A 203,155-nucleotide genomic window follows, 5' to 3' on the forward strand; every position below is an offset into this window, starting at 1 on the left:
CGGTGATCTGCTCGGACTCGACCTCGGGCACCTCGACCTCGATCGGGGTGGCATCTTCCCCCGCACCGTAGGCGGTACCGAGGCCGTACCCGGCCAGGCCACCACCGAGCGCGCCGAGACCACCGCCGACGGCGCATCCCACACCGAAACCGACAGCCGCCCCGAGGCCGGTGCCCGCCACCCCGGAGGTGACCGGCGCAACCCCGGGGACCGGCAGCGGAACCATCGTGCCCAGCCCGGCACCGCCGATACCACCGACCGTGGCCAACGCCAGAGCGGTGGGCACGCCCGCCGCGGTGCATCCGGTCACGAAACCGACGCCCGTGCCGACCGCTGTTCCGGCGACCTGCGCGGAGGCGAGCTTCTCGGCCTCGTCGGAGTCCATGGTGCCGGTCGACTTGTGGAGGTCGGTCACCATCGCCTCGATGACCGCGGTGGTGCGGTTGGTGCGTTCGGCGTCGATGTCGGAGACCCAGGCCGGCTGATCGAAGATCACGCGGCCGAAACGCATCTTGTCGGCCGGAGCTTCGATGGGCAGGGTCGGCCCGGCGACCACAGCCGGGGCCGGGGCCTGCGGAGTCGGCTCCGCGTTCCAGGTGCCACCGCCGGAGTAGTCGGTCGAGTAGCCGCCGGAGTAGTCGGTGTAGTCGGTGTAGTCGGTGTAGTCCGTGGAGTAGTCCACGACGGTGACACCGCCACCGGTCTGCGGATCATAGGCACGCGTGCCCTGGTTGTACTGCGCCGGCGGCGCCACCCAGAAACTGCTCTCGGCTTTCGGCTCCGAGACGGTCGGTGCCGGGGTCGTAGTGGTGGTGCCGCCGGTCTGCGCCCCGCTGGTCACACCCTCCTGGGTGGTACCTCCGGTCACGCCGCCCTGGATCGGCTCGGCCGCCGCCGGGCCCGCCACCATCGTGGACATCCCGAACGCGGCGGTGGCCACCGCCAGCGCCGTCGCGGTGGTCTTCGCCGACCGGCGGCGACGGCGACCCTGTGCGCGGCGCGCGGCGCGGTTTCCGGAATAGGTTTCGATGCTCATCTGTACCCCTCGGTGAAAGTCGGTGAAGAAATGAAGACGGGGCCCACCGCGCAGCGGGGGCAACAACTCAGCCAGCAGCACCACGACCGATCCGGGTGACGGTCGCCGCGAGCACCGTCAACGCGTCGCGGGTCTCACGACGCAACTGCGAGAGCACGATCCGCTCCCCCGAGGCGAAGACCGGCTCGAACGGCATCCGGCACACCGACACCCCGAGCGCGGTGAACGCCTCCACGGCCTCGGTCTCGACCATCGGCGCATCCCCGGGACCGTCCGTGATGACCACGACGGTGCGAGCGAGCACATCGGGGCGGACCGCGGAGATCGCGGAGAGGGTGCGCTGGGCGACCACGGCGGCGTCGCGGCGCAGCGGGACCGGAACAACGACCGTGTGCGCGGCGGTGATCGCCCACTGCCAACTACCGGCGTGGCTGGCGTTGCCGGTGTCGGCGAGCAGCAGATCGTAGTGGCGTTCGAGGATCGCCCCGAGCGTGGCAGCGTCCTGAAAGCTCAGCGGCGCCGCGGACTCCGCCTTTCCGGCGATGACGTACGAGCCGCTGGGCTGGCGGGTCAGGTAGCGGCTGAGGGTGGACGGGCGCACCTGCTGCGGCGCCGCGCCGAGGTCAGCGAGCAGCGCCGCCGCGTCCTGACCGCCGGCCGGGGGGACCGCGACGCGGTCGGCGAAGCTGCCGCCGATCTCTCCGAGGTCGATGCACGCGGTCGTGGCGGGGCCACGGTATTCGGCGATCGTTTCGGCCAGGGCGATCGACATCGGGGTTTTGCCGACGCCGCCTTTGAGGTTGACGAAGGTGATCACCGCGCTCTCCGGCAGCGGCCCGGCGATCGTGGCCTGCGCATCGCGCAGCCGCATCTCGAGCGAGTCCGCTTTCGGGGCGAGGGTCAGGCCGAGCATCGCGTTGAGGCGGCCCCGCATCCCGATCCGGGCCGGTTTCCCCGCAGCGGGGTTCACACCCGGCGCGGACAACACCGGCAGCGGACCACGGAGCGGCCCTGTGGCCGCGTCTGCGGACCGAACCGGCGCCGCGGTGGGTGTGGGGGACGGTGCGGGCCGTGCGGCTGTCCGGACGGGCTGGGCGGGCACCTCGTAGGTGATCGGTTCGGCGGGCACCATCACCGGCCCGGCCGGCGCCGCGGAGACAGGCTCCGCGGCCACCGGGACGGGCTCGGTCGCCACGACCGGAATGGGCACGCTCGGGGCGCTCTCGGTGAGCTTGCCGTCGGTGCCGACCGTGAGGAACCGGGTGTCTTTACCCGTCCGGTAGACGACCTCGACAGCGGACTGCTGCTCGACCGCGATACTGCGCACGAACTCGTGCACGACAGCAGCCAGTGCCTTGTCCTCGGTCGCGGTCAGTTCCATCGGCGGCACGTCCGCACCGGCGAGCGTCGCGCGCGCGGTCGTCGCGGAGGTCGCCTCGATGTCCACGGTCGGCGCCATCGTCAGTTCCCGCCGAAGGCACCGGCGCCGGCCAGTGCGGTGTCCATGTCCTCGACGACGGCCTCGGTCTGCTCCAGCTCGGCCAGGGCCTTCTCGCGGGCCTTACCGTCGGGCAGTGCTTCGATGACCGCGCGGCGCTTGGCCCCGGCCTCGCGGATCTCGGCGAGGCGTTCGCGGGTGAGTTCCTGCTTCTCGTCGAGCTTGGGCAACCATGTCGGCACCGACGCCTTGAAGTACTCGCGTAGCGCGGCGATGACCGGATCGTTGGCGCCCTTGGCGACGAACGGGCCACGCAGCGCGGCGACGTCCTCGGTGGTGGGGGTGATCGACTGGGAGATACGGCGGGTCATGGATTTTCCTTTCGGTGGTGACTACGTGTGCGGATCAGGGGCGAGGGAACATCGGATCGACAACCCTCGGAACGGGCTGCCAGGCACGGATTCGGGCGGCGACGATCGCGCGCACGCGTTCGGGCACGGCCGTGGACCGGAACTGTGCGTCGGCCACATCACCCGCGGCGGTCGCAACCGCAGCAGGCGCGCCGTCGCGGTGGTCCGAGGTCGTCATGCGCAGGCTCCTACGAGATCGGGATCGGGCAGGGCAACGACGCCGGTCGCGTCGAAGACGATGCGGGTTTTCACCCGGCCGGTGCCCACGATCAGGACCGTTTCGATCACCTCGCCCTTGCGGCCGCGGCGGACCTCGACGTCGTCGACGGTGACCGGCACCAGCTCGCCGTCCTCGTCGTCGATCAGCACGGTCTGTCCCGCGGTCACACTCGACGCCGGAATGGCATCGGCGAAGTCGTCGTCGAGCTCCGGTTCCGGCTCGGGTTCGGGGACGCGCTTGGCCATCGACACCGCGGCCTCGTCGCCGCGGCCCGCCCCGATGACGATCGGTTCGGGCCCGCTGCCGTGGCTGCGAGCCCGCTTCGCCAGCGCGCGTTCGGATTCGATGAACTCGGCCAGCTCCGGCGAGTAGCACGTGAACTGCGGCGCCTCGACCGGAAGCAGGCCCTCGATGATCGCCTTCTCGCTGCCGGACAGCTGGTTCCACTTGTTCGGATGCTTGTCGACGTTCGGGGTCCACCACATCTGCGCATCGACCGGATTGCCGTCGTCACCGAGCGCGATCCCGCGGCCCTTGACCGACGTGTCGACCTCACGCCCGACAGTGGAATCGCCCCACATCATCAGCGCGCCGTCCTGCGAGAGGTTGCCGAGCGAAATACGGGTGCCGAAGTTGTCACGCGCGTTACCCGAGGCGCCGCCGAACAGGGACGCATCCGGACGCTGCACCCCGAGCAACAAGCGGATACCGGCCGACCGTGCGAGCACCGCCAGATCCGCCCACGCACCGAGCGGATCGAGCTCTTTGAGCAACGCCTTCGTCTCGTCGTCGCCGGTCTTGGCCAGGCGCTGCCACTTGCCCGAGAGGATGAAGAATTCGTCGAGCACCGCGATCATCAGCGGCAGCTGCGAGCCTTCGATCTTCATCTGGTGGATGTAGGCGTTGCGGGCCATCATCTCGGTGTGCAGGGCGCGCACGAACATCGCTGCGCGCAGCGCGTCGTAGATGATCGCCCCGCACCCCGGATACCCTTCGAGTCCGTCGAGTTCGATCATCTTCGGATCGACCCCCACGAACGGGATACCGCGGCGTGCGGCTTCGGTGAGCAGTGTGCGGATCACCGAGGTCTTACCGCCGCCGGTGGGGCCGACGATCAGGCAGTGCGGCTTGTTGGAACTGGTGGACACATCCCAGAACATGATCCGGTCGGCGCTGCCGGTCGCATAGGGCAGGTGCCGCAGGTTCTCGTCGACCAGTTCCAGCGGATGGTCCACCCGGGTGGGCATGGCGGTGACCAGACGCATCACCAGGTAGCCCCGTTCCGGGTACCAGTCGGTGGTCCAGTTCCGGCCGGACTCGTGCGGGCCGGCCAACGACGCGAGCGCTTCGTCGACTTTCATCTGGAAACCCGGGGATCCGGCGTTCATCGACTTCTCGAACCCGACCCGGTACCCGGTCTCGATACCGCTGTCGTCGATGCTGTCGACGGTGACCTTCGGGCCGGAGAAGATCGACGCGCCGTCGAGCGCCGCTTGCAGAGATTTCTGTCGTTCGCTGCGGGTGTCGGGGGCTATCGGGGTGCGGGTGATGACCAGGCGGTCGCGGCGCGCGTCGTGGCGCACCGTCATCGCCCACGACTCGCTGCCACCGAACGCGGATTCGACCGAGCGGGAGAACTCCTCGAGCTGCTTGGGCCGGATCACCGCGCCGCGCGGCATCGTGATCCTCGCGCGGCGCATCGTGCGACCGCCGGCCGTCGGCGTAGCGGTGATTTTCGTGGGCAGGTGGCCGGTGCTCTGCCGGACCATCGAGTCGAGCATCTGCCTCCAGCGGCGAGCGCGGTAGCGGGAGATGTCGGCGGCGATCAGTGGGACGGTCACCACTGCCAGCGGCCACCGGTAGTCGTGCAACTGAGTCAGCGCGTCGAGCGCCGTGGCGTTGCCGGTAGCGGAGGCAACGAGGTTCGGGCTGTAGAACGCTACTGCGGCAGGCACGGCCGTCAGCGGTGAGGCGGGTACGAAGCGTCGGACACCAGTAGGCCGGTCGTCGCGGACCTGACCGCCGCGAGGGCCGGTGGTGTCGCCGAACATATCGCGCCACGCCGCGACTGCCCAGTCTTTGAGTGGGTCTGGAGTTCCGCTCACTGCCTGCGCCTTTCGCTCGTGTCGGTCTCGTTCGGGGCGAGGTTCTGTTCGTGCCCGCGAGAAGAGTTGCAGAGGGTCCCCGTTTTCACCAAGCAGGTGAACACCTTCTGCGCGCTCGGGCGGGACGATTCTGGGTGCGGGTCGTGCCCGGCCGATTGTTGTGCCGTCCAACATGTTCGAAGCGTGTCGGGAGCGAGGCGTGTTCGGCGCTCGATTTCACCGTCGCTCGAGCGCTGACCGCAGCGGTGTGCACAGTGCTCACGCATCGCTGCGGTGAGCGCTCGGCGCAGCGGTCGAGAACGCACTCACATCACGCTGCGATGAGCGCTCATTCGAGCGGTGCACACAGCAGTCGCACACCACTGAGTCGAGCGCTCATTCGAGCGGTCCACACAGCGTTCGCGTACCACTGCGGTGAGCGCTCGACCGAGCGCGTGCACTCGCTCTCGCGAGCGGTGTCTCGAACGCTCATCACGGCGCTGACGCACACGATCATCGAGCGTGTGCTCAACCGGTGAATCGAGCGCTCCGGAGAGCGTCCGACGTGGGCGGTTGCGAATAGCGTTGGCTCCCGGCGGAATTCTGAGTTACACTCCCCCCCAAGGAACGCCGGGGGGGAGTGACCCCGGAGGGGTGGCCCCCGCGAACGCTTTTTCGAGCGGTCGAATCCACCGCTGAAATCCGCCCCCGAATCCATCGCTGTTTTCGAGCGCTCATTCGAGCGCCCTTCCCTGAGCTCATTCGACGCGCTCCGCGCTGTCCTTCTCCCCGGTCCGATCACCGCTCGTCGAACCCCGCTCTCGCACTGTGTGCGCACGGCGCCGGTATATGCGTACTGAGCACCCCTATGTGGGCATAGAGCTTCTACCACCCCATAGGCATCCGAAATGCACCGACGAACGCAACACTTCGTGTGCGCTGAGATCGCGCGTGTGAACACCGCTGCGGCGCACCGTCAGCCGCGTCATATCTGCACCGGTTTCCGGTTTCGTGTGTCGATGCGTGTTTTTCGCGTTCGATCTGCCCGTCGACCTCGGCGGATGCGGACGGTGGGCGTGTTCACCTGGTTGGGGGAATTCGCGTTGCCGTTTTACGGTCTCGGCCATCCCATCTCGGGTGTACCGACCGAACCACCACTGGAGTGTTCATGTCTCTCGCATCGAGCTTTGCCGAACTGGTGACCGCGAACGTCCCGCGCGGCGACGCGCTCGCCCAGACCACTGAGGTCAGCACCACCGGTGTCCGGGCGTGGATCGAAGACAACATCGTCTTCACGATTCTCGTGCTGATCGCATGTGTGGTGTTGATGGGTGGTCTGCGCGGCAACTTCTCGAAGGTGGTCACCGTCGGCGGTCTCTCGCTCATCGGCATGGCGTACATGGGCATCGCCACCAATCCGGACGCGGCGACCGGAATCGGCAACTGGGTGCTCGGTCTGATCGGCATCCAGGTCGCGTGAGCACCATGCGCGAGCACCGACCGACCAGCGAAGGGCACCGACCGTGATCGACAACGACGACATGCTGCACCGCGTGGATCGGCACTATCTCGGCCCGACCGGTTTCACGCTGCCGTTCCGGCTGCGCTACGCCGCGGTCGGACTCGGCGCGGTCATCTTGGTGACCGTCTTCGTCATTGCTCGCGCACTCGTGCAGGTGCCGCTGAGCTACACCTCGCTCGTGGTGATCGTCGGGGTCAGCGCGGTGCTGACCTCGAAGGTGACGAAGTACGTCAATGCCGACCGCCCGGTCCGGTCGGTGGTCAAGGCCGCGTGGAACGACCTGACCGCACCGCGCCCACCCAAACAGGGTCAGACCGTCACGGTCCGCATCCCCGCCGCTTTCCGTACCTCGCGTAGCGCACAGGACCACGACAGCGGGTTGCACTCCGGCGACCTCGTCACCCGCGACACCGACACCTCGTCGAACGAAGGGAACCTCTCCCGATGACCATGCAGTCCGACAACGACATCGCCGCGCTGTTCGATCCGAACTTCGACGAGCCCGAACCCGCGGTCGTTCCCCCGGGCGCGCTCCCCCCGTCATGGGCGGCCGCAATGGCGGCAGGACGCGGCCCCACACCCGCTGCGTCCGCTCCGATGCCGGCGCCGGAACTGGCGTGGTCCCGGATGCCCGACAGCAGCATGGCGCCGCCCGCTCCGGCGGCCCCGCTCGACGCCGAACCACCGACCGGCACACGCTCGCGCAGGCGCACAAAGCGTGGCAAAAACACCGACGCAGACAAAGACTTCATCCGGCAGGCCACAGCGGCGCGCACGCGCGCCGACCGCGACCGCAAAGCGGTGCGCCTCGGGCTGGTCGGGGTCGAAGGCAACGTCACCCGCACCCGCACGCAGTCCACCGCGTGGTTCGTCCAGCCGCCCGGGCCATGGAACATGCGCCCGGTGGGCCGGCAGCGCCGCTACATCCAAAGCGAAGCCCTGGTGCTGGCGAACCTCGCCGAAGCCGGGGTGACCGGACTGCACCGCCGTCTGGTGCGCACCCCCTGGCCGGTGCGGCAGTGGGCACAGGCGCACGACACGTGGGCCGAGCCGATACCCGACGTCCCGGGTGCTCTGTCGTGGTCGGACTATCTGCGCGGTCAGCAGCACGCGCTGTTGTGGGGCAACCCGACGCAGAAGGGCCGCTACTGGGGTGTCGAGTTGCCGCCGCGCGGGGCGCTGGCGATCGGGCTCGACACCGTCTCCGCGTGGTTGCTTCCCGTCGTCGATGCCCCGCTGGTGGGGCGCGTGGCCAAGCTGGTCCGCTCGTGGGCACGCACCGCGTTCCTCAACGAGCAGAAAGCGATCGCCGATCACCTCGCGGCGGTCGAGCGCATCCTGTCGGGACAGGGCGCGGCTGCTCGGCCGGCCACCGCCGCACAGATGGACTATCTGCTGCTGCGCTCGGCCTCGCTCGGACTGCCCCTCGACGCGGACGGTGTGATCTCCGGCGGCGGCGAGTGGGAGCAGTCCGATGTGGCTGCGCTCGAAGACCTCACCGACCTCTCACTGACCCCCGGCGACGGCTACACCACCGTGCGCGGTCAGGTCGGGGGCCGCGACTGCACCGGCTACGCGATCGTGCTCACGGTCGGGCGTATGGCGCCGTTGCCGATCCCGGAGCGGATGCTGCCGTGGCAGGTCATCGGCGACCAGTCCGGTGAACCGCTCGAATGGTCCGAGCGCATCCGCCTGAAGACCAAGAATCAGACCGTCAACACGTTGCGCCGGTTGACCTCGAGCATCGAGGCGCAGTTCGACCACTACACCGTCGAACACGACCAGGTGCCGCCCCAGGAACTCGCCGAGCAGCACGCGCTCGCGCAGCGGGTGATCTCCGACATCGAGGAAGACCATTCGGGTCTGTCGGTGCGCACCGAAGGCTGGTATCGGGTCGTCGTGGTGGGTTCGACACCGGCGGAGGCCAAGGAGAAGGTCTCGATGCTCCAGGAGATGTACGCCCCGCACATCCGCCTCGAACAGGAACACGGCCAATACCAACTGTTGCGCGAATTCATGCCCGGCGAACCACTGGCGAACATCGCGCACTGCCGACGCATGAACGTCGAATCGCTCTCCGCCGGCATGGCCGCGGTCGGCGACCGCATCGGGGACCGCACCGGCGTGGTAATCGGGGAAACCGCGTCGATCGCACCGCGGCCCGCGGTGTGGGATCTGTTCGCAGCACACGAGACCAAGGACAAGTCCGGTCTGACACCGATCGTCGCGGTCCCCGGCTCGGGCAAGACGTTCCTCGCGGGCGTGCTGCTCTACCAAGCCGTGCGGGCCGGCGCCTACGGTGTGGTGCTCGACCCGTCCGGACCACTCAAGAAACTCGCGCAGCTACCCGAGTTCCGCGGCATCGCCGAAGTCCAGGCACTGACCGGCCGCACCTCGCGCCCGGGTTCGCTCAACCCGTATCGGGTGATCGTCGATCCGCGCCGCGACGACCCCGACTACAACCCCGCGAACCCGGATTACGCCGACGATCTCGACCGAGCGGCGGCAGCGCAGTCGCAGTACGAAGCCGATGTGCGGGCCGCGGCCGCAGAGCGGATCTCCGTGGCGGTATCGGTCCTGAAGATGATGCTTACCCCTGCGCGGCTCGATCACGAGTGGACCGAGACGGTGCTTCAGACGGCGGCGAACACGGTCGGCGGCGAGCGGCACCACAATTTGCGTGAAGTCCTCGAGGCCATCGCCACACTCGCCGGCGAGGACGAGAACGTCGACCTGCGGACCTGCGCGAAGAGCGTGTACCAGGACTTGACGATGATGTCCGATCTCGCCGAGGCCCGAGTGCTCTTCCCCGAGCGCGGGACCACCGCAGACGCGGACGACGTCGCAGGCGATCGCATTCGTCTCACGGTGTTGACGATGCCCGGTCTGCAACTGCCGCCCGAGGGCACCGACCCGGCACAGTGGACGCCGCAGCAGCGGATGGCCGGCCCGTTGATGCACATGGCCGCGTGGCTGGCCAACCGGCTCGTCTACGAGCTGCCCCGCTACGAGCGCAAAGTGCTGTTCCTCGACGAGAACAAGTACCTCGAGCAGACCGGCGCCGGCCGCACGTTGAATCTGCGTATCGCGCGTGATTCGCGTAAGTACAAGGTCCGTGCTCTGGTGTGTTCGCAGTTGCCGGATGACTATCTCGGTGTCGACGGCACCGACGACAAGTCGGCGCTGACGTATGAGGTGATCATCGGTGATCTCGGGGGCAACGCCCACGCCATCGCGGGCGCCTTGAAGCTGTTGAACCTGCCGGCCGGTGAAGGCTACGAGGCACTGTTGGCCGACCTCGGTGGCGGCGGTGAAGACACTTTCGATCCGGATACCGATACCGAGCGTGTGGATCAGGCGCGCAGGTTCATCGTGAAGATGGCCGACGACATCGAGTTGATCCGTTCGGACTGGACGCACTTCGTGCACCTGGCGCATGTATTCGAGGCGTTGGATTCGCGGGCGACCCGCGCTGCGATGGGCGGCGCGTCATGAGCGCGCAACGGCCCCGAGCCGCGCTGCACGGGCACTGCCCTGCCCCGCGCCGTTCCGGGTGGCGTACGGGGCTGATAGCGCGCGTTCTGGCCGTGCTCATGCTCTCGGCGATCTCACTGATCGGCGTGGGCACCGGCGTAGCCGCGGCGAGCGGATTCGACTGCAAGGAAGTCCCGGCACCGGAGTTCCCCAACGAAGTCATCGAGACGAACTTCGATTCGTCCAGCGCCAACCGGTCACCCCGCGACGGTGGCGGTGGCACCGGCTACGAGAGCTACGGCTGGGCCGGCCTGAAATGGCACACCTACGACCTCGGCTGCGGTGAAGATCTGGTCAAAGCCCCCGGCGCGGTCGGTGACACTACACTCGGCAACGCCTTCTTGACGATCGGCAAATCTCTGGCGGCCGCGGCGTTCTGGCTCGACGACCAGACCAAGACCAGACAGGACGCTGCCGAAGCGGGCATCACGCCTGCGATAACGCAGTTCGACCGCATCGTCTATTCGATCTCCGAGGGCATGAGCGGGGTCTACACACAGTGGCTGGGGATCGCCCTGACGGTGGTTGCCGCGATCGTGCTGTGGAAAGCATTGAAGGCAGATGCCGCCGGCGTCACGAAAACCTCCGCGATCGCCGTTGCCGGACTGATGCTCGGCGCACTGTTCGTCGGCGCCCCGCAGAAGGCGGTCCAGGTCGCCGACGAGACGTTCGGCTCGCTGATCACCGAAACCCAGGACCAGATTCTCTCGGTGCAGTTCGGGAACGGCCCGGGCGACGGCACACTCACCGGTGGACCCACCGACCCGAAGAACGTGCTGATCGACAAGGTCTTTCTCCCGGACTGGCGCACGGGCTGGTTCGGCGCCAACTACGACGTCGACGACCCGGCCAATCTCGGTCCGAAGCTGCGCGATGCGCTGGCCTTCTCGTACGAGGAACAGCAGCAGGTCAAGGACGATCCGCAGGCCCAGGCCGAGCTGGCCGAGCAGAAGGCCGACAAGTTCCGCGAGATCGTCGGTGCCCTCGAATCCGACTACCAGTTGTCCTATTACCAGTTCCAGGGCAAGGACTCCGGTCGCACCTCCACCGGGTTCCTCGGGATGATCAAGCTGGCCATGCCGTCGATGTTGTGGATCGGTGCCTCGCTGCTGAAGATCACTGCGCTGCTCGCGATCCGGTTCGCGATCCTGTTCGCGCCGTTGTGGGTGCCGCTCGCGCTCGCTGGTGGCGGTTGGCTGGCCCGCATCCTGCGCATGCTCGCCACCGCCTACATGTGGGGTGTGGCCGGCGCGGTCATCGTCGCGCTCTACCTGATGGCGCTCGTGCAGCTGTATGTCAATGACGACGGGCATGTCGACGGGACGTGGCGACTGTGGTTCATGATCCTGCTGACCGTCGTGTGCTGGGCGATCATGCGCCCGTTCAAACGCATGAACCAGACCTTCACCCAGAACAGCGCGAGCATGGTCAACCGCAAGGCCCGCGGTATGAAGCAGTCTCTCAAGACCAAAGCGTTCGCTGCCGCGGGAGCGGCACTCGGCGGGCCCGGCGGAGCGATCGCAGCCAAGGCCGGTGAACGCTTCGCGAGTAGGGGCCGCGGCGCCGACGACGCCAGCGATACCCAGGTCGAGGGTAAGACCACCACTGTGAGCAGGCCCGAAGGGCGCGGCCTGAGCAACCGCCGGCAGCAGGCGCTGACGCAGGCACGAGCAGACGCGCGCAAGGGCCGCGCCGAACGACTCGGCCAGACAGCAGATCCGGTGGCCGAACGCGATGCTCGTATCGCCGGGATCGCCGCCCTCGCCAGCCGCGACCTTGCCCGTGGCGCCACCCCGATCGAGGGCACGGCCGCCGAACGGGCCGCCGCGACCGGTGTCTCCGCGTGGCGGCGGCTGGACAAGGACGAGGCCGAGAGTCGTCGTCAGGAACGGACGGCCCGCAAGGAGCTGCTGACCGCCAGCGTCGGGCAGCGGTGGGACGGTGGGGATCGCTCGGCTATCGCGCCGATGAAGGTCTACACCCCGGCCCGCCACCGCGAGTCCGCACCCGCCAACACCAACGCCAGCGCCAGCGCCAGCGGCAGCGGCAGCGGCAGCGGCAGCGGCAGCGGCAGCGGCAACAACGGTCCTCGGCAGTCACGACGCGCCGCCCTGAGCGGGGAGCGGTCGACCGCGGCTCCGGCACCCCGGCCGCGGGTCTGGAATGCGCCCGCCCCGTCCGAGCCCACCCCGAGAGACAGGTACCTCTGATGACTCGGTCCGGGCCCAACCCCGTGCTCGCGCCGATCCGCCGGTGGGTGCTCTATTCGCGCACCAATCTGACAATCTCGGTAGTCGGTGCCATCGCCACCTTGTCGCTGGTCGGCATGGTGTTCGGCGAGGACCCGCAGCCACGGACCATGGAGAACACTGCTGCGGACTCGACCACAGCAACAGCCGACGCAGTCGCGGCTGCGTCGGCTGGGGACGTGATCAGCCACGACCTCGGCGAGGTCAGCGAGTCCATGGTGGTCACCAAGACCGCGGCCTGGGCCACTTTCAGTGCACCGGCCACCGCGATGGCGTACGCGCACACCTTCGTCGACACCACGCTCTCGGACACCGAGTGGGCCCGCGCGCTGAGCCGCTACACAGAGGACACTCCCGCAGGCACCATGGTGGCGGCGCGGCCGCGAACCCCGGTGGTCATCACCGGACCCACGGTGAGCACTCCGGTCACCGGCGCCGCAGGGACGCAGAGCGCACGGGTGAGGGTCCCGACGCAAGCCGGGGATCTGTCGGTCTCCGTCGTGGTCGACGCGCTGCCGGGCGGCTCCCAGCGGTGGGTGGTCGACACTCCCCTGCCGACACTGGATCTGTCCGAAGTAGAGAAACTCGCAGTGGTCCCGGCCCCCACCTCCTTGCCGCAGGTGTCGGCGGACTCGATGGACTCGACACCGGCCACATCCACATCCACATCCCGACCGGCACCGACCACAACCCCAACGACCCCTGAGTCGTCGTCCGAACCCGACGCGCCCGAGTCCGAGCCGAGCCGCACGGTCGACCCCGCCCCGGTACCGGTGCCAGGCCCGATCCCCATTCCGGAACTCGACACCCCGATCCCAGGACAGCTGTGAACCTCGGCCGCGCCGGCACTGCGTTCCTACTCAGCGGTGCCGCTTCGGTCGTCATCGGCACGGCCGCATGCACGACCGGCGCCCTGGTGATTCCGCGCGACCCGTGCCGCACCATCCAGACCGAGACCGACCGCGCCGCAGCGGCTACACCGGATGCGGCACTTTCGATCTCCGGCCCGATCCAGCTACCCGTCCGCCCGGGAACAACCACCCACACATCCGGATTCGGTGCCCGCTGGGGCACGCAACATCAAGGCGACGACCTCGCCGGACCGGTCGGCACACCCATCCTCGCCGCGCTCGACGGCATTGTGGTCGCCGCAGGATCCTCCGGTGAAGGACCCGGGGTCGGGTTCGAGAACTGGGTGATCATCGACTCCAATGTCGACGGCTCTCCGGTGAGCACGGTCTACGGGCACATGTTCGCCGACGGCATCCACGTCACCGCCGGACAGCAGGTCACCGCCGGCGAGCACATCGCCGACATCGGCAACGCCGGCAGCAGCACCGGGCCGCACCTGCACTTCGAGTACTGGCAGGGCGGCCGGTTGCAGGGCGGCACCCCGCTCGACCCGGTGACCGTCCTGCCCGAGATCGCCCAGCAGAACGGCGGGACACCGGCGCCCGCCGACGACCACCACGACAGTGACGGCGATCAGGACAGCGACATCCGGCTCGTCTCCGCGTCTCGTTCGACCGCCGACTGCTCCGGATTCGGCATGGCCGGCGGCGGGGACCTGGCCTTCGGAGCCGTGCCGGCCGAGTTCGAGCCGTGGCTGCGCCGCGCCGGCGGGGTGTGCCCGGAGATCGACTCGCCGCTGCTGGCCGCGCAGCTTCAGCAGGAGAACAACTTCCGCCACGGCCCGAACGCCCCCGTCTCCCCCGCCGGCGCGATGGGACCGGCCCAATTCATACCCGGCACCTGGGCCACTTGGGGCAAAGACCACGACGGCGACGGCACCATCGACCCAAACTCGATCGGGGACGCGGTGATGTCGCAGGCGCACTTCATGTGCGCACTTCATCAGGACGTCTCCGAGGTGCCTGGTGATCCGATCGAGTTGGTGCTGGCGGCCTACAACGCCGGTCCCGGCGCGGTGCTGATGCACCGCGGTATCCCGCCGTATGCGGAAACCCAGAACTACGTCGCCAAGATCACCGCGGCACGCGCGGCGTTCACCAACCCGAACTCGCGGGGCCGGTTCCTGCCGAATGCCTCGGGTGACAACGGTCAGGTCGTCGCCGCGGCGCGCGAATACCTCGGCACCCCGTATGTCTGGGGCGGCGGTGGAACCGGTGGTCCCAGCGGTGGAGGATTCGACTGCTCGGGCCTGACCTCGTTCGCGATCCACGCAGCCAGTGCCGGGACGATCTCGCTCCCCCGCACCTCCGAACAGCAGTGGACGGTCGGGGTCGAGATCCCGATCGAGCAGGCACAGCCCGGTGATCTCGTCTTCGGTAGCTGGGGTCCCAACGGGCCCGGCCACGTCGGGATCTACTCCGGCAACGGCCAGATGGTACACGCGCCGACAACGGGCGATGTGGTCAAAGAAGCCCCCCTGCAAGCAGGGATGAAAGCCCGCAGGGTGATGTGAGGGGACGTGTCATCTTGCCTGTTCACACTGTTTTTCGGATGGATGAGGAGCTATGTCTCTGTGGCAGCTGCACCCTCGTTGTGCACATCGAGTACGGACCTCCCCTGCCGGCAGGAATAAGGGAGCGCGGGGCAGTGGGGTTCACCTGTTCGAGAATTAGGGGACGTGTCGTTTACGCTGCTCAACTGCTTTTGACACGAATCGGAGGGCCTTGTGAGGGCGAAGAAGCTTGTCGTCGGGGTGCTGGCTGTCGCGGTCGTCGGGCTCGCCGCGGATTCATGCGTGTCCCGCCAGGGTGAGGTCGAGGGCTCTGAAACGGCCGGCGCGACGACGACCAGCTCACCGGCGCCGACCACACCACCTACCACGACGGCCGTTTCCCCTCCTGCGGCTGCGGAAATCACGACACCGTCGGCGGCGGCTCAAGCCGCCGAGGACATCGCGAGGCAAGGACTGACCGTGGCGTTCACCTGGTACCCGGTCACCGATGCCACCCAGAACGACGCGTATGGACGGGCCCGCGATTGGCTGACCGAGTCCCTTGCCGAGCGGATGATCGTCGACGCCCGCACCGAACGCGGGCCCGGTGTGCAGTGGGCGCAGTGGGCCGAGCAGCAGGCGAAGGTCATCGCCGACGTCAGTATCGAGTGCTCCGGATGTCCCGAGGACACCGACACCGTCGTCCAGCGGGTGGCCACCATCAAGCAGACCGCGGTGTCCGGCAGCGGCACCGATACCGTCGAGCCCGACACCACGGTGTGGGTCACGATCGTGCGCGAAGGCGACCGCTGGCTCATCGACGAGATCCGCTACTGACCCCGGAGGACCTGTGAAGCCGAAGAACCTTGCCGCCGCCCTGATCATCGCAGCGTGCGCCGCCGGTCTCGTGTCGTGCGGTAGCGACGAGCCCGCCGGCCCTGCAACGACTGCGGCCCCGAGCACGACAGCAGCGCCGGCGACATCGTCGGTCTTCGGCGAGGACAGCTCCGATATCGGGTTCAAGATCCACGAACGCAATGCAACCGCCCTCGTCGAGACCGTGGAAGAACGCGGGGGCACGCCTGAGCAGGCGATCGCGGCCCTTCTCTCTGGCCAGGCCGAGACGGGCTGGAGGTCCGGGTTGTCTCTGGCTGCGCCGGCGACCGGGATTCGGGACATTTACGGGTGGCGGTTCGCGTACAACATCGGTGCCGATTCCACCGATGCTGTACGCGCCGCGACGTACACGTTCATGGACAACGCCGCAGCCGTGGACATCGATCCGGGCGATCCAGTGGCGTATGCGTTGGCGGTGCAGCACGCCGACGAGCGCGAGTATGTCGAGGACGAGCACTTCCACAAAAACGGCGAGACCGCCGCCTCGGAGTACGCCAAGGCCCAACCCATCGCCGAGGCCGCGTACGCAGAGCTGCGCGACGCGCAGTAAGCCCTCGCAGGGACGTGGAAATTCCAGCTCAAAGTACATTTAGTGCAGTCACTTTGCGGTGTTCACCAAACAAATCCTCCGAACCACTTGCAGTACTTACGCTTTCAAGCTCACCCGAATGCGCCTGTGAGAGAACGTCGGACCCGATTCACAACAGGCGAACGCTCTTCGGCTGGGAGGCGAACCTATGACTCAATCAGCGGAAACGAGTTCGGGTTCCTTGTGCATCTCTGATCGGTTCACCGACATCCCACGACGCCCGGATGTCACACCCAAATAGACACCGCCGATGAGCAGGACGAATCCGGCCCCTGCTCCAATCATCGGGCCGTACATGGTGCCCCACTGGATCAGGTTCTTATACTTGGTCGCGAATGCGATCTGCTCGCTCTGCGACTGCGCATCGAGCCTGGGCGCCACGTCGATGATCGTCACGGATTCCGGGTCATCAACGTCGGTCCCGAGATACTGTTGGTAGTGCTGCGCGACATTAACGATTGCGCCGGAGACCGGCTCGACCCAGAACTCACGCGTAATGCCGTAGAAGCGATTCATCGTCACCTGCTCCGCGCCCTCCCTCCCCATACTCGAGGCGGGAAGGGTGACAGCGCCGCTGATTTGGGTCGGCGCGATCTCTTGTTGAAACCGGTAAACCGGAAGTCCTTCGAGCTGGTCCACTCCCACGAAGTCGACGTCGTGACTCTCGCGGAGGGTCGTGTCGAAGTAAGGGTACGACTGCTTCTGAGTGTCGAAGGGAAACTTGAACTGGGCGCCGTCGTGGGCGACAGGATCCGCCGGGTCGTCGGGATTTCCCTGAATGGCGCCGATCGGTTCCTCGACGGCAAAACCCGTACGTCTGTCGACGGTGACACGGTCGACACTCGCATTCACGATCGCGGCCGTTCCGGTGCGATCGTCCCGCGTCATCTGCAATGCGGACTGCAATGTGACGACGTCCGCGTCGGACGGTTCCTGAGCGGTGACGCGCTGGTTGACCGTGATCGGCACGGCGGGATCGACAAAGAGTGTTCCCTCGGCGAGGGCGGCTACATCCAGCAGCTCAGCAGTACCGGTGTGCACGGTGTCCGCCTGGATGGTCAGCGGAATCTTCACGAGGCGATCCGCGGCGTAGGTCGTGGCCAACACGCTGGCGGTCAGCAGGAAGGTTCCTGCCATCATTGCGGCACAAGCGGTATCCCGACGGGACGGGCGGAGGCTGATCGACATTCAATCGACCCTAGTCGGTCGAACGAATGACACATCGCGGCCCTCCCGGACGGACCTGGGCCACGGATCCTCAAACCAGATGACTACGGTTTACCTGTCGGCGCCGCGGGGACGCCGGTGTCAGGAGGCTCGGAAGTTGGCAGACATGGCAGCAGTTGCGCACGCCGTAGATCGCCTGTTTCGCATCGCGGAAGGTGAAGAGGCGCGATCTTTGTCCGGTATGTCGGACGCCCTTGCACGGGAACGTAATCGACCTTTGATTATCTGTGAAGGCCCCGATCTACCGGTGGGAGTGTTCGGGCAGTGGGTTCGACATCCCGACCGCGACGAAGTGCGCTACGCAAAATGGGTCCACGCGCGGGAACGGACCATCGCCCACGAACTCGGCCACATCGCACTGGGACACGTCGGAAGGCCAGCAATTGAGCTCGCGATCGACCACCTGCCACTGGACCGCCACGACCTCGCTGTTTTGATGCTGCAACGCGATTGCGGTGTCACGCAGTCTGTAGAGGAATCCGAGGCAGAAGCGTTCGGGGGCCTGCTGCTGCGGCGACTCGGCAGCAGCCGCATCAATCGCAGCCCTGCGATCAGGTCACGGATCGACGAGGCACTGAGTTGATCACTGGACTAGCGGCAGCACTGTTGGCGGTCGCGGCGGGGACCCGGCTGTACCGGTGGTGGTATCGGCGCTCACTGACTCTCGCAGGAACATTCCTGGCCCTCGCCTGCATGTCGCTGCATATGCTCCTCAACGTCCAGTCCTTCGAGGCCATCGTTCGCGATGCATTCGGCGTCAGAATGCCTTCGGCTCTGAAAGTTATGGTGGTCTGCGGGATCTGCGTCGGCACGGCAATCGCGTTCACTGACGTGACGAGCAAAGGCGGCCAACGCGCGACGCTTATCCGAATCCACATCGCGCTATCGTTGCTCACTGCGGCGCTCTCTTTCGCCTTCTTCTTCAGTACGCCGTGGCCGTCGAACGTGGACAACCGCACCTTCGACAACGAGTACGCCCATCTCCCCGGCCACGCCGAGGGCCTGATGCTGGGAATGGCCTATCCGTTCCTGCTGTGTCTGATGGTGGCGATCGTGTCCATTGCCCAAGCAGATCGAAAGACCGTCACCGGTCGTGCGTTATTTCTGGTATTTCCTGGAGCGGCCATCCTCACGGTCTACGCCGCGCTGCGGATCGGGTACCTTGCCGCGGCGCGCTACGGACTCATCGAGCCGACGCCCACCCCCTTCGCCATCTCCAGATTGTTCGCCTTGGCTGGCGTGCTGTTCCTCACTGCCGGCTTGGCGGTCTCGCTGACGCTCAACTGGCTCGCCGCTAGGTCCGACCACCGGCGATTTTCTGCATTGTGGGAGGAATTGATGGAGCGGTGGCCTGGTGCATTGAGGGACTCGAGTCGAGGCAGCAGTACAGCCGATCGCGTCGACGACCGGGCTGCGGAACTTCTCGATGCACTCAGTCTGGAGGTCGAGCACAGCGACTTGCCTGCCGGCATTCCACTCCCATCAGAGATGGCGTCCGCGGCGATCGCGGATTGGCTCATTACCAGCCGGGTTGCCGACGGTTTGGGGTACCACAGCTTCTTCCCGGACACCGAGAAAACCCCCACTGCGTGGGCATCCGAACTGGGCAACGCATATCGAACTGCCCTCGAGAACGAACGAAAGACGGTCAAGTGACACTGACAGATACCGACGTGCCGAAGCGCACCCCGCTCGACGTCGCAGCACGCGTGATAACCGAGGTCGGCGCACCATGGGTGTTCAACATCGTGACGTCGATGATCGTCGGTATATCGGTCGGCGCACCATGGTGGGGCCTGTTCGTCGCGGTGTGCGCAGGCGTTGTCCCGATGGTTTTCATCCTCGTGGGGATGAGGAAATCCAAGATCGGCGACCACCACGTCACCTCGATCAACGAGCGGCATCTGCTCATCGCCTCGGTCCTCGTGTTCACTGTGGGCGCGCTGATCATCCAGATCGTTGCTCATGCACCAATCGAGATGATCGCGTTCCTGTCGTCCGGTCTGGTGGCACTGGCGGTCGCTGCCGTCATCACAAGTGTCTTCCACTGGAAGGTCAGCGGGCACACCGGCGTCGCTGCGGGTGTGGCAGTGGTGTTGGCGCTGGCGGTGTCACCGTGGTGGCTGCTGGCATTGATATTCACGCCGCTCATCGGCTGGTCGCGGGTTCATCTGGGAGACCACACGAAGGCGCAAGTCACCGTGGGAGCGTTCGCAGGAGCTATTGCTGCGGGTCTGACGTACGCCCTGATTACCTGGATCTAGTGGCTCGACACAGATCGTTGACCGGGTAATCTCCGGCTGACCGACACGTCCACGGCAGACTGTCTCCGAGTCGAGACAAGGAGGTGGTCGTGGCACGCAAACCGAGCGTGTTCGTCCGATCGTTGAGCATGGAGGAAGGCCGACGGCTGCAGAAGATCAGCCGCACCGCCAAGGACCCGATCAAGCTGCGACGCGCCATCGTGGTGCTGATGTCCGCGCAAGGCCAAACGGTCAAGGACATCACCTCGTTGATGCAGGTCAGCGACGATTACGTCCGCGATATCATCCACGCGTTCAACGAGCACGGGTTCGAGGCGTTGCACCCAAAATGGAGAGGGGGACGCCCGAAGACGATCGATGAGCAGACCCGTGAGCGGATCTGCTTGATCGCCCGGACGTCCCCCGCCGATTGGAAGATCACCGCGTTCTCCACGTGGAGTCTGACCAAACTCGCCGAGCATCTGATCGCGCAGAAGGTGGTGCCGGCGATCAGCCGCGAGACGCTGCGCCGCATCCTGCGCGACGGGAAAGTCACCTGGCAGTCCACCACCACGTGGAAGGCCTCCACCGACCCGGACTTTCTGTCGAAGATGCACGCGATCCTCGCCCTCTACGACGATCCGCCAGCCGATGGGCGGGTCGTGTGTGTCGACGAGTTCGGGCCGTTGAATCTGCAGCCGCGTAAAGGGAAATCGTGGCGACCGGCCGCGCATCCGCTGCGGTTGCGGGCGACGTATCACCGCTATGACGGTGTGATGCACATGCTTGCCGCCCTCGATTTGTCCAGCGGCAGAATGTATTACCGGATCCGCCCGCGCAAGCGTGCGGGTGAGTTCCTCGACTTTCTGAAGGTGTTGCGGGCTCGGTGGCCTGGGGAGAAGTTGTATGTGGTGCTCGACAACTTCTCCCCGCACCGGCACCAGAGTGTTCGTCGGTGGGCCGATGACAACGATGTTGAGTTGGTGTTCTTGCCGACCTACGGGTCGTGGCTCAACTGGATCGAATCGGAGTTCGCGGCGTTGCGGTATTTCTCGTTGAACGGCACCGACCATCGCAGCCATGCCGAGCAGAACGCTGCGATCGCGGCATACGTGCGGTGGCGCAACACCCGTGCCGAACCAAAAACCCGCTTCGCCCCGGACTCACCGATCCGGTCGTGGACCGAGTACCCGCATTACACGGCCAAGGTTGCTTGACGAGGCACTAGTAGTACTTTGTTAGGTCGGGAACGTGTGATGACAGAGCGGGCAGGTTCCGATCCAACGAGCAAGTGCACGTTGGAGTTCACGGAGGATTCCGTAGAGCGTCAGTCCTGCCCAGTCGCTTTTGGGTCGGTCAACCGCAGAGTCGTCAGGAACAGATGTGCCGCGGAGACCAAGGTGGCGTGGTGATGCCAGCCGAGCCAGGAGCGTCCCTCGAAATGATCCAGCCCGAGACCGGTTTTCAACTCTCGGTAGTCGTGTTCGATACGCCAGCGGATCTTGGCGAGGCGGACGAGTTCATCGAGAGGCGTGTCCGCCGGCAGGGTCGACAGCCAGAAATCGGTGGGCTCGTCGGCGCCGGTAGGCCACTCGGCCAGCAACCACACCTGCGGCAGGGTGCCGTCCTCGGCGCGGGGAATGTCACGGTTCGCCGGACGGATCTGCAGGGCGGCGAACCGCGAGCGCATCGCCGCGGTGGGGTTGTCGGGGTCGGTCTTGCTGCCGCGGCGCCAGGTCACCTCGGTCAGCTCCGTGGTTCCGGCAGCAAGGACGAGGTCCTTGCAGGTCGACGGCGGGTCGTAGCGGGGTGTCGGCGGGCGGCCTCGGCCGCTGTAGGGCGCGGTCTGCGGGGCTGCGTCGCCGAGATGAGCCGTGGTGGTGCCCTTGACAGCGAGGACGTAGTCGATGCCCCGTTCGGTCAGCGCGAGCCGGAAGGCGGCGGCGTCGCCGTAGCCGGCGTCCGCGACCACCGTCGGCGCGATCCTGCCCCACTCGATCAACTCGTCGATCATCTCGATCGCCATCTCCCACTTGCGGCGATGATGCTCGTCTTCGGGGATCGCGGACCGGGTCCGGCGGGCGGTGATCGCGGCGACCGCCTCGGGGTCGGTGGTGGACTGATCGTCCCAGCTCTCGGGTAGGAACAGGCGCCAGTCCACTGGGGCCGAGGCGGCGTCGGTGGCGGCGTGCACGCTTACCGCGATCTGGCAGTTGCCGACCTTTCCGAGGGTTCCCGAGTATTGTCGGGCCACACCCGGGGAGCGGTCGCCGTCCTTGGCGAATCCGGTGTCGTCGATGACCCATGCGTCCGGTTCGATCAGATCGCATGCCTTGCGTGAGAGTGTTTTCCGGACCGGGACGACATCCCACGGTGACGTGGTCACGAATTGTTGCAGGCGTTGGTGATCGACCCCCAATCGCTGGGCCATCGGGTGCATCGATTTGCGGCGCCCGTCGAGCATCAATCCTCGTGTGTACACACCCGCGGTCGCCCGCTGGTCCTTGCGTTTCAGGGACGAGAAGACTTCCTCGACAAACGAATCGAGGCGTTCGCTGACGCCGGTCAGGGCTGCGGTATCCACCTGGTCATCGTCTCGAGAATCACGTCGAATCTCGAGTCCTCACACACGAAGTGACAAACCTAACAAAGTCCTACTAGTCGTCGTCGCGGCTGGCGAGCTTGCGGAACGGATCGTAAGTACGCGCAGCAACGTGCCCGTCCTGCGAGTCGCGTAGGTTCTGTATCCACGCGATCTGCTGTTTGATCTCTTCGTAGGTCTCTTCGTCCCCGAAATAGTCCATCGGCACCCGGAAGACCCGGCAGATATCTCGGACTACGTCCAGGCCGGGCGACGTGCGCTTCCCGTTGAGCAACTGCGACATGTAGCCGGTCGTCATCTTGCTGCCACTGAAGCGAAGCATGTCGACGATTTCGGTCTGGGTGTACGGGCCGCGATTCGGTGGATGGACGGTATCGAAAAGGTGGCGAAGTCTTTCGGCGAAGCTAGTGCTCATCCGGCCGCCCAACCTTTCAGTCCCGTCACTAACACTCGTGCGATTGCAGTACCAGCTGTATGTATGCCTCCATCCTGGCGATACGACGATCCGGATGCAACTTGCAATAGTAAGTTGCAGGTTTTAGGCTCGGCGCGAGCTTGACTTCCCCGATCGAGAGGCTGCGATGCAATCGTGCGACTGGAAGGCTTACGCCTTACGCAGGCGCACCCATCGGGCGATTTCGTACACGCTCGTAGCTCGCGCGCAGCTCCCCTTCCGAGATGCCGAGCGCAGCGGACAGCTTCTGAGCGACATTGTCGGACAACGATATTTCACCACGTTCCACGCTGCCGATAATCTGCGTGGTTACGCCGGCAGCAGCGCCAAGCATCGGCTGCGTCAACCCCCTGACAACGCGCCAGTCACCGGGATACCGGTCCGGCTCAGGAACCTTCACCACATCTGCAATCGAAACCCCGATTGCTGCCGCGGCACGAGCCAGCAGGTCGACCTGCGGGGACGAGTCACCTGTCTCCCATCGACGAATGGTGTCAGCATTGAGTCGAGACAGGCGCGCAAGTTCGCGCTGCGAGATGCCGGCAGCGCGCCGCGCTCTGGCCAGCTCGTCGGGCTGGAAGCCGCGCATCACTCGTCGACTCACAGACTGAGCCCTACCAGAAGAGTCTTCATCACTAGACACTGTGCAATCCCCTAGTTACGATGCGCACATAACAATACATTTAGAACAGTAGGTTTAGATTCTGGCAGATCGGAGACATCAAGAACCCATCCAAGACGGGACGGTCCCCCAGCTGTTAGCAGCAGCCGAGGGACCGTCCAGCAGCAAGCCGACTGTTAGCCGCAGTCGAACAAGCCAGAGGCACGCGGGTTAGCCGCCCGGGACCTCGATTGCAGATACGGAACCTGCTATGAACACATTAGTTGGCGCTGGGCCGCTACGCCTAGTGGCGGACCGTCCCGCTCCCCCTGTCAGGGAGACTCACGACACAGCCTCTGCGAGGGAGGATCCTCACCACATTCTCGCTGAGCACCTGCCGAATCTGGACGGCACCGTGTGCTCGGCCTGCGACTTCATCTATTCCAAGGACCGTCCGCTGTGCCCGCCCGTGGTCCAGGCACTGCGCACGATCACCGCACGCGCCCACACGCTGTCCTTCAGCGACTACTCGGTGGACCAACTCCGCGCGATGGAGCGGGAACACTGCGGCGTCGGCCGTTGCCGCCGGTGCGGATTCGTCTACACTGCCGGCGTGCGTCTGTGCCCGACCTCGCGCCGTATCGCCATCGAACTCGAGTCCCGCTTCAAAGCCCCCATGAGCGAGGACCGCGCAGGCCAGGGCCTGTGCTCCGGCAAGGGACAAGCGTGGACCGTCAGTGGGAACAGATCCGCTCCGTGGCGACAGGCCGTCGCAGCCTGTGCACAGTGCCCGCTACTCACGCAATGCAATACGGAGCTGGAACGCAGGCTGGCCAGTGGGGAGAAGATCCAAGATCAGATCCTGGCCGGCCGGTTGTTCTCCGGCAAAGGCGACGAGATCGCCCCCGAGAACTTCGATGCCTACGCCGACCGGTGCGGAGTCAAGACCAAACGCCGAAAGCACACATCACGGCCACGGCCGCGCCAGCCAGTGGTAACCACCCAAACTGACCTCACTTCCACTCCCCCGCAAGATGTTCAAGCATCCAACGCAGGTGAACAGCTCACCCTCTTCAGGTCGGCAGTGGCATGAAACCCAGCCTGCACCTGAACCTGTTCGAATCCATTACACAAGGCATGATCGAGACGCCAGCCGGTGATGACCGCCCCGCTACCGACCGCTGGCTGTGGTTCGCTGACTTGTACGGCAACCGCGCCTGGGGCTTGGTCTCTGTCGTCGAGGGGTTCCCGCGTATGGCGGCCAATCAGATCGCTGCGGAATGCGTGGACACCTCCGCCCCGACTGCGACGATCGAACACTGGCAGGCCATCGCAGTTGTCGCTCGCACAGCCCGCTCTGCCGCCCGCTCCCAGAGCCTCGAAAGAGCGCGGAACGCAGTAACTGATACTTGCACCGACACGATCGACCATCTCACCGAATACACCTTCGGCGGTCTCGAAGCCATCCTCGGCGCGGTCGATGCAATCGGGCACGAGCACGAGTTTCACGTTGCGATGTCCTTCGTCGACAACGCGTGCACGGCCTGGGAACGGTGCATGGCTTCGCCCGCCATCAGGGATCGGAGTGTCGCGTGAACTACCAGGTTGCCTACGACCGGAGCGGCCGCGAATGGGAGGTCCTCGCGATCGACAGCGGGTTGAAAGCCCGACTCGTTCGCGGGGTCGCCACACCTGCCGTGATGGACCTCGACGAACTCGTCGAGATGCACGGACCACTGATCATGTCCCCCGCGCGTCCCACTGCCGCCGGTGGGTTCGTGGCGCTCACCGATACTGTCGGCATTGTCGCATCCGATCCGGAAACAGCCTCGGTCGAGCAGATCAGACAGGTTGCCGCGTTCGCACAGTCGATCGTCCGGCTGCAACGTTCGTAGATTCACCTGACCGGCTCCACGCCCCGATCTCTTCCACGCAACCCCCTCTGTCGAGGTCTACGCATGGACCAGCAGGGGTTCTTCAAAATCATGCGAAATCAGAGGATACACCCATGATTGAGTAGCCCGAGCCGAAACACTCCAACAGCTGAACAGTGCAGTGACTCAACCCAAAAGGAGAAACCCACCCCAGGTGGGGTGGGTTTCAAGTGGACATCCTCAGAAGGATCTGAAGATCTTCCTACTCGAGAGAGATCGTCTGGCAGGACGATCACGCTCTGGGTGAGTTCCGAAGTTGACGCTTCGAAAGACTCGGTTACTGCTTCCCCGAAGGGACTTACCATGCCAGGTACGTCTCAGGGTAGCGCACACCCTGAAACACACTCAACCACCTACATTTCCACCACCGCCGGCGTGTCATCCGAGACCAATGGTGCCGACCTCCCACTTCCGCAGCCCTTCACTGCCGGCGAGTGGGAAGCGATCGTTGCTGCCGCCGTCGCGAACGTCGCCGCAATCGAAGCTGCCCAAGACCAGCACGATCCAGCCGACGCAGCTGTCTACGACCTGCTCGAGACCCAACCCGCAGGCACTCGCGCCGCGCTCTCGTTGCCTGTCCCCGCAGGTGCCTATGCTCGTGTCCCGACCTGGCACAGCCGCAGATACTGGCTGACCTTGTGCGAGTGGATCGTCACCCACTCCGAGAGGGGACGCGCTGCTCTCAAGCGCCACGGCATCTCCGCGAGAACATGTCTGCGGGTCTGCGCCGCACACGCCCAGTACGCCGAATTCACCACCGGACGGCACGTCTCAGCCTCTCTGGACACCCTCGCCAGTAAACAGAAGCTGTCGATCGACCAACTCAAACGCGCCCGACGCGTACTCAAGACGCTCGAACTCGGCGTCGAACTGGTCCGCGGAAAGAAACTCAACGCCACCGAACGTGAGGCCGCAGCCCGCCTCTACACCCAAGCTCACGGCCAATCCCCCGCGCGACTGCAGACCGGCGCTGCGAGCGTGTGGGCGCTATCCGCTCCGGCATGGGCGGTAGATGCCATCCCTGCCACGGAGAAGCCGCGGAAGCAGCCACAACGACGATCGCGACGCCGCCCAGCACTCCCCGCCCGGAAAATTAAAGCATCTGCCACCCGCCCTGTTTCACCGGCACAACGCAGCTCACCGAGTTCCGCACCCCAATCCCCTAGTGGTTCTTCTCTCATGTGTCTTTCCGTCAGGAAAGATCACCAAGCGCGCGAACGCGCAGGCGAAGAGAACCCGACGACAACGATGATCCGGCCCCTGGCACTGCAGCGGACCGCCGCCGAGCTGGTCGACCGAATCCCAGTACTGTGCACTGTTATCGGCATCGACGATGCGACCGGACAACGTCGAGGCCACATCGGATCGGTCTGCGACCTCCTGCTCGAAGCCGGTATCGACACCGAGCGCTGGACAGGCAGCGACATCGCACAGTCCCTGAACCGCGACGGCGCCGCTCGCGGATGGACGTGGCCGACAACCGAGGCGATGACCGCACCGTTGCGTCTGGTGGCCTACCGTCTTTCTCAGCTCGACTGGACGGGTCCCTCGCTGACCGAACGTAAACTCCACGGCCGCGAACTGGCCGACGAGACCACTGCAGATGCGGCGCATCGACTGCTCCAGGCCCATCGTCGCGCCCTCGCCGCTACGTCGGCCACGCAGGCTCCACTGGCATCGGTTGAGCATCGACGGGCTGTGCGTGCGCAACTGACAGCAGACCTCGCGGCGAAGAAGGGCTGTGCTCGTTGAATCCACCTACTCCACCGCATCACACGCTGGGACTTGACCTTGCCTGCTCGGCTCCAACACACAGGTTGACCGAATCAATCGTGTCTGCGAATCGCCGAGGTATCGATCTTCTCGTCCAGGTTCCGAAGTGCGACATGCCGAACTCCTGCTCGCTACAAGTACTTCGGCGCCGCGGCGTCCACGCAACTCATTGCAGTACGCGCTCCGCCACTGAGGGAAGCCGACAATCCTCGGCCGAGACCGTGCTAGCCGGAAGCTGTCATTACCGCGCACAGGACGGACAACGAACTGGGTCACCGCGGGCCCGCGCGCGATGGGCATAAGTCCCGCGGCTTCCATCTGCGGAAGCCCCACCCTCGTTTGCGGGGACGGCGATCGCCCGGTCCAGAGCGATGATGGATTCGCAGGCTGGTGAAGGACAACCTCAACGTCATCGATGGCAAGGCGATGATGTGCGTGCACGGCGGCGCGGGGGTCGATAAGACGCTATCGGCCAACGCCACGCCCCTCTATAGCCTGACTCCAGGAAATAGTGCAACACTCCGTTGCACATCTGGCGTCGCTGCGCCGTGGCAGAACCTGCCAGATACGAGAATGCCAATCCCGTTGGTCCGCAATGAACCACAGCCGCGGTAGCCACGTTCGACGCCTCCATGATGCACTCGTATCACTCGATCGCGGTGCGCGGGCAGTCTGCAACTTCGGACGCGTCGCTCCAGACTGTGCATCACATCATGCGGAGCAATGGTCGGACCACCAACGCCGCCCAATGCGTTGGAGCGTACCGCTACTGCGATGTGACGAACCGTGGCGGCGGCTCGCACCACAAGGAAGACCGCCTGCTGGTGACGCCCAATTCCGGCTGCCAGCACACCGCTGCACCAGCAGCCGCTTGATCCGCATCAGCAGGCACTCGACAACCCGCCCCTCCAAAAAGATTTCTGCGCCACTCCAGCGAGGTCGCACAACTACGTCACCGGTTGACGATGACGAAAAGCGTGCAGCATCAAGGAAGTCACCTTCTGACACTTGCGAACAATGTAGTACCTCAATGTCACTCAGACGATTTCTTGAACACCGATAAGCTAGATTATGTCAAGTAAAATCTAATTTGACTGCCCTGCAATCTAATTCAATGACGGATGTGGTAGATCTGCCACTCCACCGCCGTCGTTACACGACAGCTCCGTCGTGTCACCGGGTCCACCCCGGACAGCCCGCTCATCGGGACCGAAGCTTCACCACACCGTGTGCACATGGTCCGCCGGCCGTGCACATGAACAGGAACGCACCCGCATGCACGTTATGGGTTGTTCGAGCGCCACCAGCGTGCGACAGCACACCCGACGCCCAGGACGCTGCGCGCATACCGCCCGCGGCTCTATCCAGAATAATGATATTGATGGATAACCACGATTATCCATCTGAGACAATCACGAGTGGCACAGCACGTGAACCCGTGAAGCGTGCTCGGGCGACGGCGCCGCCGCGTCCATCATCGTTGTACTCGCGCATCCCCAGATAAAGCAGGTAACCCCAACGACTCGAAAGATGAGGCCATGCTCACCTGGAACTGTGACCGTCCGGGCTGCTCGGCCGTCGAGGATGCGGAGTGGATGCGTGTAGAGATTGACACGAGCGCCAGGCGGGTTCGCCTGCACTCCCCCGATTGGGCACTGGACGACAAATTGGTGCCGGAACGGCAGGCGGTGCGGTGACTCGTTTCAGCTGAATAAACACATATTTCGTGGCGCGGTCGAGAAGACAACCCCTAATTTCTGGTAGCCTAGCCTTGAATTCCTGCTTATTGGTTGGATTGGTTGAAGTCGGCAAGGGGATTTCGTGTCAGTTGAGTCCACTCCTGTGGGCAGTCCACCACTGATCGGCGGGGCTGCGCTTGCAATGCAATACGTCGAGACATTGATCGCAGACGGCTCCGTCAAGCCCGGCGGGCGCTTACCGACGGAGCGAGCCATAGCCGACACGGTCGGGTGCACGCGAACCGAAGTTCGCCGGGCACTAAATCGCCTAGAATCGATGGGTCGACTTGCCCGCCATGTCGGGCGAGGCACCTTCCTCATGGATCGCCCTGACGTCGCGCGGACCGACGTGCGTGGAACCAGTCCAGCAGATCTGATGGCCGCTCGTATGTCCTGGGAACCTCAGGTTGCGATGATTGCAGCGGCAGCGGCAGCGGCAGCGGCAGCGGAACAAGATTTCGAAGAGATGCATCGTTGCCTTGAAGGTGGTGACCGTTCCGATGGTTTCGATGAGTGAACCGTCCCGGGTTTGATGCACACCTTCTTTCTTGGGAAGGTGAACCTTATGCCGAATGTCTATCCAGCCGAGGTACGGGAGAAGGCCGTGCGCCTGGTCCTCGAACACCGTGGTGACTACGCCTCGGAATACGAGGCGATCCGCACAATCGCCGAACGGATGTCACTGAAGACCGAGACCGTCCGGGTGTGGGTCCGCAAGGCCGAAGCGGCGGGCGGTGGCACCCCGGCTGCGTCGACGTCCGAGGCGGAGATCGAACTGCGGGCATTGCGCCGGAAGAACGCCGAGCTCGAGAAAACCATCGAAATACTCAAGGCCGCAACGTCTTTCTTCGCGCGGGAGTGCGACCCGCCACGCAAGTGATCTGCCGGTTCATCGCCGAACACCGCGAGGAATTCGGGGTCGCACCGATCTGCCGGGTGCTCACCGAGCACGGCGCCGCGATCGCCCCGAGAACCTTCTACGCCTGGCTGGCACGCCCATTGTCCAAGCGCGCGTTGTGGGACGCCACCATCACCGCGGTGCTCGCCTCCTACTACGTCGAGCGGGACGAGCACGGCAGACGCAAACCGGAGTCGCTGTACGGCTCGCTGAAGATGTGGGCCCACCTGCAACGTCAGGGCATCGAGGTGGCCCGCTGCACCGTGGAACGACTCATGCGCGTGAACGGGTGGCGCGGTGCCACCCGGGCGAAGAGGGTCCGCACCACCATCGCGGAGCCGTCGGCGCCGCGGCCACCGGATCTGGTCGACCGGAACTTCCGGGTCGAGCGGCCCGATGCGCTCTATGTCGCCGACTTCACGTATGTGCGGATGGTGCCCTGCTTCGCGTACACGGCGTTCGTGATCGACGCGTTCGCCGGCACGATCGTCGGTTGGGAGGTGTCGACGTCGAAGGAAACAGCGTTCGTGGAGCGGGCGGTGAATCAGGCCTGCATGCTGCGGGCGATGCAAGGTAACCCGTTGCGCGAGAGAACTATTCACCACTCGGATGCCGGCTCTCAATATACGGCTCTTCGATTCGGAGAAACCCTGTTCCTGCAAGGGCTTCGGCCGTCGATCGGGTCGGTAGGTGACGCCTACGATAATGCCCTGGCGGAGACGACGATCGGGTTGTACAAGGCCGAGTGCATCGCCGACGATTCCCCGTTCCGCAAGGGGCCGTTGCGCATTGTCGGTGACGTCGAGGAGGCCACCTCGGCGTGGGTGCATTGGTACAACACCGGCCGGCTCATGCATCGTCTCGGGCGGATCCCACCGGCCGAGTACGAAGCCAAGTACTACGCTGAACACCGTGCCGATCAACCGGTCGCACACAAATGACAGTGTGTGCATGAGACCCGGGATGGTTCACTGGTGCGGGTGCAGACCACCTGGTTTCTGGCACTTCCTGATTGCGGTCATCCTAGGCCCTCGTTTGCGCGCAACCAGAGACGTCGTCAGACAAGTGCCCGCGTCCACCGCCTGGCTTGCCATCGCAGGAATCATGGTGCGGAGATGGAAGTAGCCGGATACTGCTCTTGCTGGTCTTCCAGACTCCAACAACCCCTCCGATGAATACGCTGCATCGAAATACGCTCGTCAGCAATACAAATGGATGGGAACATCAATATGAAGGCTCACCAGCGAACCGCTACCGATCGCGGGCGCACATCGACAAGGGTCGTCTCTGGCGCTGTGTACGACGCCGATCTCTACCTGGAACTCGCGATCTCGCTCGAAAGCACCGTCTCTCGGGTGACGTCAAGATGGAAGCAGCGACAGTCTTGTGAACGCCAGGAGCGGGACGCGCGCAACGTCGGACGGGAAGGGTAAATCGCTCACAATGTGACAGCTCGAAGTACTGATCTGGTGGAGGTAGGAACCGAATACGCCGGAAAGGGGCCGCGGCCAGGTATCCCCTAATGCGACAGGGCAGCACCGCCCTGCAGCGGATGAGCGCCACCAGTGCGTAGCCGCTTGCCACCTCACGGCGAGCGATACCGACACCTCGTGTCCGAATACACCGGGAAACAGCACGGTCAGGCCCTGACCAGGCGCCACCGCGCCCCTTCCCAAATGCTGGCACTCCCTAGTCTTCAGCTATCCGCGCTCGGATCCTGTCCTGCGCAATGAACACCACAATGCCGACCCAGACCACCCACAACGGCCAGGGCGCATCCAACGCCCACAGGCTCGCGCCGGTGCTCGCCGTTACCGCAATGTCGTAGTTGCGTCTCCATATGCGTCCAGTCTGCCGTGTGCCCCATCGGGCGGGCATGGGCAGGTCCCCCGACTGCAAATGCTGAGGGAAGCATATTTCCAGGTCTGCAATGCCGAGCATCATCGCCCGCTGAATCCCTCCACCGATTCATTATCGGACCCGATCTGGACCGCCTGAACCGTCGAAGATGCACTCGCACTCAATAACAACACCCGGACCTGCGTCATTCTCACCGAGGCCCCACGACGACGTCCTCTGCGACCGATTCGAATGTGCAGAGCTATCGGTAGTACGCCCACCCGGCCATCCGGATCTCATATGTCACAGAGTCCACTAGTACGACATGGGTGCCCACCGAGCTGGACGTGACCACCGTGTCGGTCGTGAGCTTGCGGATCAGCGCCAGACCGTGACCGTGGGACCCTTTCTCGTCGGGCGGCGTCGCGCCAGTAGCCGCGATCGGCGACCCGCACCCCGAGGTAACGATCGTCGCGGCGGTAGGTTGCCTCGGGGTCCACGGTCGCGGACTCGTCCCGGACTGGTACGCGTGCTCGACGGCGTTCGCCAACGCTTCGTAACTCGCCAACACGATGTCGCACTCGAGGTCTGCGTCGAGGCGCAGCGTGCTCAACACTGCCGCATCACCTGGCGTAGGCCGGCGATCTCGGTCGAGTTCGCATGTACACCGCGGAAAAGAATCCCCCGGAAATGAACGATGCTGTGTCGTCGAGGTGAGTCTGCATGAGCTCCTCGGCTGGTCACGGCGACAACATATGCCATGCCTCGCGCGGATGTGCCAGCCCCTCGCCGGTCATGCGGTTCCGGCACTCGATGTGGCCTGGTGGCTCAGGGGAACTCCCTGAACACAGGGACTTCCTGGGATGAGCCTTCGAGCGCCGCGAGTGTCGCCGCTGAAGGCGGCGTGGTCAAGATGCCGACGAGGAGATCCAGGAGTTGACTCACGTGGAGCGTATACGGGGCCACGGCCATCCCTTGCATGCGTGCGCGATGCCGGTCAGCTGATATGTGCACGCACACTGCCGATGCCTGACGCATCCGCATGTCACGAATCGGTTGTGGGATGTGGTCGAGGAGCGGACCGAGTCGGGCGTAGTAGTTGCGTTTGGACTCGCGGTGGCCCGCGGTGAGGTCATCCAGGGGATGGTTTTCCAGGAACTGCTGCTCCAGAAAAGGCAGGTAGTAGCAGTCCTGGTCCTCCGCCAGCTCGATCAACGGCAGCTGGTGCGCTTCGACGATCTGCCGAACATCGCCACCCGAGAGGCGGGCTTCGAGCAGCTCACGACGGCGCGTCAGACCGTCGATCCGGTTGACCAAAATCGCCTGGATCAGATTCTCTTTGGTACCGAAGTGGTACTGCACAGCGGACTTGTTCGCCATGCCGGCGGCAACACCGATGTGGCGAAGGGGAACTCCGTCGAGCCCGTGGAGAGCGTAGAGACGTTCAGCGGTGAGTACCAGCTGCTGCTTCGGTGACGGAGCGATGGGGTGTGGCCGCTGTTCTGACATGCATCAAATGTAACCACCTCTGGACAACTTAAGTCTTGAGGCTTACAGTTCAGTCCTATAGCTGACGTGAGCGCTTCGTGGATCGTCACGAAGGGGCACTCGAGTACGAAAACGAACGTGCGAGTGCATTATCCGAAGGGTGCAGCCATGAGCCGGGCCATCGTCTTCTCCGGTCACGAGAGTGTGGGAGGAGCGTGAGCTTCCGGAGCCTGAGCCGCCCATCGGTGGCGCGGGTCGAAGCAACGGGGTGTGTCACAGCGATGTCGACCATTTTCGCGGCAACATCCATACGTCGTGGGGCGGCGCCTTCCCATCCGTACCCGGCCACGAAATCGTCGGTCGTATCGACAAGATCCGACCGGAGACGGCAGCCGAGTGGGGTGCGGCGGAGGGCGACCGAGTTGCGGTGCGCGAAGATCGCCCCGCCGACGAGTTGACGTTCTTCGAGCCGTTGAGTTGCGCCGTCACGTAGGTGACGCCGACGCGGCAAGGTGATGTTGGCAAGATCGATTCTGCCTCGACCATGCGCTGCGCGTCGGCGACGACCACGCGCTCGACGTCGAGAACGAAGACGTCGTCGAAAGGGTCCGCGAGATCACGAACGGACAGATGGTCGATGTCGTGATCGACGCCGCGTCGGGAAGCCGGACACGGTCAATCTGGCCATGGACCTGGTACACAACGGCGGCCATGTGGTCTTGACGGGGATGAAAGGACGGTCCCCACTCGACCGGTTCGGCGACGCGTTCTCGCTGATGACCGAGCGCACACATGAACGACACTCCATCCGATTTGCGTTGAACCTCTACTGAACACCGCCCTCCGAACGACAGGAGTCCGACCATGAGCAACAACCATGCAGACGAGACCTTCCGTACCGTGCTGCACCGCGAACCCACCGAAATCCGCACCCCCTTCCAACAAGTTTCACGCGACTTCATCTTCGGCGAGATATGGTCGCGGCCCGGATTGAGCCGCAAAGACCGGCGATGGGTCGCGCTAGCCTGCGTCGCCGGCGCAGACGCTCCCGGCCCCATCGAGGCATATGTGCGCGCAGCTCTCGAGAGCGGCGACATCGAACTGGAAGAAATGCTCGAATTCGTCCTGCATTTCGCCGTGTACAGCGGGTGGCCGAAGGCATCACATCTCGAAGGCGCCGTGATGAGGCAATGGGCACAGATCCACCGCGACCGAGGTGAGGAACCCGTCCCCCTGCCCACGCTGTCGCACAACACTCTCGGCTCATCCGAATGGGACGAGCGCTTCGAGGCCGGCGCGCAGGAGTTCGCCGAGGTCAACCTAATTCCGGCGCCCCCGCACAACACGCCGTTCCGACACGCAGGCATCCTCAACTTCGTCTTCGGCCACGTATGGCAGCGACCCGGCCTGACCCGCCGCGAGCGTCGAATCATCACGGTCGCCTGCGTTTCCTACAACGACGCGATCACTCCCATGAGAAACCATGTCGGGTCCGCTCTCCATTCCGGCGACATCACCAAAGCCGAAATGGACGAGATCGTCGTCCAATTCTCTGCCTACTACGGATTCGCGAAAGGTGAATCGCTCAACGAGGTGGTCGAAACAGCGTGGGCCGAAAGGCCCGCAGCGCTCACCCAGAAATGACCTCCCATCTGTTCGAATCACCGACATTCGAAAGACCCACGATGACACGACCCGAACGTGCCCTGACGATGCTCGCCGCCGTATGTTCCACAGTGCTCATCCTGAGCGCCTGCGGCGGGACATCCGATACGAGTGACTCTGCTGGCGAACCGACCACTGGAGGGACACTGAATGCCATACAGATGACCGAGCCCCGCACCCTCGATCCAGCGAACATGTCCAACAGCTGGGCGTTCCAATCACTGCTCGGCAATGCCCTGTACGGCACGCTGATGACCAATGATGTCGACTCGCTGGAGATCGACTACTCCATGGCCACCGACTTCTCCACCAGCGACGAGGGGCGGACCTTCGACCTCACTCTTCGTCCCGGCCTCACCTTCACCGACGGCACTCCCCTCGATGCGGCAGCCGTCAAGTTCAACTGGGATCGCCTGCGCGACCCGGAACTGGGTTCGACGTCCCTCCTGCAAGCCATGCAGATCAGCACGACCGAAGTCGTCGATGACACAACCTTGAGAGCAACTCTGGACCCGCCGAATCCGCATTTCGCCCACAGTCTGGTCCAGTCGTCGATGAATTGGATCGCCTCCCCCGTGGCGCTACAGGAAGGTCGAGCAGCGTTCGACGCGGACCCCGTGGGGGCAGGCCCGTTCACACTCGTCGACTGGGCGCGGCAGGACAGGATCGATCTCACGAGGAACAGTGAATACTGGGACGCACCGAAGCCCTACCTCGACAGCATCACGCTACGAACGTCACCCGATACCAACCAACGCCTCAACGCCATGATTTCAGGCGCTGCAGATCTCGCCGCCGACTCGAGCTGGTCGACCTTTGCGCGAGCAGAGGATGCGGGACTCCACGTGGAGACCGTCCCCATGGGCGGAGGCCAGTTCATAGGGATGAATATGCGGCGCGCGCCTTTCGACGACGAACGAGCCCGACGGGCGGTCGCGCTCGCCGTCGACCCTGCCACCATCAACAGCGCTGTGTACGCAGGCGCTGGTGATGATCAGGTTCCGGGTACAGTCTTCCAAGACGCGTCACCGTTCTACAGCGATATCCCGTTCACCGAACCGGACAAGGAAGCTGCGCAGAGGCTGTTCGACGAGTTGGCTGCCGAGGGCAAGCCCGTGTCGTTCACTTTCGTCGGCTACTCGTCGGCCGAGAGCAAGGTGGCCGCCGAGGTACTGCAGGCGAGCCTGGCAGAATTCGACAACGTCGACGTCCGCATCCAGATTGTCGACAACACAGAAGGCGTGTCGCGGCTGACGAGTCACGACTTCGACATGATGATCTCCTCGGCGCTGGTCCAGGATCCCGATGCTGCATTGTGGTCGGCATTCCATCCCGAGTCGTCGGGTAACTTCATGGGTGTCGACGATGCCGAGCTGACACGGGCTCTCGACGCGGGGCGAAATGCCGACACCGTAGAGGCTCGTCGTGAGGCGTACGACGTGGTGCAGGATCGGCTCGTCGGCCTGAATGTCGGATTGTGGTACGTCCGGGGTGCGCCGTCGGTGATCGCCGCGACCGACCTACAGGGAATTCGGATGTACGGTCCAGGGTCACTCTTGCCCGAAGAGATCCAGTTCACGGAGTAGGCTGCGCGGGTGCGACTTCGGCGTAGCGGGTTTCATCTGTTCATAGGCCGGCGGTCCGATGGGTCGGATGGATAGGTAGGACAGCTACAGTGGTGAACTGGTCAGCGTGAGGGGTGGTCGCAGCGACGCTTTGTCGATCTGGAGAGTTGCTCTTCCACTCGTATCGGTAGCGGAGGGGCCTGATGAGTACATCGCGAGAAGGCAGTAGCAAGGTGCCGAACGCGAGGCACAGGCTCATGCAGGCGACCGCTCAGGTCATGCTGGAAGAAGGATACGCCGCAGCGACATCGCGTCGCGTGGCCGCGAAGGCAGGTGTCAAGCAGGCCCTCGTCTACTACTACTTTCCCACGATGGACGACCTCTTCTTGGCGGTATTGCGCGCAGGTACTGAGGCGTTCTTGGAACGTCGGCGGGAGGCATTGGCCGATCCGGATCCGCTCCGGGCGTTGTGGCGTATCAGCTCGGAAGCTGAGACGACTGGACTGAACACCGAGTTCATGGCCCTCGCGAACCATCGCAAAGCGATTCGTGCCGAACTCAAGGCATACAACGAGCGAGTTCGCGACATCGAAACATCGGCACTTACCGTTGCGTTGAGGGCTCATGGCGTTGATCTGAACGAGTTTCCGCCGGTGGTGATATCGATGTTTCTCAGCGGTCTTGCCCGTGTCATGGTCGACGAGAATGCGATCGGAGTGGATCTCGGTCACGAAGAGGCCCAGCGTTTCATGGACCGCCATATCGGTCGGTTCGAGTCGCTTGCTGCAGCAGCGGGTACTTCACCGGTCGATTCAGCTTCCGACGAGGACTCGGCACATCGAGATACCGCCGGCTGACGGACGCGTAGAGGCCACTGTCTCACCGGACGCCACCCGCCGTGTCATCTCCTGCTCGCGGGCGTCGACCAGGACGTATCCGGTCGAGCGCTGCATTGACCTGCTCGACCACCTCGTGACTCGGCCACATGCCGCCCCCACAGCGGCCTACATCCGGTCCGAGTTGATCATCGCTGCGATCGTTCCACCCAACTGATCTATCGAACAAATTGTTTGGGGTATTCAATGCTCGGTCCAGCATCGAGTGTCTCACCCGGAAGACTCACGACATCTGCGGTGCCGAAACGGGGAGAACCCAGAATCTCCGGGCTATCCCAAGCCCCTCGGGGCAAACAATAGAGCGTACCTTGACCGTGATCCACATCTCATGCTATTTGTATGACGTCGCCCTTCTTGATCGATCGATCAGGATTTCGTGCACGCCAGCCGCTTGCCTGAGGCACACCGGCCCGAGAAGGGATCGTGAATTCAGCATTGGGGGCGACGATCGGGCCGATCGACAGCGACTCAGCCCGAATGAACGTACAACTACGACCCTTAAGGAAATCGCCTCGTGCCCAAAGGACTTGAAGACCGCGTCGCATTCATCACCGGCGCTGCGCGTGGCCAGGGCCGCGCCCATGCCGTACGGCTCGCGCGTGAGGGTGTCGACATCATCGGAATCGACATCTGTGAAGACATTGCATCATTGACGTACCCGAATGCCACCTCAGAAGACCTGGACGAGACCGTCCGACTGGTCGAGAAGGAAGGCCGCCGCATGGTCGGCCGAAAGGCAGATGTCAGGAAATTCGACCAGGTCCAGTCGGCCTTCCAGGACGGATACGAGCAGTTCGGTCGTGTCGACATCATCATCGCCAATGCCGGGATCATCCGACTCGGCGAGGAATCGGACGACTTCCTGGCCGATTGGAACGACGTCATCGATACCAACCTCACCGGAGTGTTCCACACGGTTAGGGCAGCGCTTCCCGCGATGAGAGAAGCAGAACGTGGCGGCTCCATCGTGATCACCAGCTCGACCGCGGGTATCAAGGCCACAGGATCCCTGTTCGCGAGCGGCACAGCATACGCTGCAGCCAAGCGAGGTCTGGTCGGCCTCATGCAATCCTGGGCGAATTATCTCGCTCCGGAGTGGATTCGGGTCAACACCATTCACCCGACGGGCGTCGCGAGCGGGATGACGATCAACGACGCGATGCAAGCAATGATGGAGCAGGCGGCCGCAGGAGGGAGCAACTCGATCTCGGGCATGGAGAACGCACTGCCATTGCCGATGCTCGAACCCGACGACATCGCCGGTGCCGTCGCCTTCCTGGTGTCGGACGAAGCGAAGTTCATCACGGGAACCCAGTGGGCACTCGACGCCGGATTCTGCGTTCGCTGAGCACGAGTATCTGACGGAATGTCGAGGAGCATCATGGTTACGACCACCGACACGCCCACCACCGGCGACGATCGGGCCGCCAGTCTATCTCTACCTCGAGGCCTGCTCATCGGAGGTGACCAGCTCACGCAGTCCTCCGGGGGCACACACGATCACATCTATCCCGCAACTGGCCAGATCAACGCCACAATAGCCCTGGCCGGTGCCACGGAGATCGATCAGGCAGTGACGTCAGGCTGGGAGGCGCATCGTGAGTGGATGTCCTTCACTCCCGCACGCCGTCGCGACTTGTTGTTCGACCTTGCAGAGGCTGTGCACGCGAATCTATCGCAGTTTGCGCAACTCAACACCCACGACTACGCGGTCCCGGTCTCCTACGCCGCCACCGCACCGCTGCTCGAGGAGTTCCTGCGCCACTTCGCCGGATATGTCGACAAGCCGCACGGTGCAAGCACGCCAGTGTCGGGTTCCTTCGACGTCAATTTGATCGAGCGCGAGCCGTACGGTGTCGTCGGAGTTATCGCTCCCTGGAACGGGTCGCTGGTTGTCGCCGCAGCGTGTGTCGCGCCAGCGTTGGCGGCCGGTAACGCAGTGGTGTTGAAACCATCCGAGTTCGCACCGTTTGCCGCCCTCCGCTTCGGTGAGCTGTGCTCGGAAGTCGGCCTGCCTTCCGGGCTGGTCAACGTGGTGCCGTCGGGTCCGGACGGTGGAGCCGCCCTGGTACGTCATCCGGGAATCCGGAAGATCCACTTCACGGGTGGCACTGCCACTGCTCGGGAAGTCCTCCGTGAGGCGGCAACGAACCTGACCCCCGTCGTCGCAGAACTCGGCGGAAAGTCGGCCGATATCGTCTTCGATGATGCGGATCTCGACCTCGCCGCTGCCATATCGGCGCACCAGGGCCCCCTCATGCAATCCGGGCAGAGTTGCGCGTGCGCCAGCCGTATTCTGGTCCAGTCATCGGTGTACGACGCCTTCGTCGACAAGTTCGTCGGGGCCATCGGTGCAGCGAATATCGGCGATCCATTCGATCCCGCAGTGTCGTTCGGTCCGGTGATCAGTGCCTCTGCCGCTGATCGAATTCTCGGCGAGATCGACAATGCTGTGTCCGAGCGTGCCGGTGAGCTCATTCTCGGAGGTAAGAGAGTCGGCAGCGACAGAATCGGTGATCGACTTGCGGACGGGTACTACATCGAGCCCACTGTTTTCACAGAGGTCGACAACTCCTCACGTCTCGCTCGTACGGAGACGTTCGGCCCGGTTGTCTCCGTGATCAGGTTCGACACGGAGGCTGACGCGGTGCGCATCGCCAACGACACATCGTACGGATTGAACGCCTTCGTGCACACGACCGACCTCGGTCGAACCCATCGGGTGTCCCGCAAACTCGAGGCGGGATCCGTGTGGGTCAACCATTTCAGCGACATCTCTCCCCAGGGTCCCTACGGCGGATACAAGCAGAGCGGCTTCGGTCGCACCGGTGGACTCGAAGGACTCCACGAGTTCCTTCAGGTCAAGAACATTCGGATTGCCATGCGATGAGCCGGCAGACTCCACGAGCGAAAGAAGACCCATGGTGACATCACGATTGACGGTGTCGGTCGATCCGCACATGTGCGAAGCCCACGCACTGTGCACCGAGATCGCCCCCGAGATTTTCAACCTGCCCGATGACGGCGACATCGCGACCTGCGACGAAAACCCTTCGGAAGCTCTGCTTCCCAAGGTCCGTGCCGCCGTCGACGCATGCCCCCGCCAGGCAATCAGCGTCGCCACTCAACAGTCCTGAACGGCGAGTTCCCCTGCCCTCGACACCGGCCGATCGACACCATGGTCAGTACGCGTAGTGCCAAGCTGTCGTCGGTCACGAGATGCCCTCCCTCTTTCGAAAGGTCCACAACCCATGACCGATCTCACGTCACTCGACTACTTCAGTGACGAAGCACTCGCGCAGGATCCGTCCGAGTACTTCGACCACCTCAGAAGTCGCAATCCGGTGTTTCGGGAGCCGCACTACGGCGTGGTCGTCGTCACCGGACATCGGGAGGTCACGGAGGCGTTCAGAAACTCCGAAGATCTCTCTGCCGTCAATGCGATCGGAGGGCCGTTTCCTCCGTTGCCGTTCGAGCCCGAAGGCGACGACATCTCCGAACAGATCGAAGCGCATCGGCACTTGTTCCCGATCTTCGAGCACATGGTGACAATGGATCCTCCCGACCACACACGCGCTCGCTCACTGCTGGGCCGGATGCTCACTCCGAAACGCCTGCAGGAGAACGAGCAGTACATGTGGAAGTTGGCAGATCGCCAACTCGACGAATTCATCGACAACGGCCACTGCGAGTTTCTCGGCGAGTACGCCAAACCGTTTGCCACACTCGTGATCACCGACCTGCTCGGCGTGCCCGAGCAGGATCGCGCAGAGTTCCGCAATCGACTCGCCGGCCAATCTCGTCCCAATGTCGGGTCCCTCGACCACACGCCGGTGGCCACCAACCCGCTCGAATACCTCGACGACATGTTCAGCGGCTACATCTCCGACCGCCGAAGCGAGCCCCGCGATGACATTCTCACCGGCCTCGCGACGGCGACCTATCCCGACGGATCAACTCCCACGGTGAAAGAAGTGGTCCGGCCTGCCACGTTCTTGTTCGCTGCCGGCCAGGAGACGGTCACGAAACTCCTCAGCGCGGGGCTACGGACGTTGGGCGATCGCCCCGAGTTCGAGGAGAAGCTTCGCGCGGATCGGAGCCTGATCCGGCCGTTCTTGGAGGAATCTCTGCGGATGGACAGCCCGACCAAGGTCGATTTTCGACTGGCCCGCAAAACCACCACTATCGGCGATGTCGACATCCCAGCCGGGACGATCGTGATGTTGTGCCTCGGGGCAGCCAACCGGGACCCGCGTAAGTTCGAGGATCCGAACGAATTCCAGCTGGGACGCAAGAACCTCCACGATCACGTGGCGTTCGGTCGAGGTCTGCACACCTGCGCGGGCGCACCGCTCGCCCGCGTGGAGGCAAACGTGACCATGAATCGACTTCTGGACAGGACACGGAGTTTCTCGATCAGTGAGGCACACCACGGTCCTGCGGGTGACCGTCGATACACCTACGAGCCCTCCTTCCTTCTGAGGGGCCTGACCGAGCTTCACGTCGACTTCACACCGGTCGCATGACCGGCCGGACGTGCAGTACCTGATCGACCAACAGACGCAGCACCTCCGAATCTACGAACACAATTCGACAGCAAAGCTATCCGGTCACTCGTGCGACGAGTGACCGCAACGGTCATGTCACATTACGGCCGACGCCGGATGTGCGACAAGTGAGGTGGAATCATGACAGGACGGGTAGAAGGAAAAGTCGCGTTCATCACGGGAGCTGCGCGGGGCCAGGGACGCAGCCACGCGGTGAAACTCGCGCAAGAGGGTGCCGACATCATCGCAATCGATATCTGCAAACCGATCAGACCTGACGCTTCGATTGCGCCGGCGAAGCCCGACGACCTCGCGGAGACGGCGAACCTCGTCAAGGCTCTCGGCCGGCGTATCGTCACAGCGGAAGTAGACGTACGTGACTACGATGCATTGAAGGCTGAAGTCGACGCCGGCGTCGAACAGTTGGGCCGGCTCGACATCATCGTGGCGAATGCCGGGATCGGCAACGGCGGTGCAACTCTGGATCGGACCGCCGAGTCCGACTGGCAGGAAATGATCGACATCAACCTCTCGGGCGTGTGGAAATCGGTCAAAGCCGGAGTACCGCACATTCTCTCGGGTGAGCAGGGCGGCTCGATCATTTTGACAAGTTCGGTGGGTGGCTTGAAGTCGCACGCGCACATGGGCCCCTACATCGCCGCCAAACACGGCGTGGTCGGGCTGATGCGTTCGTTCGCCGTGGAATTGGGGCAGCACTTCGTCCGGGTCAATTCCGTGCACCCTACGAACGTGAACTCACCGATGTTCATGCACGAGGCGACGATGAAGATGTTCCGTCCCGACCTGGAGAATCCCGGACCGGAGGATCTCAGGGCAGCTGCACAGACAATGCACGTGCTGCCTATCGGATGGGTCGAACCCGAGGACATCAGCAACGCGGTTCTGTTCCTGGCCTCCGACGAATCTCGGTACGTCACAGGGCTCCCGCTGACCGTCGACGCGGGCAGCATGCTGAAATAGCCGGTTCGACCGAACAGCACGTCGACCGATGATTCCGTTCACCAGAGCTCATTTCGTGACGATACGACCTCCACGAGATGGAACCGGTGCCACTTAAAATCCCGAACTATGGGGCATTTCCAGTATGAAGTGCGTGGTAGCTCGATGGGGCGAGTTCTACTATCTGTTGAAACTCGCCCCATTCCGGCGCAAGCGCCATGCCAATGCGACAACGTTCCTGCACACATCATCGCAACGCCCTGAACAGGACTCTGCCGGTTACCAATCAGTGCCGATCCGAAGCTGAGAAGACTCCGGCTTCGTTCGAAACCTGCGGTCGAGAAGCAATTCCGAGTTCTCATTGTGAGGCCGCTCTCATCCGCCACTCGCCCGCGTTGAGTATGCGACCGTCGCTGCCTTGCGTGCCTTTGCCGCCGCGTCCCATTCCCTCCGCGCACCCGCTCGTCGACGCTATCTCTTTCGCGACATGCGCGATGGCAGTGTCCGACTCCCACTCGCCCGTGAAGCCCACACCCGGTGCGGCCTGTCGCCGATGTTCAGGGCTTCGCCGACGGAGCTCTCGCCGACGCGATCCGGCACGCTCCCGAACGCTGTCTCGATGTGTTCCCCGTCTTGCCCGCCGGTGATGATGCGTCCGCCGGCTGCTCAAGGCATTGGTGGTCAACAGGAAGAATCACGGCTACCCCTTGCCCTAGCCCATGACGACGAGACAGGTGCTCGCGTCGTCGTCGAATGTCGCGGACACCATGCAGATGTCGAAGGCGAATCCTCGGCGCAGGGCTGACCAGGCCGCCATGTGCTCGAGCCCTGGCAGGCTTCCGGCTGGCTGGCGTAACGTTTGGGCCTGTCCTGCTCATCGAAGGACGAGGAAGAGCAGTCCACGCTCCGCCTCCCGGCGCGCGCCAGGATAGCGGGTGAGATAATAAAATCAAACGTGGGAGTGTGATCATGCACGGGGCGATTCACTCTTTCGGCTGGACCATCCCGACCGTGACGCATCCTTCGCCGTGCTCGGCGCGTTTGAGGCTGGCAGAACACTCATCGATACCGCCGATTCGTATTCAGGGTGAGTCGACGGCAACACCGGCGTCGAGTCCGAGGCTGCGATCGGCGTGGAACGCGGCGCGAGGCACCCGCATCGACGTGGTCGTCGCGACGATGATCGATCCTCGGGGCACGAATCTCGCGGGTGTTCCCTGCCAAGGGCTACACACCGCGGGACCCGCGTCACGCCTGTCGATGAGTGTCGGTGAATTCCGCCTCTGCTGGTTGTCAGCCGATCCACAGCTCTTCGGGCAAAGGCGAGGCGAGCGTATACAACTCGACGCCATGCACGTCGGCGCCATACATGACCGAAGGAACTGCACGGACGTACCAGATTCCCGGGACGGACTCGACCAAGCGTTCCTGCACGATGTCGTAGGCTTCCTTCCGCTCCTCGAAGGACTCGCTCACGCGGCCGGCGTCGAGCGCTGCATCGAGCTCAGGATCGTTGGTGCCGTTGAAGTTGCCGGGTGACTGCGAGTGCAGTGCCGTCCACAACGCGAAATCGGGATCCTGGACAATCGCGGCCGTGATGATCATGTCGAAGTCGCCGGTAACGAGCCGCGTGGTCGCAGTTGCCGCATCGAGCATCGCAACTTCCATCTCGACATTGTCGTACGCACTCAGCTGTGCCTGTACCCCTTCAGCGAGGGTCTTGGCATCCGATGTAGGGAAGGAGGTGAAGGTGAAACGAACCGGCTTGCCTTCTCCCGCCAACTCGTCGAACAGTCGCTGGGCTTCTTCGGGGTCCGACTCCTGGATAGCGATGTCACTGAAGAAGGGCGATTCTTCAGGGAAGAAGGTCTCAGGGACCTCGCCTTCACCGTTGTAGACCATTGTGTTCAGCGCATCGAGGTCAAGCGCCAAGCTGACAGCCCGTCGGGCTCGTACATCGTCGAAGGGGGCGTGGCGGTAGTTCATTCCGATGTTCTGGCCGCCTCCGGTGGGCACGACCTCCGTCTGGAGGCCCGCGGCTTCCGCCTGACGGATGTTGGCTACGGTCGACTCCAGCGTCAGATCGGCGGCGCCGGTGATCATCGCGTTCATTCGCTGGTTGGTGTCGTGGACGCCCTTGATCGTGAGGCTGTCGAGATATGGCTTGGGCGCGTCCCAGTAATCCGGATTCTTCACCAGCTCGACGGCATCTTGGCGGGTCCAGTCGACCAATGTGAACGGCCCGGCACCAACCGGATTCTCATCGAAGGCTTGCCGCCCCTTTTCCAACGCGGTCGGTGACGCGATCCAGTTCAGCGCGCCAGCAACGAGCGATTCCGCGAAATGCGGGTTCGGTGCCGTCATTGTGACCTTCAGATTCGTGGCATCGACGACCTCTGTATTTGCGACCTGGACTGCTTGTCTGGTCGAGGTCGAGCCGAGGCTGGGATCGCGCAGGCGGTCCCAATTGTATTTGACGGCTTCCGCATTGAGTGGCGTGCCGTCGGTGAACATCAGGTCGGGCCGGAGCGTAAGGTTGTACGTGGACCCACCGTCGGTGGACGAGAAGTCAGTGGCCATCTTGTATTCGATCTCGAACGTCTCAGTGTCGTTGATCATCAACGTCCCGTACAGTGCATTGCCCAATGCTGCGTGGAAGGCATAGACATTGGACATCGATGCTGGGTCCAGGGACGGAGGCTCGGCCGCCTGCAGAATCGTTGCCGAACCACCGGCCACAGGACCGCCCTCTTCGCCTCCGGGCTGGCTGCTTGCGGTGTTACCTCCGCAGGCTGCTACGAACAGGACCAGTGCGCTGCTACACAGCGCTGACACGAGCTTCGGATACGGTGTGATTCGACGCATGATCGACCTCTCGGATTTTGACGCACAAACGAGTCGTGTGGGTGACGGGGACGGCGGAACGTTCTCGGTCGCTACGGACCGAGCGCAGATCGAATTACCCTGTGCCGCCGGAGAACCACAACACGACATGAGATAGGTTTCGGCCGTCGTGTCCGGGGACTCCTGCTGTGACGGCTTCTATCTGAGCAACGATCCAGCATCGATCGGCAGGGCAACGCCGGTGATGAAGCGAGCATCGTCGGACGCGAGAAACAATGCCGCCGCGCTGATGTCCTCCGGCTCGACCCACGGTGTCGGCAGAATCTGGCCCGTCTGAGCGACCTCGGCGAAGTCCTCCTTCGTCGGGTTCGGCAGGTCAGGCAGAAAAAGTCGGTAGGTTTCGTCATTGAGGAGCATCGGGGTGCCCACATTGGTGGGGCACAACGTGTTCACACGAATGCGCTTGTCGCCCAGTTCCAACGCCAGTGTGCGCATCAGGCCGATGACGCCGTGCTTCGCCGCGATGTAGTGACCGATATGCCGCGCGCCGCGCAAGCCGCCGACGGAACTGGTCAAGATGATCGATCCCCCTCGGCCGCCGGCCACGATATGGGGAGTGGCCACCTTCGTGGTGGTCCATACGCCGGTCAGGTTGACGTCGATCATGTCGCGCCATGCCTTCTGGGTCATTTCGTCGAGGGTCGCGCCTTCGCTGGCCAACCCGGCATTGGCCACGACGATATCGAGGCGACCGAACTTGGCGACGCCCTCCCGCACAACTTCTGTCATGACGTCTTCGTCGCGCACGTCCGCTTCGACAGCGTGAATGCGCCGTCCCAACGCTTCGACCTGGTCGGCTGTTTCGGCGAGGTCGTCGGGTGTCGACATCGCGATCTTGACGCCGTCGAGTTGTTTACAGACATCTACTGCGATGATGTCGGCGCCTTCTTTGGCCATACGGACGGCGTGGCTTCGTCCTTGACCGCGGCCTGCACCGGTGATGAAGGCTACTTTTCCTTCGAGTTTTCCTGACATGTTGTGCCTCATTTCTATTCATGAGCGGCTCCGCTGAGTCGCTCGTTCCGGTCGGATGGTGCATCAGGCCGGTCAACGCGAGAATCCGAGATTCAGGCAGAAGTGCGGTGACGCCACCGGACCAACAGGGGGACCACGAATACCACCGCCGCTGCGGGGATGAGCACTCGGGTGATACGGCCACGTCGGCCGCCGATATTGAGGAGGTCTATCGGCGGTGCAGTAGCAGTGCGGCCTGCGATGGGGGTAGAGGCGTCATTGCTTGTTTTCACGTCTGCCGGCTCGGTGCCGTCCGATGGGCTCGGGCCTGCGCTCTCCGAGGCATCGATGTTCGAAGTTCCTGCAGACACAAGGATCTGTTCTGCGAGGTTGGTGGCGAACTGCCCGATGAGCTTGTTGGAGACTTCGGCGAGTGCTCCGCGTCCGAATTGCGCGGGCTTGCCGGTGATGTCGAGTTCGGTTTCGACAAAGACATCGGTACTGCCGCCCGACTCGGACATGCGACATGTGATGACCGCGCTTGCCGTACCGTTTCCGCGAGCCTCTCGACCGCTACCTTCGAAGACCACAACTTTCGCGGCTTCATCCGTGGAGCGCATTTCGATGATGCCGGCGTACTTCAACGCGATCGGGCCCACTTTGACCTTGATGTTGCCGGAGTACTTGTCACCGTCGTGGGACGTGATGGTAGCTCCCGGAACGCAGGGAGCGACTCGTTCGATATCGAGCAATACACGCCAAGACTCGTCGATGGGGACGGCAATGCAGAAGGTATTCTCCAGTTTCATTCAGATCCTTGTATTGGTCGAATCAACAGTTCAGGCGGTGGTCGACGCGGCACGAATGGCGGCCACAATCCCTTGATAGCCGGTGCAGCGGCAGATGCTTCCGGAAATCCCGTCACGGATCTCTTCGTCCGTCGGATCGGGATTGTCCCGTAACAGTGCTGTAGCGGTGACAATGAAACCTGGTGTGCAGAAGCCACATTGGAGAGCGTGGTGTTCGCGGAAGGCTTCCTGGATGGGTGCGAGCGTGCCGTCGGGCGAGGCGATGCCCTCGACAGTGGTGATGCAGGTGCCGTCGGCCTGAACTGCGAAGACAAGACATGCCCGTACGGCCTCACCGTCCATCAAGACCGTGCACGCGCCACAGACTCCGTGTTCGCAACCCAGGTGGGTCCCGGTCAATCCACAGTTGACCCGTAAGAAGTCGGCCAGCGTCAGCCGCGGCGGGACGGACGAGCGCCTCACTGTGCCGTTGACCTCGATCGTAATCTCGACATCAGTCATCGATTGCCTCCTCAAGAGCGCTCTTCAGGGCGCGCGACACCATCGTTGCGCCGACGCGTGTGCGGTACGCAGCGGAACCGTGCAGGTCGGCCGGAACCGACTCCAGGTCGGACACCGCGACGTGGCCGACGTCGCGCACCTGCAGTTCGTCGATCGAGCAACCGACGAGGGAGCGCTCCGTCGAGGTTGCCCGCATCGGTATCGACCCCAGGCCGAAGAGTCCTATGCTGCAGCGTTCGACTCGTGAATTGTCGTCGATCTTCACCGCTACGCAGGCTCCTGCCATGGCGAAGTCGCCTTTGCGGCGCGAGAATTCATTGATTGCGAACCCGCTTCGGCCTTCCCGGACAGGGAAGGTGACCTTTGTGAGAATTTCGTCGTCGCGTAAGGCCGTGGTCCACATCCCAGTGAAGAACTCGGAAGCCGGTATGGTTCGTCGGCCGGTGGAGGACAGTGCCTCGAGTTCGGCATCGAGGCTCAACACCACCGCAGGGTATTCCGCAGCGGCGTCAGCGTGAGCAACGGAACCACCGAGCGTGCCGCGATTGCGGATCGGGAAGTGTCCGATCAACGGGGTGGCTCGGGAGAGTAACGGTACTGACTCGAGGACGGTGGTAGACCTGCCGACTGTTGCCTGGTTCGTGGTGGCACCGATCGCGACGGAGTCCGAATCATGCGTTATTCCGGAAAGACCAGTGAGTTGTCTGATATCGATCAAGTGCTCGAACGCGGCCAATCGAAGGTTGAGCATCGGCATCAAGCTCTGACCACCGGCGATGAGCTTGGCGTCGTCTCCGAACTCTGCCAGGAGTTCGGCAGCCTCCTCTGGTGTGGCGGGCCGATGGTATTCGAACGCCGAAGGTTTCATGTGGTCACCGCCTCGGCGCGGGCGGAATCGAGCATGCCGATGATCGTGGCAGGGCTCAACGGCAGGTGATCGACCTCGACGCCGAACGGCGCCAACGCATCGACGACAGCATTGACCACCGCAGGTGCCGAGCCGATCGCTCCACCTTCGCCTACACCCTTGTAGCCGCCGGGGCCCGGACCGGGGGTTTCGATATGGCCCAATTCGATCACCGGGGCCTCATTGGCAGTGGGGAGTAGATAGTCCATGAAAGTTGTGGTGATCGGGTTTCCGGCGTCGTCGTAGGCAAGATGCTCGTAGAGGGCACCACCTATGCCCTGGACCGTACCGCCGTAGATCTGTCCTTCGACCACGTTCGGATTGATCATGGGGCCACAATCATCACTTACTATGTAGCGCAACAGTGTTACCTCACCGGTTTCGATGTCGACCTCGCATGTGCACACGTGGGTCGCGTTGGCCCAGATCAGCGGACTCTCTGCCCGGTATCGTTCGCTGACCTCCAGGCCGAAGGTAAGGCCCGGCGGGAGTGTCTGGGCTTGGAAGTATGCGATGTCGGCAATCTCGGCGAGGCTCAACTCCCTGTTCGGTACACCGCGAACGGTGGCCCGACCGCGCGAGAACTCGACATCGTCGGTGTCGACTTCGAACGTGTGCGCGGCGAGTGCGAGAATCCGTTGCCGAAGGATCGCCGCGGCCTGCGCCACAGCGCCGGCGGTCATCGACGCGGATCGGCTACCGCCGGTTCCGGCGCCGAAGGGTGTGATCGCAGTGTCGCCCTGGACTGTGTTGACGTCCCCGATCTCGACACCGAGCGCGTCGGCGGTCAGCTGGACCACGGTGGTCTCCAAGCTGTTTCCGCAGGATCCACCGGCAACGTAGACGTTGACCTTGCCGGACGGCTCGATGCGAATGGTGGCACCCTCGGTGCCGTGGAATGCCGTCACGCCCGTAGTGGGTTCGAGGTACGTGCATGTACCCACACCGATATATCGACCGTCCAGGCGAGCGAGGTGCTGTTCGCGGCGAAACGCGGGGTAGTCGAGGATCTCGAGTGCCTGCTCGAATGTCTCCCGCGGTGTGACGTCCGAGTAGGGCATACCGTTGGGGTTCGATACCGGCAGTTCGTCGACTCGCAGCAGATTTCTCCTGCGCAGTTCGATCGGATCGATGCCGAGGCGCCGTGCCGCGGTGTCGAGTGCCACTTCTCGGGCCATCGATTCGAATTGCCAGGGTCCGCGATAGGCTCCTCGTCCAACTGTGTTGGAGTACACCAACTTCGTTCTGAAGGTGGCGGCAGGAACCCGGTACGGCCCCGGGAACAGCATTCCGACAACCCCGCCTGCGGTCATCGGAGGTGTGACCGGGTAGGCGCCCACGTTCTGTACATACTCGAGGTCGGCGGCAAGGAGCATTCCGTCGGCGTCGAACGCGAAGCGCCCAGTCCCATGTTCCTCGCGGGCCATTCCCGCAGACATCAGATGCTCTTGCCGATCTTCGATCCACTTGAGTGTGGCCCCGGCCTTCCTGGCGGCCAGCATGACGCAGATCTCCTCGCGTTGCGGCACTACCTTCTGCCCGAATCCACCTCCTGTGTCCTTCACGATCACCCGCACTCGATGCTCATCGATTCCGAGGACTCGTGCGCACACCATCCGCACCTCGTGTGGCGATTGGGTGGACGTCCAGACTGTCATGTCGCCCGCTGCTGCCGACCATTCCGCGACCACTCCTCGGGTTTCCATCGGCATGGGCATGTGGGCCTGCTGGTGCACTGTCTGATCGACGACATGCGCGGCACTATCGAAGATGGGCTTCAACTCCGACAATGGTCTACCGGAGAGTTCACCCGCCAGATTGCATGGCGCATACGAGTGCACGAGTTCAGTGTTCTCATAGGCCGTTTCGTAATCGACCACCGGAGTCAGCGGCTCGTACTCGATGAGGACCCGCTCGGCCGCATCCTCCGCCACATAGCGATCGGTGGCGATGATGAGTGCGACCGGATCTCCGACGAACCGGACCTCGTCCTCCGCGAGTGGTACACGGACCAGGCGATCGGCGACACGCTCTGCTGTGTACCTGAACTCGTGGACGCCGGAATTCAGGTCTGCAGCGAGATAGATCGCGGTGACGCCATCGACCGCGAGCGCTTCCGATGTGTCGATATCGAGAATTCGTGCGCGAGCGTAGGGGCTGCGCACGAAACAGGCATGTAGCATGCCGGGTCTAACGATGTCGTCAACGAAAGTTCCTGAGCCGGTGAGTAACCGAGCGTCTTCGACCCGAGGAACGCGGGTGCCGACCGAGTTGCCCGTTTCCTTCTCGGTAGTGGTCATCGGACTGCTCGCAACTGTGCGGTTCCCGGCTCAGGCATGGTCGGGCGTCGAAAACTGTTGGTGACCACCTGACTCCTTTCGGTACGTGCAGATCTCGACCCCGTGCCGTGGTCCCGCGTAGGCGTGGACTCGGATCTGAAGACGGCAAACTGCATGGACGTGAAGACGTTCCGAACATGGATAAGGCATTCGAAGGTGCACTGCAGTGAAGTCGACCGAGGGCTGTGGGAAGCTCGCGTTGGGCCTGGGTCAACAATACTTGGTGGTGAAGTTAGAGGGTGGATGACGATGTGTCAATCACTGATCGGCTGACGGCACCACTTCGCCCCTTGAAGGCCAGAAGTGTTGCTGGCGACCGAGTGTGACGGACTGTGGGAGTGGTGTAGTGCGCGCCGGACATCAGGAGGTCAGGGTTGCTCACGGACGCAGTGAGGACACGCACCCAGTGCCGGTCCGGGCAGCGTGCAGCGCGGATCCGACCACTGGGTGCGTGCCGGGCGCAGCTGCCGCGGCGCCGAATTCATCGTGCGGAGTTACCTCGCGGAGGAGGTGGTGCGCGTCAGTCCCACGCGACGGGCAGGGAATGAACTCCGAAGACCACCATGTCGGTCCGGAGGGGAATCTCTGCGGCCGGAACGGTGAGTCGGAGACCAGGCAGGCGCTTGAACAGTTCGACGAGCCCCACGCGCAGCTCGACACGCGCGAGCTGCTGGCCCAGGCACTGGTGGATGCCGTAGCCGAAGGCCATATGCCCGGTGTCGCGCGGGCGGGTGACATCCAACTGGCCGGGCTCCGGCCAACGCTCTTCATCCCGGTTGGCGGTGGGCAACGAGATCACGACAGTGTCGCCGGCCGGAATCGTGACCTCACCGAGGGTGATGTCTTCTAATGCGATGCGGGTCGGGCCGGTATGTGAAACCGAAAGGTATCGCAGCAGCTCCTCGATGGCTGCGTCGATGAGTGTCGGATCGTTCTGGAGCGCAGCGAGCTGCTCCGGGTGCTCCAGCAGTGCAAAGACGCTCAGCGCAAGCATATTGGCGGTTGTCTCGTGGCCTGCACCGAGAAGCGTCACGCCGATGTCGATCAGCTCGGCATCGGTCAGCGGTGGATCGGCGGCCAGTTCGCCGCTGATCAGGCCCGAGAGCATGTCGTCACCGGGTTCGGCGCGTTTGGCGATGACCAGATTGCGCATGAACTCCCACAGTGCGAGCCCGGCGTCGCGCTGCTGTTCCGGAGTGTTGTTGATGTTGAGGGTGATCGCGCTCCGTTCCTGGAACTCTGCCCGGTCTTCGTACGGCACGCCGAGGAGCTCGCAGATCACCAGGGACGGTAGAGCCAACGCGAAACCTTCCACGAGGTCGGCGGTGGTGCCGGCGTCCTGCATGGCGGTGATGAGCTCGTCGGTGATCTCGTGCACTCGCTGATCCAGGGCACGCATGCGACGCACGGTGAACTGGCTGGTGAGCACCTTGCGTAGCCGCGAGTGTTCCGGGGGATCCATGAAGATGAACATGCCGTCGGTGCGCTGCAGGTCCGGCTGGGCGGGGCAGCCGCCGGCCGTCACCTGTTCGGAGGTCAGGGACATGGCGTTGGTGTTGCGCACCACATCGGAGCTGAGGCGGGTGTCCGAGATGGCCTTGCGGACTTCTTCGTAACCGGTGACGAACCAGACGTGTGCGCCATTGAGCAGTGGCACCTTTGCGACCGGGCCCTGTTCCTCCTGTAACCGGAACCGTGCGGCGGGCGGATCGAAGGGGCACCCGGTCCTTTCGGATATTTCGGGGGGTAGAGGTCGTCGGCCGGTCAACGATCCGATCGGGGCGGTCGTCTCGGTAGCTTTCACGGGCTGTTCCCTTCGTTGGCTGTGGGTTCGGAGTGAGCGTTTCGGGGGTGACAGGGGGCGGTGAGCAGCCCGGTGACGGCGTCGGCGAGCCCTTCGCCGATCATGTGCCAGTCGGCGGGGTCGCCGGTGGTGGCGGCGAGTCGTTCCTGTTCTGCGCAGGTATGCATGACTGCCATGCGCATGGCCTGCCTGCGCAGAAGGGCCTCGGCCGGCGTCAGTTCCGGCACGCCTCTCCAGTTCTCGTAGTCGGGGATCGGGACGAGGTCGCCGGTCAGGATCTCCTCACGGAATACCGGATCGACGGCCACTTGAGCGTTGAACCGAGCATTCCAGCTGGGATTGCCGAGGCCGGCCAGGTGTTCGGTGTAAGGCAGCACAAGGCCCGCCAAATGGTCGCGAGGGTTGGTTGAGCCGCGCACTTTCTCCGCCATCTCGCGTGCGCGGACGGCGACCGGCTCCCCGTGTTTCCGCACGATTGCGCGGATCAGATCTGCACGGGTGCCGATGTGGTATTTCAGCGCAGAATTATTGCCTTGCCCGGCGACTTCGACGATGTGCCGCATCGACACCTGAGACAGGCCCTGTTCGGCGAACAACCGTTCTGCGGTGGTGAGAAGTAGCTCTCGCGTGGCCTCGCGTTGCTCCTTGCGTGAAACAGGTCGAGGGGAGACGGGGAGCGAGTCGTTGATCATGAGCAACATTCTGTCTTCCGTGACGATCCGCATGTGCCCACCACCTTCCAACTTTTCTCAGACAGGCATCTGACTTATGTTGTACCGTACTCGTGAGGCGCATCACATGACAATGGTTCTCACCGATCAATTTGCGTCAATTCGAACGACTACAAGGAGATACCCAATGCAGGTGAGCGTTGATACTCAGAAGTGCATCGGCTCCGGGATGTGCGTGCTGCACATGCCGGAAGTGTTCGACCAGCGTGACGACGACGGCGTGGTGGTGCTGCGGACCGAGAGCCCCGGGCCCGAACTGCACGACGCCGTCCGGGAGTCGGCCATCGCTTGCCCGGCGTCCGCTATCCATCTAGTCGAATCGTGAACCGTGCCATGATCGTCGGTGCCCCTGCGGCGGGCTGAGCTGCACCTGTATAGGACCGCCGTCGTCGAGTCATGGTAGGCCAACTTTCAGCGAGGCCTCAAAGAGTACTGGAGTATCTACTCGATGAGTACTACATTCTCGTTGTGAGACTACAACGTTCTACTTCATGCATGACAAACAGCAATCTCAAGGCAATCGGGGTCCCGGGGAGCAGCGGAACGAAGGGAGAACGATCATGAATGCGCACGTTCCGGACACTCTCGAGGAAGCATTGTCGCCTCAATGGCTGACATCCGCTCTGCAACAACGCTTTCCGGGAATCGAGGTCCGCGATGTGATTCCTGGTCCAATTGTGGACCGTGTGTCGACGAATGCGCGATTCGTCATCGTGTGCGATGGAGGGGTACCAGAGGGCCTGTCGTCGCGGTTGTGCGTCAAAGGCTACTTCAACGAGCAAGGACGGGAGGCGCGGTTTGTCGGCGAACGCGAGGCCCATTTCTATCGTGATTTGGCCGAGCCGAGTGGCATTCGCACACTCCAAAGCGTCTGGGCGGATTTCGACTCTAATGCCCGCCACGGAGTGGTGCTGACCGAGGACATCGTGGCTGCTGGGGGTTCCTTTCTCGACGCGGCCAGTCATATCACGCCAGACCAGGCGGCCGACAGCCTTAGTCAGTTCGCCAAGCTTCATGCATCTACCTGGGGCGAAGCGCAATGGGCGGACAAGCACTGGCTCGCTTCGAATTTGGCAGGCGCGTTGAGGGCGTGGGGGGACGACGCGATCACCGCGCGGATAGACGGCAACTTCAACGGCCCCAATGGCCAACGTGTACCCGCAGAGGTCAATGACGCGGCCTCGCTGACCAGCGCCTACACGTCACTTGTCTCCACATTGGAAACCGAGCACGCATCATCGGATTGGTGCGTCATTCACGGCGACGCCCATATCGGAAACACCTTCGTCGACCCGTCGGGAGCGATGAGCCTTGTCGACTGGCAACTCGTTCAACGGGGCATGTGGTACCTCGATGTAGGAACGCATATCGCGACCGCGTTGACCGTGGAGGACCGGAGGAGAAGCGAAAAGGACCTCCTTTGGCATTACCTCGACTGTCTCGCATCCCACGGTGTGACGCCTCCGTCGCGCGATGCCGCGTGGCGAGCGATGAGCCGCGGGATACTTCGTGGCCTGTTCCTCTGGGGTATCACGACCAAAGTCGCGCCGGACCTGATCGAGATCCTGTTGCACCGACTCGGCACTGCGGCCACTGATCATGATGCACTCTCGCCCGAGAGGTACCTGACACCTCTGTGAAGACACTCGACGGCGAGCGGTCAGGCGACTACCTCACGAATACTACCGAAGGATCGATGTGAACCGTCTCGGGTTTGATGTCGGGTCCTTTCTTGAGGAGGGATGCACATCATGTCCAAGCGCTACCCCGCCGAGCAGCGTGAACGAGCGGTGGAGATGTCCTTGACACCTCGACGAATACCCCTCACGGTTCGCTGCGTGCAAAGCTATCGCCCCGAGGCTCGGTGTCGAGTCGCTGCGCACCTGCACCCGACAAACCCTGATCAACGCCGACAAGACGCCCGGCGTGACCACCACTGAGCAGTAGCAACGGCCCCGCCGTCGGCGCGGGCTGCGGGATCAAAGAGTTCGAACGCGAATTTCGAAACCTCCGTGAGAACAACGAGATTCTGAATTCCGCTTCGATTCTCTTCGCGGCGGAGATCGACCGCCCACAGCGCTGATCGTGGAAATCGCCGCTGCTCACCGCGACGAACACGGGGTCGATCCGATCTGCGCGACCTTACGCGGGAAGGCCGCCCAGATCGCTCCGTCCATGGTCCGAGCCCATCTGATCCCACAACGGACCGAATCGGCACGCGTGGTGCGTGACCGCGAAGTGCTGGCCGAGATTCGGAAGATTCATGCCGACAATCTCGGTGTGTACGGTGCCCGCAAAGGTGCGCTCAAGTCTGAAACGAAAGGGAATGTCGGTGGCCCGGTGCACCGTGGAACGATCGATGAAAGCCGATGGGTTACAGGGAATACCACGGCTGAAGGGTCGGAAGACCACGCACAGTAACGGGCTGCGACTCCGCGGCCGGCGGTTCGGGTTCAGCGGCAGTTCATCGGCGACGCGCCCATCGCGTTGTGGGTGGGCCGATCTGACCTACACTCGCACGCATTCAGGGTGGGTGTACGCCGCGTTCGTCCTCGAAGTTCACATCGCCCGATTCGATCCCCGAGACCGGGCAGAACGTCCGGGTGCGGTGGGCCGAGGCGCTGCCCAAACCGTCAAGTGGAGCACGCTGCCGGTGGGGCATCCACCACGGCGCTGGGGACAGCCGCGCCGGTCATGGCCTGCACCTTCCCCTCTCAGGCCACAGATTCGTCTCCCCGCCAGGACAACCACCACATCCACGGCATGATGTGTGATGCAGTACGCACCCTGGGAGTGTGCGGACCGAACCTGCGGTGCCTCCGGATCGAGCTTGGTTCTTTCCCACCGACGTCGACCTGATGTCCACCTGGGATTCTGCCGCTTCGATACATACGGGCATGCGTATAGATGCTATTCGGATGTGGCGGCCCCCTTGTGCGGCGCCCGTGGCCGTTCCTAACCTGACCTCCTGACAATCTCTAAATCTGTTTCGACATCGCCATTTTCGTCTAGATTGCCGTTTCCAGGCCCGGTGGCGCCCGAAGCTCGAAAGGAATCGATCCTGCCATGAGCCGAGCAGCGCGACTGTTCCGGTCCTTTTCGCCGCAGAACTGGCGCCTACGGTGGAAGGTCGCCGTGCTGCTCTGCCTACCGGTGATCGCGGCAAGCCTGTTCGGTGCGTCCCGGGTCACTCAACTCGTGGAGGAGTCCCGACACTACGCCGTTCAGTCCGAGCAGATGGCTGTTCTCCCGGCGCTCACCGAGTTCAGCACAAGCGTGGCGGGCGCCGCCGCTGCGACGGTCCTGTCGCTACCACCGGAGCCAGGCGTGGAGACCGCCACGCAAGCCGACATTGCGATCGTCGAGTTGCTGCAGAACAGCGATCTCGAACCTCAGGTTGCGGCCGCCCTGACAAGGGTCCTCGAAGAGGGTAGGAACCTGCTGGCCAGCGCCCTGACAGGGGAGATGGGACCCCTTGCCGTCGGTGAACTCGTCAAAGAGTTCGTCGCCCGCACGAACAACGTCTACCGCATCATCATCAACCTTACGGCGAACCCCATGGTGTTGAGCGAAGGCGCCACCCTCCTCGACAGTTGGACAATCCAGTGGGTGCTGCTCGATCAGGTCATTGCCTTCGCTGCTTTGCGAGACGAGCCCACGTCTGCGTTGCTCATGTGGTCGACTGCGATGGGTACCGAACTCGCCGAGCTGCGTGTGCTTGCCGATACGCTGCCCGATCGGGCGCCCGTGGACGCGCTCATCGCCGACGTCCAGAACCGATCCTTGCTGACTGCGAATCTCGATGACGCGGCCGCAGACGTCGGAGCTCTGCGCGACTCCCTGTTCACCGCGCTGGTCCGGTACCGGGAATTCGTCGACGCGTCAGCGCGAAATATCACCACCACCCTCGATGACCTCGCATCCCAGGCCCGCGCGGAATCGTGGCGCGACGGCATCGCAGTCCTCACCGTACTCGGCCTCGCGGTTGCCCTCGCGAGCGCCATGTCAGTCTCGCTCGTCCGGCCACTGCGACGACTGCGCGACGACACACTGCGCGCCGCAGAGCACGACCTGCCCGAGGCGATCATCAGCATCCGTGAAGGTGGTGACATCGACTCGATGGTGCTGCCGCCAGTCCGGGCGAACCCCGTCGAGGAGGTCGGCCAGGTCGCCCGCGCCGTGGACACCATGAAGTTCGAAGCTCTACGCCTCGCCGGTGAACAGGCACACCTACGGCGGCAGGTCAACGAGATGCTCGAAACCCTCGCGCGACGCAACAAAACCCTCGTCGAACAACAGCTTTCGCTGATCGAATCGCTCGAGTTCGAGGAGAAGGACCCCACCCGGCTGCAGAGCCTGTTCGCACTCGATCACCTGGCTGCTCGGATGCGCCGCACCGGCGACTCCCTGCTCGTGCTCGCCGGAACCTGGAAGCGTCTCGGCCGTATGCCCGACACACCGCTCGGCGACGTACTGCGCGGGGCCGTATCCCAGGTGGAGAACTACGAGCGGGTGCACATTGGGGCGATGCCGGCAGGGAACCTCGTGGGCAGCGCCGTCGCCGACGTTGCCCACCTCGTCGCAGAGCTTATCGACAATGCCCTGCGCGCCTCACCACCGAACACCACGGTCAGGTTCGCGTTCTCCGGCGCGGTCGATGGCGGGATGCTCCTCGAAATAACCGACCAGGGTATAGGCATCCCCGCCCATGACCTCAACGAGATAAACGAGCGGCTGACCGCAGACGGCGAGACCACCAGCGTCGCGACTCATCGTATGGGATTGTTCGTGGTGGGCCGGCTGGCCGAACGACACGGCATCGCCGTCCGACTGCGCCCGACGTTCGATTCGGAAAGAAACAACGGGATCACGGTTAGTGTATATCTACCTGCGAAATTACTTTCCGGTACAAATGACTTCGCTGAGCCGTACCATATCGACCGGCCCCGCCGACCGCGCAGGGACGATCGTGAACCACTGCCCAGTAGGGGTGCCGTCGAGCAGTACCCGAACGTCCTTCCGCACCAACCAGAACCGTCACAGCAATGGCACCAGCCCGTAGAAACGGCATCGAGGTTGCATCGCCGTGACTCGCCCGAGTCGTGGGCGTAACCGGATCACGACCCTGTATTGGACGGACCACTTTACGGCCCTCTGTCCGGCCACCGCGAGAACTACGTGCCCGCAGAGCTCGTGGAGCCGAATCTGCAGGCCCGGGGCCCCCGAGTGAGCCAGTCGAGCGACTGGTGCGCCTCAAGAGGCCAGGAGGCTCGATCGAACGAAGAATTCGCAGACCCACACCACCGCCCCAGCCGCCGACGCCGATGTCACCCATCGCAGGCACGCAAATCATCGAAACCGTTTCGCCGACCTCATCGACGGGCCCCGGCGCACATGCCGCCGGGGAAGTTGGGGGCGAACTCCGCCTGGGTGCTCTGCTCGGCGATCGCCCACAATCTGCTGCGCGCTACCGGCGTTGTTGCAGGTGGTGGGCATGATCGCGCCCGTGAATCGACGCTACGACGCAAGATCGTCCGCCTTCCCGCAACGAAAGGCTGATCTCGTTGCTGGCGTTGACAAATGGATTGTCTTCTTACCACACTGATCGACAAAGATCTGCGACGGGGATGGTCAGTCCGACAGCTACGAGAAGTTGCTTCAGGTGACAGTCGCCTGAAGCACGTAACCCCCGTGCCCACCGTTCAGGGAAGCCCCGCCTTCCGTGTTGGCGTGTCCCCCGTACGGAGGTCGAGGGTGATGGAGGAGCGCGGCATCCGTATCCCCAGGGAGACTACAGTTCACATCTCGCCACATCGTAGCTATGCCCGCATCCTCCAATATTTCGTCGAGCCTGTCGGATATAATCAAGAATTCGCCCTGCCGCAGCTACACTCGGTAGCCAGATCATGTGGATGCTCGGCCAGGTCAAGGCCGCTTCCTGGCCGACGCGATCCGCTCGAGGACAGCACGATCCGGCACGACCGTTCCCGCATCGTCTGAATGATGGAGGATGGTTATTTCCACAGAGTTCCGGGCAACGGAACCGGAGGCTCGCCCCCGTGATCTGAACGAATTCCACCGCGGATCTCGAAGTCCTGCCGGAACAATGAGGCGCTCCTCACCGGGTGGCCCGGACCTCTCGACGCGCCAGCTCAGGGTTCAAGCAGCTACCCAACCGGGTGGCCCGCCTGCGGATCGGGTGATCGCGTGGCACGGCCCGACCAAGTCCTTACCGAGTAGTAAATGTTCCACCATTGACATGCAATGTCTGACCAGTTATGTGCGCAGCACCAGGTGACGCCAGAAACAGTGCCAGGGCAGCAATGTCGTCGGGTGAACCCCGACGGTTGTTCTGAGTAGCCGAGATGAGATCGCGTTCACGCTCTGCAGTCAGTTGGCCTTTGAAGAATTCCGTATCGGCGATGAATCCCGGGGATATCACGTTGGCGGTGATGCCCCGTTGACCGAGTGACTTGGCAAGTCCGATGGTCCAGGAACTGACCGCGGCCTTGGCCGAACCGTAAGAACCCGCTCCGCTCTCGGCAGCGATCGAGCCGATATTGATGACGGTTCCACCGTTGGTCAGGCGTGGCCCCAATTCGGCGAACGTCAGCACCGCAGTGAGCACGTTGGCAATGTAGTTGTCCAGCCACTCATCTCGCACAGATTCAAGACCCGCTCGAGTGCCTCTACCGAACCCGATGTTGCCTCCAGCATTGTTGACGATGACATCCAGATCGCCCGGAAGTGTCTGTGCAAGAGCGGATATCTGCGCAGGATCGGCATGATCACAGACCGCAAAATCGATGTCGAGTTCTTCAGCGGCTGCCCTCAGCGTTGCATCGGTCCGTCCTGTGATGATGATCCGCGCGTCACGCTCACGCCGAAACTCTCTGGCAATCGCCTTCCCGATGCCGGTGGCACCACCGGTGATCAGAACGTTCACTACACCTCAACTTTCACATCGAAATACCTCACCCGCCAGGTGAGCGTTCAGACTCGCAAGAAGGGATCGCCGACTCCCCTCGGGCCACCGACCAATCGCGATCGAACGCGACAACAATTATGAACGCCGCCACTGCGAGAGAACACCCGCTGGTAGCACCATCTTCATGCCAGCGCCGGTCCCTCTGTCTCTAACAAATCGACTGCATGGAGGCCCGATTCCCTCTGGACGATAGGCGTCGTCAACATTTACGCCATCCTGACGACCCAGCGATACGGTCGGCGGAGTCCCTGAGATTGCACCCCCTGAGAGTGGACACCGGATTTCATGCGGCGAGTGCGAGCGTAGCCGATACACCAATCGCCGTTGTAGAAACGTGCGGGCAGCGGCCTCTGTCGATTTCGACAGCCTGCTCACGGGCACCGTGGTGACGGACGGGTCTCCGTTGACTATGCCGAGCGCGTTGGCGGGGCCGGATGCGAGTTCTTCATCAGCCACTCATGGAATTCGAAGAAGGGTTGAACCGCGCGCCTGCGTGGACCAGCACCGACTTCGACTGATACAACAGGGGTCCATTGAGCTGCTTGAGACGGGAAGCCGGGCAATAGGCAGCTGACTCGCTCCTCTGCTTCAGGACCGTCTAGGACACTTTCTCCCCGGACGAGCGCGAAGTCCTCTTGGCATGCCATCGACGTTTACTTTCGGGTATCGGTCAACGTGGAGTCGCGCGTGTTCGCGATGCCCCCTCGGCCAATGTAAAAGGAATCATGTCAATCGGATCTTCCATCGCTTCACTCACTTTCGTGTCACAGTGACCGAATATTAAGTCCTGCGACCCATTCTGTCCATAGTGGCCTTGCAATAGATCGGCAGCGGATCAGCAGTGATGCAAGCGGACATACAAACCTCTCTGTAGACGAACACGCTCGTCCCTACCGACGGACAGCTGATCTCCCTGCCGATGGACACGGGCCGGCGTTGTGTCCGTCCTGACAGACGCCCCTCCGGGGTTTGCTCGAGGTCTTCGACCACCAACGAACGACTCCCACCGGACGGATGCATGAAGAAGTCTGACAGGGACATCGTGGAAATTCTCGAGGTCTACGACACCACCGGCATCACGCACTCCGCCGCGCAGCTGGCGGTGAGGCCGCGTTCGCGCGTGGCGACGAGACCACCGAATCCTGGTCCGACCCAGGGGCCGACGCTTCGCGAGTGAGTGCTGTAGGTGGTGCGGTCAGGCGCTGTCCCCCAACAGAGTCGTGCGGACGTGCCGCAGATGCGTCCGCATCGCGGTACGGGCACTGTCCGGGTCCCGGTCGGCGATGGCGTCGACGATGTCCTCGTGCTCGCCGCAGTATTCGCGATGTAACTCCGGATTGAAGGTGCGTTTCTTCAGCCCGCCCCAGATCGGTTGTTGACGGCTGTCGATGAGGAGTTGACTGACCCCGATCAGGACGATGTTGTGGGTGGCGAGCGCAAAACTATGGTGCAGCGCGGTGTCCCACCTCTCGAACTCTTCCGAGGATCGGGCGCCGTCGCCGCCGCGCAGGCAACGCCGCATTTCCTCGATGTCGTCGCGAGTCGCTGCGGCGACGGCGAGTGGGAGCAGTTCCGGTTCGAGGATCAGCCGCGAGCTCATGATCTCGCTGGGGCTGGGATGGTTCGCCGTTTCCGCAGCCGCGGATTCACTCGGGGCGAGGAACGTGCCCCGGCCGACGTGGCGCACCACGATTCCCCGGTGTTCGAGGTCCTCGAGGACGGATCGGACCACGGCTCGGCTGACACCGGCTTCGGCGGCCAGTTCGCGCTCGGTCGGCAGCTTGTCCCCCGGGCCCAACTGGTGTTCGGAGACGAGGTGTTCGATGTGCCGCAGAGCGGCCGCTGTAGGTCCCACAGCCAAGGTCACAACAACTCCTCTCGACGTACCAATTCGAACCAATTATAGGGGTCTGATCTACACCCTCCCTGCCGACACAGCGAGAAATCAAGTGTTGACGATCACAGCGACCTCAACCTATCGTAACCAATAAGAACCTCATCTCGGTTTGGTCCACATTGGTTTCACAGGAGGTCTCATGCGCTTCGCGCGGATTCAAGGTAAGAACGGCACGGTCGTCTGCGCCGTGGACGCGAACGGAGCTGCACTGCCCGTGCAGTTCGGTGACACCGGCGCCCCAGTGCGCGAGCTGCAGGAGATCATCGCCGGCGGCCAGGCCGCACTCGGCCGACTGAGCACCAGCACCCCCGCCGAGGGCGGCAAACTGCTCGCCCCTATCACCCCGCACCGCAACGTGTTCTGCGTCGGCCGGAACTACTCCGAACACGCCGCCGAGTTCGCCAAGAGCGGGTTCGACGCCACCGGCTCCGCGGACGGCCAGCACGTGCCGCAGTACCCGGTGGTCTTCACCAAGCCCGCCGCCACCGTCATCGCCTCCGGCGACCCGATCGACCCGCACACCGATATCACCTCGGCCCTGGACTACGAGGGCGAGATCGGCATCATCATCGGCAAGCGCGCCTCCAAGGTCAGCCGCGACGACGCAATGGACTACGTGTGGGGCTACACCCTCATCAACGACGTCACCGCCCGCGACCTGCAGCGCGACCACAAGCAGTGGTTCATCGGCAAGTCCCTCGACACCTTCTGCCCGCTCGGCCCCTGGGCCGTCACCGCGGACGAGATCGACATCAACGACCTGCAGCTGCAGACCCGCGTCAACGGCGAGTTGCGGCAGGACACCAACACCGCCCAGCTCATCTTCGACGTGCCCACCATCATCGAGACGCTCTCGGCGGGCATCACCCTCGAACCCGGTGACGTGATCGCTACCGGCACCCCGGTCGGAGTCGGCATCGGCTTCGACCCGCCGAAGTACCTGGTCGAGGGCGACGAAGTGATCGTCTCGGCACCCGGCCTCGGCGAGCTGCGCAACAGCATCGGCATTCCTGCCGCCGTGGACCACCTCACCCTGGCAGGAACCAGCGAGCTGTTCGTCGAGAAGACCGGCAGCGGACCCGCGGTCGTGCTGATCCACGGCCTCGGCGGTGCGACCACCGTGTACGAGCCGCAGGTCACGGCGCTCGCCGAAACCCACACCGTGCTGCGCTACGACCTGTCCGGTCACGGCCGCTCCCCGTTCGCCGGGCCCGCGAGCATCGACAACTGGGTCGAGGAATTGCGCGCGCTGCTCGACACCGAGGGCATCGAGCAGACCGCCCTGGTCGCGCACTCGATGGGCACCCTGGTAGCGAACACCTTCGCCGCCAAGTACCCGCAGCGTGTCAGCAAGGTCGCGCTCCTCGGCGCGGTCCGCGCTCAGCCGGAGGCAGCCAAGACCGCCACCCGCGCCCGCGCCCGCACTGTCCGCGAAGCCGGCATGTCCGCCGTCGCCGACACCATCGTCGCCGCGGCTCTGTCGCAGGAAACGCACAGCACCCGTCCGGCGTCGGTGTCCCTGGTCCGCGAACTGCTGCTCGGCCAGAACCCCGAGGGCTACGCGAGCGCCTGCGAGGCCCTCGCCGCCGCCGCCGAACCCGACTTCGCGTCGATCGACGTCCCGGTTCTTCTGCTCACCGGCGACGAGGACAAGGTCAGTCCCGTCGCGGTCAACGACGAGCTGCTCTCGATCTACCCCAACGCCCAGAAGCACGTGCTCGACGGGGTGGGTCACTGGCACTCCGTCGAAGATCCCAGTGCTGTCACCAACCGCCTCCAGGAATTCCTGAACAAGCCCTGAGCTTCTCCGAAGAAAGGAGTGGCGATAATGACGTCATCCAACACCCCCGATCAGTCCATCCTTTTCACCAACGTTCGGATTTTCGACTCCACCGGCTCCGACCCGTATGAGGGTGAAGTGCTGGTCGAAGGCGAACGCATTGCCGAGGTCCGCAAAGGCACAGGAGATCTGCCTCGCGACGGCGCGAGAGTCATCGACGGCCAGGGAAAGTTCCTGATGTCGGGTCTGTGTGACGCTCACACCCACTTCTCCTGGGTCAACTCCGCCGACCTGCCCGGACTCGGGACGATGGGCGTCGAAGAGCACACCCTACTGTGTGCCCGGTCGGCGCAGACCTACATCGATTCCGGCTACACCATGTGTGTCGGTGCCGCAGCCGCCAAGCCGCGACTTGATGTGGTCATCCGCGACGCCATCAACGCCGGCCAGATCCCCGGTCCCCGCTACCTGGCGAACTGTCAGGAGATCGCGGTCACCGGCGGCGCACTGGTCAAGGGGATCACCGCCTTCGCCGACGGTCCCGAGGAGATGCGCAAGGCGGTCCGGCTCAACGTCGATCTGGGTGCGGACCTGGTGAAGTTGAGCATGTCCGGCGAGGAGATCACCGGCAACCAGCACGCCGCCGACAACTACTTCTCGGACGAGGAAACCGCGGCCGCGGTCACCGAGGCGCACCGCCGCGGGCTGCGGGTGTGCTCACACGCGAGGTCCGGGGAGAGCGTGAAGATGTCGCTGCGCAACGGCGTCGACATCATCTACCACGCCTCCTTCACCGACGAGGAGGGTCTGGACCTGCTCGAAGAGCAGAAGGACCGCGTCTTCGTCGCACCCGGGTTGAACTGGCTGGTCGCCACCCTGCACGACGCCGAGGCATTCGGGTATCCTCCCGAGGCCGCCGAAGCTGCCGGATACCAGCACGAACTCGACTGCGCGATCGGGGCACTGAAGAAAATGAAGGAACGCGGAATCCGGGTGCTGCCCGGCGGGGACTACGGCTTCGCGTGGACCCCACACGGCACCTACGCCCGCGACCTGCAGCACTTCGTCGAACTGCTCGAGTTCTCCCCGAAGGACACCCTGCTCGCGGCCACCGCGCTCGGCGGGCAGATCATGCGGATGCCCGACGACCTCGGGCAGGTCAAGGCCGGGTTCTACGCGGACATGATCCTGATCGACGGGGACCCGATCGAGGACATCACCATCCTGCAGGACCAGTCCAAGATCGTGGGAATCATGAAAAACGGTGTCTTCCACAAAGATCCGGGATCGGGAGAGTCGGCGCGCCCGTCAACGCTCAGCGAAACCCACCGGGGCACCCCCATCCCCGCGTAGGAACTCGCTGCCGTCGGCGGCCGGCGAGGTGGGGAGCGTGGCGCACCCATCCCGCCGGCCGCGGACAACCACGTCCGACGATATTCGTGTGCCCTGCGGTGGACCCGTCACCGGGCCATTGAGGAGAACTACCGTGCCGTCGACTCTGCTCTCGCGGCAGCAAGCCAAGCTCATCGCCGTCACCGAATTCTGGGACTGGCAGCTCCATGCCAGATGTCGCTCCCTCGGTTCGGCCACTTTCTTTGCCCCCGACGGCGAACCCCCCGGACAGCGGATCCGCCGAGAGAACGACGCCAAGAAGATCTGCGGCGACTGCCCGGTGCGGGCGCACTGCCTCGACCATGCCCTCGGCACCCCCGAACCGCACGGAGTGTGGGGCGGAATGACCGAACGTGAACGCGCGGGGACGAAGAATCTCACCACCGCCCGGTCCACACTGCTCGCTTCCTGATCTACACCGTGCACCGCCCGATCGGCGCACCTGCACCTCCGGTGTCCGCACCCCGTCGACGCCCACCTTCCACAGCCGCATCGGCAGATCCGTGCCCTGCCGATGCCGCCGTGCCGAATTTCAGCGAAGGACCATTCGATGTGCAACCTCATCCATGAGGCTCACCAACATTCGCTTTCACGCCGCGGACTGCTCGCCGGCGTCATGGCACTCGGGACCGCGACCGCGTTGGCCGGGTGCTCCTCGGCCGACACCCCCTCCCCAGTGACCACCGGTACCTTCGACTACGTCGGCAACGCCCGCTCACACCGCACCCAACTGGCTCTGCTCGGCACCGCCGGTGGGCCGATGACCTGGATCGCACCGCACAACAGTGGCGACCAGACCCGGCACGGGATCGCGTCCGCCGTCGTCGTGGACGGCGCGTTCTACCTGGTCGACTGCGGAATGGGTGTCGCACACCAACTGCGGCTGGCCAACCTCGGAAAGGAGGGTGACTTCCACGGCTACGAGGGCCTGCGCAGCATTTTCCTCACGCACCTACATTCCGATCACACCATGGACTACTTCAACATCGTGCTCTCCGGCTGGTACCACGGCCTGCCCGGTCCAGCACCTGTGGAGGTCTACGGACCCGGTGACCGGGGTGCCCTACCCCCGATCTCCGGCACCACCGACGTCCCGGTCGTCAACCCCACCAACCCAACCCCCGGCACGGTGGACATGACCAACTATCTCACCCAGGCATTCGCCACCGACATCAACGACCGACTCCGCGACTCCGGTAAACCCGGTCTCGACAGGCTCATCCGCACCCACGACATCCCGATTCCCGCCGAAGTCGGAGCCCTGGCCAATACCAACCAGTTCCCGATCATGAACCCGTTCCTGGTGATGGAGGACGACCGCGTCAAGGTGACCGCAACCCTGGTCGATCACGGCGCCGTCTACCCGGCCTTCGCGTTCCGCTTCGACACCGACGACGGGTCCATCGTCTTCTCCGGCGACACCGCGCCCAACCCCAACCTGATCACACTGGCCACCGGTGCCGACATTCTCGTACACGAGGTGATCGACGCCGATTGGGTCAAAGCCCTCTACGGCGAGCCGCCGTACAGCCCGGAGGAGGAAGGGTTCATCGAACACCTCCTGCACTCGCACACCACCATCGAGCAGGTCGGGCCGGTCGCCGAGGAGGCAGGAGTGAAAACACTGGTCCTCTCCCACCTCGCACCGGGCAACAACCCGACCGAACGGTGGCAGGCCGCGGCCGCCGGCTTCTCCGGCGACCTGATCGTCGGCGAAGATCTGATGGAGATCGGCGTCGGAAAACGCAAGAGTTGATCGACTCCTGTCAGAGCCCTGTGCTGTCGTTCCTCCAGCTCTCTCGCCGGTAGCATTCCGGCGCGCCTCTCAGCGGACATTCTCGTACGGGCCTCTCAGCGAAGACCGGAGTGCAGGTCCAATGTTTCTTGGCCTAATTGCAGGTGGAGCTTGTTTGCGTGGGTTTCCTGCACGGGTCGATGGGTGCATTCGACCACAGAGCGCGGCCCCCCGAAATAGCGGTGTAGGTTCCGGCCGGATGTGCCAATAGTGCGACCCTCCGACCTGAGCGTGTTCAGATACTGCTGGTCGGTGCACAGGGCGGATTTCCGTACCAGCAGCCCCAGGATTATCCGATGAGGATCTGCAGCAGAGAGGATCGTCGCGACAAGATCACCTGATTCCCTGCACGTACCTGACCTCAACCTCGCTGGCCCGGGGCGCTTTTCCAGGTGAGGATTCCCGCGGGAATGTCAGTAGCGATTCCCGCTTCGACGTCAGTGGCCGAGTCGGACCTGGGGGATGGGCAGCATCCGGTCGCTGCACTCTCCTTCGACCAGGACGGACGCATCCTGATTCGTCGCGAAGCCCTATGCCTCCGCCACATTCCCCAGGTCAACCCCGCGCCTGGCCTACTGACATCGAGTGGGAAGGCTCTCTGACAGGGGATGGGAAAGCCCAGCTCATCGAACTGACATCCCGATGGGAAGTCTCAACATCCTCCCAGCTCAACGACCGAATCCTGTGCAGACACTGCTGACAATTCCATGCGGTCTCTCAACATTCTCGCTATGATTATCGCAGGTCAGCACAGGTGCCAGCAGGTGTACGCACTGGCATCCGACGTCGCCCTTCGGGAGGCATGGAGACCAAAAATACGACAAATCAGGCATTTTTCGTGACCTGAGGGTTTGTCACTCACGCTTTGTGCGGGGTGACCGACGAAAATTCACATTTAAGTCACCTATCCTCGGGAACCCCGAGGTGGGCGTGTTTTCCCGCGCAGAGGCTGTCGGAGGTGTGGGTCGGGGTCGTCCGGTAGCGTCGCTGCTCGTGCGCACATGGCCTCCGACAGCAGACGAGCAGCCCGCCGCGGTCCCCGCGGCCCCGGCGGGGACACCCGAGGCTCTGGCGGGGCCCGCGCTGCCGGACATCACCCCCGAAACCGCCGCGCGCATCGCCGGAGCGGTCGGGGCGTCCCGGGCCGCCGGGACCCGCACCACCTACGCCTCCGCATGGCGGGCCTTCACCCGCTGGTGCACCGCCGAAGGACACGACGCGCTGCCGGCGCATCCGGTCACCGTCGCCGCCTTCCTCATCGCCTGCGCCGACACCGTCACCGACGACGGCACCCGCGCCTACTCCCCCGCCACACTGGCGCATCGCCTCGCCGCGATCGCCCACCACCACCGCCAGGCCGGACATTCGAGTCCTACCGGCGAGGACCTCGTGCGGCAGACGATGTCCGGGATCCGCCGTACCTACGCCACAGCCGGGGACCGGCCCCGCACCCCGCGTGAACCGCTGCTCACCACCGACGTGATCGCCATCGTCGACAAAGCCCGGACAGACTGCGACGGCTGGGCCGCAGAAGTGGCCGAACGCCGCGACACGGCGATCCTGCTGCTCGGGTTCGCCGGGGCCTTCCGCCGCAGCGAACTCGTCGGCTTGAGCTGCGGGGACATCAGCCTGCACCGGCTCGACGGGCTGCACATCACCTTGCGCAAGTCGAAGACCGATCAGGAGGGCCGCGGCACCATCCGCGCCCTGCCGTTCACACACGAGCATGCGAGTTGTCCGCCGTGTGCGTGGATGCGGTGGGCCCAGATCGTCGCCGCCCACGACACCGGCGGGCGCCCCGCGGTGATCCGGCTGCTGCGGACCGCGGAGCCGTTCACGGGGCATGTGTGCCGCGGCGCCCGCCCCCGCACCGCGTCCTCGGCGCCGCTACTGCGGTCGATCCGCAAGAACGGCAACCTGTCCGACACAGCCCTGTCGGCGGCGGCGGTGAACCAGATGATCCGCCGCCGCGCCGAACAGGCCGGCTACGACCCCGACCTGGTGGCGCAGCTCGGTGGGCATTCGCTGCGGGCCGGGTTCGTCACCCAGGCCTTCCGCAACGGCGCGTCCGCGCACGCGATCATGCGTCAGACCGGGCACACCACCCCCGCGATGCTCGAGGTGTATGCCCGCGAGAATGCGCCTCTGATCAACAACGCTGTCACCAACCTGGGCCTCTGAGTGCGGACCCCGATCGGGCACCACCACACCCTCCTCCCGACACCGCCGGATCCGGTGGTGCCGACGCGGTACCGGCACGACTGGGCCCTGTTCGCCGACTGGTGCACCGCCGCCGACCACTCCCCCATGCCGGCCACCCCGGAAACGCTGGCAGTGTTTCTGCGTGAGCATCCCGCCGCGCTCGCGACGCAGCGGCGGCGGCTCTCGGCGATCAACGCCGTGCACACCCGCCACGGTCACCTCGCTCCGGGCCGCGCCGAGACCGTCCGCCGGCACCTCGATGCCGCCCGCGCCGATCGTCTCGAACGGCTCGGCGCGCTGCTGCGGACGGCGGCACTCGAGCTGCCGACCACGGGCTGGCCCACCGGGGTGTTCGGCCGCCGCGACGCGCTGCTGCTCGTCCTCGCCTCGACCGGGATGAACTTCGCCGACGTGACCCGTCTGCGCCGCGGCGACCTCACCATCGACGGCGGCACTCTGGTGGCCACCACCGGAACCGGTGAATCCTTCCGGCTCCCGCCGGATCCCGGCAGCGGGGACAACCCGGCCGTGGGGATCTTTCTGCGGTGGGCGGAGATCCAGGCTTTCCTCGACGAGCATCACAGCACCGACCTGCTCCGGCACCATTTCACCGACCCGATCGAGGTGCTCGGGAGGCCGCTGACCGGCCGGCGATCCCGGCAGCCGTTGCTGTGTCCGATCGACCGGTGGGGACACCTCCCGTATGGCGAGCCGATGACGGCGCAGTCGGTGTCGGCCCTGGTGCGGGCGTATCTGTCAGAACGGCCCCCGGTGCTTCGCAACTCTCAGGGCCTAATTTCCCCACTGCCGAGTGCCACCGAAAGGGAACCGCTTCGATCGGTTCACCACGACCGGTCCACTGCAACAGCGCCCTGTTGGGCCTGAGCCCGCAGGAGGTGACGGTCGATTTCCCCACTGCTCAACGCATCGGGCCGGTGTCCGACGTGGAACAGGCCCTCGGTGTGCGGGCATGGGAACACCGCCATCCCCTTCTCCCCATGGTGGCGCTTCCGGACCGCCTTCGCGTCACCGCGAGTGAGGTATCCCCGGTGTTCGCAACGGCCGCACCAAGTCCAGCGGGCAGATGGGTTGTGGGCACGGGGACTCATACGGCACGTCCGATCTGGAGGTTGAGCCAGTCCGAGAGCCACGCAATGGCGTCACGACCGGCATTGTCGACAACGAGAGCGTTGTAGTTGGTGTGAGCACCGGAGGTGAAGAAACTTGCAGCATTCAGTCCTTCACCGACCAACGAGGCGAGGTCGTCGGCGCCCTGGGACTGCGACAGCGTGACCAGCGAGTCCGACAGCTGCGGAAGGTCCAGGCTCGCGACCTGGCTGGTGATACTCGTCGAGACGGCATTCGTCTGCTTACCCAGCAGCTCAGGAGCAGTCTTGGTGACCTTGCCCGAGAGCATGTCGACCGCCACCGACGCCAGATCCAGACCCACCGGAACCAAGCCGGTCATCGCTGCTCCAGCTCCGAGAGGATCAGGAGCGACCCCGGGTGGGGGGAACAGCTTTTCGAGCGCGGACCAGGCGATCTCCTGAATCTGACCGACGATGTTGGCCAGCCTGATCACATCGACGTTCGACAGGATCGACGCCACGAGCGCCGCGATCTGTGTTGCACCGGACGGGTCCGGGATGACCGCGAGTATCTGCGAGACCCACCGCAAGTCGACGGCAGCGGCCATCGTCACCAGCGGCGCAAACTGGTTGTTCAGCTCGCCTGCGATCTGGTGTGCGCCTTGTGCATCGAGTGCGGCGACCTTCTGCGGCAGCAACGTCAGGTTATTGAGGATGCCGGGCATGTCCAGCGAGGTCACGCCAGTGGCGACGTTGAGGACCTGGTTGACCACCACAGTCGGTTTGAGCACCGACAGCACACCGGCGGCCGAGCTGAACGCATCCGCGGGTGTGGAGGCCAGCGGCGCGATCTGTCCGGTGAGCGCGCTCGCGTTCGCGGCGAGTGTCTGCACCTCGGGCGCAGAGGCCGGCAGGCTGAGCGAATCACCACCGGCGAGGGCGTTCGCCGTGTCGGCGATCTCGACCACCGCAGTGAAGGCACCGGCGAGATCGGATTGCCCTGCTCGGGTGAGGACTTCGCCGGCATTGTGTTCGGCCGAACCGACCGGCTCAGATATGAGTTGGCCGTTCGCTGCCGGGTTCGCCGCGCCGGAGTCGAGTAGATCGGTCAGCGGAGCGAGACTCGTCGCGATCGACCGTGCAGTGGAGGAGACCTGAGCGATGTCGACAGTCGGTGCGGTGAGCTGCTGCCCGAGGGCAGCCACGTCGGTCCCCAGCGCCGGCAGATCCGCGTCGGAAAAATCCGAGGTCAAGACCGAAGCGAGCTGTGTGTTGCCGCTGGTCGCCGCAGTGGTGTCACCGGCGCCGGCGCCCTTGCTCAGGATCGAGCCGAGCGAGCCGAGAAGCGGGCTCGACCCCTTCTCGATCGAGCAGTACAGATCACCCGGGTCGCAGATCGAGGCGACGCGCCCGGACAGGGCTCCCATTCCCTGCGGTCGCGGATCGCCGATGCCCTGCCCTGACGTGCGCGGGCCTACGGTCGCCGTCCCTTTCGTACCGGCTCCCGGGTCGGCCAACAGTCCGACCGCGAGTACACGGCTCGCGTCGATGGGGCCCTTTCCGTTGCCGATGTCCGAGGCGATATCACCGGCAGCATCAGCACCTTGCGAGTAGCCGACCATCGTGAATTTCGTACCGGGGCACGAGTTCGCGACGTCCGCGAGCAACTGCTCGGCCCTGGACACCGCATCGGCCTTGCTGTCGGCGTAGGTGTGGCCGTTGTCGAATGCGCTGGCCATGTACGGCAGCGTATAGATTTCGACCGCGCGGCCATGGGCGCTACTCAGCGCGTCCGCAACAGGTTTGAGCATGCCCACAGGTTGACTGGGGTCAGCGTTCTCGTCGGTCTCCCACGTTCCAGGGATGAACAGGCTGAACGTCGACGCACAGTCGACCGGAGCGCCCTGCGCGATCCCAGGCGCAGTGACCAGTACACCGCACCCGGCAACGATCGCGGTAGCGATCAGCGCGACGGTGCTGCGGAACCTCGAACGATTGGCGGGCATGGACACCTCTGATGGCCGAAAGGGAATGTGCGTGCCTACGTTCACCTACCGACGCGGTTTTCCCCAACGCGGTGAAACGGCATGTGAAGGCATTTTGGACCCTCTGACCAGCACAACCACCCGATTCAAGACGCTCAGCGGCGAGAAGCCACATGACTTGCGCGGATCCCCACCGAGGTCGATCTCCAGGACCGAGGCAAGACACGTGGCTCACGTCCGCGGAGCGCAGTTGACCAACATCCGACGCAATGCCGAAACGAAGGACGCACTCCAGCCTGTTGCGTGGGAGAGCACCGTGCCCTCCCCCAGATGGTTGGCTGTCGGTGACGCCGCCGGGGGCGCTCACTTGACCATTCCCGACCCCGCGTGGCGAACAGCGTCCCGGCTGAAGATCAGTGAATATCGGGTTGAACTCATGAGCTCCTGGCCGATCGAACTCCGCCCAGAACACTTTCAGGTGCATTTCGACAGAGCTGCATGGACACCCTCATAGCGGGCCGTTGGCGCCATTTCTGACACGCCAAAATTAATTGCGGGTCGGTGCACCGTCGCGGCCCTGTCGTGTGGTGAAATAACGGTCAGCAATATCCACCCAGATAAGGAGCCAGAAAGTTACCAACGAGTAATAAGTACATATTCCCAAAGGGCAGTACATGACAAAGCCCCCTGTCGGGGGCTTGTCATTTCGAGAATCTTTGACCAGGTTCATCGAGTTGTAGTGCAGCTAACCGTTATTCAGTTCTCACCACTGTTGGCGCCTACATGGAGCCGAAGTTGCCTCTTCGCCTCCAACGTACTGCTCCGACCAGGGCTTACCGACACTCGGTAGGCTCCGACCTCTTGAAGGGACATACCGTGCTTGGTACGTCTCAGGGTAGCTCATGCCCTGAAGAAGAAACAACATTAGCAACGGCGACACGCCGTGGAGCACCCGAATCAGCTCTGCCGACGACCGCCGACGAATACGCCACAACGGCGATCGATAACGCCTATTTGAATGCAGCTGCCCGCGCTAGAGAAAATGTAGAACGCATCGAAAGAATTAATTCCGAGAGCGACCAACGCGGCCGAACCTGGTCAATTCCAGTGCCGTCGAAATTGCAATCAAGCACCCCCCTTTGGTCCGGCAGGATTCCGTGGCAACGCCAGGTTCGAGAATCACTCAATAATGACGATGGAATTAAACTCTGCCGGCAACACAATATTGATCCCGAGCGAGTATTCGCCGTCGCAGTAAGCATGGCCGCCGTAGCGGACCAACGCACCGGCCGACGCGTCACAGCATCGCGAGATTTCCTCTCCAAACGCGCCGGCGTGTCCATCACCGTCCTCAAACGCGCCCGTCGAGTCCTTTCCGAGCTCGGCATGGCTCAGGAGATGGTCAGAGGGCGGTACCTCCGCACGGTCGAACAATGGGCCGCCGAAGCCCATCACGGACGCACACAGGTCAAGGCAACCAGCGTGTGGGCACTGATCTCCCCCAAGCCTGCCGTCGTTCGCGATGCCCCCGCACTCAGCACCACCAAGCCAGCTGCCGGCGAGTGCCACCAAGCGAGTCCTCTTCCCCCAGCGATTCATCCACAACCTGACAACGATGGCCCCCAATCTCTTGTTCTTGCTTTTAGTACTTCTACTTCCGTTAGGAAGTACAAGACAACGCGCACGCGCGGGTACGCACGCGCAAATACTTCATTTTCCGGCCACAAACCACGGCCGATTGGCCTCCAGAAGGCCGCTGCCGAACTAGTTTCACTTGCTCCAGTACTGGACACCGGAAAGCACATCGGATCCGTCTGTGACGCTCTCAGGGCCCATTGCGTCGATACGTCTCGTTGGACTGGACGAGATATCGCAAAAGCTCTCAGCGAAGACACTCAGCGACGTGGTTGGACATGGCCGCAGACTGGCTCCCTTGACAACCCCATCAAGTTCCTGCACTGGCGTTTGGCTCGAATCGACTGGACAGGCCTTTCCCCCTCGGAACGAGCAGCAGAAGCGAAGATGCGCAGAGACCTCGAACGGCAAAACGCATTTGCAGTCGCTTCCACTCGAAAAGCAAATATAGCCTCCACCAGCACCAGGGAGGAATCAATGAGCCGTATTCGAGAGGCGCTCTCTAGTAAGGGGAAGTGTGCCGAAACACTCCCGTTCGCGTGCTGAGAACACTTGAATGTCGAGCGCCTCATTTGTCCGATCACCAAGAAGGTCCCCTCTCCTGCCTCCGACACAACTCGCTGATCTAGTCGAGGCTTGTGACCGTCCTGAGTCCTCATCGTGACAAAGTGACCAGGGGGTTGGGTGCAAGAGGTCACAGTAGGTAACACCACTCCTGATGCTTTACAAGTTTACCGCGGTAAACCAACCGCCGTCCGCCGCTGATGCAACCGCAGCACTCCCCCACCTCGGTAACCCAGCGGGTCTTGCAGCCCTGGTTTACCGCGGTAAACCAGGCGCCGCTAGTGCCTTCTTTCACTCCAATTGATGGAGCGTGTTTACCGCGGTAAACACGCGCAGGAGCTCGCAAGGTGCGACGAACGACGGATAGTGCGCCCAGCCTTGATCGAGAAGATCCCCTATGGGGTCAGGGAGCTTTACCCCCCAACTCAACGGCTGACGCCCAATTTGCATAGCCTCCAGGAGGGCGCAGCTACACCTCGCCCTCCACACAGCCCCCGCCATATGGGACCCGTGACTCCGCACAATTCTCCACGAATCAGCCACAACCACATCCCGGAGCGGATATTTACCTCAACAAGAATCCATGGTTTACCGCGGTAAACCAACTCTGCGCCCTAGTCCAAGACAACTGATAAACGTCGCGCGGATCGCCACGGAATTCTGAGTGTTCGCTTCCGGAGGGGTCAATCGGCGATTCGTGTATGGATCGAGCGGGCGATCAGCGGCGCTGCTGGGACCGTCCGTGCCGAGTAGTGCCCGCCGAAAACCGGAACTGTGACGTTTACCGCGGTAAACAGAATGACACCTCGGCCGGAAGGCGCCAACCTCACAACATACGAAAGCGGGATGACCTCTCTATCGATCCGACTTGGTGTTGACCTGAGCAGCCTCATGTTTACCGCGGTAAACACACCCCGGCGACATGCGTACGGCGTTCGCTCCTAAGTCTCGGGCGAACAAGCCGACACACCATGACAACGTGAGGCAGCCCAGTTGCGGCGGTTTACCGCGGTAAACCGCACCGCCAACGTTGACTTCATATCTAGGGCCGACGAAGTTTCGAGGGCTCCAATTGGGTTCGGGGCGAGCTCGCTCGTTTACCACGGTAAACCGGATACTCTTCGGAGAGGCAGGAAGGGTGCAGCGCTAAAACCTACCGACGGGCGTAGCCCCATCGGCCAGGTTCCGCTGGTAGCGATCTCTATCGACATCTCAGTAGGAAGTCGAACGACTCCGAAATGGCGCGGTTTCTGATCACCAGCCAAATCTCATTGACGACCGAAAGCATGGCACGTGGTTTACCGCGGTAAACCAGGGGATCGGCCCTGCTGAAGTTCGGAGGTAAGCAATATTGAATGAAGGTGGTCATGGGTGGGATGAGATCGCAATCTGTTCCGTTCCCCTACGCGCGCGGTCATGCCACGGTTTACCGCGGTAAACCGTGGCATGACGAGAGAACTGGACTGAGAAGAAGACTGGACTGAGAATCAGTTGCCAGCGCCCCCGCATCCGTGCCGCGAGAAATGAGACGGGCGCCAACTGCGGAACGAGCCCCGTGATCATTTCCTCCGGTGTGGCAGCCCAAAGGGCGGTTTACCGCGGTAAACCGGGGGAGTGGTTTCCGATGGTCAATCGGTTACATGTGGCCGATGTCGGCTACCGAAAAAATGTTGAGCGTGCTCTTATCGGAATCTGGGCATTCCACAATCCCCACGCCTGCGGGATAAACCGGCGAGACGAGATCTCCGAGTCTCCGCTAGTAGCCAGCTGCTGCACTTGGATCGCGGACGCCGTCGCGCAAAGTGCGCGGTATGGATTGAGTCTGCGCATCGCCAAGTTACCTGCGCTTCGATGTACGACCTTGTAGGGCGTGTAGTTCATGGGCTGCGGAAGGCAGCGGAGATCTGAAAATGGACTCGCCTGATCGCTCTCGGCGATCGGGCGGAGATCGGAGTCGATGATCGCTGATCGCCCTTACCAAACCCTGATCCTTGCAAAGCTCCGAGCTCTCGATCTGGCAGCCTGTGTAAAGGTGCGATGGCGGGGGAGAGGAGGACCAATGATTTCCTGCTTCTGAGCCCCGCCTCCTAGCTCAGAAGCTTCTTGTATCTGTGTCTGCGAGATTCGATATCGGGTCTCACATGGAATCCTCTTTCGTTAGCTTTGACGGTTTACCGCGGTAAATCTGGAAAGTAGGTCTGCTCTTCGGCCGAAGCCATTCGGGTTGACGATGCTTTCGCGGTGAGAATGGAAGAACACCAGTGCCTTGAGCGGAGCAAGGATTTCTCAGGACTCCTGGTACGGCCCTAAGGGTGGTTATGGGGAGAGTTCGTCTCCGTGAGAGCCATCCATCGGACAACCGAAGACCGCCACTGGAGAAAATATATATTAATGATTCATACTAAATATCTATACAGACCGATGCGCGAGAAGGATTTCATCTGCACCGGCCTCCTATTACGTCACAGTGACAAAATAGACCTGAGTGACTGATCCTCCAGATGTCGCAGCGGTGTATCGCGGGGAGCGCGCTCATAACATTCTTGCTGCGACGTAGATGACACGCCGAATTGCTCAAGAAATTTTGGATGCTGCGCCGGCGAAGCTCAATGTAGAGGAGCGCCGTCACGCCCCCAGCGTCCGCGACCAGGGCGGGTCTCCATCCATTCATCGACGGTTTCCGGGAGCCAGCCACACCTAGGTCCGATTGTTGCATCTGGTTCTGGGAGAACGCCTTTGCGGAGGTACCCTTTCGCGGTGTTGTAGGTGATACCAACACGATCAGCGAGTTCGTGCAACGTCAGGTAACGGACCATGATCGGTGATCCTACGCGGTCCTGTTGCTCAATAGACCTGCGTGGGTCTATTGTACGGGGAGCGTAATCCACGAAAGTTGGTCTCAGACCAATTACAGTAGTGGTGGCGCAATCACCACCTCGATTGGAACGTGGTGGTGGAAGTCCGAAGTAGCCCCGGGAGGGGTGAAGCATACGGAGGTAACAGATGGCTGTACATGTCATGTTGAACCAGAAGGGTGGAGTCGGAAAGTCCACCCTCACAATGAATCTTGCAGCCGTGAAGGCGGACGTACTCACCTCGGATGATGACGACGACGTCCAATCACCCGTGGCGGCGATTTCGGTTGACCCGCAGGGATCCGCAGTGTGGTGGGCTTCACGCGTAGAGGAACTTCCGTTCCTCATCGATCAGGTCCACGACAATCTCGAAGTGCTCCGTAACCTCGACAAGCTCCCCGGCATTAAACACGTCTACGTCGACACACCAGGCTGGATTGACCTGTCCGGCAACGACGACGGAACTGACGTACTGGGCGCCGGCTCTTCCGGTGACGCGCTCCGAGCAGTCCTTGACGTTGCAGATCTGGTCATCGTCCCGATCGAGCCCGAACCTCTCTGCTTCGATCCGACCGCACGCACCATCAAGCAGGTCCTCGAACCACTAGGCAAGAAATTCATTGTCGTAGTCAACAACTGGGATCCGCGAGACGGCAAGGTCGACCTCGAACAAACACGAGCATTCGTCCAAGCCAACGGCTGGCCCCTCGCACGAACCGTAGTGCGCCACTACAAGGTTCACACACGAGCTGCCGCCGAAGGCAGAGTTGTTACCGAGTACGAAGCGAACCGCGTCTCCCTCCAGGCACGAGAGGACTTCTACAAGCTCAGCCTCGAACTCGCGGACGGCGGCCGCTGATGCCGCCCAAGGGAGGGCGAGCGAACTTCGCGTCACTGGTCGGAGCTGTAGGCGATAACTCGCCCGTCGACCGCAAGCGAACCACCACCAGCCCCAAGAAAGTCGACATCGAACCGGTCGATGGCCAGTTCATGGCGGATGTACCCGTCGAGCAGCTCGTCGCGAACCCACGCAATCCCCGTGATGAGATCGGCGACCTGTCCGATCTCGCTACGATCACTGATCGGCAGCTGCAACCCGGAACTGCCGTCAGCCGCGACGCATGGCTCAAACTCTGGCCAGAAGACAAGCCCGAGATCGGCACCGCACAGTACGTCGTCGTCAACGGAAACCGACGTCTCGCCGCTGCCGTCAAGTACGGACGCGAAGGCCTCGACGTCGTTGTCCGAGACAGCATTGCGGCCAACAGGGGAGAGGTCCTCTGGGCTGCCACCAGTGAGAACATCGATCGCCGAGACTTCGACGTTCTCGAAGAAGCCAAGGCTGTTGAACTCATGGTCAAGGAGTTCGGCACTGCCGACGCGGCAGCAGAAAAGCTTGGACGCTCCAAAGGATGGGTATCCCAGCGTCGCGCCTTACTGAAACTTGCTCCCGAACTTCAGGCAGCTCTCCGTGCAGGCGATCTTGCGGTCAGACATGCACGGACACTTGCCAAAGTTCCCCTCGAAGAGCAGGTCGCAGCCTGGGAAGCGGCGCAGAACCCGCAGCCGGACAAGGCAAAAGCCGAGCCGGAGACTCATGATCCCCAGCCGAACTCTGAAGAGAAAGACACCGCCGAACCGTCGCCAAAAGCCGAGCCGGCCGACAAGGTAGTGCAGGCACTGAAGAAGCTCGGAGCCGATCCGGCACTGCTCGCCGCCGCAGTGCGCAGGCACTACTCCAGCGACGAGCAGCGGAGACTCGTTGACGCACTCGAACTGGGCTAGTCGAGTTCGATCGGAGATCCTATGGTGACGCATCCAGCCAGACTCTCGTCGGCTGGGTGCGTCACCTGCACAACGAAGAAACCTTCTCGCACAGACCATCGTGCACACGTTAGACGTGGCTCAGTCAACAGCTCGCCCAAATCTTTTCCACAGCATGAATTCTCGGATAAGAGACAACACCGCTCGCATAGGGCGCGCCACCTGGTCCAACGACGAGGACATCCCAAGAAGGACGCCAGACCGATGATTGGCTCACATCTCTGCACACAGGAGAGCACGTCGAGTACAGGGACTGGCGTACACACGCGCTCGCGGGGTCTCACAACAACACCCCCGCCCCGCCACCACAAACAGATAGACCCAATACTTCACGACCGCAACCTCATACGATCCCGCGTGGAGTCACGATGAGCAAAAGCGACGAACAGTTCGCACTCTTTGACGTCGAACCCAGCTCCGATGCCGAGCACATCGACGAACATGTCACGCCCGACACTCAACTCGTCAGCGAACCAGAACAGGCCGTGCCCGGCACTATCGATCACGCCGGACCCGAATCCGATACAACTGTCGATGTGGCCGCCGACGCCCGCAATGCCATCGACGACGCACAGGCCGGGCAAGAAGATCCGGTTGAGGACAACACCAGTCATCCGAAGCCGTGGGAATCCCTTCCTGCCGGCACCGAAGCCGACGGACACGCCCTCATCGTCACCGCGAAAGCCACCTACAGCCCCTCAGGGGAACGACAGACAGGCCCCGTCGACACCATCGACAAACTCGCCACACTGCTCCACTGGGCCGCCCTGACCCCCCACGGACTCACCGCACAGGTCTGGTTCGTCGGCATCGACTCCTGCGCGAAGCTCGGCTGGACCATCGACCCCGGCAGCGAAGACGACGTCGACGACCTCGAACAGCTACGCCAACGCGCCGCAGAGGACCTGACCCACACGATCGCCGCGACGCTGCCGCCATTGATCACCGCCGGGTGGGAGCTGCGCGGCGACCCCGGGTTCGTCGTGCACCTGATCCGGAAAGTCGGCAAAGCCACTCAGATGGTCGACCTGGTCCTCGAACCCTACGTCTGGACATACTGGAACAAAGACTTCGGCTGGGGAAACCGAGTCGGGGACATGGGAATCCTCGGAAACCCCACCGCCGGAACCTACCTCCCCGACGACGACCTGCCTGCCGCCCGCGAACTCGGCCGCCGCCTGGCCTGGTCAGTCGCCCATCTCGACACCCTGCCCGGCCCCACCCCGGCCCGCACCGGCGCCGCGATCCTCGACAAAATCCGCCGCGAACGCCTCCGCACCGGCAAAGGCATCGTCGTCACAGCCGCAGGCCCCGTCCCACCGATCGACGGGGCACCGCGCGGCGACCTCGAACCCGCCGCCGGCTGGTCCCGGCTCCCTGACACCGACGACCTCGCGGGCGCGACCGCGCTGGTCACTATCGACCAACGCGCCTCCTACCTCGCCTCCGCAGGCATGCTCTCCTTCGGCTACGGCCGGGTCCGGAACCTGCTGGGCCCCGACGCCGCAACAGCCGCGGCCACCGACAAGCCTGCCTTCGGAATCTGGCGCGTAACCTTGCCCGCTGCAGCACAATACGCACTTCCCGAGAAACTACCGCTGCCGCACCCCGCCATGCTCGACAATCAGCCGGTGCAGACGTGGATCACCACAGTCAGCCTCGAAGGGCTGTGCGCCCCGATCGCCGACGGCGGAATGGGTCTCGAGGTTGACGACCTCGACGTCACCGAAGCCTGGGTCTACGAAGAACAGGGCCGCGCTTTGGATAAGTGGGCCAAGGTACTACGCGAAGCTCGCACCGTAGCAGTCGAGACCGGCGACGTGGCAATGAAGCGGTTTCTCGGAGCTTGCTACAAAGGCTACGTAGGCCGGATGGTCAACCCGGATATGTGGACCGCCACCCGCATGCAACACCACCACCAGCCATTGTGGCGGGCTGCGATCATGGCGCACTGCCGCTGGCGTGGCCGCCGCGTGGCGATGCGCATCGCCCGGGAGACCGGACGGTGGCCGATTCGCACGATGACCGACTCCTGGGTTTACCTACTCGGAGACGGCGAAAACGTGGCCGACGACAGCGACGCGTTGGGCAAGATGACCGTGGAAAAACACGTCGACCTGACCGACGAGATGCTGTTGTCGTTCGCGGCCGCCGAGACCACCCACGAGGTCCGTCTCGCGATCGCCGCGGCCTACGGCGCCGACACCGGCATCGACGTCAGCGAGGTGGGGGACTAGATGGCACTGCACCTACCGAAACCACGCTCGAAGTCCGTGCCACAGAAAACAACCGGCCTCGACGGTCTGAAGGTCACAGTCGCGGCCGCCGCGGCTGCAGGGGTCGCGAAATCGCAGGAAACCAGTAGTGGTTTGGCCGGCTTGACCGCGACAGTGTCGGTCGCTCAGCTGCGCGCCGAGATCGGCAACGACGGGCTGCGCCAGGCCGCGATCGACGCAGGCCGCACACCCCCGTCCGACCGAACATTGCGTCGCTGGGCCCAACAGGACCGCATCCCGCATCCCGAGGTCGCCGAACTGGCACAGCGACGAGCAGCCATTACACGGCTCGGCGGCGTCAACGCAGTCGCGCAGCAGATCGGTCGCAGTCCCTCGTCGGTGCGTAAGTACATGTCGGGCAAGACCCACGAGCTGCGCAACGACGCGAAATCCAAACTCAAAGACGCAAAGGCAAAGGACACCATGCGCAAGGCCGGTGTCCTTCACCCCGACGGAACACCGAAGGTCGCCACCATCCGGGTGACCGGTCGTGTGCATGTCCGCAACGGCGACGAGGCCGGATACGACTACCGCACCCGCACCTTGGACTTCGGGAACTCCGATGTCCCCTTCAGTGCCGACGAGTCCCGGGAGATCGCGGCCGCGTTGGCCAACGATGACCAGGCCCGGGTGGTGGCGATCCTCGAACGTCACGCCACGCTCGACTATCCGGAGAACAAGGGCTTCGATGTGTACGGTGACCAGTTCGGATTCCACTTCGACGCCATCGACAAGCTCGACGTCACCTGGCATTGAGGCCCTTCATTCTACCGATTCAAGCCTCCTTCTCTGTGATTTGTAGTGCCGGGGGATCAGCAGTGGATATCGCGGTGGAGCTGGCGTCGACATGATCCCTCAGTCGTTGAATGGACTGTTAAGGAAGTGACGACGCCGACCACGATGGTTCATTGGCCGAGCTCACGGCGTGAGTGTGGAAGGTCGAGGACGCGGCGCGTGTTCGTGCCTTGCCGGCAACCTCGAAGGAGTCTGATCCGCCCCTGAATGGCGTCGACCTCGATGCCACTCGAATCTGCCGCGATACTTGTTGGCGATGGAGGTGACGATTGCGGTGAAGCCGGGGGATCGGGTGGCATCGTCAATGGCGAAGTACATCGCCGTGTCGACTTCTTTCTGCCGCAAACTGCCGTCGGGCAGGTATAGCAGCGGTCTCAGATGGACGATCCCTCGACCGCCGGCCTCGACCTTCTCGCGCGGGCGGCTTTCGTTCTCGGCATCAGCGCACCAGCGGTATCGCAGCAGCTTTCCCTGCCTCTTTGGGGGTTCGGCGCGGTGACGCAAAGTCGAGGCCGGGGTGACCTGCATGGGTGCGACAGAAGGATGAGGTCAGTTTCTGCTGCGTTCGCTGTCGACCTGCAGCGAAGACTAGCGAAATGGGCCGGACGGGCTGACTGGACAAGACGGAATCTACAGTAGACTTCTAGATAGAAACAATCCGAGCGTGCCTACCTGCACACGGAGGGGACATGGACCACAAGACCGCCGACTCGGGCTACGAGTCCGACCCGCAGCAACGCCACACCCACGTGAGCGACCACGAGTTCATCGCGCGCATGCGAGCCGAGCTCAACAGCAGGCCGAGCATGCGACTGGTCGCCAACAGGATCACCCACATCATGCTGGCCGGACAGATCGCCCAGGACGACCCGATCCTCGAGCTCATCGACTCGGACAACATCCTCGACGAGAAGGCCGTGCTCAGCGACGCCGTCGAGTACATCCTGTCGTTCCCGCACCTGTCCGCCAAAGACGTTGCCGATCGCTACGACAAGACCTGGGCCAACCCCAGCGACGCACTACGCAAACTCAGCACCAAAGGTGAGGTCATCGGCCTCAAGCGCGGCGGGAAGTTCCGGTATCCGGAGTTCCAGTTCTCCCTGTCCGATGAGGCGAACCAGATAGTGCGCGACGGCAATGTGCGTCTCGGTGCCCGGGACGATCCATGGGGTGTCGCGTCGTGGTGGCTCTCACCCAACCCATCGACCCGAGACCGCAAGTCCCCGGCCCAATTGCTGGACGAGGGCTCTTTCGAGACGGTGCGCGCGTTGCTGCACGCCGAGATCGACGACGACGTTGCCTGACCGGCCAGCACCGGCGTCGGTGGCCGCGCATGTCGGGACGCTCGCCGCAGGAACCAGGCTGTGGCGCATTCACTCCGGCGCACCGGACCGCGGCGCGCTGACCCTGAATCCGACTCCCGCGGGGGCAGGAGGTGGACGGTTCGACTCCTCCGACGGGTCCTACCTCTACAGCTATTTTGGGGAGGACATCTCCACCTGCATCGCGGAGACCTACTGCCGGTCGTTGCCGCTGGATGACCGCGTTCCGCGAATCCTGCGTAGGGCCAAGCTGGCTGGTCGGGTCCTGTCCCAGGTCACCGTCACCGATGATGTCCCCGTCGCATTGGTGCACGGCTCGCATCTGGCGGCGATCGGACAGGACACCTGGCTGACGAAATGCGATCCGGTCGACTACGGGACCACCCGAGGCTGGGCGACAGCCATCCTCCGCGGGACCGACAGCATTTTCGGGCTCAAATACCGGGCACGCAACGACGAGGACAGGTTTTCCGTCGTCATGACGATCAGACCTGGTGCCGACGTGGAGCTGCGTGATCTGATGACCGTGTCGCAGGGTCCGATCAGGCTCGATGACCGAGCTGGGTTGGAGTTGGTCAGATCCCATCTTGCGATATACAACGCCACTGTCATCTGAGCTTCGAGCGGACTCGGAGATGACGTGTATGGGTTCAATCATGTTCGGCTCATCCCCATCTGGCGTTCTGCGGATACGCCTCGCTCCCGACGGAAAGCACGCTCCGTACTCGTTCCGATAGAAGCATTGTTCAATGCAGCCATGTCGGGTCGAGAACCCTTCCTGGTGGGTCTTGGTCGCGGTGCTGGTGGGTAGCGGTCGATCATCCTGTTGAACATTGCGGAGAAGGGTGCGGACGCCGAAATCCAGGAATCGCGCACGGCGTGTGCGGATCACGGGAAGTGGGTGACAATCTGGTCGATTCTGCGCACGAGTGGGCCGATGACAACGACCTGTGCCAGAAGTTCGACCAGTTCATGGAAAGCCAAGGCCTGCCGGGTCGTGAGCGCGAGTTCACGGTCAGTGTCTCGGTGTCACTGACCGTGAACGTGGACCTTCCGCTGGCTGCCCGATCCGAGCAGGCCGCACGAGATGAGCAGTTCTGTATCTCGGATCTCGAGAATCTGGCGGCGGAGCGGGTGTCCCGTGACGGCGTGTACGCGGTGACCGTCGACGACTGGTCTGTCTTCGAGGTCGAGCCGCGCTGAGCGGCGGGACCTGAGTGCGGTGGGGCAGGGAAGCGATCGTCTCGCCCCTGCCTCACCGGTGGGGCGGACGGTCCACCGTGCGCCTCCGCACACGTCGGGATAGCCGCGTCCAGTACTGCTGTGGCAGAGCCACTTACGACGATTCCGCACAATCTTTTTCGATCATGTGATCGACACACGAGGAGACCCACAATATGACGACCTTCATGACCCCTATCGCGCAGGCCGAGGCACAGGGAACCCACTACATCGAAGAGGCGCGGGTGTACCTGATGCGTGATCTCGACGGGGCCGACAGGTGGGTCATCGACCCGACCACGTTCGGTGATGCGTTGTTCTCGGAGTACGACTACGAACCCCAGAACCCCGAGTGCCTGTGCGGGCGTCCCGACGACTGCGCTGCCACCGTGGAGCGGATGAAGGCGATCGACCTCCCGAACGGCGAGGAGCTGCTGCAGATGCTCGCCGATGCGCTCGGCTACACGGTCAGCAAGCCCTGATCTGCCGGTCGGTGGGGCCGCGTTCTGGCCCCACCGCCCCACCGACCCGGTGTTCCCTACCCGACCCAAGAGAAGGACCTGAGCATGACTTCGACCTCCCCGTTCGCTGATGTCCGCACCCTCGCTGACCTGGCCGCTGTCCGCGACGTACACGCCTCGAACCACCCTGATCCCTCCATCTGCCTGGATCCGCCTGCCGCGCGCGCTGTGCGGGCCTGTGAGGCGCTTGTTGCGGTGGTGCCGTACGGCGAGCGCACCCACACCGACACCGACGACCTCGAGTCCGTGTTGGCCGACCTCGCGGGCGACCTGCGGCACCTGGCCGACCAGCTCCGCCTCGACTGGCACGACATCGACCGCCGCGCCCAGAGCTACTACGGCGACGAAACCGGTCGTGACCATGACACCGAACCCGCCGTGACACCCGAGGTGGAGATTGCGGCTGTCAGGGATCCTGACGGACCGACCAGCTTCGAGTTATTTGTCGATGGCACGCCCGTGGACGCGACCGAGTACGTCATCGATGCCGGTGCGGGCTGGGGGTGGGAGGAATGGAAGGAAACCCGCGATCACAACCTGGCTGCGGCGTCGCCCGCCGTACGGGCGGTGTTGCTCGCGCGTTACGTCGACCCGCCCGGGGGCAAGTACGTCGAGGGTCGTGACGACGAGCCGTGGCTGTGACGCCGCACTGACGATGACGGGAGACGAGACGATGACCGACACCGACTTTGCCGCCGAACTCCAGGCTGCGTGCGACGTGGACGACCTCGCTGCGTTGTGTGTCCGGCACGCGGATGCACCCCTTGCCGACACAGCGAGTGGTGCGGAGCAGCGGAACGCTCTGCGCGGTCTGCTCGCAGCGTCCGGTGTGGTGCCGTACCTGCGGCGGTGCCGGACCACCGACGATGAGTTCGAGGCGCAGATCGCGGAGATGGTCTGCGATCTGCGGCATCTGGCCGACGCGCTGAAAGTGGACTGGGGCGAGGTGGGGGACCGGGCGGAGTCCAACTACGCGGCCGAGATGCGCGGAGTGTAAGCGGCACCTCCCGTTGTACTGACCACCACTGTAGTGGTGGTCAGTGTGCGTTGCGGGGCTGTGTCGGTGCCCCGCAGAGTGATCCGGCACTGTATTATCGACTGAGAAGTGAAGCAGTACAACACAAATCGCAAGATTCACTGTTGGCGCCAGTGCCCTCTGTGTCGGTCGGCGCGATTCGCCCGATTCGCGCTGTGGGGGTTGGCGGCGCACGCAATGTGAGACAAGGGGAGAGATGTGATGATCGCTGAAGCACGGGACCTCGAGCGGGTCCTCGGGGGTCTCAACGCGCTTTACGTGGGGGAGGAACCGAGTGCCACGCGCCGCGCGGAGAACTCTGCGAGAGCAGCGCACCGCAGTGGGGGAGTGCCGGGCCGATCGGACCTGAGGGCGGAGGTCATGAGGGACGGGCTTCCGTCTCGTGGGGTGTGGTCGATGTCGGTCGGCGAGTGCACGGCGAGTGCTGAGTTTGCAGGCGGTGCGGCGGTGTGGCGTGTCGTTGCGCACGGTGCGGCTCCGCGGGTGTGTGCGCGTGGTGTTGCGGAGACGATGGGTGAGGCGAAGCGGGTGGCGGAGGTGGCGTTGCGGCGGTGTGCCGACTGACCGGGAACAGAAAGGGGTGAGCCCGGCTTTATACGGACGCTGTCGGCACGTTCCGGTTCCCCGTGAAGGCAGCGGACGGGGGGAGAGCATCACGGCGAGCCAGGACCTTCCAGTAGAGGGTGCTCATCGAGCGTCCGCTCGACATCATCGAATATCTGTGTTGCATTGGGGTGGAACGCTTGTCATCGATTCTGCCAGTTTCGAACGAACGGTCCCCGCGGCGTTGCTGCCGGTCATTGATCACTCGTGGCACCCCCTCGTACCGTCAGGCCTGCTGGTGGGCACGGCTCACATGCTCGCCGCATCAGATCCCGCGCCGGGGCAGGCAGGTGTGACGGTGCCCGCCTGCCGAGCTGGTCGCCCGGAACCGGATGGGCCGGCGGACACCGTCGGGAGAAGGCGTCGGCGTGGTCGACGGACGTTCCCGGATCGGATGAACGCCCTGATTCGGAGACGGCTTATGTGTCGAGGAATCCCGCGCCGGAGAGGAGAGCGTAGGTATGCAACGGTGCGCACCGGCCGGATCTTCGGTCATACAGGCACCGATGCCGCCGTGGGTCTCAGTGGCGTGAGAACGTGTCGGCCCACACCGTAGCGCGCGGTGACCACGCGGCCGTCAGAAGCGAACCATCATCTCGTCCGCCCCTCGGGCGCCCAGTTGCGGGATGACTGCGCCTCCGTCTCACACGCCCCTCGGGAGCGTCGTGGTGGTCGCTGCGCAGATCCGAGTTCGCTGCGCCCGACAGGTGCGCCAGTAGTGGGACGGCACTCGGCAGGGTGCGATGGTGACGACGTTGCGATCTGCACGCCGCGGCGGACTCGCGTGTCGAGGATGCCGCGACGCCCGGCGGTGGCATCATCGCATCCGAGAGCATCATGTACCGAGCGGAAGGCCACACCCCACCCATGGATCATCGCAAGACACGAGGACGCGACCGCCGCGTCGATCCACGTGATCGACAGCATGCTCCCGGCGAGACGTCGGCGCAACGGTCGGCCGCAGGGTCCCGCACGACCGAGACGATCCACCGCGAACTGTTCTCGGATTACGAGTCGACGGTGTATTCATCCTCCTGACGAGAGCGCTGAACGTGTCGGAATGGACGATCAGTGAACGTGCCTGTTCCGCGGTGATCAGCCCGCCCGAAGCAACTCGACGACGGCGACTCGGGTCGAGCAGCCCTCTTTCCGGGGTGAGGGGGAACAGCGTCGTCGCTGACGTCCTCTCGTTGGAGTCGTGTCGTCGAATGGTTGCGCACAGCGCTGGGAGGCGTTTGCCTCGGTGAACGTGATTGCCGATCATTGTCCGGCGGGAAGAACAAGACGATACGCCCGCATCCTGTCCTTGGCGGTGACTCTCGGTGGCGCAACCACTTCCCATGGTGCGTTCGGGACCGCAGCGCGGCGAGCTGTTCGGCTGGTCGACGGGACTCTCGGACAACACCACCGGTGAGGCTCGAGTCCGACAGCGGTGAGGGGCCCGAGCATCGCGGTGGGAACAATCACCGTGCACGATGAGAGATACCGTCACGAACAGTCAAGTAGAACAATGCGTTTCGGATTCTCCCCAGATGCGCTGGTGCGGTGACGGCTGTGCCGTTCGATGCACTCGTGCGCCGCCGCACGCACGTATTGCGCCCATGTTCCGTGCGCCGCAGGTAGTGTCGCGCCTGGCGGGCCGCGGCACGTGCACGCGTCCAGGTCCACCGTCTGATCGAACCGTACGCGGCCCGCCTCACCCGTGAAGCAGCTGCGGTTGTTGATCCTGATGGTGCTCGCGGACGGCGACGAGAATAGCACCGTTGCTTCATGCGGACATGCGCCCGTGCATCTGACAGGTTGGCGGAATGGGTGTGGTGGCGTCGGTCACGGGGGCCGCGATCTTTCTTCGAAGTCGAAGTCGAAGTGCGGTACGTGCCGTGCGCGAGCCGCCGACGCGACGTGCGCCCTGCCGGTGAACATCATGTCGCACAGCGGAGGTTCTGTGTTCGGTGAGTACTTCTGTCGGCCTCGCCCTCGAGCTCGAGTGCGGCCCCGGAGCGAGTATGCAGTGGTGACCTTGCCGCGACGGCATCCGCCGAATCTTTCCGCCGGAAAGAGTGCACGTCATTTTTCGAGCGCGATCGGCCGGCGCAGGTGTGGTGATCGTGTTGCGTCGCGGCACGTCGACCACCCTGCGGCGCCGCGGCGCGTGCGGAAGGTGTCTGTTTCGTCGGTGATCCGGTGAGCGCAGTCGTCAGGTCATGTACCGACGAGCAGGTGCCCCCTGGGCCCGCGCTGCGCGCCCTCGCACCCCGGGGAAGGGTGGTCTACGAATCCTTCCGGCCGCCCTTCGATGAGATCGCTGTGATCGTCGAGGAGTTGGTGGAACCACTACTGTTGACGGTGAACAAGATTCGATCCGGTACGTACACTTCTCTGCGGTCCGGCGCCCGGTGGCCGCAGCTCATCTCCGGGATCGGGGTGGGGCGCCGCGCCCGCTCCCGGCCTCTGCTCGACGGCGCGAGCTCTTCGTTCGGAGCTTGTGGTTCGGTTGTCCGAGCGTGGTGAGGCAGGAGGCCCCGCCGCCGGGGTGGGGACCGGGGCGGCGGGGCCGGGTTCACCGCGCGGGGGGTCGCGGTGAACCAAGGGTCGCCCGACAGGAATGTGGGGATACCACCATGGATGATACTGCACCCGTGGACCTGTCGGAATGTCCGGCCCGGTTCGGGACCCGCGTGGGCGTGTGATCGATGTCGGTGTCCGAGCTCTCGTGTGCACGCAGCTGTCAGCGTTTCCGGCGGAACCGCTCTGCCGAGGCGAGCCTGGGTCACCGTCGGCGAACGTTTCCGGCGGAAACTCCTGTCCTCCACCCGGCAGTGCCTCTGCTCCGAACGTCACACCGGGCCGCACAGCACCGCGGCGACACTGAGGATCGGGCGAGCCTGGTCGGCAGTGTTGACCCCATTGAGTGTGACTCTTGACTTCGCGATGACTACCTCGCTCGGTCTGCGACTGTGTCACGGCCGCAACGGTTTCGGGTGCCCTGTTCGGAGCCCGTATCGTCATGGCGTCGAGGCCGGTCCTCGTGCGCAGCAGGTACACCACCGCGACCGGAGGACTATCTGTGGTTGCAGACGCAGGACCGCAACGTCCTTCAGCGGATCAACACCCGGATCGCCGAGATCGCCCACCTCGACACCCTGCCCGCCCCCACCCCGGCTCCCGGCTCCCGGCTCCCGACACCGACGACCTCCACGACGCGACCGCGTTGGTCACCATCGACCAGTGTGCCTTGGTCAATCTGTACGGGCTGGCCGTAGGCGGTGAAGCCGGCGTGCGACGAGCGCCCGACATTCTGCAGGACGAGACCGAGAACGCTCTGGGTCTGCTCCGTTACACCAACGTCGACCAGGTCAAGCGGAGCTGCGTCGTCCTGCCGCATGAGCGTGGCGGACTCCGGTGCACGAAGTTGTCCTACAGAGGTTTCGGTAATTGAGTTAGTGGTGGTCACAGGGAAAGCCCGGTGTGATCGAGGAAGCCGTGGCACAGGTCGTAGTTCGACCCGATCCGGACCAGCCCGGCCTCGGTCGCCACACGGACTTCGTCGAGGACGTCGGGGCAGAGATTGGCCAGCTCGGTGGATTTCATATTGCCCCAGACCTGTTCGATCGGGTTGAGTTCGGGCGCATAGGCAGGGAGCCGTTCGACGTGGAGCCAGTCGCGCTGGGTCGCCACCCATGCCTTCATCGCTGCAGACCGGTGAGCCATCAGCCCGTCCCAGATCACGATGACCTGCTCCCCAGCGAAGTGGGCGCGGAGTTCGGTGAGGAACTCGATGAGCTTGTCGGTGTTGTACGAGCCGTCGGTCATGGAGAACACGAACGCGCTCTCGCTGCGGTCGGGTCGATAGGCCAGGACTCCGGCCATGGACATGCGTTTCCAGGAGAATCGGTGATGCAGAACAGGTGTCACGCCTTTCGGCGCCCAGGTTGCGCGGACCACAGGCAGCAGCGACACACCGCTTTCGTCCTGGAAGCAGATCCACGCACCTCGACGCCGCGCTATTTTTTTATCCGCGGCCACTCGTTCTCGCGCCAGGCGACAATGGCGTCCTCGTCGCGTTCGACTGCCCGCCGTGCGGGTCGCTGTCGGCTCCAACCGAGCCGGGTTCGTAGGATCGTCCACGTCTGCGTGGGGCCGTAGGTCACGCCGGTGAGTCGCTCGATCACGATCGCGACCCGGCCCAGGGTCCATACTCCGGTTGCGAAGCCGTGGGCTTGGGGTCCTTTGAGTAGTTCCTCTCGGATCACCTCGATCTGGGTGTCGTCGAGGCGGGGCCGGCGTCCTGCCCGACCTGCTCCTTCAAGTGCCTCGTTGCCCCCGTCGGTCCACTGCCGGTGCCAACGTGAGGCGGTCTGCTGGGAGACCTCCAACTCGACCGCGACATCGATCTGGCGTCGCCCTGCGGCGAACATCTCTGCGGCCCGCATCCGTCGGTCACGCAACGCGTCGAGATCACGACGAGTGCCGCGTTGCTTGACTTTCCGGGCGTCGGACTCCTCGCCGGAACCGGTCTTCTTCCCTGCCATTCGTCAATGATCAAGCAGCACGGTGCGAATCACGCGCAACGACACGCCCTATTACCGAAACATCTTTTAATGTGAGCTTTTGCAGGCACGTCCGTCGATCACTCGCGAGATCGGCTCTGCTTCTCGACGTCTCCGACGCGATGCAGCGGTACGACTTGGACGAAGTGGCGGATACCGGTCTGGGAGAATTATGGCGGAAGCTGTCCTCATCTTACCGCGTACGCCACCTGCAGCCCCTCTGGTGAATGACAGACAGGCCCCGTCGACACGATCGAGAAGCTCACCAAACTGCTCCACGGGGCCGCTCTGACCCCTCACGGACTCACCGCACAAGTCTGGTTCGTCGGCATCGACTCCTGCGCCCAACTCGGCTGGGCTATCGATCCCGGCATCGAAGACGACGTCGATGATCTCGAACAGCTACGCCAACGCGCCGCAGAAGAACTGAACCACACGATCGCGACGACCCTGCCTCCACTCATCTCTGAGTGCTGGGAACTACGCGGAGACCTAGGCTGCATCGCGCACCTCGAACGCCAAAGAGCAGCGCTCCAGGTGCCGGCCCTCAACTCCTTGGATGCCCGGATTGGGCGGAGAACGACGTCGTTCCCCAAAGGGCCGGTCTGTAAGGGTCCGGTCTCTCACTCTCTCCCTAATCACGCATCTCAAATCGGTCAGAGCGCGGCATGGGTTTGTCGATCGCCCTGTTGAGGTGGCGAAGTGTGGTCTTGGCTCAGGAAAACCGTTGAAAAATGCCTACAGGCGGTTTATGACGACAAGGCCGGCAACGAGCCCGATATACAACCGAGAATGCAGTTCAAAGCACCAACTCTATCCATGGCTGTAGTACTCAACTGATGACAGGCCGGTTCCACCGAATGCATCACTGCCGGACTCGGTCCTTCACGCCGTTGAATGTATCATCAGTGTATGACATCAGGCATCCACAGCCGTGACGGACGGAAGCTTCGTGCGGAGAGAACTGGAGCGGTCCAGGTCATAGAGACACAGTTGGCGGTGCTTGTGAGGCTGTTGGACCATCAGAGTCGAAGGGCGATCACCTACAAGGAGATGGACCGAGCGAGTTATCTCATTGCGCGCGCCCTCGATCGCGTCGCTCCCGTCAGCATCCACAACTTAGCGAAGACGCTTTCTCTCGAGCCCACGACTGTGACACGGAAGATCGCTTCGATGGAAGCGGCCGAGTTGATCACCCGGTCGACGTTTGCCGAAGACAAGCGGGTTTCTCTCATTCAGCTGTCACAGATCGGGAGGAAGAAGATGGAAGCGGTACGCGACCTGCGGCAGCGGCATAATGAGATTCTCTTGAGCGACTGGCCAGTAGAAGAACTCACCACTTTCGGGGAGCTCATGCGGCGATACAACGACTGTATCGACCACAACGCAAGACAGCCGGTCGAGAAGAATCAGTTCTACTAGCCGTTCTCCAGCGAGTTATTCTTGTGAGGGATGCATCTGAGCCGGACTGGAAGAGACGATAACACTGGTAGGACCGACTGATATGCCCCGAGTTCCGTGGAGCCGAGTTACCGGACTTCAGGCTACAGGTTGAATGGACTGATGGAACACTTCGAACTCTATAGGAGTGCGCATACCGAGTGCCGAGTAATGATCAGAACCTGTGGATCCCGGGAGGGCGCGCCTTCCCGGAAGATGATCTGCAAGGAACCCGAATTCTGATCAAGACCAGCGTTGGCGCGCTGGCGGGAAGGCACGCCCGTGCTCACGGTGGTGAGGGTCCCTTGCCGGACGGCAGGTTCCATGTGATCGAGGCATCGTTCGCGATGGCGGCGAACTTTACCGGTGTGCAGATCACGCCGGAGTTCTTGTCCACGGCGACCTTTTTCGTGGGTAGCGCCGACTGATACGGAGTGAAGTAGCCCTGCCGGGTGTCAGGCGACACGCGACGAGCAGGATCCACAGGATTTGACTATTCCTCTACCGAGTGCAGAGTGTCGTCTTTGACGGTTGTGGAAGATCTCGAGGTAGTCGAAAATCGCGTTGCCAACTCGATCCGCGTTCTCCCATCTTCCGATTGAGCAGCTCTGTTTGCATTCTTCCCCAAAATGATTCGATCATCGCATTGTTGTAGCGTTGGACGGCTAATCGCCGCCCAGATCTCGGTGATTGCGGTCGGAATGGTTCATCGTCGGGGGCGGATCACGGCGAAGCCGTCGCAGTGGTTCCTCGTTTCGGGTCACCCTGCCGGCAAGCTCTTCGACGACGATGCGCAAGTGTGCGACTTCGCTGGCCAGGCCGGTCGAGGTGCGAGCCTCGGTTTGCCGGGTGCGGTGTTCGTCGCCGGCAGCACGCAACTGAGTGTCGCGGTAGAGCGTCGCCCGCGCGACCTGCGCCCGTTTGGCGACGGCAGTGAACGTGATCGGCTCGCCCACGGCGGCGAGCTCAGCGTCGACCCGCTCGACCCTGACCAGGGCGTACTCGCTCATCCGGCCGTCGATTCGGAGATCAACACCTCGAGTCGGGACACGAGAGCGCGATGCCGCTCCGCCTCCTCGATCCAGCCACGCTTCTCTGCCTCATCAGCGAGGTCCCGGGCGTCGACACATTGCGCTACCAGGACCGCGGGGTGGGTGGAGCCGGTGTGGAAACTCGGATAGTGCTCGCAGATGTTGGCATACGGGCACGAGCCTTGCGCGGGCGCCTGCAGGCAATACTGGGACACCACTCGACAAGATCACGCTGTGTCCCAACCGGATCGGATTCACCAAGACAGCGCGCATGCTTATGCAGTTCTAGCTTGCGGGCTGCTACTGAGCAACCTTGAGAAACTGGAGCCACCGTCCGACAACGACCACGAGATCGCCAGGTTCCGGTACTGTTCGAGCGGTCCGGCGGTCTCGGTGAGATCGTGATGCCCCCTCGATGCGCTCCATACGCAACGCTCCCAAGCCGGTCTGCGCACACATGCCGGACTCAGACCTGACTTGGCTCACTCCAGACCACAAATCCTGATCGCAGGGCTGTGACCAGGCTCTTCTCGATTCTGAATGGCTGAGTTCACGCACTAACCGAGCCCGTCTACGCTCATCGAGTGGCGTTCATCAGGCGAGTCCGCACCAAGTCCGGAGCCACCGCCGTGCAGATCGCCCGCTACAGCGGTGGCCGGCAGGAAATCGTCAAACACATCGGGTCCGCCCACACCGACATCGAACTCGGCATGCTCCTCGAACGCGCTCGAGCCTGGCTCGAACCCGACCAACAGGCCCTCGACCTGGGCATCACCCCACAACTGCCCGTCGAAAGCGTTCTTCCCACCGGGCAAGCAACGCTGCTGCCGACACCGATCGACGAGCAACAACCGGTGCTCGATGCGCCGGGCCGGACCGAAACCACCGCGTCGGTGTTGCTCCGGGAAGCCCTGCACACCGCCTACGACCAGCTGGGATTCGACCGAATCCACGATGAGGCCTTCCGGGACCTGGTGATCGCCCGCATCGTCGAACCCGGGTCGAAACTCGATGCCGGCCGAGTCCTGCGTGACCTCGGCGCCGCCCCACCGAGTTACGCCACCATCAAACGCCACCTGCGCTCGATTCTCGACAAGGACTACCGGGCCGTCATCGCCGAGCGGTGCTTCGCCCACGCCGCCGACACCGGCGGTCTGTCCTTGCTGCTCTACGACGTCACCACCTTGTACTTCGAAGCCGAAAAGGAAGACACCTTAAGGAAAGTCGGCTACAGCAAGGAACGACGCGTCGACCCGCAGATCGTCGTCGGGCTTCTGGTGGACCGCACCGGTTTCCCGCTGGAAATCGGTTGCTTCGAAGGCAACCACGCGGAAACCCACACCATCGTGCCGATCGTGCGTCAGTTCCAGCAGCGCCACGACCTCACCGGTGTGGAGATGGTCGTCGCTGCTGATGCCGGGATGCTGTCGGCGTCGAATCTGACCGACCTCGATGAGGCAGGTCTGAAGTTCATCGTCGGCTCCCGTGTCACCAAAGCGCCCGGTGATCTTGCCTCGCACTTTCATTGGCACGGCAATGCTTTCACCAATGGTCAGATCGTCGACACGATCACCCCCAGACACGGCCGCTCGAAGGTCAACAATGTCCGCAAACGCGCCGAACCCGTGTGGGACCCGGTCGCGCATCCGAACGCGTGGCGGGCGGTGTGGCAGTACTCGACCGCCCGGGCGGCGCGGGACGAGAAGACGTTGAACGCGCAGGAAGCCCGCGCCCGGGCCGTCGTCGACGGCGGTACACCGCCGAAGTCGACTCGGTTCGTCAAGACCACCGCGCAGGGCCGCAGCCTCGATACCGCGTCGCTCGAGCGTGCTCGATCCCTCTCGGGATTGAAAGGGTACGTGACGAATACTTATGCCTCACTGATGGATCCGTCTGAGGTGATCGCGAAATATCATGACCTGTGGCATGTGGAGCAGTCGTTTCGGATGTCGAAAACAGATCTGCGGGCCCGGCCGATCTTTCATCGCACGAAGGATTCGATCGAGGCGCATCTGACGATCGTGTTCGCGGCGTTGGCCGTCTCGCGTCTGGTTCAGGAACGTACCGGGTTGGCGATCGGCCATGTCGTCAAGAAGCTGCGCCCGTTGCGTTCGGCGACGATCGCGATCAACGGCACCCGGCATACGTTCCCGCCGCAGGTCGAACCCGAGATCCGCGAGATTCTGAATCGGATTTCAGGCCGGTGACTCACGCACTAACGAAATGAGCCAACCCAGGTCAGACCCAGAACCTATTGGTGCTGAGGCTCTTACGCGACCTACGGCCGCATCCTCCGGAGTGGCTCGCCGGGCGTCTGCGCGTCCCCTGGATCCCGGAGAACCGGGTCGACTGGACCGGGGACGTCACCTTCGTGCGGACATGTCCCAGACCTGCACCGAAGGTGACCTGCGGATGATGGCATCGCTGACATCTGACCGACCGAGTCAACCTCGCCGACGGATTACGTAACGTGGCCAGCGACGCCAACTGTGCTCTCAAGGCACTTGCCGATCGCGTGAGAGTCACATTCGAACGGACTTAAACAGCGGGTGCTGCAGGCGAGTTCCGGCAAACCCGGATACAGGTGCGACTCGCACTTCGGTGCGAACACGGAGACGGTGAAACTGACACCGTGCTCGAAACCCACTCCCAGCGCCACCTGCCACGCCGGGCTCATCCTGAAAGGCCAGAAATGACCGGTCCGAATGTGATTTCTCATCACTTCTTCACCAGTACCCGTCGTTGCGTAGCACATCCGATCAGAACTGCGCTCGTGACCCAGGACCGACATTCGTTGGCTGCTTATACTGGTCGAAGCGCCATCGTCCGCCAACTGCTCAGGAGCGCGAGCGAGTCGCTCGCGCTCCGGCCGCACTACGCGCTACTCGGCTGAGGATTTCCCGCGGTATTGCCCAGCGTCTGCCTGGACAGGCTTACGACTCTTCTTGAGGGGCTTGACCTTGGAGACCTTCGTAGTGCCTTCGAGCGCGTCGCGAAGTCCATCGCCGAAGGTAGAGAAGGCGAGCACCGTGAGCACGATCATCAGTGCAGGCGGGATGATGTTGATCGGAGCGACATAGACGTTGTCGAAGGCATCGCGAACCATGCTTCCCCATGATGTCTGTGGTGCCTGTACCCCGAGCCCAAGAAAGCTCAGACTGGCTTCCGCGACGATCGCGAGCCCCCCCGCAAAGGACAACTGCACCAATAGAGGCGAGGCAGCATTGGGAAGAACGTGTCGCCACAGCAGCCGCCATTGCGAACAACCGATGGCACGACACGCCTCGATGTAAGTCTCGGTGGAGACAGACTCGGCTGCGCCACGTGCGAGCCGAAACAGCGATGGAGCTGTGACAATCCCGATTGCAAGCATCGCGTTGGTCAAGCTAGGTCCGAGAATGCCGACGATAGCGATGGCAAGAACCAGTGGGGGGAGACTCTGAAGCGCGTCAGAGATTCGACTGAAGAGAGCTCCGACCCAGCCGCCGATGAGTCCTGCCAAGAGTCCGACCGGGATACCTAGTACCGCCGCGATACCAACGGCTTGGACAACAGCGACTGTCGTCACTTGCGCCGCGGCCAGCAGTCGGCTCAAGATGTCGCGGCCGTACATGTCCGTGCCGAGCCAGTGTTCGCTGCCGGGAGGCGCGAGACTGTTTGCCAGGTTCTGTGCGTTCGGGTCGTGCGGCGCTAGAGTCGAGCCGAAGACCGCGAGAAACACCACGAGGCAGATGAATACGAGGGCAAGCATCGCAGCGGTATTGGTACGCAGCTGCCGTAGCGGGCGGCTGGAGCGCAGGAACTGTATCAGTCTGCGCTGTTTCGCCGGAGGCGGCGAATTGTCGATATTCGGAACTTTTCTATGACCTGAATCGAACTGGGTCAGATTGTTTGTCTCGCTCGGCAGCTCGACGAGGGACCGGCTATCGCTCATGATCGGAGATCTTCCAGCTTTAGGGATGGGGCGTGTGAATGGAGGTCAGTGTCGGGCACGAGGATTGAAGTAGCCATACGTGAGGTCCACTACAACGTTGACGGCCACGATGATGACTGCAGTCGTCATGACGATTCCCAGGATCACCGGGATGTCGCGGCTGAACACAGAGCTGACGGCGAGACTTCCCAACCCCGGTAGCGCGAAGACGAATTCGACGGTGACCGCGCCGGCCAGGATGCGATTTACTTGCAGTCCGAGCACGGTGACGATGGGAATCCCAGCGTTCTTCAGCGCGTGTTGTCCGACAATCTCTTTTGTGAGTAGGCCCTTGGCGCGCGTGGTACGGATAAAGTCCTTCCCCAGTGTGTCGACCATGGCTGCGCGTGTCTGCCGTGCAAGTTCTGCCCCGGAAATCGCTGCAATTGCGATTGCGGGCAGGATAAGGTGCTGAAGCCACGACCCGAGTCCCTCACCGACCGGTGTGTAGCCGGTTGCAGGAAGAACGGGGGACAGGATCGCGAATAGAATGACCAGGATGAGGCCGAGGATAAACGGCGGCACCGCCATGGCGACGCTGGAAGCTGCTGTCAGCGCGCGGTCGATAAGCGAATTTGCACGCATAGCAGCGAAGACACCAGTCGGGAGCCCAACGATGACGACGATCAGCATCGTGATGAGCGTGAGGGAGAGGGTGACCGGAAGCCGATTACTTAATATATTGACTACCGAATCGGAGCTGAACAGCGACGTACCGAGATCGCCACGAAGCGCGCTACCCAGCCAGTCGAGATACCGAACTAACAATGGTTCGTTGAGGCCCAGTCTTTCCCTCGTTTCCTCGATGGCGGCGGGAGTTGCGTTTTCTCCTGCAAGTGCAGTGGCGGCATCACCGGGGATCAGGTCAACGAGTGAGTAGACAAAAAAACTCACGAATAGAAGAAGAGGAATAGCGGAGAGGAGTCGCTTGACTATCTGGTTCAACATTGGGACTCCTCGCGCAGTCGGGCTCCCCTGTTGCGGGGGTCGGGGATAGCAGCCACCAGTTTCTGGGTGTAGGGGTGTTGGGGGTTATCGAAGATCTCTTCGGTATCGTTCATCTCGACTATCTCTCCCTTGTACATCACGGCTACGCGATGAGCGAGAAAACGGACCAGGGAAAGGTCGTGTGAGATGAAGATGTAAGCGAGTCCGCGTTCGCGCTGCAGATCGAGAAGCAGGTTCAGAACCTGGGCTTGGATTGAAACATCCAGTGCCGCGACCGGTTCGTCGCACACAATGAACTCTGGGTCTGTGGTCAATGCGCGTGCGATCGCGAGTCGCTGAAGCTGTCCGCCAGAGAACTCTCGGGGATATTTATTGAGTTGGTCTTCACGGATTCCGACTCTTTGGAGCAACGCGATGACTTTGGTATCACGCTCTTCGCCCTTCAATCCTTGATGAATCGTGAGCGGTTCTCCGACTGCTTCTCGGACCGTCATATGGGGGTCGAGCGAACTGAATGGGTCTTGAAAGATCATCTGTGCCCGTTGTCTCAGCGACCGGAGTGTCTTTTTGTCCATCGCGAGCACATCGTTGCCGTTGAAGTGGACACTGCCGGCATCGGGATCGATCATCCGTAGGACGAGCCTGCCCACTGTCGACTTACCGGCACCCGTTTCACCGACGATTCCGAGTGTTTCACCCCGAGCGAGGGTGAACGATACGTTGTTGGTGACCTGGGTCGATTCGGTGGCTTTGCCGAGAAAGTTTCGCTTTGCCGGGTAGGACTTCATGAGCCCCGAAACCTCCAGTAGGGCGGTCATTGATCAATTCCTCTCAGTTCGAGTTCGCCGACGCGGGCACACCGGATTCCCCGACCGTCAGGTCCAGCGAGCAGTGGGACCGGTTCTGTGCCGCAGCGGTCCGCGATCGCATAGGTGCACCGGTCGAAGAAGTGGCACGACCGGGGCCACAGCCAGGGCGCGGGCACCATACCGGGAATCGCCTTGAGACGTGATCCACGCGCTCTCGGATCTGGGATGGCATCGAGAAGACCTTCGGTGTACGGATGTCCTGGTGCCGTGAACAGTTCGTCGATTCCCGTGGATTCGACAACTTGCCCTGCGTACATCACGCTGACTTCGTCGCACATCTCGGCTACGACGCCGAGGTCATGGGTGATGAACAGAATCGACAGGTCGAACTCGCGCTGCAGTTCTTTCATCAGTCGAAGCATTTCCTTCTGAACGGTGACGTCCAGGGCAGTGGTTGGTTCGTCGGCGATAAGCAACTTGGGTTTACATACCATCGCGATAGCGAGCATGACACGCTGACACATTCCGCCACTGAACTCGTGGGGGTACGCTCGCACTCGTCGCTTCGCGTCCGCGATTCCGACTGCGTCCAACATTTCCACTGCGCGAGCATGACTGTCGCGTTTCGACGCGCCCTCATGTCGACGGACTACCTCGGCGATCTGGTGACCAACGGTGAAAGCCGGGTCGAGACTACGCCTCGGCTCTTGGAACACCATGGAGATTTCCGAGCCTCGTACCTCGGCCCACTGGCTCTCCGCGAGCGTGGTGAGGTCGCGTCCGTCGAGCTGGATCGAACCGGTGACTCTCGTTCCGTGGCGTGGCAACAGACCCATGGCAGCCAAGGACGTCACCGTCTTACCGGAACCTGATTCACCGACGAGGCCCACGGTCTTGCCTCGTGGTACTCGGATGTTCACGTTGTCGACCACCCGAGTCCACCCGTGTTCCGTGAAAAACTCCACGGAAAGATCCTCGACACCAAGGACATCCTGACGTTGTGACTTGGTTTCTGCTAGTGATGCGGTGGCCATGGATGGTCTCCTGAATAAAGTGTGTCGGAAGCGCAATGCTGCTGTCGGATAGGCGCATCCATGCCACACAGCACGAAGCGGGATCGAGGTGACACCGTCATCGACGAACCGGCAGCGGGTGCAGGTTCTCTTCTGCAGCGTCTGGCAGGAATTGCTGCGGCGAGTCGACAGCCTGTGTTACACCGTGAGCATGCCGCCGTTGACATTGATGGTTTCGCCGGTGACATAGGACGACTCACTGCTGGCTAGGAAGGTCGCCACTGAGGCAATCTCCTCGGGACCGCCGATGCGCTTCATCGGGATAGTGCTGGCCAGACCAGCGGGCGAGCGTCCGAACATCGGCGTTTGTATCGCTCCTGGGGCGATCGCGTTCACTCGCACCCCACGATCTGCGACCTCTTTCGCGACGGACCGTGTGAGCGCGAGAACGGCTGCTTTGGACGCGGAGTAATGGGGGAGCCCGGCCTGTCCGATTACCCCGGCCAGCGAAGCGACATTGATAATCGAGCCCGATTCTTGAACCAGCATCACCTGCAGCGCGGCGCGCATAAGGTAGAAAACTCCATCGATGTTCACGGACATCATGCGACGCCATTGATCATCGGTCAACTTGGAGGTGATGTCGAGAGGAGTGCCGGCTGCGAGATGCTCGCCGATGGCTCTCTTTGACTCACGGTCGTCAGTTCCGGCAACATTCGCCAGAATGTCGAGGCGCCCGTAATCGTTGACGATGTTCCCGACTGCGCTGTTGACCTCGCCAGGGTTGGTGACATCGACGCAGAGAGAAGTCGCTCTCGTCAGTGTCGATGCGCGTTGCTTCGCTGCGTCTCCATCGCGATCGAGCACGATCACGGTGGCGCCTTCGTGAGAGAACTTCTCGCAGACGCTGGCACCGATGCCCGAAGCACCACCTGTTACCAACGCAATCTTTCCTTCAAGCAGCACGGGACCTCCTGGCCGGGATTCTGAGTCGATGCAGGGAGTGAGAGGTAGCAGTGGACGCCGAAAACATCAGTGTTGCCGTGGTTTTGGGACAATATCCGCCGTTCGGCTGGCGCCGAAACGAGTGTTGACAAAAAGGATGTGCTACGTCACACTTCCTAGTGTTGCATGTGATGCGTCCCACGTCAAAGATTTGTTTCTGAGATCGTGGGCCATCCGGTCACACCATCGACCACCCATGCCCCCACCGGTATCGCGAGGAGACGACAGTGGTAGTAGCCAGCAAGACCCTGGATGAAGGATTCGAGCATTTCATCATCGGTGCAGCACCCGACCCACGGCCTTTCTACGCGGAACTGAGGGAGCACGCCCCGGTCTTCCGATACGAAAAGCGGGGATTCTACTACGTAACCCGGTACGACCTGGCAACATCAGTCTTCAGAGACGCAGACTGGAGTGTGAACGTCGCGTCCAGTTCAGGCAGCGGCCACAGTGTAGGGACGGACCGTCCGAGCGTGGCATTCGATGTGTGGCACAGCACGATCCTGAACATGGACGGCAAGGAGCACGCCCGAGTTCGCCGGATCGTCGCCAAGACGTTCTCTCCTGCGGCCGTGAAGCTGATGAGATCCCAGGTACAAGAGGTTGTCGACGCCGATCTTGATACCCTGGCCGGTCGTACCGAGATCGACCTCGTCCATGATTTCGCCAAAATGCTCCCGACGAAGGTCATCCTCGACCTCATGGGAATCAGTCGCGAGTACATGAGTCAGGTCTTGGCGGTCGCAGATGCCATCGTTGCCCTCCACGAGCCGATGCTGACTGACGCCCAGATCGACGAGGCGGACGAAATTGTTGCAAAGTTTGTCGAGATCATCGTCGCTGAGATCGAGGATCGACGGCGGACACCTGGACGAGACGATCTGCTCACCGCACTGGTAGAAGCCAGCGACGAGGGGGACAAGCTCAGCGAAGACGAAGTTGTCGCAATGGTTGTCGCGCTTTTGAATGCAGGTCATGAGACCACAGGCAGCACTCTGCCGGTGGGTCTCTATCACTTGCTGAACTTCCCCGACCAGCTCGAACGCCTTCGGGCTGATCGGGGGATCATGGTGCCGGCGTGGGAAGAACTCCTCCGATTCGACGCAGCCACCCGTGGCTCGGTTCCACGATTCGCCGTCAACGACATCGAAATCGGCGACCAACTGGTTCGGAAGGGCGAGACGCTGATCGTCGGAAATCAAGCGGCAAATCATGATCCGGCAGTCTTCGACAAGCCGCTCGAGCTGGACCTGACACGTTCTCCTAACAAGCACATCAGCTTCTTCGGAGGTGCCCACTATTGTCTGGGAGGGTGGCTTGCCCGACTCGAATTGCAGGTGGCCCTCGACAGCCTGCTGACGCGTTATCCGACGATCGAGCTCGCCGGCGAGGTGGAATGGCGCAAGTCCTTCATGTTGCGCGCCTTGAACGGACTGCCCCTCAAAGTCGAGGCCTGAAGCCGCCCGTGGTCCTCCGTGACAGGTTCCTGGCCTCGGGGCGACCGCGAGATCGGCACGCTCGAGAACGCTCGCAGCGTGTCGCAGGGAGATGGGTTCGTGAGGCAGGCTGCGACGATGTGGTGGGCGAATCCGACGAGATACCAGCAGAATACGGCAGGGGTCGAAACGTCCGTCGTGTTTGCTGCCTCCGAGCCCTCCCGATACACGGCGAGGTATTCCTCGACGAGGTCACGGGGAATCGCGCCGATCACAGGTTGCAGTCACGTGCTGTCATAAGCAATCGCCGCTGAAAAGTGCTTGGACAAAGCGGAACTCGGTTCGGTCGCAGTGGCACCGGCTGCGCGGGGCACCAGTCCGGGCTCAGCGTGCAGACGATCCTGCGAGGAATCCATGTCGTCGAGTACGACGAGGCGGCTCTGAAGGACGTGTCCGGCCACGTGATCACTCTCGCGACGCCGAGGATCTGACCGGACATGGCGAGGCCGTCTGCCCCGGACGTGTCGGCGGAGCAGACACAGTCCATCAACTGGGAGGCTGTGGAACTTCGATCCCCCGTTACTTGCTCCTGCTCTGCTGACCGGTGATCGCCCCTCCTCGACCAGGCCCCTTGCTGGACCCAGGATGGTTACCGCGCCAGTCGGCTTCACCGGAGGTACCGCGCAGACCAGACACCGCGTGGTGGGCTTCTCGCACGAGTCCAGCCGCCACACAGCGGAGCCAGTGATACGACGTCGCCGGGGTGATCCCGATGGAAGAGGACGATACCGCCACACGCATTCGCCGGCGAGAACGTGCACGATCGTGGCAAGTGAAGCCGACCGGCGTCCCGGCTTCAGCCGAGCCTGGCGGAGGATTACGGAAGGAACGATGTGGCACCGCCTCGCAAGATGTCCGGTACAACCGCACAGCAATCATCTACCGCGAGGCGGGACCACATCTCATACGTCACATCGACCGCATGGGCCACACGAATATGGCTCCTTCCGGCTGGGCTAGAGAGCCTCTCGAAGTCTGAATCATCGTACTTTTCTGCAGATTCGGCGCGTGATCGCGGGCGTTTCCATGCGCAGGATTAGTCTCGTCCTCGTCGGTTGCCGTGTTCCGCAGCAATGACTGTTGACAAACTACCTGTGTTACAGCACACTTTTGCTAACTGCCTCGGCATAGATCAGGAGTTCACCTCATGACGCGAAATCTCAAGACTGCAGGGACCGCCACGACCGAGAAGCTGGACCTGGAAGCCAGTCAGACACTTTTGGCGCAGGCCGACTGTCGTCTCCTCGGCGACGACCACATCCCGTCGGCACGATACACATCGAAGCTCTTCCTCGACCTCGAAGAGAAGTCGCTGTGGCCCCATACTTGGCAGATCGCATGTCGCCTCGAAGAAATCCCAGATCGCGGAGACTACTATGAGTATGAGGTCAACACTGAATCAATTCTCGTTGTCCGGCAGGAAGACGGCAGTATCAAGGCATTCGCTAATGCCTGCAGGCATAGATCAACTCGACTTGCTCAGGGCTGTGGCAGCTTAGGGCAGGGGGGCATCCGATGCCGCTACCACGGTTGGTCATGGGCGATCAATGGTGAGAACACGTTCGTCCTCGATCAAGGTGAGTTCTCAGACGAGGGCATGAAGCCCGAAGACCTTGCACTAATCGAGGTTCCTAGCGGTGTCCGATGGGGCTTTGTGTTTGTCTGTCCCGACACACCGTCGACGGATTTGGAATCGTTCCTTGCTCCCTTGGAGCCGATGTTCGAACCGTTCGGCGTCGATATCATGCGGTACGACTGGTACAAGTCGACGGTGTTGCCATGCAATTGGAAGGTCTCCCTCGACGCCTTCGTGGAGAACTACCACGTACCGGCCACTCATCCGCAGTTGATCCTTGACCACAATGCGTACGAGTATCTGCAGCTGGAGAATGGGCACGCTCACAACCACACCCACAAGGGCCGTGAGGGGACGTTCGACAGCAAACTGGTCGAACGGGATGCGCTCAACGAGCGCGAGCAGCTCTACCGCGCCGTCTCTGACCTGGCCGATCAGGTCAATGCTATTTACACCGACCGCGAGAAGTTCGTCGCTGCTGGCCTCCGGAAGCGTCCGCTTCCCGAAGATCTCAGCGCGGGCGTTGACTTCGTGAACGCGCTTCATGAGTACGCCGAGGGTGCTGGAATCCCGCTTCCCAAGGTTTCGAGCAGCGATACCAAGTATCTCGGCGTGACGACGATCTTCCCTAATGTGGTCGTGCTGACAAGCAACGGAAACCTATTGGGCTATCGTGCCCGGCCGAATGGAGACGATCCGAATAGTTGCCTGTTCGATGTGTTTTCGCTGCGGATGTTCCCTGTAGGTGAGGAACCGATTGTGGAACGCGAAGAGCTCGAGTGGACGGATAGTCGCTGGAAACTTGTCCTTAGCCAGGACTTCTCGAACATGCCACATGTCACGGCAGGTCTTCGCTCGCGTCATTCTCGAGGCTACAAACTCAATCGGCAGCAAGAGATGGCGATTATGAACACGCATCGTGAAATCGACAACTACATTGCCCGGGCGCACGAACAGTAAGCGCGAAAGGGTTGTCGGAGGATCCTCTGACACTCAACGGCTTCAATGCAGATCGATTTCTGTCCGATGAAGATCACGATCGGAACATAGGCGCCCGCAGGCGGATAGGGCGCGCACCAGGGACTGTAAGGGGTAAGTAGATGATCTTGACAAACGAACAGGTGCGAGCAGCTGACGTGGTGCGGGAAAAACTGTTGGGAAAGGCCGTTCGGCCACCACAGCCGCGTCCGGACGAGCCCGGCAACACTGCGGACCTACGACAGATTCTTTCTCGTCCCTTCTCGGACTCGTGGGCGCGAGAGGGCCTCGATCTCCGGACCAAGAGCGTGGCGACGATGTCGATGTTGATCGCTCTCGGCTCGCATGAGGAACTAGGCAAGCACTTCGTCGCGGCTCTCCGGTTGGGGATTGCGCCGGAGGAAGTTACTGAACTACTGATCCACAGTGCCGGGTACTGCGGAGTCGCGCGTGCCCATTCAGCGTTTGAAAAGCTCACCGAAGTGCTGCAAGCCCGGGACAGCGTCACGAACCCCGCCTAACTCGTCATCACTGCCGGCTGAATCGACATCAGGTAGCACGAAAGGATTGGCCAATGATTGCTGAGAACGCGGTTGCGGATCGAACGGAGCAGCAGACCCTACTACTGTCAATTTATAAGACAGCTCGAAAGATTCGCGCATTCGATGACAAGGCGCAAAAGCTCATGGGCACAGGGCAAGAGGGCTTCGTCCACTATCCCGTCCGCGGTCACGAGATCATCGCAGCTGCTATCGGTGCAGTAATGGAGCCGTCGGATTACATGACGGCCACATACCGCGGCCTCGCAGACGAGATCGCCAAAGGCGTGCCCGTGAAGGAACTATGGGCGGAGCGACTGGGGCGGTCGACCGGCGGTTCCAAGGGCCGCGGCGGTCCTATGCATATCTCCGCTCCAGATCATGGCCTCATGGTGATGAGTGGGATCGTCGGCGGGGGAATCCCGATTGCAGCTGGCTTGGGCCTGTCATCTGAGCTTCGCAATGATGGCAAGGTGACGGTGTGCAACTTCGGTGACGGGGCCACGAACATCGGAGCATTCCACGAGTCGCTGAACCTGGCTGCGGTGTGGGACTTGCCGGTTGTGTTCGTCTGCCAGAACAATCAATACGGTGAACATACACCCTTCGGGGCCACGCAGAGAACTGAACACGTAGCGGATCGAGCAGCCGCATACGGAATCCGCGGAATCACAGTCGATGGAACCGACGCATCGGCGACAGCAGCGGCTGCGCGTGAAGCTTTCGCGCACGCCAGGTCAGGTGCCGGGCCGGTGCTTCTCGAATGCGTCACCTTCCGCACCTTGGGCCATGTACTCGGCGACCAGAACGAGTACATGGACCAAGACGTACTCGCTGAACACCGCGCAAACGACCTACTGGCGCGCTTTCGCAGCCAGCTGATCGAAGACGGCATTGCGGACGCCGAGGCACTCGACGCGATCGAGACTATCGCACAGCAGGAAATCGATGAGGGTTACGCTGCTGCTTCGCTCGACGATCCGGCTGATCCCGACCGGGTGTTGGAGGACATCTTCGCAGATCCCAAGCCGGTGGAGGAAGAGCGACCGGCGGATCCTAGCCGAGACAGTCCTATGCCGATGCGTGAGGCGATCAAGAACGCACTCGACATTGCTCTCAGCGAGGATCCGAATGTGTTCCTTCTCGGCGAGGACATCTCGGACACCGCCGGCGGCGGCGTATTCAACATGACCTCCGGACTATCGAGCCGACACGGCGAACACCGAGTGCGCAACACACCCATTGCCGAAGAGGCAATCATCGGCGCAGCGATCGGCTCTGCGATCGTGGGCATGAAGCCCATCGCGGAGATCATGTTCATGGACTTCATCGGCGTCTGCTTCGACCAGTTGTCCAATCACGCTGCGAAGCTCCGGTACATGTCCGGAGGTAGAACCTCGGTGCCGATGGTGGTTCGAGTCAACATGGTCGGTGGAACGCCACTTGGTGCCCAACACAGCCAGTCACTCGAAGCCTTGTTGATGCACACGCCTGGACTCAAGGTGGTCTATCCGTCAAACGCCTATGATGCCAAGGGGCTTCTCCTTTCCTGCATCGAGGACGAGGACCCCTGCATTTTCATCGAGACCAACTCGCTGATGATGAAGAAGACGCCGGTGCCGGAGGGGCACTACACCATCCCGATCGGCAAAGCTGCAACGCGACGAGAAGGTACCGACGTCACGATTCTAAGTTGGGGTCGGATGATGGCACCCGCTGTCGACGCCGCCGAGAGTTTGCAGAATGATCACGGAATTTCAGCAGAAGTCCTCGATTTGCGGACGCTATCACCAATCGATGACGAGGCCATCCTCACCTCCGTCGCGAAGACCGGTCGCGCGGTTATCGTCCACGAGGCTGTGCGTACCTGCGGACCTGCAGCAGAAATAAGCACACGTATCCATGAGAGCCTGCATGCAGAGCTCAAGGCTCCGGTCAAGCGGGTCACAGCACCAGACAGTCCTGTACCCGCTTCTTCGGGACTCGTCGCGGCTTTCTATCCAACAGCCAACGAGATTGTCACCACCGCACACACACTGTTCGCCTGAATCGTAGGAGAAAATCAATGACCGTCCCGATCAAGGTTCCGAAGCTGGGCATGACGATGGCCGAGGGGACGCTCATCGAATGGCACGTCGCTGACGGCGAAGTCGTTCAAGAGGGTGAACCGCTCTACACTCTAGCCACCGACAAAGTCGAGAATGAGGTTGAGGCGCCCGCAACCGGCCGGGTCCGCATCACTGGTGTTCCGGACGAAGACTATGCGGTCGGCGATGAGATCGGACAGATCGAGCCGTAGACATTTTCGATCGGCTCACCAGGTTCATTCGGTCCGTTCCGGCAACTCGAGGTGGGTTGCCGGAACGGACCGTCTGTGGAAGACCCTACTCGATTAGCAGTTGATGCCGATTGCGCCACAAGAACACACTCCGGTAGTGATCAAGCGTCCGTGGCTAGTTCCCGATGTGCAGAAGTTCCGGGACGAACCACATCGATAGTGCAACTGAGTAGCGACACAGTCTGAGTAATCACATCATTCGTTCATTCTCTGACCGACAGCAGACCGCGCTCGCCGCAAATGACCCTCGAGAGGAAAGAGCCGATGCAACAGCACGAACGAGCAATGTTGGATTTTGTACATCCTTGGCTCACTTATGGCGGCCCGCCACCAGAGGACATCTTCATCCGCTTTGGTATCGGGCCCCGAACGTTCTATCAACGGTTACAGGCCGTTCTCATCGAATCCGACATGCATCTCTTGAAGCCCTCTCTTCGGAGGGAAGTAGCCGAGTTATGCGACCGACACCTTGACAACGATCGAGACCGCAACCAGCGAGACGCATGCGTTCCCCGTGCCTCCGTGTGAGTAGACAGCAGCCTGGCAAGTCACAGTGCCTCGGTATTTATTGAGAACAGTCAACAACGTGGCTCTGGTGGCAGGTCCCCGATAGTCGGTCCGGTCGGTTCTAGAGCCGGTTCTTACGTGCAGTCGATCAGTCGATCCCCTGCGTGTCAGGCTGAGTTGAGTCCAACGGTTCACAGCAACCCCGCCTGCAGGGCGAGATACGGATCAACCCCACGATGACGATTTCCAGCATGGTGCCGGTCGAGGACAATAACCGGATGGACCCCTCGCATCCCCGCGCCGACGGCCCGCAACGACGCACCTTCAGCGCCGCCGACAAGCTCGCCCACCTCGCCGCGTACGAGCAGGCCTGCCAGATGGGCGGAGGCGGGGCCTACCTGCGCAGCGAAGGCCTGTACTCCTCGCTGATCAGCGAATGGCGCAAACAACGCGACGCCGGCGTCCTCGACGGCACGAAACCCGGCGCCAAAATCGGCAAACTCACCGCCGAACAAGCCGAGATCGCCCGACTCACCCGCGAACTCGAACAGGCCAACAAGAAGCTGGCCACCACCCAAACCGCACTGGGGATCATGGGAAAAGCACACGAGCTCTTGGAACAACTCTCCGAGAGCACGAACACGGACGAGCAGCGCAAGAAGCGCTGATGCACGCCCATCACGAACTCACCAACTCCGGTATAACCACAAGGGATGCAACCACACTGACAGGAATCGCCCGCTGCACCGCAGCGCGGGACAAAGCTCGTCCGACGGCAACGGATCCGGCCGTCACCACCGCCGGCCGCAGCCCGGAGAACAAACTCACCGACACCGAACGCCGGGCCGTGCTCGATGTGCTGTGCAGCGCCCGGTTCGTCGACCAGGCGCCACTCGAGGTCTACGCCCAGCTCCTCGACGAGGGGATTTATCTGTGTTCGGTGTCGACGATGTATCGGATCCTGCGGGAGAACGTTCAGGTCAAAGAGCGGCGCCGGCACGCTCGCCACCCCGCCCGGGCCTGCCCGGAACTGGTGGCCACCGCACCGCGTCAGGTCTACACCTGGGACATCACCAAGCTGCCCGGCCCGGTCAAGGGCACCTACTTCGACGCCTACGTCATGATCGACATCTTCTCCCGCTACATCGTCGGAGCGCACGTGCAGACACACGAGTCCGGACTACTCGCTACGGAGATGATGACCGAAATCTTTGCTGTGCACGGGATCCCGAACGTCGTACATGCAGATCGGGGAACGTCGATGACGAGTAAGACGGTCGCGACGCTGCTCGCCGATCTCGAGGTCACCCGGTCGCATTCACGGCCGCGGGTATCGAACGACAACCCCTATTCGGAAGCGCTGTTCAAGACGCTCAAGTACGGGCCGATGTGGCCGGAGCGCTTCGTCTCGATCCACCATGCTCGGGATCTCGTAGCCTCGTTTACCGCGTGGTACAACCACGAACATCGCCATACCGGTATCGGTCTGCACACGCCGGCGGACGTGCATTTCGGTCTGGCCGGGCAGAAGGCCACCGAACGTGCCGCCGTGCTTGCTCGAGCCCGCGCGCAGTATCCCGAACGTTTCGGGACGGCCGGTACCCCGAAGATCTTGGATCTGCCGGCCGATGCGTGGATCAACAAACCCGCAGCCGAACCTGACCCGGACCAACCCGGCGTCGATCAGGCCGCTGCGTAACTCCCGTTGGACTCAAACGCCTTGACACATTCCGATCTCACACGCCACCGGCTGGTGCCGGTGGGTGCATCCGGCAGCGTACTCGGCGGGGGTCTTGTAACCCAACGCTGAATGACGGTGTCGGTGATTGTGGTCATCCTTGAAGTCCTCGATCACCACCCGGGCCTCGAGCAGAGTGGGCCAGTAGTTGCGGTTCAGACACTCATCCCGCAGCCGGTTGTTGAACGACTCGATGAACCCGTTGTTCCACGGCGTGCCCGGCGGAATGTAGGACACCCCCACCGACCCAGCACAGAAGTCCCGCAGCGCTTCCGAGATGAACTCCGGCCCATTGTCCATGCGCAGCACCAGCGGCGGCCCACCCCACATCGCGAACGCCTTCTCCAAGCCCTCGATCAACCGCCCGGCGGTGATCGAACGGTCCACGATGTTCAACAACGACATCCGGGTATGTTCGTCGACCATCGACGCGATCTTCACCGTCTTGCCGTCGACGGTCGAATCGAACTGGAAGTCCAATGCCCACACCATATTCGGAGCATCCGCATCGACGACCGGAGCCGAGGACAGGCCGGCACGTTTTCGGCGTGGGGCACGCCGGACCTGCAGCCCTTCTTCCTTCCACAGGCGGTGCACCTTTTTCTTGTTCACCTCGATGCCCTGGTCGTAGCGCAGCCACGCCCACGCCCGACGGAACCCGTGCCGCGGATGCTTGCGGGAATATCTGCGTAGCTCTGCGCGCAGGTCGGCGTCCGGGTCATCGGGTGTCTGCGCCAACGGCAGTCGGCGGTAGGCGGATCGGGAGAGCCCAACGACCTTGCACGCGAACCGCTCCGACATCTGCAGGGTGCTGGTGAGCATGGTGATCGCGGCGCGTTTGGCGGTCGGGCTCAGTATTTTCCCTTGGCGATCTCCCTCAGCGCGTCCTTCTCCAACTCGGCATCGGCGAGCAGCCGCTTGAGCCGGCTGTTCTGCTCCCGCAGTTCCTTGAGCTCCTTCGCTGCATCGGCGTCCATGCCGCCGTACTGGCGACGCCAGTTGTACAGCGTCGCCGCCGACACCTCGAGCGCGGCGGCGATCTCCTCACCGTTCTTGCCTTCCGCGGCCAACTCGTCGGCCCGGCGCAGCTTGCGCACGATGTCCTCGGCCGAGTGACGTTTGCGTCCCGCCATGATTCCTATCGTCCCTTCTTCGCCCTCACCAGGGCAATCAGGACTCTAGAACAACCCGGACCTACTCACAGGGGACATGCCACTGGAGTTACTCACGGTCAGCAAGAACTCGTTTGTACAGTTCGCCAACCCCGAAATACTTGTGCTTCGATCGAGACTGCACCGAAGGCGCCGGACTGTCGGGATTCGTCAGGTCAGAACTTGGCAGGACCGGGCAGTGTGTGATCGAGGTTCGGGTGTGCGTCCGTGCGTATCAGGCGGACTTCGCGCGTACCTGAGCTGCGAGGCCGGCTCTCCTGGCTGATCAGGGGCGGCGCAGCCACACGTGATGGCGGCGTCCTCAACGGCGAGAATCCCGGTGAGAAGGCCGGCAAACTCACCGTGGAACAGGCTGAGACCCGCCCAACTCGATACGGGCTCGAAGCACGGGGTCCGTGGCGACTCGGTGGGAATATTGGACCGGTCCTCGGTGCCGGTCTTGCCTCAGAGTTTAAATACCTGGACCTACCCTGGTAATTCGTCTGCAGCCCATAGTATCCCGCGACGCGTCAACTCGAGGAACTCAGGCAGATTCCAAGATCCCGATTGCACGTCAGGACAGTAATCGATCTCTGGCTGCATGTCATAGTGGCCACGGCTGTGCCCAAGGGTCAGATACAGCACCTCGCCTGCGCCGTATGGGCGCAGATACATCACAGGACGCGCCTCACTATGAGGCCAAAAGCGGTGCTCGAACTTGCCCTCACCAGTGTCGCCTGTCCACTGAGTCGACATCAACACGGTATGCTGATCCGCATCGAACCGCTCCGACAAGTAGAGTTCGTCGGTAGTGTAGAAGGGCTGGATTCCGTGGACCAACGGATGCCCCGGTGTATCGATCTCGACACGATAGGGTTCGACAGGAGGATGGGAGAGGAAGCGACTCCCGAGCACGCTGGCCACCTTACCCAGAAGGGGGGGAGTGCTCATCCCATGCTCCCCCCGCTCGAGGATGGCGTTTGTCGCGTGCAATGCAAACCAACGTCCACCTGCGGCAACGAAATTCGCTAAGGCGTCCTGTTGCTCCAGAGTGGGGCGGACGTCACAGGTATAGGTGATGAGGAAGTCGCTTTCGGCCAAGGACGCGAGATCGCTGTAATCGTGCCCAACCTTCGTGCGAATCCTTGGGTGGACACGCAGACTCTGGAGAAGTCGCAACCGTACGAAATCGAAGTCGTGGTAGCGCCCGCCTGTAATGAGGTGCGCCTTGATCCTTCTCGTGTCGAGATTCATCCTGCAGTGCTTGCTGCTAGGTCCCGACAATCGCCACTGACTCGTGTGTGTGTCGGTTCGAGCGCAGTGAGATCAGCGATCACCGAAGTCATTCTGTGTCTACGGGCTGCTTCCGCCAGACTCAAGGCCACGTGTCTACTCCTGCCGATTCGCGATACGTGAGAAGTGTGACAATAGGCATCAAATTCGTCAAGGGCCGACGTGTCCGAATTCCCGCGTACTCCGGGATGTCGGGTTCGGCGGCACGGTGGAGATCGAGATGGCGGGTTGATCTGGAACTCCACGCCGCGAGCGGGATCGCTCCGCACCGCTAGGCTCAACTTATCCGGAGACGCGGGGCGTAACGTGTTCGTCATCAGATATGCAGGGTGATCTGATCGGCACCGGTCCCGAGGGTCATGCGAGCGTGGACTCGGCGGACACCGAAATTCCGTCCCACTGTTTGCCGAGTCATGACTTGTGCGAGTAGATGCCCTACGGCACACTTCTTCATGGAGGGATTCGACGGCTGATCCGGGTCTGGCCTGTCCGCCGCATCTGCACCCTGAGTCCGTGCCTCAACTCGGGCTATGGCGCAGTTCGATTGACTTCGTCTGCCCGTCGGCTTACGAGTGGCTGCACGAAGTCTCGACGTCATGCTTGGACGAAGTCCGTGGACGTCGAGAATGCCATGAGGTACTTGCCCTTCGGATTGGTCAGCGGGGGAGCCTCGATCTCTGGCATTGATAGCGAGCTCGCTCTCCCACTTGTATGACAGAACATGGAAATCGACATGATTCCGAGATTGGATGCGCATAGCATGGTTTCAACACGGGAAGATAGTGCCGACGCAGTACGCCGTACGTTCCGATTCGGCGCCAAGGGGACGATGGCCAGCTCGGGGCGTGAGTGGGCTGACCTAGCTCGATGTGCTGAGGACCTCGGTTACTCCACCTTTCAGGTTGCCGACCATCTCGGCGATCAGTTCGCGGCCGTTCCCGCCATCATGGCTGCCGCGTGCGCTACCGAGTCCATTGAGGTCGGCCCGCTTGTTGCGGCAGTCGATCTCCGCAACCCAGTGATGCTGGCGAAGGAAGCCGCGACGATTGATCTGCTCTCCGACGGCCGCTTCTTGATGGGTGTAGGAGCGGGATGGAGCGAGGAAGACTACGCAATCGGCGGAATCCCTCAGGCAAGCGCAGGCATCCGCTTGGATCGAATGGTGGAAGCGGTGCAGATCATGCGTGGCTTCTGGGGCGAAGCATCGTTCTCCTTCCAGGGTGAACATTATTCCGTTGCCGAGGTTGATTCGGTACCGAAACCTGCATCGAAGATCCCGATCTTGATCGGGGGGGGCGGGAAGAAGGTTTTGACCCTGGCTGCCCGACACGCCGATATCGTCAGCATCAATCCGAAGGTTGTCGGCAGAAAGTTCGACTCACGCTCTCTGGGCACGGCTGTAGAGGAACTAGTTGACGAGCGGGTGGGATGGATCAAGGATGCTGCGGGATCCCGTTTCGGGGAACTCGAGTTGCAGATGCATGTCTTCGGGGCGAAGATTACCGACAATGCAGAGTCAGTTGCTGCGGATATCGCCAGTCGTCTTGGGATTCCTCCGGAAGTTGTTCTCGCAGGGCCGTACTTCCAGGTGGGCAGCGTGGATCGAATTACAGAGAATATTCTCGCGATGCGAGAGCGATGGGGAATCAGCTACGTTGCGTTCCAGCAGAATGCAACGGCAGAAATGGCCCCGGTCATTGCAAAGCTTGCAGGCGTATAAGGCTCTTGCTTGGAGAGACCGTAACCGCGTCACGAGATCCCTGAAACGGTATCCCTTGATGTTCTCGTGGCCCTGTGCTCGAGGTGCCCCAGCACGGATGGTTGGGTCCTGGCGAGGGATCTGATTCGACTGGGACACAGCGTGATCCTGTCGGGCGCCTTCCGTCGGATGGTGAGGAGCGCGGTGGCGCTTTCGCCGAGGCACTGCAGGAAGTGCGCAGTATGTTGTGGTAGACGGCGTCGCCGCTGAGGGTATTGCCGGGCTCTCGTTGAGGGCATGGATGCCGATGCCTGCCCCCTGATGCTCTTCGCGAGGGTGACTAGTTCTTGGGCTGTGGGGGCGCGGACCGATCCGGTGCGTCCGAGCGGCGGCCAGGCGGGGAGGCTGCAAGTATCGCACCCCCGAGCCTTTGTTCCGTTCTGGCCGGCACGTCGACCCCTTGCGGTGTGTCGGCCTCGGTATCGGTCAGCCTGGTCCGATGGCAGAACGAGTACGAGTGCGAGAGATCGATGACGACGAAGACGCGCGGCGGGTACGGATCATCCGCCGCGGCACCGGATCAGTGATGACCTGAGGCGCGCTCAGATGATCATGCTCTTCGCCCAGGGCATACCGGTGTTCAAGATCGCCAAGTCCACCCCGTCGAGCACGATCTACCGTTCTCGACCTGGAGCCTGAGCAAGCTCGCCGAGTTCCTGGTCGTTGAGGGGTGGTCGACGACATCAGTCACGAAACTCTGCGCGTGCTCCTCTGGAGGAGGGTGTCTCGTTTCAAAAGTGAGAACCTGGAAGAGGTCTCGGGACCCCGAGTACGCGGCCAAGAAAGCTGGTGCCGGGCACCTGTCTGCTGTCGTCGATGGCGCGGCTGTGCCTGATCCCGATGAGCCACAGGCGATCTTCTGTCTCGACGAATTCGAGCCCTTGAACTTGCGGGCCGGCAGTGGGCGGAGCATGGTGGCAAGCATAAGGACCCGGATCGGGAGCCGAGGCGCCGTCGCCGGGCGACTTATACCCGGCCACAGTGGCGTGGCTATTTTTGAGTCATCGCACACAGGATATGAAGAGGCAACCAGGATGACTACGGGCAACCGATGGCGGATGCCATGGCGATTCTCGCGGCCCGGGGAATCCTGAGCGACTCGTGCGGAGGCGGGTGGTATCTCTGCCGGATCTCCGAGGAGCGGGAACATCGGTGACCGACGAGGACAGCGGTGGGTGGTGCGCTGTCGATGCGGGGAGTAAGGACCCTGGCGAACGACGTGTTTCCTGAGAATGCCAACCTCGTCGTGAGTGCGATGCCCACACTCGTATCTGGATCTATCGACGTGTCAGGCCACGGCACTTTTGACTTGAGACCCGTGCGAGGGACGCCATTCGCCGACCCCTCCAAAACAGCAGTCGCCGGTCTGCATCCGCTCGCCGAGCTGATCGTGGCGGAATCTCACATGTTCGAACTGTGAACCGATTCCGCCTTCATGTGCATGAACGGGATGGACGGGCACGTTGCAGGGTTGCGTAATGACGGATACATCTCTTGTTGCACCGAGTCCGGTTTCGATCTGCCTACAGAGACGACGGCTACATCTTCGTCGCTCCCATATCCACCGTCAACTGCGTAGCCGTTACAGCGCGTGAGAGGTCCGATGCGAGCCAGACGACGGCATTGGAGATATCGAGCGGGTCAGCGGACCTCAGCTCCGGCAGCATGCTGGCGAAAGATGCCCGATATTCTGGATGTTTGTCCAGTATCGCGCCCATCGTGGTGTCTTGTCCCATTGCTCCGACGACAGACCACGGGTGGATCGAGTTGACCCGAATTCCATATTCGCCCAATTCAATCGCTGCTGTTTTCGTTAGCCCAGTGACGCCGTGCTTTGCTGCCGCGTAGTGTGCCTGCGCGGGAAGAGACTTGATTCCGGACGACGAACTGATAGCGATCAACGAACCGCCGTTGCCAGCATCGATCATGATCGGCACGGCAGCCTTCAATGTACGCCACACTCCGGTTAGGTTGATGTCGATCATGACCTGCCACTGATCGTCCGACATTTCCCAAAACCGGTTCCAATTGCTGATTCCGGCGTTGGCGACCACAACATCGAGTCGTCCACCGAGTTCGGCCACGCCCTCGGCCAGAACCGATTCGATAGCTGCACTGTCTCGAACGTCGGCTTGTCTATGAACGATGCGTTGGTTTGTGGCCTCGACCAATCGTACTGTCTCGGTCATGTCTTCTGGTGTTGCAGCGGGGTAGCCGTTGTCGGGAGTGACCGGGCCGTTGATATCGATGGCGATAATCGACGCGCCTTCCTTGGCCAGCGTGACGGCGTGACTGCGGCCCTGACCACGTGCTGCACCAGTGACGAATGCGACTCTTCCGTCGAGCAATCCCATGGTTTCTGCCTCCTATGTGTGCCACGCGAAGTTTGCTTGGCTGCGGCACACGCTAGCACCCCAATGAAAGCCGTCAAATGGAGTGTGGCACACCGATATATCAGGAATCGGTGTGGTCGCCGATATGTGCGCCGCTGGTCACGGACGGTGCGGAAGTCGGGTTTTTGCTTGACAGAGCCAAAGTGATCGTGAACACTCCCAGGGAAACATGTGAGGCAGCACACGTCTATCAAGTTTGATGCAACCGATCGAGACATCGGCGTGGAATCGGGGCGTCCGGCGGCGGTCGGCGTCCTGGAAACCCGCCTAGTAGAGGGACTTACATATGCTCAAGCCATTGAACGATCGCCGCATCATCGTGACCGGCGGAGCAAGCGGGATGGGTGAAGCACTGGTCCGTGCCTTGCCGGAGCTCGGCGCGCGGGTGGTATCGATCGATCTAGCGGCCGATGCCGGTGCCGCCATCGCGCAGGAGTCGGGAGCATCATTCGTAGAGTGTGACGTCTCGAGTGAAGAATCGGTGCAAGTTGCGTTCAAAAGCGCGGTCGCAGATCTCGGTGGACTTGATGTCTTGATTCACGCTGCTGGAGTGATTCCAGATACCCGTGGGCCAGCGGAAAATGGCACATTGGACACGTGGAATCGAGTGCTGGCTGTCGGAATGTGTCAAGGCGTTTGAGTCCAACGGGAGTTACGCAGCGGCCTGATCGACGCCGGGTTGGTCCGGGTCAGGTTCGGCTGCGGGTTTGTTGATCCACGCATCGGCCGGCAGATCCAAGATCTTCGGGGTACCGGCCGTCCCGAAACGTTCGGGATACTGCGCGCGGGCTCGAGCAAGCACGGCGGCACGTTCGGTGGCCTTCTGCCCGGCCAGACCGAAATGCACGTCCGCCGGCGTGTGCAGACCGATACCGGTATGGCGATGTTCGTGGTTGTACCACGCGGTAAACGAGGCTACGAGATCCCGAGCATGGTGGATCGAGACGAAGCGCTCCGGCCACATCGGCCCGTACTTGAGCGTCTTGAACAGCGCTTCCGAATAGGGGTTGTCGTTCGATACCCGCGGCCGTGAATGCGACCGGGTGACCTCGAGATCGGCGAGCAGCGTCGCGACCGTCTTACTCGTCATCGACGTTCCCCGATCTGCATGTACGACGTTCGGGATCCCGTGCACAGCAAAGATTTCGGTCATCATCTCCGTAGCGAGTAGTCCGGACTCGTGTGTCTGCACGTGCGCTCCGACGATGTAGCGGGAGAAGATGTCGATCATGACGTAGGCGTCGAAGTAGGTGCCCTTGACCGGGCCGGGCAGCTTGGTGATGTCCCAGGTGTAGACCTGACGCGGTGCGGTGGCCACCAGTTCCGGGCAGGCCCGGGCGGGGTGGCGAGCGTGCCGGCGCCGCTCTTTGACCTGAACGTTCTCCCGCAGGATCCGATACATCGTCGACACCGAACACAGATAAATCCCCTCGTCGAGGAGCTGGGCGTAGACCTCGAGTGGCGCCTGGTCGACGAACCGGGCGCTGCACAGCACATCGAGCACGGCCCGGCGTTCGGTGTCGGTGAGTTTGTTCTCCGGGCTGCGGCCGGCGGTGGTGACGGCCGGATCCGTTGCCGTCGGACGAGCTTTGTCCCGCGCTGCGGTGCAGCGGGCGATTCCTGTCAGTGTGGTTGCATCCCTTGTGGTTATACCGGAGTTGGTGAGTTCGTGATGGGCGTGCATCAGCGCTTCTTGCGCTGCTCGTCCGTGTTCGTGCTCTCGGAGAGTTGTTCCAAGAGCTCGTGTGCTTTTCCCATGATCCCCAGTGCGGTTTGGGTGGTGGCCAGCTTCTTGTTGGCCTGTTCGAGTTCGCGGGTGAGTCGGGCGATCTCGGCTTGTTCGGCGGTGAGTTTGCCGATTTTGGCGCCGGGTTTCGTGCCGTCGAGGACGCCGGCGTCGCGTTGTTTGCGCCATTCGCTGATCAGCGAGGAGTACAGGCCTTCGCTGCGCAGGTAGGCCCCGCCTCCGCCCATCTGGCAGGCCTGCTCGTACGCGGCGAGGTGGGCGAGCTTGTCGGCGGCGCTGAAGGTGCGTCGTTGCGGGCCGTCGGCGCGGGGATGCGAGGGGTCCATCCGGTTATTGTCCTCGACCGGCACCATGCTGGAAATCGTCATCGTGGGGTTGATCCGTATCTCGCCCTGCAGGCGGGGTTGCTGTGAACCGTTGGACTCAACTCAGCCTGACACGCAGGGTGTCAATGCGACGGGCACCTTCCTTACCAACCGGGCAGCGTTCGAACTGCTGAAGGACACAGGTGGACAGATTCTGAACTTCGCTTCGAACGCGGGGGTGGAGGGGCTTCCCCAGCGAGCGGACTACTCCGCCAGCAAGGGCGCGGTTGTGGCCTGGACCCGCACTGTGGCCCGCGAGTGGGCGCAGTACGGAATCACGGTCAATGCGATTGCCCCCGCGATTTGGACCCCGATGTACGACCGCACACGTGCAGGAATGAGTCCTGAACAGCTTGCTGCGCATGATGCCCAGGTAGCGAAGGCAATTCCGTTGGGAGGACAGAACGGTGATCCGCAACGCGACTTCGTTCCTGTGCTTGCATTTCTCGCCAGTGATGGATCCAGGTTCATGACCGGTCAAGTCTTCCCCATTGACGGGGGAATGATGATGATGCGCTGAGGTAGTTGACGTTCTCCGTTTGATCTTTGGTGGTCTGGATGTAGGCGACCTCTGCATATCCTGAAAGGGTTTCACTGTGTCACGAACACTGTTTCGAGCCGGACTCATCGCCATGGCGATGTCGGCGACTATGGCGCTCACCGCATGCGGAGGTGCTGCCAGCGCACCAACGGAGGGTGCGGCAACCGAAGGTCCTTCGATCGCCGACGCTGACCGAACTGCTCATCTGCGTGTCGCATACCAACTCCCGGTTCCGGGATTGAATCCGCACAAGTTGGTGTCGCCTTCAGCTGCCTTCACCTACGTGTCTCCTTTGTACGACCGCCTCACACAGATCGTGATCAAAGGCGATTCGTATGAACTGGCGCCGATGGTGGCGACGGAATGGGAATTTGCACCCGATGGGTTGTCTGCAACATTCACGCTGCGTGACGGGGTGACGTTCTCCGACGGTGCGGTCCTCGATGCGGCGGCGGTCAAGGAGATTCTAGATCATGCCACGAATGCGCCAGGGTCAACCGCGGCCCTGGCATTTTCCATGATCGACTCGGTCGAGGTAATTGACCCTACACATGTCAAGATCAACACCAACCGACCCGCCGCCGACCTCCCTTACGCGCTGTCAGCATCGGAAGGTGCGCTGATCAGCCCGAATGCGCTCGACAATCCGGACCTCGATGTCAACCCGGTCGGTTCCGGCCCGTACGTCGCTACCGACGTCCAACTCGGCAGTTCAATTACCTATGAACGACGTGAAGGATACTGGGATGAGACAGCTCAGATGGCCCAGACCATCACGATCACGAGTATCCCCGACGACAATGCTCGGCTCAATGCGCTACGGTCCGGCCAGGTGGACATGCTCACTGCCAGCCTGAATCAGTGGAACGAAGTTCAGAAATTGGGCACGGGCTTCGGTAGCTTCGAGTATGCCCCAGTGGCCCCCTACTCACTCTATCTGAACGTCGACAAACCGAACCTGAAAGATCCGAGGGTGCGGCAGGCGCTCAACTATGCGATCGATCGTAATGGAATCGGCACGTCTCTGACCGGTGGTCTGTGCCAACCGAGTGATCAGCCAATGCCACCGGGAAAGGCGGGATATCTCGAGAGTCCACCGGCGGCATACGACTACAATCCCGATGAAGCGAGGCGACTGCTCGCCGAAGCAGGTGCCTCGGATATGAGTTTGGAACTCACCGTCGGAGCGGTCATTTCACCGCAGCGTCAGATGGCCGCGGCGATTCAGTCACAACTCGAAGAGGTTGGAGTGACAGTGAACCTCGTGGCGGGCGATTACACCGACCTCGCTGGCCGCTACGCCTCCGGGGCCTCCGATTCCTGGCTTACGACGCGTCTGCCGAGCGCCGATCCGGCGCAGACGTTGTCGAACAATTACACCAGCCGTAGTCAGTTTCCGGGAACGGTGCCACCGGAGTTCTCGCCTGCGTTGGCACCGGCGTTCGACCCGAATGCTTCTGCTGACGAGCGCACTACGGCATTGCAAGCGGCATCGTCGCTCGTGAACGAGGACGCGTTGGACCTGTTCATCTGTGTTGCACCGCCCATTTATGCAGTCACGGACAAGGTGATTGGCATCGACAATATGGGAATCTCCGGTTATATCGGCGTCATGGACCTCCGCTACGTCGGCCTTTCGCAGTGATCAGGGCGTCGTCGGATCGTGCAGTGAATGGTGCCCGGATAGCCCTAGCGCTCCGTCGCGCGCTGGAACTAGGGGAGCGCGGCGTGCAGGTAGCCGCCTACCTCGGCGATCAGATGGTGATCGACGAGTTCGCCGGTGTCACCGACAACGCGACAGGCAGTATGGTCGCTGGCGACACTCTGTTCCCCGCTTTCTCGGTAACCAAAGTGGCCACGGCGATCGCCATACATCTCCAGGTGAAACGGGGATTGATCAGTTACGACGATCCCATCGCGAAGCACTGGCCTGAGTTCGCAAATCGTGACAAAGGACGAATTACGGTTGCGCACGTTCTCGCTCATCAGTCCGGCATTCCGCAGATGCCGGCGGGGGTCACACCTGAGCTCATGTGTGAATGGGACTGGATCATTGGGCAGATCGAAGACTTCGCACCTTTCTTCGAAGCAGGTACCAAGAATGCGTATCAGTCCCTGATTCATGGCTGGATTCTTGGCGAAGTCGTGCGCAGGACAGACCCGCGAGGGCGAGACTTCGGTGATTTCGTGCGGCAGGAAATCTGTGTCCCGTTGAAGATGGACGATTTCTGGATCGGTCTCCCGGCGCGAGAGATTCCGCGTGTCGCAGTGCTGACCTCCGAACTGTCGAACTTACCTGCGGTAAACCAGACGGAGGAGAGCCGAGCAGCCAAACCTGCTGCGGTAGTCCTCGATGCCCCGGTGCACAATCGTCACGATGTCTGGCAAGCGTGTTTGCCGGCTACCGGCGCGATCATGAGTGCGCGGTCCGGCGTGCGATTGTTCGCGATGCTCGCCAATGGAGGTGTCCTCGACGCAGTACGGCTCCTTCCGGAGAAGATGGTTCGTTCCTTCACCACCCCCCCGTCCGCACGCGGAAGGTATGGACCTGGTGATGTTCGGAGGAAATCGGGATGCTCCACCCGTCGGGATCGGAGGTATGTGGCTCGATGGGACGATTCTGGGAGGTGGACCTGGCGTCCTCTGCCACACCGGTGTCGGGGGAACTTTTGGGTTCGCTGATCTGGAATCGGGTCTGTCAGTGGTGCTCTGCCATAACCGACTCTTCGACGGTAGTCCGGCAGAAACTCATCCATTTCACGAACTTGCCACGGAGATTCGGGGTCTTGTAGCGTCTCGCGGAGCGTCGTAATGCATCCACGGACCTCAGTCATGAAGATGAGCGTTTCGGTGCATCTGGGTGAGGACACTGTCTTGGTGTGGGCGAGACGAGACAGGGAGGTATCGACAAGATCGGGTTGGCGAGTCTGCGACCCGTCTTGAGCGATCGTTCTGGCTCACGAGTACGCATCTGCTTTGGGAGTTCGATTGTGCGCGGAAGGGAAACTCGGTCTTCGGGCACGAATTTTCTCCAGACGCTGAAAGATACGGGCGCTTCCACTAATGGCGCATGAATTGGGCACATGTGGCATGAGAGTCAAACTTCCTTGGGTCTGTGGTTGCACTCAAGGAGAATGCAGCGGTGAAACGGGGCATGTTGAATGCGTTTCCGATTGGCTACGCGACGAAGCTTGCTTCTGAAACTCCGGGGCACGAGAAGGCCGCATACGAGACGTTCTTCCTCGCTTTCGCGAATCCATTTGTCAATGGCGCGGCGTGTCCCAGTCAACAGTGGATGCATCAGGATTACGTCTGGCACTGCGTGGACCCAGTGCAGGCCAACGGTTGGTGGTCTCTGCGGCCGGTTTTCGCGCGAGTGGAGTCCGTATCGCTTGAACGGTGAATCCTGCTTGACCACAGCCGAAGGAACATGTATTTCGACACGATAGAGAGGCGACGAATGGCATCCGATGATATGGACGTGGTGGTACTCGGAGGGGGCATGGCAGGCCTCACCGCCGCCGCAACGGCGGCCGCGGGGGGTCGAAAGGTTCTGGTCGTGGAAAAATCGGCCGCGATCGGCGGTTCGGCACTGATCTCGGGCGGCATCATCTGGTCACCCGAAAGTGTCGAGGCGTATCGGCGTCTCGATGATCGAAGTGATGAGACGCTGATCCGGCTCGCCGTCGAGGGCATCGCCGACGGTTTACGTTGGGTCGCCGGTCTCGGTGCCGAGGTGTCGGAGGATTTCCGTTTGGATCACGTTCTGCACTTCCCGTCCGTAGCCCGACGGTTCGACAACCACACCTATCTCCACCAGTGCGCTCGTCTCGTGGAGAGAGCCGGCGGGCACGTCGTCACTGAGACGAACACTACGACGCTGCTCACACGGGACAGCAGGGTTGTCGGTGTGCGGATCTCCGACCGGGACGGGAGTACCGACGTCCTGGCCCCGTGGATCGTCCTCGCAACTGGTGGCTTTCAGGGGGATCCGGAACTGAGGGCCGAGTTCCTCGGCCCGGGCACGCGCGAACTCGTATTGCGGGCCAACCGGGCCAGTGTTGGAGACGGCTTGCGCCTGGCCCGTAGTGCGGGTGCGGACGTCGCGCACGAGACCTCCGCGTTCTACGGAAACCTGTTGCCAACTGGGCTGCCTAGACCGTTCGTGGACGGCGACTTCCTCCGGCTCTCGCAGTACCACAGTATTCACTCGCTGCTGCTCGACACGAACGGCGACAGGATCGGCGACGAGTCGGTGGCCTACTACCTAAATGCCGTTCTGGTCAGCCGTCAGGCGGGAGCCAGGGCGTTGCTTGTCGGCGACGAGCGCGTACGCGCCGCCGGAATGCAGGTCAACGATGGACTGGATCGGGTCGAGGAAGCTGCACGAGACGGCGGTCGGGTGGTCACGGCCGGTTCCCTCCGCGAACTCGGGCATGCGGTCGCGGAATGGGGTTACCAGCGAGTGCCGCACGCGATCGAGGACTTCAATGAACTGGTAGCCGGGCGACGGAAGCCTCGCGATGGAGAGCATGACCGCATGTATAACGCGAGTCCACTGGTCGACCCTCCGTATTTCGCGGTAGAGGTGCAACCCGGGATTACGTTTCCTTTCGCCGGTCTCCGGGTGGATGCACGGACACGGGTGCTGGACGACTCGGGTTCGCCGATCGAGGGTCTTCTTGCCGCGGGGGTCGACGTTCACGCGTTCGACAGCGTCTACGGCGGTGGGCTCGGACTGTCCCTCACCACAGGCAGGCGGGCCGGGCGAACAACCCTCGAGTCAGCAACGTCGACGGTTCACGCCCACTGATGTGCTCCCATGCAGCGCAGCCCGTGGCTGAGGCCGCAGGCTTCGTGGCCCAGAGGACGCGACCCTTCCGCTTCGGTGTCTTCGGGCTCGGCCCCGGGAGCGGTGCCGAGTGGGCGGAACAGCTGCATGCAGCAGAGGACCTGGGATACTGTTCCTTCTTCGTTCCTGATCACTACATCGGTCCTGGCCCGGCTCTTGATCCGACCCGGCACTCCGTCCAGAACTTCGCGGCGATACCGGCTTTGGCGTTTGCGGCGGCAGTCACCACATCCATCAGGATCGGCCCCCGAGTGATGTGTGTCGACTACCGCAACCCGTCGGTGCTGGCGAAGGAGCTGGCCACGATCGACGTCCTCTCCAGCGGCAGGCTGGATGTCGGACTCGGAGCAGGTTGGCTGGATCGCGAGTACGCGGCGATGGGGATTCCTTTCGACCCCGCGTCGGTGCGAATTGATCGTCTCGAGCAGGTCGTGGGACTTGTCACTTCGGCCATGTCCGGTGAGGTGCTCGATATCGCTGACAAGTATGTCCAGGCGGGGGGCTTCCGAGCCGTACCAGCCACGGTGCAACGACCGCACCCTCCGATTTTGATTGGTGGAGGAGGCCCCCGAGTGCTTCGTATGGCCGGTCGCGTCGCCGACATCGTCAGCCTCAACTTCGACAATCGCTCCGGAAAACTGGGCGGCGACGGGGTGCACAGATCCACCGCCGAGGCCACAAGCCGGAAAGTCGAGTGGGTGCGCGAAGGTGCCGGTGACCGGTGGGGTGACGTTGAACTCGAGGTCGGGGCGTACTTCACCGATGTCACCTCGTCGTCCTCGAGCGTGGTCGGTGAGCTGGCAGCACGATTTGATCTTCCGGCGTCAGACGTGCGGTCCCACCCCCATGTGCTGGTCGGAAGCGTTGAGGCACTATGCGAGGAGTTGGTCAGGCGACGGGACCGTCTCGGCATTTCCTTCGTCACAATCCCCGTTGCCTCCCTCCACGCTTTTGCGCCCATCGTCGCAAGACTGGCGGGCCGCTAGACATCCTCTGTATCGGTGCCATCTATGTCGGCTCCGGATCCGATACGGACCTCCCGCCGACGCAATACCTGTGAATCCTCGCTCATCGGGGGTCGGCCACAGTGTTGTGACAGTCAGGATGAGGCGAGCCTTGACGGTGGACCGTCATGGTGGGCCGGTGGGCGCTCTGGGCGCGAGCTCTCTGGGCTGCGATACCACCCGATCTTTGTGTTCCAGACTTGTGGAGAGGACCCAGTGGCCCTGAATCGACACACTTTTCAATGTGTGGAACTCCCAACTCCGACTATTGGGGACCTGCCAGGACGCTCGGGTGATGCGTGAACACGACATCGCCGGCTACCGCAGTCGCCGCGGGATCCACACCATGGTCCCCGAACTCTCGTGGTCCCGAGCTCCCGCACCAGAAGGTCACGGACCTGCTGCAGCGAGAGTCCACTCACCGATCGTGAGTCCGAGCAGGATCTTGGCGGATCGTGGATGGACAACGGCGTGCGCCACGGCGCGAGCGGGGCTCGACTGGGCGGCGGTCAGGCCTGTCTTCACTCTGCGGTGTCCATCAGGGTGATCGCCTGGTGTGTGAGACGACCCTGCTTCGACGGTGTCGACGGGTAGGAGCCAATAGGATTCGCCGCCAGAGAGCGCTCCTCGAACTCGCACGTGCATGATCTTCAGCAAGTCATGCACGTGCGGTTCAGAGCACGCTCCCTTGTGAGATCGGTACTGTTCCGCTGTTGATCCGGCGTGAGAATGTGACGCAGCGAGAACGTCGGTGCGAGCGCTCCACAGTTAGGCGTGGCCGGTGAGGCTGTCCCGAATCTCATCGGGTAGGACACGCGACGTGCTGGCATCTTCACCGCGGTCGGAGGGAAAAACGATTGCGGGCCGAGCGAATGTACCGCCGTCGACGGACTGGATGGTCTGGCCGGACATGTACGCAGCATCGTCCGAGACCAAGAAGAGGGCAAGGTGGGAGTTATCACGCAATGTCGGCGGTCGACCGACATCGAGAGGCATTGCTCTGTGTTCTGGATTCCACGGCTGCATTTCGTCGTAGGATTTCCCAAGGACCTCTGCCTCGGGGGGGAGGGCGAAGTTGACCGACATGCCGTGTACTGGGCAGAGCGCGTTGGCTCGGATCCCGTGACGGCCTAATTCGACGGCTGCACCCCGCACGATGCCGTTGCCGCCGGCTTTGGTTGCCGAGTACATGGGGAAGCCAGGGTAAGCGACGAACGCTGCAGAGGAGGTGGTGGCGAGGAGATTGCCGCCGTGGCCCTGCGCGATCATTTGTCGTGCGGCGATCCTGAACGACAGATAGATGCCGGTGAGATTGACCGCGACTATATCGTTCCAGTCATCGAGCGTGGAGTCGACGAACAGGTTCTTGCCGAAGTCAGGTTCGGGGACACCGGCATTGGCCCACATTACATCGATTCGTCCGAATTCTTCGACCGCTGTGTCGACCAGGCGCTGAACGTCCGACTCGATACGGACGTCTACGTCGATGCCGATGGCGGCGCCGCCGTCGGCGGTGATGTCGGCGGCTACCTTCTGTGCTCGTCCTGTCACGACGTCACTGACGACAATCCTTGCGCCCTCCGAGGAGAAGAGCTTCGCCGCGTCGCGGCCGAGTCCTGACCCGGAGCCTGTGATTGCAATGACCTTGTCCTCTAAACGCATGTTCTCTCCTATTTCAGTGACACTCTGTGAGTCTCGAACGAGCCTCAGCAGGAACACCACACTCAATCGATCCGGCTGAAAGCCGGTATCCGCACTTGGGACTTGACGGCTATCGGACGCCACTCTTGTCTTCGCTGTGTTGTCCTGACGAGACCGCCCCCTGACCAAACCGGCAACTCTGATAGAAGCGTGACGTAACACATGTAAACTGTCAATGGCCAGTAGCCCAGAAGGGCAAGTCAGATCTTGCTCGACGACAGTCATCGCGGCCCGACGAGACGGACCTGCTCGGACCCATACGTCAGACGGACTCCGAATCCGCCTCGCGAACCACCGAATCATGGTAATTCCCATCATCGTTGATCCGTGGGACGGATAACGATCTCGTTGATGGCAACTCGCCGTGGGCTCGTCACTATGTACGCCACTGCGGCGGCGATGTCGTCTGTGTGAAGCTTCTCTATTCCGGCGAACATCAGCTCATAGCGCTGTTGCGTGCTTGTCTGCTGGTGCCCCAAGAGTTCGGTGTCGACGGTGCCTGGTTCTATCACCGAGAAGCGGACGTTTTTCTGTGTGAATTCTTGGCGCCATGCCTCGGTCGCGGCCGTCACACCGAATTTGGTGGCGTTGTAGACCGCACCTTCGGTGATCGCGACTCGGCCGGCAATGGAACTGATGTTGACAACATCTGCCACTTCTCGACTGCTGCTGCGTGCGGACTCGACGAGGTGCGGCAGAGCGACCTTGGTGAGATTGAACAGTCCTCTGAGATTGATGTCGATCATGCGCTCCCATTCCTCTGCGGGCGAGCTGATCGAAGGGCCATTGAGCATTACGCCAGCGGCATTGACGAGCGTGTCTATACGACCGAACTGCGTCGAAGCTCTGCGTACCACCTCGGTGCATTGCGCGCGGTCAGTCAGATCTGCTTCGATAGCGAATGCTCGACCGTTCGCTGACTCGATCTCGGCAATGAGTGCGTCGAGTCTGTCCTGCCGCCGCGCAACTGCAACCACAGTCGCACCTTCGCAAGCCAGGCGCTTTGCCGCGGCGTGTCCTATACCACTCGATGCGCCGGTCACTATCGCCACGGTGGATTCAAGGCTTTCGGTCAAGTCCAACTCCGATCCATTGGGACGACTTACGGCAAGATCAACTGATATCAACCCGAGTGTCTCTGACGCCATCTGGCCTCACTGCCGGGGCCCGCCAACATCGCTACTGGGTTGTCGATGCCGGAGTGTCCCGAACAGCGATGCATGAATCGCTGCTGGCGGCGTCCCCCGGATAGCAAGCCGAGAGTTGGACGACGTGATGCGACCCTAGCCGGATCGTCCGCCATCGATGACCAAGGATGCGCCGTTGGTGAATGAAGAGCGGTCCGAACAGAGCCAGAGAATGCCCTCTGCTATTTCAGCGGGGTCGCCCGTGCGGCCCAGTGGGATACGCGCGGCGATGGCGCTCACAGCTGGGTTGTCGGCCGCTGACTGTCGAGACATCGAAGTGTCCGTGATGCCAGGGCAGACGGTGTTGACCCGTACGCCGTGACGGCCTGCTTCCTTCGCCGCGACTCGGGACATGGCGAGAACGCCGGATTTCGATGTGATGTAAGGACCTACCTCGGCGTGCATGCCGTACAGGGACGCAGACGATACGTTGACGATCGATCCTGCCTCTTGCGTATACATATGCCGAAGCTGCGCACGCATGCAGCGGAACACGCCACGTAGATTCACCGCGAAGACGTCGTCGAATTCCTCGTCTGAGATATCAACGAATTCCTTCTGCACGCCGGTAATTCCGGCGGCGTTGACGGCAGCATCCAACCGTCCGAATCGTTCAACTGCGCGCTCGACGATCAGATCGCCAGTGCGGGACTCGGCAACATTCGCGACGATAGTTTCGACCTTGACTCCGAGGCCGCTGAGCCGGCTCGTGGTTTCTGCAAGCGTGTGGGAGTTGAGATCGGCAAGGACAACTCCGCCGACACCGTATTGTGCTGCAAGAAGTGCGACTGCTCGGCCTATACCGGAGCCAGCACCGGTTACGGCGACCACTTTGCGTTCAAGCATCCTGCCACCTACTCCATTCTCCATTCGACATCGGTTGACTCGCGACGGGCGCTTAGGAGTAGGCCTCCAACATCTCCCTGATGGGTGTACGCGAGGCGATCTTAGCGCGTGTCTTCATGACGGCACCTGGCATACCGGCGCCGACCACCGCGGTCAGAATTTCATCATTTTCGTAGTAGGCGAGGAACTTACGTCCGTCGTCGTGAACTACATGCACGGTATCGGTCGCGGAGACTTCGCCGAGTGCTTGTATCTTGAGGTCGTATTGGTCGCTCCAAAAGTAGGGGACCTGTGGTGTGAGGTGCGGGCCAATTGTGCCGCACAGTGCGCCGGCCAGTAGTCGCGCCTGATCACCAGCACTGGACCAATGCTCATGACGCTTACGTTCGCCAGAGGCCAGTTGCCACGAGGCAACATCTCCAGCTGCCCACACATGGTCCGCGCTTGTTCGGCCGAATTCGTCGCATACGATACCGTTGTCGAGCTGCACTCCTGAAGACTCGAGCCAGCCTGTCGCCGGAATAGAGCCGATGCCCACTATCACCAAGTCGACTTCCAGACGTGTGCCGTCGGTGAGAAGCGCAGAAGTGACCCTGCGTTCCCCCGCAAGTGATTCGAGCCCGACGCCAGTTCGCAGAGCGACGCCCGCATCGATGTGTAGTCGGCCCACAAAGTTGCCGACTCGGTCTCCCAGAACAGCTGCCAGGGGAGCGGACTGGGATTCGATCAGGACAACATCCAAGCCCGATAGCTTCGCGCTGGCGGCGATCTCACAGCCAATGAACCCGGCACCCACAATGAGCGCCTTCGTCGCGTTGTTGATTTCAGTGCGTAGTGCAAGACTCTCGTCGAGTGTGCGAAGGACATGGACGCCCTGCAGATCGGGGAGATTCGGAACTCTTCGCGGACTGAGCCCTGTGGCAATCACCAGCTCATCGAATGGGAGGCTCGACCCGTCACCTAGGGTAACAATGCGGTTGGTAATGTCCAGCGAGTGCGCAGAGGTTCCTCGTCGCAGTTCGATCTTTTGGTCGTCGAAGAACTCGAGAGGTTTGAGGGTTGTGTCGTGCCTCCCCCCGAGCAAGACCTGTTTCGACAGTGGGGGACGATCGTAGGGAAGATGATCCTCTTCGCCGATCAAGACCAATTCCCCAGTGTAACCATTGCGCCGCAACTCTTCTGCTGTGCGCAGGCCCGCCAGTCCGGCCCCCACAATAACGATTCGTTGTGCATGTGCGCTCGCCGGCGCCGTCAAATCGTTCGATGAATTCGTATCTGTCATATTCGAAATGCCCCTCTCCCAGAAAGCTGCTTGACCATGAGGTCAGCTCAGTCGTTCGAGAACCATCGCCATTCCCTGGCCACCGCCGACACACATGGCCTCGACCCCGAAGGTCTTGTCCTGTTCCCGTAGGTTATTGAGCAGGGTGGTGGTGATACGGGCCCCGGTCATGCCGAACGGGTGTCCGAGTGCGATCGCGCCGCCGGAGATGTTGAGCTTGTCCTCATCGATGCCCAGTTGACGGGCGGATCCGATCACCTGGACGGCAAAGGCCTCGTTGATCTCGAACAGGTCGATGTCTGAGATCGACTTGCCAGCGAAGGCGAGGGCCTTTCTGACCGCCTCGATGGGACCGAGACCCATGATCTCGGGCGATAGTCCGGACACAGCAGTCGAGACGATGCGGGCGAGGGGAGTCAGCCCGAGTGCCTTGGCCTTCGTATCCGACATGATGATCAGGGCGGCGGCGCCGTCGTTCAGCGGGCAGGCATTGCCCGCAGTTACCGTGCCATCCGGCCGAAACACTGGCTTCAGCCCGGCGAGTGCTTCGTACGAGGTACCAGCGCGCGGACCGTCATCGGTGGAAACGACGGTGCCGTCGGGGAGGGTCACCGGAGTTATCTCGCGCTTGAAGAATCCGCGCTTGATGGCCTCTTCGGTGCGGTTCTGCGACCGGAGGGCCCAATAGTCTTGATCTTCGCGGCTGATGCCGGTGAGGGATGCGACATTCTCTGCTGTCTGACCCATGGCGACGTAGACGTCGGGGAGTAGGCCCACTTCCCGTGGATCGGACCAATCTGTGCCGCCTTCGGCGAGCTGCGCGGTGCGTTTGCGGGCCTCGCCGAATTTTGGGTTCTTCGTCCTCGGCATTCCGTCCGCATTGCCTGTCACCAGACTGGAAATAGATTCGACGCCCGCTGAGACGAACACGTCACCCTCCCCGGCTCGAATGGCGTGCATTGCCATCCGTGTCGTCTGCAGAGAGGACGAACAGTATCGGTTGACCGTGGTGCCTGGTAGCAAGTCGTAACCCAGCTGCACGGCGACGACGCGAGAAATATTGTATCCGGACTGCCCGGCGGGTTGGCCGCAGCCCATCATGAGATCGACGATATCGTTGGGATCGAGCTCTGGCACCTGGGCGAGCGCCTCGGCGACCATCTGCGCGGCTAGATCATCGGGGCGAATCTCTTTCAGGGACCCCTTCATCGCTCGGCCGATGGGCGAGCGTGTGGCAGAGACAATCACAGCTTCAGGCATTGGAGTTTCCAGTCGTAGAAGTTGGTCTAGTTGGTAGTTGTGCTCCGCGCCTGCGCTTTCACCGAGGAGGTCGCGGTAGGGGAGACCCGGGTGTCTGATTCCATGCGGGCAATCAGCGCTGACGCCTCTTGTCGTGCCGGCGTGGACCCGGACGCCACGAGATGCTGCAGTGACTCGGGGATAGGGCGCCCCCATTTATTCATAGCCTGGGCCCATAGACGACCCGCGCGATACGAGGACCGTACGAGCGGTCCACTCATGACTCCCTTGAACCCGATCTCTTCGGCCAGGTCGGACCATCGCACGAATTCTTCTGGTTTCACCCAACGATCGACCGGATGGTGCAGGGGCGACGGGCGAAGATACTGCGTGATCGTGATCAGGTCTGTGCCCGCAGAATGTAAATCGTGAAGGACCTCCGCGATTTCCTCGTCACGTTCCCCCATGCCGAGTATCAGGTTGGACTTCGTCACCAGGCCTGCGGCGCGGCCCATTCCGAGCACATCGAGCGAGCGCTCGTATCGGAACGCCGGCCGAATTCGCTTGAATATCCTTGGAACAGTCTCAACATTGTGTGCGAATACTTCCGGAGCGGCACCAATCACCTCGTCTACGAGAGTCGGCGATCCGTTGAAGTCAGGGACCAGAATCTCCACTCCTGTACCAGGATTCAATTCGTGAGCCTGATGGATGGTCTCTGCGTACAGCCATGCACCGCCATCGGGCAGGTCATCCCGCGCCACCCCGGTGATGGTTGCGTAACGTAGACCCATCTGAGATATGGACTCAGCTACCCGCCTCGGTTCATCCGGGTCGAGGGGTTCCGGTCGTCCCGTGTCGATCTGGCAGAAGTCGCAGCGTCGAGTGCACTGTGCGCCGCCGATGAGGAAGGTGGCTTCCTTGTCTTCCCAGCATTCGAATATGTTGGGGCATCCAGCTTCCTCACAGACTGTATGCAGACCAACAGATTTCACCATCGTTGCGAGTTCCGTATATGGAGGGGTGATCCTGGCCGTTGTACGAATCCAGTTAGGTTTGGCCTCGACCGGAGTTTCGGCATTACGTGCTTCGATGCGGAGCAGTCGACGATGCTCGGGTTGTACAGTCACAATTCCTCCGTCACGCAGTTGACGCCTTGCACTCGATTAGATTCTGTGAGAGGTATCGTCACCCCGTCAGACCGACGTCGAAGGTCGGGGATGGGACTGAAACTCGCGGTACCCATGTTCTCAATTCCTATTACCCTGTCGTTCAAAATGAACGAAGAAGGCAGTGCACACACGAACAGGTCGAGTGCTTGCTCGTTGACGATCGCAGAGGCGCTTTCCAATGCTTCGGTTCGGTCGGTGTCAGTCGCGTTCGGGTCGAAGGCCGGCAGCAGGGCCGCGGTGAACTCCGGCGGCGGGGTGCCGGGGAATTGCTGTCGGTTGGTGTAGTTCCGTGACAGTGTCTGCAGAGGGCTTGCATTCGATGCGCGGACATTGACCCAACCGTCGACGGCACCAGCGGCGTAGCGGGCGGCGCCGTCGGTGAAGTCGACCGCGTTGAGGTTGACAGTGACCCCGACAGCTTGCAGTTGTGACTGGATGGCGGCGGCCATCTGCCGCTGAGGGGAAATGGAAGCTCCGACGAACAGGTCGATCGTCAGGTCGTTAGCACCGGCCTCGGCCAGGAGGGCCCTGGCTTTGTCGGGGTCGTAGTTGTAGGCGACAGGCGGGTTCTCCAGGTACCCGTCTTTGCCCGGTGCGAGCGGTTGGTTGTTCGGCTGACATTGCCCCCCGGTGAGGGATTGGTTGATTCCCTCGCGGTCGATCGCGTAGTTCAGGGCTTGGCGTACCCGCGGATCGCTCAGGTTCGGGCGGTCGACATTGAGGTAGACCGCATAGCTCGGTGCGGCTGTATAGAGGTGTGTTCGGTAGCCCTCGCCAAGGCGTTCGGCCTCGGGATATTGGTTGAGAGTCATCATGCCGATGTCGATCTGGCCGGAGCGCAGGGCGTTCATTCTTGCGTTGTCATCGGGGAGCCCGGTGATGGTGATGGTTTTCGCCATCTGTGCTGATTCGTCCCAGTACCCTTCGCGGCGTTCGTATGTCACCGAGTCACCGAGTCTGACGTCGGTGGCGATGTACGGCCCGGAACCGACAGGGTTGCGATCCAGGTCCGGGTTGTCGAGAGCGTTTGGGCTGATCAGCGATCCCTCGGACGCGGACAGGGCGTACGGCAGGTCCGCCGCCGGCCGGTTGGTGTGGATTTTCACGTGCGTGGGATCGAGGGCCTCGACCGAGTCGATCATCGAGAATGCTGGTGCAGCAGTGGATCCGGGTGTGTTCTTGGCGTGATCGAGGTTTGCTTTGACTGCGACCGAGTCCAGGACGGCACCGTCGGAGAAAGTCACGCCCTCGCGCAGGGTGAATGTCGCAGACATTCCGTCGGGGGCGAAGGTCCACTCGGTGGCCACCATCGGCGCGAGCTCGTGAGTGCCGTCTGCCATCACGATCTGCGTCAACCGGTCGTACACGGGAGACACATACACATAGGAGAGGGCAGGTGATGTCAACTGGTGCGGATTCAATGCGGGCGGCGGAGATTGATAACCGAGTCTCAGATGTGCGTTGTGGTCGGCTTCGGACACCAACGGTCCATCCGGAGCGTCTCCAGTGGCCGGGTCGGTGTTCGCGCCGCACGCGCCGACCAGCAGGCAGCTGGCGATGGCTGCAGCGACGAATCTTGATCTTGCCTTCCTCGATTTCACGATGGAACCTCTCAGGAGTGAGCGGACCTGCTGACGAGCTCGATACGGGGCAGGGCAATCGTCAGTGGGTCAGTCCCACGTACCGCAGGTCAGGCACTGCGATGAAGTTCGAGGTGCCCATGTTGTTGAGCCCGATTACCTTGTCGGAAGCGGCGTAGCTAGCGGGGTAAGCGCAGATGAACACGTCGAGTGCTTGTTCATTGACGATCGCGGACGCGGCCCCCAACGCTGCTGCCCGCTCGGCCTCCGCCGCGTTAGGATTGAATGCCGGCTGCAGTGCAGCAATGAACTCCGGAGGTATGGTGCCCGGGAACTGCCGCGGATTGGTGAAGTTGTTCGCCAAGGTCTGCGCGACATCGGCACTGGGAAGGCGGACGGTGAGCCAAGAATCGACGGCTCCGGAGGCGTACCGCGCGGCGCCGTCGGTGTAGTCGACCGCGTTGAGGTTGACAGTGACCCCGACAGCTTGCAGTTGTGACTGGATGGCGGCGGCCATCTGCCGCTGCGGCGACATCGAGGCTCCGACGAACAGGTCGATCGTCAGGTCGTTAGCACCGGCCTCGGCCAGGAGGGCCCTGGCTTTGTCGGGGTCGTAGTTGTAGGCGACAGGCGGGTTCTCCAGGTACCCGTCTTTGCCCGGTGCGAGCGGTTGGTTGTTCGGCTGACATTGCCCCCCGGTGAGGGATTGGTTGATTCCCTCGCGGTCGATCGCGTAGTTCAGGGCTTGGCGTACCCGCGGATCGCTCAGGTTCGGGTGATCGACATTCAAGTACAGAGTGAGTGGAGGTGACGGTGTGTATGAAGACTGCTGGAAACGACTGCCCAGTCTTTCCGCTTCACCGAACTGGGATAGCTGGGTGTAGGCCATGTCGACCTGGCCGGAGCGCAGGGCGTTCATTCTTGCGTTGTCATCGGGGAGCCCGGTGATGGTGATGGTTTTCGCCATCTGTGCTGATTCGTCCCAGTACCCTTCGCGGCGTTCGTATGTCACCGAGTCACCGAGTCTGACGTCGGTGGCGATGTACGGCCCGGAACCGACAGGGTTGCGATCCAGGTCCGGGTTGTCGAGAGCGTTTGGGCTGATCAGCGATCCCTCGGACGCGGACAGGGCGTACGGCAGGTCCGCCGCCGGCCGGTTGGTGTGGATTTTCACGTGCGTGGGATCGAGGGCCTCGACCGAGTCGATCATCGAGAATGCTGGTGCAGCAGTGGATCCGGGTGTGTTCTTGGCGTGATCGAGGTTTGCTTTGACTGCGACCGAGTCCAGGACGGCACCGTCGGAGAAAGTCACGCCCTCGCGCAGGGTGAATGTCGCAGACATTCCGTCGGGGGCGAAGGTCCACTCGGTGGCCACCATCGGCGCGAGCTCGTGAGTGCCGTCTGCCATCACGATCTGCGTCAACCGGTCGTACACGGGAGACACATACACATACGACGCGGATGGCGAGGTCAGCTTGTGCGGATCCAATGCAGGGACCGGCAATGAATAGGCAAACCGTAGGTGGGCGGTGCGGTCGGCTTCGGACGCCGCAGGGCCTCCCTCCCCGGCGCCTGTGGTCGAGCTCGACGTTCCACCACACCCGCTCATGCCGAGGCACAATGCCATGCCTGCGGCCGCAAACCCGAGTCGTGCTTTGGTCAACACCTTGGATCCTCCACGCATCTTGAAAGGGGACGACGCAGACCCTGCTACTCAACCTCTGACCTGAAAAGCGTCCGGCTCGGTCACCGCGCTAGCCACTCGTTGCGTGGTGCCTGACCGGGCGAGCCGGGCGGCGTCCAATCGGAAAAAGTGACGGCGCCGGCGGGGCAGCTCGACAACGCATCTGACATCGTCCAAGTCCGTCAGCCGTCACGTTTCTAGTACAAAGTGTGCCGTAATACATCTAGTTAGGCAAGGAGCTAGTTCCCAATCCATGCCGGGGGCCAGGATGCGCTGGTGGAACGGAAGGGGCGGAGCTTTCGATGCCTCGGTAGGGCGAGGAATCGGCCCCCTTAGCAGAGCGGCGCGCCGACCCGTACGAGCCGGACCCTGGTTGTTCGGGGGGCGTCCATAACCACGAGGCGTCGAAGGTTTAGCAGGAGCGAATTTTCACGGGACCTTGACAGAAATAGATGTGTGACAGCATGCTTTAAGCACAACGTGAGGAGAGTGACGTGGATCTCGAAATTGACTACAAGAGTTGTGCCGGTCACGGTGTTTGCTTCATGCAGGCGCAGGAGCTGTTCGACTGCGATGACGAGGGACGAGGCGTCGTGATCGAACCGACGGTGCCAGACGCACTGCTCGAGACTGCACGAGAGGCGGCTGGAGGCTGCCCCGAGCAGGCGGTACTACTTCTCGAACGCAGTAGTTAGGCCCGGCCCATAAGAGGGCCACCCATGTATGCCTTTGATGTATGTCTTTGATCCGCTGGCACGCTGATGCCAGGAGTTGATCATGCGTGATTCATGATGTGAAAAGGACGGATTCCCGTGCATGTTGGAGACCACGCGTTTCGCGATCAGAAGGTGCTCGACGCCCTGACCACCCCAACGCCGCAGCCCACTTACGCAGAGTTGTCGGCCCGTTGCCCTGTCCAGAAGAACCCCGACGGCAGTGTCACACTGCTTCGGATGGCGGATATCCAGTCGGTCAACAAGAACCCCGCGACACGCGGCAATGGGCACAGTGGCGGAGGAATCGGGGCTTACACACGCCCGCTCATTCCTCTTGATCTCGATGGTCCTGAACATGCGCGGTGGCGAAAAATCCTCAATCCGCTGTTCTCTCCGGGAAAGCTCGCCCCCCTCGAGCCGCAGATCCGGAAAGTGGCCAACGATCTGCTCGACACATTCTTCGACACCGGCTCGGCCGACGTCATCGAGGAGTGGTGTGTACCACTGCCGTCCGCGATCTTCCTGTCCATCATGGGTCTACCGCAAGACGATCTTCCCGAGTTCCATGCCTTCGTCAGGGCACAACTGCGGCCGGATCGCTCGCTCCCGCGGGACGTCATCCTTGAGCAGATGAGCGCAGCCGCGGATCGGCTCTACGCGTACTTCGACAAAATCTATCTGGACCGTACGTCGCAATACTCGCTCGGCGAGGACCTGATCGGATGGATTCTGGCCTCGGGGGACAACGGCCGGATAACTCGCGAAGAGTTCCTGGACGTGATGTATTTGCTCATGATGGCAGGACTGGACACGGTAACCGCATCGTTGGGGTGCATTCTGTCCTACCTCGCTCGTAACCCGGAGCATCGCCGCCAATTGATCGAGGACCCGTCCTTGTGGCCGGCTGCGGTCGAGGAGCTGATGAGGTTCGAGACCCCGGTTCAGTACGCGCAGCGAAAGGCAGATGTAGATCTGCCGCTCCCATCGGGTGAGACGATCCCTGCCGACACCCTGATGTATGTATCCTGGTCTGCCGCAAATCTCGATCCCGACGCATTCGCCGATCCGCTCGAAGTCAATCTGACAAGGCGTCCCAATCCCCACATATCGTACGCGAGCGGCTGGCATCGGTGCCTAGGGTCGCACCTTGCACGAATGGAGCTGCGGATGGCGCTCGAAGAGTTCCATCGAAGAATTCCGGACTACGAACTCGATCCCACGACGGAGCTGAAGTATTCGGGTGTTGCGCGTTCCCCCGAAGTGTTGCGTCTGAACTGGAAGTAGCTAAGTCCGAAGTACTGACATGTCACCCGATCGGATATGCACGGCGCTGAGAGCGCGTAGCGGATCCACCTAGCGGGAGGACTGTACGACTCGACCCTGCCCAACCAATGAAGGATTCCCTTATGCAAAAGATGCATTCTGCTACCGGACTGATCGGCGATCCCGAAGCGCTGAGGAAGCAGTTTTCTCGGGACGGCTACGTCTATCTCGAGGGAGTTCTCGACATCGATGTCATCACGGGCATCCGTCGAGAGATGGATCGATTGCTGGTCGAATACGGATTCGCGCGCCTTACCGACAACGGCGATCCACGATTCACCGGAAAGACCACAGAGCGCTCTGCGATTCGCTCCCCCAGGGAACTCGAAGCCGAATACAATCGGCTGGGGCTTGCCACGCGCATCATCGAGCACCCTGTACACCAGGACCTGTTCCGTGCCGTTGCCGGCGAGGAAGTCGACTTCTTGCCGATCACGGAATATCGTACGCGGCCGCCGGGAAATGAACCGCTGGTCTGGCATCAGGACGGCTTCTACAACCGTGGCCTGGACCTGTACACCGCATGGATTCCCTTGACGACGATGACGGAAGAAATCGGCGGGCTGGCGGTTGCGGAGGGCCTTCACCAGGGCGGTTACCTGCACGAATCCTATCCGCCGCCGCGATACTTGATCGACGCTGAGGATATCCCGAACGATGCTCAACGGACCGTCCAGTTCGAGCCGGGAGACATCTTGATCTTCGATCGCCGCCTCCCCCATACAGGTCTACCAAATTCCTCAGCAGATAGCTTCCGTTTCTCTGTCGACATGCGGTTCCAGACTAGGTCCAATCGCGACCGTATCGTGCTTGGGCAGGTCTGCGATCACTCAGTCGATTCTCTGACGATCCAGACCGATGGCGGAGAAAATGTCACCCTTTCGATCGGGCCTGAGAGCACCGTTCGCGATTGGTGGGGTAACGATATACCGACCGATGAAATTGCCGGTTCACCGTTGACCGAGGGCACGGTTCTGGCCTCTCATCTTGATCGGAACTTGATTCTCGTACGACCGGTAACGCAGTGAATGCAAATTCCGGTCCTCGAGTGACCAACCGCGTGCCCGAGGAACGTTGGACGCCGACAGGAACGCTGAGACTGGATGGCCACGTCGCTATTGTCACGGGCGCCGGCTCTCGGTCGGACGTGACCTTCCCGAAAGTGGGCGTCGGTGCGGCGTGTGCGCTGAACCTAGCGAGTGCAGGTGCGAAAGTCGCCGCGATAGACATCGACCCACACGCGATCGACAGGACTATGGCGTGGGCGGGAGACAGCGCTGCGAACCTCATTCCCATTGTCGCCGATGTCCGTAGCCAAGTGGACTGCGCACGTGCCGTCGAGTCCGTCGTCGATAAGTTCGGCGCTCTGACGGTCCTCGTCAACAATGTGGGAATCGTAGGAACGCCAGGGACCGTGGTCGATACATCCCTCGACACTTGGCGATCGGTGATGGACATCAATCTCACCAGTGTTTTGCTGATGTGCAAGTATGCAATTCCCGCCATGGTCGCCAACGGCGGAGGTTCGATCGTCAATATCTCCTCGATCGGCGCAATCCGCGGTTTCGGCAGCACCGGCTACGCGGCCTCCAAGGGGGGAATGCTCTCACTGGGGACATCGATGGCGTATGCGCATGGCCGTGATGGTATCCGCGTCAACACAGTCCTCCCCGGGCACGTTTCCACCCCCATGGGCGCTCCGTCCACTGATGAAGCGGAACTGATCCGGTTGAGAGGAAGCATGCTGGGCACAGAAGGAACTGCCTGGGATGTCGCGAACGCGGTAGCGTTCCTCGGCTCCGATGCTGCGCGATGGATCACTGCGACGGCGATTCCCGTCGACGGTGGGGCATCGATGGCAACTGGCTTGGCCATGTACAAATACATGAATTCTGGACAGGAGCAGCCGTGACAACGGATGTACGAGATTCGATATCAGCATCGGTCAGTTCACAGTGGGTAGGGTCAACACTTATCATTCGATTCGACGATGGCAAGGCCAACGTCTTGAGTACAAGCACAATCGAACAGTTGAACCAAGAGCTCGACAAGGCGAACGAAGCGAAAGCCATATGTATTCTGGGGCGGCAGGGCTTCTTCTGTGCCGGATATGACTTGGATGAACTCGCGTCCGGGATCGACCAATCGCGTGAACTCGGTAAAGCAGGCCGCATCTTTCTGCGGCGACTGATCGCCACGGATCTGCCTGTGGTTGTTGGTGTGAGCGGGCACGCGCTTGCAGCCGGGGCGGCCTTGACGCTGGCATGCGACTTCCGAATCGGAAGTCGTGGTCCCTTCCGAATCGGCTTCAATGAGCTCGCAAATGGGCTGCCCCTGTCGGAGCTGACCATCGAACTGGCAGCTCGACGTCTGGCGTCCGGAGCGCTCGAGAAGGCAATCCTCGGCTCGGAACTGTCCGATCCGGAAAGGGCCGTACATCTGGGTTTCTTGGACGCCGTCGTTGAACCATCGGAACTCGAGGCAGCTGCAATTGCGCAGGCTCAACGTCTCGCACGAGTCGACTCGACGGTGATGAGGACGACGAAGGCACGACTTCGGAAGGTGCGTTCCTGCCACGAATCTCAAGAGGGCGGGCAGAAGACGGCATGACGACGCTAACCGAATCGCACTGGCTCGTTCACGGGCAACCCGAGACATCGACCACTATCGGTGACCAACTTCGGACTTGGGCTGACAAGAGCCCGGAAGCTCTCGCGCTGATCGGCTTCTCGGCACGCACCCCTGCGGATCTCGCTACCTGGACTTACGCCAGTCTCTACGAGAAGGCAACCGCGGGTGCATACGCGCTCAGGTCACGCGTAGGGGTGGGGGAGCGCATCGCGATATGCGCGCCGAACGTCCTCGAGTGGGTGGTGCTGTACCTCAGTGCCGCTCTCGCAGGGAACCAAGTAGTTCCGCTGAATCCCTCGCTTCGTGAGCATGAAATGAAGCGAATCGTCGTTGACGCAAATTGCTCGGCCATGTTCGTCGTCGCGGAGCATCGCGGAAATGACATCGCCCAGATCGCCGACCGGTTGAAACGCGACGTGTACTCCCTGCGTCAGATAGTCGACCTGCAAGACTGGGATTCCTTCACTTCCGGAAGCCCGCAGCGAGACCTTCCGGTACTCAAACCCAGTGATATCGCCTTGGTTCAGTACACCTCCGGCACAACCGGCCCGGCTAAAGGCGTGCTGTTGACACACCACGCATTGACCGACGCATCGATACGCTCTGGTCGCGCACTAGGCATTCATGCAGACGATGTGTATGCGAACCCGTTTCCTCTCTTCCATGTCGGCGGCACTGTGGGCGCGATCGGTGTCTGCCTGGCCGCCGGTGCGACTCTCGCGCTACTACCTGCATATAGCGCCGACGACATGATCGACCTCATCGCGAATTCCGAGGCCACGATTGCGGCCGGCGTGCCGACAGTGCTGCGTGGCCTACTCTCGCGCCTTCATGAACAACCCGAACTGTCCTCGAGACTCCGGGTCATCAATACAGGCGCTACCACTGTTCCTGCGCACTTGATCGAGGAATACGAGGCACTGGGCATTCGCATCAGTGTCTCGTATGGTCAATCAGAATGTCCGACCATCACTCGCACACGAGTTTCCGATGATCCACTGACGAGAGCTCGAACGGTAGGACAACCCGTTGACGGCCTCGAAGTGAAGGTGGTGGACATCGAATCTCGGAAAACCACTGCGATCGGTGCTGTAGGCGAACTCTGCGTGCGCGGAACCAACGTGATGTCCGGGTATCTCGGACACCCAGTGGCCACCCGCGCAGTGTTGGACGCGGACGGGTGGTTGTGTACCGGAGATCTTGCCACCATGACTGCCGGTGGGCACTGCTCCATTGTCGGGCGACTCAAGGACTTGATCATTCGCGGTGGGGAGAATGTGCATCCGCGTGAAGTGGAAGAGGTCCTCACCAGCCATCCCGATGTGGACGATGCAGCGGTAATCGGCAGCCCGGACGATGAATTCGGCGAACAGGTACTCGGCGTGATCGTTCCCGCGCCTGGACGGAGCATCGATTGGTCTCAGCTCACCGAGTTTGCCCGAACGGAACTGGCGTCATTCAAAGTGCCGCGCCGCTGGAAGCTGGCTTCTGAACTTCCCCGAAATGCTGCGGGCAAAGTCGAAAAGCACAGGCTGGACAATGCGGATTACGAGATCGTGGAGGACTCACATGCAAAGTCACGATAGTTCCCTGGATAGCGAACAGGCGCCCCGCCCTTTCGCTGACCTCCTTGTCGTCGAGCTCGGCCAGATCTACAACGGCCCATACTGTGGGCTCATGTTCGCCCACCTCGGTGCGGACGTCATCAAGGTCGAGTCACCCCGTGGCGAACTTCTCCGCTACCGAGAAGACCCAGAGGTGGAATCGCGTGAGTTCATGATGCTGAACTCCTCGAAGCGCAGTCTTCCGATCGATCTGAAGACATCCGACGGTCGGCAGATCTTTCTCGACCTCATTGATCGGGCCGACGTCCTCATCGAGAACTTCTCGCTCGGCGTCATGGAGCGGCTCGGCCTAGGTGCCGACGAACTGATGAAACGGAACCCGAGGCTCATCTACGCTCGAGGCACTGGCTACGGGTCCGAAGGCGTACTCTCCGGGCTGTCAGCGATGGACTTGACGGTCCAGGCGATCGCCGGAGTAATATCGACCACCGGATTCCCAGATGGCAAACCCGTCAAGACTGGTCCGGCCTTCGTGGACTTCATGGCAGGAATCCATCTGTTTGCTGCCGCGGTCTCCGCCCTCTACCAACGTGAACGTGACGGGCATGGCCAGCTTGTGCAAGCTGCCATGTACGACACGATTGTTCCGACCCTCGCGTCTCCTATGGCTGCGTACGAGAGCGGAAAGAACGCACCCGAACGCGTAGGGAACCGGCACTCCGGACTGAGCGTTGCACCTTATAACGTGTACACGGCGAAAGACGGCTACCTCGCGATTTTCTGTGTCTCGAACCGGCATTGGCGCCGGCTTCTTACCTGCATGGCGAGAGAAGATCTGCTCGACGACCCTCGGTTCGGTACGCCACACGCCCGCGCCCAGAATATGGATGCCGTCGATGAGCTCGTCGAAACCTTCACGTCAACTCGCACCAGAGCCGAGATCGCCGAAATTCTCCGCGAACAGGACGTTCCGAGCGCCCCCGTGCAGACGGTGGGCGAGGTGAGCAACGATGAGCATCTCATTCAGAACGGGATGATCCAGACAGTGCGGCATCGGGTCCTCGGTGAGGTCACAGTTCCGGGCTGTGCGATTCGACTCGACGGCGCTCCTCCCGTCGCCACGGCAGCTCCCGCGCTCGGTGCGGACACCGGCGACGTGTTGAGCCAGCTCCTGGGTTACGACGCGCAGCGGATTCAGGAGCTGGTGCAGGCAGGTATCACAGTCTCGACGACGCGTTCTGAGATGGCGGTGGCAGCTGATGAGGCTTGATCCGCAGACCTACCAGTTCCTCAGCATCTCGATCACACGAAACATCGCGGTGGCTACGATCGACCACCCTGAGCGAAAGAACGCGGTCCGGCCCGGCGAGTCCGGTGAACTGAGTCGATTCCTCGAGGAGGTCGGGGCCGACGACGATATTCACGTGGCGGTTCTGACAGGCACGGGTGACGTCTTCTGCGCCGGGGGTGGGCCTGATGCAATCGATCTCTTCCGGACCGACGAGGACGCGTTCAAGGTGATGCACGATAACTCACGTGCCCTCGTCGAAGCACACATCGGCCTCGACAAACCCGTCGTGACGGCCATGAACGGTCTGGCAGCAGGCGTTGGTGCCGCCTTCGGTCTGTTCGCAGATTTCATTGTGGCCGACAGGAGCGCGCGTTTCGGCGATGGTCACATTCGGGCCGGGCTGGTTGCGGGTGATGGGGGTGCATTGATTTGGCCTCTTGCGGTGGGCATGACCCGGGCAAAACGGTATTTGCTGACGGGTGATTGGATCACTGCAGACGAAGCCGAAAGAATTGGCCTGGTCACTGAGGTAGTAGAAGATGGACAGTGCCTCACACGTGCACTCGAGATAGCGGAACGCCTCGCCCAGGGGCCGCAGGCAGCCATTCGAGGCACGAAGCGTTCGTTGAACCAGCATTACACGGTGGCGATGGCCGCGTTCGATCTTTCTGTGGAACTCGAAGGACAGTCTTTCCGGGATCCGCAGCTCGGCGCGCTTATGGACGATCTCCGAAGCGGCAAACCCGCCATTCCGCGGGATCGGAGAATTGGTTCTGCTGGAAGCGCGAAGAAATGATCGCATTCGAGGAAAACGAGAATTTCGACCCCACCCTGCAACTGGACGATCTAGGAGGTGGCGTAGTTCGAGCTCGAATCTGCCGCCCGCCGAACAACTTCTTCGACGAGCCGCTGATCGCGATGTTGGCGATCACGATGCAGAAGCTCGGGGAGGACGGGACCACACGAGCAGTGGTTCTTTCATCTGAGGGCAAGAACTTCTGTGCTGGCGCCAATTTCGGGAAGAAGCGTGAGCGTTCCTCGAGGCCCCTCGGCATCTACGATTGGGCGCTCGATCTGTTCGAGTCGGAGATCCCGATCGTCGCTGCTGTCCAAGGGGCCGCAGTCGGTGGCGGTGTCGGTCTGGCGCTCGCCGCGGATCTGAGGGTGGGCACGGCATCGACACGGCTCTCCCTCAACTTCGCCCGTCTCGGAATGAACCAGGGATTCGCGATCACTGAAACATTGAAGGAAGTCGTCGGTGAACAGCGCGCATTGGAATTGTTGATAACAGCGCGAAAGATCTCCGGCGAGGAAGCTCATTCGATCGGGTTGCTTGATCAACTGGTGCCTGAAGACGAACTTGAAGACGCTGCGATCGACCGAGCTCGCGCCATCGCCGTCAACGCGCCACTTGCAGTACGTGCTATCCGCAACCTCGTTCGAGGGGGCCGGATTCAACGACTTCGGCACGTGATCGAACGTGAGGTCGGTGAGCAGACGCGGCTGATGGCAACCGACGACTTCCGCGAAGGCGTCCGTTCTTCAGCTTCGAGGCAAGAGCCAATTTTTCAGGGAAAGTGACCTATGAATACTGAGAGCAGATCTCGGGTGCCAGCCATCGAAGGCTGGTTCACCACAGGTCCGTCACCGCGACTGTGCGGAACCAAATGCGTTGAATGCAATAATATTACGTTTCCGCCGACAGAGCAGTTCTGCGCTAATCCGGCGTGCAGTGGCCGTGAGTTCACGGAGATCGAGCTGTCGCCGACCGGGACGGTATGGAGTTATACGGATGCGCAATATCAACCGCCCCCGCCGTATCTGTTCACCGATGGCACGTACGAGCCGTTCGCTCTTGCTGCGGTGAAACTGGAAGCAGAGCAGATGATCGTCCTGGCGCAGGTTGCGGCAGGATACGGGGTCCAGGATTTGGCGTTGGGCACTGAGGTGGAACTCGTGGTGGAGCCGTTGTACGAGATAGACGAAGTAGAGCATCTCATCTATAGGTGGAAGCCGACGAAGGTGGGCAAGTAATGAGTCCGGATCCGGTAGCTGTCCTCGGCGTCGGTATGCATCCATGGGGAAAGTGGGGCAGACCCTTTCGGGAGTACGGGGTGCATGCCGCCGTGGAAGCACTCAAAGATGCTGGGGTTGCCTGGGAGGATGTGCAGTTCGTCGCTGGCGGCGAGACAGTGCGATCCGGATATCCAGGCTATATCGCGGCCTCGACCTTCGCTCAGGCCTTGGGGTGGAACGGTGCGCGTGTCGTCTCCTCTTACTCTGCATGCGCGACAGGAGCGACAGCCCTCGAAACAGCTCGAACCCGAATTCTGGCAGGCCTGTGCGATGTCGCTCTGGTCGTCGGAGCAGACACGACACCGAAAGGCTTCCTGTCTCCCGTTTCGGGGGAGCGATGGGACGATCCCGACTGGCTGCGATTTCGACTGTTCGGAGCCACGAACCCATCCTATTTCGCCCTGTACGCGCGACGCCGGATGGAGCTCTACGGAGCCACTCTCCAGGACTTCGCCCAGGTGAAAGTGAAGAATGCACGGCATGGGTTGAACAATCCGAATGCACGCTACCGGAAACTGGTTACCGAAGAGGATGTGCTCGCCTCTCCCATGGTCGCGGATCCACTACGGTTGCTCGATATTTGCTCGACGTCCGATGGCGGCGCCGCGATCGTATTGACGTCTATGGATTTCGCACGACGTCACTTGGGTGCAGACTCACCCGTCCAGATTCGCGCGATATCCACGGTGACACCGAAATTTCCCAACACCATGCTCGAATTGCCGCAAATCTCGGCTGACTCCGCCGCCGTTCTTCCGCCGGCGGAAGGTTTCCGCGATTTTATCGCGACGGCCGCCTACGAGGAGGCCGGAATGGGACCTGAAGACATGAGCCTCGCAGAAGTGTACGACTTGTCCACAGCCTTCGAGCTGGATTGGTACGAACACCTCGGCCTGTGCGGAAAAGGCGAGGCACAAAAACTGCTCCGCGACGGAGAGACGACCATCGGCGGCAAGATTCCGGTCAACCCCTCCGGGGGGTTGGCCTCCTTCGGCGAAGCCGTCCCGGCCCAGGCGATCGCACAGGTCTGCGAGATCACCTGGCAACTCCGCGGCCGAGCGACCGGGCGTCAGGTCGAGAATGCGTCCGCAGGAATCACCGTGAACCAGGGCCTGTTTGGGCATGGGTCCAGCGTTCTCTTGTCTCGTTGACCGGAAGGACGAATTATCATGATGGACTTGACATGGAGCGACACTGACGATGCGTTCCGGCTCGAAGTGCGAACGTGGCTGACGGATAACCTCCGGTCTTGGCACGACAGGCACGAGGGACCCATCCTCTCGGGCGACACTCGTGAAGGGTTCACCCAGCACCTTGACTGGGAGAGGACACTGTCCGAGGCCGGATGGTCCGCAATCAGTTGGCCTCGCGAGTTTGGTGGTCGGGACTCGACACTGTGGGAATGGCTGATCTTCGAAGAAGAATACTATCGCGCCGGCGGGCCACCACGGATCACGCAGAATGGGATTGCCATCCTCGCCCCAGCACTTCTCGAGTACGGTACTGCGCAACAGAAGCAGTACATCCTTCCCCGGATGACATCTACTGCCGACGTCTGGTGCCAAGGCTGGTCCGAGCCCAACGCCGGATCCGATTTGGCAAACGTCAAAAGCAAGGCGACGAAGGTCGACGGTGGATGGATTCTCGACGGACAGAAAACCTGGACGACCCGCGGGTCTTTCTGCACACACCTGTTCGGCTTGTTCCGCAGCGACGGCGGACAGAATCGGCACAAAGGTCTCACATACCTTCTCGTGCCGCTCGACACCCCCGGGATCAGCGTACGCGGATTCAACCGACTCGACGGGGACGAAGGATTCGCGGAGGTGTTCTTCGACTCCGCCTTTCTTCCCGACGAGCTGGCATATGGGTCCCCAGTACTCGGCGAGGTCAATGCTGGTTGGATGGTTGCGATGTCGTCAACGACGTCGGAACGAGGCCTCACCCTCCGCTCGCCCGGCCGGTTCATCTCAACAGCAGACAACTTGCTCGAGCTCTGGCGCAACAATGACGGGGCCGTCCGATCCCCGCACCTCGCTCCGCGTCTCGCAGACGCGTGGATGAAGGCGGAAGCGTACCGGCTTCAGACCCTGCAGACAGCGAGCGCGAGTATCGATGGCGTGCAGCCGGGAGCCGAAACCAGTCTCGTCAAGTTGTGGTGGTCGGAACTCGACATCGAACTTCACGAGCTCGCACTCGACGTCCTCGGCCCCGAGGCCGAGATCGATCACGCCTGGTCCCGGGGTTGGCAGTTCTCGCTGAGCGGCCCCATCTATGCCGGCACCAACGAAATCCAACGCAATATTGCCGCCGAGCGTCTCCTCGGCCTTCCGAGGAGTGGTTCATGAGGTGGGGTTTCGACCAAGAACAGCTCGACTTCCGGGACGCAGTTCGCGTACTGCTCAGCAAGAAGTGTGAACCGTCGACCCTGCGAGAAGCGTCTGTCGGTCCCCTTCAACGACCAGTATGGTCGGCGCTTGCCGACCTCGGGGCACTGTCCGTGCTCGTGCCCGAGCATCAGGGTGGACTCGGGCTGGACGAAAGATCGCTGGTGCTGCTTCTCGAGGAGGCCGGGTACTTCGGGCTTCCTCACCCGATCGTGGAAACCGCCGTTGTGGCAATGCCTCTGATCGGTGATCGGCTACCCTCAGAGTCGATGGTCACGACAGACCTCGGCGGACCACTCGTGCCCCGAATGGCAGATTCGGATTTCGTTCTTCTGCGACGGCACGGGGGCTTCGAACTCGTACCCACCGAGGATTGCGTCGTCACCCCCGTGGTCACCGTCGACCCGGCCCGTGGAGCGTCTCGAGTCTCAGGCGCCGGTAGCTTCATCGAGGCCGATACCGGCCTGGCCTTCGATCGGGGAGCATGGGGAACGTCCGCTTTCCTGCTAGGGCTCGGACAGCGAATGATCGACGACACGGTCGCGTATGTGAAGAGCCGACAACAATTCGGCGTGCCGATCGGGAGCTTCCAGGCGATCAAACATCATCTGGCCGATGCCGCTCTTCAGCTCACCTTTGCCCGCCCGGCAGTTACCAGGGCAGCATGGTCGCTGGCTACCGATGACGTCAATCGTACCCGCGATGTCTCGATGGCAAAGGTCATGGCATCAGACGCCGTGTCCCTCATCAGCCGCAAAGCATTGCAGTGTCACGGTGCGATCGGATACACACAGGAATACGATCTGCAGCTATTTCTCAAGCGTTCATGGGCTCTGTCGCGGTCTTGGGGAGACGCCGCATGGCATCGGGATCGGGTAGCGCAGCAGTTACAACTCCCGGCGCACACATGACCACCATCCCCTCGGGCGCGGATACCTTCTACGCAGTACGCCCCATTTCGGATGGAGTGTTCGTCAGCGACACCAGACGAATCGGTATGGGTGGGCTATTCGGTGGGCAACTCTCCGCGCAGGGGCTGATAGCAGGCCTGCGAACTGTTCCCGACGGGTGGGTCCCTCATGTCCTGCACGCCTACTTCCTGTCGCCAGGACGAGAGGGCGTGCCCGTTACCCTCTCGGTGAGCTCGCTGCGTGACGGGGGGCGCTCCTGCCACCGAAGAATCGGCATCACCCAGGACGACAAGACGGTCGCCGAAGTGACCGTGATCTTCGGGGCAGCAGAAGAAGCCCCACCACATCCGTGTGTAGAACCTCCGCCGTTCGGACCTTCCGACTCGCTAGAGAAGCGCTCGATATTTCACACGAAGTGGAACTATAGCGACCTTGACCTCCGGGTACCGCAGGACTCTGACGGCAACAGCAGGAAATACCATCCCGTGTGGGTTCGTTCGGCGACCCACCGCCTCGATGATCACGAAGAAGGCTGGGCCACAGCTGCCTTCACCTCGGACCTCGGACTTGTCCTGGCGGCGATGGACGCCGATGAGCGCAGGACCTCTCGTGCAGTCACCACGGACCACTCGGTGTGGTTTCATCGCAGTCCGCACTTCGACCAATGGCACTTGCTCGAGGTGGCCCGGGAGGTGCGGGCTGGCCAGCGCGCTACTGTCACCGCTCGAATCGTCGGTGCAGACGGCTCACTGGTGGCATCTGCCGCCCAGGGCGTGACGATCTTGGCGCCCCGTCGCAGTGCAGCGGAAACACATCCGACCTGATACGCAGTAGCTCCGGCGGTGAGATGGGACCCGGCACCACTAACGTCTCACCCGCGATCCACAGGGGAGTGCAATGTGGCCGCACGTGCACGGCTGCAAACGGCATCACCCGAATGCGGCTGAACCGTGCGTAGGCGGTCGAGGGCGTGAGTTCGCGTGTGGATCACCGTGCGGGAGCCCCCGAACGCGATCGACTGCATGTGAGATCCCGACGACTATTGACAAGAAAGGTGCGTGAGGTCACACTTTTAAAGTGTAGTGACCATAGGTTCTCGGAAATATGCAGTCGGCGGAATGTTTTCAAAAGGAGCCAGACCAGGATGCTGAATCAAACGAGCTCGTACATCGGTGGCGGGAGCGGATCCACCGCCAATCGATCGACGATGACAATCGCCAATCCAGCGACGGACGAAGAGCTCGCAGAAGTCGTACTCGCGGACGAGAACGACGTGAACGATGCCGTCGCCGCTGCCGGTGCCGCTCAACGCGAGTGGCAGAGCTTCTCGGTCGCCGCCCGGGCAAATGCGTTGTGGAAGTTCTCTCAGCTACTCGACGAGCGGGCAGAAGAACTCGCGGCGCTCGATACAACCAATACTGGCAAGGCGATCCGCGAAGCACGTGGCGAGGGAGCGCAGCTCGGTCGCATCGCGCGGTACTGGGCGGGATCGGTCGACAAGATCCTTGGTCAGCAGATCCCCACCACATCCACAGAACTGACCTATACCAAGCGCGAGGCTCTCGGTGTTGTCGCGGCGATCACCCCGTGGAATGCACCAGCGGTGAGTACTGTTCATCGAATCGCATCGGCAGTGGCCTGCGGCAACGGCGTCATCGTGAAACCGTCAGAGTGGTCACCGCTGTCGTCGAGAATCATCGCGGAGATGACAGTGCAGGCCGGCATGCCGGTCGGCCTCGTCAACCTGATTGTCGGTGGCGGAAAGGCCGGCCATGCGCTGGCGTCCCACCCGGGTATCGGTGGTATCCGATTCACCGGAGGGATCGAGACTGGCCAGAAGATCGCCCATGCCGCTGCGGATACGTTCAAGAAGATCACTCTCGAGCTAGGTGGCAAGTCTCCGAACATCGTGTTCGACGATGCAGACATGGAACGCGCGTTGAGAGGCTCCCTCTGGGGGATATTTGCCAACACCGGTCAAATCTGCTGCTCGGGAAGCCGCCTGCTCGTGCAGGAGAATATCGCTGAGGAGTTCGTCGGACGCCTTACGGCCATGGCAGAGAAAGTGCGTGTGGGAAACCCGTTCGATGAGGCCAACCACATCGGACCCCTCGCCTTCCGTCGTCAGTACGAACGAGTCCTCGACTACATCGATATCGCGAGGAACGAGGGTGCGACCATTGCGACCGGTGGTGGTCGGCCTGACGGTGTGGGATCGGCAGGTTGCTACGTTGCTCCCACAATCCTTACTGGCGTCGAACCGAACTTCCGTATCGCGCAAGAAGAGGTTTTCGGTCCGGTCCTGTCGGTACTGACGTTCGCTGACGAGAAGGAGGCGATCGAGATTGCGAACGGCACTGTTCACGGACTCGCGACGATGCTCTGGACCGAGAACCTTCCACGGAGTTTGCGGATCAGTGACGCTGTCGAGGCCGGCAACGTCTGGGTCAATACGGCCCGTGCCTACGGGCCGACACTGCCGTTCAGCGGGTTCAAAGCAAGCGGTGTTGGAAACGCGATGGCAGAGGGCGCGATTGAAGGATGCACGCGGGTCAAACGTGTCACCGTCGCCTACGGTGAGGCAGATGGCACGCCAGGGTGGGATGACCTGTAATGGCGAGCCGAGTCGGTAGTCCGGTCCAGTCGAGAGACGACGCGCACCGAGCATTCACTTCAGATGACCGGCCGATGTTCATCCGTGCGACCCTGGAAGACACGGCCGGCCGATTGCAGGTCGTAGAGATGTTTGAAAAACCCCGGACCCGTGCGCCATTGCACGTACACGAGTATGCCGAGGCCTGGTACATCGTCGACGGCACCTACGGGTTCTATTGCGACGGTGTATGGCGCCGTGCTGCTGCTGGCTCGTTCGTGTATGCGTCGCCTGGAGTGCCGCACGCTATTGCCGCCCTGCCTGGATCCGGGTGCCACAAGATCAGCCTGATGTTGAATCCGGATTCGGCAGACAACGCGACCAAGTTCGCGATGGACCTGCAGGGAATGATCGACGTTCCATGGCGCCCGCTTCTGGGCGGCGCGGAGCATGCCGAAGGGGAAGCTGTCACCCCGTCGTTTCGCGCCGCCGCTACCCGATCGTTGGTGGGAGCCGAACATCTCTTCGATATCAACTTCGAAGTGGATGCGCCGAAGCTGATCTCTGATGGAGACGGAGGAAACGCCATGATCGTGCAGTCGCGCGGTGGCCGTTTCGAGGGCGCTGGATGTAGCGGGGTTGTGCGATCGGCTACCGACTGGGCAAGCCGTGATGCCGAAGGCGTAGTAGCAGTAGATATCCGGGCGGTCCTAGAAGACGATGATGGATCCTCGCTTCTGCTCGAGCAGCGTGGCACCGGCGTACGAGAAGACGGAGACCTGACAATCTTTGCTGCAGGAAGAATTCGAGCGGACCCAGCAAGCCAGCTGGGGCACCTGAACGGAACCGCGATCTCGGCGCTAGGCACGTTGGTTCACGGGGGGGTTCGGTATGCCGTTTACCGGCAATCAGTTTCGATGCCGCAGAGAGAGCGGGCCGACCCAGATTGACACGACACCGACAACGCTGTCGATCGTCGTTCTAGTGCGCTTTTGAACCAAGCGCCCGGACGACAAGCGCCAGTGCAAGTGGATGACAGTGTGATGCCAGCGGCGGTGCGTCACTCAGCAAGTAACACAGAACTACACTGCCCAGAACCTCAATCTTCATGGAGGAAGTCATGCCGTATGTAATCACCGAGGGATGCGTCGATATCATGGACAAATCCTGCATGGAGCAGTGTCCTGCAGACTGCATCTACGAGGGCGGCAGGATGCTGTATATCAATCCGGATGAGTGCATCGACTGCGGCGCATGCGAGCCGGCGTGCCCGCAAGAGGCAGTCTTCCACATCGACCTCGTGCCTGAGGAACTGTCGGACTACACCGCAGCCAACGAAACCTTCTTCGTCGAGGCGAGCGTTCGTGATGGTGGCCGCGCCGCCGGTAAGATCAATCACGACGCGGCGATTGTCTCGGTCCTGCCGATGCGTGTGAAGTGATCGTGTGAGCACTCAGGAGTCAGTGATCCAGCGACCGCGAGTGGCCGTCGTAGGATCGGGTCCGTCGGGACTCTACGCTGCGGCAGCTCTGCTTGACGCGGACCCACCCGTAAGCGTCGATGTGTTCGATAGATTGCCTACCCCATTCGGTCTCGTCCGGTACGGTGTCGCTCCCGACCATGTAAAGATGAAGTCCGTGACAAGGCTGCTGGAAAAGCCTTTTGCAGGCGATGACTTGCGATTCTTCGGCAACGTTCATATAGGGCAAGATGTTCGACTTGAGGATATGCAAAGGCACTATCATGCCGTTGTGCACGCAACAGGGTGTACGCGTGACCGCACACTTGATGTGCCAGGCGAAGACCTGATCGGCAGTATGGGCTCAGGGCAATTCGTCGGATGGTATTCCGGCCATATCGACCAACGTGAACTCACTCCGCGAATGACCCATCCGGGCGTAGCGGTCATAGGCGGCGGCAATGTCGCTCTGGACGTTGCGCGTGTCCTGGCCAAGAGTTCGGAAGAGATGGCAACAACGGATATACCGGATTTCGTGCTCGAAGCTCTTGCTGAAAGCAAAGTTACGGACATCCATGTGATCATTCGGCGAGGTCCGGCCGAAGTTCGATTCACACCGGCCGAGCTTCTCCAGATCGGACAGCTTGCCAATGCAGATGTCCTCGTTCACGACGATGACTTACTCGTCTCTGAGGAGCACTCGGCATCGGCGGACCGTCGCCAGTCGCAGAATCTCCAGATCCTGCGCAGCTGGGCACATCGCGAGTGCAGCGAGGGCAAGCCGCGGCGGATCCACCTGCGATTTCTCCGCACACCCGTGGAGTTGCTGGGTGATACCGCGGTTGAAGGGCTGGTGCTCGAACGGAACGAATATTCCGGCACTGGGAATATCGTAGGAACAGGGGAGCGCGAGACTCTCGACGTGGGACTGGTCGTCCGTGCTATCGGCTATTCCGGCGATCCGGTACCGGGACTGCCGTTCGATACCCGCACCGGAACCATTCCCAACGATAAGGGCCGAGTGCTACAAGATGGGGCCCCGCTGCAGGGAAACTATGTCACAGGCTGGATCAAGAGGGGGCCCAGCGGAGTGATCGGTACCAACAAAATCGATGCCGAAGAGACAGTAGCCACGATCCTCGCCGACCTTCCCCACCTCATGCAGGGGCGCGCAGAACTTGACAACCCGGCGACGCTGCTGGATGGGCGGTGCGTGCGACCTGTCGACTGGCAGTCATGGTTGCGCCTGGACGCCGCCGAGATCGCTTTGGGAACAACGAGGCAAGCAGACCGGGTGAAGATCGCCGACCTCGATGCAATGCTCCAAGCGTGCCACGGCATCGAACACTGACGTCAATCGCTATCAGTCGAATCCGTGAGGGTTCGTTCCATTCGTCTGCTGCCATAGGAGGAGCCAAGTATGGAGATATCAGGCACATCAGCGCTCGTGACAGGAGGCGCATCTGGTCTCGGACTGGCAACCGTGACAGCGCTGGTCAAGTCCGGCGCACGAGTGATTGCCCTCGACCGCCCGTCCGCCAACAGGGACGCGCTCGATGCAGTTGGCGGAACCGTGGAATTTGCCGCAGCAAACGTCACTGACGAGGATTCCGTTACCGAGGCCGTTAAGCTCGCCAACCGCGATGGCCAGCTGCGGATCGTCGTCAACTGTGCGGGAATTGGCAACGCGATCAAGACCGTGAGTAAGAACGGGCCCTTCCCGCTGGATTATTTCGAGAAGATCGTCAAGGTCAATCTCATTGGCACATTCAATGTCATCAGGCTTGCCGCTCACTCGATGTCGCAGAATGAGCCCGTGGGCGAGGAACGCGGTGTCATTATCAATACCGCCTCCGTGGCGGCATTCGACGGACAGATCGGACAGGCCGCATATTCCGCATCGAAAGGCGGTGTGGTCGGTGCTACGCTGCCGATCGCCCGCGATCTGGCGTCCCTGCAGATCCGCGTCGTGACAATCGCCCCAGGACTCTTCAAGACCCCAATGCTCGGTGGCCTACCCGACGAAGCTCAGAAGTCTCTGGGCGCGCAGGTCCCGCATCCCAACAGACTGGGAGACCCCAGCGAGTATGCCCAACTCGTCGAGGCAATCGTTACGAACCCCATGATCAATGGCGACACGATCCGGCTCGATGGTGCTATCCGCATGGCTCCACGGTGACCGGTCCCGCACCGGCTGTAATCATAGATAGCTGAAGGAATTCCATGACCGATGATGTCCTCGTCGAGCGCCGAAACAACATCCTGGTGATCACGATAAATCGACCCGAGGCACGAAATGCCATCAATCGCTCGGCGAGCTACGGACTGGCCGCTGCGGTCGACGAGCTCGATGCCGACCCTGACCTGTCAGTCGGAGTTCTCACAGGAACAGGCAAAGACTTCTGTGCGGGTATGGACCTCAAGGCCTTCGCATCAGGCGAGAAGATCGTGGTGCCCGGACGAGGACTAGGGTTCACGGAAACCCCACCGCAGAAGCCACTCATTGCTGCTGTTGAAGGCTACGCGCTTGCCGGTGGAATGGAGTTAGTGCTCGCCAGCGACCTGGTGATCGCATCCAGTGGAGCCCAGTTCGGTATTCCCGAAGTCAAGCGAGGACTCGTCGCTGCCAGCGGCGGATTGCTGCGGCTTCCCAAGCGGATCCCATACCAAAAGGCGCTTGAACTCGCCCTTACCGGCGACAATTTCAGTGCGGAAGACGGACACCAATGGGGATTCGTCAACTCGCTTACTGCCGCCGGTGAGGCGTTCGAGGGGGCGTTGGCATTGGCAAGGCGAGTTTCTGCGAATGGGCCGCTAGCCATCGCAGCCTCGAAGGAGGTTATCGTCAAGTCTGGGTCTTGGCCAGACGACGAAGCGTTCGCTAGGCAAATGAAAATTACGCGTCCGGTGTTTACCTCGGCGGACGCTGTCGAGGGTTCGACGGCATTTGCTGAGAAGAGGCAGCCTGTGTGGACTGGACGTTGAAGTAGGCGTTTGTGGGGAACGTAGCAGTGGTTGGCGAGAAATGGCCTAGGTTTCCTGCGATTCGATTTATACCTGTTCGAGAGGATCGCTCCTCATGGTGGAGACGTTCCTAGCCCGAAGGTGCGGCCGCGAAGTCCTCCCGATATGTCCCTTGCGACGTCATTGCCGTTGCCAGTAAGGCCGAGATGTGCCCGGCCTCCGCGGCCGCGAGTCCGCACCCGGCTACGGACCTGGAAGAGATCAGCCGGATCTACGGCATCCGACACTGGATCGAACACAGCTACAAGCAGATCAAGGACGAGCTGGGCTGGGCCGACTTTCAGGTCCGCTTCGACCTGACTTGGCTCACTCCAGACCACAAATCCTGATCGCAGGGCTGTGACCAGGCTCTTCTCGATTCTGAATGGCTGAGTTCACGCACTAACCGAGCCCGTCTACGCTCATCGAGTGGCGTTCATCAGGCGAGTCCGCACCAAGTCCGGAGCCACCGCCGTGCAGATCGCCCGCTACAGCGGTGGCCGGCAGGAAATCGTCAAACACATCGGGTCCGCCCACACCGACATCGAACTCGGCATGCTCCTCGAACGCGCTCGAGCCTGGCTCGAACCCGACCAACAGGCCCTCGACCTGGGCATCACCCCACAACTGCCCGTCGAAAGCGTTCTTCCCACCGGGCAAGCAACGCTGCTGCCGACACCGATCGACGAGCAACAACCGGTGCTCGATGCGCCGGGCCGGACCGAAACCACCGCGTCGGTGTTGCTCCGGGAAGCCCTGCACACCGCCTACGACCAGCTGGGATTCGACCGAATCCACGATGAGGCCTTCCGGGACCTGGTGATCGCCCGCATCGTCGAACCCGGGTCGAAACTCGATGCCGGCCGAGTCCTGCGTGACCTCGGCGCCGCCCCACCGAGTTACGCCACCATCAAACGCCACCTGCGCTCGATTCTCGACAAGGACTACCGGGCCGTCATCGCCGAGCGGTGCTTCGCCCACGCCGCCGACACCGGCGGTCTGTCCTTGCTGCTCTACGACGTCACCACCTTGTACTTCGAAGCCGAAAAGGAAGACACCTTAAGGAAAGTCGGCTACAGCAAGGAACGACGCGTCGACCCGCAGATCGTCGTCGGGCTTCTGGTGGACCGCACCGGTTTCCCGCTGGAAATCGGTTGCTTCGAAGGCAACCACGCGGAAACCCACACCATCGTGCCGATCGTGCGTCAGTTCCAGCAGCGCCACGACCTCACCGGTGTGGAGATGGTCGTCGCTGCTGATGCCGGGATGCTGTCGGCGTCGAATCTGACCGACCTCGATGAGGCAGGTCTGAAGTTCATCGTCGGCTCCCGTGTCACCAAAGCGCCCGGTGATCTTGCCTCGCACTTTCATTGGCACGGCAATGCTTTCACCAATGGTCAGATCGTCGACACGATCACCCCCAGACACGGCCGCTCGAAGGTCAACAATGTCCGCAAACGCGCCGAACCCGTGTGGGACCCGGTCGCGCATCCGAACGCGTGGCGGGCGGTGTGGCAGTACTCGACCGCCCGGGCGGCGCGGGACGAGAAGACGTTGAACGCGCAGGAAGCCCGCGCCCGGGCCGTCGTCGACGGCGGTACACCGCCGAAGTCGACTCGGTTCGTCAAGACCACCGCGCAGGGCCGCAGCCTCGATACCGCGTCGCTCGAGCGTGCTCGATCCCTCTCGGGATTGAAAGGGTACGTGACGAATACTTATGCCTCACTGATGGATCCGTCTGAGGTGATCGCGAAATATCATGACCTGTGGCATGTGGAGCAGTCGTTTCGGATGTCGAAAACGGATCTGCGGGCCCGGCCGATCTTTCATCGCACGAAGGATTCGATCGAGGCGCATCTGACGATCGTGTTCGCGGCGTTGGCTGTCTCGCGTCTGGTTCAGGAACGTACCGGGTTGGCGATCGGCCATGTCGTCAAGAAGCTGCGCCCGTTGCGTTCGGCGACGATCGCGATCAACGGCACCCGGCATACGTTCCCGCCGCAGGTCGAACCCGAGATCCGCGAGATTCTGAATCGGATTTCAGGCCGGTGACTCACGCACTAACGAAATGAGCCAACCCAGGCGAGATGTGCCCGGCCTCCGCGGCCGAGAGTCCGCACCCGGCTACGGACCTGGAAGAGATCAGCCGGATCTACGGCATCCGACACTGGATCGAACACAGCTACAAGCAGATCAAGGACGAGCTGGGCTGGGCCGACTTTCAGGTCCGCTTCGACGTCGCCATCAGGTGCTGGTCAACTGCGCGCTCAGCCTCTGCTGGGCCGTCTGATTTGCCGATCAACACTGCAGCACGATGTTACGTTATCGCAGCAGGACAACACGGCGCCGCAGCTCTGACCTGACCGCCGAGAGAGCGAGGGCTCTGCCCCGCCGGCTCCGTCGCGGCCGCGTGCGATGTGCGCCTGGCTCGGCCCCGAGATCGCGTTGCGACGCTGGTGGCCGGCATGGTCCACGGCGCCCCGCCACTACAGCTGCTGGCCCTGATGAACTCGGTCGCGGCAGGCTACGGTCTGCACCTCTACCTCCCGAATCAACCAGCTACCGTTAATAGAATGGATTTTCGTCCTGGGGTAGGTTGGCATCCTTGTTGATGCAGTCGTTGTAGTTTCGCATCAGTCGTCCGAAGCTCTGCAAATCTTCTAACGGCCAGTCACTTAGGAGGACTTCATTGTGCCTCTGACGGAGATCTCTGACGATCTCCATCTTCTCCCGCCCGAGGGATGACAGGTCGACCAGAGATACTCGCTTGTCCTCGGGCTTACTCGCGCGAGTGATCAAGCCGGCCGTCTCCATTGAAGCGATCTTGCGCGTCACAGTGGTTGGCTCGAGCGACAGGAGCCCAGCGAGATTGTGAATGCTGACCGGACCCGCTTTGTCGAGCGCTCGCGAGATCAGATAGCTCGCTCGATCCATCTCTTTATAGGTGATCGCCCGTCTGCTGAGGTGATCCAGAAGACGAACAAGCACTGACAATTGCGTCTCGATAACCTGGACGGCTTCAGACCTCTGCGCGCGTTGCTGCTTCCCGGCCTTGCTGCGGATGTGCGATACCATACATGCATCGTATTCGATCGCACGCCTGGTTCATCGCAACACGTCGACAAGAGGGACTGTCCTATGTGTATCCGCGTAGGTCTGCCAGCTGACGCTCATGCAGGGTTGCACGTTCAGGACGAGAACAGATATGCCGATCGGGCTGAGTGCGCGCTCGCGCACAGGGACTGCGCACATCCCCAAGTCCTGATGTGGGATCGCGCACAGGCGGTGAACAGACTCCGAGCATTCCTGACCGGGTACTTCTCGGCGCTCGAACTGGCCGCGGCTTAGAGCAACCGGCAAATGATGATCACTTGAGTCGACGGGTGGTGGGCCGGGACGGCCAGCGGTAGTGGCTACGCGCCTGGTTGATCAGACGTCGGAGAACGGTCAGCGCAGCCGCCAACGCGAGGTAGAAGTCGACGACCACGACTTACTTGTCGGTGCATCGACGCAACTTGCCGAAGCCGTTCATCCACGAATGCGTCCGCTCGACCACTCACCGCTTCCCCGCTTGGATCGGGGCAGGCACGTCCTTGCGGGCGATGTCGCAGTCGTAGCCCAACTCCTCGAGCAACGCCCTCGTCTTCGCCGAGTCGTACCCGCGATCGAGGTGCCCACACGAATATTGCTGTAGCGGTCCGACCATGTCGGGCACGGCCCGGATCGTGGGTTCGAGCAACGGGGAATCGTGCCGGTTCGCGCCGGCCGACACCATGGCCAGCGGGATCCCGCTCCTGTCGCACACCACCGACCGTTTCGTGCCCTGCTTGCTGCGATCAACAGGCGAGCATCCCGAAACCTCCCCACCGCAATTCGATTTCGTGATCGACCCGTCGACTGAGAGGGTGATCGAGGTCGAGTCCGAGCATCCGGTCGTACGCGGCCAGTGCGGAGCGGAGCACCTTGAGGCCGATCCCCTTCTCGGTCATCGAGAAGCGGAGCAGGTTGGCCGGGACCTGCTCGCATCCTGGATCGATCACCTCGACGACAGTGCTCGGCCCGAGGTGCGAGGCGGGCACGGCGACCCGCGCATGTTCGCTCCAGCCGTCACGAGCATCCTGTCGCCCGACGACTGCGTAGACGGTTCCGGGCACGGCGGCGAGCCGGGGCGCGAAGCGGGCGACGTCGCCGTCGCGCGCCCAGGATCCGGCGGCCGGGATGATCTTCGCCGAGGCCGAGCGCATCGACCGGGACGACGGCCAGCAGCTCGGGAGAGCGTCGCCGCTGATGACGACGACACCGTTGTCCCACTCGGTCTGGTGCCGCTGGCAGGGGTCTCGCCGACCCCGGACATCAGCCGGTCGGCGACCGTCGCACACTCGATGCGGACGAGCGCGCCGAGCTTGAGCGGCCGAGCTCGGTTCGACGATCCGGGCGATGACCAGGTCTTTGAACACGGCGTCGTCGAGCACGTCGAAGCCGAGCCGGTCGTAGATGGAGGCGAGGACGTCGTAGAGCAACCGTGCGGGGGTGCGCACGGTCCGGCCGGGGCCGGCGACCTGATCACCGGTTCTGACGAGTTCGCGGGAAGTTGACCGCTGCGCCAATCCGCGAGGTCGTTGACTTGCTCGACCGGTGTGGGGACGTCGAGGTCGCATCTCCTGGTTGCCGTGCAGGAGGTGGCGGGCTCGTTCGAGGAGTATGCCGAGTTCGACGTCGGTGTGTGCGGATCCGATGTGCGCGATGATCCTGAGTTGCACCAGTTTAGTGTGCCAACCCCGACCGGGGGTTCGGGATTTTCAGGGAATCGAGGATGCTCGCAGCGTCGTCGGTGAGTGGATCGAGGGCGGTGTGCTCGTGGCCGGCGATCGTGACGGTGATTTCCTGCAGCGGACGCAGGCTACGCACGATCTTCCGGATCGACATCCCGGTCTCGGCCTGCAGGTAACGCGAGATCGCCAACGCGGCGAACACGATGGTCAAGTGCGCCTCGATCGAATCTCGCTTGTGACTGAAGATCGGTCTCGCCCGCAGGTCGGTCTTCGACATCCGAAATGACTGTTCGACCTGCCACAGATCGTGATACTTCTCCATCACTTCCCGCGGATTCATCAGTGAAACAGGAACATTCGATACGTAACCTTTGAGTCCGACGAGGGAACGTGCCCTGGCGATACCGTCGGTATCGAGGGTCTTGCCCTTCGTGGTGGTCTTGACGAATCGCGGCGATCGGGCAGCTCGGGTGCCGTCGATGACGGCCTTCGCTCGTTCCTCCTGAGCGTTGAGTGTCTGATTGTCCCGTACGGCGCGCTTGGTCGAATACGCCCAGATCGCCCGCCACGCCGACGTGTCGTCAGGGTCCCATACCGGTTCAGCGCGGCGTGCGATGTCGTTGACCACGCTCTTCGCGTGCCGTGGGGTGACCGTGTCGATGACCTGCCCGTCGGTGAACACGTCGCCGTTCCAGTGGAAATGACTGGCCAGATCCGACGGTGCCTTCATCACCCGTGACCCGACGATGAACTTCAGGCCGGCAGCGTCGAGGTCTTTCAGGTTCGCCGCCGACAACATGCCGGCATCGGCGGCAATGACCATCTCCACACCCTCGATGCCATGACGCTTTTGGAACTGGCGCACGATCGGCACGATTGTCCGGGTCTCAGCGTGGTTTCCTTCGAAACAGACTATTTCCAAAGGGAACCCGCTGCGGTCGACGAGGAGTCCGACCACGATTTGCGGATCGACCCGACGCTCTTTCGAGAACCCGACCTTGCGCAGGTCGTCTTCTTTCTCGGCTTCGAAGTACAAGGTGGTCACGTCATAGAGCAAAAGGTTCAGATCTCCTGCGGCGGCAGCGTGTTCGAAGCAGCGTTGGGCGACGTGGTCGCGGTAGCCGTAAGCGGTGCAGCGCCGCAGGGTCCGCACGAATGTGTTGCGGTGTGCGGGGCGATGCCGATCTCACCGAGCACTCTGCCCGTGTCGGCGACGGAGGTCGCCTCGGTGATGCGGGCTGCCACCAGCTGGAAGAATGCCTCGTTGTCGATCACGTCGAACCCGAGGCGTCGCCACGCGGTGTCGATGACCTCGATCAGCCAGCGGGACCGCTTACCGGTGATCGTCGATGCTCCGCCGGTGTTCGTGCCGAGGTCCAGGTCGAGTTGTTGCTGGCCGGCGAGCAGTTTCTCGCGGGCTGTTTCGAGCAGGGCCGCGAGTTCGCTGTCGGTGTGAGCGGAGCCGAGGTGCTCGAGGACTTTGTCACGGCGGCCTTGTTTGGCTGCGATTTGCACCGCGGTTGCTCCCGAGGCGGTGCGGACTTTGCGGATGTAGGCGGCCACGGGCCGGAGTCTACTGATCGTTTAGTGTGCCATTCCCCGCACCCGCACCGCTCTCACCAGCGCAAATGTCAGATCCGGTTCGAAAATCGGCCAACCTGGTGCAACTCAGGTGGCGCTCGATGACTTTGGTGTCATCTGACAGCAGCGCAAATACTCGGGTTCCGAGGGGATTACCCTGATCGAGCAGTCGGGTCGCGACGAAGTCGATGCTCTCATTAAGGGTGCCGAGGGCACCGAGGAGGCTTTGATGGGCCTTCTTGCCTGCGTCCAACTCTTTCGCGTTTCGGGTTTTCACTTCGGGAACAGCGATGATGGGTGGAGTGGTGGATAGGCGAAATGCCACGAGGTCCGCAGCCTGTGCTGGAGCGTTGCGTCGGTGTTTGTACCGGAGTTTCAGTATCGGGACGGTGTACCGGCGTTGTATTCGGAAGACGGCGCTGGCGAGTGCTTCGCCGAACTCGCCAGTTACCACTTTGGGGTCGTCGGGGAAGTTGGTCCGGGCGACGTGATCAGCCAACCCTTCGATGCCCAGGCTCCTCAGGGCATCTACCAGTGGTCCGCGCTTCTTCGGATCAAAGTAGTTGCGCATCAGCTCATGCCCAAGCCACTCTTCGAGTTCCTGGTCCTCTGCTGAGGTATCAGCTGATACTCGGCGTACGTCGAGAAAGGTCGACTGCCTCTGAAATGTCTCGTTGCGCAGCCACCTGTCGAGCAATTCTCGGCCTCCCTAGATCTACAGTTCAGAATACGAGGCAATGTGAATGTCCTGTGGTGACGGTGTGCCTCCGGAGCTGCTCAGTGCATCTGTGGCGGGGACTCGTCGAGTGGGTAGTCGAGCAGGCTCACGCCTCGGAGAACTCGTGCTCGAAGCACGAAAGCGATGATTGTCGGACATGGCTTAACACCAGCGGCTGCGGCAGAACCCGCCGCCTCCGCCACCACCACTTCCGCCGCTGCTTCCGCTGCTGATGCTGGGTGTATTGATGTATGCGTTGCCATTTTCGTCGTGCTTCCATCGGCGGTGGTCGTCATCGATTGTGCCGAGTTCACCGTCAGGCCCGCGGCGTATCCGATCAAGCTCGTCTTGCTGCTGCTTTTGCAGGATGTCGCGTGCTTCTTCGGCTCTGCAGTCGGCGATGAACCCGACTCTTCCTTCCCAGGCTGCCCGGTGTGCGGAGAGGAGTCGGTCGAAGTAGGAAATGTTGGGTTCGACCTCGAGTGGCCATGGTCCGCCGTACATCTGTGCTTCGACTGTTTTGCTTGCGAGGGCTGAGAGATCAATGTCCGGATCGGTGGGAACGGCAAGGCCTTCCGACAGGAGAAGCTCGTTGACGAGGATCTCGGCATGGGCTTGCGGTGCGGTGGTAGAGGCCGGCGTAGTGGTGCTTGTCCCAGTCGTAGTTGGTGTGGTGGTCGTCTCGGTCGTAGCGGTCGGTGCAGCGGTCGGGGTCGTAGCTGCCGTCACTGTGGAGGGGGCGGTTGTTGGGGTCGTGGATATCAAGGGAGCAGTTCCGTCAACGAAGACGAATCCTTCGTCGGTGAATTTTGCTTTGCTTCCTGCTGATTCCCGACCACGAACGATTGTGACGGGCATTCCAATGGGTAGGAGTTGTTGGATACGAGTGTGTAGGGATGCCTTGCGTGCATCCGAAGCGGGGTGGTTTCCGCAGACAGGCTCTCCGATGTGCGCGAGCTTCACCGACTCAATGTGCCCATTGCCGAGGTCTACGTCGATTTCTGGCGAGAATCGGTAAATGTGTGGGTAGGAGGCGACGGTGCCGACCCAGACGTCTCGGTCCTTGGGTGTGACGGTTGTTGTCGTTCGGGTGTTCGTGGCGGTGCCGGGGCTGTCATCGTCGTTGCAGCTTCCGAACATCGCTAAGACGACAATGGCCGCAGCGCCCAGCGCCCAGGTCCTTCGTGACGCCAACGCTGGCTCCTTCTCCGCTCTAGAGGAGCGCATTCTGGTCTCTGCGCGGGCGGCGCGGAGGGTGTCTGTCTGGTGGTTCGGAAACAGATGTCGTCCGTTTTGGCGTTTTTGTTACATCTATGACTTCGGGTAATAGCCATCGCGCGTTCGTAAGGCGTAGACGATCGCTACATCGTCTCTAGTAGATCCGCATTGGTTGATTCGTGCGAGCATCGAGGCCATGCTTCTTCCGGCTGATAGCCATGCACAGCGAATGGTCGTGGGACACCGGCGGTCCGACGTCGTGTGCGGCCGGCCGGATGGAGCTGATGTGTGAGCGCGCCGTGCGGATCGGTCTGTCTGCGGTGGTGTTCACCGAGCATTTCGACTTCGACGATGCGTGGCGCCCACGGGCGATGACCTGATGCCGCACCAGCAGTCGATGCTCGATCCGGACGGATATCTTCGCCCGCCACCGTTGGACGTCGACGGATACATGGGCAGCATCGCGCGGTGCCGCCTCCGATTCCCGCAGTTGACGATTCTGACCGGTGTGGAGTTCGGGCAACCGCACGTGTTCGGCCGTCAGGCGGCGCAGCTCGTTGACTTGTCCGTCTTCGATCGGGTCAACGGGTCGTTGCACACGCTCGCGGTCGGTGATGATCGGTACGAGCCGAACACGTTGTTCCGGATGTGGCCCACTGAGGAGGTGATGTGGGCGTATCTCGAGGAGATTCCCCGCATGGTGGCGGGGTCGGAGGAGTTCGAGGTGTTCTGTCACATCGACTATGCGGTGCGGGCCTGGCCGAGTGCTGCTGTTGGTCCGTTCGATCCTCGACGATTCGAGGAAGGGTTCCGGGGTGCGATGCGGGCACTTGCCCAGGCTGGGCGAGTGTTGGAGATGAACACGCGACGGTTGTGGCCGTGGATTCCGCAATGGTGGTTCGAGGAAGGCGGTCAGGCCATTTCGTTCGGCAGTGATGCGCATGTTCCCGAAGCGCTTGCGGGCAACTTCCCGGAGGCGGTGGCGATAGTGGAGCATGTCGGATTCCGGGCGGGCCGCCGCGTCGAGGATTATTGGTCACGATAGCGGTCACATCCCGACTGCGTGGTGCATGTGCAGCCCGCATGCGGTGTGGCACATAGCCTGGATTTCGTCGGCTGGGGCGGGTGTGACGGGAAGACCTCGATCCGAGGGCTGCCCGGATGTACGTGGAGTACGATAGTGAATACGTACTTCACGTATCGGAGGTGTGGGATGACCGAGAATCGAACACGGCGGAAAGTGATCAAGGCGCCGACCTCGAAAAGCGGGGGTGCGTCGCGCGTGGTCGCGGGACGGGGTTACCGGTTGAGTGGCGCGCATGCGGGCGAGAGCCGTGGCGTGGACGTGGCCGGCGGGTTCGTGGAGTACGTGACCCGGAATGCGCCGCGACAGGAGTGGGCGCTGATCGCGAAGCTGATTCTCGATGAGGCGTTCGCCGACCCGGCCAGGACCCGAGCCGAGGACCGGTCGGAGGTGGCGGCAGAGCGGCAGCAGTCGTTGCTCGACAAGGTGGACACCCTCAAGGCAGGGGAGGCAGGCCGGGTGCTGGCACCGCGGGCGGGAGAATCGCGGACCCTGGTGAAGAAGTTACGTGACGACGGTGTGTTGCTCGGTCTGCCGCTGGGGCGCCGCCCCGACTATCACTATCCGGCGTTCCAGTTCGACACGGTGCACCACCGGGTGTGGCCGATCGTGGCGTACGCCAACAGCAGGCTGGGGGCTGCCGAGGACCCGTGGGGGGTCACATCCTGGTGGCGCACCCCGTCCGACATCCTCGACGGCCGTACCCCGTTGCAGGAACTCGAGGACGGCGATCTGACCGAGATCGCCGTCGACAACATGATCAGCATGGCCGAGCGGGGAATGTAGGGGAGTGGGGGCCTACAACGGCAATCCGGCGAACATCGACACCATCGCGGCGGGAACACCGGTATGGCGGGTGCACTGGACGTCCTCGGCATATCCTCCGAACGCCTTCAATCGCAGCAACATCGCGCCCTGGGTTGATGCACGCACCCTCGACGTCCGCACGACGGTCATCCCGACACAGGGGCGTTTCGAGCCGGTTCACGACCCGGCCGTGTGCCCGGGTGGGGCCGCGCTGGGCGGTTACCTGTATCTCGGGTTGTCTGTGGGTGCGGTGGTCGCCGAAGGCGTCCTTCGTGGTCAGGACATCCCACCGGACTTAATCATCCGAAAGCGGCTCATGACCGGCAAGTCCTTGACGCAACTCGTGCTGGACGACGACGTCGACATCGCAGTGCTGGACGGGCAGCGGAACCTGATCCGGCTCGGCCAGGATGCCTCCCTGACGGCGTGCACCTGGCGGGACTACGGGCAGACTCGTCGGACCGCGACCGACATTCTAACCAACACCCCTGCGGCGCAGGGGATTCGATACGAGTGCCGACACGGACGAAACGAACTCGCGCTGATGCTGATCGATGGACGAACGGTGCCGGCGTTGACGGTGGTGCGTTCGGCACCGCTCGACATTGATGGATGGGCACGCGAGGCGGTGGCCGCTTCGCTCCTCGATGACTTCGATCTGACGTTGGGGTGAACGGCAGTGTGGCGGTCGCATGTGAGGTGCGGACCTCACATGGAGTGGCGACGATCGGGCTTGGTCGCGATGACGTTGCTGTTGGGGTAGGTCTCGCCGGCGGCCGAGGTTCATGATCGGGATGGAGCTGTTCCCCGACGTCGGGTCTGCTGGCCGTGTTCTGCCACGGTCTTGTCAGACCGTGGCCGGCCACGAAGTCCGTCGACGGAGAGGCCGGGTTTATCGAATGCATCGACGTGCTGGGCCGGTTCCCGGTGAATCTCGGCGTTCTGGGGCTGATGAAGGAAGTGGTCAAGGCGGTGGAGAACATACTCGCGGATCTGCGCGCCGCCGATTGCCAGAGCCGATGTGCGCAGTGGCTGGCATAGTCATCACCCTTATGGGGGACGTGTCATTACCACTGTTCAAACGGTTTTCGGTCGCTCTCCACTGGCAGGGTCAGTCCCGATCAGCACCATCGCTATAACCCTATGGGGGGCTATGGGTGTGTCGCTGCGATGTGTCCTCTGCCCGGAGGTGATGTCCCGCCGTATCTGGTCACAGCTTCCACAGTCGCAGCAGCGCCGCGCGCAGACCCGGAGAGATGACGCGGTGATCGTGGTGCAGGCGCGGGTTGGGATGCCCCTGCTCGGCGAGGATGCGCGCGGCGTCGGCCACCGCGAGAGGATCGAGGTCGGTGTGGGCACGTAGCCGGTAGGCCACGGCACGGCGGGTGTGCGGGATGTGGACCGGCCCGGTGTCGACGACCGCCGGCGGTCGGTGCCAGGAGTGTCGTCGCGCAGCCACTGGGTGCGGTACCGCGGGTTCGGGCCATTCGTTTCCGGTGCGGTCGTGGCCTCGGTGTGCTCGGCCTCGGCGGTCGGCGTGTAGTCGCCGAGATGCCGCAGGAACATCCGGCGCACCGGGGTGGGGAGGAAGTCGTGGCCTGTGCGGGTGCGGCTGCCGATCCCGGCCAAAGGTACGACACGGCCGAGCCGCCAGATCTCGGTGGCGCTGTCGAGAAACACCTTGTCGACCTCGGTGGTGTCGTCGAGATCGTCGAGGAAGACGTGGGCCGCGGTGAGGGTGTCGGGATCATCGGTGGCCAGGGCGGTTTCGTCCGCCACCGTGGAGCTGTGCGAGGCGCTGGCGGGTCCGACGATCACCTGGTCGGGGGTGATGATCAGGCCGGTGTGCAGGTTCGGGGTGGACAGCACCCGCACCCCGGCGTCGAGGAAGTGGGCGAGGGCGGTGGGGGAGGTGGCGTGCGCGCGTACGGTGGGTCGGGCGGCGTTGACGATCAGCTGGTCTCCGGCGCGTAGCGGCAGTAGTTCGGGGGCGGTGTGGTCGAGGTAGGCGATGGCGACGCGGCGGGGGCCGGGGCCGCGCAGGGTTGCGGTGATGTGCGGCCAGGGATGGGGTGCGTACAGGGTCGTGCCCATAGTCGGCACGGTATCGAACGACGACGTGATCTATGGGGCGGATGAGCACCGAGACGACCGCTGTCGGCGGCGGTGCGGACGGGGTGTCGACCCGTTACCTGCTCGGCACCACTCTCTGGGACACACTGTGCATCGGACAGCGGGGTGCGGGCGGTTCGGTTACAGGCCGAGCCGGTGGAGCGAGGAGCGGGGATGTACGGAGTGTGGCAATGCCGGGAGCATTTCTCGGTGCCCGGATCGAATCCGGCCGCGACCTCGGTCGATGTGCACACCCTCGCCGATGCTGCGCGCCGCGTGCGCGGTGCCGGTCGGGGACCGGCGCCGGTGATCGCCGAACTCTTCGCCGGCGATTGGCAGCTGGTGTCCTTCGTTGAACCGGGCCGGTTGCGGGAGATCACCCGGGCCCAAGGCCGCAAGTACGAGGGGGTGCGCGCCAGGCGGTTGCGCTGGTCCTAGACCATGCGTGTCGTTCCCCCGGTGACCGAATCAACCGGGCCGACACACGAGCTCGACGCTCTTGCATTTCGGACCGGGCCGGAGTTGTGGTGAGGCTTGTTCGGCGATACCTCGCCGCTCAGGCGTATCGGTCGTGGCATAGCCTTTGCGCGGCAGCACAGCCGAAGATCGGTGATGGAGGTCACATGATAGTGATGGAACGGAAACGGGACCAACTGTCGTGACATGGATATGACCGCTCTTGAGACACCGACGGATGTGACCGTGGCCGACCGCGATATTCATACCCAGGACAGCGCCGCATGGCAGGCGGGGGTGCTGCTCGATCCACACGACGAGCATGCTTCCCCGGACCGCTATCCGTGTTTGTGGAATGCCGGCGCCGGGTTCATCTTCCGCGCGGTGGCACGTGCGCACCGTCCGGCGCCGCCGGAGTATGTGGCCATCGCTCTTCCGCATCGCCTCGAGCCAAGCTTGGGGGTGGCGATGTCCCAGTGGAATCTTTTGTGGGAGGCCGCCCAGTTCCGTCGATACATCGACACTGGTGATCTGCCGCCGCAGTTGGCGAAGGTGGCCGGGCAGGGTGATGTGAATGTCGTGTTCGTGCCGCGCACGTCGTCGCGGTACTACGAGTATGCGCCGTTGTTCCATTTGTTGTCGCGCTCGGTGGTCGAGCGCCACGGTCTTCCTCTGCGCGAGCGTGGGCAGTGGCCGTTCCTGGCGGACTGGGTCGATCCGGACGGGTACATGCCGGTCGACTTTGCCGACCGGCTGTCGCGGGCGTGGGGCGGGGTGGTGTGGCGTCATCTGATGCCTGGCTCTGCCCTTCGGGGTTTTTCCGACTCGGATCCGATCCGGGTGCTGGCGCACAATCTCGACTTCTGGATTCCCCCGGTGAACGCCGTGATCGAAGACGAACTGCGGGGATTTCCGCTGGTCGACAACGATATGGACGAAGTCCCGGCCGAACTCGACGACGGATCGATCCTGGACCAGGTGATGGTCGGCAGTCCGCGTATGGGTGGTGCGGTGTGGGAAGGCGAGGATCAGGCTGCGCAGATGGTCCGGCGCACGGTGGAGGCAGCAGATGCCGACGGCCGTCTGCGAGCGATTCTCGATGCGGTGCGGTCGAATCGGGTCGCTGATGATTTTTCGGAGCATTGGACGTACGCGCGGGAGGATTTCGAACGCAAGCTCTACAGCAAGCGCTCGAAGGTGAAGGTGCGTTTTGTGGAGTTGACCGACACAATCCCGGTCCACGGACCGGAATCCGAAGTGATCGACCGGATGGTTTACGGCGATTTCCTGGCGTTGCTCAACGAACGCGATCGGGAGATTGTCGTGCTGCTCCGCAGCGGCGTCACCAAGCTCACCGAGATCGCCGAGCTCATGGGCTACCGCAACCACAGTGCGATCTCGAAACGGTTGACCCGGATCCGCGAGCACGCGGCTCGCATTTTCGACATCGATCAGTGATGCCCACATGCGCGACAGGGGACGCGTTTTCTGTTCGGTGGGCACCTGTTCGGAGCGGTCGAGGATCGATCACGCCTGGGCGGGTGGTGGAATGTCAAAACCCCGGGGACGTGCACTCGAGGTGCAGAGGCCGCTCCGGGGTCTTCGCTATCCACTATATCGGGACTGGAGGGATATGCCCAACCGCAGCGCGGCCGTGACCCAGGCGATGAGTGTCTTCCTGACGCCGGAGCGTTTGTCGTCGTATACCGCGGCGGCCGGCGGTGACCTCGATCGGGCGTTGGATCTGTACGAGTGGAACGCCCGTCTGGGTGCGGCGGTGTTCGAGGATCTCGGCTATCTCGAGGTGGTCCTGCGCAATGCCTGCCACGCCCAACTCGAACGGTGGAACCGCAGCAACAACGGTGCTGATCCGTGGTATCTGACGGTACCGTTGACGCCGCAGTCGCAGAAGGATGTTGCCGAGGCGCGTCGCCGCGCGACCCGCGGTGGCCGCACGGAGGTGCCGGGCAGGGTGGTGGCGGAGTTGATGTTCGGGTTCTGGCGTTTCCTGCATGCCCGTACCTATGAGGCCACGTTGTGGACTCCGTGTATGCGGCACGGGTATCCGCATCAGCGACCCAACCGGCGCCAGGACGTCTATCGCCGGCTCGACCATCTCAACACTCTGCGCAACCGGATTGCTCATCATGAGCCGATCCACGGTGCGCAGATCGCCAGCACTGGTCAGGACATCGCCGGGTTGCATCGGGAGTTGTTTGAGGTGTTGTCCTGGATCGACCCGACGGTGGCAGCCTGGGTGCGCGGGCGTAGCGCGGTCCCCGGGCTGCTGACCGCGCGACCCTCCTGAAGTGAAGGGTCGCGCGGCCTCGCGCGGGGTCACAGTTCGTTCGAGGTCCGCGCCTGGTGAGCCTGCAGCGTCTCGACGATCGCCATGAGTAGCGCATCGCCGGTGCGTACTCCGTCATGGAGAGCATTGGCTACCGCGGTTGCTTCGGCGGTAAGAATAGCGGCATCGGTTTCTCCGACACGCGAGACGATGCGATCATAGACGCGGCCACATTCTCGGGCGACGTGATCCATGCGTTCGTGCGCGCAACCCGGGGCGCAAAGAGGCGGCGTCCACTCTTCGAGAAATGCCAGTACTTTCCGGAACTCGCCGCCATCCCATTGATCGGTCGATGTCCGGATCCACCCAGTCAACTCAGTGCGGTCGGGGATGCGCGCGTCGCAGTCGCGGCGCAGCTCATCATCCGGGGCTCCGATCAGGATGTCGGTGATCTCTGCGGGGCTCGTGCTCATCGGGTCGAGACCTAGGATCGTGCGGAACACAATCCCGGTGACCGCGGACAGGGGAAGGTTTCGTTTGTCTTCACTGAACGGCGCGGACAACGATTCAGGGTTGTCGGATGCGCGTTGTATCCAGCGTTCGAACTGCTTCAACCCGTAGGTGATCGCGTTCGCTTTCGACATGCCGTCGTTACGTTGATAGGCGCTGGATGCGTCGCGAGCCGCACCCCAGGCCATGCGGTACAGGTGCCCGAGCGAAAATAGTGTGGCGCCGCGGATGGTGGTTGTCCGAAGTGCCTCGTCGTGGGTCTCGGTCAGATCCGGCAGGTTGTGCTCGCGCAGCATGTGCACGAAGTATCGGCCGGCTTCTTCCGCAACGAGACGGTGTGCGAGGTCGGCCAGCTCGGCGCGTTCGGTCGACCACATCGCAGTCAGGTCGAGCTGGGAACGAAGGTGGTCGACGAAGCTCTCGAGGCGGTCTTCGAGGGTTCCGTCGCCGGGAGCGAAGAATCGCGTGTTGTGGGAGTAGATGCCGTTACCGAGGACGGTGTCACTGTCCCAGACGAACGCAGCGGTCGGTGAGGTCGGATGGATCTGGAGCAGTTCGCCGTGCCAGGCGGCGATGAAGAGTTCTTTGCTGATCGAAGTGTTCGGGCCGATTGTCTGGTCGTTTGTGTCGATCGGATAGATCAACCCACCCTTGTTGCCGACGGCGTGTATCACCGCCAGGGCTCCCAGTTTCGCCAAGAGTGACGCGTTGGACAGGAGATCTTCCTGGTCATTGGTTGCTACCGGGTATCGGTCTGCAATCACCTCACGTCGCGATTGTTCGAGCTCACGTGCTTCCTGCACGGTAGCTTCCTGCTTCAGTGCCTCTGCTGCGCGTTGGGTACGTCTTTCGAGCGAACGTGGCTCAAGGATTTTCGCTGCCTGCTCATCGACTCGTTTGTGGCATGCTCGGCAGGCGACCGCCTTTCCTGCAAGGGTATCGGCCAGTGCTTGTCGTGAGGTCAAGGTCAATTCGGCGTCACAGGTTGCGCACGAGTATCCCGGTAGCGTCGCGGTGACGGCGGCAGCTGCTGCGTAGTGGGCGCCGCTGGACCATGTCTTGTAGGGAAGAGCGCTGACGCGTTGTTCCCACTTCGGCTCGTTGGTTTCGGGATCGACACCGAGCAACGTCCAGTACGCGATCCCGACCTCCTGGAGCGGTGAGGGTGCAGCATCGTTCGGTTCGATCAGCAGCTTGAGATCCGAGGGCGGAAGCGCTTTGGGCATGCCGGATTCTATCGGCAGGTACCGCTGGTTATGAAGGCAGCGATGGTTTCATCCCGGTCAAACGTTGTCTGATCTGCATGTGTCACGGTAGCGAGGAGCTGCGCCGTGCATGTCGCGTATTCCGATGTCGCAGCTCCCCGCGGATCAGCGTATCTTCCGTTGAGGTTTCAGGGGAGGATGCGGACTTCGTGGTGATCGCTGGCGACTACTACTCCGTTGCGGATGACGTAGGCCTCGATGTAGTGCTGGCCTGGATACTTGGTGGATTCCTTGTGAAGGTTTCGATTCACATTACCGTGGCGCATGATTTGTCCGCGTAGTTGGCAGGCACGCTCGGATGCCGTGCCGCGGTTGCGGACTTTCCACCACACTTCGTACGGCTCGGGCACATCGGTTCGCAGGTGAAAGCGCAGTTCGCGCCCGAGGGGTACGACGCGGGCCTTGCGCAACGACCGGGAGTATTTTCCGATGATGGTCGCGTCGATGCGCGCGTCATACCGCCGCTCGATTGTGGCTTTGTCGTGGATGAATTCTTCGTCTGGAGCCGTCTGCTCCGGGACCATGCGGGTCGAGGCCTGCAGGGACTTGGAGTGAACAAGCGAGGCTTGAGCTGCTTTGACCTCGTCGGCAGCGAACTCGTCACCGAAGAGCTTCTGCCACGCGGTGAGGGCGGCCTGGGCGTCGGTGCCTTGGAGATCGAGTGCCTCGCGCGCCCAGACCGCGTAATCATGAACCTTCTTCTTAGAGGGTGTTTGAGAACTCGCAATTGCGGGCGTGTGCCTCGCTGAGCACTGCAGAAGTGGGCTCCTGGTTGGGTCGGTGATTACCAAGTCCCCGCCCGAGCCAGGAGCCCACGATGCGACAATCGCCGACCTCGCCATGCCCGTCGTGCCCGCCCCAGGCGGCGGGCGGACATGGTTGCGCGGTGTACTCGTCGTCGGTCACCGACGCAGAGTGGGCGACCCTCGAACCGCTGTTGCCTGAGCCGGGCAGTACGGCAGGCCGTGGGGGACGACCCGAGAAGTATTGCCGCCGTGTGATAGTGGATGCCATCTTGTACATCGTGCGCGGTGGTATCGCTTGGCGGCAACTGCCGGTGGAGTTCCCGCCGGCCGGGACGGTGTACGCGGTCTTCGCCCGCTGGGCTCACAGCGGTGCGTGGCAGCGCATCGTCGATGTGCTGCGCGACCGGCTGCGGGTGCGTGACGGGCGGGACCGGTGCCCGAGCGCGGCGATCATCGACTCGCAGACGGTGCAGGCTGCCGATACCGTGCCTCGATCGAGCCGCGGCTGGGATGGCGGCAAGAGAACGAACGGCGTCAAGCGGCACATTGCCGTGGATGTGAACGGACTGTTGCTCGCCGTTGTCGTCACTGCTGCCTCGATCCAGGACCGCGACGCCGCGCACCGACTCCTGGTCGCACTGCGCGGCAGGTTCTCCACCATCCGGCTGGTCTGGGCTGATGGTGGATATCCCGGACGGTTGCCAGTCTGGGCGAAAGATGTTCTCGCCCTGCCTATGCAGATCATCAAACGTATCCCCGGCGTGACCGGTTTCCATGTCCGTCCACATGTTTGGGTGGTCGAGAGAAGTTTCGCGTGGATCAACAAGCACCGCCGCTGCGTGCGAGACTACGAAACCAGACCCGACCACCACGAGGCCATGGTTCACATCGCGATGATCGCGACCATGACTAGGCGGCTCGCCCGAAGCTGACGGTTTTCAAACACACTCTAAGAGATTCGCGATCTCGGGGCCGGCGGAGAGCAAAGAGTCGATGCGAGCTTCCTCGAAGAATGTCCCGGTACCAACGAGTACCGCGACACCTACCTCTTCTGAACCACACGCACACACATGAAACGGAGAAGAACCATGAAGCACCTGATACTCGACGAAATCCAGATCACCCCCGCCCGAACCAGCGAGTAACAGCGAGCTTTCGCATTCATTGCACGCGAAGGACGCAAACGTGCGGTCAACACCCGGATCTGTGCGGTCTACCCAAACCAACTCACATTTGGTTATTCAGTGATCACCGGAAGCCTCCCGCCGCGACGGTGTGGCGGGTCAGCAGCTTCGTCCATTCACGGGCGCGGGCGGCGTCAGGTCGGGTCGAGGTTGTCAAGTTCATGCGGTCCCGGCAGGTTCGGCGGACCGGACGGCGTGTCCGCCGAACTGATTGCGCAGTGCCGAAACGGCTTTCATGGCAGGTGAATCGTGCTGGCGGGAGGCGAATCGCGCGAACAATGCGGCGGAGATGACCGGTGCGGGGACTGCGTGGGCGATGGCTTCTTCGACGGTCCAGCGGCCTTCACCGGAATCCTCGGTGTAGCCGGAGATCGCGGCCAGGTCGGGATCCGCGGACAGAGCCTGCACCAGGAGGTCGAGCAACCAGGAGCGCACGACGGTACCTTTGGACCAGGCACGCAGGACCGCAGGCACATCGACGATGGACTCCTCCGCGGCGAGCAGTTCGTACCCCTCGGCGTAGGCCTGCATCAGCCCGTACTCGATGCCGTTGTGCACCATCTTCGTATAGTGCCCGGCGCCGACCGGGCCGGCATGGACGAACGAGTCCTGGCGGTCACCGTCCGGCCGCAGCGCGTCGAAGACCGACATCAACCGGTCGATGTCGGCGGCGTCGCCGCCGACCATCAGCGCGTAACCGTTCTTGCGGCCCCAAACTCCGCCGGAGACGCCGCAATCGAGGTAGCGGATGCCGTGTTCGGCGAGGATCTCCGCGTTGATCTTGTCGTCGGTGAATCGGGAGTTGCCGCCGTCGACGACGAGGTCGCCGGGTGCGAGTAGCCGTGAAAGTTGCCCGATGACCTGACGGGTCGGGGCTCCGGCGGGCACCATTATCCACACCGCCCGCGGCGCGGGAAGCAACTGGACCAACGCTTCGAGACTGTTCGCATCGCTGGCGGTGGCGTTCGGGTCGTATCCGATCGCATCGCATCCGCGTTCGCGCAACCGCTCGCGCATGTTCAGTCCCATTCGTCCCAGACCGACAAGTCCCAGTTTCATCGTCACCGTTCCACTTTCGATATGCAGTGTCTTTCCGAGTTCTATGTCTACGGGGGTTCAACGTTCGCCTCACCTGACCGGACGGGCAGATGACACTGGCCGCTCGGCCGAGTGCTTTCCACCGCACATCCTTCGACACTGGTATTCGGTGCATTGGCTCAATGCGCGGGTAGAGCGAAAGACGGAGAGCAAGAAGTGACGGTTTCTGAAGTGCAGGAGCGGAACTCGTTGGCAGGGGGATCGGGCGCCGTGGGTGAGGCGTTGATCGGCAATCCCTGTCAGGTCACCGAGTCAGCGACGATGGTGATCTTCGGGATCGCCGGTGATCTCGCGCGCAAGAAGTTGGTTCCGGCCATCTACGACCTCGCACACGGTGGCCAGTTGCCATTGGATTTCGACCTTGTCGGCTTCGCCCGCGACAGCACAGACGTCGAAACCCGGTTGAGGGAGGCGGTGATTGTGCATGCGCGCGCACCGTTCGACTCGGAGGTGTGGGAGGCGCTGGCCGAGCGCATTCACCTGGTGCAGGGGTCGTTCGACGACACCGCCGCGTTCGCCGCACTTGCCGCCCGGCTGGCCGAACTCGACGTTCGACGCGGCAAGCCCGGAAACTATGTCTTCTACCTGTCCATCCCACCCTCGGCGTTCGCCACGGTCTGCGGTCAGCTCGCAATCGCCGGTCTCAACCGCGGGGATCGTGGGTGGCGCCGAGTAGTGGTGGAGAAACCGTTCGGGCATGACCTCGCAAGCTCACAAACCCTCGGTGCCGCGCTGGAACGAGTGTTTCCGTCGTCGTCGATCTACCGCATTGATCACTATCTGGGGAAGGAGACGGTGCAGAACATCCTCGCGTTGCGCTTCGCGAACGGGATGTTCGAGCCGTTGTGGAACAACCGGCACATCGACCACGTGCAGATCACTATGTCCGAGAGCGTCGGGGTAACGGGTCGAGCGGGGTACTACGACGGAGTCGGCGCCGCCCGCGATGTCATCCAGAATCACCTGCTGCAACTGCTGGCGTTGATCGCGATGGAAGAACCCGTCAGGCTCGATGCGGACAGCATCGCCGCCGAGAAGATCAAGATCCTCTCCGCCACCGAACTTCTCGGACCATTGTCGGAGACATCGGCTCGCGGCCAATACGGGGCAGGAGTCGAGAACGATGTTCCCGTACCAGGATTGGCTGACGAGTCCGGGTTCCCTGCCGACTCGGCCACCGAAACCTTCGCGGCCGTTACGGTCGGTGTGGCCACTCGCCGGTGGGCTGGCGTGCCGTTCTTCATCCGCACCGGAAAACGCCTCACCCGTCGGACTGCCGAGATTGCGGTGACGTTCACGCCCCCGGTCCACGGCTCACCCGCGGCCCGGGTCGCGGTGGTCTCGAATGTGCTCGTGTTCCGGGTTCAGCCGGACGACGGAATCGAACTGCATATCGGCGCCAAACGTCCCGGCGACGGCATGCACATTCAACGGGTCAGCCTGGGAACGGACTTCCGGTCGGTGTTCGAGGAGGCGCCGGAGGCCTACGAACGACTAATCCGTGACGTGCTACGCGCAGATGCCACACTCTTCCCCCGCCGGGAGGAAGTCGAATTGTCCTGGCGGATCATCGATCCTCTTCTCGAACACTGGGGCACCTTTGGTCGACCGGACACCTATCCGTCCGGAACGGCCGGCCCGGCGTCGGCGGAACGGATCCTGAGCCGGACCGGCCGGGTGTGGCGCCCGCTCTGACCCCACCCGCCATATGGTGCGTGTCCTAGGAACGGTCGACGTGGTCTGGTGGGAACGATCGAGGGGCTATCTCACCACGCCAACGTGAAATCCGGAACGAATTGACCACGAAATGCCCCGAACACTCACGTGTTCAGGGCATTTCATATAGATGAGGCTACTTCGACAGGGCGTCCTTGAGTGCCTTCGCTGCAGCGGCCGGATCTTCGGCGCTGTAGATTGCGCCGCCTGCGACAGCGACCTCCGCACCAGCGTCGCGGACGGCGGCGATGGTGTCGACCTTCACGCCACCGGCGACCGAAAACGGAACACCGGCGATCTTGCCGTCGTCGAGGAGTGCCTGAATGGAGTATCCGGGCTGCGCCTGCTCGTCGAGACCAGCATGGATCTCGACGAATGCGACACCGAGCTTGGCGACCTCGCGGGCGCGCTCGACGCGGTTCGCGACGCCGATGAGGTCCGCGACCACCTTTTTGCCATGCTTTGCGCCGGCCTCGACAGCGCCCTTGATGGTGGCGTCACCTGCGGAGCCGAGAACCGTAACCAGGTCCGCACCGGCAGAGAAGGCGAGGTCGGCCTCGAGGAATCCGGCATCCGCGGTCTTGAGGTCCGCGAAGACCTCCTTGTCCGGGTGGGCGGCTTTGATCGCGCTGACGGCGCTGAGACCGGCATTCTTGATCAACGGGGTGCCCAGCTCGATGATGTCGACGTACGGTGCCACCTTGTTGGTGAGCGCCAATGCGTCGGCGGTGGTGAGCAGATCGACTGCAACCTGCAGCTTCGTCATGTGTTTCTCCTTGGTTGATTATCGCTAGGTGGTGGGTGACTCGGGTCAGCCGATGTTGGCGTGGCGTTCCCATAGCCGCTCGGCGGTCTGATGGACGCCGCTCCACATCGCGTGGAACAGTGCGTCGAATGCGAGCAGCACAGACTGCTCGAACAGACTGCCGGCGTATTGGAGGGTGATTTCCGCGCTGTGGTCCTGCTTGTCGGCGGCGGGCAGCACCAGCACTGCGCGTGCGCGCTGGGCAAGTGGCGATTCGGGAGCCGCTGTGACGGCCAGTACCGATGCCCCGACCTTGATCGCCGTATCGGTGGCACGCACGACAGCATCTGTAGTTCCCGAGCCCGAGACCGCGATCAACACATCCCCGGAGTCGAGGGCCGGGGCGGTGACCTCACCGGCCACGTGCACCCGAAGTCCCAGATGCATCAGCCGCATGGCCGCCATCTGGATGGCCAGGCCGCTGCGCCCGCCGCCGATGACGAAAACTGCTCGGGCAGAACGAATCAGTGCACCAGCGCTGTCCCACTCATCAGCCGCTACGGCATTGAGTAGCCGATCATTCTCCTCGAGCACGATACGGCGCCCGTCGTTGAACCCGATGTGCGTCTGCTCGATGGTGACGGTCATATTCCTCCTCGGTCGTGTCCGGTGGTGCTGTGAACACAAGGCTGCCGACTGAAGTGCGCACCGGCACCCGGCCGCCCGGCGAGTTCGCACTAGCCTTTCGGACAGTGCCGCAGAGGCACACCTGGCTTAGGCTGAGAATTGTGGTTATCCCAGAGGGCGCTGATCGACTGCAGGGCGATACCTTGACGGCGATGCGAGAGGTGCTGACAGGACCTCTCCCTGACATCGCCGTCCGATTCTCGCGGTTTCTCACGCACCTCTGGCCGCACGAGGCCCTGATCATTTTCACCCGTGAATGCACCGGACGACCTCGTAAGGTGGCCGGAAACCGGGAGCTCGTCGACCGGGTGACCATCGACGAACTCGACACGATCAAGCAGACCATCAGTCTGGGGGAGGGAAGCGAATGTCTCGCCACGCTCGCGGGGCGAAGTCGCCGTCTCTGGGCGGTTCGCGATTCCTGCGACACCCTGCTCGTTCTCGTACCGCGGTCGCCTAAGTCCGTGGCACCTGGTTCCGAAGGCGTCGAGGCCGCGCTTGACGAGATCGCGGCAGCTTTCGGACTTGTTGCTACCTCCATTCAGCAACAAGTCGCGCAGGCCAGCCCTGACTACCTTGCCGAGTCGCGGGCCGCGTCGAGCGAACGTGCCCGCACCATCGCCGAACTGACCGAACTGCACGAGGCGACGTTGTCATCGATCCTCGGAACGCTCCGCTCGAACGATCTCGACGATCGTCGTGCTCGAATCACAGCAAGTGAGACGGCGTCAGCCGCGTTGATCACTCTGAGGTCTGCGGGCGATGCAGACCGAGTTCTCTCCGAGGAAGCCGTGACGACCGCATTTGCCAGGCTGCAAGGGGAACTGCGCCCGTTGTTGCGACATCGGGATGTCGAAGTCGACTACGCCGACCCGCCGGCTGACGGACGTCCGCTGCCGGGCGAGGTGGCGGCTGCGGCGCGGGCGATGGTCCGTGCCGTCGTTCTCGCCTTCGGTGCTCAACCGGAACTACGTCGATTGCGTATCGCCTGGGATTGCGACGGTGACAATGTTCTGATCGAGCTTCGCGACCAGGGCCACGGAACTCTCGACCGCACTGCCCTGACCCGACAGTTGTCCGGCCGCCTGAACACATTGCGCGGTCGGATCGACATCGAATCGATCAGCGGATGGGGAAGCCGTGTAACGCTCACAATTCCTCTCGACCCACCCGCGGCCCGCCCCGACGAGCACCTCCTGTCCACCCTGAATCCGCGAGAACTCGAAGTACTCGCTCATCTATCTACGGGAAAACGCAACCGAGCTATCGCGGAAGAACTTGGAATCAGTCAGAGCACCATCAAGTTTCACGTCGCTAGCGTGCTCAAAAAGCTCGACGTATCCAACCGAGGTGAGGCCAGCGCGATCGGGATACGTGCGGGAATCGTGCCCGCTCCGTTTGGTCAACCCTAAAGAACTCCGAGGTGCCGCTGAACGCAGAACACGACGACGCCTTTTCGCCGGGACCTGCGGCGAGCCCGAAATACGCGCCGGATGAGACATGAGTGCAGCGAAATGGTCGCCGTATAAAGGAACCGCTATCCGTGCGGATAGAGTTGGATACTCAAGATGTGGGATCGACGAGAATTTTCATCTTTTTTCCATCTCGAAGAGCGTCGAATCCTTCATCGACGACGTCGGAGAGGGGAACGGTCGTTACCCATCCCGTTGTGTCGTAGTGTCCCTTGGCCATCAACTCGATGACAGCTTCGAAGTCGGTCGATGTATATCCCATGGACCCTTGGATACGCGATTCCCCGAGTATCAAGTTGATCAGTGGCGTTTCGATCGGCTTCTCGTAGAGAGCGACGCTGACAAAAGGAGATCGACCGGCCAGGCAGCTCAGGCCGGTGGCGACGGCCGCCGGCACTCCTGCAGCGTCGAATACCGCGTCAGCACCACGGCCCTTCGTTCTTTCGATGACTACCGCAATTACATCCTCTGAACTGGGATCCAGAACGTGAGCACCGAGATTTCCGATGGCATCGCGGCGCTCACTCGACGGTTCGACGACGACAACTTCATCGATTCCCATCCCGCGCAACGCGAACCACAAACCGATTCCGATAGGGCCGGCGCCGAACACAATCGCGGTATCACCTGGGGACAGATCCCCGAGACGTGCCGCGTGGTAGGCGACCGCCATCGGCTCGACGAGCGCGCCGAGATCCAAGGGAAAGTCGTCGGGGAGCTTGTGCAGCATTCCAACCGGCACGACCGTGTATTCGGCCATGCCACCGTCCGCCATCAATCCGTGAAAACCGATCTGGCTGCAGGTGTTGTAATTTCCTGCGGTGCAACGGGAACACTCACCGCAGTAGTACAAAGGTTCGACAGCAACGCGATCTCCGACCTCGAACGCATCCACGCCGTCTCCGAGTTCGGTGATGACACCGGAGAATTCGTGGCCAAGGATCAGGGGAGCCTTTTGCCCCGTTAGTGGATGTGCTTCACTCGGAATGTAGACCGGGCCGGTGTAATACTCGTGCAGGTCGGATCCGCAGATACCATTGAAGCTGACCTTGATCTTCGCCTGCCCGGCGGCGGGTGTGGGATCGGGTACGTCGATCACCTCGACGTTTTGATTTCCGAAATACATTGCTGCGCGCATGAATTCTCCTTTGAACTGTCAACCTGCACACGGGTGGTGTTCCCGGTGGTAGAGGGGTTGGCTTTGTTCACTGATCGACAGGTGTCTGATACAGGCGGTGCGTCGGTTGTGACCCTGCGCCGGTGGGTGGCGCGCCGTGCGTCACGTTCGCTGCTTCGACGTAGCGTGAATCGTGCTCGTGAATTGCCGATGCCGATCGCCGCGAGGTCCATTGTTGTTTGGCGATCTCGCGGCGATCGGCATCAGACGGGAATGACGGAATTTTTGCGTAGGTGCGGCTGGCGCGGCGTTATGGCCCTGTCAGGTAGCCGCCGTCCACAGGCAGTGCGACCCCGGTGATGTAGGCGGCCTTGTCCGACAACAGCCAGGCCACAGCGTCGCCGACTTCCTCGGGTTCGCCGAGTCGTTTGATCGCTTGCGGCGCGATGAGGCCTTCTCGGAATTCTTCGGGTGCGCCTTCGAGGAGCGGTGTCCGGATTGCGTTGGGGCACACTGCGTTAATGCGTACTCCTTGTTCGCCGTATTCCATTGCCGCGTTCTTGGTCATGCCGATAATGCCGTGTTTGGTGGCGGTGTAGACGCCAATGTTGCGGACTGCTGCCAGTCCGGCAACGGAAGCGATGTTCACGATCGCACCGGTTCCGCGGGAAGCCATGTGGTTGAGTTGGGCCCGCATGCCGTAGAAAGTTCCGTCGAGGTTGACGCTGGTCACTAGGCGGTAGTCCTCATCGGTGTTCTCGGCTAGGGGCTTGACCACGGCGACCCCGGCGTTGTTGACGGCGAAATCTAGTTCACCGTATGTGTCGATGCACTGGTTAACGAGCGACTGCGTTTCTTCGGGTGAGGTGACATCACATGCTACGAAGATGGCGCGGCCGCCCTTGGCTTCGATCATCGCGACGGTCTCTTCACCGCCTTCGCGGGATCTTTCCAGATCGGCGACAACGACCGCGGCGCCTTCTGCCGCGAGCGTGGTCGCGATTCCGCGGCCGATACCTCCGGCTGCTCCGGTGACGAGACCGGATTGTCCTTCAAGCAACATCGAATATCTCTTTCTGTTCGCCCCGAGCAGCTTGGGGCGCACCGTTATGGCCTTTACGAGCGGAACAGGTCTTTGTTGACCGGCAAATCGTTCTCCTTGCAGTGCCGTAGGTAGTGGTCGATGAACCAGAACACGTCGTGGATGTCGACGACGTTCTCGTCGTCGTCGAAGAATTCGATGCAGCCGTTGATCACGAAGTAGGCGGAGAACCCTTGAGGATCATCGGTGTAGAGAGTGTGGATCGTGCCGGGGCTTTCCTGGACCAGGTCGCCGGGCTTCGCGACCCAGTCGTATTCGCGATAACCCCAGCTTCCGGAGAGGGTGTAGCCGGTGATCGGCGAACGGTGTTTGTGCTTTCCGATCGAGGCGGGTACCGACGAGCGAAGCAGGGTGTGGGCCTGTCCGAGTCGAGGGTCGAAGGAGAGGTAGCGGGTGTACATATTCGGTCCGCCGTACGGGATCCACGGGGAGGTTGCTTCGCTGCCGTCGAGGTAGGCGTCGGGAAGTTGGTAGTCCTGCAGGGTTTGTTCGAGGGTGGAATGGTCGGGGCCGAGCAGTGAGGTCATGAGGTTTCTCCTGTGGTCTTTTTTGAATATGGGTTGCGGCAGGGTCACCAGGTGGTGAGGTCTCGGGGAGTGACACCGATGGATGCGCAGTGGTCGTTGTAGCGCTGGAGCAAGGTTTGCCAGTTGTCGTAACCGACGCGGTTGCCGGCGTCGTCGACGAATTCGAGAGAGCCCTGGATGACGGCGAAGATGATGGTGGGTTCGTCGCCGTCGAGCATGGTGGGGGCGTGGGTGGAGCCGGCGGCCTCGACGACCGAGTCGCCGGGTCCGGCGACCCACCCTTCGTTGTAGGTCCACTGCCCCTGGACGACGTAGACGATGACCGTTCCTGGATGGAAGTGCTTGGTCAGCGTCTTCCCCGGAGGAGTCTTGATGAAGACGATCATCTCGCCGGTGGACGGGTTCAGTTTGACGAGCTTGATTTCCGAGCCGCTGGCTTCGTCCCAGGGAACCCAGACGTTCCCTTCGTCGGGGACGTAACTGGCGAACGCGTCGTAGGCGGTTGCTGTGGTGGCAGTCATAGTTTCTTTCCTTCTGTTTGGTGCTGCGGGAGGTGAACTGGGCGTGCGTGATCGACCCGGAGGCTGAGGGTTCAGGCCGGGTCTTGGTGAAGGGTTCAGTGGTCGAGGAGGCGGTATTTGTCGAGCTTCTGATACAGCGTTCCCCGAGATATCTCCAGCTGCGCTGCGGCGGCTGTCTTGTTGCCGTCGGCGGCGGTCATAGCCGCTTTGACGACCTCGTATTCGGCGACTTCGAGGGGACTCAGATGCCGGTGCATCAAGTTTTCGGATGTCAGTGCCGGTGGTGGGGATGGTATTGGGGGAGTGGTGGATTCGGCGGTGATCTCGAGAACGGCACCCGCGGACGGGTCGTGTTCGTCGACTCGAATCACCATGGCGGACAGGGTAGGTGCGAGATCAATTCGGCTTCCGGAGGGCAGGGTGCGGACGGTGCGCCATATCGTTCGATGTTCGAGGCCGATGTTCGAGCTGAGCTCGTCCGCGATGAAGGTGCGCTCGTCGAGGGCGACGAGCGGTGCTGATGAGTGTCTGCGGGCGGCCAGATAGGCGTCGTAGAGTTGTCGTTCTTTGGTGGTGGCGTCGGCGCGTAATGCCCCGCTGACGTCGTCGGCCATCGACTGCGCCGCCCAGCGAAAGAACTGGTTGGCCTCATTGGCGCGGCAGGTGAGGTTGACGACGCCTACCACCTTGCCGGTCAGCGGGTGCCGGACGGGCGCTGCGGCACAGGCCCATCGGTGAAAGGACCCCACGTAGTGGTCGGAGCCGATGACGACAGCGAGTTTGCCGGATTCGAGCGCCGTACCGATGCCGTTAGTGCCGACGAGCGCTTCGTCGAAGATGGCGCCGGGAACCATGTCGACGTCGTCGAGGTCGTTGCCGAGCTGTCGGTCGCTGGTCCATCGCCAGAGCACATTGCCCCTCCGGTCGGCGAGCGCCAAGCTGGTGTTCGAGTCGGACAACGCCTCGGCCATGCGCAGAAGAACCGGTGTGGCGGCGCGGTGAAACGGTGAGTCGTCGGGGACGTCTGCACGGGGGATCGGCACATCGTGCGGGTTGATGCCGCTCCACTTCGACCGGCGCCAGGAGGTGAGCACGTCGTGGCCGACGCCGACGGTGTCCGAGCCGGACTGAAACGCTTCCCACTGAGTGAGTGTGGACAACTTGGCACCTCCTTCTCGGTCTTGGGAGCCATCACGAGTGTGCACCACGTCACAACCGGATGGGGTGTTCGATTTTTGAACGCCGACGCGCGATGAGCCATGGGGCTGGCGGCAGAGTTCGTGGTGTGCTTGTTGTGGCGCCCGGGTGTAGGCAGGAAGGCTGGAATCTTATGGCACGTGTTCACACTGGTGAGTCAGCACTAGCTCGGGCAGTACGCATCGTGGAGTCGTTCGGGTTGGACGACTCCACCTTGACGGTTTCGGAGATCGCCCGGCGATCTGAGCTGCACATTGCGACCGCCTCGCGCTTGATCGAGGAACTGGTCGGATGCGGGTGGCTCGAACGGGAGAGCCGGCGGGTGCGGATCGGTGTGCGGTTGTGGGAGGTTGCCTCGCGCGCCTCGGCGGCCGTGGGGTTGCGGGAAGCGGCGATGCCGTTCATGGAAGACCTGCACGCGGTGGTGGGGCAGCACACTCAGCTTGCGGTCCTCGAAGGCGACGAGGTGTTGTTCATCGAGCGGCTGACCGCTTCCGGGGCGGCGATCAACTACTCCCGGATCGCGGGGCGGTTGCCGTTGCATGCGTCGTCCTCCGGATTGGTCCTGCTCGCTTATGGTCCGGTTGATTTGCAGGAACGTGTGATGGGCCAGCCGATGAAGGTCTACACCGACAAGACCATCCGCAGCGCGCGGCAGCTCCGGTCTGCGCTGGCGGAGGTACGCCGGCAGGGATACGCATTCTGTGCCGGTCACATATATCCGGAGACCACCGGTATCGCGGTCCCGATCCGCGATGCCCAGGGCACCGTGATTGCAGCGGTGGCATTGATTGTTCCCAACGACGCCTCCGCCTACGCGCAGATCCCGGCGTTGCAGGCCGCCGGGCGGGGCATCTCACGTGTGATGGCATCCCACATTCGCGCAGGATAGTGACTGGAGACACAAATTCTCTCTCATTTAATGAGAATGATCTGGCGGTGTGGTGGCCCGGCGAAGGATCCTCGATCTGAAGACGAGATCAAGGAGTTCAGATGTCTGCAAGCCCTCTGCCCGCCGGCGCACTGGCGGACTCTGCATTACGGGTCACCGCGAAAGACGTTGTGTCCGAAGGCGTCGTGGCATTGACCCTGAGGCGCCCCGACAACCGTCGGCTGCCCGACTGGGCGCCGGGTGCACATATCGACCTGATGTTGCCCTCGCGTGCCACGCGGCAGTATTCCCTGTGCGGTGACCGCTGGGACGCCTACAGCTACCGCGTCGGAGTGCTACGCGAACCGAACGGCCGCGGTGGTTCGGCGTTCATTCACGACTGGCTGGAGGTAGGGGACATTGTGGGAGTGGGCGGACCCCGAAACAATTTCCCCTTGGCGCCCGCACCGAAGTATTTGTTCATTGCCGGCGGTATCGGCATCACTCCTTTGATCCCGATGATCGCGCAGGCGGAATTGATGGGCATCGACTGGCAGCTCCTCTACGGCGGGCGGACCCGCTCGTCGATGGCGTTCCTCGGTGAGCTCGCCGGTTACGGCGATCGGGTGGCCGTGATGCCGCAGGACGAGTGCGGGCTTCTCGATTTGCCAACCTGGCTCACCGCGGCCGCCGCGACCGAGACCAAGGTGTACGTATGCGGTCCCGAACCGTTGTTGAACGCGGTTGAAATGTGTTGCGTGAATTGGCCGGTCGGCATGCTTCGAATGGAGCGGTTCGTTCCCAAGGAGCAGTGCGCACCGGTGCGGAACGAACCGTTCGACGTCGAACTCGCCCGCAGCGGGCTGATGGTAACGGTCACCCCCGACATCAGCGTCCTCGACGCGGTGCAGGGCGCCGGAGTGAACGTGTTGTCCTCCTGTGGCGAGGGGACGTGCGGAACCTGTGAGACCGCGGTCTTGTCCGGTTCCCCCGACCACCGCGACTCCATTCTCGACGACGACGAACGCTCAACCGGCGAGTGCATGCTGATCTGCGTCTCCCGTTCCTGCTCCGACCGCCTCGTTCTCGATCTCTGAGAACACCCTCCGACGAAAGATTTTCCGTGACCACCTTCGCCCCCACTCCTGCTGTGCCGGTCAGTCATCTCGACCCGTTCGGCCTCGACATCCTCGAAGACCCGTTGCCCTTTCAGTCCGACCTGCGTGACGCCGGACCGGTGGTCTACCTCGACCGGTACGAGGTGTTCGCCATGGGCAGGTACGAGCAGGTGCACGCCGCGCTGACCGACTGGCAGGGATTCCAATCGGCCGCCGGTGTCGGATTGAGCAACTTCCGCTACGAAAAGCCGTGGCGGCCACCGAGTCTGTTGCTCGAAGCCGACCCGCCGCACCATGACGCACCCCGGTCGGTGCTCAGCAAGGTTCTCGGCCCGCGGGCGCTGCAGAAGCTGCGCGCCTCGTGGCTGGTGGACGCCGAGGTTCTCGTTGACCAGGTCCTGGAGGCGGGAACGGAGTTCGACGCGGTCACCCGGCTCGCGGCAGCGTTCCCGCTGCGCGTTTTTCCCGACGCTGTCGGTATCCCCGACGCGGGGCGGGAAAATCTCCTGCCCTACGGCGATCACCTGTTCAATGCGTTCGGTCCCGTCAACAGCCTCGTAGAGAAGGGTGCACCCCGCGTCGGGGAGCTGTCCGGGTGGGTCAACGCGCAATGCACCCGCGACGTGCTCTCCGAGGACGGGTTCGGGGCGCAGATCTGGGCGGCCGCGGACCGCGGTGACATCACCTACGAGCAGGCACCGCTCGTCGTGCGCTCGCTGCTGTCGGCCGGAGTGGACACCACCGTCAACGGACTGGCCGCGGTGCTGTATGCCTTCGCCTCTCACCCGGATCAGTGGGCGCGGGTGCGGGCGAATCCGATGCTCGCCCGTACCGCGTTCGACGAGGCAGTGCGGTGGGAATCCCCGGTACAGACGTTCTTCCGCACAGCCACCCGCGACATCGAAGTCGGCGGCACGCTGATCCCGGACGGCCGCAAGATTCTGATGTTCCTCGGCGCCGCCAACCGTGATCCTCGCAGGTGGGAGAGCCCGGACACTTTCGATCTCTCACGCAATCCGTCGGGCCATGTCGGGTTCGGGATGGGGATCCACCAATGCGTCGGCCAGCATGTCGCCCGCCTCGAATCGGAGGCTTTGTTGACCGCGCTCGCCGCACGGGTGGAAACGATCGAGTTCGCAGGCACCCCCCGCCGGCACCTCAACAACACTCTGCGGTCGTGGGAAACGATCCCGATCCGGGTCCAGCCGGACTAACGAGAGGACGATGGTGATCGGGGAGTGATGAAGGTCTGCCCATGAGTGTCCAACCTGCCCCCGAGTCGAGAGGTGAGCTCTCGGCACAGCAAGGGATGCTGCGCGAGGAGATCGCACTGTCCTGGCGACGTTCGATGCTCAGCGGACTCCGCCCTGACGATACGTTCGATTCGGCGTTGATCGAGGAGACCGATCGACGAAGCCGACTCTTCGACGCGGCCACTCCGATTCTCGACCGCATGCAGGACGATCTCGCCGATACCCGCTACTGCGTGTTGCTTGCGGATCGGGACGCACGCCTGATCGATCTGCGCGTCGGTCAACGCCGCATCCAGGACCGTATAGAGGAAGACGGCGCGATCCGGGGTCGGTTGTTCACCGAGGAGAACACGGGCACCAACTCCATCGCGACCGTGTACGAGACACGCCGACCCCTCGCAGTGCGGGGGGAGGAGCACTTCGTGGAGGCGATGAAGAAGTACAGCTGCTACGGGTATCCCATCACCCATCCGACCACTCGGCGGCTCGAAGGCGTGATCGACGTGACGTTCCTCAGTGAGGACGACAGTCCCCTGCTTCGGCCGATGCTCACCCGCGCCGTCGAGGATGTCCACCGCCGACTGCTCGAAGGCGCCCGATCCACCGAGACCGCCCTGCTCGCGGCGTTTCAGGAAGCTGTCTCCCGCAGGCGGGGCGCGCCGGTCATCGCGATCGGGGAAGACGTATTTTTCGCCAACACCGCCGCACAGCAGGTCCTCGAGTCAGTCGATCACACCGTTCTGCGGGCAGTGACCGAAGGAACGCCCAGCGGACGCCAGCTCACCAAGGACCTCACCCTCAACTCTGGGTTGGCAGTGCGGACGATCTGGAGACGGGTGACCTCACGCGGCGGGGTCGTTCTCGAATTCGATCCTGTGGCGACACCCCGGCACCGCCATTCGGTAGTGGACAGGCGGGAGGTGAGGACCGCTCCGACCCGAACGGTCGCCGGCAGACTCGCCGCTGCGCGCGAACACCGCTTCACCACCTTGATTACCGGGGATCAGGGCACCGGCAAGAGTCGCGCCCTGACAAACCTGGCCGCCGACACGCCTGTGAGCTGGCACCGTGCCACCGTCCTCACCGACGCCCCTGCAGCCCACTGGCTCGAGGATCTGCGCCAGTCCCTGGACACCCACACCGGGCTGGTCGCCGTGGAGGACTTCCACCTCCTACCTCCCGCGATGGCACGCCGGGTCGGCGACCTTCTCGCCGACAGCAGCGCATGGTGGGCACTGACGAGCGGGACCCTCGATGTCGACGCGACCGAACACCGGCGGATCGTTCCACACTGCCGCACACAGATCACCCTCGCTTCCCTGCGCTCACGTGCCGACGAAATCCCCCAGCTTGCGCGGGAGATCCTTCGGGAGATCGGCGCCGCGGACAGCGTTCGACTCACCACCGGCGCCGTCGATGTGCTCACCCGCCACCGGTGGCCAGGCAATATTGCCGAGCTGAAGATGATCCTCGAGGACGCCGTACGGCAGCGCTCCTCGGGCGACATCACCGCGGATCAGCTACCGACGCTGTGCCTTGGGCACCGGCAAGAGATGAGCCCGTTGCAGCGGGCGGAACGCGAAGCCATCGAGCTCGAACTCGACCGCAGTGGCGGCAACAAGCGAGCCGCTGCGAAGAACCTCGGTATCAGTCGTACCACCCTGTACAAGCGGATGAGCCAGCTGGGCATTCTCGGCTGAACAGCACCAGCGGTGGTCGAAAAGTGTCCAGAACGCGAACACTATTCAGACGTGATTGGGGTCACTATGGGTTCACTATCGATCCTGTTTGAAGGAGTTTTGCAATGACGCTGTACATCGACTCGCTGTTCATCGGGGGCGAGTGGATCCCGCCGACCTCCTCACATCGCATCAACGTGATCTCAGCGAGCACCGAAGAACACATCGGATCCGTTCCCGAGGCACGCGAGGCCGACGTCGATGCGGCCGTCGCTGCGGCGCGTGCGGCGTTCGACGACCCGTCCGGCTGGAGCCAGTGGAGTGCTGCTGACCGGGCAGATGCCCTCGACAGCCTCGCCGACCAGCTAGAGGCCCGCAGTGAGGAAATGGCCCGCCGAGTTTCGGCCCAGAACGGCATGCCGATCGCCATCGCCAGGCAGCTCGAAGCCGGTTTCCCGGTCGCGGTGATCCGCTACTACGCGAGCGTGGTCCGCACCGACTCCGCTGAAGCGTCCCACCCGCATCTGCTTGGTGGTACAACTACCGTGCGCCGTGAACCTCTCGGCGTCGTGGCCGCAATCGCACCCTGGAACTTCCCCCAGACCCTGGCCTCGTTCAAGTACGCGCCCGCCCTCGCCGCCGGGTGCACCGTGGTCCTCAAACCTTCCCCGGAAACCGTCCTCGATGCTGCCTTGTTCGCCGAGGCGGTCGCGGACTCGTCCGTGCCGGCAGGGGTGATCAACATCGTCCCTGGCGGCCGCGAGGTCGGGGCCTACCTGATCGCGCACCCGCACATCGACAAGGTCGCCTTCACCGGCTCGACAGCTGCAGGGCGTTCGATCGCTGAAACGTGCGGCCGCCTGCTCCGCCCGGTCACGCTCGAACTCGGCGGCAAGTCCGCCGCGGTAATTCTCGACGACGCCGATCTCAACCTTGCTGAGATCGGTGACAAGCTCTTCGGTGCAACACTTCTCAACAACGGGCAGACCTGCTTTCTGGGAACACGAATCCTTGCGCCCCGTAGTCGTTACCACGAGGTCGTGGGAGCATTCGAAGCGCTGGCCAGTTCACTGACAGTCGGTGACGCGCTCGACGACACGACGCAGATCGGGCCAATGGCGAGCGAACACCACCGTGCCCGCGTTGAGGGTTACATCGCCAAGGGCCTCGGCGACGGAGCGCGCCTGGTCACTGGAGGCGGCAGACCTGCCGGACTTGACCAAGGCTGGTTTGTCGAGCCCACGGTGTTCGCTGATGTCGACAACGACCATGCCATCGCACAAGAAGAAATCTTCGGACCGGTGCTCTCGATTATCGCTTATGACAACGACGACGATGCGATACGGATTGCGAATGCCTCCGACTACGGACTTGGTGGAACGGTCTGGACGACCAACCCGGACCGAGGCTTCGACGTCGCGCGACGGATCCAGACCGGGACCGTCGGTATCAACACCTATCTTCCAGACCCCAGTTCGCCCTTCGGCGGAGTCAAGAACAGTGGCATCGGCCGCGAACTCGGCCCCGATTCACTTGCGAACTTCCAGAACATCAAATCGATCTACAGCTAGGACACAGCCATGACGACTTCAACGGAGAAGACCGGATACAAGTGGATCGTCGCAGAACGCGAGAGCCTTGATCCGTACGTGGACTATGAGAAGATCTGGAAGCTGTCGACGTGCTACTACGTCAACGACTTCATGATGAATTTCCTTTACACCACAGGCTTTCCGCACTTCATCCTGCCCCCGCACGGTGGTGAGGTCATGTACCGGTCCAACACCGGAAAAGCGATCCATCATCCGGACAAACGTGAATCCGACACCGCCAAGCACTTCTGGCGGTGGTTCGAGCTGGGCCCGTCCGATCTGGCCACCCAGAAGTCGATCAAGCAGGTTAACGCCATCCACCAAGGCATCGCCAAGAAATACCCAGGCCGCTATACGAGCCTGGAGGACTTCACGTACACGATGTGTTGGATCGGCGCCGACATGCATCGACTGCGGCTGAGGGTCGGCCTCTCCGGTTACACCGACAACCAGAAGATCGCTACCCACCTGTACTGGCAGGAGATCGCGAAACTGTTCCGCGGGGAAAACCGCGATTCGCGACCGGGCACCCCCGTGTTCGACGCCCAGATCTCCGACTTCCCCAGCAGCTTCGACGGAATGCTCGAGTATATGGACAAGTACGAGGCGATCGACTATCCGTACACCGCAGCGGGTGCCGCCACCTGCGAGGCGATCATCGACCAGTTCACCCATCGATGGTTTCCCAAGGGAACCCGGTTCTTGGGCCGACAGATGATCCTGTCACTGCTCGACGAACCACCACACCGCGTTCATCGCCTGCCCTACCCGAATGTTCTTATCCGCAAGGTGATGGAGTTCGGCTTCGCGGCAGTGGTCTACATCCAGGAACGCATCCTGCCCGACCCGCAGTTCTCCACTCCGGAGAAGCATCGTCGTGCTGAGGCAGGGAAGAAGCTACGTGAGGTGGCGGTGGCCTAAGCCGCTCAGGATGAAGGCAGTGTCGAGTTCGACGCTGCCTTCATCCTAGTGCGGATCGTCTCACCGATTCGGAAAATCAGCCACCGCCCCGGAAACGTGTAATCGTTTCCGGGGCGGTGGCGTTCGCAGATCTACAGCGACGTGGCGCATGTGAGGGCACAAACCGGGCGGAGCGAGGGAGGGCGCTCCCCCGATGATGCGACCACTCACAGATGAGAGCAACAACCCGATGTCGCGATGCAGCCGAATATGCATGGCGTGGGCCTCCCCCTCATGGCGCGTTGTCGACCGATTTTCGCAACAAGCGATCGAGAGACTAGTTGCCGATGACGGGCAGGATCAACGAAATTCGCAGTTTCGAGTCGATGGTCTGACTCAGGGCGAGGGTCTGGTCGAGCAAGGGTCCAAGGGCACGCGCCTTGGCATCGGCCGCGACGAGAGTGGCGGCGACCGATTCGGCGGGGTCGGCTGCGGCGTTCGCCTGTTCGGTGGCGGATTGGCCCGCCGCCACGATGCCTTGGAGTGGGGCATCAGCAGATTGCAGGGCAATCGACAGTGCCGCCAGCTGGTCCCCGAGAGACCCCAAGGTTGTGTCGGCGCGGGTCAACGAGTCGATCACGCCGACCACTTGTGGCATGCCGTGATGGATGGCCTCATTCGCAGGCGGCAGTTGCGCTGCTCCGTCCAGCGCCTCGTCGGTGGTGTTGTTGACCATTCTTGCTTGGGCGACACCGTCTTTGAAAATGTCGTTGGAGATACTCAGGTCGCGGGTGACGATCAGAATGCCCGTCAGCATGGCGATGGTGAAACCCAGGGCGATCGCCCAGGAAAGACGGAACATGATGGGGCCTTCTCCTTCGTTTGTCGAAAAGGTGTGTCGGAATGTCGGGATCACGGGGTTGTGCCGGATGCAGGCACACCCAGCGGCGGAAGGTTCAAGGAGTTGACCGGCGGGCCGATCAGGGCAAGAAGTGGCCCGAACACCTGGACGTGCCGGGCTTCCTCTTCGATGTTGGCTAGGGTCGACGCGATCGCTGAACTTCGAGGGCCAAGTTCACCGACGGCACTCTGCACCGCGCCCAGGTTCTGTTCGATGCTTTGAAGTTGGGTGGTCACTGATTCGACTGCGGTGGACAGTCCGCCGACCGTCGGGGCGGCGCGGTCTGAGTGCGCGGTGACAGCGGCAATCAGGTCGGGCAACGGGCCGGCGATTGTGCTGACGTCCCGGGTGGAGGCGTTGACAGTGCTCGACTTGCCGGGCAGCTCCGCCGCCTTGGTGGTGAGCGACTCGAGATCATCGGCGAGCGGAATGAGCGCCTGGATGTCACCGGACAACTGCGCATGCTTGGGAACGAAGACGGATGTCAGCTCGTCCAATTGTCCAGCGGAGGTGATCAATTCCTGGCTGAGCGCCGACGGGCGGCCCAGTGGATCCATGAGGTCGTCGAGTCCGGGCACGAACCCGTTGACAGCACAGAGAACGAGGGCTGGCGCAGCACCTGCCACCATGACGACGGCGACCCATTGCTTCTTCGAGATCATCGTGGTCCTCCGGTCGGGGCGGGAATCAGGGCGTCCTGTGCGGGCACAAACGCGAGTTTGTTCGTGGTGCGGATCAATTCGGCGTTGAGTTGGTTGACCAAGTCGATGGCCTGGCTCAGTTCGCCGTCCACAGAGGACACGGTCGTGTTGGCGCTCGACGAGATCTCATGCAGCGATGCCGCCGAACTCTGCAGCGTGGTGGCCACCGTCTCGAGTTGTTGCGCGATCCGCGCATCGCCCTGACCGGCGGCGACCAGAGCCTGGGCGTCTGGCAGCAACGCGGCTAGATGATCGACATCGCTGGCAGCGGCAATGTTGAGCTGACCGAGGATGCCGGCCAACTCCTCGAGTTGCCGGCGAGCAGTCGCAGGTGCGGTCAAATCGGTACGCTGGGAGAAGAATTCGTTGGTGATGCGGAAGTTTTCCACGGTGGCGCGGGCGCTTTCTTGCACCCGCAGGCCCTTGTGGATAGTCATCATGACCAGGGCGAACAGCACAACGGCCAGCACTGCAGCTGCGCGGCCGAGCCACTCGGTGGCTACCGCAAAACCGGAAGAAGTGGTGATCATCGAGGGCGGCACGTCCGTCCGTCGCCGAAACCCCGATTTTCGCCTCGTCGGCACCGTAGTCGACCCGTCGTAGTCATCGTGGGTGGGATCCGGAAGGCGCTCGGGCGAAGGGTCGTAGCCCTGGTTCATCGGGTGTGTCCAAACAGGAGTAGGAACGGGGAAAGTGGGTCGGGTAGGGGCATTCGCGCTCAGCCCGGGAGCGGGAGCATTTGGTTGATCGTCTGCACCGAGGTCACCGAACTGCGGAGGTCCGCGACCAGAGCCTGCACCACCGAGAGCAGCTGGGTTCCCTGGTCGCCGAATGTCTGCGCCGAGGTCACCAGCGGAACTACCGTGTTCTGGACCTCTCCGAGAATGGACTGGATGTTGCCCAGTTGCTCGTTGGTCACCTGGGCTCCGGAAGTGTTGCTCGAGAGCATCTGCGCTGCGGGGCCGATCGCCTCGTCGAGCCGGGTAAGAAGCGGGCCCAGCGCCGCGGTGGCGTCGAGGGCACCCTGCGCAGTGCGCGTCAGTTCGGTCAGTTGCCCCAATTCCCCGGTGAGCTTGTCGTTGACCGCGACGATGTCCTCGGACGCGGCGATGCTGGTCAGGTTCACCCGTTGCTGGTTATCGAGACGGGTGTTGAGGTTGACGATCACGAACGCGAACAGGCTCAGCGCGCCGACCGCCGCGACGGAGAGCGCCATACGGGCGGGTCCTCCGCGCCGTCCGAAGAGAATCACTGCTTACTCCCTACTTTCCGGACAGATCGTTGGCGGACTCTTCTGCGGACAGGCGAGCGCTGTGGACCAGGTCCGCAGTCGAACGCGCATCGGCGAGAATGACTTCCATGGCGGCGGTGTTGCCGTCCAACGCCGCCGTGGCGCCGTCGACCGGCGATTGCAACGAATTGACTTGCGCGGTAAGAGTGTCCAACGACGTCACCAGTTCGGAGACATTCGTACCGGCAAGGTCGAGGGTGGCTTGGATGTCGCCGCTGATTTGGCCGGTCAATGTCTTCAGTTCGGCGGCGACTGTTGCATCGGTGGCGTGCACGCTGGCCAGAGCGGCCTCCATTTTGTCCAGAGCAGTGAACGCCGACACAGTCACCTGCTCATGCTCGACTAGTTCGGTCAACGCCGGGTTGTAGTTGTCGGCCGAGACCACCGCTTGATCGAGCCGATACGGGGTGGCGGTGAGGTTGTACACCCGGGGCGCGAGGTAGAACGCCCCGAGCGGAATCAAGGCGGCCACCAGCACCGCGCGCGCAATATTCGTCCTACGCGCCGCCTTGACCGACTGCGCATCTATCGCACCTTGAACGCCTGGCACGGGCCATCCAGGCGAGTCCGCGGGGTTATCGTCGAAGCTCGCTGCGGAGCTGTGACGGTTGCGTCCGAACAGTGCTGTCATCAGTCGACAACCGAGACAAGAGCAATGGTCCGCAGAGCCGTCACCGTGTGGACAAGCAAGCCCTTGATGACGAGCTGGCGAGTAGCGATCTCTTTGAGCACCCTCCAGCCTCGATTGGTGAAAAGGCCCAGCGGTATCAATCCGCCTGCCTTCATCGGCAACTGTGAAACATCGAGGATCTGGTCGACGGTGGCATAGACGGTCACACTCGGCCTGCCGACAACATCGTTGAACACCACTGCGTTGTCGGTTCCCAACACTATGGTGCACGCGGCCTTTGTGTCGGTACTGACAATGGTGAGCGGCCGTGAAATTCTGCGCGCGATGTTCACACGGTCGGGAAACCTTTCGAAATTCTGACTGAGCAGCGTGCCGACGATAGTGGCGACGCCATTTGCTTCCGGCCCGTCGTAGAGGGTGACGGGATACCTGGCGGGAGCATCAGTTGTCATGGATAGGGGCCTTTCAGGACAGAGGGAGTGAGGCTCTAACGGGACTCGCCTCGGGAGGTGAACTGCACGAAACGACGCTGGACTAGATCACACGTTCCAGTCGGTATCGACCTGCCCCCACGACCGGAGAAAGCTGTTGAACGCGTCCGCGTTCTCGATAGGTCCCTTCATCAGTTTCAATTGCCCCGCCATCAGGAGTTTTTTGCCCTCGGACACGCCCTCGGCGCATTCGCGCCACGTTGGTAGAGCCGCATCGATGATCACCCACAAATCAGTCTCGTCGAACTGAGCAGGCGTCCACGAAATGATTTGTCCGGCTTTCCATTCCACATGTGTGACGAGGTCTTCGCGACCGAGGGTGCCGAAGGCCATTCGGTTGGTGAATGTCGCAGGATCCTTGAAACCCCGGTACGTCGCCGTGTTGGCATTGGCGACGGACTTGGCGGCGTCGCACCAATCCTGCGAGAAAAACGGGTAACTCATCTGATGACTCCTTCTGTCTTCTTCAGTGGGTGCGAACGAAAAAGGGGAACTGCCTCAGATTGGCCAGGCGGGCGGAAGGCAGACTTCGCGCGCCCCTACACGGCGGGTATGAGCTCTGTAGATTCCGCTCGATACACCAATTTCGTGGCGTACGGCACCGCATTTACTGGGCATGCTCGTCCGGGCGGTCGACCACGCTGGACGCGGTGAACCGGCTAACACAGTCTTTCCTAGGGCTCCTCGTGGGCGCGGATCGTGGGCGCACTCATAGTGATTGGGATCACGCACTGTGTGTGTTCAATTTCTGGACAATCTGCGGCAAGCGCAAAAGGCACGCTTTCAGATTGACGGCCTCGTCGGCGACCAGTTCCGAGGATGAAGGTCTTGCCAGCGACGGGATTTTGCGTGCGGCCATGTGATCGCGGGCGTGGTCGACCGACTCGACACCGGGCAATGCAAAACACAACTCCGAGGCTGCGTCCCCTTCGATCGAGCCGACTTGCGCACCATGGTGTGGTGTATCCGGTGACAAGCCCGTCATCGGTCGTCTGCTCGAACACCGCTCGTTTTGATACTGAGACAACGAGATTCGGTTTCGAACCAAGTCGAAGTCGCCAGTGGAAATCGGCACAAACGCCTGCACCGAAACGCCGGCCGCTGAAACCGGCGGCCTCCAACAGTGCTCATGGCTCGCGCGAGGCACCCCATTGGCGGCGCTTACCAACCTCAAGGCAGCGATACTCGAGCGTTCTATTCGATGTCCGACGATAGATCGGAAGACAACCTGCGGCGACTGCTTCAACCCCCAAGGGGCACCCGGGGATACTGGTGGCATGTCCGGAGACAATCGCAGCATGCTCGGGCGCGCATTCCTGATTCTGGGTTCGTTCACCTCGGAGCGCCCTCAACTGTCGCAGTCGGAGCTGAGCCGGTGCACCGGACTGCCGCTGCCGACGGTGCACCGGCTGTGCCGTCAACTAGTTGATAACGGGGCGCTCGAACGCGTCGACAACGGGCACTATGAGATCGGAGTACGGCTGTGGGAGCTGGGTGCGCTCGCGCCACGCGCCCATGGACTGCGACAGGTAGCGCTGCCGTATCTCGAGGACCTGTACGAAGCGACGCGCGAGAATGTCCAGCTCGTGGTCCGGGAAGATCTCGAGGCGCTCTGTATCGAGCGCCTGTCGGCGCGCGGGGCCGTCACCGTCGTCGGTCGGGCGGGCGGGCGACTGCCGCTACACGCATCGAGTGGTGGTCTCGTGTTGTTGGCGTTCGGCGGAGTGGACTTGCTCGGCGAGGTTCTCATGGCAGGCCTCGAACGCTTCACTCCCTCGACCATCACCACCGAACATCGCCTTCGAAGCACGCTCGACGACATTCGCCGGACCGGGTGGGTCACCTGTCGCGAACACCTCAACATCGGAACGCTCGCCGTGGCTGCACCGGTGTCGCGGTCGACGGGGGAGGTCGTCGCTGCAGTGTCGGTCGTGGTTCCGAGGCAGAAGGACCCCGGACCCCTGATCCCGGCGGTGAGGGCTGCAGCGTGGGGCATTTCCCGCGGTGTCGTGTAGCCGTTCTTTCGCTCAGTGAAAGAAGGGGTGTTGTGATCACACGGTGCGTAGCACAGTGACTGGTGTCACGAACTACGCGAGGAGTCTGCGCATGAACACACAAGTCGGGATCGTCGGCGGGGGCCCCGCAGGATTGATGCTGTCCCATCTCCTGCACTTGAAGGGCATCGATTCTGTCGTGCTCGAAACCCGAACCCGCGAAGAGGTGGAGGGCACGATCCGGGCCGGTGTGCTCGAGCAGAACACCGTCGACCTGCTGATCGACACCGGACTCGGCGACCGGATCAAGCGTGAAGGGCTCACTCACCACGGCATCGAACTTCGGTTCGGCGGTCGTGGCCACCGCATTGACTTCGACGAACTCACGAACGGTCGCGCCGTCACCGTCTACCCGCAGCATGAGGTACTCAAGGACCTCATCTCCCGGCGTCTCGAAGACGACGGCAACATCTGCTTCGGCGTGTCCGGCGTGCAGGTGCTGGGCCATACATCTGACAACCCGAAGATCACCTATTTCGACGCCGACGGCAACGAGCAGACGCTCGCCTGCGCGCTCGTCGCCGGGTGCGACGGCTCCCGTACCTCCACCCGCGGGCTCATCCCCGACACAACTGTGCGGACCGATCACTTCCGCCAGTACCCATTCGCCTGGTTCGGCATCCTCGCCGAGGCCCCGCCGTCGTCCGAGGAACTGATCTACGCTAACCATCCACGCGGCTTCGCGCTCATCAGCACCCGTACCCCCGAGGTCCAGCGGCACTATCTGCAAGTCGACCCGGACGACTCGGTCGACAACTGGTCCGATGACCGCATCTGGTCGGAACTGCATGCCCGCGTCGACGGAGAAGGCGCGGAGATCAAGGACGGCAAGATTTTCCAGAAGTCGATCCTGCAGTTCCGCAGCTTCGTGTGCGAACCCATGCAGCACGGCAACCTCTTCCTCGCCGGCGATGCTGCCCACACCGTTCCCCCCACTGGCGCCAAGGGACTGAACCTAGCGATCGCCGACGTGTACCACCTGTCGAAGGTGATGGCCGAATACTTCGCCACCCGCAGCCGATCCGGGCTTGACGGCTACACCGACAGCGTCCTTCCACGCGTGTGGCGGACCCAGCACTTCTCCTGGTGGATGTCCTCGATGCTGCACCGACTTCCCGCCGACACCGGATTCGGCCACAAGCGCCAGGTCGCCGAACTCGACATGGTCACACGCTCCGTCGCCGGCCGCACCCTCATCGCCGAGAACTACGTGGGGACCCCACTCGAACTGTGACCCCTTCTAAGGGGGTCTGTCGCGTTTCGGGTGGGACTGTCGGAATAACGGTGGATTCGACCTTGGTCTGACACGCCAGGCGTGAGCCTGGCGGGAAGGATCGATGATGACCGAGACACTGGAACCCATGGCTACCGAGGTGGATCCACAGCAGCTCGCCGAGCAGCTCCTGGCCCAGGCCAAGGAGCAAGGTATCGACTTGATGGGCCCGAACGGCCTGCTCAACCAGTTGACGAAGAACGTGCTCGAAACCGCACTGGATGCGGAAATGACCGAGCACCTCGGCTACGACAAACACGACCCCGCAGGTCGAGGCAGCGGCAACTCCCGTAACGGAACCCGATCGAAGACCGTCCTGACCGAGATCGGACCGGTCGGGATCGAGGTTCCCAGAGACACCGATGCCTCGTTCGACCCGCAGATCGTCAAGAAACGCCAACGACGCCTGACCGGGGTGGACGAGATCGTCCTGTCGTTGAGCGCGAAAGGGCTGACGACCGGGGAGATCGCCGCTCACTTCGCCGACGTCTACGGGGCGAGCGTTTCGAAGGACACGATCAGTCGGATCACCGACAAGGTCATCTCCGAGATGACCGAGTGGGCAAATCGTCCGCTCGATCGGGTCTATCCGGTGATGTTCATCGATGCAATCCACGTCAAGATCCGCGACGGGCAGGTCGCCAACCGGCCCGTATACGTCGCGGTCGGGGTCACCATCTCGGGTGAACGCGACATCCTCGGCTTATGGGCCGGTGACGGCGGCGAGGGCGCAAAGTTCTGGCTTGCCGTGTTGACGGAGATCAAGAATCGTGGGGTGGCCGATGTGTGCATCGTGGTCTGCGACGGGCTCAAGGGCCTGCCCGACGCGATCGCGGCGGTCTGGGATCTGGCGGTGGTGCAGACCTGCATTATTCACTTGATTCGCAACACCTTCCGATATTCGTCACGGAAGTACTGGGACGAGATGAGCCGGGATCTGCGGCCCGTGTACACCGCACCGTCGGAGTCCGCGGCCAAGGAACGGTTCACCGAGTTCGCGGGCAAGTGGGGCAACCAGTACCCGGCGATCGTCCGACTCTGGGAGAACGCGTGGAGCGAGTTCATTCCGTTCCTCGACTACGACGTCGAGATCCGCCGGGTGATCTGCTCGACCAACGCAATCGAGTCGGTCAATGCCCGTTACCGGCGTGCAGTTCGGGCCCGCGGACACTTCCCGACCGAGCAAGCCGCCCTCAAATGCCTCTACCTCGCCACCCGGGCACTGGACCCCAGCGGCAAGGGAAGAGCACGATGGGCAATGAGGTGGAAGCCTGCCTTGAACGCCTTCGCGATTACATTCGAAGGCCGCATCACACCGAGTGGAATCTGACTGATGCCAAGGCGGATCCACCGTTCATCGGACACTCCCAATTCCGCGGAGTCATCCTCGCTGGTGAAGTCGAGGACGAGGTGCGTACCCGACTTCTCGGCCTCGAGGTACGGCTCGATCGTGTAGCCGCAGCCACCGACTCGGCGAGCAGCTTCGCGGGCAGCCGCACCATCAGGCGGTGTGTGCCCCATGCTGGTGACGTATCTCGATGCGATTGATCCGGGTGCGGAGGTGTTGGTTCGGGAGTGATGCAGGTGGGGACCGGCCCGAGAGAGGCGGGCCGGTTCCCGCTTGTGAGTGTGGCGTAGTGCGGTGTTGTTGGTGTGGAGGCCCCTGCATTCTGGTGGGGTGTGGGGGTTGTGTGGTGTGGTGACCTGGGGTGATGGCATGTCCCGTGTGGGTGGTGGGGTCGCCGGCGGGTGGTGCCGGCTCTTGTGTGGGGTGGTTGGTGTGGCCCGTTTCTGGTGGTTTTTGAATTATGTTGTGCTGCAACGTTTATTGTGAATTATATTGTGTTATGGCGGATTACCGTTGGTTTGATCATGGACTGTTGGTAGTGGTATCGGTTTATGTTGGGGTGATGGGTATTTAGAGATTCTGTCTGTCGTGTGTTTTTTGGTGGTGGGGGTGCGGTGGGGTATGATGGGTGCATGACATCGGACGGGTTGAGAGCGGCATTGTGGTGGTGTGCACGGCGCGCGTAGCACACCCCCGCCTCTCGGTGCTTGCTGGTGATGCTTCGATGGTGACGTTGAAAATCGTTGGTGGGTCTGTAATTTCGATTTCGAGCGGAGCGAAGCGACGCGGGCGACGGCAACGCTACGCGACTACCTTCGAGCCGCGCAGCGGCTCCTGTGCGGGGAGCGCAGCGACCCGCCCCGTTCCTCGACGCGAAGCGTCGGGGTAGCGCCGCG

The 203,155-nt window shown here is 62.4% G+C and carries 178 protein-coding genes, 6 pseudogenes and 2 other annotated features; of the genes and pseudogenes, 113 read left to right on the top strand and 71 right to left on the bottom strand.

Annotated features, from left to right (window positions below; all coding sequences use genetic code 11):
- The 5 genes from ACZ46K_RS00835 to ACZ46K_RS00855 all read right to left on the bottom strand — a co-directional run.
- A partial coding sequence (locus ACZ46K_RS00835; RefSeq protein WP_464743310.1) for an insoluble domain protein occupies nt 1-1,036 on the bottom strand: 1,036 nt, incomplete at its 3' end.
- 67 nt (nt 1,037-1,103) lie between these two features.
- Nucleotides 1,104-2,495: a ParA family protein gene (locus ACZ46K_RS00840; protein ID WP_330136751.1), complete on the bottom strand. Its 1,392-nt coding sequence runs from the start codon at nt 2,493-2,495 to the stop codon at nt 1,104-1,106.
- A 2-nt stretch (nt 2,496-2,497) separates the two neighbouring features.
- Entirely contained in the window at nt 2,498-2,845 is a 348-nt protein-coding gene (locus ACZ46K_RS00845) for a hypothetical protein (RefSeq protein ID WP_330136750.1), read from the bottom strand.
- 34 nt (nt 2,846-2,879) lie between these two features.
- Nucleotides 2,880-3,062: a hypothetical protein gene (locus ACZ46K_RS00850; protein ID WP_054808043.1), complete on the bottom strand. Its 183-nt coding sequence runs from the start codon at nt 3,060-3,062 to the stop codon at nt 2,880-2,882.
- Nucleotides 3,059-5,209, bottom strand: coding sequence for a type IV secretory system conjugative DNA transfer family protein (locus ACZ46K_RS00855; protein WP_464743312.1), 2,151 nt, complete (start codon nt 5,207-5,209; stop codon nt 3,059-3,061). The genes ACZ46K_RS00850 and ACZ46K_RS00855 overlap by 4 nt, the downstream gene beginning before the upstream one ends.
- A 1,147-nt stretch (nt 5,210-6,356) precedes the next feature.
- On the opposite strand from ACZ46K_RS00855, the gene ACZ46K_RS00860 reads away from it, so the two are divergent.
- The 8 genes from ACZ46K_RS00860 to ACZ46K_RS00895 all read left to right on the top strand — a co-directional run bounded on the left by ACZ46K_RS00860 (nt 6,357) and on the right by ACZ46K_RS00895 (nt 16,344).
- A complete protein-coding gene (locus ACZ46K_RS00860) occupies nt 6,357-6,668 on the top strand; it encodes a hypothetical protein (RefSeq protein WP_054807647.1) in 312 nt (103 codons plus the stop codon).
- A 43-nt stretch (nt 6,669-6,711) separates the two neighbouring features.
- Nucleotides 6,712-7,158 (top strand): hypothetical protein, encoded by a 447-nt coding sequence (locus ACZ46K_RS00865; RefSeq protein WP_330136748.1) that lies wholly within the window; start codon nt 6,712-6,714, stop codon nt 7,156-7,158.
- Nucleotides 7,155-10,205 carry an ATP-binding protein gene (locus ACZ46K_RS00870; protein WP_464743314.1) on the top strand — a complete coding sequence of 1,017 codons (3,051 nt, stop codon included), beginning with the start codon at nt 7,155-7,157 and terminating at the stop codon, nt 10,203-10,205. The genes ACZ46K_RS00865 and ACZ46K_RS00870 overlap by 4 nt, the downstream gene beginning before the upstream one ends.
- Nucleotides 10,202-12,454 carry a hypothetical protein gene (locus tag ACZ46K_RS00875; protein ID WP_464743316.1) on the top strand — a complete coding sequence of 751 codons (2,253 nt, stop codon included), beginning with the start codon at nt 10,202-10,204 and terminating at the stop codon, nt 12,452-12,454. Before ACZ46K_RS00870 ends, ACZ46K_RS00875 begins: the two co-directional genes overlap by 4 nt.
- Nucleotides 12,454-13,323: a hypothetical protein gene (locus ACZ46K_RS00880; protein WP_464743318.1), complete on the top strand. Its 870-nt coding sequence runs from the start codon at nt 12,454-12,456 to the stop codon at nt 13,321-13,323. The genes ACZ46K_RS00875 and ACZ46K_RS00880 overlap by 1 nt, the downstream gene beginning before the upstream one ends.
- Entirely contained in the window at nt 13,320-14,918 is a 1,599-nt protein-coding gene (locus ACZ46K_RS00885) for a peptidoglycan DD-metalloendopeptidase family protein (RefSeq protein WP_464743320.1), read from the top strand. The genes ACZ46K_RS00880 and ACZ46K_RS00885 overlap by 4 nt, the downstream gene beginning before the upstream one ends.
- A 213-nt stretch (nt 14,919-15,131) precedes the next feature.
- Entirely contained in the window at nt 15,132-15,734 is a 603-nt protein-coding gene (locus tag ACZ46K_RS00890; RefSeq protein WP_054810607.1) for a hypothetical protein, read from the top strand.
- A 13-nt stretch (nt 15,735-15,747) separates the two neighbouring features.
- A complete protein-coding gene (locus tag ACZ46K_RS00895; RefSeq protein WP_054807325.1) occupies nt 15,748-16,344 on the top strand; it encodes a hypothetical protein in 597 nt (198 codons plus the stop codon).
- A 192-nt stretch (nt 16,345-16,536) separates the two neighbouring features.
- On the opposite strand, the gene pgfA is transcribed toward ACZ46K_RS00895, so the two are convergent.
- Nucleotides 16,537-17,571 carry a cell envelope lipid trafficking protein PgfA gene (pgfA, locus tag ACZ46K_RS00900; protein WP_054807324.1) on the bottom strand — a complete coding sequence of 345 codons (1,035 nt, stop codon included), beginning with the start codon at nt 17,569-17,571 and terminating at the stop codon, nt 16,537-16,539.
- Between the two features lie 286 nt (nt 17,572-17,857).
- Here pgfA and ACZ46K_RS00905 point away from each other — a divergent pair, with 286 nt between their 5' ends.
- From ACZ46K_RS00905 to ACZ46K_RS00920, 4 genes are all read left to right on the top strand, one after another.
- Nucleotides 17,858-18,193 (top strand): hypothetical protein, encoded by a 336-nt coding sequence (locus ACZ46K_RS00905; protein ID WP_464743322.1) that lies wholly within the window; start codon nt 17,858-17,860, stop codon nt 18,191-18,193.
- A gap of 110 nt (nt 18,194-18,303) precedes the next feature.
- Nucleotides 18,304-19,266, top strand: coding sequence for a hypothetical protein (locus tag ACZ46K_RS00910; protein WP_464743324.1), 963 nt, complete (start codon nt 18,304-18,306; stop codon nt 19,264-19,266).
- Nucleotides 19,263-19,874: a hypothetical protein gene (locus ACZ46K_RS00915; RefSeq protein WP_464743326.1), complete on the top strand. Its 612-nt coding sequence runs from the start codon at nt 19,263-19,265 to the stop codon at nt 19,872-19,874. The genes ACZ46K_RS00910 and ACZ46K_RS00915 overlap by 4 nt, the downstream gene beginning before the upstream one ends.
- 107 nt (nt 19,875-19,981) lie before the next feature.
- Complete coding sequence (locus tag ACZ46K_RS00920; RefSeq protein WP_464743510.1) at nt 19,982-21,070, top strand: IS630 family transposase; 1,089 nt, start codon at nt 19,982-19,984, stop codon at nt 21,068-21,070.
- A gap of 110 nt (nt 21,071-21,180) precedes the next feature.
- Here the strand turns inward: ACZ46K_RS00920 and ACZ46K_RS00925 are convergent, their stop codons facing one another.
- From ACZ46K_RS00925 to ACZ46K_RS00935, 3 genes are all read right to left on the bottom strand, one after another.
- Entirely contained in the window at nt 21,181-22,437 is a 1,257-nt protein-coding gene (locus ACZ46K_RS00925) for an IS701 family transposase (RefSeq protein WP_464743328.1), read from the bottom strand.
- Nucleotides 22,438-22,510: 73 nt separating this feature from the next.
- Nucleotides 22,511-22,870 carry a transcriptional regulator gene (locus ACZ46K_RS00930; RefSeq protein WP_054804985.1) on the bottom strand — a complete coding sequence of 120 codons (360 nt, stop codon included), beginning with the start codon at nt 22,868-22,870 and terminating at the stop codon, nt 22,511-22,513.
- A 196-nt stretch (nt 22,871-23,066) separates the two neighbouring features.
- Nucleotides 23,067-23,498, bottom strand: a complete 432-nt coding sequence (locus ACZ46K_RS00935; RefSeq protein WP_054805011.1) for a helix-turn-helix domain-containing protein — start codon at nt 23,496-23,498, stop codon at nt 23,067-23,069.
- A gap of 283 nt (nt 23,499-23,781) precedes the next feature.
- On the opposite strand from ACZ46K_RS00935, the gene ACZ46K_RS00940 reads away from it, so the two are divergent.
- The 6 genes from ACZ46K_RS00940 (at nt 23,782) to ACZ46K_RS00965 (ending at nt 30,795) form a co-directional block, all read left to right on the top strand.
- The gene (locus ACZ46K_RS00940) at nt 23,782-24,603 is read left to right on the top strand and encodes a hypothetical protein (RefSeq protein ID WP_464743330.1); all 822 of its coding nucleotides are present in this window, start codon (nt 23,782-23,784) and stop codon (nt 24,601-24,603) included.
- A complete protein-coding gene (locus tag ACZ46K_RS00945) occupies nt 24,600-25,106 on the top strand; it encodes a hypothetical protein (protein WP_464743332.1) in 507 nt (168 codons plus the stop codon). Before ACZ46K_RS00940 ends, ACZ46K_RS00945 begins: the two co-directional genes overlap by 4 nt.
- A complete protein-coding gene (locus ACZ46K_RS00950) occupies nt 25,103-25,405 on the top strand; it encodes a hypothetical protein (RefSeq protein WP_054809552.1) in 303 nt (100 codons plus the stop codon). Before ACZ46K_RS00945 ends, ACZ46K_RS00950 begins: the two co-directional genes overlap by 4 nt.
- Nucleotides 25,406-25,819: 414 nt before the next feature.
- Nucleotides 25,820-27,196, top strand: coding sequence for a Rep protein (locus ACZ46K_RS00955; RefSeq protein ID WP_464743334.1), 1,377 nt, complete (start codon nt 25,820-25,822; stop codon nt 27,194-27,196).
- 1,902 nt (nt 27,197-29,098) lie between these two features.
- Nucleotides 29,099-29,473, top strand: coding sequence for a FadR/GntR family transcriptional regulator (locus ACZ46K_RS00960; RefSeq protein ID WP_464743336.1), 375 nt, complete (start codon nt 29,099-29,101; stop codon nt 29,471-29,473).
- A 48-nt stretch (nt 29,474-29,521) separates the two neighbouring features.
- Nucleotides 29,522-30,795, top strand: a protein-coding gene (locus ACZ46K_RS00965; RefSeq protein WP_464743338.1) for an IS3 family transposase whose coding sequence is annotated in 2 segments (ribosomal slippage) — nt 29,522-29,798 and nt 29,798-30,795 — 1,275 coding nt in all. Because the reading frame shifts where the segments join, the coding sequence is not laid out codon by codon here.
- Nucleotides 29,794-29,925, top strand: a sequence feature (AL1L pseudoknot). (Overlaps the previous gene by 132 nt.)
- A 1,160-nt stretch (nt 30,796-31,955) precedes the next feature.
- Here ACZ46K_RS00965 and ACZ46K_RS00970 read toward each other — a convergent pair.
- Complete coding sequence (locus tag ACZ46K_RS00970; RefSeq protein ID WP_054804991.1) at nt 31,956-32,309, bottom strand: ATP-binding protein; 354 nt, start codon at nt 32,307-32,309, stop codon at nt 31,956-31,958.
- Nucleotides 32,310-32,521: 212 nt separating this feature from the next.
- The gene (locus ACZ46K_RS00975; RefSeq protein ID WP_054804992.1) at nt 32,522-33,202 is read right to left on the bottom strand and encodes a TetR/AcrR family transcriptional regulator; all 681 of its coding nucleotides are present in this window, start codon (nt 33,200-33,202) and stop codon (nt 32,522-32,524) included.
- Between the two features lie 181 nt (nt 33,203-33,383).
- Here ACZ46K_RS00975 and ACZ46K_RS00980 point away from each other — a divergent pair, with 181 nt between their 5' ends.
- The 9 genes from ACZ46K_RS00980 (at nt 33,384) to ACZ46K_RS01020 (ending at nt 42,835) form a co-directional block, all read left to right on the top strand.
- Nucleotides 33,384-33,674 carry an alcohol dehydrogenase catalytic domain-containing protein gene (locus tag ACZ46K_RS00980; protein WP_464743340.1) on the top strand — a complete coding sequence of 97 codons (291 nt, stop codon included), beginning with the start codon at nt 33,384-33,386 and terminating at the stop codon, nt 33,672-33,674.
- A 371-nt stretch (nt 33,675-34,045) separates the two neighbouring features.
- Nucleotides 34,046-34,825 carry a carboxymuconolactone decarboxylase family protein gene (locus ACZ46K_RS00985; RefSeq protein WP_054804995.1) on the top strand — a complete coding sequence of 260 codons (780 nt, stop codon included), beginning with the start codon at nt 34,046-34,048 and terminating at the stop codon, nt 34,823-34,825.
- A gap of 182 nt (nt 34,826-35,007) precedes the next feature.
- Nucleotides 35,008-36,432 (top strand): ABC transporter substrate-binding protein, encoded by a 1,425-nt coding sequence (locus ACZ46K_RS00990; RefSeq protein WP_464743342.1) that lies wholly within the window; start codon nt 35,008-35,010, stop codon nt 36,430-36,432.
- A gap of 182 nt (nt 36,433-36,614) precedes the next feature.
- Nucleotides 36,615-37,268 (top strand): TetR/AcrR family transcriptional regulator, encoded by a 654-nt coding sequence (locus ACZ46K_RS00995; RefSeq protein WP_464743344.1) that lies wholly within the window; start codon nt 36,615-36,617, stop codon nt 37,266-37,268.
- 553 nt (nt 37,269-37,821) lie between these two features.
- Nucleotides 37,822-38,655 carry a mycofactocin-coupled SDR family oxidoreductase gene (locus ACZ46K_RS01000; RefSeq protein ID WP_054804996.1) on the top strand — a complete coding sequence of 278 codons (834 nt, stop codon included), beginning with the start codon at nt 37,822-37,824 and terminating at the stop codon, nt 38,653-38,655.
- Nucleotides 38,656-38,688: 33 nt separating this feature from the next.
- On the top strand, nt 38,689-40,197 hold the full coding sequence (locus ACZ46K_RS01005; protein ID WP_464743346.1) for an aldehyde dehydrogenase family protein: 1,509 nt from the start codon (nt 38,689-38,691) through the stop codon (nt 40,195-40,197).
- 46 nt (nt 40,198-40,243) lie between these two features.
- A complete protein-coding gene (locus tag ACZ46K_RS01010) occupies nt 40,244-40,444 on the top strand; it encodes a 4Fe-4S domain-containing protein (protein WP_054809562.1) in 201 nt (66 codons plus the stop codon).
- Nucleotides 40,445-40,558: 114 nt separating this feature from the next.
- Nucleotides 40,559-41,833 (top strand): cytochrome P450, encoded by a 1,275-nt coding sequence (locus ACZ46K_RS01015; protein ID WP_464743348.1) that lies wholly within the window; start codon nt 40,559-40,561, stop codon nt 41,831-41,833.
- A 162-nt stretch (nt 41,834-41,995) separates the two neighbouring features.
- Entirely contained in the window at nt 41,996-42,835 is an 840-nt protein-coding gene (locus ACZ46K_RS01020) for a mycofactocin-coupled SDR family oxidoreductase (protein WP_464743350.1), read from the top strand.
- Nucleotides 42,836-44,107: 1,272 nt separating this feature from the next.
- Here ACZ46K_RS01020 and ACZ46K_RS01025 read toward each other — a convergent pair.
- From ACZ46K_RS01025 to ACZ46K_RS01060, 8 genes are all read right to left on the bottom strand, one after another.
- A complete protein-coding gene (locus tag ACZ46K_RS01025; RefSeq protein WP_464743352.1) occupies nt 44,108-45,679 on the bottom strand; it encodes an ABC transporter substrate-binding protein in 1,572 nt (523 codons plus the stop codon).
- Nucleotides 45,680-45,856: 177 nt separating this feature from the next.
- Complete coding sequence (locus ACZ46K_RS01030; protein WP_464743354.1) at nt 45,857-46,693, bottom strand: mycofactocin-coupled SDR family oxidoreductase; 837 nt, start codon at nt 46,691-46,693, stop codon at nt 45,857-45,859.
- Nucleotides 46,694-46,785: 92 nt separating this feature from the next.
- A complete protein-coding gene (locus ACZ46K_RS01035) occupies nt 46,786-47,481 on the bottom strand; it encodes an SRPBCC family protein (RefSeq protein ID WP_054804998.1) in 696 nt (231 codons plus the stop codon).
- 30 nt (nt 47,482-47,511) lie between these two features.
- Nucleotides 47,512-47,982: a (2Fe-2S)-binding protein gene (locus ACZ46K_RS01040; protein ID WP_054804999.1), complete on the bottom strand. Its 471-nt coding sequence runs from the start codon at nt 47,980-47,982 to the stop codon at nt 47,512-47,514.
- Nucleotides 47,975-48,850: an FAD binding domain-containing protein gene (locus ACZ46K_RS01045; RefSeq protein WP_464743356.1), complete on the bottom strand. Its 876-nt coding sequence runs from the start codon at nt 48,848-48,850 to the stop codon at nt 47,975-47,977. The genes ACZ46K_RS01040 and ACZ46K_RS01045 overlap by 8 nt, the downstream gene beginning before the upstream one ends.
- Nucleotides 48,847-51,189, bottom strand: coding sequence for a xanthine dehydrogenase family protein molybdopterin-binding subunit (locus tag ACZ46K_RS01050; protein ID WP_054809554.1), 2,343 nt, complete (start codon nt 51,187-51,189; stop codon nt 48,847-48,849). The genes ACZ46K_RS01045 and ACZ46K_RS01050 overlap by 4 nt, the downstream gene beginning before the upstream one ends.
- 559 nt (nt 51,190-51,748) lie before the next feature.
- Nucleotides 51,749-52,885, bottom strand: coding sequence for a cytochrome P450 (locus ACZ46K_RS01055; RefSeq protein WP_464743358.1), 1,137 nt, complete (start codon nt 52,883-52,885; stop codon nt 51,749-51,751).
- A 143-nt stretch (nt 52,886-53,028) separates the two neighbouring features.
- Nucleotides 53,029-53,757, bottom strand: a complete 729-nt coding sequence (locus ACZ46K_RS01060) for a TetR/AcrR family transcriptional regulator (RefSeq protein ID WP_464743360.1) — start codon at nt 53,755-53,757, stop codon at nt 53,029-53,031.
- A gap of 133 nt (nt 53,758-53,890) precedes the next feature.
- Between ACZ46K_RS01060 and ACZ46K_RS01065 the strand changes: the two genes are divergently transcribed.
- The 5 genes and pseudogenes from ACZ46K_RS01065 to ACZ46K_RS01085 form a co-directional block, all read left to right on the top strand.
- A complete protein-coding gene (locus ACZ46K_RS01065; protein WP_054805003.1) occupies nt 53,891-54,088 on the top strand; it encodes a ferredoxin in 198 nt (65 codons plus the stop codon).
- 235 nt (nt 54,089-54,323) lie between these two features.
- Nucleotides 54,324-55,403, top strand: a complete 1,080-nt coding sequence (locus ACZ46K_RS01070; RefSeq protein ID WP_054805004.1) for a phosphotransferase — start codon at nt 54,324-54,326, stop codon at nt 55,401-55,403.
- 402 nt (nt 55,404-55,805) lie between these two features.
- Nucleotides 55,806-55,935 (top strand) — a sequence feature (AL1L pseudoknot).
- Complete coding sequence (locus tag ACZ46K_RS01075; RefSeq protein WP_464743362.1) at nt 55,849-56,184, top strand: hypothetical protein; 336 nt, start codon at nt 55,849-55,851, stop codon at nt 56,182-56,184. Its footprint overlaps the feature before it by 87 nt.
- Nucleotides 56,185-56,829: 645 nt before the next feature.
- The gene (locus tag ACZ46K_RS01080; protein WP_464743364.1) at nt 56,830-58,875 is read left to right on the top strand and encodes a sensor histidine kinase; all 2,046 of its coding nucleotides are present in this window, start codon (nt 56,830-56,832) and stop codon (nt 58,873-58,875) included.
- A gap of 181 nt (nt 58,876-59,056) precedes the next feature.
- A pseudogene (locus tag ACZ46K_RS01085) lies at nt 59,057-59,310 on the top strand (IS1380 family transposase); the annotation flags it as partial.
- A 682-nt stretch (nt 59,311-59,992) separates the two neighbouring features.
- Here the strand turns inward: ACZ46K_RS01085 and ACZ46K_RS01090 are convergent.
- Nucleotides 59,993-60,709 (bottom strand): SDR family NAD(P)-dependent oxidoreductase, encoded by a 717-nt coding sequence (locus ACZ46K_RS01090; RefSeq protein WP_054805009.1) that lies wholly within the window; start codon nt 60,707-60,709, stop codon nt 59,993-59,995.
- Nucleotides 60,710-61,769: 1,060 nt separating this feature from the next.
- On the opposite strand from ACZ46K_RS01090, the gene ACZ46K_RS01095 reads away from it, so the two are divergent.
- A complete protein-coding gene (locus ACZ46K_RS01095; RefSeq protein ID WP_464743366.1) occupies nt 61,770-61,928 on the top strand; it encodes a hypothetical protein in 159 nt (52 codons plus the stop codon).
- Between the two features lie 18 nt (nt 61,929-61,946).
- Here ACZ46K_RS01095 and ACZ46K_RS01100 read toward each other — a convergent pair whose 3' ends face one another.
- Complete coding sequence (locus ACZ46K_RS01100) at nt 61,947-62,618, bottom strand: FadR/GntR family transcriptional regulator (RefSeq protein ID WP_054809559.1); 672 nt, start codon at nt 62,616-62,618, stop codon at nt 61,947-61,949.
- Nucleotides 62,619-62,787: 169 nt separating this feature from the next.
- Here ACZ46K_RS01100 and ACZ46K_RS01105 point away from each other — a divergent pair, with 169 nt between their 5' ends.
- The 6 genes from ACZ46K_RS01105 to ACZ46K_RS01130 all read left to right on the top strand — a co-directional run bounded on the left by ACZ46K_RS01105 (nt 62,788) and on the right by ACZ46K_RS01130 (nt 70,702).
- On the top strand, nt 62,788-64,449 hold the full coding sequence (locus ACZ46K_RS01105; RefSeq protein ID WP_464743368.1) for a bifunctional fumarylacetoacetate hydrolase/alpha/beta hydrolase family protein: 1,662 nt from the start codon (nt 62,788-62,790) through the stop codon (nt 64,447-64,449).
- 27 nt (nt 64,450-64,476) lie between these two features.
- Nucleotides 64,477-65,781, top strand: coding sequence for a metal-dependent hydrolase family protein (locus ACZ46K_RS01110; protein ID WP_054807528.1), 1,305 nt, complete (start codon nt 64,477-64,479; stop codon nt 65,779-65,781).
- Between the two features lie 133 nt (nt 65,782-65,914).
- Entirely contained in the window at nt 65,915-66,232 is a 318-nt protein-coding gene (locus tag ACZ46K_RS01115) for a WhiB family transcriptional regulator (protein ID WP_464743370.1), read from the top strand.
- 138 nt (nt 66,233-66,370) lie between these two features.
- Complete coding sequence (locus ACZ46K_RS01120) at nt 66,371-67,576, top strand: MBL fold metallo-hydrolase (RefSeq protein WP_464743372.1); 1,206 nt, start codon at nt 66,371-66,373, stop codon at nt 67,574-67,576.
- 1,107 nt (nt 67,577-68,683) lie between these two features.
- A complete protein-coding gene (locus ACZ46K_RS01125; protein ID WP_464743512.1) occupies nt 68,684-69,796 on the top strand; it encodes a tyrosine-type recombinase/integrase in 1,113 nt (370 codons plus the stop codon).
- Nucleotides 69,797-70,702: a hypothetical protein gene (locus tag ACZ46K_RS01130; protein WP_464743374.1), complete on the top strand. Its 906-nt coding sequence runs from the start codon at nt 69,797-69,799 to the stop codon at nt 70,700-70,702.
- Between the two features lie 220 nt (nt 70,703-70,922).
- Here ACZ46K_RS01130 and ACZ46K_RS01135 read toward each other — a convergent pair whose 3' ends face one another.
- Nucleotides 70,923-72,911, bottom strand: coding sequence for a cutinase family protein (locus tag ACZ46K_RS01135; RefSeq protein ID WP_464743376.1), 1,989 nt, complete (start codon nt 72,909-72,911; stop codon nt 70,923-70,925).
- A gap of 1,158 nt (nt 72,912-74,069) precedes the next feature.
- A complete protein-coding gene (locus ACZ46K_RS01140; RefSeq protein WP_464743378.1) occupies nt 74,070-74,345 on the bottom strand; it encodes a hypothetical protein in 276 nt (91 codons plus the stop codon).
- A 3,747-nt stretch (nt 74,346-78,092) separates the two neighbouring features.
- On the opposite strand from ACZ46K_RS01140, the gene ACZ46K_RS01145 reads away from it, so the two are divergent.
- The 4 genes from ACZ46K_RS01145 (at nt 78,093) to ACZ46K_RS01160 (ending at nt 82,800) form a co-directional block, all read left to right on the top strand.
- Complete coding sequence (locus ACZ46K_RS01145) at nt 78,093-78,803, top strand: nucleotide-binding protein (RefSeq protein WP_464743380.1); 711 nt, start codon at nt 78,093-78,095, stop codon at nt 78,801-78,803.
- Nucleotides 78,803-79,729, top strand: coding sequence for a ParB/RepB/Spo0J family partition protein (locus ACZ46K_RS01150; RefSeq protein ID WP_054810285.1), 927 nt, complete (start codon nt 78,803-78,805; stop codon nt 79,727-79,729). The genes ACZ46K_RS01145 and ACZ46K_RS01150 overlap by 1 nt, the downstream gene beginning before the upstream one ends.
- A gap of 407 nt (nt 79,730-80,136) precedes the next feature.
- The gene (locus tag ACZ46K_RS01155; RefSeq protein ID WP_464743382.1) at nt 80,137-82,005 is read left to right on the top strand and encodes a hypothetical protein; all 1,869 of its coding nucleotides are present in this window, start codon (nt 80,137-80,139) and stop codon (nt 82,003-82,005) included.
- A complete protein-coding gene (locus ACZ46K_RS01160) occupies nt 82,006-82,800 on the top strand; it encodes a hypothetical protein (RefSeq protein ID WP_054807456.1) in 795 nt (264 codons plus the stop codon). It abuts the gene before it with no gap.
- Between the two features lie 162 nt (nt 82,801-82,962).
- On the opposite strand, the gene ACZ46K_RS01165 is transcribed toward ACZ46K_RS01160, so the two are convergent.
- A complete protein-coding gene (locus tag ACZ46K_RS01165; protein WP_054807455.1) occupies nt 82,963-83,367 on the bottom strand; it encodes a hypothetical protein in 405 nt (134 codons plus the stop codon).
- A gap of 161 nt (nt 83,368-83,528) precedes the next feature.
- Between ACZ46K_RS01165 and ACZ46K_RS01170 the strand changes: the two genes are divergently transcribed.
- The 8 genes from ACZ46K_RS01170 (at nt 83,529) to ACZ46K_RS01205 (ending at nt 90,981) form a co-directional block, all read left to right on the top strand.
- Complete coding sequence (locus tag ACZ46K_RS01170; RefSeq protein ID WP_054810638.1) at nt 83,529-84,143, top strand: hypothetical protein; 615 nt, start codon at nt 83,529-83,531, stop codon at nt 84,141-84,143.
- 19 nt (nt 84,144-84,162) lie between these two features.
- Entirely contained in the window at nt 84,163-84,777 is a 615-nt protein-coding gene (locus ACZ46K_RS01175) for an RES family NAD+ phosphorylase (RefSeq protein ID WP_464743385.1), read from the top strand.
- Nucleotides 84,778-85,058: 281 nt separating this feature from the next.
- Nucleotides 85,059-85,364, top strand: a complete 306-nt coding sequence (locus ACZ46K_RS01180; protein ID WP_054807454.1) for a hypothetical protein — start codon at nt 85,059-85,061, stop codon at nt 85,362-85,364.
- Between the two features lie 194 nt (nt 85,365-85,558).
- Nucleotides 85,559-85,864, top strand: a complete 306-nt coding sequence (locus ACZ46K_RS01185) for a hypothetical protein (protein WP_054807453.1) — start codon at nt 85,559-85,561, stop codon at nt 85,862-85,864.
- An 84-nt stretch (nt 85,865-85,948) separates the two neighbouring features.
- Entirely contained in the window at nt 85,949-86,545 is a 597-nt protein-coding gene (locus tag ACZ46K_RS01190) for a hypothetical protein (RefSeq protein ID WP_464743387.1), read from the top strand.
- Nucleotides 86,546-86,576: 31 nt separating this feature from the next.
- Nucleotides 86,577-86,900, top strand: coding sequence for a hypothetical protein (locus tag ACZ46K_RS01195; protein WP_464743389.1), 324 nt, complete (start codon nt 86,577-86,579; stop codon nt 86,898-86,900).
- Nucleotides 86,901-87,140: 240 nt separating this feature from the next.
- Entirely contained in the window at nt 87,141-87,503 is a 363-nt protein-coding gene (locus ACZ46K_RS01200; RefSeq protein WP_464743391.1) for a hypothetical protein, read from the top strand.
- A gap of 3,046 nt (nt 87,504-90,549) precedes the next feature.
- Nucleotides 90,550-90,981, top strand: a complete 432-nt coding sequence (locus ACZ46K_RS01205) for an alpha-hydroxy-acid oxidizing protein (RefSeq protein ID WP_464743393.1) — start codon at nt 90,550-90,552, stop codon at nt 90,979-90,981.
- An 11-nt stretch (nt 90,982-90,992) separates the two neighbouring features.
- Here ACZ46K_RS01205 and ACZ46K_RS01210 read toward each other — a convergent pair whose 3' ends face one another.
- Nucleotides 90,993-91,568, bottom strand: coding sequence for an IS630 family transposase (locus ACZ46K_RS01210; RefSeq protein ID WP_464743395.1), 576 nt, complete (start codon nt 91,566-91,568; stop codon nt 90,993-90,995).
- A complete protein-coding gene (locus tag ACZ46K_RS01215; RefSeq protein WP_464743397.1) occupies nt 91,547-92,074 on the bottom strand; it encodes a winged helix-turn-helix domain-containing protein in 528 nt (175 codons plus the stop codon). Before ACZ46K_RS01215 ends, ACZ46K_RS01210 begins: the two co-directional genes overlap by 22 nt.
- Nucleotides 92,075-93,004: 930 nt before the next feature.
- On the opposite strand from ACZ46K_RS01215, the gene ACZ46K_RS01220 reads away from it, so the two are divergent.
- Together ACZ46K_RS01220 and ACZ46K_RS01225 are read left to right on the top strand one after the other, a co-directional pair.
- Nucleotides 93,005-93,514: a MarR family transcriptional regulator gene (locus ACZ46K_RS01220; protein WP_054807477.1), complete on the top strand. Its 510-nt coding sequence runs from the start codon at nt 93,005-93,007 to the stop codon at nt 93,512-93,514.
- A gap of 179 nt (nt 93,515-93,693) precedes the next feature.
- Nucleotides 93,694-93,960: a DUF6461 domain-containing protein gene (locus ACZ46K_RS01225; protein WP_464743399.1), complete on the top strand. Its 267-nt coding sequence runs from the start codon at nt 93,694-93,696 to the stop codon at nt 93,958-93,960.
- Nucleotides 93,961-94,197: 237 nt separating this feature from the next.
- Here the strand turns inward: ACZ46K_RS01225 and ACZ46K_RS01230 are convergent, their stop codons facing one another.
- Both ACZ46K_RS01230 and ACZ46K_RS01235 read right to left on the bottom strand, forming a co-directional pair.
- Entirely contained in the window at nt 94,198-94,542 is a 345-nt protein-coding gene (locus ACZ46K_RS01230; protein ID WP_054807479.1) for a hypothetical protein, read from the bottom strand.
- Complete coding sequence (locus ACZ46K_RS01235) at nt 94,539-94,778, bottom strand: hypothetical protein (protein WP_464743401.1); 240 nt, start codon at nt 94,776-94,778, stop codon at nt 94,539-94,541. Before ACZ46K_RS01235 ends, ACZ46K_RS01230 begins: the two co-directional genes overlap by 4 nt.
- A gap of 369 nt (nt 94,779-95,147) precedes the next feature.
- On the opposite strand from ACZ46K_RS01235, the gene ACZ46K_RS01240 reads away from it, so the two are divergent.
- A complete protein-coding gene (locus ACZ46K_RS01240; RefSeq protein ID WP_054811009.1) occupies nt 95,148-96,770 on the top strand; it encodes an IS1634 family transposase in 1,623 nt (540 codons plus the stop codon).
- A gap of 674 nt (nt 96,771-97,444) precedes the next feature.
- On the opposite strand, the gene ACZ46K_RS01245 is transcribed toward ACZ46K_RS01240, so the two are convergent.
- From ACZ46K_RS01245 to ACZ46K_RS01265, 5 genes are all read right to left on the bottom strand, one after another.
- Nucleotides 97,445-98,497, bottom strand: coding sequence for an ABC transporter permease (locus tag ACZ46K_RS01245; protein WP_464743403.1), 1,053 nt, complete (start codon nt 98,495-98,497; stop codon nt 97,445-97,447).
- 45 nt (nt 98,498-98,542) lie between these two features.
- Nucleotides 98,543-99,484: an ABC transporter permease gene (locus ACZ46K_RS01250; protein ID WP_464743405.1), complete on the bottom strand. Its 942-nt coding sequence runs from the start codon at nt 99,482-99,484 to the stop codon at nt 98,543-98,545.
- Entirely contained in the window at nt 99,478-100,302 is an 825-nt protein-coding gene (locus ACZ46K_RS01255) for an ABC transporter ATP-binding protein (protein ID WP_054810210.1), read from the bottom strand. Before ACZ46K_RS01255 ends, ACZ46K_RS01250 begins: the two co-directional genes overlap by 7 nt.
- Nucleotides 100,299-101,327 carry an ABC transporter ATP-binding protein gene (locus ACZ46K_RS01260; protein ID WP_054806521.1) on the bottom strand — a complete coding sequence of 343 codons (1,029 nt, stop codon included), beginning with the start codon at nt 101,325-101,327 and terminating at the stop codon, nt 100,299-100,301. Before ACZ46K_RS01260 ends, ACZ46K_RS01255 begins: the two co-directional genes overlap by 4 nt.
- 177 nt (nt 101,328-101,504) lie before the next feature.
- Entirely contained in the window at nt 101,505-102,272 is a 768-nt protein-coding gene (locus ACZ46K_RS01265) for an SDR family NAD(P)-dependent oxidoreductase (RefSeq protein WP_054810209.1), read from the bottom strand.
- Between the two features lie 512 nt (nt 102,273-102,784).
- Between ACZ46K_RS01265 and ACZ46K_RS01270 the strand changes: the two genes are divergently transcribed.
- The 8 genes and pseudogenes from ACZ46K_RS01270 to ACZ46K_RS01305 all read left to right on the top strand — a co-directional run bounded on the left by ACZ46K_RS01270 (nt 102,785) and on the right by ACZ46K_RS01305 (nt 111,444).
- The gene (locus ACZ46K_RS01270; protein WP_464743408.1) at nt 102,785-103,768 is read left to right on the top strand and encodes a cytochrome P450; all 984 of its coding nucleotides are present in this window, start codon (nt 102,785-102,787) and stop codon (nt 103,766-103,768) included.
- 338 nt (nt 103,769-104,106) lie between these two features.
- A pseudogene (locus tag ACZ46K_RS01275) lies at nt 104,107-104,258 on the top strand (histidinol dehydrogenase); the annotation flags it as partial.
- 696 nt (nt 104,259-104,954) lie between these two features.
- Entirely contained in the window at nt 104,955-106,343 is a 1,389-nt protein-coding gene (locus ACZ46K_RS01280) for an aromatic ring-hydroxylating oxygenase subunit alpha (protein WP_054806526.1), read from the top strand.
- 140 nt (nt 106,344-106,483) lie between these two features.
- A complete protein-coding gene (locus ACZ46K_RS01285) occupies nt 106,484-106,882 on the top strand; it encodes a carboxymuconolactone decarboxylase family protein (protein WP_464743410.1) in 399 nt (132 codons plus the stop codon).
- A gap of 53 nt (nt 106,883-106,935) precedes the next feature.
- Nucleotides 106,936-108,948, top strand: a complete 2,013-nt coding sequence (locus ACZ46K_RS01290; protein WP_464743412.1) for an alpha-ketoacid dehydrogenase subunit alpha/beta — start codon at nt 106,936-106,938, stop codon at nt 108,946-108,948.
- Nucleotides 108,949-108,965: 17 nt separating this feature from the next.
- Nucleotides 108,966-109,199, top strand: a complete 234-nt coding sequence (locus ACZ46K_RS01295; RefSeq protein WP_054806529.1) for a biotin/lipoyl-containing protein — start codon at nt 108,966-108,968, stop codon at nt 109,197-109,199.
- 303 nt (nt 109,200-109,502) lie between these two features.
- Nucleotides 109,503-109,766 carry a DUF3263 domain-containing protein gene (locus tag ACZ46K_RS01300; protein WP_464743414.1) on the top strand — a complete coding sequence of 88 codons (264 nt, stop codon included), beginning with the start codon at nt 109,503-109,505 and terminating at the stop codon, nt 109,764-109,766.
- 257 nt (nt 109,767-110,023) lie between these two features.
- Nucleotides 110,024-111,444 (top strand): IS3 family transposase gene (locus tag ACZ46K_RS01305; protein WP_464743514.1). Its coding sequence is split into 2 segments (ribosomal slippage): nt 110,024-110,368 and nt 110,371-111,444, totalling 1,419 coding nucleotides; the frame shifts between segments, so codons are not numbered across the junction.
- A gap of 12 nt (nt 111,445-111,456) precedes the next feature.
- Here ACZ46K_RS01305 and ACZ46K_RS01310 read toward each other — a convergent pair.
- Both ACZ46K_RS01310 and ACZ46K_RS01315 read right to left on the bottom strand, forming a co-directional pair.
- Nucleotides 111,457-112,616 (bottom strand): IS3 family transposase gene (locus tag ACZ46K_RS01310; RefSeq protein WP_464743416.1). Its coding sequence is split into 2 segments (ribosomal slippage): nt 111,457-112,349 and nt 112,349-112,616, totalling 1,161 coding nucleotides; the frame shifts between segments, so codons are not numbered across the junction.
- Between the two features lie 504 nt (nt 112,617-113,120).
- Complete coding sequence (locus ACZ46K_RS01315) at nt 113,121-113,888, bottom strand: ThuA domain-containing protein (protein WP_464743418.1); 768 nt, start codon at nt 113,886-113,888, stop codon at nt 113,121-113,123.
- A gap of 760 nt (nt 113,889-114,648) precedes the next feature.
- On the opposite strand from ACZ46K_RS01315, the gene ACZ46K_RS01320 reads away from it, so the two are divergent.
- From ACZ46K_RS01320 to ACZ46K_RS01330, 3 genes and pseudogenes are all read left to right on the top strand, one after another.
- On the top strand, nt 114,649-115,647 hold the full coding sequence (locus ACZ46K_RS01320) for a TIGR03621 family F420-dependent LLM class oxidoreductase (protein ID WP_464743420.1): 999 nt from the start codon (nt 114,649-114,651) through the stop codon (nt 115,645-115,647).
- 478 nt (nt 115,648-116,125) lie between these two features.
- Nucleotides 116,126-116,665 (top strand): annotated as a pseudogene (locus ACZ46K_RS01325) (IS630 family transposase); the annotation flags it as partial.
- 192 nt (nt 116,666-116,857) lie between these two features.
- The gene (locus ACZ46K_RS01330; RefSeq protein WP_464743422.1) at nt 116,858-117,106 is read left to right on the top strand and encodes a hypothetical protein; all 249 of its coding nucleotides are present in this window, start codon (nt 116,858-116,860) and stop codon (nt 117,104-117,106) included.
- Between the two features lie 118 nt (nt 117,107-117,224).
- Here ACZ46K_RS01330 and ACZ46K_RS01335 read toward each other — a convergent pair whose 3' ends face one another.
- Nucleotides 117,225-118,040, bottom strand: a complete 816-nt coding sequence (locus tag ACZ46K_RS01335) for a mycofactocin-coupled SDR family oxidoreductase (protein ID WP_054807153.1) — start codon at nt 118,038-118,040, stop codon at nt 117,225-117,227.
- 325 nt (nt 118,041-118,365) lie between these two features.
- On the opposite strand from ACZ46K_RS01335, the gene ACZ46K_RS01340 reads away from it, so the two are divergent.
- Nucleotides 118,366-118,719: an SDR family NAD(P)-dependent oxidoreductase gene (locus ACZ46K_RS01340; RefSeq protein WP_464743424.1), complete on the top strand. Its 354-nt coding sequence runs from the start codon at nt 118,366-118,368 to the stop codon at nt 118,717-118,719.
- A 12-nt stretch (nt 118,720-118,731) separates the two neighbouring features.
- Here ACZ46K_RS01340 and ACZ46K_RS01345 read toward each other — a convergent pair.
- A protein-coding gene (locus ACZ46K_RS01345; protein WP_464743514.1) for an IS3 family transposase occupies nt 118,732-120,152 on the bottom strand; the annotation gives its coding sequence in 2 pieces (ribosomal slippage) (nt 118,732-119,805 and nt 119,808-120,152; 1,419 coding nt in all).
- A 25-nt stretch (nt 120,153-120,177) separates the two neighbouring features.
- Between ACZ46K_RS01345 and ACZ46K_RS01350 the strand changes: the two genes are divergently transcribed.
- The 5 genes from ACZ46K_RS01350 to ACZ46K_RS01370 all read left to right on the top strand — a co-directional run bounded on the left by ACZ46K_RS01350 (nt 120,178) and on the right by ACZ46K_RS01370 (nt 126,570).
- Entirely contained in the window at nt 120,178-120,711 is a 534-nt protein-coding gene (locus ACZ46K_RS01350; RefSeq protein WP_464743426.1) for an SDR family NAD(P)-dependent oxidoreductase, read from the top strand.
- Between the two features lie 76 nt (nt 120,712-120,787).
- Nucleotides 120,788-122,377, top strand: coding sequence for an ABC transporter substrate-binding protein (locus tag ACZ46K_RS01355; protein WP_464743428.1), 1,590 nt, complete (start codon nt 120,788-120,790; stop codon nt 122,375-122,377).
- A gap of 83 nt (nt 122,378-122,460) precedes the next feature.
- Nucleotides 122,461-123,414, top strand: coding sequence for a serine hydrolase (locus tag ACZ46K_RS01360; protein ID WP_054806395.1), 954 nt, complete (start codon nt 122,461-122,463; stop codon nt 123,412-123,414).
- A gap of 778 nt (nt 123,415-124,192) precedes the next feature.
- The gene (locus tag ACZ46K_RS01365) at nt 124,193-125,545 is read left to right on the top strand and encodes an FAD-dependent oxidoreductase (protein WP_054810152.1); all 1,353 of its coding nucleotides are present in this window, start codon (nt 124,193-124,195) and stop codon (nt 125,543-125,545) included.
- Between the two features lie 23 nt (nt 125,546-125,568).
- Nucleotides 125,569-126,570 (top strand): TIGR03621 family F420-dependent LLM class oxidoreductase, encoded by a 1,002-nt coding sequence (locus ACZ46K_RS01370; RefSeq protein ID WP_464743430.1) that lies wholly within the window; start codon nt 125,569-125,571, stop codon nt 126,568-126,570.
- A 408-nt stretch (nt 126,571-126,978) separates the two neighbouring features.
- On the opposite strand, the gene ACZ46K_RS01375 is transcribed toward ACZ46K_RS01370, so the two are convergent.
- From ACZ46K_RS01375 to ACZ46K_RS01415, 9 genes are all read right to left on the bottom strand, one after another.
- On the bottom strand, nt 126,979-127,113 hold the full coding sequence (locus ACZ46K_RS01375) for a hypothetical protein (RefSeq protein ID WP_464743432.1): 135 nt from the start codon (nt 127,111-127,113) through the stop codon (nt 126,979-126,981).
- A gap of 243 nt (nt 127,114-127,356) precedes the next feature.
- Nucleotides 127,357-128,373, bottom strand: coding sequence for an SDR family NAD(P)-dependent oxidoreductase (locus tag ACZ46K_RS01380; protein ID WP_464743434.1), 1,017 nt, complete (start codon nt 128,371-128,373; stop codon nt 127,357-127,359).
- Between the two features lie 230 nt (nt 128,374-128,603).
- Complete coding sequence (locus tag ACZ46K_RS01385; protein WP_054806405.1) at nt 128,604-129,365, bottom strand: SDR family NAD(P)-dependent oxidoreductase; 762 nt, start codon at nt 129,363-129,365, stop codon at nt 128,604-128,606.
- A gap of 207 nt (nt 129,366-129,572) precedes the next feature.
- On the bottom strand, nt 129,573-130,322 hold the full coding sequence (locus ACZ46K_RS01390) for an SDR family NAD(P)-dependent oxidoreductase (RefSeq protein WP_054806403.1): 750 nt from the start codon (nt 130,320-130,322) through the stop codon (nt 129,573-129,575).
- A gap of 52 nt (nt 130,323-130,374) precedes the next feature.
- Nucleotides 130,375-131,604, bottom strand: coding sequence for an FAD-dependent oxidoreductase (locus tag ACZ46K_RS01395; protein WP_054810148.1), 1,230 nt, complete (start codon nt 131,602-131,604; stop codon nt 130,375-130,377).
- 42 nt (nt 131,605-131,646) lie between these two features.
- A complete protein-coding gene (locus ACZ46K_RS01400) occupies nt 131,647-132,864 on the bottom strand; it encodes an acetyl-CoA C-acetyltransferase (protein ID WP_464743437.1) in 1,218 nt (405 codons plus the stop codon).
- Nucleotides 132,865-132,890: 26 nt separating this feature from the next.
- A complete protein-coding gene (lipA, locus tag ACZ46K_RS01405) occupies nt 132,891-133,973 on the bottom strand; it encodes a lipoyl synthase (RefSeq protein WP_464743439.1) in 1,083 nt (360 codons plus the stop codon).
- Nucleotides 133,970-135,496, bottom strand: a complete 1,527-nt coding sequence (locus ACZ46K_RS01410; protein WP_464743441.1) for an ABC transporter substrate-binding protein — start codon at nt 135,494-135,496, stop codon at nt 133,970-133,972. The genes lipA and ACZ46K_RS01410 overlap by 4 nt, the downstream gene beginning before the upstream one ends.
- Nucleotides 135,497-135,677: 181 nt before the next feature.
- Nucleotides 135,678-137,261, bottom strand: a complete 1,584-nt coding sequence (locus ACZ46K_RS01415) for an ABC transporter substrate-binding protein (protein ID WP_464743443.1) — start codon at nt 137,259-137,261, stop codon at nt 135,678-135,680.
- Nucleotides 137,262-137,773: 512 nt separating this feature from the next.
- On the opposite strand from ACZ46K_RS01415, the gene ACZ46K_RS01420 reads away from it, so the two are divergent.
- From ACZ46K_RS01420 to ACZ46K_RS01525, 22 genes are all read left to right on the top strand, one after another.
- Nucleotides 137,774-137,974, top strand: a complete 201-nt coding sequence (locus ACZ46K_RS01420) for a ferredoxin (RefSeq protein ID WP_054805847.1) — start codon at nt 137,774-137,776, stop codon at nt 137,972-137,974.
- A 117-nt stretch (nt 137,975-138,091) separates the two neighbouring features.
- Nucleotides 138,092-139,279 (top strand): cytochrome P450, encoded by a 1,188-nt coding sequence (locus ACZ46K_RS01425; RefSeq protein ID WP_464743446.1) that lies wholly within the window; start codon nt 138,092-138,094, stop codon nt 139,277-139,279.
- A gap of 122 nt (nt 139,280-139,401) precedes the next feature.
- A complete protein-coding gene (locus ACZ46K_RS01430) occupies nt 139,402-140,346 on the top strand; it encodes a phytanoyl-CoA dioxygenase family protein (RefSeq protein ID WP_054805849.1) in 945 nt (314 codons plus the stop codon).
- A gap of 20 nt (nt 140,347-140,366) precedes the next feature.
- Complete coding sequence (locus tag ACZ46K_RS01435; protein ID WP_054805850.1) at nt 140,367-141,230, top strand: SDR family oxidoreductase; 864 nt, start codon at nt 140,367-140,369, stop codon at nt 141,228-141,230.
- Nucleotides 141,227-141,928: a crotonase/enoyl-CoA hydratase family protein gene (locus tag ACZ46K_RS01440; protein ID WP_464743448.1), complete on the top strand. Its 702-nt coding sequence runs from the start codon at nt 141,227-141,229 to the stop codon at nt 141,926-141,928. The genes ACZ46K_RS01435 and ACZ46K_RS01440 overlap by 4 nt, the downstream gene beginning before the upstream one ends.
- Nucleotides 141,925-143,535, top strand: a complete 1,611-nt coding sequence (locus ACZ46K_RS01445; protein ID WP_054805852.1) for a class I adenylate-forming enzyme family protein — start codon at nt 141,925-141,927, stop codon at nt 143,533-143,535. Before ACZ46K_RS01440 ends, ACZ46K_RS01445 begins: the two co-directional genes overlap by 4 nt.
- Nucleotides 143,489-144,784, top strand: a complete 1,296-nt coding sequence (locus ACZ46K_RS01450; RefSeq protein ID WP_464743450.1) for a CaiB/BaiF CoA transferase family protein — start codon at nt 143,489-143,491, stop codon at nt 144,782-144,784. The genes ACZ46K_RS01445 and ACZ46K_RS01450 overlap by 47 nt, the downstream gene beginning before the upstream one ends.
- Complete coding sequence (locus tag ACZ46K_RS01455; protein WP_054805853.1) at nt 144,774-145,601, top strand: enoyl-CoA hydratase-related protein; 828 nt, start codon at nt 144,774-144,776, stop codon at nt 145,599-145,601. Before ACZ46K_RS01450 ends, ACZ46K_RS01455 begins: the two co-directional genes overlap by 11 nt.
- Nucleotides 145,598-146,386, top strand: coding sequence for an enoyl-CoA hydratase/isomerase family protein (locus ACZ46K_RS01460; RefSeq protein ID WP_464743452.1), 789 nt, complete (start codon nt 145,598-145,600; stop codon nt 146,384-146,386). Before ACZ46K_RS01455 ends, ACZ46K_RS01460 begins: the two co-directional genes overlap by 4 nt.
- A 27-nt stretch (nt 146,387-146,413) precedes the next feature.
- Nucleotides 146,414-146,839, top strand: a complete 426-nt coding sequence (locus ACZ46K_RS01465; RefSeq protein ID WP_464743454.1) for a Zn-ribbon domain-containing OB-fold protein — start codon at nt 146,414-146,416, stop codon at nt 146,837-146,839.
- Nucleotides 146,839-148,032 carry a lipid-transfer protein gene (locus ACZ46K_RS01470; protein ID WP_054805856.1) on the top strand — a complete coding sequence of 398 codons (1,194 nt, stop codon included), beginning with the start codon at nt 146,839-146,841 and terminating at the stop codon, nt 148,030-148,032. The genes ACZ46K_RS01465 and ACZ46K_RS01470 overlap by 1 nt, the downstream gene beginning before the upstream one ends.
- 21 nt (nt 148,033-148,053) lie before the next feature.
- Nucleotides 148,054-149,229, top strand: a complete 1,176-nt coding sequence (locus tag ACZ46K_RS01475; RefSeq protein WP_464743516.1) for an acyl-CoA dehydrogenase family protein — start codon at nt 148,054-148,056, stop codon at nt 149,227-149,229.
- The gene (locus tag ACZ46K_RS01480; protein ID WP_054809939.1) at nt 149,226-150,179 is read left to right on the top strand and encodes an acyl-CoA dehydrogenase family protein; all 954 of its coding nucleotides are present in this window, start codon (nt 149,226-149,228) and stop codon (nt 150,177-150,179) included. The genes ACZ46K_RS01475 and ACZ46K_RS01480 overlap by 4 nt, the downstream gene beginning before the upstream one ends.
- A gap of 86 nt (nt 150,180-150,265) precedes the next feature.
- Entirely contained in the window at nt 150,266-151,003 is a 738-nt protein-coding gene (locus tag ACZ46K_RS01485; RefSeq protein WP_464743518.1) for an acyl-CoA thioesterase, read from the top strand.
- Between the two features lie 230 nt (nt 151,004-151,233).
- A complete protein-coding gene (locus tag ACZ46K_RS01490; RefSeq protein WP_464743456.1) occupies nt 151,234-152,793 on the top strand; it encodes an aldehyde dehydrogenase family protein in 1,560 nt (519 codons plus the stop codon).
- Between the two features lie 74 nt (nt 152,794-152,867).
- The gene (locus ACZ46K_RS01495; protein WP_464743458.1) at nt 152,868-153,722 is read left to right on the top strand and encodes a DUF3237 family protein; all 855 of its coding nucleotides are present in this window, start codon (nt 152,868-152,870) and stop codon (nt 153,720-153,722) included.
- Nucleotides 153,723-153,892: 170 nt separating this feature from the next.
- Nucleotides 153,893-154,213, top strand: coding sequence for a ferredoxin (fdxA, locus tag ACZ46K_RS01500; protein WP_054805866.1), 321 nt, complete (start codon nt 153,893-153,895; stop codon nt 154,211-154,213).
- 40 nt (nt 154,214-154,253) lie between these two features.
- The gene (locus ACZ46K_RS01505; protein WP_464743460.1) at nt 154,254-155,582 is read left to right on the top strand and encodes an FAD-dependent oxidoreductase; all 1,329 of its coding nucleotides are present in this window, start codon (nt 154,254-154,256) and stop codon (nt 155,580-155,582) included.
- 69 nt (nt 155,583-155,651) lie between these two features.
- Nucleotides 155,652-156,410, top strand: a complete 759-nt coding sequence (locus ACZ46K_RS01510; protein ID WP_464743462.1) for a 3-hydroxyacyl-CoA dehydrogenase — start codon at nt 155,652-155,654, stop codon at nt 156,408-156,410.
- Between the two features lie 44 nt (nt 156,411-156,454).
- Nucleotides 156,455-157,216 (top strand): crotonase/enoyl-CoA hydratase family protein, encoded by a 762-nt coding sequence (locus ACZ46K_RS01515; protein WP_054809943.1) that lies wholly within the window; start codon nt 156,455-156,457, stop codon nt 157,214-157,216.
- Between the two features lie 185 nt (nt 157,217-157,401).
- Nucleotides 157,402-157,584 carry a hypothetical protein gene (locus ACZ46K_RS01520; protein WP_464743520.1) on the top strand — a complete coding sequence of 61 codons (183 nt, stop codon included), beginning with the start codon at nt 157,402-157,404 and terminating at the stop codon, nt 157,582-157,584.
- 79 nt (nt 157,585-157,663) lie between these two features.
- A complete protein-coding gene (locus ACZ46K_RS01525) occupies nt 157,664-159,286 on the top strand; it encodes an IS1634 family transposase (protein WP_054811009.1) in 1,623 nt (540 codons plus the stop codon).
- Nucleotides 159,287-159,799: 513 nt separating this feature from the next.
- Here the strand turns inward: ACZ46K_RS01525 and ACZ46K_RS01530 are convergent.
- The 6 genes and pseudogenes from ACZ46K_RS01530 to ACZ46K_RS01555 form a co-directional block, all read right to left on the bottom strand.
- A complete protein-coding gene (locus ACZ46K_RS01530) occupies nt 159,800-160,309 on the bottom strand; it encodes a MarR family winged helix-turn-helix transcriptional regulator (protein ID WP_054806902.1) in 510 nt (169 codons plus the stop codon).
- Nucleotides 160,310-160,601: 292 nt separating this feature from the next.
- Nucleotides 160,602-161,205, bottom strand: a pseudogene (locus tag ACZ46K_RS01535) (transposase); the annotation flags it as partial.
- Nucleotides 161,206-161,628: 423 nt separating this feature from the next.
- Nucleotides 161,629-161,997 (bottom strand): annotated as a pseudogene (locus ACZ46K_RS01540) (IS1634 family transposase); the annotation flags it as partial.
- Between the two features lies 1 nt (nt 161,998).
- Nucleotides 161,999-163,569 (bottom strand): annotated as a pseudogene (locus ACZ46K_RS01545) (IS1634 family transposase).
- A 10-nt stretch (nt 163,570-163,579) separates the two neighbouring features.
- Nucleotides 163,580-164,284, bottom strand: a complete 705-nt coding sequence (locus ACZ46K_RS01550; RefSeq protein ID WP_464743464.1) for a Hachiman antiphage defense system protein HamA — start codon at nt 164,282-164,284, stop codon at nt 163,580-163,582.
- Between the two features lie 183 nt (nt 164,285-164,467).
- Complete coding sequence (locus tag ACZ46K_RS01555) at nt 164,468-165,499, bottom strand: hypothetical protein (protein ID WP_464743466.1); 1,032 nt, start codon at nt 165,497-165,499, stop codon at nt 164,468-164,470.
- 242 nt (nt 165,500-165,741) lie between these two features.
- Between ACZ46K_RS01555 and ACZ46K_RS01560 the strand changes: the two genes are divergently transcribed.
- From ACZ46K_RS01560 to ACZ46K_RS01580, 5 genes are all read left to right on the top strand, one after another.
- Nucleotides 165,742-165,903: a hypothetical protein gene (locus tag ACZ46K_RS01560; RefSeq protein ID WP_464743468.1), complete on the top strand. Its 162-nt coding sequence runs from the start codon at nt 165,742-165,744 to the stop codon at nt 165,901-165,903.
- Nucleotides 165,903-166,568: a PHP domain-containing protein gene (locus tag ACZ46K_RS01565; RefSeq protein WP_464743470.1), complete on the top strand. Its 666-nt coding sequence runs from the start codon at nt 165,903-165,905 to the stop codon at nt 166,566-166,568. Before ACZ46K_RS01560 ends, ACZ46K_RS01565 begins: the two co-directional genes overlap by 1 nt.
- 168 nt (nt 166,569-166,736) lie before the next feature.
- Complete coding sequence (locus tag ACZ46K_RS01570) at nt 166,737-167,393, top strand: hypothetical protein (protein ID WP_054810475.1); 657 nt, start codon at nt 166,737-166,739, stop codon at nt 167,391-167,393.
- A gap of 4 nt (nt 167,394-167,397) precedes the next feature.
- Complete coding sequence (locus ACZ46K_RS01575) at nt 167,398-168,087, top strand: hypothetical protein (protein WP_464743472.1); 690 nt, start codon at nt 167,398-167,400, stop codon at nt 168,085-168,087.
- 236 nt (nt 168,088-168,323) lie between these two features.
- Nucleotides 168,324-168,455, top strand: a complete 132-nt coding sequence (locus ACZ46K_RS01580) for a hypothetical protein (RefSeq protein WP_464743474.1) — start codon at nt 168,324-168,326, stop codon at nt 168,453-168,455.
- Between the two features lie 36 nt (nt 168,456-168,491).
- Here ACZ46K_RS01580 and ACZ46K_RS01585 read toward each other — a convergent pair whose 3' ends face one another.
- Nucleotides 168,492-169,508, bottom strand: coding sequence for a hypothetical protein (locus tag ACZ46K_RS01585; RefSeq protein WP_464743476.1), 1,017 nt, complete (start codon nt 169,506-169,508; stop codon nt 168,492-168,494).
- 192 nt (nt 169,509-169,700) lie between these two features.
- On the opposite strand from ACZ46K_RS01585, the gene ACZ46K_RS01590 reads away from it, so the two are divergent.
- The 3 genes from ACZ46K_RS01590 to ACZ46K_RS01600 all read left to right on the top strand — a co-directional run bounded on the left by ACZ46K_RS01590 (nt 169,701) and on the right by ACZ46K_RS01600 (nt 172,290).
- A complete protein-coding gene (locus ACZ46K_RS01590; protein WP_464743478.1) occupies nt 169,701-169,964 on the top strand; it encodes a hypothetical protein in 264 nt (87 codons plus the stop codon).
- A 231-nt stretch (nt 169,965-170,195) separates the two neighbouring features.
- Nucleotides 170,196-171,440, top strand: coding sequence for a sigma-70 RNA polymerase sigma factor region 4 domain-containing protein (locus ACZ46K_RS01595; RefSeq protein ID WP_464743480.1), 1,245 nt, complete (start codon nt 170,196-170,198; stop codon nt 171,438-171,440).
- A gap of 175 nt (nt 171,441-171,615) precedes the next feature.
- Nucleotides 171,616-172,290, top strand: coding sequence for a hypothetical protein (locus tag ACZ46K_RS01600; RefSeq protein ID WP_054805211.1), 675 nt, complete (start codon nt 171,616-171,618; stop codon nt 172,288-172,290).
- Between the two features lie 29 nt (nt 172,291-172,319).
- On the opposite strand, the gene ACZ46K_RS01605 is transcribed toward ACZ46K_RS01600, so the two are convergent.
- Nucleotides 172,320-174,005 (bottom strand): hypothetical protein, encoded by a 1,686-nt coding sequence (locus tag ACZ46K_RS01605; protein WP_464743483.1) that lies wholly within the window; start codon nt 174,003-174,005, stop codon nt 172,320-172,322.
- A 167-nt stretch (nt 174,006-174,172) separates the two neighbouring features.
- Nucleotides 174,173-174,835 (bottom strand): nucleotide-binding domain-containing protein, encoded by a 663-nt coding sequence (locus ACZ46K_RS01610; protein ID WP_054809623.1) that lies wholly within the window; start codon nt 174,833-174,835, stop codon nt 174,173-174,175.
- A 95-nt stretch (nt 174,836-174,930) separates the two neighbouring features.
- Between ACZ46K_RS01610 and ACZ46K_RS01615 the strand changes: the two genes are divergently transcribed.
- Nucleotides 174,931-175,722 (top strand): IS5 family transposase, encoded by a 792-nt coding sequence (locus ACZ46K_RS01615; protein WP_054805207.1) that lies wholly within the window; start codon nt 174,931-174,933, stop codon nt 175,720-175,722.
- 411 nt (nt 175,723-176,133) lie between these two features.
- Here the strand turns inward: ACZ46K_RS01615 and gnd are convergent, their stop codons facing one another.
- A complete protein-coding gene (gnd, locus tag ACZ46K_RS01620; RefSeq protein ID WP_054805213.1) occupies nt 176,134-177,033 on the bottom strand; it encodes a phosphogluconate dehydrogenase (NAD(+)-dependent, decarboxylating) in 900 nt (299 codons plus the stop codon).
- A 195-nt stretch (nt 177,034-177,228) separates the two neighbouring features.
- Here gnd and zwf point away from each other — a divergent pair, with 195 nt between their 5' ends.
- Nucleotides 177,229-178,767 carry a glucose-6-phosphate dehydrogenase gene (zwf, locus tag ACZ46K_RS01625; RefSeq protein ID WP_054809624.1) on the top strand — a complete coding sequence of 513 codons (1,539 nt, stop codon included), beginning with the start codon at nt 177,229-177,231 and terminating at the stop codon, nt 178,765-178,767.
- Between the two features lie 157 nt (nt 178,768-178,924).
- Here zwf and hxlA read toward each other — a convergent pair whose 3' ends face one another.
- Nucleotides 178,925-179,554: a 3-hexulose-6-phosphate synthase gene (gene hxlA, locus ACZ46K_RS01630; RefSeq protein ID WP_054805206.1), complete on the bottom strand. Its 630-nt coding sequence runs from the start codon at nt 179,552-179,554 to the stop codon at nt 178,925-178,927.
- Between the two features lie 45 nt (nt 179,555-179,599).
- A complete protein-coding gene (hxlB, locus tag ACZ46K_RS01635) occupies nt 179,600-180,181 on the bottom strand; it encodes a 6-phospho-3-hexuloisomerase (protein ID WP_464743485.1) in 582 nt (193 codons plus the stop codon).
- 191 nt (nt 180,182-180,372) lie between these two features.
- Here hxlB and ACZ46K_RS01640 point away from each other — a divergent pair, with 191 nt between their 5' ends.
- Nucleotides 180,373-181,632: a helix-turn-helix transcriptional regulator gene (locus tag ACZ46K_RS01640; RefSeq protein WP_054805205.1), complete on the top strand. Its 1,260-nt coding sequence runs from the start codon at nt 180,373-180,375 to the stop codon at nt 181,630-181,632.
- A 151-nt stretch (nt 181,633-181,783) separates the two neighbouring features.
- On the opposite strand, the gene ACZ46K_RS01645 is transcribed toward ACZ46K_RS01640, so the two are convergent.
- From ACZ46K_RS01645 to ACZ46K_RS01665, 5 genes are all read right to left on the bottom strand, one after another.
- Nucleotides 181,784-182,830, bottom strand: coding sequence for a 2,3-butanediol dehydrogenase (locus tag ACZ46K_RS01645; protein WP_054809625.1), 1,047 nt, complete (start codon nt 182,828-182,830; stop codon nt 181,784-181,786).
- A gap of 289 nt (nt 182,831-183,119) precedes the next feature.
- On the bottom strand, nt 183,120-183,872 hold the full coding sequence (locus ACZ46K_RS01650; RefSeq protein WP_054805212.1) for an SDR family NAD(P)-dependent oxidoreductase: 753 nt from the start codon (nt 183,870-183,872) through the stop codon (nt 183,120-183,122).
- Nucleotides 183,873-183,925: 53 nt separating this feature from the next.
- Nucleotides 183,926-184,438 carry a 2,4'-dihydroxyacetophenone dioxygenase family protein gene (locus ACZ46K_RS01655; protein WP_054805204.1) on the bottom strand — a complete coding sequence of 171 codons (513 nt, stop codon included), beginning with the start codon at nt 184,436-184,438 and terminating at the stop codon, nt 183,926-183,928.
- Between the two features lie 44 nt (nt 184,439-184,482).
- The gene (locus ACZ46K_RS01660; RefSeq protein WP_054805203.1) at nt 184,483-184,959 is read right to left on the bottom strand and encodes a 2,4'-dihydroxyacetophenone dioxygenase family protein; all 477 of its coding nucleotides are present in this window, start codon (nt 184,957-184,959) and stop codon (nt 184,483-184,485) included.
- A 95-nt stretch (nt 184,960-185,054) separates the two neighbouring features.
- On the bottom strand, nt 185,055-186,119 hold the full coding sequence (locus ACZ46K_RS01665) for a helix-turn-helix domain-containing protein (RefSeq protein WP_464743488.1): 1,065 nt from the start codon (nt 186,117-186,119) through the stop codon (nt 185,055-185,057).
- Nucleotides 186,120-186,289: 170 nt separating this feature from the next.
- Here ACZ46K_RS01665 and ACZ46K_RS01670 point away from each other — a divergent pair, with 170 nt between their 5' ends.
- The 6 genes from ACZ46K_RS01670 to ACZ46K_RS01695 all read left to right on the top strand — a co-directional run bounded on the left by ACZ46K_RS01670 (nt 186,290) and on the right by ACZ46K_RS01695 (nt 193,590).
- On the top strand, nt 186,290-187,048 hold the full coding sequence (locus tag ACZ46K_RS01670) for an IclR family transcriptional regulator (RefSeq protein WP_464743490.1): 759 nt from the start codon (nt 186,290-186,292) through the stop codon (nt 187,046-187,048).
- 101 nt (nt 187,049-187,149) lie between these two features.
- A complete protein-coding gene (locus ACZ46K_RS01675) occupies nt 187,150-188,124 on the top strand; it encodes a PDR/VanB family oxidoreductase (RefSeq protein ID WP_464743492.1) in 975 nt (324 codons plus the stop codon).
- A 26-nt stretch (nt 188,125-188,150) separates the two neighbouring features.
- Nucleotides 188,151-189,359, top strand: a complete 1,209-nt coding sequence (locus ACZ46K_RS01680) for a cytochrome P450 (protein WP_464743495.1) — start codon at nt 188,151-188,153, stop codon at nt 189,357-189,359.
- A 41-nt stretch (nt 189,360-189,400) separates the two neighbouring features.
- Nucleotides 189,401-191,098 (top strand): sigma-54-dependent Fis family transcriptional regulator, encoded by a 1,698-nt coding sequence (locus ACZ46K_RS01685; protein WP_464743497.1) that lies wholly within the window; start codon nt 189,401-189,403, stop codon nt 191,096-191,098.
- A gap of 104 nt (nt 191,099-191,202) precedes the next feature.
- Entirely contained in the window at nt 191,203-192,648 is a 1,446-nt protein-coding gene (locus ACZ46K_RS01690; RefSeq protein ID WP_054805197.1) for an aldehyde dehydrogenase, read from the top strand.
- Between the two features lie 9 nt (nt 192,649-192,657).
- Nucleotides 192,658-193,590, top strand: coding sequence for a hypothetical protein (locus ACZ46K_RS01695; RefSeq protein WP_464743499.1), 933 nt, complete (start codon nt 192,658-192,660; stop codon nt 193,588-193,590).
- A gap of 316 nt (nt 193,591-193,906) precedes the next feature.
- Here the strand turns inward: ACZ46K_RS01695 and ACZ46K_RS01700 are convergent, their stop codons facing one another.
- The 8 genes from ACZ46K_RS01700 to ACZ46K_RS01735 all read right to left on the bottom strand — a co-directional run bounded on the left by ACZ46K_RS01700 (nt 193,907) and on the right by ACZ46K_RS01735 (nt 198,569).
- Complete coding sequence (locus ACZ46K_RS01700; protein WP_464743501.1) at nt 193,907-194,431, bottom strand: hypothetical protein; 525 nt, start codon at nt 194,429-194,431, stop codon at nt 193,907-193,909.
- Between the two features lie 50 nt (nt 194,432-194,481).
- Nucleotides 194,482-195,132 (bottom strand): hypothetical protein, encoded by a 651-nt coding sequence (locus tag ACZ46K_RS01705; RefSeq protein WP_464743503.1) that lies wholly within the window; start codon nt 195,130-195,132, stop codon nt 194,482-194,484.
- The gene (locus tag ACZ46K_RS01710) at nt 195,129-195,830 is read right to left on the bottom strand and encodes a hypothetical protein (protein ID WP_054805194.1); all 702 of its coding nucleotides are present in this window, start codon (nt 195,828-195,830) and stop codon (nt 195,129-195,131) included. Before ACZ46K_RS01710 ends, ACZ46K_RS01705 begins: the two co-directional genes overlap by 4 nt.
- A 59-nt stretch (nt 195,831-195,889) precedes the next feature.
- The gene (locus ACZ46K_RS01715) at nt 195,890-196,423 is read right to left on the bottom strand and encodes a hypothetical protein (RefSeq protein WP_054805193.1); all 534 of its coding nucleotides are present in this window, start codon (nt 196,421-196,423) and stop codon (nt 195,890-195,892) included.
- 10 nt (nt 196,424-196,433) lie between these two features.
- Nucleotides 196,434-197,093 carry a hypothetical protein gene (locus ACZ46K_RS01720; RefSeq protein WP_054805192.1) on the bottom strand — a complete coding sequence of 220 codons (660 nt, stop codon included), beginning with the start codon at nt 197,091-197,093 and terminating at the stop codon, nt 196,434-196,436.
- Nucleotides 197,093-197,545, bottom strand: a complete 453-nt coding sequence (locus ACZ46K_RS01725) for a hypothetical protein (protein WP_464743506.1) — start codon at nt 197,543-197,545, stop codon at nt 197,093-197,095. The genes ACZ46K_RS01720 and ACZ46K_RS01725 overlap by 1 nt, the downstream gene beginning before the upstream one ends.
- Nucleotides 197,546-197,632: 87 nt before the next feature.
- Nucleotides 197,633-198,028, bottom strand: coding sequence for a hypothetical protein (locus tag ACZ46K_RS01730; RefSeq protein WP_054805191.1), 396 nt, complete (start codon nt 198,026-198,028; stop codon nt 197,633-197,635).
- A gap of 280 nt (nt 198,029-198,308) precedes the next feature.
- Nucleotides 198,309-198,569 (bottom strand): hypothetical protein, encoded by a 261-nt coding sequence (locus ACZ46K_RS01735; RefSeq protein ID WP_054805190.1) that lies wholly within the window; start codon nt 198,567-198,569, stop codon nt 198,309-198,311.
- 292 nt (nt 198,570-198,861) lie between these two features.
- Between ACZ46K_RS01735 and ACZ46K_RS01740 the strand changes: the two genes are divergently transcribed.
- The 3 genes from ACZ46K_RS01740 to ACZ46K_RS01750 all read left to right on the top strand — a co-directional run bounded on the left by ACZ46K_RS01740 (nt 198,862) and on the right by ACZ46K_RS01750 (nt 202,241).
- Nucleotides 198,862-199,599 (top strand): IclR family transcriptional regulator domain-containing protein, encoded by a 738-nt coding sequence (locus tag ACZ46K_RS01740; protein WP_054805189.1) that lies wholly within the window; start codon nt 198,862-198,864, stop codon nt 199,597-199,599.
- A 91-nt stretch (nt 199,600-199,690) separates the two neighbouring features.
- Entirely contained in the window at nt 199,691-200,872 is a 1,182-nt protein-coding gene (locus ACZ46K_RS01745; protein WP_464743508.1) for a 4-hydroxybenzoate 3-monooxygenase, read from the top strand.
- A gap of 106 nt (nt 200,873-200,978) precedes the next feature.
- Complete coding sequence (locus ACZ46K_RS01750) at nt 200,979-202,241, top strand: IS256 family transposase (protein WP_054805188.1); 1,263 nt, start codon at nt 200,979-200,981, stop codon at nt 202,239-202,241.
- Nucleotides 202,242-203,155: the final 914 nt, after the last annotated feature.

The sequence above is a fragment of the Rhodococcus sp. JCM 9793 genome, from assembly GCF_055380405.1.

Excerpts from the sequence above, each read along its gene's own strand:
- ACZ46K_RS00940 (WP_464743330.1), top strand. The coding sequence starts at position 23,782 with ATGAACACATTAGTTGGCGCTGGGCCGCTACGCCTAGTGGCGGACCGT.
- ACZ46K_RS01605 (WP_464743483.1), bottom strand. The coding sequence starts at position 174,005 with ATGCCCAAAGCGCTTCCGCCCTCGGATCTCAAGCTGCTGATCGAACCG.
- ACZ46K_RS00945 (WP_464743332.1), top strand. The coding sequence starts at position 24,600 with ATGAAACCCAGCCTGCACCTGAACCTGTTCGAATCCATTACACAAGGC.
- ACZ46K_RS01260 (WP_054806521.1), bottom strand. The coding sequence starts at position 101,327 with ATGGCCACCGCATCACTAGCAGAAACCAAGTCACAACGTCAGGATGTC.
- ACZ46K_RS01695 (WP_464743499.1), top strand. The coding sequence starts at position 192,658 with ATGACGACTTCAACGGAGAAGACCGGATACAAGTGGATCGTCGCAGAA.
- ACZ46K_RS01005 (WP_464743346.1), top strand. The coding sequence starts at position 38,689 with ATGGTTACGACCACCGACACGCCCACCACCGGCGACGATCGGGCCGCC.
- ACZ46K_RS01065 (WP_054805003.1), top strand. The coding sequence starts at position 53,891 with ATGCAGGTGAGCGTTGATACTCAGAAGTGCATCGGCTCCGGGATGTGC.
- ACZ46K_RS00880 (WP_464743318.1), top strand. The coding sequence starts at position 12,454 with ATGACTCGGTCCGGGCCCAACCCCGTGCTCGCGCCGATCCGCCGGTGG.
- ACZ46K_RS01560 (WP_464743468.1), top strand. The coding sequence starts at position 165,742 with ATGCACAGCGAATGGTCGTGGGACACCGGCGGTCCGACGTCGTGTGCG.
- ACZ46K_RS01365 (WP_054810152.1), top strand. The coding sequence starts at position 124,193 with ATGGCATCCGATGATATGGACGTGGTGGTACTCGGAGGGGGCATGGCA.
- ACZ46K_RS01245 (WP_464743403.1), bottom strand. The coding sequence starts at position 98,497 with ATGAGCGATAGCCGGTCCCTCGTCGAGCTGCCGAGCGAGACAAACAAT.
- ACZ46K_RS00930 (WP_054804985.1), bottom strand. The coding sequence starts at position 22,870 with ATGAGCACTAGCTTCGCCGAAAGACTTCGCCACCTTTTCGATACCGTC.
- ACZ46K_RS01595 (WP_464743480.1), top strand. The coding sequence starts at position 170,196 with ATGACCGCTCTTGAGACACCGACGGATGTGACCGTGGCCGACCGCGAT.
- ACZ46K_RS01600 (WP_054805211.1), top strand. The coding sequence starts at position 171,616 with ATGCCCAACCGCAGCGCGGCCGTGACCCAGGCGATGAGTGTCTTCCTG.
- ACZ46K_RS01485 (WP_464743518.1), top strand. The coding sequence starts at position 150,266 with ATGGGTGGGCTATTCGGTGGGCAACTCTCCGCGCAGGGGCTGATAGCA.
- ACZ46K_RS01570 (WP_054810475.1), top strand. The coding sequence starts at position 166,737 with ATGACCGAGAATCGAACACGGCGGAAAGTGATCAAGGCGCCGACCTCG.
- ACZ46K_RS01255 (WP_054810210.1), bottom strand. The coding sequence starts at position 100,302 with ATGACCGCCCTACTGGAGGTTTCGGGGCTCATGAAGTCCTACCCGGCA.
- ACZ46K_RS00935 (WP_054805011.1), bottom strand. The coding sequence starts at position 23,498 with ATGCGCGGCTTCCAGCCCGACGAGCTGGCCAGAGCGCGGCGCGCTGCC.
- ACZ46K_RS01315 (WP_464743418.1), bottom strand. The coding sequence starts at position 113,888 with ATGAATCTCGACACGAGAAGGATCAAGGCGCACCTCATTACAGGCGGG.
- ACZ46K_RS00870 (WP_464743314.1), top strand. The coding sequence starts at position 7,155 with ATGACCATGCAGTCCGACAACGACATCGCCGCGCTGTTCGATCCGAAC.
- ACZ46K_RS00975 (WP_054804992.1), bottom strand. The coding sequence starts at position 33,202 with ATGTCAGAACAGCGGCCACACCCCATCGCTCCGTCACCGAAGCAGCAG.
- ACZ46K_RS01740 (WP_054805189.1), top strand. The coding sequence starts at position 198,862 with ATGTCCGGAGACAATCGCAGCATGCTCGGGCGCGCATTCCTGATTCTG.
- ACZ46K_RS01135 (WP_464743376.1), bottom strand. The coding sequence starts at position 72,911 with ATGCCCGCCAATCGTTCGAGGTTCCGCAGCACCGTCGCGCTGATCGCT.
- ACZ46K_RS01735 (WP_054805190.1), bottom strand. The coding sequence starts at position 198,569 with ATGACGGGCTTGTCACCGGATACACCACACCATGGTGCGCAAGTCGGC.
- ACZ46K_RS01705 (WP_464743503.1), bottom strand. The coding sequence starts at position 195,132 with ATGATCTCGAAGAAGCAATGGGTCGCCGTCGTCATGGTGGCAGGTGCT.
- ACZ46K_RS01700 (WP_464743501.1), bottom strand. The coding sequence starts at position 194,431 with ATGTTCCGTCTTTCCTGGGCGATCGCCCTGGGTTTCACCATCGCCATG.
- ACZ46K_RS01080 (WP_464743364.1), top strand. The coding sequence starts at position 56,830 with ATGAGCCGAGCAGCGCGACTGTTCCGGTCCTTTTCGCCGCAGAACTGG.
- ACZ46K_RS01400 (WP_464743437.1), bottom strand. The coding sequence starts at position 132,864 with ATGCCTGAAGCTGTGATTGTCTCTGCCACACGCTCGCCCATCGGCCGA.
- ACZ46K_RS00850 (WP_054808043.1), bottom strand. The coding sequence starts at position 3,062 with ATGACGACCTCGGACCACCGCGACGGCGCGCCTGCTGCGGTTGCGACC.
- ACZ46K_RS01095 (WP_464743366.1), top strand. The coding sequence starts at position 61,770 with ATGAAGAAGTCTGACAGGGACATCGTGGAAATTCTCGAGGTCTACGAC.
- ACZ46K_RS01450 (WP_464743450.1), top strand. The coding sequence starts at position 143,489 with ATGCGGATTACGAGATCGTGGAGGACTCACATGCAAAGTCACGATAGT.
- ACZ46K_RS01060 (WP_464743360.1), bottom strand. The coding sequence starts at position 53,757 with ATGCGGATCGTCACGGAAGACAGAATGTTGCTCATGATCAACGACTCG.
- ACZ46K_RS01170 (WP_054810638.1), top strand. The coding sequence starts at position 83,529 with ATGGACCACAAGACCGCCGACTCGGGCTACGAGTCCGACCCGCAGCAA.
- ACZ46K_RS01685 (WP_464743497.1), top strand. The coding sequence starts at position 189,401 with ATGAGTGTCCAACCTGCCCCCGAGTCGAGAGGTGAGCTCTCGGCACAG.
- ACZ46K_RS01390 (WP_054806403.1), bottom strand. The coding sequence starts at position 130,322 with ATGCTTGAACGCAAAGTGGTCGCCGTAACCGGTGCTGGCTCCGGTATA.
- ACZ46K_RS01590 (WP_464743478.1), top strand. The coding sequence starts at position 169,701 with ATGTACGGAGTGTGGCAATGCCGGGAGCATTTCTCGGTGCCCGGATCG.
- ACZ46K_RS01430 (WP_054805849.1), top strand. The coding sequence starts at position 139,402 with ATGCAAAAGATGCATTCTGCTACCGGACTGATCGGCGATCCCGAAGCG.
- ACZ46K_RS01285 (WP_464743410.1), top strand. The coding sequence starts at position 106,484 with ATGATCTTGACAAACGAACAGGTGCGAGCAGCTGACGTGGTGCGGGAA.
- ACZ46K_RS00960 (WP_464743336.1), top strand. The coding sequence starts at position 29,099 with ATGCAATACGTCGAGACATTGATCGCAGACGGCTCCGTCAAGCCCGGC.
- ACZ46K_RS00875 (WP_464743316.1), top strand. The coding sequence starts at position 10,202 with ATGAGCGCGCAACGGCCCCGAGCCGCGCTGCACGGGCACTGCCCTGCC.
- ACZ46K_RS01745 (WP_464743508.1), top strand. The coding sequence starts at position 199,691 with ATGAACACACAAGTCGGGATCGTCGGCGGGGGCCCCGCAGGATTGATG.
- ACZ46K_RS01045 (WP_464743356.1), bottom strand. The coding sequence starts at position 48,850 with ATGAAACCTTCGGCGTTCGAATACCATCGGCCCGCCACACCAGAGGAG.
- ACZ46K_RS01145 (WP_464743380.1), top strand. The coding sequence starts at position 78,093 with ATGGCTGTACATGTCATGTTGAACCAGAAGGGTGGAGTCGGAAAGTCC.
- ACZ46K_RS01150 (WP_054810285.1), top strand. The coding sequence starts at position 78,803 with ATGCCGCCCAAGGGAGGGCGAGCGAACTTCGCGTCACTGGTCGGAGCT.
- ACZ46K_RS01460 (WP_464743452.1), top strand. The coding sequence starts at position 145,598 with ATGATCGCATTCGAGGAAAACGAGAATTTCGACCCCACCCTGCAACTG.
- ACZ46K_RS01585 (WP_464743476.1), bottom strand. The coding sequence starts at position 169,508 with ATGGGCACGACCCTGTACGCACCCCATCCCTGGCCGCACATCACCGCA.
- ACZ46K_RS01750 (WP_054805188.1), top strand. The coding sequence starts at position 200,979 with ATGACCGAGACACTGGAACCCATGGCTACCGAGGTGGATCCACAGCAG.
- ACZ46K_RS00840 (WP_330136751.1), bottom strand. The coding sequence starts at position 2,495 with ATGGCGCCGACCGTGGACATCGAGGCGACCTCCGCGACGACCGCGCGC.
- ACZ46K_RS01655 (WP_054805204.1), bottom strand. The coding sequence starts at position 184,438 with ATGACCTCACTGCTCGGCCCCGACCATTCCACCCTCGAACAAACCCTG.
- ACZ46K_RS01530 (WP_054806902.1), bottom strand. The coding sequence starts at position 160,309 with ATGGTATCGCACATCCGCAGCAAGGCCGGGAAGCAGCAACGCGCGCAG.
- ACZ46K_RS01670 (WP_464743490.1), top strand. The coding sequence starts at position 186,290 with ATGGCACGTGTTCACACTGGTGAGTCAGCACTAGCTCGGGCAGTACGC.
- ACZ46K_RS01035 (WP_054804998.1), bottom strand. The coding sequence starts at position 47,481 with ATGAAACTGGAGAATACCTTCTGCATTGCCGTCCCCATCGACGAGTCT.
- ACZ46K_RS01710 (WP_054805194.1), bottom strand. The coding sequence starts at position 195,830 with ATGAACCAGGGCTACGACCCTTCGCCCGAGCGCCTTCCGGATCCCACC.
- ACZ46K_RS01675 (WP_464743492.1), top strand. The coding sequence starts at position 187,150 with ATGTCTGCAAGCCCTCTGCCCGCCGGCGCACTGGCGGACTCTGCATTA.
- gnd (WP_054805213.1), bottom strand. The coding sequence starts at position 177,033 with ATGAAACTGGGACTTGTCGGTCTGGGACGAATGGGACTGAACATGCGC.
- ACZ46K_RS01050 (WP_054809554.1), bottom strand. The coding sequence starts at position 51,189 with ATGACCACTACCGAGAAGGAAACGGGCAACTCGGTCGGCACCCGCGTT.
- ACZ46K_RS01520 (WP_464743520.1), top strand. The coding sequence starts at position 157,402 with ATGTGCCCGGCCTCCGCGGCCGCGAGTCCGCACCCGGCTACGGACCTG.
- ACZ46K_RS01475 (WP_464743516.1), top strand. The coding sequence starts at position 148,054 with ATGGACTTGACATGGAGCGACACTGACGATGCGTTCCGGCTCGAAGTG.
- ACZ46K_RS01200 (WP_464743391.1), top strand. The coding sequence starts at position 87,141 with ATGATCGCTGAAGCACGGGACCTCGAGCGGGTCCTCGGGGGTCTCAAC.
- ACZ46K_RS01725 (WP_464743506.1), bottom strand. The coding sequence starts at position 197,545 with ATGACAACTGATGCTCCCGCCAGGTATCCCGTCACCCTCTACGACGGG.
- ACZ46K_RS01335 (WP_054807153.1), bottom strand. The coding sequence starts at position 118,040 with ATGGGATTGCTCGACGGAAGAGTCGCATTCGTCACTGGTGCAGCACGT.
- ACZ46K_RS01120 (WP_464743372.1), top strand. The coding sequence starts at position 66,371 with ATGTGCAACCTCATCCATGAGGCTCACCAACATTCGCTTTCACGCCGC.
- ACZ46K_RS01215 (WP_464743397.1), bottom strand. The coding sequence starts at position 92,074 with ATGGCAGGGAAGAAGACCGGTTCCGGCGAGGAGTCCGACGCCCGGAAA.
- hxlA (WP_054805206.1), bottom strand. The coding sequence starts at position 179,554 with ATGACGAAGCTGCAGGTTGCAGTCGATCTGCTCACCACCGCCGACGCA.
- fdxA (WP_054805866.1), top strand. The coding sequence starts at position 153,893 with ATGCCGTATGTAATCACCGAGGGATGCGTCGATATCATGGACAAATCC.
- ACZ46K_RS01230 (WP_054807479.1), bottom strand. The coding sequence starts at position 94,542 with ATGAGCGAGTACGCCCTGGTCAGGGTCGAGCGGGTCGACGCTGAGCTC.
- ACZ46K_RS00990 (WP_464743342.1), top strand. The coding sequence starts at position 35,008 with ATGACCGAGCCCCGCACCCTCGATCCAGCGAACATGTCCAACAGCTGG.
- ACZ46K_RS01640 (WP_054805205.1), top strand. The coding sequence starts at position 180,373 with ATGCGAGAGGTGCTGACAGGACCTCTCCCTGACATCGCCGTCCGATTC.
- ACZ46K_RS01445 (WP_054805852.1), top strand. The coding sequence starts at position 141,925 with ATGACGACGCTAACCGAATCGCACTGGCTCGTTCACGGGCAACCCGAG.
- ACZ46K_RS00985 (WP_054804995.1), top strand. The coding sequence starts at position 34,046 with ATGAGCAACAACCATGCAGACGAGACCTTCCGTACCGTGCTGCACCGC.
- ACZ46K_RS01660 (WP_054805203.1), bottom strand. The coding sequence starts at position 184,959 with ATGACTGCCACCACAGCAACCGCCTACGACGCGTTCGCCAGTTACGTC.
- ACZ46K_RS01300 (WP_464743414.1), top strand. The coding sequence starts at position 109,503 with ATGCAACAGCACGAACGAGCAATGTTGGATTTTGTACATCCTTGGCTC.
- ACZ46K_RS01020 (WP_464743350.1), top strand. The coding sequence starts at position 41,996 with ATGACAGGACGGGTAGAAGGAAAAGTCGCGTTCATCACGGGAGCTGCG.
- ACZ46K_RS01205 (WP_464743393.1), top strand. The coding sequence starts at position 90,550 with ATGGCGTCGAGGCCGGTCCTCGTGCGCAGCAGGTACACCACCGCGACC.
- ACZ46K_RS01015 (WP_464743348.1), top strand. The coding sequence starts at position 40,559 with ATGACCGATCTCACGTCACTCGACTACTTCAGTGACGAAGCACTCGCG.
- ACZ46K_RS01040 (WP_054804999.1), bottom strand. The coding sequence starts at position 47,982 with ATGACTGATGTCGAGATTACGATCGAGGTCAACGGCACAGTGAGGCGC.
- ACZ46K_RS01165 (WP_054807455.1), bottom strand. The coding sequence starts at position 83,367 with ATGCAGGTCACCCCGGCCTCGACTTTGCGTCACCGCGCCGAACCCCCA.
- ACZ46K_RS00845 (WP_330136750.1), bottom strand. The coding sequence starts at position 2,845 with ATGACCCGCCGTATCTCCCAGTCGATCACCCCCACCACCGAGGACGTC.
- hxlB (WP_464743485.1), bottom strand. The coding sequence starts at position 180,181 with ATGACCGTCACCATCGAGCAGACGCACATCGGGTTCAACGACGGGCGC.
- ACZ46K_RS01025 (WP_464743352.1), bottom strand. The coding sequence starts at position 45,679 with ATGCGTCGAATCACACCGTATCCGAAGCTCGTGTCAGCGCTGTGTAGC.
- ACZ46K_RS01730 (WP_054805191.1), bottom strand. The coding sequence starts at position 198,028 with ATGAGTTACCCGTTTTTCTCGCAGGATTGGTGCGACGCCGCCAAGTCC.
- ACZ46K_RS01395 (WP_054810148.1), bottom strand. The coding sequence starts at position 131,604 with ATGACAGATACGAATTCATCGAACGATTTGACGGCGCCGGCGAGCGCA.
- ACZ46K_RS01030 (WP_464743354.1), bottom strand. The coding sequence starts at position 46,693 with ATGTCAGGAAAACTCGAAGGAAAAGTAGCCTTCATCACCGGTGCAGGC.
- ACZ46K_RS01250 (WP_464743405.1), bottom strand. The coding sequence starts at position 99,484 with ATGTTGAACCAGATAGTCAAGCGACTCCTCTCCGCTATTCCTCTTCTT.
- ACZ46K_RS01290 (WP_464743412.1), top strand. The coding sequence starts at position 106,936 with ATGATTGCTGAGAACGCGGTTGCGGATCGAACGGAGCAGCAGACCCTA.
- ACZ46K_RS01495 (WP_464743458.1), top strand. The coding sequence starts at position 152,868 with ATGTTCATCCGTGCGACCCTGGAAGACACGGCCGGCCGATTGCAGGTC.
- ACZ46K_RS01690 (WP_054805197.1), top strand. The coding sequence starts at position 191,203 with ATGACGCTGTACATCGACTCGCTGTTCATCGGGGGCGAGTGGATCCCG.
- ACZ46K_RS00860 (WP_054807647.1), top strand. The coding sequence starts at position 6,357 with ATGTCTCTCGCATCGAGCTTTGCCGAACTGGTGACCGCGAACGTCCCG.
- ACZ46K_RS01650 (WP_054805212.1), bottom strand. The coding sequence starts at position 183,872 with ATGTTGCTTGAAGGACAATCCGGTCTCGTCACCGGAGCAGCCGGAGGT.
- ACZ46K_RS01350 (WP_464743426.1), top strand. The coding sequence starts at position 120,178 with ATGCTGGAAATCGTCATCGTGGGGTTGATCCGTATCTCGCCCTGCAGG.
- ACZ46K_RS01645 (WP_054809625.1), bottom strand. The coding sequence starts at position 182,830 with ATGCGCGCAGCAATGTATTTCGGAAATCAAAACGTCGAGGTGATCGAC.
- ACZ46K_RS01295 (WP_054806529.1), top strand. The coding sequence starts at position 108,966 with ATGACCGTCCCGATCAAGGTTCCGAAGCTGGGCATGACGATGGCCGAG.
- ACZ46K_RS00995 (WP_464743344.1), top strand. The coding sequence starts at position 36,615 with ATGAGTACATCGCGAGAAGGCAGTAGCAAGGTGCCGAACGCGAGGCAC.
- ACZ46K_RS01510 (WP_464743462.1), top strand. The coding sequence starts at position 155,652 with ATGGAGATATCAGGCACATCAGCGCTCGTGACAGGAGGCGCATCTGGT.
- ACZ46K_RS01320 (WP_464743420.1), top strand. The coding sequence starts at position 114,649 with ATGGAAATCGACATGATTCCGAGATTGGATGCGCATAGCATGGTTTCA.
- ACZ46K_RS01190 (WP_464743387.1), top strand. The coding sequence starts at position 85,949 with ATGACTTCGACCTCCCCGTTCGCTGATGTCCGCACCCTCGCTGACCTG.
- ACZ46K_RS01280 (WP_054806526.1), top strand. The coding sequence starts at position 104,955 with ATGACGCGAAATCTCAAGACTGCAGGGACCGCCACGACCGAGAAGCTG.
- pgfA (WP_054807324.1), bottom strand. The coding sequence starts at position 17,571 with ATGTCGATCAGCCTCCGCCCGTCCCGTCGGGATACCGCTTGTGCCGCA.
- ACZ46K_RS00910 (WP_464743324.1), top strand. The coding sequence starts at position 18,304 with ATGTCGCTGCATATGCTCCTCAACGTCCAGTCCTTCGAGGCCATCGTT.
- ACZ46K_RS01565 (WP_464743470.1), top strand. The coding sequence starts at position 165,903 with ATGCCGCACCAGCAGTCGATGCTCGATCCGGACGGATATCTTCGCCCG.
- ACZ46K_RS01070 (WP_054805004.1), top strand. The coding sequence starts at position 54,324 with ATGAATGCGCACGTTCCGGACACTCTCGAGGAAGCATTGTCGCCTCAA.
- ACZ46K_RS01155 (WP_464743382.1), top strand. The coding sequence starts at position 80,137 with ATGAGCAAAAGCGACGAACAGTTCGCACTCTTTGACGTCGAACCCAGC.
- ACZ46K_RS01720 (WP_054805192.1), bottom strand. The coding sequence starts at position 197,093 with ATGACAGCACTGTTCGGACGCAACCGTCACAGCTCCGCAGCGAGCTTC.
- ACZ46K_RS01480 (WP_054809939.1), top strand. The coding sequence starts at position 149,226 with ATGAGGTGGGGTTTCGACCAAGAACAGCTCGACTTCCGGGACGCAGTT.
- ACZ46K_RS01110 (WP_054807528.1), top strand. The coding sequence starts at position 64,477 with ATGACGTCATCCAACACCCCCGATCAGTCCATCCTTTTCACCAACGTT.
- ACZ46K_RS01455 (WP_054805853.1), top strand. The coding sequence starts at position 144,774 with ATGAGGCTTGATCCGCAGACCTACCAGTTCCTCAGCATCTCGATCACA.
- ACZ46K_RS01515 (WP_054809943.1), top strand. The coding sequence starts at position 156,455 with ATGACCGATGATGTCCTCGTCGAGCGCCGAAACAACATCCTGGTGATC.
- ACZ46K_RS01470 (WP_054805856.1), top strand. The coding sequence starts at position 146,839 with ATGAGTCCGGATCCGGTAGCTGTCCTCGGCGTCGGTATGCATCCATGG.
- ACZ46K_RS01340 (WP_464743424.1), top strand. The coding sequence starts at position 118,366 with ATGCTCAAGCCATTGAACGATCGCCGCATCATCGTGACCGGCGGAGCA.
- ACZ46K_RS01195 (WP_464743389.1), top strand. The coding sequence starts at position 86,577 with ATGACCGACACCGACTTTGCCGCCGAACTCCAGGCTGCGTGCGACGTG.
- ACZ46K_RS01220 (WP_054807477.1), top strand. The coding sequence starts at position 93,005 with ATGACATCAGGCATCCACAGCCGTGACGGACGGAAGCTTCGTGCGGAG.
- ACZ46K_RS01105 (WP_464743368.1), top strand. The coding sequence starts at position 62,788 with ATGCGCTTCGCGCGGATTCAAGGTAAGAACGGCACGGTCGTCTGCGCC.
- ACZ46K_RS01185 (WP_054807453.1), top strand. The coding sequence starts at position 85,559 with ATGACGACCTTCATGACCCCTATCGCGCAGGCCGAGGCACAGGGAACC.
- ACZ46K_RS01160 (WP_054807456.1), top strand. The coding sequence starts at position 82,006 with ATGGCACTGCACCTACCGAAACCACGCTCGAAGTCCGTGCCACAGAAA.